We start from the raw sequence: 209,338 nt of genomic DNA on the forward strand, positions 1-209,338 counted from the left end.
TTCTTAAAGCCAAAGCGACATATATTGCAACATATGTGACATGCACGGCAGAACCCAGTAACACAGATCTAGAGATGTTTACAGTAATGTAACCTTCCCGTAAAATGCCCTCACACTTTAAACGCCACCCGGTCCCGTGGAATTGAGGTCGTTAAATGAGACTCAGGAAATACAATAAAAGTTTGGGATGGTTGTCATTAATTGCAGGCACTGCATTACTCAGTGGCTGTAATTCTGCGCTGCTTGACCCTAAAGGACAGATTGGACTGGAACAACGGTCATTGATACTGACGGCATTTGGCCTGATGTTGATTGTCGTTATTCCCGCCATCTTGATGGCTGTTGGTTTTGCCTGGAAGTATCGTGCAAGCAATAAAGATGCGAAGTACAGCCCGAACTGGTCACACTCCAATAAAGTGGAAGCTGTGGTCTGGACGGTGCCGATCTTAATCATCATTTTCCTTGCCGTTCTGACCTGGAAAACCACTCACGCTCTTGAGCCAAGCAAACCGCTGGCGCATGACGAGAAGCCCATTACCATCGAAGTGGTTTCCATGGACTGGAAATGGTTCTTCATCTATCCGGAACAGGGTATCGCTACCGTGAATGAAATCGCCTTCCCGGCGAATACTCCGGTTGAATTCAAAGTGACTTCCAACTCCGTGATGAACTCCTTCTTTATCCCGCGTCTGGGTAGCCAGATTTATGCCATGGCCGGTATGCAGACTCGACTGCATCTGATCGCTAACGAAGTCGGTACTTATGATGGTATCTCCGCAAGTTATAGCGGACCAGGCTTCTCCGGTATGAAGTTCAAGGCTATCGCAACAAAGGACCGCGCCGAATTCGACCAATGGGTTGCTAAAGCTAAACAGTCCACGAACACCATGAGCGACATGGCAGCGTTCGAGAAAGTGGCTGCGCCAAGCGAATACAACCAGGTGGAATACTTCTCCAACGTGAAACCGGATTTGTTTAAAGATGTTATTAACAAATTTATGGCTCACGGTAAGAGCATGGACATGACCCAACCCGAAGGTGAGCACAGCGCACACGAAGGAATGGAAGGCATGGACATGAGCCACGCGGAATCCGCTCACTAAGGGGCCGAGGAAGAATACGATGTTCGGAAAATTGACGCTGGATGCAGTTCCGTTCCATGAACCTATTGTCATGGTTACGATTGCTGCCATTATCATCGGTGGTGCGGCCTTACTGGGCCTTATCACTTACTTCGGTAAGTGGACCTACCTGTGGAAAGAGTGGCTGACTTCTGTTGACCACAAACGCCTTGGCATCATGTATGTCATCGTCGCAATCGTCATGTTGATTCGTGGCTTTGCCGACGCCATCATGATGCGTAGTCAGCAAGCGCTGGCTTCTGCAGGTGAAGCGGGCTTCCTGCCTCCTCACCACTACGACCAGATCTTCACGGCTCACGGCGTGATTATGATCTTCTTCGTGGCAATGCCATTTGTTATCGGTCTGATGAACCTGGTGGTTCCGCTGCAGATCGGCGCACGTGACGTTGCATTCCCGTTCCTGAACAACCTGAGCTTCTGGTTCACCGTTGTCGGCGTAATCCTGGTTAACCTTTCTCTGGGCGTGGGTGAATTCGCGCAGACCGGTTGGCTGGCGTATCCGCCACTTTCGGGAATAGAGTACAGTCCAAGCGTCGGGGTCGACTATTGGATATGGGCAGTCCAGTTGTCCGGTATTGGTACAACCCTGACCGGTATCAACTTCTTTGTGACCATCATTAAGATGCGTGCACCAGGAATGACCATGTTCAAGATGCCGGTGTTTAGCTGGGCATCTCTGTGTGCAAACATCCTGATTATCGCTTCTTTCCCAATCCTGACGGTTACCGTCGCGTTGCTGACCCTGGATCGCTATCTGGGCACCCATTTCTTTACCAACGATATGGGCGGCAACATGATGATGTACATCAACCTGATTTGGGCCTGGGGCCATCCGGAAGTGTACATTCTGGTTCTGCCAGTCTTCGGTGTGTTCTCCGAAATCGCGGCAACCTTCTCACGTAAACGTCTGTTTGGTTACACCTCGCTGGTGTGGGCAACCGTGTGTATCACCGTTCTGTCGTTCGTTGTTTGGCTGCACCACTTCTTCACCATGGGTGCAGGCGCTAACGTAAACGCCTTCTTCGGTATCACCACCATGATTATCGCCATCCCGACCGGGGTGAAGATCTTCAACTGGCTGTTCACCATGTATCAGGGCCGTATCGTATTCCACTCAGCAATGCTGTGGACGATTGGCTTTATCGTCACCTTCTCAGTCGGCGGCATGACCGGTGTACTGCTGGCGGTGCCGGGTGCGGACTTCGTTCTGCACAACAGTCTGTTCCTGATTGCGCACTTCCATAACGTTATCATCGGCGGTGTCGTATTTGGATGCTTCGCTGGTATGACCTACTGGTGGCCAAAAGCGTTTGGCTTCACGCTGAACGAAACCTGGGGTAAACGCGCATTCTGGTTCTGGATCATCGGCTTCTTCGTAGCATTTATGCCGCTGTACGTGCTGGGCTTCATGGGTATGACCCGTCGCCTCAGCCAGCAGATTGATCCACAGTTCCATCCGATGCTGGTCGTTGCCGCCTGCGGCGCCGCGCTGATTGCACTGGGTATCCTGTGCCAGCTGATTCAGATCTTCGTTTCTATTCGCGACCGCGAGCAGAACCGTGACCTGACCGGTGACCCATGGGGTGGTCGTACGCTGGAGTGGGCAACCTCTTCCCCGCCTCCGTTCTATAACTTTGCCGTTGTGCCGCACGTTCACGAGCGTGATGCCTTCTGGGAAATGAAAGAAAAAGGTGAAGCGTACAAGCAGCCTACGCACTATGAAGAAATTCATATGCCGAAGAACAGCGGTGCCGGTATCGTCATTACCGCCTTCGCAACACTGTTTGGTTTCGCCATGATCTGGCATATCTGGTGGCTGGCGATTGCAAGCTTCGCAGGCATGATCATCAGCTGGATTGTGAAAAGCTTTGATGAAGACGTGGATTACTACGTGCCGGTCCCGGAAGTCGAAAAACTGGAAAACCAGCATTTCGATGAGATTACTAAGGCAGGGCTGAAAAATGGCAACTGATACTTTAACGCACGCGACTGCCCACGCGCACGAACACGGGCACCACGATGCAGGCCAGACCAAGATCTTCGGATTCTGGGTCTACCTGATGAGCGACTGCATTCTGTTCTCTATTCTGTTTGCAACCTATGCCGTTCTGGTGAACGGCACCGCAGGTGGCCCGACAGGTAAGGACATTTTTGAACTGCCGTTCGTTCTGGTTGAAACATTCCTGCTGTTATTCAGCTCCATTACTTACGGCATGGCAGCGATTGCCATGTACAAGAACAACAAGAGCCAGGTTATCTCCTGGCTGGCGTTGACCTTCTTGTTCGGTGCCGGATTCATCGGGATGGAACTCTATGAATTCCATCACCTGATTGTTAACGGTATGGGCCCGGATCGCAGCGGCTTCCTGTCTGCGTTCTTCGCGCTGGTCGGTACTCACGGTCTGCACGTCACCTCCGGTCTTATCTGGATGGCGGTGCTGATGGTGCAAGTTGCTCGTCGCGGCCTGACCAGTACTAACCGTACCCGCATCATGTGCCTGAGCCTGTTCTGGCACTTCCTGGATGTGGTGTGGATCTGTGTGTTCACTGTTGTTTATCTGATGGGGGCGATGTAATGAGTCATTCTAACGAGAGCGGCGGCGCATCCCATGGCAGCGTAAAAACCTACATGACAGGTTTTATCCTGTCGATCATCCTGACGGTCATTCCGTTTTGGATGGTGATGACAGGTTCTGCCTCACCGGCCGTCATTCTGGGAACTATTCTGGCAATGGCAGTGGTACAGATTCTGGTGCACCTGGTGTGCTTCCTGCACATGAATAGCAAATCTGATGAAGGTTGGAACATGACGGCCTTTGTCTTTACTGTGCTAATCATCGCCATCCTGGTTGTGGGCTCCATCTGGATTATGTGGAACCTTAACTACAACATGATGATGCACTAAGAGCGGCGATTATGATGTTTAAGCAATACCTGCAAGTAACGAAACCAGGCATCATCTTTGGCAACCTGATCTCGGTGATTGGGGGATTCCTGCTGGCCTCGAAAGGCAGCATTGATTATCCCCTGTTTATCTACACGCTGGTTGGGGTGTCACTGGTTGTGGCGTCGGGTTGTGTATTTAACAACTACATCGACAGGGATATCGACAGGAAGATGGAGAGGACCAAAAACCGCGTGCTGGTTAAAGGTCTGATTTCCCCTGCGGTCTCGCTGGTATACGCCACCCTGCTGGGTATTGCTGGCTTTATGCTGCTGTGGTTTGGCGCGAACCCTCTGGCCTGCTGGCTGGGGGTAATGGGCTTCGTGGTCTATGTGGGCGTTTATAGCCTGTACATGAAGCGCCATTCCGTTTATGGCACGCTGATTGGCTCACTCTCCGGCGCTGCGCCGCCGGTGATTGGCTACTGTGCCGTAACCGGTGAGTTCGATAGCGGTGCGCTGATTCTGCTGGCTATTTTCAGCCTGTGGCAGATGCCGCACTCTTACGCGATTGCGATTTTCCGCTTCAAGGATTATCAGGCTGCCAACATCCCGGTACTGCCGGTGGTGAAAGGTATTTCGGTCGCGAAGAACCATATCACGCTGTACATCGTGGCGTTTGCTATCGCCACGCTGATGCTAACCCTGGGCGGCTATGCAGGTTATAAATACCTGATTGTTGCAGCGGCGGTGAGCGTCTGGTGGTTGGGCATGGCGCTGCGTGGTTATAAAGTGGAAGATGACAGAGTCTGGGCGCGCAAGCTGTTCGGTTTCTCCATCATTGCCATTACCGCGCTCAGCGTAATGATGTCCGTCGACTTTATGGTGCCAAACTCGCAGAACCTGCTGACTTACGTCTGGTAAGTTAATCGTCATACCTTCTATGCCGGATGGCGGCTGACGCCTTATCCGGCCTACAAAAAAGCACATAGCTTGTAGGCCGGATAAGTTACGTTCAGATCGCTATCCGGCATTTTCGTCTCCAGCCGACGCCCCTCACAACCCCAACATTTGTTAATAAAGCGCATATTTACCCAGCCTGCTTAGCGCTTTACACTAGGCGCGAAATTAATACAGAGGTGGGAATGAACGATTACAAAATGACGCCCGGTGAGTTGCGCGCCACCTGGGGTTTAGGGACCGTATTCTCGTTGCGCATGCTTGGCATGTTTATGGTCCTGCCGGTTCTGACCACTTACGGTATGGCGCTACAGGGTGCCAGCGAAGCGCTGATAGGCCTTGCCATCGGCATATATGGTCTGGCTCAAGCCGTCTTCCAGATCCCCTTTGGCCTGCTCTCTGACCGCATCGGTCGTAAGCCGCTTATTGTCGGCGGGCTGGCGGTATTTGTTCTCGGCAGCATAATTGCTGCTCTCTCCGATTCAATCTGGGGAATTATTCTTGGTCGGGCTTTACAAGGCTCTGGCGCGATTGCTGCTGCCGTAATGGCGCTGCTTTCCGACTTAACCCGTGAGCAAAACCGTACCAAAGCGATGGCGTTTATCGGCGTCAGCTTTGGTATCACCTTCGCCATTGCGATGGTGCTGGGACCAATCGTTACCCATGCGCTGGGGCTACACGCGCTGTTCTGGATGATTGCAGCCCTTGCTACCACGGGTATCGTGCTGACCATTTGGGTCGTTCCCAATAGCACTACCCACGTGCTGAACCGCGAGTCGGGTATGGTAAAAGGCAGCTTCAGCAAAGTGCTGGCAGAACCCAAACTGCTGAAGCTCAACTTTGGCATCATGTGTTTGCACATATTGCTGATGTCCACCTTCGTCGCCTTACCGGGCCAACTGGCGAAAGCAGGCTTCCCCGCCGCAGAGCACTGGAAAATTTATCTGGTGACGATGCTGCTGTCCTTTGTTTCCGTGGTGCCGTTCATCATTTACGCCGAAGTGAAGCGCCGCATGAAACGCGTGTTCCTCGCCTGCGTGTTACTGATTCTTATTGCAGAGATTGTATTGTGGAGCGCTAACATGCGTTTCTGGGGGTTGATTGCGGGCGTGCAGATATTCTTCCTCGCCTTCAACCTGATGGAAGCCCTCCTCCCCTCGCTTATCAGTAAAGAGTCTCCGGCTGGCTATAAAGGCACGGCGATGGGCGTTTACTCCACCAGCCAGTTTCTTGGCGTGGCGATTGGCGGTTCGCTCGGCGGTTGGGTGGTTGAAATGTTTGATGGTCAGGCCGTATTCCTGGCCGGTGCGCTTCTGGCGGCAGTGTGGTTATTGGTGGCGAGTACAATGAAAGAGCCGCCGTATGTCAGCAGCCTGCGGGTGGAAATCCCACCTGAAATTGCTGCGGATGACACCCTGAAGCAGCGTCTGCTGGCTAAAGAAGGGATAAGCGAAGTGTTAATTGTCGCGAAAGAACATTCGGCCTACGTGAAAATCGACAGCAAAGTGACGAATCGATTTGAGGTTGAGCAGGCCATCAGCCAGGCGTGAAGATGAGATTTGTCAGATGGCGGCTTACGCCATCTGACATAACGACTTAATCGCGGAAGTTCTTAAACTGGAACGGTTGACCGAGGTCGCCGCCGCGAACCAGTGCCATGACGGATTGCAGGTCGTCACGCGCCTTGCCGGTTACACGGATTTCTTCGCCCTGAATCTGCGCCTGCACCTTCAGTTTGCTGTCTTTGATCAGCTTAACGATCTTCTTTTGCACTGCACTTTCAATGCCTTGTTTCAGCTTAGCTTCAACAAACCAGGTTTTACCGCTGTGCACGAAGGTTTCTGGTACGTCCAGCGACGTGCCTTCAATACCGCGTTTGAGCAGCTTGGCACGCAGAATATCCAGCAACTGATTGACCTGAAAATCAGATTCGCTCAGCACCTTAATCGTCTTATTTGACTCATTCAGCTCAAAAGTCGCTTCAACGCCACGAAAATCAAAGCGTGACTCCACTTCGCGGCTGGCGTTATCTACCGCGTTACGGGCTTCCTGAAGATCAACTTCAGAGACAATATCGAAAGATGGCATCTTTTCCTCTCCCTTCATTTTTGATGCGAAGCATAATACCTGCAAAGTTACCCAACAGACAGCGCTATACTAGGCTGTATCCTTTAATTGTACGTGGTACTGATACCTGCGAACAATAATGGGGTACGGCCGATATGGATTAACACCTGGTGCTGTTGCAGGTGAGGAGGAAGAATGAAAATTACCGTACTGGGATGTGGAGCGCTAGGACAGCTTTGGCTTACCGCGCTATGCAAACATGGGCATGAGGTGCAAGGGTGGCTACGCGTACCGCAACCCTATTGCAGCGTAAACCTGATCGACACGGATGGGTCAGTTTTTAATGAATCCCTGACGGCAAACGACCCCGACTTTTTGGCAAAAAGCGACCTGCTACTGGTCACCCTGAAAGCCTGGCAGGTTTCTGATGCGGTAAAAAGCCTGGCCGCAATTCTGCCTGAAACTACTCCCATTCTGCTGATTCACAACGGCATGGGGACAATTGAAGAGCTGCATAACATTAAGCAACCTCTGCTGATAGGCACCACCACCCACGCGGCACGCCGTGACGGCAACGTCATCATTCATGTCGCTCAGGGAACAACACGCATTGGTCCGGCACGTGAACAAGACGGTGATTTCAGTTATCTGGCTGAAGTCCTGCAAGAGGTGCTACCGGACGTCGCCTGGCACGACACTATTCGCGCTGAGCTGTGGCGAAAGCTGGCCGTCAACTGCGTCATTAACCCGCTGACCGCATTATGGGATTGCCCAAACGGCGAGTTACGACATCATCCTGAAAAAATAGCACTCATCTGCGAGGAAGTGGCCGCGGTCATTGAACGCGAAGGCCACCATACATCTGTGGACGATTTACGCTATTATGTCGAGCAAGTGATTGACAGTACGGCGGAAAATATCTCATCAATGCTTCAAGACATTCGTGCCCTACGCCATACTGAGATCGACTACATTACCGGATATTTGTTAAAACGCGCCCGCGCGCACGGCATCGCCGTCCCGGAAAACGCCCAACTGTTTGAAATGGTAAAGAGAAAGGAAAGTGAGTATGAGCGCTCAAGCACTGGTATGTCTCGCCCCTGGTAGTGAAGAGACCGAAGCGGTCACCACTATCGATCTGCTGGTGCGCGGCGGAATTAAGGTCACAACTGCCAGCGTCGCCAGCGATGGCGACCTGACGATCGTGTGCTCACGCGGAGTGAAGCTGCTGGCGGATGCGCCATTAGTCGAAGTTGCTGACGGCGATTTCGACATTATCGTGCTACCGGGCGGTATTAAAGGCGCCGAGTGTTTTCGCGACAGCCCACTACTTATCGAAACCGTGAAACAGTTTCATCGTTCCGGGCGCATTGTCGCGGCAATTTGCGCCGCGGCCGCCACCGTACTCGTCCCACACGATATTTTCCCCATCGGTAACATGACCGGTTTTCCGGCGCTGAAAGACCAAATTCCCGCTGACCAGTGGCAGGACAAGCGCGTCGTATGGGATCCGCGCGTCAATCTGTTAACCAGCCAGGGACCGGGGACTTCCATTGATTTCGGTTTGAAAATCATTGATCTTCTGGTGAGTCGCGAAAAAGCTCACGAGGTGACGTCACAACTGGTGATGGCCGCGGGAATCTATAACTACTACGAGTAAATCTTCGAGCCACTCCCTTATAAGGAACCATAATGAAAGGATATCTGAGTGGAGTGGCTTTACTGCTCCTTTCCGGTTATGCCACAGCGACGCAACTCGAAATAAAGAGTATTGAATATCGCTATCCCGGAAGCACTGAAATGCAATATCGCTTGCCATGGTTTTCCTCGACGGATAACCCCAAAGTTGCAAAACGCATTAACGATTATATTTTCGCAAGCTTTATCAATCAGCTACCGGGCAATACTCCACAGGCCACAGTAAATCAGTTTGCGAAATCAGCCATGAATCCCACCGCAAACCTTGACTACACGGTTGAGTATCGCGACGCAAAAATCCTGACGCTCAACATGTTTATCGAAGGTTGCGGGGCGTATTGCGAGTCGTACAATGTGCCGATCAGCTTCGATTTAGCCAGCGGTGCGGCAATTACCCTTAACGATCTCTTTTCCCGGGCTACAATCGCCGAATTAAACACCCGCATCAGAAAAGATATCCGCGGCCAAATCGATACCTTTGTTACGGCGCATAATTCGCAAACACCAGAACAAATAAAAGAAGATAAAGGTGAAGATTTTAACTATGCCGAATTCTACGCATCGTGCGCAACCTACACCGATGGTTTGTACTACATCGACAAATTCTCCCTGCAAAAAGACCACCTGGCTTTCCTGAACGGACGCTGTAGCAACCACGCCAGCCGTGCGCTCGACGAGTTGGGTGATTTCACAACGAAAATCCCAACCGCGGAACTGCAAAATCAGCTCACACCGTACGGCCAATATCTGACTACCGCAAAGAGTACAACACCAGTTTCGCCAGCGCCCGGCATTGACGGCAAAGTCATGTACGGCACGCTGGGAAAAAGCATGCGTATTGTGTTGAAGGTGGACTGCAAATACGGTGATTTTTTTGAAGGGGCTTACTTTTACCAAAAATTTGGCGCACCGATTGAATTGACCGGCAAATGCGACACAGCCGACAATCAACATTATGAACTGAAGACATCTGCGGCTGAACAAACGCAAGAGAAGATAACGCTAGAGTTAAAAGACGGTGTCTATCAGGGGGTCTGGGAGTCGAACGGGAAGACGCTTCCCGTTCGTTTTGAATAATATCGTTATATTGCCGGATGGCGGCGTAACCGCCTTATCCGGCCTACAACACGATGTTTACTCAATTACGGGCGATACACCTTCACGTTCTCAAAGCCCTGCTCGCGCAGATAAAGCGCCTGCAGACGGCTCATCACCCCGCGTTCACACCACAGCAGCCAGGTTTTACTCTGGTCCAGATCGCCGAATTTAGTGCTCAGCTTGTAGAATGGCAGAGAAACGACGTCCACACCTTCAACCTTCAGCGGTTTATCATCCTGTTCATCCACAGAACGGATATCAAGGATTACGTCATTCGGGCCGAAACCGCTCACGGTTTCCACTTCTACCACGGTCTGCTGCGTCTGCTGGGCGATATCGCGAATATCGATATTGTTCGCATCTTCAACCACTTTATCGAGGATAGAGAAATCGAAGTTTTCTTCTTCGGCCTCAATCTTCGCTTTGATCGCTTTCACCGTCGGGCTTTTTGAAATTACACCGCAGTATTCCGGCATGGTACGGGCAAAGTCTTCGGTGCCAATTTCACGCGCCAGATTGATGATGTGCTCTTTATCATGGGAGATAAGCGGGCGCAGGATCAGGGTGTCAGAAACGTTATCGATCAGACGCAGGTTGGTCAGCGTCTGGCTGGACACCTGGCCCAGTGCTTCACCGGTTACCAGCGCCTGTACGCCGTAGCGCTCAGCGACTTTCGACGCCGCGCGAACCATCATACGTTTGAGAACCACGCCCATCTGGCCGTCATCAACTTTCTCCAGGATCTCACCGACCACCGGTTCAAAGTTGATAGCAACAAAACGCACGCGATGCGAACTACCGAAGCGATTCCACAGGTAATGCGCCACCTGGCGAACGCCGATTTCATGCGCTGCGCCGCCAAGGTTAAAGAAGCAATAGTGAACACGGCAGCCGCGACGCATCAGCATGTAGCTGGATACACCAGAGTCGAAACCGCCGGAAATCAGCGACAGTACGTCTTCCTGCGTCCCAATCGGGAAACCACCAATACCTTCATAGCGGCCTTTAACCAGCAGCAGACGGTCGTTTTCGATTTCAAGATTAACGGTCACATCCGGCTTCGTCAGCTTCACGCGTGCAGATTCAATATGTTGGTTCAGTCCACCGCCAACATAACGTTCCACCTCAATGGAGCTAAACTCATGCTTCCCGCGACGCTTCACGCGAACACAGAAGGTTTTACCTTCCAGTTGATCGCGATACTGAACCAGTGCTTTCTCGAAAATATCGTGCATATCGGTAAACGGCACGTCTTCTACTTCGAGAATGTGGTGGATACCCGGAATACGGGTCAGCGCGTCGCGAATATCCAGGCGCTGGCTTTCATCTTTAGCGCGAACCTCAACGTGATCCCAGTGACGGACAACGGCAAGGTCTTCATCGTAGTGCTTTAAAACGTTACGAATGTTCCCTGTCAGAATTTTTATAAAGCGCAAACGCACAGATTGGCTTTTGATGGTGATTTCTGGGAACAATTTAATGATAAACTTCATGGCGGCAATGGTTCTTAGGCAAGTCTGAATGACTTGTAATGGAAAAAAATACAGCAGCCCATACCCGCGACTGCATCCAGGCGCGCAAGTATATCACCATCACGCGGCTACTGTGCACATTGCGCGTTATTTGCTTATCAGTGCGAGTCCGTTACCATAGTCTTGTGCTGCCAATACAGAGAGTCAGACATTCATTATGCCGAAGAAAAATGAAGCGCCCGCCAGTTTTGAAACCGCGCTGAGCGAGCTGGAACAAATTGTTACCCGTCTGGAAGGCGGCGACCTGCCGTTAGAAGAAGCGTTGAACGAATTCGAACGTGGCGTACAGTTGGCGCGTCAGGGACAGGTCAAATTGCAACAGGCTGAACAGCGCGTACAAATCCTGCTGTCAGATACTGAAGACGCCGCCCTTACGCCTTTTACACCGGATAATGAGTAAATGGATTTTACGCAGCAGCTACAGGCTTGCGTTGAGCAGGCCAACCAGGCACTGAGCCGTTTTATCGCGCCACTGCCCTTTCAGAACACTCCCGTGGTAGAAACCATGCAATATGGCGCATTATTAGGCGGTAAACGCCTGCGCCCGTTCCTGGTGTATGCGACCGGTCAGATGTTTGGAGTCAGCCTGAGTACGCTTGATGCTCCCGCTGCCGCCGTCGAATGCATTCATGCCTATTCGCTGATGCACGATGATTTGCCCGCGATGGATGACGATGACCTGCGACGCGGTCTGCCGACTTGCCACGTAAAATTTGGCGAGGCAAATGCGATCCTGGCCGGAGATGCGCTACAAACGCTGGCATTCTCCATTATCAGCGACGCCCCAATGCCGGAAGTCACTGACCGTGACCGCATCGCGATGATCTCTGAACTGGCTCAGGCCAGCGGCATCGCCGGTATGTGCGGCGGCCAGGCACTGGATCTGGAAGCTGAAGGTCATCAGGTTGAGCTGGATGCACTGGAGCGGATTCACCGCCATAAAACCGGAGCATTGATTCGCGCCGCCGTGCGTTTGGGGGCGTTAAGTGCTGGCGATAAAGGGCGAGAATGCCTGCCAATACTCGACAAATACGCAGAAAGCATCGGTCTGGCTTTCCAGGTTCAGGATGACATCCTGGATGTGGTAGGCGATACTGCAACATTGGGTAAACGTCAGGGTGCTGACCAGCAGCTTGGCAAAAGTACCTATCCTGCACTTCTGGGTCTTGAGCAAGCCCAGAATAAAGCCCGGGATTTAATCGAGGACGCCCGCCAGTCGCTAAGTCTGCTGGCCGCACAGTCACTCGATACCTCGGCACTGGAAGCGCTAGCGGACTACATAATCCAGCGTGATAAATAAACCAACATATCCCATGAGCTTGCGATGAGTTTTGATATAGCCAAATACCCGACCCTGGCGCTGGTCGACTCCACCCAGGAGTTACGTCTGCTGCCAAAAGAGAGCCTGCCAAAGCTTTGCGACGAACTGCGCCGCTATTTGCTCGACAGCGTAAGCCGTTCCAGCGGGCACTTCGCCTCTGGTCTGGGCACGGTGGAACTCACCGTCGCGCTGCACTATGTCTACAACACCCCGTTTGACCAGTTAATCTGGGATGTGGGACATCAGGCTTATCCGCACAAAATTCTGACCGGTCGCCGCGATAAAATCGGCACCATTCGTCAGAAAGGCGGCCTGCATCCGTTCCCATGGCGCGGTGAAAGCGAGTATGACGTACTGAGCGTTGGGCACTCTTCAACCTCCATCAGCGCAGGTATCGGTATTGCCGTTGCCGCCGAGAAAGAAGGTAAAGAGCGCCGTACCGTGTGTGTGATTGGTGATGGTGCCATCACCGCAGGGATGGCGTTTGAAGCGATGAACCACGCGGGCGATATTAGGCCCGACATGCTGGTTATCCTCAACGACAACGAAATGTCGATTTCAGAGAACGTTGGCGCGCTGAACAATCATCTGGCACAGCTGCTCTCTGGCAAACTCTACTCCTCGCTGCGCGAAGGCGGGAAGAAAGTCTTCTCCGGCGTGCCGCCGATTAAAGAACTGCTCAAACGTACTGAAGAACACATTAAAGGTATGGTTGTGCCGGGGACTCTGTTTGAAGAACTGGGCTTTAACTATATCGGTCCGGTGGACGGTCACGACGTGCTGGGGCTTATTACTACGCTCAAAAACATGCGCGATCTGAAAGGCCCGCAGTTCCTGCACATCATGACCAAAAAGGGTCGTGGCTATGAGCCTGCGGAAAAAGATCCGATTACGTTCCACGCGGTACCCAAATTCGATCCGTCCAGCGGATGCCTGCCGAAAAGCAGCGGCGGTCTGCCGAGCTATTCAAAAATTTTCGGTGACTGGCTGTGCGAGACCGCGGCGAAAGACAATAAGCTGATGGCAATCACCCCGGCAATGCGCGAAGGTTCCGGAATGGTGGAGTTTTCACGTAAGTTCCCGGACCGCTATTTCGATGTGGCGATTGCCGAGCAGCACGCAGTGACGTTTGCTGCCGGTCTGGCGATTGGCGGCTACAAGCCGGTGGTAGCCATTTACTCGACCTTCCTGCAACGCGCCTACGATCAGGTGCTGCACGATGTAGCCATCCAGAAACTGCCGGTCCTGTTTGCCGTTGACCGGGCAGGGATTGTTGGCGCAGATGGACAAACCCACCAGGGGGCGTTCGATCTCTCCTTCCTGCGCTGCATCCCGGAAATGGTCATCATGACCCCGAGTGATGAAAACGAATGCCGCCAGATGCTGTTCACCGGCTATCACTACAACGATGGTCCAACGGTCGTGCGCTACCCACGCGGTAACGCGGTAGGCGTTGAGCTGACCCCGCTGGAACAACTGCCAATTGGTAAAGGCATCGTGAAACGTCACGGGGAAAAAGTGGCGATTCTCAACTTCGGCACCCTGATGCCGGAAGCCGCTCAGGTCGCAGAGTCGCTGAACGCCACGCTGGTCGATATGCGCTTTGTAAAACCACTGGATGAAACGTTGATCCTTGAAATGGCTGCCCAACACGAGGTGCTGGTTACCATTGAAGAGAACGCCATTATGGGTGGTGCTGGCAGCGGCGTAAACGAAGTGCTGATGGCCCATCGTAAGCCCGTCCCGGTGCTGAACATTGGCCTACCAGACTTCTTCATCCCGCAGGGAACTCAGGATGAAGCTCGTGCCGATCTGGGTCTGAATGCCGCCGGAATTGAGACCAAAATCAAGGCCTGGCTGGCATAATCCCCTCCCCGCTCCTGCTATGCTTAATTCATCACGAGCTAAGCAGGAGTGGATTGATGAAATACAACATCTTAGGAAAAACCGACCTACGGGTCTCCCGCCTTTGCCTGGGTTGCATGACATTTGGCGAACCCAATCGCGGCAATCACGCCTGGACGCTACCTGAAGAAAGCAGCCGCCCGATAATCAAACACGCCCTTGAGGGCGGCATTAACTTTTTCGATACCGCCAACAGCTACTCCGCTGGCAGCAGCGAAGAGATTGTCGGCCGCGCGCTGCGTGATTTCGCCCGCCGCGAAGATGTCGTGATCGCTACCAAGGTTTTTCACCAGGTTGATGATTTAGCAGAAGGATTATCCCGCGCACAAATTCTGCGCTCGATTGATGACAGCCTCAGACGCCTGGGTATGGACTATGTGGACATCCTGCAAATTCACCGCTGGGATTACAACACGCCAATCGAAGAAACGCTGGAGGCTCTAAACGACGTCGTGAAAGCCGGTAAAGCTCGCTATATTGGCGCCTCATCCATGCACGCTTCGCAGTTTGCCCAGGCTCTGGCCTTACAGAAGCAACACGGCTGGGCGCAGTTCGTCAGCATGCAGGATCACTACAACCTAATCTACCGCGAAGAAGAACGCGAAATGCTGCCGCTTTGCTATCAGGAAGGCGTGGCCGTTATCCCATGGAGCCCGCTGGCGCGCGGTCGCCTGACGCGTCCCTGGGGAGAAACAACCGCACGTCTGGTTTCCGATGAAGTCGGTAAAAATTTGTACAACGAGAGCGATGAAAACGACGCGCAAATCGCCGCACGACTGACCGGTGTCAGTGAGGAGCTGGGTGTAACGCGGGCACAGGTTGCGCTGGCCTGGCTACTGAGCAAACCCGGCGTGGCAGCGCCAATTATTGGTTCTTCACGTGAGGAACAGCTGGATGAGTTGCTCAACGCGGTAGATTTAACGTTGAAGCCGGAGCAAATTGCCGAGCTGGAAACGCCGTACAAACAGCATCCGGTGGTGGGATTTAAATAAGCGAGGTTGTAGATTGTAGGCCGGATAAGCATAGCGCATCCGGCACTGATCGCCCGATGTCGCGGCGCTTATCGGGCCTACAATAGCCGCTGAAAAGGGTTAAATGATACCTACCGGCCAGTGATGACCGATAACATACAAAATTCCGGCAGAGAGTATCCCGGCCACAATATCGTCGATCATGATCCCCGTCCCGCCATGTACGTTGCGATCGAACCAACGAATCGGCCACGGCTTCCACATATCCAGAATACGGAAAATCACAAATCCGGCGGCAACCCACTGCCAGTCGTTGGTCGGCAGCGCCATCAGGGTAATCCACATCCCGACAAACTCGTCCCAGACAATACTACCGTGATCGTGTACGCCCATATCTTTCGCCGTTTGATGGCACAGATAAACGCCGATACAGATAGATAACATCACCACCAGCGAATACAGCTGCCACGGCAGAAAAGTCATTAAATACCAAAAAGGGATCGCCGCCAGCGATCCCATCGTGCCTGGAACAATTGGGCTCAGCCCGCTGCCAAAACCGGTGGCTAACAGGTGCCACGGATTGCGCATACTCAGGCGGCTTTTGGCGACATCTTTTTTAAGGCGCGGCAAAATGGTCATATCCTTTCCAGTCAAACGTGACGGGTTTTCCATCGCGCGTAAAGTGAATGCCTTCCACGTCCGCGCTCATCTGCCCAATGCAGGTAAACGCTGCGCCGAGATTTCCCAGCGCCACTTCCAGCGCACCACGATTAATTTCCGGTACGGTAAAGCATAACTCATAATCTTCACCTCCCGAGAGCGCCCAGCGCAGGGCCTGTTCCGGCTCAACGTGCTGTGACAATGCAGTGGAGTATGGCAGCACATCAACGTTAACCCGTGCGCCACAGCCGCTAGCATTAACGATGTGTCCCAAATCGGAAATCAGGCCATCGGAGAGATCGATAGCCGCACTGGCCAGATCGCGCAGGGCTTGTCCCTGCAAAATACGCGGCGTGGGACGCAGATGGCGTTGCAGAAGATAGTCCGCGTCTGTTGCATCTGCAACCTGCAATCGGTTCTGCAAAATCGCCAGCCCGGCCGCACTGTCGCCCGGCGTGCCGGTAACATAAATCCAGTCACCCGGTTTCGCGCCAGAGCGTTTTAAGGCCCGCCCAACGGGGACGTAGCCATGAATACCCAGCGTCATCGACAGCGGCCCACGCGTGGTGTCACCGCCAATCAGCTGCATATCATAGTAATTGAGGAGTTCAAACAGGCCATCGCTGAAGGCTTCCAGCCAGGCTTCATCGACGTCAGGTAACGTGAGCGCCAGCGTCAGCCACGCAGGATCCGCCCCCATCGCCGCCAGATCGCTCAAATTCACCGCCAGTGCTTTCCAGGCGAGATCGGTCGGATCAATGTCGGGGAGAAAGTGGTTGCCTGCCACCAGCGTATCGGTGCTGATCGCCAGCGTTTGTTTTTCAGGGATGTTCAGAAGTGCGCAGTCGTCACCAATACCGGTTTCGACATCAAGACGAGAAGTTCTTACGCGGTCAAAATAACGGGCAATCAGGGAAAACTCGCCACATGCCATACGTTATGCCTCAGCAGAAAAAAAAGAAAAAGCCGGGGACAGCGGAAACAGGTTCCACCATCCAGCCGGCCTCGGGATTACTTTTTGTTGGGGCGAATCACAGGTGCTGCTTTATCCAGTACGCCGTTCACGAATTTGTGGCTATCTTCAGCGCCGAAGGTTTTTGCCAGTTCAATCGCTTCGTTGATGGCCACTTTGTACGGCACATCACTACGTTTAGACAATTCAAACAGCGCAATACGCAGTACGGCTTTTTCTACCTGACCCAGCTCTTCCAACAGACGAGACAGGTAAGGCTTCATTAATCCATCCAGGTACGCGCTGTTAGTCGCCACCCCGGACAGCAGTTCACGGAAATACAGAACGTCGACATCTTTAACGTCCTGTTCCGCCAGGAACTGGTATTCAACATCAGCGATGTCGTTCTGGGACAACTGCCAGGAGTAGAGCGCCTGGACGGCACACTCACGGGCGCGGCGACGAGCAGCAGGTTTCACGGATTTCCCCTTACAAAAATCAGGCCTTGATGGCTTTCAATACATTAATCATTTCAAGCGCAGTCAGTGCAGCTTCTGCGCCTTTGTTACCGGCTTTAGTGCCAGCACGTTCGATGGCTTGTTCAATACTTTCGGTGGTCAGAACACCGAAGGCTACCGGAATGCCACTGTCCTGAGCGACATGCGCCAGGCCATTGCTTGCACCGCCAGCCACATATTCGAAGTGCGCGGTACCGCCACGGATCACCGTACCGAGCGCAATCACCGCGTCGTATTTACCGGTTTTTGCCAGTGCGTCAGCCGCCAGTGGCAGCTCATATGCACCAGGAACCCAAACAACGGTAATGTTTTCATCTTTAACCTGGCCAATACGTTTCAGGGCGTCGATAGCACCTTCCAGCAGGCTGTCATTGATAAAGTTGTTGAAACGCGCAATGGTGATGGCGACGCGAGCGTCCGGGGTAGCAACGTTAGCTTCAATAATGTTCATATTCTTCCTTCGGGTTCGATTTATGGCCCCGTAAGGGGGGCGGATTTTATCATAATATTCTGTGCGCTGCTTCCTCTAAATCAGAAAGCCTCACGCAGTCGTTAAATGCAGGCAAACGTCCGGGCCCACCTGGCGTATCTCATTGAATTTGAAATGGGGTGCGTCAGCCAGTTTCTCAAGGCCTGGAAGCACACATAATCCTCTCGCATCGCTGCCTAACAGTTTAGGCGCAACATACACGATTAGCTCATCGACCAAACCGGCCTGTAATAATGCCCCGGCGAGCGTTGGGCCTGCTTCAACCCAAATGCTGTTAATTTGCTGTTTGCCCAGTTGCATCATTAGCACCACCAGATCCAGGTGCCCGTTATGTTCCGGCACCTTCAGGCTGCGCACCGTTTCCGGCCAGCTACGAGGGTCGTCTTCAGTCCGGACAATCCAGGTTTCTCCAGGCTGTTGCACAATTCGGTGCGCCGGTGTGACCTGATTCTGGCTATCAAGAACAATACGGATTGGCTGACGCAGCTCTTCCTGCGGGTAACTCGCCTGAGTTGACTCCCCAAGCTCCGACCAACGCACGGTAAGCTGAGGGTCGTCTGCCAGCACCGTAGCACTGCTGGTTAAAATGGCATGGCTTTGCGCGCGCAAGCGTTGCACATCGCGGCGCGCCTGTGGCGAGGTGATCCACTGGCTTTCACCGCTGGCCATCGCTGTACGGCCATCAAGCGACGCGCCAAGCTTAAGCTGAAGATACGGGAATCCTGTACGCATGCGCTTGAGGAAGCCTTTATTCAGTTGCTCAACTTCGCTCATCATCAGCCCGTGGCTGACGTCGATACCCGCCTGCTGCAAACGGTAGAGCCCACGTCCTGCGACCTGCGGATTGGGATCCTGCATCGCCGCAACCACACGCGACACCCCCGCCGCAATCAGCGCATCGCAACACGGCGGCGTGCGACCATGATGACTACAGGGTTCAAGCGTCACGTAGGCAGTTGCCCCCTGCGCTTTTTCTCCGGCCATCCGCAGAGCATGAACTTCGGCATGCGGTTCGCCCGCTCGGTGATGATATCCTTCACCGACGATCTCCCCATCTTTCACAATCACGCAGCCCACGTTGGGGTTGGGGTGAGTGGTAAAACGTCCGCGCGCAGCAAGCTTTAGCGCGCGCGCCATGTACAATTCATCCTGCATGGCTTAGTCCTGTAGGCGAGCAATCTCTTCGCCAAATTCTTTGATGTCTTCGAAACTCCGGTAGACAGAGGCAAAGCGGATGTAGGCGACTTTATCGAGCTTTTTCAACTGCTCCATCACCAGGTTGCCAATCATCTTGCTCGGCACCTCACGCTCACCCGTCGCACGCAGCTGTGATTTGATATGGTTTAACGCCATTTCGACGTCATCTGCGCTGACAGGCCGTTTCTCAAGCGCTCTGAGCATGCCGCTGCGCAGCTTTTCTTCATTAAAGGGTTCACGCACATCGTTGCTTTTCACAACGCGCGGCATGACAAGTTCAGCCACTTCAAAAGTGGTGAAACGTTCGTTACAAACCAGACACTGCCGACGGCGGCGTACCGAGGAGCCCTCGCCTACAAGACGAGAGTCAATTACCTTAGTGTCTACGGCGAAACAGAATGGGCAATGCATACGGCGTCCTGTACCTCAGTGGTTAACAGAATCTATTTTACCCTGAACTGCCGTGACAACAAAGGCGCTGCGCTTTTGAGACAAAGGATCGATGCCTTCGTGCTCAGTGCACACTACCATTATGCTATCGCGACAATGAAGGAAGTAATCACAATGACAAGACGTTACCTAAGAATTCTCCTGGTGGGAAGTCTCTTTAGTCTTAGTGCCTGCGCTCAGCAAAGCGAAGTACGCCAGATGCATCAAAGCGTTAGCACGTTGAATAAAGAGATGACGCAGCTTAATCAGGAAACGGTAAAAATTACGCAACAAAATATGTTGAATGCAAAATCAACCAGCGGCGCCTATCTGCTGCCCGGCTCCAAAACCCCGGCACGACTGGACAGCCAGATTGGCACCTTACGCATGTCGCTGGTGAACATTGCGCCGAACGCCGATGGTACGCGCCTGACGCTACGAATTCAGGGTGAATCCAACACGCCTTTACCCGCCTTTAGCGCCACCGTCGAGTACGGGCAAATTCAGGGCACCACGGACAACTATCAGGAAGTGAACGTTCATAACCAATTGGTCAACGCTCCGGCGAGTATTCTTGCTCCCAGCGACGTAGACATTCCGTTACAGATAAATGGCCTCACTCCAGATCAGTTAGGATTTGTGCGCATCCACGATGTCCAGCCTGTTAGCCAATAAACTTTTTTGCGGAACGTTTTGTGCGTTCCGCAACATCACTCTGCTTCTTTTTGTTACTCCCCTGACATAACCGATATTTCTGGTAAAACTTGGCAACATTCATGGGAGCCAGTACAATTCGCCGCCTAAAGTACGCAAACGTGAACGCAATCGATTACGTAAATGATAGAACTGTGAAACAAGACATATTTTTGTGAACAATGATTTTTATAATAGGCTCCGAAGAATTACGAAATATTTAGAAACGCAAATTGCGCATTTTTCACTCCCGAAAGGGATTTCAAACAGTGGCATACATATGAAAAAAACATTACTTGCAGCCGGTGCAGTGCTGGCGCTCTCCTCGTCTTTTACTGCCAACGCAGCAGAAAATGACAAACCGCAATATCTGTCCGACTGGTGGCACCAAAGCGTTAACGTGGTGGGTAGCTATCACACCCGTTTCTCCCCGAAACTGAACAACGACGTGTATCTTGAATACGAAGCGTTTGCCAAAAAAGACTGGTTTGACTTCTATGGCTACATCGATATTCCGAAAACTTTCGACTGGGGTAACGGCAACGATAAAGGTATCTGGTCTGACGGTTCCCCGCTGTTTATGGAAATCGAACCGCGTTTCTCCATCGACAAACTGACCGGTGCTGACCTGAGCTTTGGTCCGTTCAAAGAATGGTATTTCGCCAACAACTACATCTACGATATGGGTGATAACAAAGCCAGCCGCCAGAGCACCTGGTACATGGGTCTGGGTACCGATATCGATACCGGTCTGCCGATGGGTCTGTCCCTGAACGTGTATGCTAAATACCAGTGGCAGAACTATGGCGCATCCAACGAAAACGAGTGGGATGGCTACCGTTTCAAAGTTAAATACTTTGTGCCGATCACCCAGGTTTGGGGCGGCCAGTTGACCTACATCGGCTTCACCAACTTCGACTGGGGCTCAGATTTGGGTGATGATCCGAACCGCACCAGCAACTCTATCGCGTCCAGCCACGTCCTGGCGCTGAACTACGATCACTGGCACTACTCCGTCGTAGCGCGTTACTTCCATAACGGCGGCCAGTGGAAAGGTGGAGATACCCTGAACTGGGGCGAAGGCGACTTCAGCGCGAAATCTACCGGTTGGGGTGGTTACCTGGTTGTAGGTTACAACTTCTAATCCAGACAATGTCTCGCAGACAAGCCAGCTTAACCGCTGGCTTTTTTATGGCTGGTCTTCACAGCGTACTTTACGCAAAAAGTCACTTAGCGAGCGATCTGCCGATTCGCGAAAATGCCTGTCGAGTGGCGTAATCTTCAGACATCGATCAACGCGAAAGCAACGATAATCGTCACGCTTCTCGCACCAGCCAACCAGCAGCCAGTGCTCGCCCCAGAAAAATAATCCCAGCGGCTGAACGTCGCGCCAGGAGAGGTTCCCGGACTCATCGCGATAATGCAGCGCCAGCACCTGCTGTGCTGAAACCGCGCGATGTATGAGATCGAAGGCACTGCGTGAATGCGGCTGATTACCAAAATCTGGCGCGAAAATCCGCGTTTGCTCGGCTCTGCGCCGACTCTCTGGCGGCAATATCGCCAACACTTTTTCCTGCGCGGATTCCAACGCCTGTGAGAGTGAATCCCCACCCCATGTTTTCAGCAATCGAATCGCTACCATCAATGCTTCTGATTCGTGATGCGTTAACATCAACGGCGGTAGATCAAACCCGGCCATTAAGCGGTATCCGCTGCCCACTTCGCCTTCAATAGGCACACCGGATAAAGAGAGATCGCGGATATCGCGATAAATCGTCCGTTCAGAAACCTCAAGACGCTCTGCCAGCAGCGCCGCCGTTGTCACTCGCCTGCCACGCAGGATTTGCACAATCTGAAACAAGCGGTCGGCGCGTCTGCTCATTTTAATCCTCAGTGCTGAAAATATTACGCGGGTTGATGTAAACCAACACGATTGCCTTCGCTGTCAGTGAATAGCGCAATCGTACCAATGTCCTGCCCCAGTTCTAGTGGGCCAAACACACACTGACCGCCAGCAGTGGCGACGCGTTCAAGCGTTGCAGCCAAATCGTCCGTATGCAGATAAATAATAGCGCCCTGCGTTGAAGGCGTAATACCGTCAAATTTAGCCAGCGCCCCGCCGGGAGCGGGATCCTGATGCGGAAATACGGCGAGCTCAGCGCAGTCCATGTTCTCCCGGCGCAAAGAAACCTGCATTACTGGCTCATAAAAAGCGATGGCGCGGTCCATTTGTGCCACGGGGATTTCAAACCAATTAATTACGTTGCTCATACTTCCTCCTGCCTGTGTGGGTAATCTCAGGAGGACTATAAGGCAGGGCTACTGACAGCATACTGTCAGTAGTGTGGCGACAGGAAAAGATAATTACCTGTCGCTAATTCACAGGCAAAAAAAATCCCGACCTTGCGATCGGGATTCCAGTATCTTCACTCCAGGATGGGTTAAGGCAGAATCGACGGTTGATCCGCCCCTTCTTTCTCGACCTTCTGCTGCAGCATGTGCTCACGCTTCATACCCAGCTTCAGCGCCAGCGCCGATGCTACGTAGATAGAAGAAGCAGTACCGATGGAAACACCGATCAGCATCGTCAGCGAGAATCCTTCCAGTACCGGACCACCGAACAGGAACAGCATCAGAATAACCATCAACGTTGTACCGGACGTAATCAACGTACGGTGCAGCGTTTGAGTCAGTGACACGTTAAAGATTTCGTAAGGCGTACCGCGACGAATTTTGCGGAAGTTTTCACGAATACGGTCAGATACAACGATACTGTCGTTCAGCGAGTAACCGATTACCGACATCAGTGATGCGACGATAGTCAGGTCAATCTCGATATGGAACAACGACAGGATCCCAAGTGTGATAATCACGTCGTGCGCCAGCGCGATAACTACCCCTGCCGCCAGTCGCCATTCAAAGCGGAAACCGACGTACACCAGGATGGAGATCAACGCCGCCATCAGCGCCATCGCACCGGTTTGCGCCAGGTCTGCACCCACGCTCGGCCCCACGAATTCAATTCGCTTCACCGCGGCGTTTTGGTTGGTGGATTCGTTAATCACACTCAACACTTTGCTACCCAGCACCTGACCGCCGTCTGCACCTTCAGTTGGCGGCATACGTACCATAATGTCGTGGCTGCTGCCGAAGTTCTGCAGAAGCGGATCAACGAAGCCCGCTTTCTCCAGCGCATCGCGCATCACGTCCATATCGGCCGGTTTTTCCAGCGTGATTTCAATAACCGTACCACCGGTGAAATCGAGCCCCCAGTTAAACCCGCGTACGCCCATCACCACGATGGCCGCAATCAGCAGGAAACCTGAAATGCCGAAAGCCCAGTAGTCCCAGCGCATAAAGTCCCAGACTTTACGGCCGTGGTTCAATTGTTCAACAGTATATTCCTGTGCCACTTCGCACTCCTCAGATTGACAGCTTTTTGACGCGCTTGCCGCCATACAACAGGTTTACGATGGCACGTGTACCGACAATCGCGGTAAACATCGACGTCGCCACACCAATACCGGTAGTAATCGCGAACCCTTTAATTGCCCCGGTGCCAACTGCGTACAGGATGATGACCTTGATCAGCGTCGTAATGTTCGCATCAAAGATGGAGCTAAATGCGCCCGCATAACCTTCATTGATGGCCTGCTGCACCGAGCGCCCGTTACTCAACTCTTCTTTGATACGTTCGTTGATCAGTACGTTCGCATCGACCGCGACGGCAAGGGTCAAGACGATCCCCGCAATCCCCGGCATACTCAGCGTAGCCCCCGGCAGCAACGACATAATACCGACAATCAGCACCAGGTTAGCAATCAGCGCACTGGTCGCAATCAGACCGAACTTCTTATAGAAGAAGATCATGAACAGGATAGACACCACCAGACCGGCCAGACATGCTTCCAGACCCTGTTTGATGTTCTGCATACCCAGGGTTGGGCCGATGGTACGTTCTTCAACAATCTGAATCGGCGCGATTAGCGCACCGGCACGTAACAGCAGAGAAAGCTGACGCGCTTCGTTCGGGTTGTTGATACCGGTGATACGGAAGCTGTTACCCAGGCGAGACTGGATATTGGCGATGTTAATCACCTCTTCCTGTTTCACCAGCACTGCGCGACCGTTGGCATCTTTCTTACCGCTGTCTTTGTACTCCACAAACAGGGTCGCCATCGGCTTACCGATGTTGTCCTTGGTGAAGTTGGACATGATGTTACCACCCGCGCTATCCAGCGAGATGTTAACCTGCGGCTGATTGTATTCGTCCTGGCTGGAAGTGGAGTCGGTGATATGGTCACCGGTCAGGATCACGCGCTTGTACAGCACAACCGGCTGACCTTCACGAGATTGTTTCACTTCTGAGTCACCCGGTACACGCCCGGATGCCGCAGCAGACTGGTCAACGTTGGTATTTACCAGACGGAATTCCAGCGTCGCGGTTGCGCCCAGAATTTCTTTCGCACGCGCGGTATCCTGAATACCCGGCAGTTCGACCACAATGCGGTCAGCACCCTGACGTTGTACCACCGGCTCAGCAACACCCAGTTGGTTAACACGATTACGCAGAATGTTGATGTTCTGCTGTACCGCGTATTCACGGGCTTCGCTCAGGCGCGCATCGGTCATTACCGCACGCAGAGCATTGCTGCCCTGGCTGGAAATAACCAGATCCTGGTGACGTTTGCTCAGGTAAGAGATAGCTTCATCACGGGCGCTGCTATCACGGAAAGTGATGCTCAGACCGTAGTTATCTTCTTTGCGAACGGTAGTATAAGGAATGCCTTTTTCACGCAGATCGCTGCGCAGGCTATCGATATTTTGTTCCTGCAACTTACTCAGCGCGGTGTCCATATCCACTTCCATCAGGAAGTGAACGCCGCCACGCAGGTCAAGACCGAGTTTCATCGGTTCTGCGTGAATGGCAGCCAGCCAGCGCGGGGTTGCCGGAGCAAGGTTAAGCGCCACGACGTACTGATCGCCCAGTACGCCCATTAATACTTCACGTGCGCGCAGTTGGGTATCAGTGGAGTCGAAGCGCGCGAGAATAGCACCCTCTTCCAGAGCCACAGACTTAGGTGTGATTTTATCTTCTTGTAACGTTTTCTGGACCTGGATCAGCGTTTGCTCACTGGCGGCGGCACCGCGCACGCCAGTGATTTGAACAGCCGGATCCTCACCATACAGGTTGGGAAGCGCATAGAGCAGACCGACGACAATAACGACGATCAGCATGACATACTTCCACAAAGGATAACGGTTTAACACGGCAGTTCCCTTTGGGAAAACAATAAATTACAGCGCCTTCATGGTGCCTTTCGGCAGAACGGCAGCTACGAAATCACGTTTGATAACCACTTCAGTGGTGTCGTTCAGCGCGATAGCGATGTAGCCAGATTCTGCTACTTTAGTCACGCGCCCCACCAGACCACCGTTAGTCAGTACTTCATCGCCTTTCGCAATGGAGTTCATCAGGTTCTTGTGTTCTTTGGTACGCTTTTGCTGTGGGCGCAGGATCATGAAATAGAAAATCAGACCAAACACCACCAGCATCAGAATCAGAGACATCGGGCTGCCCTGCGCCGGAGCACCTGTTGCCGCTACCGCATCAGAAATAAAAAAGCTCATTCAAATTCCCTCATTATTAAAATTAATCAACGTTCACAGGTGGAACTGGTCTACCCTGACGTTGGTAAAAATCGGTCACGAAGCTCTCTAATTTACCCTCTTCAATAGCCTTGCGTAAACCCGCCATCAAACGCTGGTAGTAGCGAAGGTTATGAATCGTGTTGAGTCGCGCGCCCAATATTTCGTTGCAACGGTCGAGATGATGCAAGTAAGCGCGCGAATAATTGCGACAGGTGTAGCAATCACACTCAGCATCGAGCGGACTGGTGTCGCTTTTATGTTTCGCGTTACGAATTTTTACCACGCCGTCAGTCACAAACAAATGACCATTACGGGCATTTCGCGTTGGCATCACGCAGTCAAACATATCGATACCGCGACGCACGCCTTCAACCAGATCTTCTGGTTTGCCGACGCCCATCAGGTAACGCGGTTTATCTGCCGGAATCTGCGGGCAAACATGTTCCAGAATGCGGTGCATATCTTCCTTCGGCTCACCGACAGCCAAACCGCCGACAGCGTAGCCATCAAAGCCGATATCTACCAGACCTTTGACGGAGATATCACGTAAATCTTCGTAAACACTGCCCTGAATGATGCCAAAAAGCGCATTTTTGTTGCCGAGACTATCAAAACGGTCACGGCTGCGCTTCGCCCAACGCAAAGACATCTCCATTGAGCGTTTAGCATAGTCCCAGTCGGCCGGATACGGTGTACATTCATCGAAGATCATCACGATATCGGAACCGAGATCGTATTGAATCTCCATCGACTTCTCGGGATCGAGGAAAATCGGATCGCCGTTGATCGGGTTACGGAAATGCACGCCCTGCTCGGTTATCTTACGGATATCGCCCAGGCTGAACACCTGGAAGCCGCCGGAGTCGGTGAGGATCGGCCCTTTCCACTGCATGAAATCGTGCAGATCGCCGTGCAGTTTCATGATTTCCTGACCCGGACGCAGCCACAGGTGGAAAGTGTTGCCGAGGATAATCTGTGCGCCGGTCGCTTCAACTTCTTCCGGCGTCATGCCTTTTACTGTGCCGTAAGTACCGACCGGCATAAAAGCAGGCGTTTCTACTACGCCACGATCAAAAACCAGGCGGCCGCGGCGCGCGCGACCGTCTGTGGTATCCAGTTCAAATTTCATTTTTTCTCCTGCATCAGAGAGACAGTCTGATGATTAAACTTTCCCCACGGAATCACTCCACGGAGTAAAAATATATTAACCCACTGGCGAAGGCGCAATCGGCGCAGCCAGTTTGGGGGCGACCAGCGCACAGCCACCGGAGCGTACACGCAGTACGTGAGGATGGCGAGCACTGCCCGACATCAAAATGGCAAGTGAGATAGCCTTCTCACGGTCGCTCAGAAATAGCCTGCGGATTGTACGTGATAAACATGGCATCCCCGTAACTAAAAAAGCGATATTCCGCTTTTACCGCTTCATGATAGGCGTGCATGGTGTTTTTATAACCAGCAAATGCGGAAACCAGCATAATCAGCGTCGATTCCGGCAGGTGGAAGTTGGTGACCAGAGCATCAATCACCTGATATTTATAGCCTGGATAAATAAAGATTTGTGTATCGCCGAAGAACGGCTCGATGAGATCGTTTTTGGCCGCCTGCGCCGCACTTTCCAGCGAACGCACGGAGGTGGTACCTACCGCAATCACGCGATTACCGCGCGCTTTCGCCGCCAGCACCGCGTCCACCACATCCTGCGGCACTTCCGCATATTCGGAATGCATAATGTGGTCTTCGATGGTGTCTACGCGCACCGGCTGGAAAGTACCCGCGCCAACGTGCAGGGTGACGAACGCCATTTCAATGCCTTTATCGCGCAGTTTAGCCAGCAGCGGATCGTCAAAATGCAGCCCCGCGGTCGGCGCAGCGACAGCCCCCGGCTTTTCGCTGTACACGGTCTGGTACAGCTCGCGGTCGGCGTCTTCATCCGGACGGTCGATATACGGAGGCAACGGCATATGGCCGATGGCGTTGAGGATATCCAGCACGCTGCGTTCGTCGTTAAACTCAACTTCAAACAGCGCGTCATGGCGGGCGACCATCGTCGCTTTAATACTTTCGTCGTCGCCCAGCAGCAGCTCGGCACCCGGTTTCGGCGCTTTCGAGGCACGAATATGCGCCAGAATACGTTTGTCATCCAGCATACGTTCGACCAGCACTTCAATCTTGCCGCCGCTGGCTTTACGACCAAACAGACGCGCAGGAATGACGCGGGTGTTGTTAAAGACCAGCAAGTCTCCAGGGTTGAGCTTATCGAGCAAATCGGTGAAAGTACCGTGCGTCAGCGCGCCCGTCGGCCCGTCCAAAGACAGCAAGCGGCAGCTACTGCGCTCAGCTTGCGGATAGTGGGCAATCAGGGATTCGGGTAGTTCAAAGGTGAAATCGGTAACGCGCATGACACTGACTCAGACTAAAATAAGAGGCGGGTAGTCTAGTGCCGGGGCGTTCTCCCTGCAACCTTTACCCCTCAAGTTAAGAGACATAATCTATACACAAAATCATTCAAGATGCATCGAGGCGGCAACTGAATGAGTCCCCGGGAGCTTACTCAAGTAAGTGACAGGGGTGAGTGAAGGCAGCCAACAAAGAGGCAGTTTGAAGGATGAAGTGGATATGAATTTTCTTGCGCACCTGCACTTAGCTCACCTTGCCGATAGCTCGCTTTCCGGCAATCTGCTGGCCGATTTTGTCCGGGGTAATCCGGAAACACACTACTCGCCTGATGTGGTAGCAGGCATCTTCATGCATCGTCGTATCGACGTGATGACCGATAACTTACCGCAGGTGCGTGAAGCCAAAGAGTGGTTTCGTAGCGAAACGCGCCGCGTCGCGCCGATTACGCTGGACGTTATGTGGGATCATTTTCTGTCGCGCCATTGGTCGGAAATCTCCCCTGACTTCCCGCTGACGGACTTTGTGCGCTATGCCCGTACCCAGGTAACCACTATTTTGCCGGAATCGCCGCCGCGCTTTATCAATCTGAACAACTATATATGGTCAGAGAAATGGCTTGAGCGCTACCGGGACATGGATTTTATCCAGAACGTCCTGAACGGCATGGCCAGCCGCCGTCCACGGCTCGATGCCCTACGCGACTCATGGTATGACCTCGATACGCATTACGATGCGTTAGAAGAACGATTCTGGCAGTTTTATCCGCAAATGATGGAGCAGGCGCGGTGTAAAACCCTTTGATCGCAGCCCGCATTCCCCGCCGGATAAGCAGTAGCCGCCGTCCGGCAAAAGATTGATAGACAAAACCTGTCTCATTGATTGCCAGCGCCTCTTTGTCTTATCCCCGAACACTCTCTATACTGGCCCGCGTTGCGTTCCAAAAACCCCTTAACTTTGCAGGAGAATTATATGGTACTGGTAACTCGTCAGGCTCCGGATTTCACAGCAGCTGCGGTACTGGGTAGCGGTGAGATCGTTGAAAACTTCAACTTCAAACAGCATACCAACGGTAAAACCACCGTTCTGTTCTTCTGGCCGATGGACTTCACCTTCGTTTGCCCGTCTGAACTGATCGCATTCGACAAACGTTACGAAGAATTCCAGAAGCGCGGCGTTGAAGTTGTTGGCGTTTCCTTCGACTCTGAATTTGTCCACAACGCATGGCGTAACACCCCTGTCGACAAAGGCGGCATCGGTGCAGTGAAATACGCAATGGTTGCTGACATCAAACGCGAAATCCAGAAAGCCTACGGCATCGAGCACCCGGAAGCGGGCGTTGCGCTGCGCGGTTCTTTCCTGATCGACGCTAACGGCGTTGTTCGCCACCAGGTGGTTAACGATCTGCCGCTGGGTCGTAACATCGACGAAATGCTGCGCATGGTTGACGCGCTGCAGTTCCACGAAGAGCACGGTGACGTTTGCCCGGCACAGTGGGAAAAAGGTAAAGAAGGTATGAACGCGTCTCCGGACGGCGTGGCAAAATACCTGACCGAGAACGTTTCCAGCCTGTAATTGGCATGAATCGACAAAAGGCCCGCAAATGCGGGCCTTTTTTATTGTTAGCAGATCCGATAAGCGATTAAAACGCGAAGCAGGAGCAGCCAAGCGCGCCCCAGAAAGCCCGGTCATCTGACACCGGAATCCCCGATTTCCGCGCAATATCATGCTGGTGACCGTGTACGCCGCAGTTGCCGCAGCACTGGTGCATCTGCACCATTGCGCCAATTTTCGCCGCAGCAGGTGGCGCTGAGCGATAATGCCCTGGCACCTTCACCACTGGCGACCAGTCCGGCACAATCGGAATAGCAGGTGGTGCCAGCGGGGTGAAATGCCCGGCGGCGTAAACCACTTTGCCATCAACAACGGTCATCACCGACTCGATACCTTTGATCTCTTCTTCCGGCACGCTGAAGTAATCTTTAGACAGCACCACCAGGTCGGCCAGTTGATCTTTCTCGATGCGCCCTTTCTTACCCTGCTCGCTGGAAAACCAGGCGCTCCCGGCCGTCCACAGTTCCAGGGCAACATCACGCGGCAGACGGTTGTTATCATCGTACATCGCCATCCCGCCAACGGTACGGCCCGAAACCAGCCAGTAGAGCGCGGTCCACGGGTTGTAGCTGGCCACGCGGGTGGCGTCAGTCCCCAGCCCGACCGGAACGTCAGCCGCCAGCATTTTCGCCACCGGCGGCGTATGTTTAACCGCGTCTTTGCCGTAGCGATCGACAAAATACTCTCCCTGGAACGCCATACGGTGCTGGACCGCAATCCCGCCGCCCAGTGCTTTTACACGCTCAATGTTCCGTTCAGTAATTGTTTCGGCGTGATCGAAGAACCAGTGCAGGCCATTGAACGGGATATCACGATTAACTTTCTCAAATACGTCCAACATTCGGCTGATAGATTCATCGTAGGTGGCGTGCAGGCGGAACGGCCAGCGATGCTCCACCAGGTGACGAACCACGCGCTCCAGCTCATCTTCCATCCCCTCCGGCAGATCCGGACGTGGCTGAAGGAAGTCTTCAAAATCCGCTGCAGAAAAGACCAGCATTTCCCCCGCCCCGTTGGCACGATAGAAGTCGGTTCCCTGCCCTGGCTTGAGCATATCGGTCCAGCGTTCAAAGTCTTCCAGTTCCTGCTTCGGACGCTGGGTAAACAGATTGTAGGCAATACGTACCGTCATCTGTTTGTTAGCGTGTAACTGCTCAATGATCTCGTAATCTTCCGGGTAGTTCTGGAAACCACCGCCCGCATCGATGGCGCTGGTCAGTCCCAGACGGTTCAGTTCACGCATAAACTGACGGGTCGAGTTAACCTGCATTTCCAGCGGCAGTTTTGGTCCCTTTGCCAGCGTCGAGTAAAGGATCATGGCGTTCGGTTTAGCGATCAGCATTCCGGTTGGGTTGCCGTTGCTATCACGCACAATCTCACCGCCCGCCGGATCCGGCGTCGCTTTGGTATAGCCAACCGCTTTCAGCGCGGCGCGGTTGAGCAAAGCCCGGTCGTAGAGATGCAGAACAAAAACCGGAGTATCAGGAGCGGCTTCATTCAGTTCTTCGAGGGTTGGCATGCGACGTTCGGCAAACTGGAATTCACTCCAGCCGCCCACCACGCGTACCCATTGTGGCGACGGCGTTCTGTCAGCCTGGTCTTTGAGCATGCGTAGCGCATCCGCCAGTGACGGCACGCCCTCCCAACGCAATTCCAGGTTGTAATTCAGTCCACCACGAATAAGGTGCAGGTGCGAATCGTTCAGGCCCGGGATCACCGTATGTCCTTGCAGATCGACAACCTGCGTCCCTTCGGCGGCAAAGCTCATTACCCGTTCGTGGCTACCGGTCGCCAGGATCTTTCCGTTGGCGATCGCCACCGCCTCGACCTGCGGACTTTGCCTGTCGAGAGTATGAATTTTTCCGTGAGTCAGAATCAGTGTGGCAGTTTGAGACATAACAATCTCCTGAGATACCGGTCAGGCTTTTTTCAGCCATCCGGCAAACAGACGGGTTACGATGGGCATCCAGAACCAGACCACCAGCGCAACCACAAAGGCATCATTGATGAGATGCAGGAGTAACGAGCCCTTCATTGCAGGCAACACAATGCCGGTCAACCACGGCACCAGATTGGTACTGGGAAATATCACCAGCAGGGTTATCAGAAACTGTTTCCAGCGTTTGGGCTGGCGTACATGGGGCGCGGGCGGCGTAAACCAGAACGCTGCTTCGGTGCGAATTTCGGTTTTGTCACCTTCAGCCAGCAGTGGAGCAATCTCTTCGACCAACACGCGGCGCGTATCGGACTGGGTCCAGCTATACAGATGCTCAAGCGTGTCGAAGCGGATAATGATGTTCCACAGGTTGTTGCCATCTGCCGGGCGAATCACGTTCGCCCCGAGATGACCGGGAAATTCAGCCGCTACAGGCATGATTTTCCCCAGCCACTGCTCATACCGCTGCGCCTGCTCAGGTAGCAGAGTGTGAGTAATTACCAACGTCACATGTTTGTTCTGCGCCATGAAGGGTTCCTTGTTGACAGGAAACAGGCCGCTTAGGCCAGGAAAGCAATACACAAAATCATTCATGGTGCATCGAGGCGGCAAGGTTGTGGATCCCCGGGAGCTTACATAAGTAAGTGACCGGGGTACGCAAGCGAAGCCAACAAAGATGCAACATGAAGGATGACATGTATTTAAGCTTTACGTTCCGGCGCGCCATGCACCATGGTATAGGCATAATCCACGCCCATACCGTAGGCGCCGCTGTGCTCGCGTACCAGATCCATTACGGCGTCGTAGGTTTCTTTGCGGGACCAGTCGCGCTGGTACTCGAGAAGAACCTGTTGCCAGGTTACGGGTACGGCACCTGCCTGTACCATGCGGTCGATAGAACGCTCATGAGCATCTACGGACGTGCCGCCGGAGGTATCCGTTACCACATAAACTTCATAGCCTGCCTCCAGTGCCATCAGCGCCGGAAAAGTCAGGCATACTTCGGTCCACAGCGCGGAGATAATCAGTTTTTTACGCCCGGTCGCTTCCACTGCTTTCACAAACGCCGCATCTTCCCAGGAGTTCATTGAGGTGCGTTCAATGGGTTTGACATCAGGATGAACCGCTAACAATTCCGGCCAGATATATCCGCTAAAACTTTTGGTTTCTACAGAAGTATAAATCACCGGAACATTGAATATTTTCCCGGCTTTCGCTAATGCCACGGTATTATTTTTTAAAGTCTGGCGATCAATATTCGCCACACCGAATGACATTTGCGGCTGATGATCAATAAAAATAAGCGTAGAATTTTGAGGGTCAATCAGTTCCCGAATAGACATAGCACACCTTCTTAATCAATAAGTTAAAAGGCAACGGTCTGTATCTGCCGTCAGCAGCAGGATCCTGAATCAGAAAGCTTGTTGAGTATAGCGGGAAATTTCTAACGAGTTATTAAAGAAAACTTACTATCCTGTGAAACTATTAATTTTGTGTTGCGATATATCCTAAACAACATCAAAAAAATGCGCATGACTCATCTAATTTATTCACTGGCATTGTTTTTCTTCATTCGGTACAACAGAAGGGTTTAATTTTCAGGATATTTTCTGCTTATGCGCATTAATCTGGATGTTTTGCTTATTCTCGACGCTCTCGACAAACAGGGTTCATTTGCCGCAGCGGCCGAGTCGCTGTTTAAAACCCCTGCCGCACTCAGCTATATGATTCAGAAGCTGGAAAGCGATTTGAATATCGAGCTGCTTGACCGTTCCGGGCACCGAGCAAAATTTACCGATACCGGACAGATGATGCTGGAAAAAGGGCGTTTGCTGTTGAATGCGGCAAAAGATCTCGAAAAGCAGGCGGTACAGCTGAGTTCAGGCTGGGAAAAAGAGCTGGCAATTGCGCTGGACGACTCCTTCCCTTTCTCCGCGCTGTTGCCCATTATCGATGAATTTCATGCGCTGAATAAGCAAACTCGCCTCAGTTTTACCCACCATACGCTGGCGGGCTCCTGGGAGGAGCTGACCCATAATGGAGCCGATATTATTCTGGGGGCAATTAATGAACCGCCAACGTCTGCAGCCTGGTCCTATAAAATGCTCGGCACGTTGGACAATGTGTTTGTCGTTGCGCCTGAGCATCCGCTGGCCGCAGCAGCAGACGGCCTGACCAACGAACAGTTATGCCTGCATCGGGCGATTGTTATCAGCGACAGCGCCCGCTTCTGCCATCCGTTACAAACCAATCTGATGGAGGAACAGGCGCAAATCCGCGTCGATGACTTCCACAGTAAGGTGATGCTACTACGAGCCGGTATGGGCTGCGGATTTCTCCCCCGCCATATTGCCAGCCCGTGGCTTACCACGGGCGAGCTGGTGGAAAAAACGGTTATCTCATTTCGCCAAAAAGACGTGGCTTATATGGCATGGCGCAATAACCGCGATGGGCTGGCACAGCGCTGGTGGCGGGAAACGCTGCTGGCAAGCCAGGAGATTGCGCGCTTATATCAATGACCTATCCATACCGAGGCGGAAATCGCCGGCAACGTCAGGATATCGTCGGCAAGCATGCCGTTGCCCTCTTTGTGCTGCCATTGACTCACGCTCAGTAATGGCGAGGCTGGCAGGACCACTTCACAAGCGTGGCCACGGTTAATCGCCACCAGTACGCGCTGTCGGTTTAGCACGCGAACAAACACCACCACGTTATCCTCGGCGTAAATCACCTGGCAACCACCGTGGCGCAGCGCCTGATTCTGGTGGCGTAGTTTTGCCAGCCGCTGATACAACGCCAGCAGAGTAGCGTCCTGTTTTTCAGGCTGCCACGGGAACGGTTTGCGACAAAACGGATCGTTGTTCCCGTCCAGCCCCACTTCGTCACCGTAGTAAATACAGGGCACGCCAGGCCAGGTAAACAGCCACACCACCGCTAGCGGTAACCGTGCGACGTCTTTACCGAGTAGAGATTTAAAGCGGGCGGTATCGTGGCTGTCGAGCTGATTAAACATCCGCAGCTGTTGCTGATGCGACAACCCCGCGCGGTAGTTATCCATCCATGCCATACAGGTCTGGGCATCAATGGATTGCGGGTCGTATGAGATATCGGTATTGGCGAGAAATCCCCAGAGGGGGAAAGTAAAGCCGCGATAGTTCATGGCGGCATCTTCTGCATCAGCCTGCAACCACTGGCGCGCATCGCCAAAATGCTCACCCACCACATACGCCTCTGGCTGGGTTTCTTTTGCCGCCTGCGTAATTCCGGCCACATGTTGTAGGTTGTTACGTGCGCCTCCGGCCTCTCCCAGCATGTGCACCACATCAAGACGCCAGCCGTCCATACTCCACGGCGCTTTCAGCCAGTGGCGGACGATACTGTCTTCACCACGATAAATTTCATTCACCAGGCTTTCCGAGGAAAAGTCCAGCTTAGGTAAGCTGGAATATCCCAGCCAGTCGAGCGCAACGCCGTCGGCTGAAAAATGATACCAATCGCGCCAGGGGGATTCTGGATTATGGCACGCCCCATCTGTTCCCCGATTATGTCGGTCAAACCAGGCGTGCGAATCGCCGCTATGGTTAAAGACGCCGTCGAGAATCAGACGCATGCCCTGCTGTTGGGTGTTGTGCCGCAGACGCAGTAGCGCCCTGTCGCCGCCAAATTGCGGATCAACATGACGGTAATCTTCGGTATCGTATTTATGCACGCTCGGGGCGGTAAATACAGGATTCAGGTACAGCGCCGTGACCCCTAACGTTTTCAGGTACGGTAGCTTTTCGCTGATGCCGTCCAAATCGCCGCCATAAAACGTGGAGCCACCGGCCTGAGCCGTAAGCGGTTCGTCCCATTCGCGCCGCACGATGTCGTGTCCGGCGGCGTGGTGGTAATAGACGTTATCCTGGCCCGCTTCACGCGACTGGCTGCGGGCAAAACGGTCCGGGAAAATTTGATAGAAAATCTGATCGGCAACCCACTGCGGACCGTTATCCGGCACATCAACCGCAAACTGCTCCAGACGCGCAGGCGGAAAACGGCTGAATCCCTGTGGGGTGAACCACAGCTGACGATCGAGCCAAAGTAATTTAAAGCTATAGCGTCGACGAGGCTGCCCGCTGGAGAGATCGATCGCCGCTCGCCACGCGGTCACACCCGGCTGCGGCTGGCTGCGCTGCTTGTGCATAGCCAGCGAAATCTCTTCGTTATCGTTTTCTGCGCGTAGCGTCACCCGCTGGGGTGGATTTTCCCCCGCCAGCCATAATGTAATCGTCAGTTGATCTTTATTTTGCTTAACAAATTGGGCAACCGGAAGGTGCCAGGCGTTCAACATCACGTATCCCCTTTGATGATAATGACGTCACCTTGCCATAGCGAAGTGCAGGATCACTCATCATCTTAACGTTTATTGGGGGAGGAGTTCGGGGGAGGAGAAAATTGCCGGGTAACGCAAAGCTACCCGGCAAAAATATTACTGTGCTTCAGCCAGTTGGCGCTCGCGACGGCGCTTGAATCCCCATCCGACCAGCAGCAGGACAATCCACGCAAAGCCGACGTACAGCGAAATGCGGGTATCCGGATGATAGCCGATGAGCGCGATGATAAAGACCAGGAAAATCAGGCCAACAACAGTCGTCGTGACCCCACCCGGTACTTTAAATTTCAGCGCTTTGACCTCATCCGGCGGCAGACGACGACGGAAAGCAATCTGCGACAGCAGGATCATAATCCACACCCATACCGTGGCGAAGGTCGCCAAAGAGGCGATCACCAGGAAGACGTTTTCCGGCATGATGTAGTTAAGATACACCGCAAACAGCAGCGCGATAGTCATCACCATTACCGTCACCCACGGCACGCCACGACGCGACGTCTTGGCGAACATTTTCGGGGCACTGCCCTGCTCCGCCATGCCGTGTAGCATACGCCCCACACCGAAGACGTCAGAGTTAATAGCCGACAACGACGCAGTCAGAACCACAAAGTTGAGGATCCCGGCAGCAAAAGTAATGCCCATATGCTGGAACGTCATAACGAACGGGCTACCGTCGGTACCCACCTGGTTCCACGGGTAGATAGACATAATGACGAACAGCGTCCCCACATAAAACACCAGGATACGCATTGGTACGGAGTTGATGGCGCGCGGAATAGATTTTTCCGGGTCTTTGGCTTCGCCTGCGGTAATCCCGATAATCTCAATCCCGCCATAGGCAAACATCACCATTTGCAGCGACATCACCATGCCGAGCCAGCCGTTGCTGAAGAAGCCACCGTTGCTCCATAAGTTATGGATACCGGTAGGTTGCCCGCCGTTGCCAATCCCCCAAATGATGATACCGAAACCGGCGACAATCATGATGATAATGGTGGCGACTTTGAAGAACGAGAACCAGAACTCCAGCTCACCAAACACCTTCACGCTCATCAGGTTGATGGCGCAGATAATCAGAACCACGCTGAGTACCCAAATCCAGTGCGGTACCGCCGGGAACCAGACGCCCATGTATATGCCGAAGGCTGTCACGTCGGCAATGGCGACAATCAGGATTTCAAAACAGTAGGTCCAGCCGGTAATGTAGCCTGCCAGCGGTCCGAGGTTTTCCTGCGCATAGCGCGAGAAGGAGCTGGCTGCCGGGTTATGAACAGACATTTCGCCCAGCGCACGCATAATAATGTACGCCGCGACACCGCCGATAATATAGGCCAGCAATACGCTTGGCCCCGCCATTTTGATAGCGTCGGCCGAGCCGTAAAACAGCCCGGTACCAATTGCTGAACCTAATGCCATAAAGCGGATGTGCCGGGTGCTCAGCCCACGCTTTAGCTTGTTATTACTTTCCATCGATTCCTAACCTGTTAACACAATAAAAAAACCACGGGGCCATGTTAATAGCCCCGTGGTTAAAACTTATTGTCAGTGATATTAGTGTGCGCTGGAGGTCACTTGTCGACCCGCGGCGCGATCCCAAATAACTGCCAGGACCACCATCACGACTGTTGGCATCAACCACGCCAGCCCCTGCTCCGCCAGCGGTAAACGCTGGGTCCAGGCCGGTAACACGTCGCCAATTGCAGAAGCTTTAATGCCATCAAGGATACCAAAAATCAGGCTGATAAACATCGCAGGAGCAATGACGCGGGAAGAATTATGCCACCATGAGCGGGTAAAGCTTAATACAACCAGTGCGATACATGGCGGATAGATAGCCGTCAGCACCGGAATAGAGATCTGAATCAGATGGCTCAGACCCAGGTTAGAAACCACCATCGAGAAGCCGCCGAGGATAAATACCAGCGTACGATAAGACAGTGGAACGTACTGGGCAAAGAACTCTGCGCACGCACAGGTCAGGCCAACCGCGGTGACCAGACAGGCGATGAAAATCAGCGCCGCCAGCAGGAAGCTTCCTGCACCGCCAAAGGTGTGCTGAACATACGCATGCAGAATCGCCGCGCCGTTAGCAGACTGATCGACCAGAATCGCGCTGTCTGAACCCAGACGGAACAGCGCGAGGTACAGCAGCGTTAAGCCCACACCCGCCATTAAACCCGCCCAAACGGTATAACGGGTCAGCAGACGCGCTTCAGTAACACCACGCGAGCGAGCGGCGTTAACGATAACAATACCAAACACCATCGCGCCCAGCGTATCCATGGTCAGATACCCGTTCACGAAGCCATTAGAAAACGCCGCAGTTTGATAGGCTTCCATCGCATTACTGATCGGGCCTGCTGGCCAGACGATTGCAGCGACAGACAGGACCACCAGCGCCAGAATTTTCAGCGGTGCCAGGAAATTACCCACCGTATCCAGCAGTTTGCCCGGATAAAGCGAAACCAGAATGACAATCGCGAAATAGATAACGCTATAGATAAACAGCGGCAGCGCAGAGTCACCAGTCAGCGGTGCAATCCCGACTTCGAAAGAGACCGTCGCGGTACGCGGGGTAGCGAATAACGGCCCAACGGCCAGATAGCAAACGGTCGCCAGCAGCAGACCGGCAACTTTACCGATAGGCGTGCTCAGTCGGTCCACACCACCGCCGACTTTCGCCAGCGCGACAACGGTAAGTACCGGCAGGCCAACGGCCGTAATCAAAAAGCCAAAAGCCGCAGTCCAGACGTGTTCACCTGCCTGCAAACCAACCATTGGGGGGAAGATGATGTTACCTGCACCAACGAACAGTGCAAATGTCATAAATCCCAAAGCGATAATATCGCGCGATTTTAACTGATGGGTCATAAAGTCTTACTGCCTGTGGATGTGGTGTTGAAAATAGTAAATTTTTGCCTTTCCCTGGGGGACAATACAGCGGCATTTTTGCTCAATTCCAGCGGGAAACACTCCCGACCTGGCGCGGCGAAGAATAGTTTTTCGATTTACCGCGTAAATGCAGTCGGTATGACAGCACCTGGAGCGCAATTTAAACGCTTATAACGTTTTAAAGCAAGGTGGGATCCAAAAACCAGAACAATATAGCGATATGAAAAATAGGGTTAGCACAAAACACCATTTCATGGAAAAAGGTATGGGTAATAATTCGAACAAAAAACAATCAAACGTCGTAAAATTCAGGAGGCATCTATTGACCACATAAAAAAAACCAGCTTGCGCTGGCTTTTGGAAAGATTATCTTACGAATACGTCTTAGCCGTTACTTTTGGCAATGAAACGTTCCGGGATCATGAAACTAAATCGCGTCCCTTTGCCTGGTTCGCTTTCGATGTTCAAACGGCTGTCGTGGTGATGCAGCGCATGTTTCACGATGGCCAGACCCAGCCCGCTACCGCCCGTTTGTCGCGATCTCGCCTTATCCACACGATAAAAACGTTCGGTCAAACGTGGAATATGTTCGGGGGCAATGCCCGGACCGTTGTCTTCCACGCAAAACTCCGCCCCCGACGCCACATGCTGCCAGCGTACGGTAATGTGCGTTCCCGCAGGTGTATGGTTAACCGCGTTGTACACGAGATTCGAGATAGCGCTACGCAACTGCTCCTCGTTGCCTCGCACATTCAGGCTGTTATCGACATCAAAGGTAAACGTATGTTTATGCTGGCTCAGGGTTTGCGCTTCGTGCTCGATCACGCGCAGCATCATGGGCACATCGACTTTCTCATTCAGTTGCAACGTCGGCGCAGCTTCAATTTTTGACAGCGTCAGCAGCTGTTTCACCAGGCCTTCCATACGGTACGTTTGTTCGCGCATGGTATGCAGCGCTTTTTCGCGCGTTGTCCCTTCCAGCGGGTGCTCCTGCATCATTTCCAGGTAGCCTTGCAGCACCGTCAGCGGTGTGCGCAACTCATGGCTGGCGTTGGCGAAAAAGTTACGCCGTGAACCTTCCAGTTGGTGCATCTGGGTAACGTCGCGCGCCACCATCAACAATTGCTTATCGGTATAGGGCATCACGCGAATTTCCAGATGCCGTCCGGTATTGAGCACCAGATTTATTGGCCGGCTAAAATCGCGCGTTTTCAGATATTGTGTGAATTCCGGGTAGCGCAGCAGGTTAAGAATATTCTGCCCGCTATCGTCCGGCCAGCGCAGTCCCAGAACCTGCTGAGCCAGTCCGTTACACCAGAAGATACCGCCTTCTTCGGTGGTCAACACCACCGCGTCGGGTAGGGATTCCGCCCCGCTGCGAAAACGTTTAATCAGGTTACCCAGTTCTCGACGGCGCTTTTTGTTGCGAAGCTGCATTTGATGCAGCCCATATAACAACGGCTCCCAACTGCCTCGCCCCGGCGGCGGCGTCATGCTTCTGTCGACCCATAACCACCAGGACAAACGTAATAAATTCCAGAAATGCCAGATAAGCAGGCCCGTTACCGACGCCAGTAAAAACCAGGGCAGGTAACCGAAAAAAGCGCTAAGGATAAATGCCGGTATGCAGCACAGGATCAGCTCCAGTACCAACCTTTTCCATGACAATCGTTCTAGCAAACGTCTTACTCCATAAACGGCCTAATCCATCAGGCCCTGATTCTTGTCAGTCAAAAGCGGGTCGAAAAACGATATCCCGTCCCACGAACTGTCTGCACCATACGATCGTGTCCGCTGTGCTCCAGCGCTTTACGTAAGCGGCGGATATGCACATCCACTGTCCGGTCTTCTACGTAGACATTGGTTCCCCAGACATGATTGAGGAGTTGTTCACGACTGTATACGCGTTCGGGGTGAGTCATAAAGAAGTGCAACAGTTTGAATTCGGTCGGCCCCATATCCAGCGGTTCTTCGCCGGTCATCACGCGATGCGATGTGGGATCAAGACTCAGCCCCTGCATCTCAATAACCTCTTCCACCGCCATGGGGGAAATTCGACGCAGCACAGCTTTAATACGCGCCACCAGCTCCTTGGGAGAAAACGGCTTGGTAATATAGTCATCCGCACCGGTTTCCAGACCCCGGACGCGATCTTCCTCTTCTCCCCTCGCCGTCAGCATCATCACGGGGATGTCCCGCGTCATGGCTTCGCGCTTGAGATGCTTAATAAACTGTAGACCCGAGCCGCCGGGAAGCATCCAGTCAAGCAGGACGAGATCCGGCCAGGGTTCATTGAGTTGGTTCACAGCACTGTCATAGTCTTCGGCTTCTACGGGTTGAAAACCGTTTTGCTCGAGCACGAAGCAGACCATTTCACGAATTGGAGCTTCATCTTCTACGACCAGAATACGTCTCGCCATGATTTGCCCTGTTTATAATTAAATCGTTTGCCATCAATACGGTGCCATTATGCGTCAGTTTTATGACAGATTTATGAAAAGATAGTCCAGGTTTAACGCAGCCAGACGAATTATGACAGCCCGGAGACAAGATATTACCGTCCCTGAAAGGTTATAATCCCCGCCACTGTTTTATCGTCATGGAACTCTTATGCGCATCCTTCACACGTCTGACTGGCATCTGGGCCAAAATTTCTACAGCAAGAGCCGCGCCGCTGAACATCAGGCCTTTCTCGACTGGCTGCTGGAGACGGCACAATCCCAGCAGGTGGATGCCATTATTGTGGCGGGCGATATTTTCGATACCGGCTCACCGCCAAGCTACGCCCGTGAGCTGTATAACCGTTTTGTCGTCAATCTGCAGCAAACTGGCTGTCATCTGGTCGTGCTGGCAGGCAACCACGATTCCGTCGCCACGCTCAATGAATCCCGCGATATTCTGGCGTTTCTCAACACCACGGTCGTTGCCAGCGCCGGCCATGCGCCGCAGGTGCTGCCGCAACGTGATGGCACGCCGGGAGCGATCCTGTGTCCGGTTCCTTTCTTACGACCACGTGACATCATTACCAGCCAGGCCGGGCTAACCGGACAAGAAAAACAGCAGCATCTGCTGGGGGCGATCACCGACTATTACCAGCAGCAGTATCAGGACGCCTGCACGCTGCGTGGCGATCGAAACCTGCCCATCATTGCGACCGGGCATTTGACCACCGTTGGCGCCAGTAAAAGTGACGCCGTACGTGACATTTATATCGGTACGCTGGACGCCTTTCCGGCGCAAAATTTCCCACCCGCGGACTACATCGCACTGGGGCATATTCACCGGGCGCAGGTTATCGGCGGGACGGACCATATTCGCTACTGCGGTTCGCCGATTGCCCTCAGTTTTGACGAGTGCGGCAAAAGCAAATGTGTACATCTGGTGAGTTTCGAAGCGGGGAAACTCAGCGCCGTTGAAAATCTCACCGTACCGGTCACCCAGCCGCTTGCGGTACTGAAAGGCGATTTAGCCGCCATTACCGCCCAGCTTGAGCAGTGGCGTAACGTGCCACAAGAGCCGCCGATATGGCTGGATATTGAAATCACCACCGACGACTATCTGCATGACATGCAACGTAAGATCCAGGCCTTAACCGAAGATTTACCGGTCGAGGTGTTATTGGTGCGCCGCAGTCGGGAACAACGTGAACGTATTATGGCCAATGAACGACGCGAAACGTTAAGCGAGCTAAGCGTAACGGAAGTTTTTGACCGCCGCCTGGCGCTGGAAGAGCTCGAGGAGCCTCAGCGTGAGCGGTTGAATCAGCTGTTTAGCGCAACCTTACACACGCTTGCCGGGGAGAGTGAAGCATGAAAATTCTCAGCCTGCGCCTGAAGAACCTCAACTCCCTGAAGGGAGAATGGAAAGTCGATTTCACGGCAGAACCTTTTGCCAGTAACGGGTTATTCGCCATCACCGGGCCAACGGGCGCGGGGAAAACCACCCTGCTGGACGCGATTTGCCTCGCCCTGTACCACGAAACACCGCGCCTGAATACAGTGTCACAGTCGCAAAACGACCTGATGACCCGCGACACCGCGGAGTGTCTGGCCGAAGTTGAGTTTGAGGTGCGCGGCGAAGCCTACCGCGCATTCTGGAGCCAGAACCGGGCGCGCAATCAGCCCGAGGGCAACCTGCAGGTCCCGCGCGTAGAGCTGGCCCGCTGCGCTGACGGTAAAATCCTCGCCGATAAAGTCAAAGACAAGCTGGAGATGACAGCCGAGCTTACCGGGCTGGATTACGGGCGTTTTACCCGTTCGATGCTACTGTCTCAGGGCCAGTTTGCCGCCTTTCTTAATGCCAAACCGAAAGAGCGCGCCGAGCTTCTGGAGGAGTTAACTGGTACTGAGATCTACGGCCAAATCTCCGCCATGGTGTTTGAAAAGCACAAGTCGGCGCGTACGGAGCTGGAAAAACTGCAGGCCCAGGCCAGCGGCGTGGCGCTGTTAGCACCAGAGCAGGTGCAGTCCCTGACGGAAAGTTTGCAGGTACTTACTGACGAAGAAAAACAATACCTTACCAGCCAACAAACCCAGCAACAGCACCTCAACTGGCTTATTCGGCAAAATGAGCTTCAGACGGACATAAACCGCCACCAGCAGGCATTACAGGCAGCACTTCAGGCGCAAGAAGACGCGCAGCCGCAGCTGGCAGCGCTGAGCCTGGCGCAGCCGGCCAGAGCATTGCACCCTCACTGGGAGCGAATCCAGGAACAAACGGCTACTATCGAGCGTACGCGCCAGAAGATTCAGGAAGTGAATGCTCGCTTACAAAGCAGCTTAGCGCTGCGCGGACGCATCCGTCAGCAGGCGCACACGCAGTCAGCCGCTATGCTGGCCGAACAACAGACGTTAACCGACTGGCTGAACGAGCATGACCGCTTCCGCTTATGGAGTAGCGAACTGGCTGGCTGGAAAGCGCTGCTGGCGCAACAGTCCGACGCCAGCACCCAGCTACGCCAGTGGCAGCGGCTGCGGGAGAACGACACACGTAAGCTCGATGCCCTGCAGCTTCCCACGTTGACCCTTTCGCCGCAGGAAGTGACAGAAGCGCTGGCTCAACATGTGCAGCTTCGTCCACTACGCCAGCGCCTCAGTAATCTGCACGGGCAAATCGCCCCGAAGCAAAAGCAACTGGCACAGCTACGCGCTTCACTGGTGCAGCGCCAGCAAGAGCTGACCCAGCGCAACGCGGTACTTGCCGAGAAACGTCAGCGCTATAAAGATAAAAATCAGCAACTTGTCGATGTGAGACTCATTTGCGAGCAGGAAGCCCGCATCAAAGATCTGGAAAGCCATCGGGCATTACTGGAATCCGGCAAACCTTGTCCGCTTTGTGGCTCTACTACACATCCGGCTATCGAGCGTTACCAGACGCTTGAGCTGAGCGTAAATCAGGCACGACGTGAAGCGCTGGAAAAAGAGGTCAAAACGCTGGCCGATGAGGGTTCAACCCTGCGCGGGCAGCTTGAGGCGATAACGCAGCAACTTCAGCGCGATGAACATGAAGCACAGAGGCTTTCTCAGGAGGAGCAAGCACTTACTCAAGAGTGGTTGACCGTTACCGCTAGCCTCAACGTATCGCTACAACCGCAGGATGACATTGCCCCGTGGCTGGCCGCTCAGGAAGAGTACGAACAACAGCTTCACCAGTTAAGCTTGCGTCATACCCTGCAGGCGCAAATCGCCGCGCATACCGAACAGATTACTCAACTCCAACAGCATATTGACCAGCGCCAGGCAACGTTAACCTCAGAGCTGGACCGTCATGGCCTGGCCCTTCCGCCCGAGGATGACGTCGCCTCATGGTTAAGCGAACGGGCGAACGAAGCGCAAATGTGGCAACATCGCCAGAATGAACTGACTGAGTTACAGGCCCGGATTGCCCAGCTTGCGCCGCTGCTGGAAACGCTGCCAGAATCTGAGGCGCTTTCTGAAAACATTGAGGATCTGTCGCTGGAAAACTGGCGGCAGGTGCACGACGATTGCCTCTCTTTACAGGGACAGTGGCAAACCTTGCAGCAGCAGGAAGCACAGGACGTTCAGCGCGCCGCGGACATTCAGGCGCAGTTTGATGCCGCATTGCAGGCCAGCATCTTTGACAACCGTGACGCCTTTATTGCCGCCCTGCTGGATGAAGAGACCTTCAACCGTCTTGAGCTGTTGAAACAATCGCTGGAAAACCAGCAACAACAGGCACAAACGCTGCTTAATCAGGCCCAGCAGGCGCTGGTGACTCATCAACAGCAGCAACCAACCGGGGTGGATCTCACGCTCACGGCACAACATCTTCGCGACACGCTGGCGCAGCTCACCCAACTGCTGCGGGATAACACCACTCGTCAGGGAGAAATTCGCCAGCAGCTCAGGCAGGATGCTGAAAACCGCCAGCAGCAGCATGCGCTGATGCAGGAGATTGAAAAAGTCGCGCAGCAGGTCGAGGACTGGGGATATCTGAATGCGCTGATCGGCTCGAAAGAGGGAGATAAGTTCCGCAAATTTGCCCAGGGCCTGACGCTGGATAACCTGGTCTGGCTTGCCAACAACCAGCTAACCCGTCTACACGGTCGCTATTTGTTGCAGCGCAAGGCCAGCGAAGCGCTGGAGCTGGAGGTGGTCGATACCTGGCAAGCCGATGCGGTGCGTGACACGCGTACGCTCTCCGGCGGCGAGAGCTTCCTGGTGAGTCTGGCGCTGGCGCTGGCATTGTCCGATCTGGTCAGCCACAAAACGCGAATTGACTCCCTGTTCCTCGACGAAGGCTTCGGCACGCTGGACAGCGAAACGCTGGATACCGCGCTGGACGCACTGGATGCACTGAACGCTAGCGGTAAAACCATTGGCGTGATCAGCCACGTCGAAGCAATGAAAGAACGCATTCCGGTGCAAATCAAAGTGAAAAAAATTAACGGGCTGGGTTACAGCAAACTCGACAACACTTTCAGAGTGGAATGACGCTGATTTTTCGACGTATTGATATTGCCGACAAGATCGGCAATATCATTCCCTGCATATTATTCTTACGCTTAAAAAATAACCGCTAGCGGTAAATCATATCAAAGGTCGCCGTGGCGTTGATTTCGCCGGCCCGCAAGTTCTCATTTAAACGTATGACGTGAGCTTTAAACGGCAGAGCGACGCTCCCTTCTGCACCATTTTTTATCGTGGACAGGAGCTCGCCAAAATTCACTAACCGATCGTTATATAAAATTTGTACACCGACACCTTGCGCAGACGTCGGAGAATCAAGATCATTTAATGTCAGAATAGTGCTATCGCCTGCTGCCGTTGTACCAGAAAATAATACATTGACATTGGTATCCTGATCGCACGTCAAATCAATTTTAAAATCAACCGCATCACCAGTATCACCCGGGTTATTCAGGCTGACAGTTTTAAAGTAACGCCCCAAATTAACAGAAATATTCTTACTATTAAGTACACAACTGGCACTGTTAACTACCACATCTGCATCGGTAAAGTTAATATGAAGTTGGGCGGCGGATTCATATATTCGGGAAGCACTAAATCGTGATAATTGCAAGGGAGTATCTGTAATAGGTTGCCCGGTTGAGATTAATCGCACCTCAAACATTGCCGATACATTTGTGTATTCACACCCCTTACATGTTTTATTACCCTCGGCCTTTGCCGGAGAATAAAAAATACGGGCATCACTTGGTGAGTAGCTTTTGCCACTATCAACAGACAACCACCAAATTTTAATCCCAATGCCTGGATTATTCGTCTGATAAACATATTCTTCAACACCATTTACCAGCGTCAATGATGAGTCATCATATCCACGATAGATTGGGTGCACCCCATTACAAAATATATCCGATTGATTTGGAGCACTAAGATAACCGCTATCCCATAGGACAGTTCCTGCAGGGACATCGCGCTGAGCGTTAATAGTCGGAACGGTGACCGTATAGGTTGCAGCTGTCGTATCATTTTTATAATAACATGAAGCATAACTTACCACTGACCAGTTTAGTACAAAAAATACAATCACATACCTAATGAAGGATATCATTATCACTTTCACCTTTATTTACACTCTGCCGCTAATATAGCAACGGTTTTGTTGGTAAGTTCATCGGCAGGAATAGCAATCTGCGCGGTACACTGCTGTGTTGCTTTCTCACCCCACTTCACCATAACGCGATCGCCTGCCGATACACCGGTTAAATAAACCTGTCCGTTATCACCCACGATACTGGCATAATTTTTTTCGTTTTCCCCTGCCAATGCCGCAAGCGCGCCGAAAGGAACGTTATTTCCATTATGTTGTAGCGTTAACAAAACACGTATACCGGTGCGTGCAGAAAATGTTGCCAGTGTGACCGCACCACGCGAAGGAATCACCTGTTTGACGGGCTCCTCAATATCAACCTGCGGGTTACTTGCCGTATTCAATATAATGTTATTCGTTCGATAGGGTGAGGCATATGGAATAACAGCGTAGCCATAGGAATCAGTATATACGCCGGTACTGTTTTCTACTTTAATATCAGGCCCATCGTCGGCATCGACTAAGGTCACCGTTTCAGGTAGCGACTGTGCTAAAGTAAACCCGCCAGCATGGCCGATAATCCCACCTTGTAACTTATAATTCACTTGCCTGCTGTTGTTGTCATAATTGTACCCACCAGAAACAGAGCCAAATGAGCCTTGCCAGGTGGCATTCATACTTCCATTCTCCCCCATTCCATTATTCCCCCAGGACTGCTGGAGATTATAATTGAGGTTATCATCCTGCAATGCAGTACCACTGATCCCAATCAGATGTTGCTGACTACGATGACGGTTATCTGTATAAGTATAATTCGCCCAGGCACTGGGTAACCATTTATCTAAGGGAATACTGACAGTAAATGAAACCTGCTCATCTCGATGTGAGGTTGGCGTTTGCGTCAACGAATAGTTGAGCATAAATCGGATCCGTTCCCAGTTCTGGTTATAACCGACAGAAACCGTGCGCTCATAACCCGCCAGCCCCCAGTAATCTTGCTGATAACCGGAGAGATAGAAAGAACCTAGCTCATTCAGGCTCTGGCTGATATTTACCTGAAAGCGGCTACGACGGTTATTGGTATTGCGATAAGCATAAAAACTGTCGTCATCAATAGCGTTAGTTCGGTTATTTAACGTTTCCGTAAACGTATAAAAATTACGGGTAGAGTAACGATAACTCGCAAGCGTAAGATTGGTGTTGGTCGTATCGATATTCTTCGCATACTGGGCACGATAAGACATCCCCTGCCAGACGTTATCAGCCACTTCGCTTCTGGCCGTTGTGGCATCAAACGAAAACGCGCCAAAATCATGAAGATCGATACCAAAACCTAATGCCGCGGAACGATAAAAATCACTGCCCAACACGCCGCTATACACGGTAAAACCATAAGGCAACCCATAGATAAGTTGCGCTTCGACCAGATTAGGATCCTCTGATGTATCATTATTTTGGTAATGCCCGGCGGCAACGCTATATTGCAATGCCCCCTGTCGCTGCATGATAGGTAAAGAAGACGACGTCTGAACGAAGCTACGCTCACTCCCATCAGCCTCCGTGATTGTTATATCGAAATCACTGCCGGAAGATACCTGCGGTACATCCGTAATTTCAAACGCCCCTGCGCTGACATAGGTTTGATAGAGAGTGTAGCCATTTTGCTTAATGGTCACCTTAGCATCGCTTTTCGCAATCCCCCGAATCACCGGCGCAAACCCTTGTTGGCTATAGGGCAGCATAGCGGTATCTGTTTGCAGACGAATACCACGAATCGGAAGGCTGTCAAAAATATCTCCCGCAGTAGAGCTATCGCCGAGCGTCAGTTGGCTACGCAGGCGCTTTATATCCCGCTGAATATACGTCGAAATGTTTTCCCAACCGTCTCCGCTTTGGTAATTTCCATTGTTTCGTATGCGCCACGGCCCTACATTCAGTCCACTGTTTAAACTCAGGTAATTTTGTGTCGACGAGCCCTGAGAGCTGTAGTGTGTTTTAGAGCCGCTATAGTAATAACCCAACAGGGCAGCAGGTATCCCATCATCCCAATTATCAGGGTCGATATACCCCTGCACTTCCTGATTAACAGCAACTTGCGGAACACGAATATCCAGCCGTTGTTGCTGAGTGGAGAAAGTCCAGGAAGCCTCTTCAATGTAACGTCCGATATCATCAACCGTGGCGTCATCAGACATCATTTTCATCAATGGCATTTTGCTGACATTGACGCCATAGGCGGCCAGTTCTGATTTTTTTAACACGGGAATGAGTGCGGTATGGGCTTCATTAAGCACATACGTCACATTCTTTTTTTCAACAAAATGATTATTAAAATAAACAGAACTGAGGTAGACGCCTGGTGCAAGTGCATTATCGTCTAAAAAAGTACGGATCGCCTCTGCGCTGTCTATTGGGGAATCAAAACGTAGCGCATCAATATTAAACTCATCATCAGCAACTTGTGATTCAGCGATACAAAACGGACTACACAACATCAATGCGGCGGCAATAGCTGATAATTTCAATGAGAGAATTTCATGATAATTATTGATAGGCCGCATATTGTGGATATCCTTATCCGCCGAATTTAAAGTGACTTTTCCTGTTCGGAAGTGGCATTACCGTAGTCGTCAATTGCGCTCCACCGAACAGACTTAGCGTTCCCACCCGGTAGGGAATAGATCATTTTTGAATAGGGTGAAATCATCATAGACACAGCAGAAAGTGTATCTTTCGGCGGCTTTACCTCTTTGCCGTCAACGGTCATATTATGCAAAGAAATATAGTATGCCGTCGGGTTATCCACAGCCAAACGTCCACCTGAAACCGAAAATATCAGGCTTTTGTATGCTTCTTGCGCGTCGCTTTTATTTAATCCCTTTGGTCGCCATATCAGCTTAATACGACTGCGGGTAGCCAATTGTAGCTTACTTTGTTGTACTAACACTTTAGGCGTCGCTTCGATAGACTTGATATTAGCCCAAAAAATTTGTTCACGATCTTTTGTCAGGATGCCATTTTTATCGACTGAGATAAAATGCAGGATATTTGTCTGTCCGCCAATAAGTTTAAATAACGGAGGAGTAATAATAAGAGGAGGCTTACTTTTATCATTCTTATCGAAGTTATCAACCCATGCCTGAACAAGCTGATTTCCATTACCCGTATTTTTTACCGTTGCCTGAACTTCATCTACATCTCCAGGATAAATAATACGCGTATTGCTAATTTGCACCCCCGCCGAAGCAGCGTTTTGAAAAAGAATGAATATTGCTGAAAACAGCAAACCAGAAATGTTGAGATTCATCATTCATCCCTTATGGCTAAATCTCGAAAAGAATTACAGGACATACCCTGATTATCCTATGGCATATCCTGTCTGGACTTACATCACTCCCACTCTACATCCCTTATGGATAGTAAATGGTATAGGTTGTGGTTGCGGCAAACTCGCCGCCTTTGATACTCGCCGGATCAACGGTTGCCACAACTTTTGATGTGAAGTTAAACGTCAGGTCATTTTCTTCGCTTGCCCCGGTCGTTTGAGCAAAAGCAGAGTTCGCTTCGTCGTTAAAAACGACTTTATCATTGCTGGCATCAGCGCCATAAACCACAATACCAACACCGGTATCAACGCCGCCAGTAAGCGCTTTCAGCTGCGTATTTTCCGTTGCGGTATCACCTGCAAAGGTCAGGTTTACCACAGTATTTGCCGGGCACTTAGTCAATTTAATTGCAAATGGCTGAACCTGAGACGCTTCTTCGCCAATACCAGCAAAGGCGTTCGTCCCCAGCGGGGTAAAGGGTACCTGAACATCTTCGCTGTCTGTATCAACCTGGCAAGGTGGGTTAATAATAGTACCGGTAAAAGTGACGGTGCCCTGGTCATCAGTTAAGTCTGCCGCATGCGCAACATTGATAGCCGCAACAAGCAACAAAGAGGCAGAAAGGAGTACTTTCTTTTTCATGTGAAATTTCCCTATAATAAATTTTATTATCTTTCGAATGCTGCCTCTGAAATTTCCGCCAAAGACTTTTGCATATAAAAATCCCAAACAGTCCTCAGAAGAGGTCCGAAAGATAGAATCTTATGCGTTCTAACCCAATGGATATTGTGGTCGGCATATATAATATAATATGATTTTTATTTCATCAATAGCACAAAGACAAAAAACAATACCATTATAAAACAGTAAGTTAAAATAAATTAATCGCACAAAGAAAAACAATATTTAAATAATATATAGCTATGCGCTTTATATATAAAAAATAAATCACTATTGATTCATATACGCTATGAATACAATAATCCATTCCCAACCAGAAATCGCCCATCAATAAATTATTATTTTAGTGTATTTTATATATTGAAAAGACTACAATTCCGAGTCCGTATGTTATCGGCATCTAACATGCAAATAATTGCTTTCAAGAATAATTGCAATCGTTCGTTCAGACTTCACAAATATGATAGCATTAGCCCTACTTAGCTGTTGTTGCTGTGTATGACAGGTGGTATGAAAAAAGTCATTTTCTCTTTAGCCCTGGGGACGTTTGGGCTGGGCATGGCCGAGTTTGGCATCATGGGTGTACTCACCGAATTGGCGCGGGACGTGGGAATTTCCATTCCTGCCGCTGGCCATATGATTTCGTTTTACGCCTTTGGCGTGGTGCTTGGCGCGCCCATTATTGCACTCTTTTCCAGCCGCTTTTCGCTCAAGCATATTCTGCTATTTCTGGTCACGCTGTGTGTGATTGGCAACGCCATTTTCACCCTCTCCTCCTCGTATTTTATGCTGGCGGTGGGCAGGCTGGTTTCAGGCTTCCCGCACGGCGCATTTTTTGGCGTTGGCGCAATTATCCTGTCGAAGCTCGCCCGCCCGGGAAAAGTCACCGCCGCCGTTGCGGGCATGATTTCGGGTATGACCGTTGCCAATCTGGTTGGCATTCCCGTCGGCACCTGGCTGAGTCAGGAATTTAGCTGGCGCTATACGTTCCTGCTGATTGCCGTCTTTAATATCGCCGTGATGGTCTCGGTCGCTTTTTGGGTACCCAACATCAGCGATGAAGCAAAAGGAAACCTGCGCGAACAATTTCACTTTTTGAAAAGCCCCGCCCCGTGGCTCATTTTCTCCGCCACCATGTTTGGTAACGCCGGGGTTTTCGCCTGGTTCAGCTATGTCAAACCATACATGATGTTCATCTCCGGCTTTTCCGAAGCGCTGATGACCTTCATCATGATGCTGGTAGGATTAGGAATGGTGTTGGGAAATCTGCTGAGCGGTCGGCTGTCTGGTCGCTATACGCCGCTGCGCATTGCGGTGATAACCGACTTCGTGATTGTGCTGGCTCTGCTGTTACTCTTTGCCTTTGGTGGGATCAAAGCCGCGTCGCTGACCTTCGCCTTTATTTGCTGCGCGGGCCTGTTTGCCCTGTCGGCACCGCTGCAAATTTTATTGCTGCAAAATGCTAAAGGAGGGGAGCTGCTGGGTGCGGCTGGCGGGCAAATTGCCTTTAACCTCGGCAGCGCGATTGGCGCCTACAGCGGTGGCATGATGCTGACGCTGGGCTTTGCCTACAACTACGTGACGCTGCCGGCGGCACTGCTGTCGTTTTCTGCGATGTCGTCACTGTTGCTGTACGGTCGCCTGAAGCGCGCAGTACCCCAGATGACACACGCTGCCGGATAGCATCTGCGCTACCCGGCTACGCGAACCTTACTCCTGCGGCCACAGCCAGGCCGCACCGCGTACACCGCTGGAATCCCCGTGTAGCGCCTTGCGTAGAGGCGTTTCGCATTCGCCGCCAAAGACAAACTGCTTAATCAACGTCGGAACGTTTTGATACAGTCGGTCGACATTGCTCATTCCGCCCCCCAGCACAATGACGTCCGGATCGAGAATATTCACCACATGTGCCAGTGATTTCGCCAGACGACGCTCATAGCGGCTCAACGCCTGCTCCGCAAGAGCATCCTGCGCAGTAACAAGACTGATAATTTCATTGCCTTTGAGCTGCTTACCGCTCAGACGCTGGTAGTCGGTGGCAAAGCCGGTCCCGGAAATGAAGGTTTCAATGCAGCCTTGTTTACCGCAATAACAGGGTACTTCCTGTCGGAAACACAGCTCATCTTCGTCCATCCATGGCAGCGGATTATGCCCCCACTCGCCCGCGGTACCGTTACCGCCCGTGTGCGCCCGACCATTCAGCGCTACACCCGCGCCGCATCCGGTGCCAATAATTACCGCAAACACGGTTTGCGCCCCTGCCGCTGCGCCATCCACCGCTTCAGAAACCGCCAGGCAATTGGCATCATTCGCCAGGCGCACTTCACGGTTCAAACGCATACTTAAGTCTTTATCAAAGGGTTGCCCGTTAAGCCAGGTTGAGTTGGCATTCTTGACTACCCCAGTGTAAGGCGAAATTGAACCGGGGATCCCCATCCCCACGGTTCCCGTCTGCCCGGTGGCGTTTTCCGCCATCTCCACCAGCGTGGCGATGGTTTCTATCGTTTGCCGATAATCATCACGCGGCGTGGGCAGGCGATGGCGAAAAAGCTGTTCGCCCGCATCGCCAAGCGCAATAACTTCCGTTTTCGTACCGCCCAAATCGATACCTATACGCACTGTTTGCTCCTCTTCCCGATTAACAATGCAAGCATAGCGACAATTCGCTATCATGCCCGCTGGATTTAACGACAAGGCCGTGGAAATTATCATGCTGTGGTTCAAAAATTTAATGGTTTACCGTCTTAGCCGCGATGTTTCTTTGCGAGCCGAAGAGATGGAAAAACAGCTGGCATCAATGACGTTCACCCCTTGCGGTAGCCAGGATATGGCAAAAATGGGCTGGGTTCCGCCGATGGGATCGCACAGCGATGCATTAACGCATACCGCCAATGGCCAAATTATTATCTGCGCCCGCAAAGAAGAAAAAATTCTGCCGTCGCCGGTTATCAAACAGGCGCTGGAAGCCAAAATATTCAAACTGGAAGCTGAGCAAGGTCGCAAACTTAAGAAGACCGAAAAAGACTCGCTGAAAGATGAAGTTCTGCACTCATTACTGCCGCGCGCCTTTAGCCGCTTCAGCCAGACAATGATGTGGATCGATACCGTCAACGATCTGATCATGGTTGATTGTGCGAGCGCGAAAAAAGCCGAAGATACGCTGGCGCTGCTGCGTAAGAGTCTCGGTTCACTGCCGGTCGTTCCGCTGACGATGGAAAACCCTATTGAGCTGACGCTGACCGAATGGGTTCGCTCCGGCACCACGGCGCAGGGCTTCCAACTGCTGGATGAAGCTGAACTGAAAGCGATCCTTGAAGACGGCGGTGTGATCCGTGCGAAAAAACAGGATCTGGTCTGCGACGAAATCGCCGTGCATATCGAAGCGGGCAAACTGGTCACTAAGCTGGCCCTCGACTGGCAGCAGCGCATTCAGTTCGTTATGTGTGACGACGGCTCCATTAAGCGCCTGAAGTTCAGCGACGAGCTGCGCGATCAAAACGAAGATATCGACCGCGAAGATTATGCTCAGCGTTTTGATGCCGATTTCATCCTGATGACAGGTGAACTGGCGGCGCTGATTAAAAGTCTGGTGGAAGGATTAGGCGGCGAAGCGCAACGTTAAGCTGTGTTTAGCGAATGGCGACTCAATATCGCCATTCGTCATTTTTACGATTACAGGTAACGGCAAAGATAGGATGTTGGCTCTGCTACCTGCAGATGAAACTCGCTGTTGCCCGGTACGTTAAACACGTCTCCTGCGGCATACACTTTCCACTCGGTTTCCCCTGGCAGCAGCACGTTCAGTGCGCCACTTACTACCGTCATCTCTTCAGGCGCCGCAGTACCAAAGGTATATTCACCTTCAGCCATCACACCTACACTGGCGCGGCCAGTACTGCTGCTGGTAAAACCGATCGATTTTACTTTGCCGGAAAAGTATTCATTACTTTGAAGCATACAACTGGCCCTATCTCGTGATTAAGTTAGGAACCAATATAGGGGGCTGACGTTCCACCTGTCACGCAAAATTACGCCAGCAATTCCGAAGCCAGTCGGGCAATCAACACATTGGACAGCAGAACCGGGACATCCAGCGACTTTTGCAGTAAATCACGATGACGTTGATGAAACCCCAGGCAGTCCAGCATAAGAACATCAGCACCTTGCTCAAGGAGATATTTCCCGGCATCAATCAGCTGTTGTTCAGAACCTTCTACTGGATTCGCCACGGCGTACACTGGCGGAGTTTGTAACACCTGCCACTTTTGTGTCTGGGCTTTGAGCAATTCAGCAACAGGTACAATGACCCCAACCTGATGCCCTTCGACAATTGAAGCCACTAACGGGGGAATAATGCGTATGGGTTCCAACAAGATACTATTGCGGGCGGTCAGACGGGTGATTGAGGCGGTACTCATCAGCAGGATCACATCAAATCCCTGATTATCGAGAACCTCCACAATGCTTTGCAGCGAGCGTTCCACTTTTTGACGTGAGACATGAGCAAGTTGGTGGTCGCTAAGCAGCGTTAATAACAGCTCGTCACCGGGTGAAGCTCCGTACTCAGCCATCACATCTTCTCGCTGCATCTGCCCCAGCAGACTGTGGTGAGTAATGTGCTGTTCATCAATATATTCCGTCAGGAGCGGTAACATCTCACACATCGGCACAACGCCAATCGTGAGGATAGCCAACGACGTACTCATTTGTTGCTCCACCGTCTTCTTACTTTGCTGTGAAATCCCGGATAAGTACCGGGCGCTGACCTGTGCTACAAATGCTCAAAAGCGTAGCAGTAGATCGGCGGTGTATTGTGTAAAGATTCCAGATCATTCCAGTACTGGATTGTTATTGTTTAATTTTCAATTTTTACTGTATACGGCGAAATTTAAAATAATGTGATGCACGCCCGGACTGGCACTTTTAAGACTCGTGCCAGAGCGGTCTTCATATCAGGTTTTATCGGGGTCTTCGTAGCGTTTTTTAGCATCCATCGCTTCCTGAGCTGAAGGATGCTCACTGATCAACGAATTCGGTTTAGGGTGGTCGGCACGAAGTTGATACCAGGTTACCGTCTGGCCTGGCGTCCCTTTTTCAACCGTAACAATGGTCGCTTGACGTGGGTAAGGTGGTTGTGTCGGCATAGTTCTTCCTTTTCACTGGATGAACATTAAGTATAGACACCGCCCTGCAACCGTGGCGCTGCCTGCGCCAGTATCCCAAGAATGTCTTCCACTACCTGCGAAGGCGGATTGGTGGCATCAACGATATAGTGCGCAGCCTCACGATACAGAACATCACGCTGGGCGAGCACTTCCTGAACCTCTTCGGTCAACGGTTTGCCGGTTAGAGTCGGTCGTAATCCTTCTTCAGGCGTGGCCTCCAGACGATCAACCAGTACCGATACCGGTGCGCTTAGATAGATAACCACGCCGTGGCTGCGCATGTAATGACGATTAAATTCGGTAAGAATGATACCGCCGCCGGTCGCAACAACCGTGGCAGGAGCGGTGACAGCCTGCAGAGCGGTCGTTTCCTGGGCACGAAACCCTTCCCATCCTTCTCTTTCGACGATTTCCGCCACGGTCATTTGCACGTGCGATTGCAACCAGCGATCGGTATCAACGAACTGGAAATCAATAGCCTTTGCCAGCGCCATACCGGTTGTCGTCTTACCACACCCCCGGGGGCCAACAAGAAAAAGAGGTTGCGTCATCACAGAATTTCCCCAGAGAGCCGCCAACAAGCGGGATCTGATGCGGTTAAAAATATAATCATATCATCAAACTAGTACATCGCCAAAACTGTAAAGAAAAAATTACAGAAGGAATGGCGAGATGAGTTAACCCCTACTATAACAAGAATTCACAATGAATAAAGTGTAAATAATAAATTACACACCCTATTTTCTACGCTGAACTTCCAGCCACCACTTATCCAGTTCAGCCGCAAAATGCTGTCTGTCGCGGGGCGAAAGGCTGTCCGGCCCCCCGGTCTGGATACCGCTGGCTCGCAGTGTATCCATAAAATCACGCATCATCAGACGCTCGCGGATCGTGGCTTCGGTATAGCGTTCGCCGCGCGGGTTAAGCGCCGCCGCACCTTTTTCAATCACTTCAGCCGCCAGCGGAATATCTGCCGTTATCACTAAATCACCGGCGCTGCACTGACGCACAATCTCGTTATCAGCCACGTCAAAGCCCGCAGGCACACGTAATGTGCTGATGAAACGCGAAGGCGGGACGCGCAGGCTTTGGTTGGCCACCAAAACAAGCGGCATTTGCATGCGCTCAGAGGCGCGGTACAAAATGTCTTTAATCACATTCGGACACGCATCGGCATCCACCCATATTGTCATAACTTCTCCCCACTGGTGTGCTGTCGCACATTGTCGCGTGCTTTTACTTTCAGGCAAAGTGCTGTTTCTCCTTCTGAACATATTCATTCCGCGCTAAGCTTAGCTTTCCCAGATTTACCCTAAATAATTCGGGTTGCAGGCAGGCGGCAAGAGAATGAGTCCGGATGAGCTTACTCTGGTAAGTGATTCGGGTGAGCGAACGCAGCCAACGCACATGCAACTTGAAGTATGACGGGTATAAAACAATGAATATCATCCATAGGGAGTGACAAGATGGACAAGAAAATTGGTTTTATCGGCTGCGGTAATATGGGCAAAGCCATTCTTGGCGGCATGATCGCCAGCGGCCAGGTTCTCCCCGGACAAATCTGGGTCTACACCCCTTCCCCCGATAAGGTCGCCGCGCTACACGACCAGTACGGCATTAATGCGGCGCAGTCTGCACAAGAAGTCGCGCAAATCGCTGATATTGTTTTTGGGGCCGTAAAACCAGGCATCATGATTAAGGTGCTGAGTGAAATTACCTCCAGCCTGAACAAAGATTCCCTGGTCGTCTCGATTGCCGCAGGCGTCACTCTCGATCAACTTGCCCGCGCGCTGGGTCATGACCGTAAAATCATTCGCGCGATGCCAAACACGCCATCGCTGGTGAACGCCGGAATGACCTCCGTCACGCCAAACGCCTTAGTCACGCCGGAAGATACGGCCGACGTGCTCAATATCTTCCGCTGCTTTGGCGAAGCTGAAGTCATTGCGGAGGCAATGATTCATCCGGTCGTTGGCGTCAGCGGTTCAGCACCGGCCTATGTATTTATGTTTATCGAAGCGATGGCAGATGCCGCCGTTCAGGGGGGGATGCCCCGCGCACAGGCTTATAAATTTGCAGCACAAGCGGTAATGGGTTCGGCGAAGATGGTTCTGGAAACGGGTAAACATCCTGGCGAATTGAAGGATATGGTGTGCTCGCCGGGTGGAACCACCATTGAGGCGGTACGCGTCCTGGAAGAACGCGGTTTCCGTTCATCGGTGATTGAAGCGATGATTAAGTGCATGGAGCAGTCGGAAAAACTCAGCCGCTCCTGAGTTAACACCGCCGGACGTCAGGCCGCCGCTTCAGTGCGGTTACGTCCGGAATTCTTTGCTTTGTAGAGAGCCATATCTGCTGATTTTAACCATTCTCGATAGTGTTCAGTTTCAGACGTCAGCGGCGCAACGCCCACGCTAATGCGCAGGTCAACCTGCGGCGCGCAGGATAAACGCAGTTGGGTAAGCCGTTCGTGAACACGAGACATCGCTGCAATCGCGCTGCTCGCTGACGTGCCACACATGATTACCGCAAACTCATCACCGCCAAAGCGACCAATCACATCGCTACCGCGTAAGGTCATCTGTAACTGGCGGGTCAGTGCAACAATGGCCTGATCCCCGACGTCATGGCCCCAGGTATCATTGATACTCTTAAAATGGTCGATATCGATGATAAGGAGCGTGGCATCACGCTGATGGCGGCGGCAATTATCAAATTCATTCCGCAGCAACAGTTCCCAATGACGTCGGTTATAAACCCCGGTCATCCCATCTCGCGTACTCATAATCTGTAAGCGACGTTTATGTTCTGCCAGCCTGATGAGCGTCTGGTAACTCACCCAGGCAAACAGCAACGGGTAAACCACTAACACCGGCAGCGACAGCAGCACACTCAGTTGCGTACTGCTAAAAGCCACGGGAATATCCGTTAACTGTAACGTCACCAGGCAGGAAACCACCATCAACACGGCGCCTGCGATGAAGACACGCATACCCCCTGCGCCCATCAGGTTGATACAGATAATCATCAACAGCGCCGTGGATGGCAGCAAGTTTATCCCCATAATCCCCATCCACATCCCGGCGAGAATGGCATCGGCTTTTAAGTTGGTATATTCGCTATGCAGTGGATCGATAGCTTTACTTGCCAATTGCCATGCCAGATGCGGCCAGACAAACGCCCATCCCACCAACAAAAGCCACCAGCCTCCGGTTATTGGCTGAGAAACTAATACCGACGCGATAGGGAAAAACATTCCCCCCAGTCCCACCGCTCGCGGCAGCCTGATTCGTCGGGCAAATCGCAGACCGGAACGTTGGTGGTCATTTTGATGAAGCAATATAAATGCTTCATTCGGGACGACCTTCTTTTGATAAAAGTTTTCATCATTCATCGTATTTGGGAATATTCTGAAACAAATTTCCCAAATTATAGGAAGGGGTCTGGTGGCGGAAGTATGATATTTCGGGTGAGCGATTTTACCTGCTCACCCGGAAGTGCTAAGCAGATTTTTTCAGGCAAGCGCTCATAAACTTATTACGATCATCGCCTTTCAGAGACTGTTCCGTCGCCTTAACGTTGCATTCACGCATTTTCTGCTGCTGCGGCGTCAGGCTTTTTTCCTCAGGCGCAGATTTACTGTTTTTCAGGCAATCACTCATGTAGGTCTTACGCGCATCCCCTTTTAAGGTCTGCGCCGTGGCCTGCTGATTGCAGGTGGTCATACGCTGTTGTTGCGGGGTTAACGTCTTCTCGGCAGCACCGACGGTAGTTAAAAAAATAAGGCCAAAGAGTAACGTCATTAATAATGTAATTTTCATAGCACCATCCTTTTCTGAACGACGACATACAGGTAAGTTTGGCTGCTAACGATAAAAATACCACCCGACGGCAAAAGTATTGCCGTCGGGTGTCAGCTTATTTCAGTCCTAACGCGGCTTTCATGGTGTAAAACAGATCGGTTTGATCGGTCAGGCCAACCACATTCGCCGCATGAGGGCCATAGGCTGCAATACGCAGTTGGCTGCCGGTGTGCTCCTGGGACTCTTCTTCAGAGTTGCCATAGCTGATGACCATCACCGCGCCATCTTTAGTGTTCAGCGCCTGCGTTAAACCGGGTGCTTTAGTATCCGGTGCGACAATCTGGCTGGCATGCGCGTGGTCAGCGGTTACCACAACCAGGGTGTTGCCATCTTTCTTCGCAAAGGCAAGTGCACGCTGCACCGCTTCATCCAGATCGACCGTTTCACCAATTTGTCCACACGGGTTAGCGGCGTGATCTTGTTTATCGATCGACGCGCCTTCTACTTGCAGGAAGAAACCTTTCTCATTTTTGCTTAACAGCTCAATCGCTTTATCCGTCATCTGCGCCAGCGTTGGCACGCTGTCGTTACGTTTTGGATTTGGCGTACAGGTCACTACCGGCTTATCCAGGTTACCGTGATAAGACGCTTTCGGCCCTTCCCAACGCACTGGCATATTACCGTCTGAGAACAGACCCAACAGCGGTTTATCCTGATTCGCTTCGCTAACAGCCGCCAGCGTCGCGGCATCACTCACCATCTGGTAACCACGGGCCTGGGCTTGTTCTCGCAGAGTTTTACCCTGCCACTCACCTGCCGTAGCGGTTTCAGTAAAAGTCTTTGCTCCGCCGCCTAACGTAACATCCGCACGAGCATTCAATAATTGTTCGGTAATTGACCCTTTACCGCCTTTTTCCAGCGCGTTCGTCGGGCATTTTTCAGCCGTCACGCTCGGACCATAGCATTTACGCGAAGTGACATGGGCAACCAGTGCGGCCGGCGTGGCATCCTGCAATTCAGCCGTGGAAACGTTGCCTGTCGCCAGACCTGCCGCTTTGGCCATTTCCAGAATCGTGGTGTGATCTTTTTCATGAATATCCACACCCAGCGCCCCGTTATAGGTCTTCACGCCGGTTGTCCATGCTGTCGCAGATGCTGCTGAATCTGTCACATAATCGGGCTTGCCCGTTTTCTTATCCAACGCATAATGTGTGTATTGTCCGGTCAACGGTAAAGCATCAATACCTTTAAAAAAGCCGCCCGCGCCTTCAGCATAATTTCGCGCTGCCGTTATTTCGGAGTCGCCCATCCCATCGCCAATCAGTAAAATTATATTTTTGGCCGGTTTATCGTTCAGGGATTCGCGCAGAGCTGCCGTTTGATCGGCAGACAATCGGCGAGCGCCACCCGGCGTGGTGATATCTCCCTGAGCAGCACGATTATCCATAACCGCTACAGTAGATGTTTCTGCATTAATAACCGGGGTAAACAGCAAAGGTAACAGGGCAATAGCCAGAGCGCTTTGTTTCACTTTATATTCTCCATGTATAAATACGGTAAAATTAAAACAAAGCGACTATAAGTATTTGATGTGACACTTTTATGATAATTTGCGGTTACCCCACCACAGATGGATCACAACGCTTTTGGTACGCACTCGCCAGCATTATGTATGTTCGACAGAAACGCGGGCATGCGGTTTCCGCCAGCCAGCGCCCCTTCAATTTGACGAATAAATATTTGCCGATCGTTCCACGTCATATTGCGCAGCATTTCGATGATTACCCGCTCTAACGTTTCGACCTGTGCCGCCAGATCTTGCGATTCTTCTTCTTTTTGCGCGAGCTTAAGTAACAACTCAGTGACGAGGTTTTTCATTTGCCTATTCCCTTAACAAAATATGGGTCACGTTATCATTAAGGCTCACGACTGCCTAGAGGATGAAAGTTGTATTTTTATAAGAAATAAAACGATTTGCGAAAACAATCACAACACAAAATAAGGGAAAATGAGTCCTGAAGCAGGATGATTCAATATAAAAAGGTAAGAAAATTAATAATCACACAAATATATAATACACAATTATGGATTAACAACGCTGACAAGCAGCGTTGTTAATAAGGACCTCAACGAGCCTCGCGCCGACGTCGCAACGCGATAGCCAGTTGCCAGATATTGATAAGCACAATGCTTGCTGTAGCAATGAACACCCAACGGAACCCCGCCATTGCCGAAACCGTTGCCCCCATCAATGGCCCTGCGACGTTGCCAAGGTACATAAATGACTGGTTATAGCCAAAGATGCGTCCGGTTATCTGGTCGCTGGAGTATTTCACCAACAGCGTCTGCACCGCCGGCAACATCGCACCATCAGCAAAGCCGAGCAGAAAACGTAGAATTCCCAACTGCAACGGCGTGGTAACCCACGACATGGCAAAAAACAGCACCACCGCGAAGATTAACGTCGCCATTAAAATCCGCTCAGTACCAATACGGTCGCCTAATTTACCAAGTCGGGGCGCGGAAATCAGAGCAGAAATGCCCGGTACTGAGGCTATCAGCCCACTGAGAAAAGCAATATTCGAACTGTCCGGGACCATTGATTTAATAAACAGCGCCAGAATAGGCCCAATTGAGCCGTTACACAGTTGAATCACCATGGTGGTAAAAAACAGGCTGATCACCAACGCTGGATGCGAAAGCGAGGCAAACACGGCCTTCCCACTCAGACGTTCGCTTTTTTTAATCGTCGGGCGAACGCCCTCTTTGATCAAGAACAGTGTGACCAGAAAACTCACCACCAGCAAGGCGGCGGTAATACAGAATACCGCTCGTAAGCCAACATGATCGGCGATAAAGCCTCCCATCAGCGGTCCGCCAATGACGCCGCTAATTTGCGCCGTAGAGAGCGTACTCAGCGCCCAGCCGCTGCGCTCGCGTGGAACCTGTGACGCAACCAGCGCCATCGCATTAGGAATATAGCCGGAGGTTAACCCCATCACCCCGCGCAGCAGAAAAAGCTGCCAGACGTTAGTGGCAAATGCCTGTAGCAAAATCGCAATGGCCATCCCCAGTGAGGCCCGCAGCAGCATCAGCTTGCGTCCTTTGCGGTCGGCCAGACTGCCCCACATCGGAGAAACAATGGCTGAAATCAGGAAGGTGACGCTGAACGTTAATCCGGACCACATTGATAGCGCTTCATGCGAGGTCACGCCCAGTTGGGAGATATAGAGTGGTAAAAAAGGCAAGATTTGGCTAATCGCCAGTCCGGTAAAAAAACACCCGAACCAAACGGAAATAAGGTTAACTCTCCAGGATTCCATAAGGACTCATAACGATAATTAGCTGAAAACTGCGAGCAGCTTAACAAATTACTTAGCCGAATAAGGGTCTACAGGTGCGATAAATCACAGTTTAGGATTTTATCTTCCCGCTCATCATATTTGTGATATAGCTCACATCAAACCCATAATATAAACAGGGGATTGTGCTTCCCGCGCGATCTGCGTGTATGTCCCCTTCTAATCCCCTGTCATTCGCCAAAACAATCTGCCAGAAGCCGAGGAAACCTGCGTTTTGTCGTGGTAATGTATGTGCTTTGCATTCATGGAATGGGTTTTTAAGATGGCAAAGTTGCGGGTAGGAATCGTATTTGGTGGTAAATCAGCGGAACATGAAGTGTCATTGCAATCGGCAAAAAATATTGTCGATGCCATCGACAAGACTCGCTTTGACGTTGTGCTGTTAGGTATTGATAAACAAGGGCAATGGCACGTCAGCGATGCCAGTAACTATCTGCTCAATTCAAACGATCCGGCGCATATTGCGTTGCGACCTTCTGAGACCAGCCTGGCGCAGGTACCGGGTAAACAAGAGCACCAGTTGATCGATGCACAAAACGGTCAACCGCTGCCGACGGTCGATGTTATTTTCCCGATCGTACACGGTACTTTGGGTGAAGATGGCTCTCTGCAGGGCATGCTGCGCGTGGCGAACCTGCCGTTTGTCGGTTCTGATGTGCTGGGTTCTGCTGCCTGTATGGATAAAGACGTGACCAAACGTCTGCTGCGTGATGCCGGGTTAAACATCGCGCCATTTATTACGCTCACTCGCGCGAATCGCAACAGCATCAGCTTTAGTGAAGTGGAATCCCGCCTGGGTCTGCCGCTGTTTGTAAAACCGGCCAACCAGGGATCGTCCGTTGGCGTCAGTAAAGTAACCAGCGAAGCCCAATACGATCAGGCCGTCGCGCTGGCATTTGAATTCGATCATAAAGTCGTTGTGGAGCAAGGGATCAAAGGTCGCGAGATCGAATGTGCGGTACTGGGCAACGATCATCCGCAGGCCAGTACCTGTGGTGAGATCGTGCTGAACAGCGATTTTTACGCTTACGACACTAAATACATTGACGATAACGGTGCCAAAGTTGTCGTTCCGGCAGCAATTGCGCCAGAGATTAACGATAAGATCCGCGAAATCGCCATTCAGGCCTACCAGACTCTGGGCTGTGCCGGCATGGCGCGCGTGGACGTCTTCTTAACTGCTGAAAACGACGTTGTGATCAATGAGATCAACACGCTGCCTGGCTTTACCAACATCAGTATGTATCCGAAGCTGTGGCAGGCGAGCGGTTTAGGCTATACCGATTTGATCACTCGCCTGATCGAACTGGCGCTGGAACGCCATGCTGCGGATAGCGCGCTGAAAACCAGTATGTAAACCCGTCAGGATGCCTGATAGAGCTATTGGGCATCCTTTGCTTCATCATCTTCAACGCGGCGACGGATGATTAATCCGGCCAGCCAAAAGCTAATCACCCAGGTCACCAGCCCCACCGCATAAGTTTGCCATCCCTGCGCTTCAAAACCTAATAACCCCACCACGCCATTCAGAATAAAGATAAGCCCAATAGCGAAGGCATAGTAGTGCCAGTCTCGGCGGATTTTTACAGGCAGGTTCATAACAGCTCCGGTGGAAATACAACACAGTAAGGCATCCTCGCACATTTGCCCGAGGGAGTCTGTGGCCTGTGCGGAATTTCTTAAATGTAACTCAGTTTAACTTAAGGTTACATAATTGTGACCGCCAACAAAAAACCGAAATCCAGGAATAATCTCTACCTGAAATTACCATCATTCTGATATTGACATTGCCGATCACCTGTCAGACTCACTCTCAGTTCCAGGCATTACGTCAAAAAAAGCAGGTTATTTCCGGAGGTCTTATGGCTGATTTTACGCTCTCAAAATCCCTGTTTAAGGGCAAGCATCGGGATCCCTCCTCCCTGCCCGGCAACATTGCGTATGCCGTATTTGTGCTGTTTTGCTTCTGGGCGGGTGCACAGATTTTAAATCTGTTGGCTCACGCGCCCGGCATCTATGAAGAACTGATGCAGCTGCAAATGCAGGAGACAGGACGCCCGCGGGTTGAAATCGGTTTAGGCGTCGGTACCCTCTTTGGACTGATCCCCTTCCTGGCCGGAAGCCTGATTCTTGGCGTCATAGCGGCGGTCATGCGCTGGCGTCACCGTCATCATAAAGATGACTGATTCATACACTTCGCCCGACGATCGTCCACCCGTTTAGCAAACCACGCAGTAGTCAGATTACGCGTGATCTTCGGGCTTTCCAGTTGAATGCCCGGCAGCATTTCACGGGGTAACGTTTTCCCGGTCTTCGCTTCCGCCAGCTTATAAACCTTTTCGTACAATGCGGTTTTTTCAAAGGCCAGGCTGTCACCTTTTTGCAGTTGCTGGCGGATCTCACTCTCGCTCATCCCTAGCTTCCCGGCCAGTTTACGTACCGCCAGCTCAGTTTTGCCCGGCTCACTGCTGCCATAGAGAATCAGATCCCCGTCCATCGCCAGCTTCACTCCGCTGGCTTTACTGACCGCATTCTGGAAAGCTGCATTGCGGCTCGCATACCATCCGGCATTAAAATCGGCGAAGCGGAAGATTGGCGCACTGTAATTCGCCGGGTAGTTGAGCAGATGATACGTACCGAACCATAACCCACCACGGCGGCTAAACACTTCCTGACGTACCGTCCCCGCCATTTTCCACGGATACCCGCTGGTGTGCTGCTCAGCAAACGCGATACTGACCTGCATTGGACCACCGGTATGTACCGGATTAAGCGATCCGAACAATGTCTGCCCCATCGGCACCATGTTGATGAAATCATCAAAGATGGCGCTAAGCTGTTTTTCCGTCTTCACCGTATCCAGACGCTCGCTGTAGCTTTTCCCCGTTGGCGAGTTAATCTTTAGCGCGGTATGCACGACAAACAGCGGGATATGCATGCGTTCTGCGCGACGGTCAATCTCTTTCCAGGCGATTTTGCTTAAACCAGGAACAGCCGGATCGGCCTGGAAGTTTGACTCCTGCTGCGCAACCGCCAGCACCGAACAGATATTTTCAACCGTTGGTGCCAGCTTCTGGCTTTCAAAGGTCTTTGCCAAATCCTGCGCCCATGCGTCCCGGTCTTTCACGCTGGCGGGCATTTTCTGGCGCACCACGCTCGCCACATCGACGGCTTTCTCCCCTTTTTTTAGCGGCTGCGCGGGTTGACTACTGCATCCCACCAGCACTAATGCTGCCAGACCGGACAAGGGGTAAAGACGGGAAACCGTCGACATAACATCTCCTTTTGTTAACTAAGAGTATGGGTAACTTCCTGAATTTCCTGACCATCAAGCTCGCGCTCAAAGCTTCGCAGACGCTTATAAATAGACATCAGTTCCACTAACGTTGTCCAGGAGTTAATCAAATACTGGAACGAGCCACGCACCTGGCCAAATACGTTGGTGATTTGCGTCATCAGGCCGAGCGTAATCGTACCGGCAACAATTGACGGAAACAGCAGGAACAAACCGAAAACGTTATCAACCTGCAGGTAAAGAATACGGGCGATATTGAAGTACATATAGTGAAAATAGAGACGGAAGTAGTTTTGCCGTACCGCATGGAACAGTTCACGCACCGTCGGTGGCGTCGCACGGTTGCCATCATCTTCGCCATAGACCAGCTCTTTACGATAGGCCGCTTCCACGCGCTGGTTTTTAAACTCCAGCCCGGGAAGTTTTATCCCGACCACGGCCAGCAAACCGGTTCCCATCAGCGACCAGACAATCGCGGCAATCACCAGGCCATAAGGCACATGTCCAACAATCGGCAGGTCAGGAACATGGGCAGAGAGCGTTACCAGTACAGGCAGGAAGGCAATCAGCGTCATAATCGCGTTGATAAAGCTGACGCCCATATCTTCCAGCGTAGAAGCAAAACGCATGGTGTCTTCCTGTACACGCTGTGCTGCACCTTCGATGTGACGCAAATGCTGCCAATGCGCCATATAGTGTTCGTTCATCGCGGTACGCCAGCGGAACACATAGTGGCTGACGAAGAAGTTGTTCATCACGCCAATGACTACGGCTATCAGCGCAATACCGAGAAAAATGCCCACTTCATGATAGAACTGCTCAATCTTCACCTTGTGTGGTGCGCTGAGCGCAGTTTGAATCAGGTCATAAAATGGCGCATACCAGGCGTTGACGGCGACGCCGACTTCAACCAGAAACCAGGTCACAAAAATAATCAGCGATGTGCCCAGAATAGACCAGTACTGCCAGCGGTGTGGACTGTAGAGAAACCAGAACAGCGCGAACACCCCGACACAAAGAATGTAGTACGCATAAAAAATCAGGTAATCCAACGACCAGAAACGCGCTGCGCTAATAGGTACGTCTCCCGACGCGCCGGTAATATGTGCAACCCAGGCTCCCCCACCTGCTTGCCAGAATACAACGGCGACCAGTGCCCAAATAAATGCCGAAATAAAGAACGGCCCCGGCTTTGGGAAAAAAGACTTAAACATAGTGCTCTCCTGCTAACTTCTTATCGTTATGACGACTGCTGTGCATTTGCCACCGTAGAGTGCGGAGGCCAGACGGCTTACGCCCAAAAACACAAGCTGAAACCGACAATTGTGACCAAAACCGAGGCACTTAGTTCGCACCTCGGTTATGAAGAATTGTTTCTGTGGTTTTCACACTCGACAACGTTCCAGTATGTGCAGATTATCACAGCGTGAGATCACAAAAGCGAACATCCGCAATCCAGGAAACTCCTGTGTTTACTCATCGTTACGTTTTTCCCACTATCATTGGTTGATAAGCGCTTTGCAATACGCCGATGAGTAGTATAAATACGCATACGCACGACATCCTTTTTCACTTTCTCTAACTCATGGACACCACCGTTGAAACGTAGTCTGCTTTTTTCTGCCGCGCTGTGTGCGGCGTCATTGACATCTGTCCAGGCGGCACAGCCTATAACCGATCCGGTCTTCGCCTCTGATATCGTTGATCGTTATGCCGACCATATATTTTACGGCAGTGGTGCTACGGGGATGGCGCTCGTGGTGATTGATGGTAATCAGCGTGTATTTCGCAGTTTTGGTGAAACACGCCCCGGCAATAATGTTCACCCGCAACTGGATTCCGTAATCCGCATTGCCTCAATTACCAAATTAATGACCAGCGAAATGCTGGTGAAATTACTCGATCAGGGCACGGTCAAACTCAACGATCCATTGAGTAAATATGCACCTCCTGGCGCACGCGTACCCACTTATCAAGGAACACCAATTACGCTGGTGAATCTGGCGACGCATACCAGCGCACTGCCGCGCGAACAGCCAGGCGGCGCGGCCAAGCGCCCGGTGTTTGTCTGGCCAACCCGCGAGCAGCGCTGGAGCTATCTCTCAACGGCTACGCTTAAAGCCGCACCAGGATCGCAGGCTTCTTATTCCAACCTGGCGTTTGATCTGCTGGCCGATGCGCTGGGTACCGCGTCCGGTAAGCCTTATCCGCAGCTGTTTGAAGAAAAAATCACCCGTCCGCTGGGGATGAAAGACACCACCTTTACGCCATCTCCCGATCAGTGCCGACGCCTGATGGTCGCGGAAAAAGGTGCCAGTCCTTGTAACAATACGCTGGCAGCGATGGGCAGCGGCGGCGTCTATTCAACGCCTGGCGATATGATGCGCTGGATGCAGCAGTATCTTTCTTCTGACTTTTATCATCGTAGCCAGCAGGCCGACCGGATGCAGACGCTGATTTACCAGCGTACGCAGTTAACTAAAGTGGTGGGAATGGACGTTCCAGGCAGAGCCGATGCGCTTGGTTTGGGCTGGGTCTACATGGCGCCGAAGAATGGCAGACCGGGAATTATTCAAAAAACCGGTGGCGGCGGTGGCTTCATTACCTATATGGCGATGATCCCACAGCAAAACGTTGGGGCATTTGTCGTAGTGACGCGCTCTCCGCTGACCCGTTTTACCAATATGAGCGACGGTATCAACGAACTGGTTGCAGAGTTGAGCGGGTACAAGCCACAGGTCATTCCTGCATCCTGATTCAATACTCAAAAGGCAAACGGTTAATGCACACCAGTTTGCCTTTATTCATTTCAATGTAACCGCCTTTACGCAATGCTGCGAGAACCTCAGCGACAACCGAGCGTGAAATTCGTGTGCGTTGGTGAATATAGTTCATAACGCCGATGCGTGAACGAAGGGCTTCATCCCATTTCGTCATAGAGATCAATGTCGCGCGGATCTGATCGTAGGAGTTGTTGCCGATCAACTGCAGATCGCGTAATTCAAGCATGGAGTTTTGCCATGCCAACCAACAAAAAGCTTCACGCCAAAGCTGGCACTCTTCAATTATATTAATTGTTTGCGAGGCGGGTAGATGGTATCCCGTACAATCGCTTTCCGTGATTAATCTGTATTGTATATCTGTTTTTATCACACCATCTGAAAGCCCCATAATAAACGGCGCCTGCGCAATACCGACCAGCACATTCTCCCCTCGCCTCAGAGAAATTACACCATTTAAAATGATAAAGGTATCGTCACTGTTTATATCACTGGAATAAATTATTTCTTTATCGTTATCACACTCAAAGTGTTTGCCATATTTTGACAAACATTTATCAAGCTTACCAAATTCCACAAGCGGTTTATTTGCAGACAACATTTGGGCATCCCTTGCAATAAATGCCCGTCAAATCCGTGACGGGCATTTTTCTGAGTTAGATTATCTTTTCTTTAACAACAAGAGATGTCTTACCAGGTATATTTAACACCAACATTTGCAGACCAGTCTTGATCAACATCGCCACCACCGAGGTAGTTAGCATCGGTGTATGCGCTGAAGTTTTTGGTAAAGCTGAACTGAGTACCCAGTCCAACACGTACCGCAGAACCTTCTACACCGTTGTCGATAGAGTCGCCGTTTACGTCAGAATCGTTGTTAGAGTCGTCGTAAACGTAGGCCAGTTTGAAGTACGGAGTCAGCGCCTGGTCGTCGCTATAAGCGAAGGTATAACCTGCATCGACACCGAGTTCATAACGCATGCTGTCATAAGACTGGCTATCAACTTTCATGTCGTTGCTCAGCTTATAGTCATCACCAGACTGGAACAGACCGGATACGCTGCCGTATGGCGTTACGTAACCTGCGTCACCCAGCTTCAGGTCATAACCCAGTTTCAAGCCAAAGCCCCAGGCATCAGAAGAGGTGCTGCCATCAACATACTGACCGTTGCTCATGTTAGCAGTCAAATCGTTGTTGAAGTGAGAGTAGCTTAAGTTACCGTCAACAAAGATGTTGTTGGCAAAGTGAGCAGAAGAGTAAATGTAGGCAGTCTGGCTATCCTGATCCACCTGACCGGTACGGTCGCTCATATCACCTTTCGCGAAGCCTGCTGCAGCACCGACAATCCACTTAGCGTTGTTACCATCAATTTTGGAATCAACACCGACCATGATGCCGTTAACATCCTGATCGTAGTTAATGGTGCCGTTATCTGCATCGAAGCTACCACCGAAGTAGCTAACCCATGCACCACCGTTATCAACCAGACCATGACGCGCGTTAGTCAGACGAGTACCAACGGTATCTTGTTCCAGGTTCCAGATATTGGTGTTAGCAGACGGAATGCTCAGCGCCATGTTCGCGTAGTCTGTCAGTTCCATCTGCTGCAGAACAACGGTGTTACCCTGCTGCTGTGCCTGATAGGTGTAAGCACCCAGGTCAGCTTTGTTAGCTGCAGAGAAGGTCGCGGTGGTATTAGCGTCATTAACGTAGATCAGCTCTTTGCCTTTGTAATCAGCAACAGAACCAGCGCCAGTCGCGTTGTCGATACGGACTTTATAGTTACCGGTTGCGGCCGCTACATGGTCACCATAGTTATCAACTTCAGACTGATCGCCTGAGGTGTCGGAATCGCCGTTACCGTTGATAGTCAGATGACCATCAGAGTTCATCGCGATCACACCATAACCGTAGTTAGACTGAGATTTATCGTTAGTGCGATCGTTGGTCAGATCAGCATTCAGCACATAGTCAGTGCTGTTGATGTCGAAAACACCCGCGTTAACATGGTTATAAGCGTCGGTGTAGCTAGTCAGGTTCAGGGTATCAACCTGCAGTGCATTACCGGTACTGTTACCCACATCCAGAACGCCGTTGTTAGTGACGTTAATGGTGTTTGCATACAGCGCAGCTTCAAGCACATTCCAGCCAGCAGAAACATCATCGGCGATTGTGACAGTACTGTTGTCGATAGACAGCGTATCCGTCGCAACGTGACCATCTTCGTTGATGTTCAGTGCAGAAGCACCGGTCAGAGAGATAGAGTCAGCAACCAGCTCAGAATCACCCACGTTGACGACAGAACCGCTGTTGATGCTCAGGGTATCAATCAGGGAAGTTTTGGTAGTATCCCACTGTGAAGCACCGTTCAGCGTGACGTTGAACAGGCCGCTCTGGTAGACAGCGTTGCCAACTACATGACCATTTTCGTCATAAGAAGTTGTGTCGCTATCAATACCGTAGGTTGAATCCGGCCACAGGCTGTTAGCGGTGATGTCGATCAGCGTAGCGGTGGCTTCAGTGCCTGCAGCGTAGCTGTCATAAACGCCGTCACCATCGGTGTCAACCTGGTGCACGGACATTGCCGCGCCGACCCACTTACTGCCGTTGTTCAGAGTCAGATCCAGACGGTCAGTACCGTCCCAACCATTGGTATCCAGGTCAGCATCGGTATCACGATAAGTGTCAGCACCGTTCGGGAAGAAGTTCTCATCGAAGTTGCTGGAGAACAGCACATCACCCATCAGTGTGGAATTGTTAAACGTTGCGGTGGTCTGCATCGCGTTATCCGCATTTGGATTAGCAATAACCGCTAATGCAATATCGTCTGCAGTATAAGAGCCGCTGTAGTCGCTTGCATTGCTGGTGTTACCAAACCAACCGGTGGTGCCTTCGTCAGTCCATGAACCAGAGGTCAGGGTAGAATCGCTGACAGCGATAGTGTTGTTAAATACTTCACTGCTGTTTACGCCAGTGCTGACGGTATTATCGTCAATATCTGCCCACTCGTAACCCTGAGTCAGGGTTATGCCAGCGACATGAGAGTTGGCGGAGATAGACAGATCAACTTCTTGATCCAGCGTGATAGCTGTACCCAGGTTATAAACGTCGACAACGTGTGTGTCAGCTGCGTCATTATACGTACCGTTGTAGGTATAATGTTCGTAGTTGTCATCGATAGTTGAATTGATGACGTTCATCGCCAGGCGATCGTAGTAATAGTCAGTACCCGTACGGTTAGTACAATCCGTGGTCATACATTCGGATGTCACCATACCGTGAATGGTGCTGTTTTTAATCGTCAGGCTATTGTTATTGCTGTTAGTTGACAGTCCATCATCCAGATAATAAGTAGAAATAACGCCGTTGACAGTGGCGTTATTGATTACCGGATAAATATCACCGTTATAAATACTATCGGTGTCGTAATTGTTCCAACCAACATATCCATCATAATAGACGCCATCCGCATAGGATGCGTCATTATAATGAGCAAACGTTGTGTAGGTGGTCCCAGAGATATCAGTTGAAGCATTCGCCTGAGAAGTGATTGCCAAAGTGCAGGCTAATGCTAATTGTGAGACTACAAGTTTCTTTTTCCAAGTGTGCATTTGTCATCCCTCCTCAGGGACGTAATATAGTTGATCCATCAATTATCAATGCAAAGAAAACATTTTATGTTTCGCGGGGAAGATTATGCGGTTTCACAAAGGAAAGGTTCAATTATTCTTTGGTTTAAGTCCGATTACGGACAATAGATATGCAAATTATTCGAAACAGCAAATAAACGTAAAAATCATTTTTATTTTAGACAGTTACATGTAAAACCATTGGCGAAACAATATATTGAAATTATGATTAGCTTAAAAATCAAACGTCAGCAAATAAATACCGTTAAATCTCGCCACTTAATTAAAAATTAAATTAAACTAAATTCACCATAAAACTAATCACTATTTAAAATAGTCATAATTGCAAAAATAGAGATAACACATAATACCAAGCATTGATAACATCAACATAACCTCGGCATAACGCCAACTTTCGTAAACCCCTCGCCCTCAGGTTCGGGTATACTACGGCCTTCGATTCCACAAACATCAGGCATACCATGACAGACCTAATCCAACGCCCTCGTCGCCTGCGCAAATCCCCTGCGCTGCGCGCTATGTTTGAAGAGACAACACTCAGCTTAAATGACCTGGTGTTGCCGATCTTTGTTGAAGAAGAACTCGACGATTACAAAGCTATCGACGCCATGCCCGGCGTGATGCGCATACCAGAGAAACACCTGGCGCGCGAAATCGAACGTATTGCTAATGCAGGCATCCGCTCGGTCATGACCTTCGGGATTTCTCATCACACCGATGAGACCGGCAGCGATGCCTGGAAAGAAGACGGTCTGGTGGCGCGCATGTCGCGTATCTGTAAGCAGACCGTACCGGAAATGATCGTCATGTCCGACACCTGTTTCTGTGAATACACCTCGCACGGTCACTGCGGTGTATTATGCGAACACGGCGTTGATAACGATTTAACCCTTGCTAACCTCGGCAAGCAGGCAGTCGTTGCCGCAGCAGCGGGCGCAGATTTCATCGCCCCTTCCGCCGCAATGGACGGCCAGGTACAGGCGATTCGCCAGGCGCTGGACGCCGCGGGCTTCACCGATACTGCGATCATGTCCTACTCCACCAAGTTTGCCTCTTCTTTCTACGGCCCGTTCCGTGAAGCTGCAGGCACGGCGCTGAAAGGCGATCGTAAAACGTATCAAATGAACCCGATGAATCGCCGTGAAGCGATTCGCGAATCGCTGCTGGATGAAGCCCAGGGCGCAGACTGCCTGATGGTGAAACCGGCTGGCGCGTATCTCGATATTCTGCGTGATATCCGCGAGCGCACCGAGCTGCCGATTGGCGCTTATCAGGTCAGCGGTGAATACGCGATGATCAAATTCGCGGCGATGGCAGGTGCAATAGATGAAGAGAAAGTGGTTCTGGAAAGCTTAGGCTCGATCAAACGCGCTGGCGCGGATCTGATCTTCAGTTACTTCGCACTGGATCTGGCTGAGAAAAAAATCCTGCGCTAACCACTTTGTTGCCGAATGGCGACTTCGCCTTATCGGGCCGACAGTTCCAGGCCCGATAAGTAAAATCCCACCAACAATCACCCCGCCCGATAAAAAGGCTGATCCCCGAGGATCGTCGCCCGGTGCATAATACGCCGCTGCGGCAGATAATCCGCATTGGCATAATGTTGCGTGACGCGATTATCCCAAATCGCCACATCGTTGGGCTGCCAGCGCCAGCGCACCTGAAACTCCGGTTTGGTGATATGGGCGAATAAAAAGCTTAGTAACGCCTCGCTCTCTTTTTCCGTCACATCGACAATTCGCGTAGTAAATCCCTCATTCACAAACAGTGCCTGTTTACCGCTTACCGGATGGGTCCGCACCACCGGATGTAGCAATGGCGGATGTTTCGCCACCGCATCCAGCCAGCGCTGATGCTCTTCTGGTGTCTTGCGGTATTTATATTCCTGGAACGATTTACGGAAATCATGCTCTGCCCGCAGGCCACTCAACAGCTGACGAAACGGCTCAGACAATGCCTCATAAGCAGCAATTCCGCTGGTCCATAGAGTGTCTCCCCCGGCCGATGGCAGCTCTTTTGCTGCCAGAATCGCCCCGGCAGGCGGCGTGTCGATAAAGGTGACATCGGTGTGCCAGTTGTCGTTATCCGGCGGATTATCGTTATGGGTATCCAGCACGATAATTTCCTCTACCCCTTCGGCATGTGGATAGACAGGGTGAATATGCAGATCGCCGAAACGCAGCGCCAGTGCCCGCTGCTGTTGTGGCGTAATCACCTGCTGCCGCAGAAACACCACCTGGTGGCGCAGTACCGCATGATAAAGCTGTTCAAACTGATTATCGCTCAGCGGGCGCGTCAAATCCGCACCAGTGATTTGTGCGCCAATGTACGGCCCCAGCGGGGTAATGCTCAGACGTTCACTCATTGTACTTCTCCATGCCAGGGCGTCAGGCGACGCTGAAGCGCGCGCAGACCCAGTTCTAAAATAAATGCGATAACGGCAATGACCGCGATCCCTGCCAGCACCACATCCGTTGCCAGAAACTCACCGGCTGACTGCACCATAAATCCTAACCCTCGCGTGGCAGCGATCAGTTCAGCTGCCACCAGCGTCGACCAACCCACGCCAAGCCCGATGCGTAACCCGGTGAGGATCTCCGGTAATGCCCCCGGCAAAATAACAAACCACAGCACCTGCGCACGGCTGGCCCCCAGCGACTGCGCGGCGCGCACTCTCACCTGCTGCGCACTTTTCACCCCCGCCAACGCCGACATCGCCACAGGGGCGAAAATCGCCAGATAGATCAGCAGGATCTTGGAGGTTTCACCGATGCCAAACCAAATGACCATCAGCGGTAAATAGGCCAGGGGAGGAACCGGACGATACAGTTCAATGATCGGATCGAGAATGCCGCGCATTGTCGGACTCAGCCCCATCGCGATCCCAACCGGAACGCCCAGCAGCACTGCCGCCAGCAGCGCGATAACAATACGCGTCAGACTCGCCGCCAGATGCTGCCACAGCGTGGCATCCATAAACCCTTGCGGCCCGGCAATGACGATCAGCTTTTGTAAAACCTGTCCCGGCGGCGGTAAAAACAGCGGACTGATTAACTGCAGCGCCGCCACCGTCCACCACACCGCCAGAATGACGGCCAACGTACCAAGGCTTAAGGTAATCTGCCGCGAGAACGGCCAGCGCCAGTTCAGCACCCGCTGGCGACGGGGTTTATCATTAATCACCACGCTCATGAGAATGCCTCCCGTTGTTCAAAGACACGACCTAACACGTACTCGCGCATGGCGATAAACTGCGGATCGGACTTAATGCTGCGGCTCGACTCTCCGGCCACAAAGCGACGGGCGAAATTGAGCGGCAGACGTTCCAGTACCCGGCCTGGTCCTGGGGACAGCAATACCAGTTCTGTCGCCATAAACACCGCTTCTTCAATATCGTGGGTAATCAGCAGCACCTGTTTGCCAGTCTCATGCCACAGCTTCAGCAGCAGGGTTTGCATCTGCTCGCGGGTAAAGGCGTCGAGCGCACCAAAGGGTTCATCCAGCAGCAACAGCTGCGGGTTGGCCGCCAGCGCCCGGGCAATGCCGACGCGCTGACGTTGTCCACCGGAAAGTTGCCAGATAAAGCGTTTTCCCGCGCCCTCCAGCCCGACTTTCTGCAACATATCCAGGGCAATACGCTGACGCTGCGGCTTGTCCACGCCCGCCAGCTGCAGACCAAAAGCCACGTTGTCCTGGACGTTACGCCAGGGCAGCAGACCTTCGTTCTGGAACACGACCCCGCGATCTGCCCCCGGACCATCAACCCTGTTACCCGCCAGCGTGATGCTGCCATGCTGATACGGCACAAACCCAGCAATCAGATTTAACAACGTGGTTTTCCCACAACCGGAAGGCCCGAGTACCACCAGCAGTTCACCGCTATCGAGCGTCAGGTTGATATCCTCCAGCGCCGGTTTTCCACCGTAGCTGGCGGCAAGATGAGAGATTTGCAGCATCATCGCCTCCTTTTTATTGCACGAAGCGATCGGTCACGTACTGGCTGTAATCTGTCGCGACAGCGGGGACTTTGCCCTGCTCTTTAAGGAACTGCGCGGTGTCGATAATCGCTTTGTTCACCGGGCCGGTTAGCTCAGCGGTTTGCTGTTGCGGTGTCAGGTAAGTGTTACCTTTCACCAGCCCCGGAACATCCGCCTCCGGTACACCGCTCAAACGCGACAGTTTGCTGATATTCTCCGGCTGCTTCAGCCATTCATCAGGATTAGCGATATAAGGCTGCTGGGCATCGATAGCGCTTTTGGCAAAGGCTTTCACCACCTCAGGATGCTTCTCGGCAAAATCTTTGCGCACCACCCACACGTCCAGCGTCGGTGCCCCCCACTCGCCAACCTGCGAGGAGTCGGTTAACACCTTTCCGTCTTTTTCCAACGCGTTGACCGCAGGTGCCCAGACATATGCACCATCAATATCTCCGCGCTGCCATGCGGCAATAATCGCTGGTGGTTGCAGGTTCACAATCTCCACCTGGCCGGGTTTAATCCCCCAATGTTTCAACGCCGCCAGCAGGCTGTAATGGGTGGTGGATATAAACGGCACGGCAATGCGTTTGCCAATCAAATCTTCCGGTTTACTGATGTTTTTCTTCACCACCAGCGCCTCAGAATTGCCGAGCTTTGATGCCAGCAGGAAAACCTCAATAGGCACCTGCTGACTGGCAGCGACCGCCAGCGGGCTGGAGCCAAGATTACCGATCTGCACATCACCGGATGCCAGCGCACGAACGATGCTCGCCCCGCTGTCGAATTTGCGCCAGTCAACGGTCGCCCCGCTCTCTTTGGCAAACGTGTTGTCCGCCTGCGCCACTTTGGCAGGTTCGGCGGAGGTCTGATAAGCAACGGTGACGTTCACCGCCTGCGCCTGAAATGCGATGAATGCCAGTGCGGCAAGAAGTGCGTTACGCGATGAAATAGCCATGATTGTCTGCTCCCCTGTCTTGTTATGGAGGCAGTATTTCGTTGCGGCACATTTTGATAAAGGAATTAAAAATTCTGGCTAAGAACAAAGCGTTTTTAGAAAAAAAGCGGCAATAGTTAGCTATTTCGCTCATTACAGAACGTAGGCCGGATAGGGCGCTTGCGCCGCCATCCGGCAATCAATGCCTGATGCGCTGCGCTTATCAGGCCTACACTCGCTACAACACCCGGCAAATTATTGCGATTTTGTTACATTCGTTACATATCCGCGCCACGATGATTGCCAGCGCGGCGCTGGCAGGCATCATAGAGGCCATTGTCAGCAAGAGAGCAATATCATGATTCATGTTGTGCTGGTGGATGACCATGTGGTGGTGCGTTCCGGCTTTGCGCAATTACTCAGTCTCGAAGACGATCTGAACGTTACCGGTCAGTACAGCAGCGCGGCGGAAGCCTGGCCTGCACTTCTGCATGATGATGTCAGCGTCGCGGTAATGGATATCGCCATGCCGGATGAAAATGGTCTGAGCCTGTTAAAACGACTGCGGGCGCAGAAGCCCGGTTTTCGCGCCATTATTCTCAGCATTTATGACTCGCCCACGTTTGTGCAAAGCGCGCTGGACGCAGGCGCCAGCGGCTACCTGACCAAACGCTGCGGCCCGGAAGAGCTGGTGCAGGCAGTACGCTCTGTAGGCATGGGCGGCCATTACCTGTGTGCCGATGCGCTACGGGCGCTACGCGGCGGCGAGCAGCCCGCGCAGGTTCTGGAAGTTCTGACCCCGCGCGAGCGTGAAGTGTTTGATCTGTTGGTTAAAGGTGACAGCGTAAAAGAGATCGCCTTCAAGCTCGACCTCAGCCACAAGACGGTGCACGTTCATCGGGCGAACGTGCTGGGAAAACTGCAATGCCACAGCACCATCGATCTGGTGCATTTTGCCCTCGACCACCAGCTATTGACGGGGCATTAATGTCGCGTAACCTTCGGCATTGGGTTATTTCTCTGTTTATTCTGCTGGCCTGGGGATCGGGCTGGCTGATGCTGTGGACGCTGGGGTTTTATCTGACCCACAACGGCCAGCAGGCGGCGCTATTTCTGCCACACGGCGTCTATCTCGCGCTGTTAATTCTGCTTTCTCGCCGTTACTGGCCCGCGCTGATACTGCCGCCGGTGTTGATGTTGTTCTGGCTGCACAGCGAGCAATTACTGAATGGCTATATCCTGCTGGCTGCGCCGTTAATTAGCCTGATTCCAGCGAGCATCGGCCAGTCATACTGGCACCGCTTTCCCCTTTACTGGCAACGCTTAACGCTGCTGCTGGCCGCCGTAACGCTCACCTCATTGCTCAATACCGCCCTGCTTTCACCGTTTATCCAGAGCCCGGCAACGCTGATTGGCCTGGCGTCGTTTACCGGCGGCGTGTTGCTGACGCCGTTTGTTTATCTGATCTATGAATTTCTGCGCCAGCAGCACCGCTATCATCTGCTCGGGCTGGATACCACCAATCCCCCGCTGCGCACCTCGCTTATCATCTGGTGTAGCCTGTTTTTTATTATTGGCATCGGTACTCAGATGGTGCTGTCGCCGGAGATCGAGCGCCTGTTGCTAATCGTGGTGTTTTTACCAAACGTGGTGATGGCGTGGAAATTTGGCTGGCAGGGCGGCGTGTTGTCAGGATTGCTCGGCAGTATGATGATCACTATCGCCCGGCAAATCGGCGTCGGGTTCAGTAACTTACTGGAGCTGGAGATTTTCCTCGCCACCCAGGCGCTACTCGGCATAGGCCTGGGGATCGCCATCAGCCGCCAGCAGCATCTGGCGCAAAACCTGCACCATTATCGCCAGCGTCTGGAAACCGAACTGGCGGCGCGTCGCGCGCTGACAGAACAACTGATTCGTACCGAGGAAGACACGCGAAAAAGTTTAGCGCGCGAACTACATGACGAAATAGGCCAGAACATCACCGCCATTCAAATTCAGTCGCAACTGGTCAAACGCGCACCGGGTCGTGAGCAAACGCTTGAGGCTGCGAATCAAATCAACGACCTGGCCCGGCGTATTCATCACTCCACCCGTCAGTTGCTGCGCCAACTGCGCCCCCCCGCGCTCGATGAACTGTCTTTTAAAGATGCACTACATCATCTGGTGAATGAATTTGCTTTTGCTGAACGGGGTATTCGCTGCCGCTTTGATTATCAGCTAGAAAATACGCCAGAAAACGAAACGGTGCGCTTCACGCTGTATCGCCTGTTGCAGGAGTTACTCAATAACGTCTGTAAACATGCCGATGCCAGCGATGTGTCGATTACGCTGCGCCTGCGGGAACATTGCTTGTTTCTGGACGTCGCTGACAACGGCGTTGGTATTCTGCCAGAAAAAATTCCCGGTTTCGGTATCCAGGGGATGCGTGAGCGGGTGAGCGCCCTTGGCGGTGAACTGACGCTCGAATCAAACAACGGCACGCGAGTAATTGTTAACTTGCCCACAAATTTGCAACAAACCAGTCGCTAACCAGGAAAAAGTCTTAGTCACTGCGGACTTTCTCTCATCCCCTTTTGCTTTCACTTTCCTATAGTCAGCACAAACGGAGACTGCCATGCATACACGCTCAGCCAGCGAAACAGACCAACAATACCGGGCGCTACGCCCCCGGCTGCTGATGTGTATGGTAATTGGTTACGCCGCGTTTTATCTGACGCGCAAAAGCGTTAACTACGTCCTCCCGGCGCTGCAAACGGATCTGGGTCTGGATAAAGGCGATATCGGCCTGCTTGGGTCACTGTTTTATCTGACCTATGGTCTGTCGAAATTCACCGCCGGGCTGTGGCACGACAGCCACGGACAGCGCGCGTTTATGGGTATTGGTCTGTTTGCCACCGGCGTTTTAAACGTGCTGTTCGCCTTTGGTGAATCGCTGACGCTGCTGCTGGTGGTCTGGACGCTGAACGGATTTTTTCAGGGCTGGGGCTGGCCACCCTGTGCCCGACTACTGACCCACTGGTACTCGCGCAACGAACGTGGCTTCTGGTGGGGCTGCTGGAATATGTCAATCAACATCGGTGGCGCTATTATCCCGCTAATTAGCGCTTTTGCCGCCCACTGGTGGGGCTGGCAGGCGGCCATGCTGGCACCGGGGATAATCAGTATGGCACTGGGAATCTGGCTCACCCTGCAATTGAAAGGTACGCCCCAGGAAGAAGGATTACCCACGGTTGGGGAATGGCGGCATGACCCGCTGGAGCTACGTCAGGAGCAGCAAAGCCCGCCGATGGGGCTGTGGCAAATGTTACGTACCACCATGCTGAAAAACCCGATGATCTGGCTGCTCGGCGTATCGTATGTGTTGGTCTATTTGATCCGCATTGCGCTCAACGACTGGGGCAACATCTGGCTGACCGAAAGCCACGGCGTGAATCTGCTCAGCGCCAATGCCACGGTGATGCTGTTTGAAGTTGGCGGCTTGCTGGGGGCGCTGTTTGCCGGATGGGGATCGGATCTGCTGTTCAGCGGTCAACGTGCGCCGATGATTTTGCTGTTCACGCTGGGGCTGATGGTTTCCGTCGCCGCCCTGTGGCTGGCCCCGGTGCACCACTACGCGTTACTGGCAGTGTGCTTCTTTACCGTGGGCTTTTTTGTGTTTGGCCCACAGATGCTAATTGGCCTCGCAGCCGTTGAATGCGGACACAAAGCGGCGGCAGGTTCAATTACCGGTTTTCTCGGGCTTTTCGCCTATCTGGGGGCCGCGCTGGCGGGTTGGCCGCTGTCGTTGGTCATAGAACATTACGGCTGGTCGGGAATGTTCAGTTTGCTCTCGGTTGCCGCTGTATTTATGGGTTTATTGCTGATGCCGTTGCTCATTGCGGGCATTACCCCTTCTCTCAGTCAAAGGATAAAACAATGAAACTGACGCTTACCTCTACCCTGATTGCTTCCGCTCTGACGCTGGCGGCCTTCAGCAACGCAGCTCAGGCGCAGGGCCGTCTGGTGGTGTATTGCAGCGCCACCAACGAGATGTGCGAAACCGAAACCAAAGCCTTCGGTGAAAAATATGATGTGAAAACCTCATTCATTCGCAACGGCTCTGGCAGTACGCTGGCGAAAGTGGATGCAGAGAAGAAAAACCCGCAGGCGGATGTGTGGTACGGCGGTACGCTGGATCCGCAATCCCAGGCCGGTGAAATGGGTCTGCTGCAGCCGTATAAATCACCAAACCTCGAACAGATCATGGAGAAATTCCGCGATCCCGCGAAGGTCAAAGGTAACCTCTCTTCGGCGGTTTACGTCGGTATTCTGGGCTTTGGCGTCAACACCCAGCGCCTGAAAGAGAAAAACCTGCCGGTGCCAAAATGCTGGAAGGATCTGACCAAACCGGAATACAAAGGCGAAATCCAGATTGCTGACCCGCAAAGCTCCGGTACCGCCTACACCGCGCTGGCGACCTTTGCTCAACTGTGGGGTGAAGATCAGGCCTTTGATTACCTGAAACAGCTCAATGCCAACGTCTCTCAATACACCAAATCCGGCATTGCCCCGGCGCGTAACGCCGCTCGCGGCGAAACGGCTATCGGCATTGGCTTCCTGCACGACTACTCGCTGGAAAAAGAACAGGGCGCACCGCTGGAGCTGATTTCCCCCTGCGAAGGCACCGGGTATGAAATCGGCGGCGTCAGCATTCTGAAAGGCGCTCGCAACGTCGACAACGCCAAACTGTTCGTTGACTGGGTGCTGTCGAAAGACGCACAGGAGCTGGCGTGGAAGAAAGGCAAATCCTATCAGATCCTGACCAACACCACTGCCGAGACCTCTCCTAACTCGCTGAAGCTCGACGACCTGAAGCTTATCAATTACGACATGGATAAGTACGGCTCGACTGACGTACGTAAGGCGTTGATCAATAAGTGGGTTAGCGAAGTTAAGATGGGTAAATAAGCCCACGTTGCGTTCATTTGCCGGGTGCGGTGTAAACGCCTTACCCGGCCTACATTACCGGAAACGCTATGTCACACACACTTGCACTCCATCCCGTGAAAAAACGGGATGCGATATTTCTTTGGGTTTTGCTCGGCTGGCTGGCGTTTGCCCTGCTGCCTAGCTGGAGCCTGGACTACGGTCTGCTGGAGTCAACGCGGGAGGAAATACTCACCGCCTACGGCTGGTCGCAGTTCAATATCAGTTGGCTGTGGTATCTGCTGCCAAGCCTGCTGCTGGTGCGCCCATTCCATGAAGCCAGGCGCGAACAGCGCAGCCGCCATTATCTTGACGCGGGTTGGGCATTTTTCTGTATGGCCTTTATTGTCGCCAGCGCCACCCTTGAGGGTCGCGGCTTAGGCTATGCCACCATCGTGCTGTTTGTCGCGCTTGGCGCAATCATGACCCTGGCACTCACCCGCCTCGAATGGCTGGGCGGTGACCGTTTCGTCATCGGCTCACTTACCGCGATTGTCGCGCTGATCGGTATTTTTATCGTCTGGCCGAGCATCGCCATTTTCATTCCGATGTTCACCAACGACGCCGGGGAATTTGCCCCGCTGGCGTTTATGAATGTGCTGTCGCAGGCACATATCATTCAGGTGATCCTCAACTCGATTATGCTGTCGATTGCCGTCGGCGTCGGCTGTACCTTCTTTGGTCTGGTACTGGCTATCTACACCACCCGTATCGCCAGACGTAGCGCCATAATCGGACGTATCTTCTCGATTTTGCCGATCGTCACTCCGCCGTTTGTCGTCGGTTTAGGCGTCACGCTGATGATGGGACGCTCCGGTTACATCACCGAGTTTATGGTCGAATGGTTTGGTTTAACCAACACCAACTGGCTGTATGGCTTTACCGGCATCTGGCTGGCGCAGGTTCTGGCCTTTACGCCGATGGCGTTTATGATCCTCGACGGAGCAATCAAAACCATTCATCCGTCGCTGGAAGAAGCGTCATACACCCTGCGTGCCAGCCGCTGGCAGACCTTTAACGGCGTGTTTGTCCCGCTGCTAAAACCCGCACTGGCTAACGCCTTTTTGATTGTGGTCGTGCAGTCGCTGGCCGACTTTAGTAACCCGCTGGTGCTCGGCGGTAACTTCGACGTGCTGGCAACGCAAATCTACTTCTACATCACCGGTTCGCAGCTTGACTACCAGGCCGCCAGTACGCTGGGTGCCTTCCTGCTGCTGTTCTCGCTGCTGGTGTTTTGCGTGCAGTATATGTGGATTGGTAAACGCTCATACGTCACCGTTTCCGGCAAATCCTACCGGGGCGACGTACAGCCGCTGCCGGTAACGCTGGTATGGAGCGTGGTCGCGCTGCTGGCAGTGTGGATTGCCTTTAACGCCCTGCTCTACGGCAGCATTTTCTACGGTAGCTTCACCGTCAACTGGGGCGTGGACTACACCCTGACGCTGGCGAACTTTACCAAACTGTTCGGTCAGGGGATGAGCGACGGCGCGTGGCCTTCACTGCTCGACACCCTGCTCTACGCCGGGATTGCCGCGCCGATCACCGCGATCTTCGGCCTGCTGATCGCATGGATCGTGGTGCGCCAACAGTTTAAAGGTAAGAAGACCATCGAGTTCACCACCATGCTGTGCTTTGCCGTTCCGGGCACCGTCGCGGGCGTGTCATACATTCTGGCCTTTAACAGCGCCCCGGTGTACCTCACTGGTACGGCGGCGATTGTCATTATATCGATGGTAATGCGTAACGTCCCGGTCGGTATCCGCGCAGGCATCGCGGGCTTGGGCCAAATCGATAAATCGCTCGATGAAGCCTCACTCAGCCTGCGCGCCGGTTCCCTGCGTACCATTACGCACATCCTGCTGCCGCTGCTGCGCCCGGCGATCCTCTCGGCGCTGATTTACAGCTTTGTGCGCGCCATTACCACCGTCAGCGCCATTGTGTTCCTCGTCACGCCGGATACCCGCGTAGCGACGGCCTACATCCTGAACCGCGTGGAAGATGGCGAATACGGTGTAGCGATTGCCTACGGTTCCATTCTGATCGTGGTGATGCTGGCGATTATTTTCATCTTTGACTGGCTGATCGGTGAATCACGTACCTCCCGTTCAAAAGCCAAAAACCAGGCGTAATGGAGCGTACTATGACTCAGAAAAATTTCGTTGAACTGCGCAACGTCACTAAACGATTTGGCAGTAATACGGTAATCGACAATATCAACCTCACCATCCCGCAGGGGCAAATGGTGACGCTGCTCGGACCATCCGGCTGCGGCAAAACCACTATTTTGCGCCTGGTTGCCGGGCTGGAAAAACCGAGCGAAGGGCAAATTTTCATTGATGGCGAAGACGTCACCCATCGCTCTATTCAGCAGCGCGATATCTGCATGGTGTTTCAGTCCTATGCCCTGTTCCCGCATATGTCGCTGGGAGAGAATGTCGGTTATGGCCTGAAAATGCTCGGTGTACCGCGCGCAGAGCTGAAAGCCCGCGTCAAAGAGGCGTTGGCGATGGTGGATCTGGAAGGATTCGAAGACCGCTTTGTCGATCAGATCTCCGGCGGTCAGCAGCAGCGCGTGGCGCTGGCCCGCGCGCTAATCCTCAAGCCGAAAGTGCTGCTGTTTGATGAGCCGTTGAGTAACCTCGACGCCAACCTGCGTCGCAGCATGCGCGACAAGATCCGCGAGCTGCAAAAGCAGTTTGATATCACCTCGCTGTACGTCACCCACGATCAGAGCGAAGCCTTTGCGGTTTCTGATACCGTGCTGGTGATGAACAAGGGACACATCATGCAGATCGGCTCACCGCAGGATCTTTACCGCCAGCCCGCCTCCCGCTTTATGGCGAGCTTTATGGGCGATGCCAACCTGTTCCCGGCAACCTTCAGCGACGGATACGTTGATATCTACGGCTATCATCTGCCGCGCCCGCTGCACTTTGGTACACAGGGCGAAGGGATGGTCGGTGTGCGCCCGGAAGCGATCACGCTCAGCGATCGCGGCGAAGAGAGCCAGCGCTGCGTGATCCGCCATGTCGCCTATATGGGGCCGCAGTATGAAGTGACGGTGGAATGGCACGGGCAGGAGATTTTATTGCAGGTCAACGCTACGCGCCTGCAACCGGACGTCGGCGAGCAGTATTATCTCGAAATCCATCCGTACGGCATGTTTGTTCTGGCGGATGCGGCATAACGTTTTGTGGCTTTGTAGGCCGGATAAGGCGCTTGTGCCGCCATCCGGCAATGCCTGATGCGCTGCGCTTATCAGGCCTACAATGAACGATGTAGGCCCGATAAACTCTCAGCTTCGCACTTTTAGCGCGGCGATATCCGCAGGCGTGGTGCGACAGCACCCGCCAATCAACCGTGCGCCAGCGGCCTGCCACTGCGGCAGATAATCCGCCAGCTGCGCACAATGCTCACCGTGATGATGCCAGGTTTTGCTCACCGCATCGTACTGCTCGCCCGAGTTCGGATACACCACCAGCGGCAGCGCCGTTAAACCGTGTAAATGCTGCAACGCAGCGGTGGTGTTTTCCAGCGCAATGCAGTTAATGCCTAGCGCCACCACCTGCGGATAACCCGCCAGCAACGCAACCACGTCACGCAGCGGCGTACCGTCGCTCAGGTGCTCGCTGTCGCGCAGGGTAAATGAGAACCACGCCCGCGCACGCGGATATGCGGTCAACAGCTCGGCCAACGCCTCAATCTCGGCAAAATTCGGCAGGGTTTCGCAGGCCAGCAGATCGGCCCCGGCATCCAACAAGGCTTCCACGCGCGGGCGATGAAACGCCTGAAATGCCTCAACGCTACAATGATAATCGCCACGGTATTCAGAGCCATCCGCCAGATACGCGCCGTAAGGCCCGACGGATCCCGCCACCAGCAGCGTTCCCGCCTGCGGGTTCTCTGCCAGATACGCTTCACGGGCTTTACGCGCCAGCTCCACGCTTTTGCCAATCAGCGCTTTCGACTGCGCTTCATCCAGACCTCGCGCGGCGAAGCCCGCCGGCGTCGCCTGATAGCTGGCAGTGATCGCGCATTGCGCCCCCGCCCGGTAGTAATCAAGATGCACTTCGCGGATAAGCTCCGGGTTTTCTACCAGCACTTTGGCTGACCACAGGCTGTCGGCTAAGTTACACCCTCGCGCTTCCAGCTCCGTCGCCATCGCGCCATCCAGCAGCAGGATATCCTGTTTATCAAGGAGAGCGCGTAACGGATTATTCTGCGACATGTTCTGGCTCCTGTTTTGCGTTTCGGGGTTGAGTAAGGAAATAAGCACCATAGCACAACGCAACAAACGGTAACCCGCACCACAACGCAATTCTCTGCGCTGGATCGAATGCCAGCCCTACACAGGCCACCAGGCACAGCACAAAACCTAATACCGGCACCAGCGGATACCACGGCGCGCGATAATGTAATTCACTCAATGCCTTACCTTGTTGCAGATGACGGCGACGAAAAACAAAATGCGAGGCGCAGATACTCAGCCACACCGCCACCACCGCAAACCCGGAGATTGCCGACAGCGCAACAAATACCGTGTCCGGGGCCACCACGCTGGAAAACAGCGCCAGCACACCACCGAGCATACTGACCGACAGCGCCGTCAGTGGAACGCCGTTTTTCGTTACTCGCGCAAAACAGGCCGGTAGCGTACGTTCATTCGACAGCGACCACAGCATGCGCCCGGAGGCATATAACCCGGAGTTCGCTGCAGAAAGAATAGCCGTCAGGATCACGAAGTTAAAAATATCAGCGGCGTACGGGATCCCTACTTTCTCAAACACCAGCACAAACGGGCTTTTCTCCACGCCCGCCTGCTGCATCGGGATCAGCGCCGCCAGCACAAACACGGTGCCGATAAAGAAAATAATCAGTCGCGCGATGGTAGTACGAATCGCTACCGGGATAACTTTGCGCGGGTTTTCCGTTTCACCGGCGGCAATGCCGATAAGCTCGGTACCCGAAAAAGCAAAGTTCACTGCCACCATAGTCATCAGAATCGGTAAGCCACCGTGCGGGAACCAGCCTTCCGCCGTGATATTACTCAGCCCCGGCTCGGGCGAGCCATCCTGCATAGGAATAAAGCCGAAAATCGCCGCCCCACCGAGGATGATAAAGGCGATGATAGTGACCACCTTGACCAGGGAGAACCAGAACTCCCCTTCGGCAAAAAAGCGTGTGGAGATAACATTCAGACCAAAAATAATCGCGCAGAACACCATGCACCAGACCCATACCGGCACCTGTGGAAACCAGTACTGCATACAGAATCCGGCGGCGGTAAAGCTCGAACCCAGCGCCACGGTCCAGGTCAGCCAATAGAGCCAGGCCACGGTATACCCGGTAGCCGGACCAAGATAGCGCGCGGCATAAACGTGAAACGCCCCGGTCTCCGGCATCGCGACCGACAGCTCGCCCAGACACTGCATAACCAGCCAGACCACCAGCGCGCCAATCAGATAGGCCAGCAGCGTTCCCGCCGCTCCAGTGGTGGAGATGATGTACCCGGTATTGAAGAATAATCCTGTGCCAATCACGCCGCCCAAGGAAAGCATAATCAGGTGACGCGTTTTCATTGTGCGCTTCAGTGGCGCATTTTGTTGTGTTGTTTGCATATAACCTTCTAAACGTATGGACATCTAAACATCCAAAGAAGGTTTGTTATACCGCGTTTGTTAACAGAATGCAAAGTCAACCCTGCACCAGACGCAGATGACCGCGTCGGGCGCTTAATAGCGGGTGGGGATTAATAATCAGATACAAAAAGGGCCGCCAGCTCATAACGCCTCCGTTGCCATGTTTTATCTAAACTTTGGCAACACAGTTGACTGACGGCGTTCACCCGGAAGTAGGAACCAAATCTCCCCACTCACACAACCGGATGAATGCTTAAGCACCGCTGGCCGGGATCGGCATCTGCGATTTGCGGCTCATCAGAATAAATACCGCCAGGCCTGCCAGCAAAATGCCCGGCGCAGAAGCCGCCATCACCCCTACCGTTCCGGTACCGAGCGCTAACATTTTCCCTGCCAGCAGCGGGCCGCTCATCGCCCCCAGACGCCCGACTGCGACGGCGGTGCCCACACCTGTGGCGCGGATCTGCGTGCTGTAAAACAGCGGCGCCAGCGCATACAACACGCTTTGCCCGCCGGTGGCGAACATCCCGGCCACAAATCCCGCCATTAGCATGCCGCTCAATGACGACACCGTACCCAGCGCCAGCAGCGAAGCCAACATCCCAGTGTAGATCAGCAGCGACATCACCACCGGGCGCAGTTTATCCATTAACGCCCCGAGAATTAACGTGCCGCTGGCCGCGCCAATTTGCAGAGCAAACATTACGCCTGCCGCCTGCGATGGCCGAAAGCCCTGCTCCACCAGCAGCATCGGCAGCCAGTTGATCAGCATATACACCACCAGCAGGGTGAAGAAATAGCACAACCACAGCAGCAGCGTGGCACTCGCCGTCGCTGGCGCAAACAGGGCACGCAGCGGTGCGGCGGCCACTTGCGTTTGTTGGGTATAAACCTGTGATTCCGGCAGCCAGCGCATCAACAGCGGCACCAGCAGCAGCGGGATCACCCCGCCAACCCAGAACACAGTTTGCCAGGCGGAGGCCAGGCCGCTAAACCCGAGCGCTGCCGCCAGCGCCGCGCCAATCGGCACACCGCAGTACATCAGGCTCACCGCCGTACCGCGAAAACGCGGGCCCGCCGCCTCGGAGGTCAGCGCGATCAGATTCGGCAACGCCGCGCCCAGCCCGACACCGGTCATCAGACGGGCAAAAACCAGTGATGAGAAATCCCAGGAAATCGCCGTCGCCAGCGAGAACAGGCCGAACAGCGCCACAGAGGCAATGAGAATGCGCTTGCGCCCATAGCGGTCAGCCAGCATGCCGCCCACCAGCGCGCCGGGCAGCAGTCCGAGAATGCCCGCACTGAAGATCCAACCCATCTGCATTTTATCCAGCGCAAACGCGTGGGCGATACCGACGGCAGCGATACCGGCGGCCTGTAAATCCAGCCCTTCCATCAGGGCAACTAAAAAGCAAAGCCCAACGGTCAACGTCAGGCGGTAAGATGCGGGGGTACGGGTCGTCATAAGATGTCCCTCTGAGGTCACGATGCAGGTGAATCGCGGCTGATACGTTGCCAGCCGCGTTATCATTTTTTATTTGCGGTTGCGCAGGTCCAGCGCTACGTCGACGATCATATCTTCCTGGCCGCCCACCATCCGACGTTTGCCCAGTTCCACCAGAATATCTACTGCGCTCAGGTCATAACGTGCTGCCGCCACTTCGCAATGACGCAGGAAGCTGGAGTACACCCCGGCATAGCCCAGCGCCAGCGTTTCACGATCCACCCGCACCGGGCGGTCTTGTAGTGGACGCACTAAATCGTCGGCGGCGTCCATCAGTGCATAGAGATCGGTGCCGTGCTGCCAACCAAGCTTATCCGCAGCGGCGATAAATACCTCCAATGGCGCGTTGCCCGCGCCTGCGCCCATCCCGGCCAGGCTGGCGTCGATACGGTCACACCCCTCTTCTACCGCGGCAATGGAGTTCGCCACCCCAAGACTCAGGTTGTGATGCGCATGCATTCCGGTTTCTGTTTCCGGCTTCAGCACCGCTTTCAGTGCGCGGAAGCGGGCGCGAATATCGCTCATGTTCATTGCGCCGCCGGAATCGACCACATAAATACAGGTCGCTCCGTAGTTTTCCATCAGCTTCGCCTGCTGCGCCAGGTTCTCCGGTGTGGTCATATGGCTCATCATCAGAAAGCCGACGGTATCCATGCCAAGCTCACGCGCATACTGAATATGCTGGGCCGACACGTCTGCTTCAGTGCAGTGGGTCGCCACGCGCACTACCCGTGCGCCGGCCTGATATGCATTTTTCAGGTCATGAATAGTGCCGATACCCGGCAGCAACAGCGTGGCAATTTTGGCATGCTTCACCACGTCCGCCGCCGCTTCAATCCACTCCAGATCGCTGTGCGCACCAAAGCCGTAGTTAAAGCTGGAACCTTGTAAACCGTCGCCGTGGGCCACTTCAATAGAATCAACCCGTGCGTCGTCCAGCGCTTTGGCTATCTGGCGCACATTCTCCAGCGAATATTGATGACGAATAGCGTGCATACCGTCGCGCAGGGTCACGTCAGAGATATAGAGTTTTTTACCGTTCATGCTGCTTCTCCTGCCTGACGAGCGAGGGACTGCGCCATCTTCTCAGCGGTCGCCAGCGCGCTGGAGGTCATAATGTCGAGGTTGCCCGCGTAGGCTGGTAAATAGTGCGCCGCGCCTTCCACTTCCAGATACACCGCGGTTTTCAGCCCAGAGAACTGGCCGATACCCGGCAGATTCACCGGTTTATCCTCCGGGATGACTTCAAACTGGACACGCTGTTTCAGGCGATAGCCCGGCACGTAGGCCTGCACCGCCGCCGCCATCTCATTAATCGACGCTTCAACTTCAACCTCAGAGGCCGCTTCGCTCAGCACATACACCGTGTCACGCATCATCAGCGGCGGTTCGGCCGGGTTAAGGACAATAATGGCTTTGCCTTTTGCCGCGCCGCCGACCACTTCAATCGCCTTCGAGGTAGTTTCGGTAAACTCGTCGATATTGGCGCGGGTACCCGGCCCCGCCGATTTACTGGCGATCGAGGCGATAATCTCGGCGTAATGGACTTTTGCCACGCGAGAAACTGCCGCCACCATTGGGATGGTTGCCTGTCCGCCGCAGGTCACCATATTGACGTTCTGCTGATCAACGTTGGCTGCCAGATTCACCACCGGCACGCAGTAAGGACCGATTGCCGCGGGCGTCAGGTCGATCAGGCGGATGCCTGGTTTAACGGCACGTAGCGCGGCGTCGTTCTTCACATGCGCGCCTGCGCTGGTGGCGTCAAACACGATGTCGATATCGGCGAATTCCGGCATGGCGATAAGCCCTGTCACCCCTTCATGGGTGGTGGCAACGCCCATGCGTCGGGCACGCGCCAGGCCATCAGATTCTGGATCGATACCGACCATCACCGCCATTTCCAGATGCACGCCGTGACGCAGAATTTTTATCATCAAATCGGTACCGATGTTGCCGGAGCCGATAATGGCGACTTTACGCTTACTCATGACTGACTTCCTTTTGTAACCGCCGCTGAAAAGGTGGCGGCGACTGAACCAATACCGTCGATATGGGCTTCGAAACGATCACCCGCATTCACCGCCACCATCGGGCCTAACGCTCCGGTGAGAATAATGTCTCCGGCACGCAGCGGCTCGCCGAGGCTGGCCATTTTGCGCGCCAGCCAAACGGCGGCGTTGATCGGATGTCCCAGGCATTCGCTGCCGCGCCCGCTGGAGACCTCTTCGTTGTTGCGCGTCATTTTCATCGCGCAGTTTTTCAGATCTAATCCTGCCGGACGCTGTGCCGGACCGCCGACCACATACACGCCACAGGAGGCGTTATCCGCCACGGTATCAACAAATTTGATCGACCAGTCGCGGATACGGCTGCCGACCACTTCCAGCGCGGGAAGTACCCACTCGATGGCGTTGTAAAGTTCGTCAAAAGTGGTGTCGGTATTGGGCAGATCGCGGTTCAGCACCAGCGCAATTTCGGCTTCAATACGCGGTTGCAGCACACGGGAAAACGGGATGGTTTCGTTATCGCCATAACACATATCAGCAAACAGCGTACCGAAGTCCGGTTGATCGACACCCAGCTGCTGCTGCACTTTCGGGTGCGTCAGCCCCACTTTGCGCCCGACCACGCGACGCCCGCGCGCCACGTCGTACTGCACGTTGATGCGCTGAATGGCGTAGGCCGCTTCGGCGTTATCCACACCAATTAATTCACGCAGCGGGGCGATAGCTTCCCCTTTTTCTTCAGCCTGACGTAAATCGGCGGCTAGCTGCTCAAGATTACGATTCGTCATGTCCGTTCCTTAAGGGCGTGTGAGGAAATTCAGCACCAGTTGGTTAAAGGCATCCGCATGTTCCCACTGCGCCCAGTGCCCGCAGTCGCGGTAGATGTGCAGTTCAGAACCGGCAATCCCGGAAAGCAGGCGCAGACCGGCATCCATCGGCACAAAGCGGTCATTGCGTCCCCAGACAATCAGGGTCTGGGCTTTGATTTCACCCAGACGCGGGCTGAAATCCGGGAACTGTTTCGGGTTGGCCTCCAGACTCTGGACAAAGTTTTCCAGGTGATCGCGACGCGACAGCATGTTATTCAGGCGCGCCTCAAACAACGCCTCGGTCAGGTCGCTGGTGTCGAAGACAAAGATCTCCATCATCAGCTTCAGGTTCTCGATGGTCGGCTCGCGATACAGCTGATTCAGGCGCTTGATACCTTCGGTCGGCATCGGGGTAAACAGGCTCATGCCGCCCGTTCCGCCGCCCATTAATACCAGTTTGCCCACGCGCTCCGGCCAGCTCAGGGTAAACGCCACAGCACTGTGACCGCCCATCGAGTTACCCAGCAGGTGGACTGTTTGAATATCCAACTGATCGACCACGCTTTTCAGGATGCGGGCGTTGAGATCGGATCGCGAACCGCGGTTAACGATCCCATCGCTTTTGCCCCAGCCAGGACAATCCAACAGGATCACCCGGTATCCGGCCTGTACCAGCGGATCGATATTGCGGCTGAAGTTTGCCCAGCCCGTCGCGCCAGGACCGGATCCGTGCAGCAGCACGACGGTCTCTTCGCCCTGCCCACAGTCATTGAAATGCACGCGTAGGGTTTCGCCTGCTTCCTGCACCTCCAGAAAACGACTGGTAGCGGCTTCGGTTTGCGGTTGGTAAGTCATGATGTTCTCCTGCATATTCAGTTCTGTTTTAGTTCTGCGTAGTGGCGCTCAGGGAGCCGAATCCGGCGATCCACTCCGGGATCGGGCGGTAATAACGGCCTTCGCTGCGCCAGTTGCCAAAGGCAGAAATGGCGGCAAAGGCGGCAACCCAGGTTTTAACTTCGTGCGTTGATTTGCCCGCCATCGCGGACAGCTCTTCGTTACTGACCGCGTCCAGCTCCTGCAAACGCCCCTGCTCAAGCAGGGTCATAAAACGGTTATCCCAGACAGGGTTAAGCGGGTGTAGCGTGTTTTGATCGACCACAAACTTCTCGGCGGCGCTGATCACCCGCTGCTGGCGCAGCTCGCGCTCGTTTTCAGGTAACTGTTTGCCGCTGCCGAGCAGGCGGTCACGTATATGGGCATCAGCCTTCGCCAGCTCCGGTACCGGCGGCTGGTGCGACAGACCACCGGAGCCTAAAAACAGCACGCGCTTATTCAGCGAGCTGGCGAAACGGCCAATCGCTTCACCGAGCATGCGGGTACGCTGAAAGCCCGGCAGCGGCGTGGCGACGCCGTTAATAAACACTGGCAGCACCGGCACCTTATCCAGGCCGCCGAGCAAAAACTCCAGCGGCTGCGCGAAGCCATGATCGACCTGCATGTTGTAGGACACGGCGAGATCGATACCGCTTTTCATTACCGCGTGGGCGCAGGCTTCAGCGAGATCTGTCGGCACCGGTAATTCCCCCGCCGCACTACCAAAATCGCCGATCGCTGTAGCTCCAACGCCTAAACAGAACGGCGGCATCACGTCGTAGAAAAATCCGTTGTAGTGATCGGGGGCAAACAGCACGACCAGTTCAGGTTCGAACGCCGCAATACGTGCCCGAGCGCTGGCGATCACGCCGTTAACCTCGTCGAGCACAGCCTGTGCCGGGTCGACATAGCCCACCAGCGGCGAGTGGGAAAGACAGTGAAGATAAGCGTGCATATCAGGCAACCTTTTCAACAGGAATGTCGGCAGTAGCGCGAGTGAGCGTCATCACCGACGCCAGTTTATTCAGGGTGCTGCCCAGGGTTTGCGGAATGGCGATGGCGGCCACGAAGCGGTCCGGGCGCATGACTACCAGCGCGGCGTTGTGCTGGGCAAACCACGCGCGCAGGCGGTTTTGCGTATCGCCTATGCGGGTAACGCCGTCGTGGTTATCCTGATCGGTATGTATCTGCGTATCCGGCACGACCTGGATAAAACGCGTCCCCAGCGCCTGCCACTGTTGGATCTGCGCCTCGCTCATGCCCCATAGTGGGTTACAGCCCCAGCCAATCACCGCGAAATTCGGTCCGATGACGTTGTCGAGCAACGTCACTTCGCCCGATTCCAGCGTCACCTTCGGCTGGATAAACATCTTGCCGACCGGTGAAGTTTTCGCGTCGCCTTCACGCACCAGCGCCCCGGCGTGGTACTGCGGCATCGGCTTAAACCGCATTTCAAGGAAGTAGCGTTTGACCGGCGGAATATAGTTCAACAGCCAGGAAACCCCATCGCGTACCGCGCCGTGCCAGCGTTTGGGCGGCGCAAGTACGTTGCCAGCGGTCACGGAGAGGTCGATCATCGCTTTGGCGTGGTCGCGGCGTTCCTGCTGGTAGGTATCCAACAGCGCATCGCCGGCTATACCGTTAATCACCAGCGCCAGTTTCCATGCCAGGTTGAAAGCATCGCGCATGCCGCTGTTGTATCCCTGACCCTGCCAGACCGGCATAATGTGCGCCGCATCGCCCGCCAGCAGCACGCGGTCAATACGAAAACGTTCGGCCAGACGAGCATTATGGGTATACACGCGCTGGCGGATCAGCTCGACGTTGTCCGGGTTCGGCAGTACTTTGCTCAGCAACTGGCGCATATTCTGCGGCTCGCTAAGCTGCGCTTCGGTTTCCCCCGGCATAACCATAAACTCAAAACGGCGCACCGCGTGCGGCAGCGCGGCGGAGACATACGGGCGCACCGGATCGCAGCACAAATACACATGCGGCGTGCTGAGCGGATCGTTGGCAATATCCACCACAATCCACTGATTCGGCGCGGTTTTACCTTCAAACGGCACGTTCAGAGAACGTCTGACGTTGCTGCCGCCGCCGTCGCAGGCCACCAGCCACTGGGCCTTCACCGTTTCACGTTGACCGTCTGGCGCTTTCAGATTTAGCGTCACTTCGCCGTTTTGTTGGCTGAAGGCCTCCAGTTCGCGGGAGAACAGGCAGCGCACGTTGGGAAAACGCGACAACCCTTCCAACATCACCGCGTCCACCTGCGGCTGAATAAAAGCATTGCGGCGCGACCAGCCAAATTCGTCGGTCATCGGCTGGATATCAGCAAAACAGCGGCCTTTCGGGGTAAGAAAGCGCATCGCGTGCCACGGCGTGGTGTGCGGCAAAACGTTCTCGACCAGCCCCACAGACTGCATAGTGCGCAGCGCTTCATCATCAATGCCGATGGCGCGAGGATAGTCGATCAGCGTGTCGAGCTTCTCCACTACCAACACCTCAATGCCCATCTGCCCAAGATAGTTGGCCATCATCAGCCCTACCGGACCAGCACCGGCAATCGCCACCTGCGCGGTATGCTGCACAGCGGGTTGGATATCCGGGTTTTTTGTTGTCATTTCAGAACCTCACGACTCGGACAAAACGCAATTGCGGACCCTGGTGAGGCGCAATTTGTTTTGTTAAAAATATGTGAATAATTTTTTGTTGTGCGGTCAGTATAGAAGCGAGTTTTTGCGCTACAATCAAAACATGCCAGGATGTGCACTAAGTGCACAACGTTGTTTTACCTGTAGATTTGTCAATGAATATGAAAAATGACGAGAGCACTGAGTACAAAACCGTACGCGGATTAACGCGCGGATTAATGTTATTAAATATGTTAAACCGGCTCGATTGTGGGGCCAGTGTTGGCTTGCTTGCTGAGTTAAGCGGCCTGCATCGCACCACGGTCAGACGGCTGCTGGAAACCCTGCAGGATGAGGGTTACGTCCGGCGCAGCCTGTCCGATGACAGCTTTCGCTTAACCATTAAAGTCCGCCAGCTCAGCGAGGGGTTTCGTGACGAGCAGTGGATTTCTGCACTCGCCGCCCCGCTGCTGGGAGATTTGCTGCGCGAGGTCATCTGGCCGACCGACGTTTCTACGCTGGATGTGGACGCGATGGTGGTACGTGAAACCACCCACCGTTTCAGCCGTCTGTCGTTTCACCGGGCGATGGTAGGGCGTCGTTTGCCACTGCTGAAAACCGCATCCGGCCTGACCTGGCTGGCATTTTGCCCGGAGAATGAACGGCAGGAACTGATTGAAATGCTTGCCTCCCGATCGGGAGAAGAGTTCCAGCTTGCGCGCGAGCCGCTGAAGCTCAATGCCATTTTGACCCGCGCGCGAAAAGACGGTTTTGGGCAGAACTTTCGCGGTTGGGATCAGGAGGAGAAAATCGCTTCTATCGCCGTCCCCATCCGCAGCGAACAGCGGGTGATCGGCTGCCTGAATTTGGTGTATATGGCCAGCGCCATGACCATCGAACAGGCCGCGGAAAAGCATCTTCCGGCCTTACAAAAGGTGGCGAAACAGATAGAGGACGGCGTCGAATCGCAGGAGATTTTGGTTGCCGGGAGGTGAGATGGATCACAGTTATGCGGATCATCTGATTGATAGCTGGCATAACTCACTATCCGGCCGATAAAACTCTGTGACCTCTTGCCCAAAAAATATCTTCATTACATAGTGTGCGTTCGTTTTCTGCCAGGAGGCTGCATGTTAAAGGTCATTGCTGAGGATTTCATCAAACCTGAGTATATTGAAACTGTTCTCCCGTTGTATCGTGAGCTAATAGCGGCAACGAAGAAAGAACCGCACTGCATTGCTTACGACCTCTATATTGATGAAAAAGATCCGGGGCATTTTATTTTTATCGAAGAATGGCCAAACCACGCGGCTCTCGATGAACATTGTGCCAGCGAGCATTTCCAGCGACTTGTACCATTAATCGATCAATACACGCGCCAGGAAGCACGTTACATACTGATGGATGACGTGGTAAATCCGGCAGTCTCGTGATAATGAAGAAAGTAGTTGGAATACTGTTAATTATGTTTTTGGCAGAATGCTCAACACCAGGAAAGACAGTCTTTTACTTCCCTGGTCGCTGAGGGCTTAAAGCCTCTTCAAAAGAGGCTTTAAGCTTTGCAACAATGCATCCCACGGATTACAAAACGGAATCATCACTGTTCCAGATATTAAGCGCATTTTTACGAGGCCATTTTCATCGCGGCACCAATAACTGCCATACACATACTGCTCGCAAGTAAAACAATAAACCAATATATATAATTATTAAACTTTGTAAATAACCAGATAAATCTAAGCAATGACAATGCAGCAATAGAAATAGAAGACACAAACATTGTAAATATATAAATACCAGAAATTATCCATCCTGCTTCTTCGTAAATACTCTTCATTGTAAAAATAAGGATAGATAAGTAAAATGCTGATAAAGCAAGCCCGCTCAGAAAATCATAATAATCGATGTATGTGATGTTTTTATCTTTCTGCGGAAGAGCTATAAACTTTTCAAGTTTCTCATTGTCTACTCGTGACAAAAACCGATTAATTAGCGGAGTAAACATCACTAAAATCATCACCAAATGAATGAATAGTAAAGAAAGTTTAATTCTGTCATCAACCGATTCATTCTGTGGCCAGATAGATATTATTTCATAATCCATTTTTGCAAGGAGAAAAAAGCAAATGGCCGATGGTATATATTCAGAAGATATAGCTTTCCATATTTTTTTAAAAATCACTTATATTACCCCATTAGTTATACCGGTGAATCACTATTAGTTAACCGCGCTACTAATCTGCAAATAGTTGGCGATCATATTTATTTAATACGGATAATATATACCTATTCAGAAACGGATTGCTACCTACTAATTTTATCACTACATACCTGAATCACGTAAATTACACATATCAAAAAAAAACCGAAACCCGCTCCTGAAAAGCGCGGCGTTCCGGTTTTTATTCAGTCCGAAGGGTTTCAGACTTTAAGCAGTTTCACCGTCGCGTCGATGTCAATTTCATCTTCCGAGAAGATCAGCGTCGTGCCCTGGAAGGTAGTGATGGCCAGCTTTTTCAGCGTGCGCATTTCACCAGGCTTGACGTCTGATTTCGGTCGGATGCTGTTCATCAGCACGCCGACAGACAGCACAGCATTTTCTTTGTCGATACGGGTCTCTACAGGGACTTCTTCGCTGTAGACCAGGAATGACTTGATCGAGGTGAGCTTCAGACGCTCGCCTGCAATATAGATGTACTTGCTGTCTGGTATGACTTTTACCGCGTAGGCAGACAAGCCTTTGTTGTTAGTGGTGGGCTCAAAAGTCACCGCCGCGTCTTTCTTGATCAGCTCAGGATTAGCAACCTTAATCACATGAAAATAGCGGTTGTCGCCGTTTTCATCTTTGATAAATCCAAAGCCTTTATCTTTAAACCACGTTGTGATTGTTCCGTTCATTGCTGTTTCCGCCTGATTAAACCTATTACTTGTAGAGTATACCTACTCGATTTGCGCGCAGTGTAAAACACAGGCCATGTCTTTGGCTACTCGTTACCCCAACGATTGAGGAACTCCGCAATATCATCGATACGCTGAGCGTCGACACCTGCCACGGTAGCCATCTCCTGCTGCGCTTCTTCGCTGATCTCTTCGTTGTTCATCAAACGAGTGATCAGCTGCTGGAAGTAGTGCGCCAGCGCGTCACGTTCTGTGTCGCTCACCGGCTTTGCGGCCTCGGTCGCGTACTCGTCGGCGATATCATAATATTTTAGCGGAATGTCGTTGTTCATCAGTTGCTCCGGGGTAAATGCGTGTGCCAGCAGTTGCCTGCCGCGTCTGGTGTGAATGATAGCATTCTTATTTCATGGTTCGCGATCTGTTTTATTGGTCACTATGCATTACATATATCAATAATGTTTTCCGGCACAACTTCGCATTTAATAAACCTTTCCGTATTTAAATAACAGCATTCTTATTCAGTTCGATATAATAGCTACTTATTAAATAACGAGCCACCAAGGAAATATTAAATTACTTTAATTCTAATTACATTATCGACATCTGTAATCCGCAGTTGGCCCAATCCCATCGCTAGTCGCCCATTTGCCCACATTCATCTTCTGGACAACACTCTACGATGACACCACTGACCCAACACGTGGAGCAAACACCATGAACATCACGCAAATCCGTAACGCTACGCAGCACATCACTTTTGGTGGCAAAACCTTTCTGATCGACCCTATGCTGGCGGCAAAAGGTACTTATCCGGGCTTTGCCGGTACGGCTCGCGCCGAGATCCGCAACCCGACCGTTGATCTGCCTGTCGATATCGACACCCTGCTCAACGTTGATGCGCTGATCGTGACCCATCTGCATGAAGACCACTGGGATGAATCCGCGGCTCGTGTCGTACCGAAAGACAAACCGATTTATGTGCAAAACGATCGCGATGCGCAGGTACTGCGGGAACAAGGTTTCACGCAACTGACCGTACTGACGCAAAACACTGCGCTTGGTGATATCACCCTGCGTAAAACCGGCGGCCAGCACGGTTCGGATCGCGCTTACGCCATCCCGCAAATGGCTGAGCGTCTGGGTGATGCCTGCGGAGTTATCTTCCAGCATCCGGCGGAAAAAACGCTGTATCTGGTCGGGGACACCATCTGGCGCGACGAGGTGGAAACCAACATGCGGACTTTCCAGCCAGGCGTGGTCATTCTGAACGCAGGCTTTGCTCACGTTATCGGGTTTGGCCCAATTATCATGGGCGCGGAAGATGTGCTAAAAACCCACTTCACGCTGCCCGAAGCACAAATTGTGGCGACCCACATGGAGGCGATTAACCACTGTCTGCTGACCCGCGCAGCCTTGAAAGAGTACGCCTGCGACAACCAGATTGCGCAATTCGTTAACGTGCCGGAAGATGGCGAAACCCTGACGTTTTAAACTCCACAGAGGACTCGTATGCAACCGCTTAACGTCGCCATTGTTGCCGTGGAAGATTTCAGCCCGTTTCACTTCTCGGTGCCGTGCATTATTTTCAGTGACAAAGTGGCGACGAAAAAGCGTTTTGAGGTGCAACTGTGTGCAGAACAGCCGGGCATCGTTTCCTCGCAGGATGGCTTCTCCATTAACGCAGCCTACGGCTATGAAGCGGTGGAGCCCGCCGACATTGTGGTGATCCCCTGGTGGGGTACCACGGCACATCGGCCACCACAAAGCCTGCTTGATGCGCTCAATCGTGCGCGACAAAACGGCGCGCAGATTGTTGGGTTATGCCTGGGTGCGTTTGTCCTCGGCTACGCCGGTCTGCTGGATGGCAAACGGGCGGCTACGCACTGGGAGTTCGAGCAGGATTTTCAGGTCCGCTTTCCGGCAGCTCATCTGGATATCAACGCGCTGTACGTGGATGACGACGGTATTATTACCTCGGCAGGCACCGCCGCTGCGCTGGATTGCTGCCTGTACGTCATCCGCCAGCGTTTTGGCAGCACGGTGGCGAATCAGATTGCCAGACGGATGATTGTGCCGCCACATCGCGAGGGCGGCCAGGCACAGTTTATCGAGCAACCGGTGGCGAAAAATACCAAAGATCAGCGCATCAACGTCTTGCTCGACTATTTGCGCCAGCATCTCCATGAATCACATAATCTTGACGAGCTGGCGCAACGGGTGATGATGAGCCGTCGCACCCTCACCCGTCATTTTATGAAGGCCACAGGGTCAAGCGTGGCCGAATGGTTGATTGCCGAGCGCCTGCGCCGTAGCCAGACGTTGCTGGAGTCCAGCCAGTTACCCGTTGAACGCATCGCCGAACAGGTTGGTTTTCAGTCGCCCGTCACCTGGCGCCAACATTTTAAATCCCACTTTGGCGTTAGCCCGGCTGAATGGCGTAAAACCTTTCGCGGTGATTAGCCTCTTTTTTGCGCCAGCCAGATGGTGTGCCCGGCGCAGTGCGGATCTTCCATCACCATCTCGACCACCGCAAAACCGTGTGCTGACAGCAGTGCGCGGTATTCATCCGGCGCGAGGCTGGCGTGAAACAGCGGCTCACCTTCAAATTGCCCCATCGCGATGCCGTTGTCCGTACCGCTGGTAAACATCAGCGCGCTACCGGGATGGCTGAGGCGGTCAAAAATCGGGAACATCTTTTGCTGGTCCTGCTGAGTTAAATGGAAAAAGCTGTCCCAGGCGATCAGTCCATCGAAAGTCTCATTGAGTGCCAACTCGCGCATATCCTGTTCCAGCCAGCGCTGTGCAGGATAAGTGTTTCGGGCCCGCGCCAGCATCGCCGAGGAACCATCAACGCCGGTAAGCTGAAAACCTTGCTGGATAAAATAACCGGCGATCGGCTGACCGTTGCCGCAGCCAATATCCACAATGCTGCCCTGCCCGCCCATCACGGAAATAAATTTATCGAGCCAGCTTTTCTCGAACAAGGTGCGCGAGCGCTGGCTGGCAAAAGCATCCGCATGGCGTCGGTAGATGGACAGAATATTTTTTGCCGCAGATTCGCTCACAATGTCCTCACTTTTTTCTTCTGTTAGGTATAACGGCGATAAATCCTTCATCACGCTATCCTCAAACCCTGGAATGCGCCTCGCAGAACCCATGCGCAAATACCCCAAAACCGTCCCGCTGTGGCATCATAGCGCACAGATAACGTCATGACAGGGGTGATAAACGTGAAACCGGTAACGCTATATGATGTAGCAGACCATGCAGGTGTCTCTTACCAGACCGTCTCTCGCGTCGTGAACCAGGCCAGCCACGTTTCCGCAAAAACCCGACAGAAAGTTGAGGCCGCGATGACGGAACTCAATTACATTCCTAACCGCGTTGCACAGCAGCTGGCTGGCAAACAGACGCCACTGATTGGCGTTGTGACGGCAAACCTTGCCCTGCATGCCCCCTCACAAATCGTTGCTGCCATAAAATCCCGCGCCGACCAGTCCGGTGCCAGCGTGGTGATCGCCATGGTCGAGCGCAGCGGCGTTGAGTCCTGTAAAGCCGCGGTCCACAATCTGCTTTCTCAACGCGTAACCGGGCTTATCATCAACTATCCGCTGGATGAAGAAGATGCCATTGCCGTGGCAGCTGCCTGCGGTACAGTGCCGGTGCTGTTTCTCGATGTCTCTGACTTGACGCCAATTAACAGCGTGATTTTCTCTCATGACGACGGCGCGCGCCTTGGCGTTGAACATCTGGTGCAGCACGGACATCAACGGATCGCCCTGCTGAGCGGGCCGCACACTTCCGTTTCGGCAAGGCTTCGGCATGCGGGCTGGCACAAGTATCTGGCACATTACCAGCTACAACCCGTTGTGGAGCTGGAAGGCGACTGGAGCGCGATGTCTGGTTTTCAGCAAACGATGCACATGCTGAATAACGGCAACCTCCCTACCGCCATGCTGGTCGCTAACGATCAAATGGCGCTGGGCGCGATGCGGGCAATCAGCGAGTTCGGTCTGCGGGTTGCAGTGGATATATCGGTAATTGGCTACGATGACACCGAAGACAGCGCCTGTTACATCCCACCGCTGACCACCATCAGGCAGGATTTTCCGTTGCTGGGTGAAACCAGCGTCGACAGGCTATTGCAACTCCCCCGTGGCGGCTCCAGCGTGGGTAACCAACTGCTTCCCGTCACCCTGGTCAAGCGCAAAACGGTTCTGCCTCCCGATACGCAAACCACCACTCCCCAGGCGCTGGCTGATTCACTGATCCAGCTGGCGCGGCAAGTTTCTCAGCTCACACCCAAATTGTGAACGCATAACAATTGTGTGAGTCAGTTCACTTATTGAACGCCCCATCCTTTACAGCAAGGAGCGCTTGTTCGTATTTTGATTGAAATTGTGAGCGAGTAACAAATTCAAACAGGATACCGTTATGAACCTGAACACAGATTCACTCTCCGCTGTTCTGGCCCGCCGCGACTGGGAGAATCCCGGCGTCACGCAGCTCAACCGGCTGGAAGCACATCCGCCGTTCTGTAGCTGGCGCTCAGCGGATGATGCACGTACCAATCAGCGTTCGAGTCAGTTACGCTCGCTGAATGGCCAGTGGCAATTTGCCTGGTTTGCCGCGCCGGAGGCTGTCCCAGAAAGCTGGCTGACAAGCGATCTGCCACAGGCAGACATCATCAACGTCCCCTCTAACTGGCAGATGGCCGGTTATGATGCGCCAATTTATACCAACGTCACCTACCCAATCCCGGTGAATCCTCCGTACGTTCCGGCACAGAACCCGACAGGATGTTACTCGCTCACATTTAATGTTGAAGACGCGTGGTTAGAGGAAGGCCAGACGCGCATTATTTTTGACGGCGTGAACTCCGCGTTTCATCTATGGTGCAACGGTCGCTGGGTCGGCTACGGTCAGGATAGCCGTCTGCCGTCTGAGTTTGATCTTAGCGATTATCTGCTGCGCGGCGAAAACCGTCTGGCTGTGATGGTGCTGCGCTGGAGCGACGGCAGCTATCTGGAAGACCAGGACATGTGGCGCATGAGCGGTATTTTTCGCGATGTCTCCCTGCTACATAAGCCCACTACGCAAATCCGCGACCTGCGCATTAATACCCGTTTTAATGACGACTTCAGCCGCGCCACGCTGGAAGCGGAAGTCAGAGTGGGTGGCAACGAGAGCGAAGATTTACGCGTCACCCTGCAATTGTGGGAAGGTGAAACGCTCACCCACGAAACGACCTCACCGCTCGGCAGCGAGATCATTGATGAACGCGGCGCTTATCATGACCGGGTGACTCTGCGTCTGAACGTCGAAAAACCGGCGCTATGGAGTGCCGAAACGCCCAATCTGTACCGCGCCGTTGTGCAGTTACACACCGCAGGCGGAGTACTGATTGAAGCGGAAGCCTGTGACGTTGGTTTTCGTCAGGTTTGTATCGAAAACGGCCTGTTGCTGTTAAACGGCAAGCCGCTGTTGATTCGCGGTACCAACCGCCATGAGCACCATCCGGTCAACGGCCAGGTGATGGATGAGGCGACGATGGTGCAGGACATCATCCTGATGAAGCAGAATAACTTCAACGCCGTGCGCTGTTCCCATTACCCGAACCATCCGCTGTGGTACACCCTGTGCGATCGTTACGGCCTGTATGTAGTCGACGAAGCCAACATTGAAACCCACGGCATGGTGCCGATGAATCGCCTCACCGACGATCCCGCATGGTTGCCTGCCATGAGCCAGCGCGTCACGCGCATGGTGCAGCGCGATCGCAACCACCCGAGCATTATTATCTGGTCACTGGGCAATGAATCCGGCCATGGCGTCAATCACGACGCGCTCTACCGCTGGATAAAATCAGAAGACCCGTCACGTCCGGTGCAGTACGAGGGCGGTGGAGCTGATACTGCCGCCACCGACATTATTTGCCCGATGTACGCCCGTGTCGATCAGGATCAGCCCTTCCCCGCAGTACCCAAATGGTCGATTAAAAAGTGGCTGTCGATGCCCGGCGAACAGCGTCCGCTGATCCTTTGTGAATACGCCCACGCTATGGGCAACAGCTTTGGCGGCTTCGCCAAATACTGGCAAGCGTTCCGTCAGTATCCGCGCCTGCAGGGCGGATTTGTCTGGGATTGGGTGGATCAGTCGCTGACCAAATATGATGAGAACGGCAAAGCATGGTCAGCCTACGGTGGCGATTTTGGCGACACGCCTAACGATCGTCAGTTTTGCATGAACGGGCTGGTGTTCGCCGATCGCACTCCGCATCCGGCGTTATATGAGGCCAAACATGAACAGCAGTTTTTCCAGTTCACTTTACTGCCGGGCGCTGAACGCCAGATTGAAGTGACCAGCGAATATCTGTTCCGCCGCAGCGATAACGAAGTTCTACACTGGTCGATTGCCCTGGACGGCAACCCTCTGGCCGCCGGAGAAATCGTTCTGGATATCGCCCCACAGGGCCGCCAGGTGATTACCCTGCCGAACGTTCCGATGCCGGACACCGCAGGCGAACTGTGGTTGACGGTGCGCGTAGAGCAGCCTCAGGCGACCGCATGGTCAGAAGCTGGGCATATCAGCGCCTGGCAACAGTGGAAGCTGGAAGAGAAGCTCAGCCTGGTACGTCCATCACGCGTCAGCAGCGCACCACAGCTGGATGTTAGTGAGAGCAATTTTACCGTGGTGGCCAACAACACACGCTGGCAATTCGATCGTCATTCCGGCCTGCTAACACAATACTGGATTAGCGATGAAGCCCAGTTGGTAAGCCCGCTTACTGACCAGTTCACCCGCGCGCCGCTGGACAACGACATCGGCGTGAGCGTGTCAACCCGCATCGACCCTAACGCCTGGGTTGAACGCTGGAAGGCCGCCGGTCACTATCAGGCTGAAGCAACGTTACTGCACTGTGCTGCCGATACGCTAAGCAATGCGGTACTGATCACCACCGAACATGCGTGGCAGTATCAGGGTGAAACGCTGTTCATCAGCCGAAAAAGCTACCGTATTGACGGCAATGGTGAAATGCAGGTAACGGTGGATGTCGACGTTGCCAGCGGTACGCCGCATCCGGCCCGCATCGGCCTGAGCTGCCAGCTGGCGCAGGTTGCGGAGCGAGTGAACTGGTTAGGTCTCGGCCCGCATGAGAACTACCCGGACCGTCTGGGCGCCGCCTGTTTCGATTGCTGGGATCTGTCGCTTGATGAGATGTACACCCCGTATGTTTTCCCGAGCGAAAACGGTCTGCGCTGCGGCACGCGCGAACTGTACTACGGTGCGCACCAGTGGCGCGGAGACTTCCTGTTCAACATCAGCCGCTTTAGCCAGCAGCAACTGATGGAAACCAGCCACCGCCATCTGCTGCAACCTGAGGCGGGCACCTGGCTCAATATTGATGGCTTCCATATGGGCGTCGGAGGCGATGATTCGTGGAGTCCTTCCGTGTCGCCGGAATTCCAGCTGAGCGCCGGACGCTACCACTTCCAGTTCGTTTGGGGCCAAAAATAATAATATAAGCAGGGCAGGTTGATACCTGCCCGCATTTATAGGAAGTCTGTTATGTATTATTTAAAAAACACTAACTTTTGGATGTTTGGCTTTTTCTTCTTCTTTTACTTTTTTATTATGGGTGCGTATTTCCCCTTCTTCCCTATCTGGTTACACGATGTAAACCATATCAGCAAAGGCGATACCGGCATCATCTTCGCCTGCATCTCACTGTTTTCTTTGTTATTCCAGCCAATTTTCGGACTACTGTCCGATAAGCTTGGCCTGCGTAAACATCTGCTATGGGTAATTACCGGCATGCTGGTAATGTTTGCCCCGTTCTTTATTTACGTATTTGGCCCATTATTGCAGGTTAATATTTTACTGGGTTCAATTATCGGCGGGATTTACCTTGGCTTTATTTACAATGCCGGTGCCCCAGCGATTGAAGCCTATATTGAAAAAGCCAGCCGCAGAAGCAACTTTGAATTTGGTCGCGCGCGCATGTTTGGCTGCGTGGGCTGGGCGCTGTGCGCCTCGATTGCCGGAATTATGTTCACCATCAATAACCAATTCGTCTTCTGGTTAGGCTCTGGCTGTGCGGTCATTCTGGCATTGCTGCTGTTATTTTCAAAAACAGATGCCCCCTCTTCTGCAAAAGTCGCGGATGCGGTAGGCGCCAATAACTCGGCATTCAGCCTGAAGCTGGCGCTGGAGTTATTTAAACAGCCGAAACTTTGGTTCCTCTCCCTGTATGTGGTCGGCGTTTCCTGTACTTACGATGTGTTTGACCAGCAGTTCGCCAACTTCTTTACCTCATTCTTTGCCACCGGCGAACAGGGTACCCGCGTGTTTGGCTACGTCACGACGATGGGAGAATTACTCAACGCCTCGATCATGTTCTTTGCACCGCTGATTGTGAACCGAATTGGCGGAAAGAACGCCCTGCTGCTGGCCGGTACGATTATGTCGGTAAGGATTATTGGCTCGTCATTCGCCACCACTGCACTGGAGGTCGTTATTCTCAAAACGCTGCATATGTTTGAGATACCGTTCCTGATCGTCGGCTGCTTCAAATACATCACCAGCCAGTTCGAAGTACGTTTCTCGGCCACGATTTATCTGGTGTGTTTCTGTTTCTTCAAACAGTTAGCCATGATTTTCATGTCAGTTCTGGCCGGGAAAATGTATGAGAGTATTGGTTTCCAGGGAGCTTATCTGGTGCTGGGGATTATTGCGCTGAGCTTCACGCTGATTTCCGTATTTACCCTTAGCGGTCCGGGGCCCTTTTCCCGCGTTTTCACCCCAGCAAGCAAACAAGTTTGAAAACGAATAACAAGGAGGGAATATCTTCGATGAGCATGTCCATGAGAGACAGAATAAAAGCAGGCAAACTGTATACCGATATGTGCGAGGGCCTGCCGGAAGAGAGATTGCATGGAAAAGAGTTAATGTATGAGTTTAACCACACGCGTCCATCGGAGGTTGAAAAGAGGGAAAGACTGATTCGTGAAATGTTTGGAAGCGTGGGTGAACATACGTGGATTGAACCCCCTATTTATTTCTCATACGGGAGCAATATTCACATTGGCAAAAACTTTTACGCCAATTTTAACTTTACCATTGTGGATGATTACACGGTCACCATTGGCGATAACGTTTTAATTGCACCAAACGTCACGATCTCAGTAACGGGTCATCCTGTTCATCATGAATTAAGAAAATCCGGAGAGATGTTTTCCTTTCCAGTCACCATCGGCAATAACGTATGGATTGGCAGTAATGTGGTGATCAATCCTGGCATAACGATTGGCGATAATTCTGTTATCGGCGCAGGGAGCATAGTCACAAAAGACATTCCGGCAGATGTCGTGGCGGTGGGAGTCCCCTGTCGGGTTCTCAGAACCATTAATGAGCGAGATAGAGAGTTCTATTACCAAAATTATAAAGTAGAGCCGTCAATTTAAGCAGTCATGCCGGATAGACCACTTATGCGGTCTATCCGGCATGGAGTTACTCTTCGATCGCCTGACGGATTTGCTGCAACGACGCGGGATCGTCAATGGTCGTTAGATCGCCAGGATCGCGGCCTTCACAGATCGCCTGGATCGTCCGTCTAAGCATTTTGCCAGAGCGCGTTTTCGGCAACTGCGACACAAACCAGACGTGCGCCGGACGGCCAAAATTACCAATCTGACTGTCCACCAGCGCCATAATCGCCTTCTCTTCCGAATGTGCGATGTCGCGATCTTCAAGGCTGTCGCTCTGTTTCGGAATGACAAACGCGACCGCGACCTGCCCCTTCAGCGCGTCCTTCACGCCGACCACAGCCACTTCGGCAACGTTCGGATAGCTGGAAATACTCTCCTCTATCTCACGCGTCCCCAACCGATGCCCGGCCACGTTGATGACATCATCCGTACGACCAAGGATGAAGTAATAGCCGTCCGCATCGCGAATACCCCAGTCAAAGGTGGCGTACACCTGACGAGAAAACAGCGACCAGTAGGTATTCACAAACCGCGCGTCATCACCCCAGATAGTCTGGATACAGCCCGGCGGCAGCGGCCCTTCAATCACCAGCATGCCCTTTTCATTCGCTTCGCAGGGCTCACCGGTCACCTCATTGAGCAACTGCACGTTATATCCGTACATCGGTACGCCTGGGCTACCCAGCCGCGACGGGCGGTCGTCCAGCCCGCGAGCGATCGCCATAATCGGCCAACCGGATTCAGTCTGCCAGTAGTTGTCGATAACCGGGACGCCCAGCGTTTCCGTTACCCAACTGGCGGTCGGTTCATCCAGCGGCTCACCCGCCAGATACAGCACCTCCAGCGAGGAGAGATCGTGATTGCGGATTTGCGCGGTCGGGAATTTCTTCAGCACGCGGATGGCGGTTGGGGCGGAGAACATCCGGCTGACCTGATACTTCTCAACAATTTTCCACCATACGCCACAGTCTGGATACGTTGGCAACCCTTCGTAAACCACTGTCGCCATCCCCGCCAGTAGTGGGGCATACACGATATACGAATGCCCAACTACCCAGCCGATATCCGACGCGCAGAAGAACACGCCGCCTGCCTTGCCGCCGAAAATAGTGTCCATCGAGGTCGCCAGCGCGACCGCGTAGCCGCCAACGTCGCGCTGGACGCCTTTCGGTTTACCGGTTGTCCCGGAGGTGTAGAGAATGCAGGACGTTTCGTTCGACTCCAGCCAGGCAACCGGTACCCGCGCGCCGAGATGCTGCTGGCGCAGCGTGGCAAAGTCGAGGTCTCGCCCCTCTACCCGCGCCATTTTCGCCAGACCGCGATCGACTAATACCACATGACGCGGCTGATGCTGCGCCTGATCGATCGCATCATCGAGCAGCTTTTTATACGGCAGGACTTTACCGCCGCGCGCCCCGGCATCCGCCGAAACGATAATCACCGGTTGGGCGTCGTCGATGCGTGCCGCCACGCTGTGCGAGGCAAAGCCACCGAACACCACCGAATGGATCGCCCCAATGCGCGCGCAGGCCAGCAGCGTAATGTGCGCCTCGGCGATCATCGGCATATAAACCAGTACCCGATCGCCACGCTGTACGCCCAGCGACAGCAACATTGCCGCCGCCACGTTCACTTCGTCGTACAGCTGACGAAAGGTAAAGGTACGTTCTTCTTCGGTTTCCGATGACACCGCAATCAGCGCCAGCGCCTCAGGCTGTTTCTCCACCCAGCGGTCGATGGCGTTATGACACAAATTGGTCTTGCCGCCGCAAAACCAGCGGGCAAACGGCGGATTACTGTGGTCCAGCACCTGCGTATACGGCTGCTGCCAGTCAATACGCTGGGCCTGCTCGGCCCAGAACGACTCCGGCTGCGTAATAGAACGTTGATAAAACTCGCTATAAGACATAATGCTCTCCTGTTGAACTTACGCCTTGCCGCACGCAGGTTTAGATTACATAAAGGTCCATATACTCATTGACCGGCATCTGCTCCAGGCGAGTTCTGTCCAGGGAGACATCCAGGATGCGCTGCTGCTGACGGGTCGGGAACTGACGCGCCAGGTTAATTTTGAACTTCTCGACCAGCTTCGGCATACCGTCGTTACGACGGCGCGCGTGGCCGATTGGGTATTCCACTACCACTTCTTCAAAGCGTGAGCCGTCGGTGAACTCAAGCGTGATGGCATTCGCGATGGCGCGTTTTTCAGGGTCGTGGTAATCGGCAGTAAAGGCCGGATCTTCGAAGCAGTTAATCTTTTCACGCAGCGCATCAATGCGTTTGTCCTGCGCCACGCCGTCTTCGTAATCTGCCGCCGTTAAGCGTCCGAACAGCAGCGGGATAGCCACCATGTACTGGATGCAGTGGTCACGATCCGCCGGGTTATTCAACGGGCCTTTTTTATCGATGATGCGGATACAGGCTTCGTGCGTACGAATGGTCACTTTTTCGATATCGGCAGCGGTCTTTCCTGCGGCCTGTAACTGCTCGTACAGCGTCATCGCCGCTTCTACCGCGGTCTGCGAGTGGAACTCTGCCGGGAAGGAAATTTTAAACAACACGTTTTCCATCACGTACGAACCGTACGGGCGCTGGAAGCGGAAAGATTCGCCTTTGAAAGAGACATCATAGAAGCCCCAGGTTTTCGCCGTCAGTGCAGATGGATATCCCATTTCACCGGTTTTCGCCATCAGCGCCAGACGTACAGCACGTGAGGTGGCATCGCCAGCCGCCCAGGATTTACGCGTGCCGGTATTCGGCGCATGACGATAGGTACGCAGCGACTGACCGTCGACCCACGCCAGCGAGACGGCGTTGAGAATTTCATCCCGGTTAAGGCCGAGCATCTCGGCAACCACCGCCGTGGAAGCGACTTTTACCAGCAGGACGTGATCCAGACCGACGCGGTTGAAGGAGTTTTCCAGCGCGATACAGCCCTGAATTTCATGGGCTTTAATCATTCCGGTTAACACTTTTTTCATGGTTAACGGCGCTTTACCCACCGCCACCGCATTGCGCGACAGCCAGTCAGCCGTCGCCAGAATACCGCCGAGGTTATCGGAAGGATGACCCCATTCTGCGGCCAGCCACGTGTCGTTAAAGTCCAGCCAGCGGATCATCGCACCGATGTTAAACGCCGCCTGCACCGGATCGAGCTGGAACTGGGTACCAGGTACGCGCACACCGTTCGGGACGACGGTACCCGGTACAACCGGCCCCAGCAGTTTTTTACAGGCCGGATATTCCAGCGCTTCCAGGCCACAGCCAAGGGTATCAAGCAGGCAATAATGCGCGGTGTCATACGCCACCTTCGAGGTGATCTCGTAGTTCATGACATAATCAACGATATCAACGATTTCACGGTCAAATTCAGGGCGGACGTTCGAAATATGTGCAGACATAGGGTACATTTCCTGTTTTTTTATCTTTAGAGGTTTTGCATTAGCAACGTTTTTCAATCGGGACAAATTCGCGATCTTCCGGGCCGGTATAGTTGGCGGAAGGACGGATAATTTTGTTGTCCTGGCGCTGTTCGATGATGTGCGCCGCCCAGCCGGTGACGCGGGCGATAACGAACAGCGGTGTGAACATTTCAGTGGGGACGCCCATCATGTTGTAAGAGACTGCCGAGAACCAGTCGAGGTTAGGGAACATCTTTTTCGTTTCCCACATCACCTCTTCCAGACGGTCGGCAATGTTGTACATTTTCAGCGAACCGCCCTCCTGAGAAAGCTGTTTCGCCACACGCTTGATCACCTGATGGCGCGGGTCGGCGATGGTGTAAACCGGGTGACCAAAGCCAATCACCACTTCTTTGTTTTCAACGCGTTTACGGATATCCGCTTCGGCTTCATCCGGCGTTTCGTAGCGCTGCTGAATTTCCAGCGACACTTCATTCGCGCCGCCGTGTTTCGGCCCACGCAGTGCGCCAATCGCACCGATAATCGCGGAGTACATATCAGAGCCAGTTCCCGCAATCACACGCCCCGTGAAGGTGGAAGCGTTAAATTCGTGCTCGGCGTACAGCACCAGCGAAATGTGCATCGCCTTTTCCCAGCTTTGTGATGGCTTTTCACCATGCAGCAAATGCAGGAAGTGACCGCCAATAGAATCATCATCGGTCTCCGGCTGAATACGCTCGCCGTTATGGCTGTAGTGATACCAGTACAGGAGGATAGAACTGAGCGATGCCAGCAGTTTGTCGGCAATATCGCGTGCGCCGGAGACGGTATGTCCTTCTTTTTCCGGCAGCGTACAACCCAGCGCGGAAACACCAGTGCGCATCACGTCCATCGGATGCGAGGCGGCAGGCAGCGCTTCCAGTACGGTACGCACGTTAGCGGGCAATCCGCGCAGCGCTTTCAATTTGCTTTTATAGGCGGTGAGCTCATCGCGGGTGGGTAATTTCCCGTGAATCAGCAGATGCGCAACTTCTTCAAATTCGCACTGTTGTGCCAGGTCAAGAATATCGTAGCCACGATAGTGCAGATCGTTACCGCTTTTACCCACGGTACATAAGGCAGTATTTCCGGCAGCGACGCCTGACAGCGCAACCGATTTTTTGGGTTTAATGACATGGGTACTATTTTGCAGGATCGTTGTGTCGCTCATGTTGTCCTCGTCATTATTGTAATATGTAGGGTACTAATTTATTGCCGGATGGCGGCTACGCCTTATCCGGCCTACGACGGTTACTTTTTTGTGTACAACACGTCGAGTTTCTCTTCGAACTGGTAGTAATTGATGCTTTCATACAGCTCGTTGCGCGTCTGCATAATGTCGATAACGTTCTTTTGCGTACCTTCCTGACGCAGCACGTTGTAAACCTTCTCCGCCGCGCGGTTCATGGCGCGGAAAGCTGACAGCGGGTATAGCGCCATCGCAACGTTCGCGCTGCGCAGTTCATCGGTGGTAAACAGCGGTGTGGCGCCAAATTCAGTAATGTTGGCGAGAATTGGTACCTGTACCGCATCGGCAAACTGGCGGTACATCGCAAGTTCGGTAATGGCTTCCGGAAACAGCATGTCAGCGCCCGCTTCGACATACGCCTGGGCACGATCGATGGCAGCCTCTAGCCCTTCCACCGCCAGCGCATCGGTCCGCGCCATAATCACAAAGTTGGGATCGGTGCGCGCATCAACGGCTGCGCGGATCCTGTCGACCATCTCTTCTTTCGAGACGATCGCCTTGTTCGGACGATGACCGCAGCGCTTGGCGCCGATCTGATCTTCAATATGCAGCGCAGCAGCACCCGCTTTGGAAATCGACTTGACGGTACGCGCCACGTTGAATGCAGACGATCCAAAACCAATATCCGCATCCACCAGCAATGGCAGCGGGCAAACATCCGTAATGCGACGAATATCAGTCAGCACATCATCAAGGGTAGAAATGCCGAGATCCGGCAGACCCAGCGACCCCGCAGCGACACCGCCGCCGGAGAGATAAATAGCTTGATACCCGGCACGTTGAGCCAGCAGAGCGTGGTTGGCGTTGATGGTGCCAACGATTTGTAATGGGTTTTCTTTAGTGAGCGCAGCGCGAAACGCCAGCCCTGGGGAGTGTAGAGACATATCCCGTCCTCTTGTTATCAACTTGTTATCGTTCGTTGATGTTTCTAAAGCAAGGGGTATGCCAGGGAGCTTATTTTCTCTTCGATTTAATTTTTTATCTTTTAAAACAACAGATTAAATCCAATGCTTCTATTTTTGTTGCACAAAAGCGTGTCAGCTATCGTTTCATGAAACGTTCCTTCACGTTTCATTGCAACATTTATGAAACACAACTAAACCCTACTACTCGGTTCCTTAATTTTTGGGGTTAGTTATGGCAGATACGCATCTACCGCCGCGAGTGAACGACGATAAACCGGTTATCTGGACAGTCTCGGTCACCCGCCTGTTTGAACTGTTTCGCGACATCAGTCTGGAGTTCGACCATCTGGCGACCATCACCCCCATTCAGCTTGGTTTCGAAAAAGCGGTGGCCTATATCCGTAAGAAGCTGGCCACCGAGCGTTGCGATGCCATCATTGCGGCAGGCTCCAACGGCGCATATCTGAAAAGCCGTTTGTCTATTCCGGTGATCCTGATTAAACCCAGCGGATTCGACGTGCTACAGGCACTGGCAAAAGCGGGAAAACTCACCTCGTCAATTGGCATCATTACCTATCAGGAACCCCTCCCGGCGCTTCTCGCGTTTCAAAAAACTTTCAATTTGCAGCTTGAACAGCGTAGCTATATCACCGAGGAAGATGCTCGTGGGCAAATCAACGAGCTGAAGGCTGGCGGTACACAAGCGGTAGTTGGTGCGGGGTTGATTACCGATCTGGCAGAAGAAGCAGGCATGACCGGCATCTTTATCTATTCGGCGGCCACCGTGCGCCAGGCCTTTGTCGATGCGTTGGATATGACCCGCTTGACATTACGCAGAAACGGTCAGTACGCCTCTGGCGATACGTTGCGCACTCGCTACGCGCTCGGAGATATGCGCGGTCACTCTGCGCAGATGGAACAGGTACGGCACACCATTATGCTGTACGCCCGTTCGCGTGCGCCGGTCCTCATTCAGGGCGAAACAGGAACGGGTAAAGAGCTGGCCGCACAGGCCATTCACCGTGAGTTTTTCACCCGTCAGGAGAATCGGCGCGGTAAACCCTCACCGCCGTTTGTTGCCGTCAACTGCGGGGCAATCACCGAGTCATTGCTGGAAGCGGAGCTGTTCGGCTATGAGGATGGCGCCTTTACCGGCTCTCGCCGAGGGGGACGCGCGGGCCTGTTTGAAATCGCTCACGGCGGAACCCTGTTTCTTGACGAGATAGGCGAGATGCCGCTGCCGTTACAAACCCGACTGCTGCGTGTGCTGGAAGAAAAAGAGGTTACCCGGGTGGGCGGACATCAACCGATTCCGGTCGATGTCCGGGTGATTAGCGCCACGCACTGTAATCTGGAGCAGGAGATGAAACAGGGGGAGTTTCGAACCGATCTGTTTTATCGCCTGAGCATTTTACGCCTCAAGCTGCCGCCGCTACGCGAGCGGTTGCCCGATATCCTGCCACTGGCGGAAGGCTTTTTAAAACAGTCGCTGGCGGAACTGGACGTGCCGTTTTCTGAGCCTGTTCGCAAGGGGCTGGGGTTAAGTCAGCCGACGTTGCTGAATTATGGCTGGCCGGGGAATATCCGCGAACTGCGTAATATGATGGAGCGCCTGGCGCTATTTTTAAGCGTCGAGCCGCAGCCAGAGCTGAATGTGGATTTTTTACAACAGCTGTTACCGGAACTGGCCATTGTTGCAGACTCACCACAAGCATCGTCATTGCTGACGCCGCAACAGGTGTTGGCACAATTTGATGGTGACAAAACTGCCGCCGCGCGGTATCTCGGAATTAGCAGAACCACGTTCTGGCGCAGGCTAAAAGAAAAACCGCCGGTACAATGACCGGCGGGTATCGTGTCTTTTACAGTAGCGCGTTATTTTTTCTTGTAAATATTCGCTGTGCCATGGATTTTGTTATCCGTTTGGCCGGAGGTTAATACCACCACGTCAGCACCTTTCTCTTCAGCTTTCTTCAGAAGGTCTTCTTTAGCATCCGAAGTAGAAACTTCATTACTCGTTGAAATATCACCGATTTTTGTATACTGAGACTCAACCTTTTCAAACTCAACCTTCGTCATAAATTCCGCGGCGTACGCGTTGGTCACAACAAAAGCTAACGCACCAATAAGTACTTTAATTCCAGTTTTCATATAAAAGCTCCAGATTTTGTTATATATGCCATCATCGACCCCTGAACATTCGACATGCGAGTCAAGGATGATTAATAAGTAGTTCAGCCTGGCAAAAAGATCCAGAGCAGGCGGAAATATAAAGAGATTTTGCGAATCGTTGATAACAGAAAACCTGTGCCGTCGCGTTATCTGACGCGCCAGGCTTGCACAAAATAGTCTATGAAGTCATTTGCAAATCTCAGCGCGTTTCACTGCGCAGTGTGAGTGAATACGCAGAATGATGAACACACTAAAATTATAGTGTTAGCTGTCACTTAAGCGCTTACTAATGGAAACGTTGTCTATGGAACCTCTGCACGCCGTTGTACTCACCGTCAGCCTGTTTGTTTTAACCTTTTTTAACCCCGGCGCAAACCTGTTCGTGGTAGTACAAACTAGCCTGGCATCCGGACGACGCGCAGGTGTGATGACCGGTCTGGGTGTTGCCTTGGGTGATGCGTTTTACTCCGGCCTTGGGCTTTTTGGTATGGCAACGCTAATCACCCAGTGTGAAGAGATATTTTCATTGATTAAGATTGTCGGCGGCGCCTATCTGCTGTGGTTTGCCTGGAACAGCATCCGCCATCAGGCCACGCCGCAAATGCCCACTCTACAGCAACCGCTTTCCGCTCCCTGGTATGTGTTTTTCCGCCGTGGATTACTAACGGATTTATCAAATCCGCAAACCGTACTGTTTTTTATTAGTATCTTCTCGGTCACCTTAAGCGCAGACACGCCTACGTGGGCCAGACTGATGGCCTGGGCAGGCATTGTGTTGTCTTCCGTTATCTGGCGTGTTTTTCTCAGCCAGGCATTTTCTTTGCCTGCCGTGCGACGGGCGTATGGTCGCATCCAACGCGTTGCCAGCCGGGTGATTGGCGCAATAATAGGTGTTTTCGCGCTAAGACTTATTTATGAAGGTATTAGCCATCGATAAGAGAGTTTAACTTGACCATTGTGAGGTAATTGTCCGTAATACCGCCTGAATTTTTAATCGCAGGTTGAGTGGCAGTGAGATGGAACAGGTTGAACCGGTAAACGACACATTACTCCTTACAGAATGGCAGGCGCTGATACGACAAACATCGCCTGACGTTCACACGCTCCTCACATCGTTAAGCGATGAAGAGATCCGCCATTTAGTGACCGTTTTTTATGACTATATGCTCTCCCATGCCCAGAGCGCATTGTTCCTCAATACAGAACAGGTCAGTACCCGCCTCAGCGGCAGTATGTTTGACTGGTTACGCAGCGTGCTTGGCAGCGCGCATGAAGATCTCTCGCAACTGCTGGCCAAACAACGCAAAATTGGCGTGGTGCATGCCCGCATCGGTCTGCCCATCGATCTGGTGAACCGCGGCGCGCGTAAGCTCAAAGATGAGCTGTATCGGGTGTTGAAAACCAAAGCGGACTATTCGTCCTCTCTGCTGAGCGATGCTATCTGTTTCAGCAGTCTGGCAATGGATACTGCGCTGGAGGCCATGACCGTCTCCTATTCCCCAAGCCACCAAAACTCTCTGCATACGCAGGAGCAGTATCGCCTGCAGACCATTTACGATGACGTTAACGTCGAGCGCGAACGGCAAATTCGCTCATTTACCGACTGGGAAAACCAGTTTATCTATAACATTGCCACCGGAATGCCTTTCGGTGAAATGGTGTTTCTGGCGAACTCTGATTTTGGTATGTGGTTCTCACATAAGGGAAAACATATTCTTGGCAATAGCAATCTGTTGAAAGAAATGGAGTCGCTGATAGCAGAGATCGACACCCGTCTGACGACCACCCTGTCACCTCAGCATCAGCCGACAGAACCCGAGCGAATGAGCTTATTACAGGATGTTCGCCAGCTATCGGCAAAAATCCATTTCCTGCTCGCTTCAATGTTTGAGGCGCTGGTTAAGCAGGAAAATGGTAAAGATTCGCTGACCCAGTTGCTTAATCGCCGCTTTATTCCGACCATCATGCGACGTGAGATTTCGTTAGCGTTACATGCGCGTAAGCCTTTTAGCCTGGCGATGCTGGATATCGACTACTTCAAGCAAATTAACGATAACTTCGGGCATAATACCGGCGATCTGACGCTCAAAAATGTCGCAGCGGTCATTTATGATCATATCCGTAGCAGCGATTACGTGTTCCGCTACGGTGGTGAAGAATTTATGATCCTGCTCGTCGAGTCAGATGAATCGCAGGCCAGTATTATTCTGGAAACGCTGCGTATGAAAATTGCCGGGATGCGCATGGCAGCCTCTGCGACAGAAACGTTTTCTATTACCGTCAGTATCGGTATTGCCGAATATGATTATCATCCCGACTACAAACAGCTGGTTGATAAAGCCGATCGCGCACTTTATCAGGCAAAAAGTAATGGTCGCGACCGCGTTGAGGTTTATCAGGAATAACCTTCTCCGCCACAGAGAAATAAATACCCCGTTCAGGGTATTTATCTGATCGGCGATAAATACCGAGCTGTTATTTTTATTCAAGCCTATTTGCGTGATAAAAATAACAGCCACATAATAAGATGCAAATCAAATACACCAAATCTGAATGGCGCTAGCATGTCCCGGTGATGACGCCTTCTGAATGCAGAAGGGGAAATATGAGGGATAGTATAAAACCATGAACGGGAAGAAGAGAACACGCTGGCAGCGCCGTCCTGGCACGATCGGAGGCAAGCTGCCGTGGAATGACTGGCGCAACGCCAGCAGCTGGCGAAAAGCCACCCAGTTTCTCCTGCTGGCTATTAATATTTATATTGGCGTAACGTTCTATTACTGGGTCCGCTATTTCGAAACCGCCGGCACCAGCGTCTATATTCCAAGGCCTGGCGGTATTGAGGGATGGCTACCAATCGCGGGTTTGATGAATGTCCGCTATACGCTGGAGACTGGTTTTCTTCCGCCTATCCATGCCGCCTCCATGCTGCTGTTAGTTGCGTTTATCCTGATTAGTTTGTTGTTAAAAAAAGCCTTCTGTTCGTGGCTATGCCCGGTGGGCACGCTGTCCGAACTGCTCGGCAATCTGGGGAAAAAAGTATTTGGTCGCAACTTCACGCTGCCGCGCTGGCTGGATATCCCGCTGCTCAGTCTGAAGTATCTGTTGCTGAGTTTCTTTTTGTATATCGCCCTGTCGATGCCTGCACAGGGGATTCAGTATTTTCTAATGTCGGCCTATGGCATGATTATCGACGTGAAGATGCTCGATTTCTTTCGCCATATTGGCTCCGCTACGCTCATCTTTGTTGTCGTTATCAGTGTCCTGAGCCTGTTTATTCGCAATGCCTGGTGCCGCTATCTGTGCCCTTATGGTGCGCTGCTCGGTTTGTTCTCGCTGCTCTCACCGTTTAAAATCCGCCGTAACGCAGACAGCTGCATCGACTGCGGAAAATGCGCGAAAAACTGCCCGTCGAATATCCCGGTCGACAGACTGATTCAGGTGCGTACCGTGGAATGCACTGGCTGCATGACCTGCGTTGAATCCTGCCCGGTGGCCTCAACGCTGAGCTTCTCACTGCAAACACCACCGGGGGCGCAAGACAACGGTAAACCGTTATGGCGACAGAGGACGCTATCAGGTGTTGCCATGACGCTACTGGTGCTTGGCATTCTGTTTGTCACCATTGGTTATGCCGTTTATGCCAATGTCTGGGATACGCCAGTGCCCGATCATATGTATTTCCAGCTGATCCCGAAGGCAAAGATGATCGGCCATTAATTTTTTTATCAGTATGTTCAAAACCCTGCCAATTCTGGCAGGGTTTCCCGCCTGTCCTGCCATTTTAAGACAATTGAACTTGTGCCATCGCGCTCTCGTTTATACAACCTTAAATATCATCTGTAATAATTTTTCTATTTTGTTATGGGCGACTGGGATCAAAATAATGAACGGGATAACATCATGACTAAAATAAAACTGGCACTGCTATTACCTCTGTTTATGGCAGGTTGTACGATGAATGACGGGGAATTAAGAAACGCTTACGCTCAGCATTATCAGCAACCTACCGCTTATGTAGATGCTTATAAACAGAAAATAGCCAGTATGGATATTCATGCGCTGGCCCAATATGCCGCCGCAGAAGATAAGAAAAAAATGCGCGGGCAGCCAAGACTGAAAATCGACGAATTTATTACCATTGAGAACGTGCAGGCGAAAGGAAATCGGGTGGTCTACGATTACTCACTGTCCGAAAGCTGGCTGGCGCTGTCCGCAGATAAACAGCGCGAAAAGCAGACCAATATGAATAAAGACCTGATCTACCGTACCTGCTCGCTGGAAACGGTACGTCTGGCGCAGGCAAAAGGGCTGGAAGAAGAGCATAACTATTACAGCCAGTACCCAGACAAAGTCGCCTTTACGCTGAGAACCAGCGCGCAGATTTGTCTGCAGAACGGTTTTACACAATAGCCGCAATCACAAAGCCTGATGCGCTGCGCTTATCAGACCTACGATTTACACGCTGCCGTAGGCCGGATAAGGCGCCAGCACGCAGATTTGTCTGCAGAACAGTTTTACACAATAGCCGCAATCACAAAGCCTGATGCGCTGCGCTTATCAGGCCTACGATTTGCACGCTGCCGTAGGCCGGATAAGGCGCCAGCGCGCAGATTTGTCTGTAAAACGGTTTACACAATAACCGCAATCCACTATGCCTGATGCGCTGCGCTTATCAGGCCTACGATTTGCACGCTGCCGTAGGCCGGATAAGGTGCCAGCGCGCAGATTTGTCTGCAAAACGGTTTTACACAATAGCCACAATCCACTATGCCTGATGCGCAACGCTTATCAGCCTACGATTTACACGTTGCTGTAGGCCGGATAAGGCGCCAGCGCCGCATCCGGCTAAAACATCAGAATTTCCAGGACACACTGCCGACAATGCTGCGCTCGGCGCCGAAGTAGCAGTATGAGAGCGAGTTACAGGCTGCAACGTAGCGCTTGTCGGTCAGGTTGTTAACGTTCAACTGCGCGCTCAACCCTTTAATGCCGATATTCGTTAAGTCGTAACCAATCACCATATCCACCAGTGCGTAGGACGGCAGGGTGTGAGTATTCAGGCGATCGCTGGTAATACCGTTAACGTAGCGCACGCCTGAACCCAACGTCAGACCGTCCAGCGGACCGCTTTTCACATCGTAGCTCAGCCAGGTACTGGCCTGGTTACGCGGGGCGTACACTGCTCGCTTGCCCTGCTCTTCCGGGCTGCTTTTCTTATAGCGAATGTCGGTATAGGTATACGCCGCCTGCAAACGGAAGCTATCCGTCAGTTGGCTAATTGCCTCCAGCTCCACCCCTTCAGATTCAATTTCCCCAATCGAGCGGTACGGATCGGTCGGCTCTTCTTTGGTGGCTATATTCGTCTGATTAATACGGAATACCGATGCGCTGAACTGGCTGTTGAGTCCTTCCGGCTCATATTTCAGCCCGGCTTCCCACTGCTTGCCTTTCATCGGATCCAGCAGATTGCCGTTCTCATCGGCAAAACTGGTTGGCGTAAAGGCAGTGGAATAACTCACGTACGGCGCAAAGCCGTTATCGAATAAATAGAGCAGCGCGGCACGGGTACTGAAGTTGTTTTTATCCAGATCGCTGCGAGTATCCTTGATTTTATCAATGTTAGAAACGCTGACCTGATCGTAGCGACCACCGAGCGTAATACGCCAGCGATCCCATGACATCTGATCCTGCAAATAGTAACCCGTCTGGCGCAGCTTGTGTTTCTCACGCGCATACATGTCGATGTAATCAGGCTTCGCGCCGTACACTGGATTAAAAGCGTCAATCGGCGGGAAAGCGCCGTAGTAACCGGTAGTATTGTTACTGCGATCCTGATAGTCGATCCCCACCAGCAGACGGTGGTTTACCTGCCAGGTATCAAAGCTGCCGTCGAGCTGGTTATCCAGCGTAATCGCCGACATTTTTTCATCGGAGCCGGAGTAACCGCGATTAAGCTCGGTTTCATTCAGCCAGCCCGCCGCATACACCTGATTCAGCTCAACGTCGGTATGCAGATAGCGCAGCTTTTGCCGCACCGACCAACCGCTATCAAACATATGCTCAATGTTGTAGCCCACCATGTTTTCACGGCGATCGTATTTGTCGTAATCATCCTCGCCTTCGTAAAAGGTGTTGGAGATCTTTTGCCCGTAATGCGGAACCACGGTGCCGTCATACGGCAGACCGGAGTGGCTACCGCCTTCCGGGTCGCGGTGCAGATAGGCCATCAGATCCAGACGCGTCTGGTCGGTGATACGCCAGGTCAGGCTGGGCATCAGCGCGTAACGCTCTTCCTTCAATGGACCAAACTGCGAGTCCGCGTAACGCGTCATCCCGCTCAGTCGCGCCGCCACGCGATCGTTATCATCCAGTGCCCCGGTGACGTCAAACGCCGCGCCGCGCTGGTTATTGTTGCCGGCAAACAGCTTCACCTCACCGCCCGCATCAAACGACGGCTTACGTGAGGTCAGCGCCACAATGCCACCCGGGGAGGAACGGCCATACAGTACGGAAGCCGGGCCACGTACGACTTCGATATCTTCGAGGAACCACGGATCGACCACCAGCGAGCTGTGTGAGTTGGTGTCGCCCATCATCTTCAGACCATCGAGATAGACGTTATCCAGGCTACCGTCAGAAAAGCCACGCAGCACGATGTAGTCAAAGCGGTTGGAGGCGCCAATCTGATTGCTGTACACCCCCGGCGTATAGCTGACGGCCTGGCGCACGCTGGTTGCGCCCTGCTCTTCAAACTGTTCACGGGTAACGATCGATACCGACTGCGGCGTTTCAATATCCGGCGTGGCAAGCTTCGTGGCCCCGCTCTGCATCTGCGAGGTGACAACCACCGTATCGTTTTTTGTTGTTTCCTGCGCCAGCAGAGGAAAAGCCACGCTGCCGGTAACCCATCCCACCAGCAGCGCCAAGCGAGTCTTCGCGAACATGAATATCTCCAAAGGCATGTCTAATTGTAAGTGAGAATTATTACCTTTTTGCTGACGGAGATAGCTATGCCGGATGCCAGGTTGCCTATGCGCAGTGCCAAATTGTCAGGAAATCACGTGCGTAAAACGCAAATATGGATTAGCAAAGTTTGAGCAAATCACCGGGTGAAAAGCCGTAACGGCGGCGAAAAGCGGTAGAAAAGTTGGTGGCGTGCTGATAACCCGACATCCAGGCCGCCTGCTGTACGCTATATCCTTCCAGTAGATAGCCGCGTGCACGTTCCAGACGGCAATCGCGCAGGTAGTCGAATACCGAACAGCCATAGGCTGCGCGAAACTTACTGCGCAGGCTGCTGGGACTCATCGCTGCGCGTTGGGCCAGTTCATTAAGGGTGTAGTCATTTTCGGGACTCTGCTCCAGCAGTCGGCGAACGACCTCCAGCCGCTGCTGCTCACCGCTCGCCGCAAGACGTTTACCGCTCTCGACCTGACACACGCTGAGGCCATGACCAAACAGTTGTAATATCAGCCCTTCCAGCATCAGCTGACGAGAAACATGGCTAATCGTACTCTGCTGCGCGTACTGCAGTCCGCTGAGTAAAAAACCCGGCACCTGCCAGATAAGCGTCGGCGTCTGGCATCTTTCCCACTCACGCATCAACGATTCGAGCAACCCCGTGCGACACGCGCCGTCGGGATACAAACCGAGCGATAATGTCCGCAGTTTACAATCAGCATGATGACGGGCACGCATCGTCTGGTGCTCACTCAGGCGTGAGCTAAACGCCATGCCGGAGCGCACCACGTGCTCCTGTCCGTTAAGCGTCAGGATCACGCAGCCTTCCAGTACCACCAGCATATACAAAGGGCTGTCGTGACGAGAGGTTGTTTCGTAGGGTTGCAATACCTGTACGTCGGAGTGCGTCACGCACATCCCACATGGGAGAGTCATCTCCTCAATTTCACCTTGCAGAACAGGGCTGCCAGACGGTAAATCCGGCCTTTGTGCCAGCTGGGGAAAGCGGTAATCGATCCCGTAGCGCTCACCAAAATCCATAAACTCGCTGACGGAGAAAGTGCGAGCGACGCGTCCGGAGGCATTCAGGGCGGTGGTATTGTTCATGCTGTCTTCTGCGCAGAAAATGGGATTAACGGTTTATAACTGAAGCAACATTACCATTACCTGCGCAATACGACAATAATAATGAGAACCATTATCAATATAGGTGATTAGCAGAATAAACAGCTTAATCCAGCCAGTTTAGATCTGCCGAGGAGACACATGGCGCAGCCTCTTTTAACCAGCGATACAGCAGCTCAATATTTCTAAGCCGTGTTGAAGTCTTTGGCCAGACAAGGTAATAGCCCTCGCCAGTCGCTACCGCATCTTTAAACGGTAACGCCAACATCCCTGCCTGAATGGCCGCCAGGCTTAACAGCAGGTCGGCAACGGACACGCCATGACCGCTCATCGCGGCAAGACTGCCCTGCTCCAGGGTGTCGAACACTTTGCCCCGCGCAAGATTCAACGCCGGAAACTTCCCGGTGCGTTGCAGCCACCGACGCCAGTCACGGCGATCCGCTGAGGGATGAATCAGTTCACAGGCAGAAAGATCGCGCTGCGCCTGCACCAGCAGTGCGGTTGAGCACACCGGGATAAGCCACTCCTGAAACAGCAACCGGCTGTCGGTATCGTCACCAAAATGGCCATTCCCTAACAGGATCGCACAGTCATACGGTTCACGACCGAAGGATACCGAATCGGTATCCATCCAGACGCTGGAAATTTCGACAACCGGGGTCGGATGCGCTTCACGGAAATGACGCAGCACGTCCAGAAGCCAGCGCATCGTCAACGTAGATGGCGCTTTCAGCCGTAGCTCATGACTTCTGCTGCGAAAGGCATGACACGCGTGTTCCAGACTCTGAAATCCAGCCGTCAACTGCTGCGCCAGCCCTTGGCCAGAAGGCGTTATCTCGATACGCGGGCCGCTGCGGACAAATAGCTCACAACCAAACCATGCCTCCAGCGTGCGAATATGACGGCTTACCGCGCCCGGCGTCACGTTAAGTTGAATAGCGGCTTTACTGAACGATCCCAGACGGGCTGCGGCTTCAAAAGCCCTCAGGGCATACAACGGAGGTAGCGTCATTCTCAGCTTCTATGTTGAGTTTTACTCACAGTAGAGCGCAGTTTTATTCGTTTTTCAATGCGCCACGCAGGCGGAATACTGATGGAAAATATCATCAGGATAATCAGGTATGAATTTCACTTTACTGGCTGCCTATAGCCTCAGCGTAGTAACCCTGCTGTTAACTCCGGGTCCTGTCGTGGCGCTGATTACCACCACCGCGTCGCAGCACGGCTATCGCCGGGCCTTTCTCACGCTGATTGGCACTAACGGCGCTTCTTTAGTATTGATTGCTCTGGCTGCACTGATGCTAGCTGGCGTGGTTTCAATCTCTGCGATATGGCTTGGCGTACTGGGTCTTGTGGGATCGTTGTATATCGGTGTGATGGCGATTAACGGCCTGCGGGCCAGGGACTCAAACCTCGGACTGTGTACGCCAAAACGCGATAACAGCGGGCTTATCCATGGATTTCTGACAGGGGTCGCTAACCCAAAGGACATTTTGTTTTTCGTAGCGTTTTTTCCCCAGTTCATTGCCATTACGCAAGATTTCACCACCAGCATTCTGACGCTAACGCTGGTGTGGGTTATTTTTGATGTTACGGTGCTGTCTTTTTACATCATGGTTTTCAAACGCTGGATGCCAGAGCGGTTTGCCAGACGCAGCGTTTTTATCTCCTCCCTGTTTCTGCTCGCGGTGGCGGTGTTTGGCATTATTTATAATGTACACGCGCTACGAATGCTCTCACCCGCGATGTGATCCCCAACGAATTGTTCAGCCAGACATCTCATCTTGCCCCGGGAGGAATAAAATAAGAACAAATCGACATTAACATTATTAATGGATTTATAAACCAGGATTCAGAAAATATAGACGATAACATTTTCCTGGCGTTCAACTGGCACCCTTACCCATGACAACGCATCAACGGCGACAGGTGCCATTTCATTTTCTAAGCGAAGTAAAGGAGTGTTGCCATCTGGTACAACCGTGCTTTCACCGATCTCAAGAACGCCCCGAAAAGAAATGGACACATTGTCTGGCGTATCCGACAACCTTATCCATTCAGTTGTAATCACTAACTTTCGAGTAAACATTCGCTGTCCTTTGCGCGTGGTATATATCCGATAATTTCACAGGTAGATCAATACACTCTTTGAACAAACAGAAATTTGTCCCCCATATCAGTTAAGCATTACTTAACTGAAAGAAAATTGAAGTAATAAAACTCATTCGAAATATGTTTCACAAATTCAACCGGCAGGTTATGTTTGATGAACGTTAACTTTGCAAACTCAATATCGCCGTACACTCGAATACAGAAAGGTTTGACTATCTCCCCCTGCACGCCAAAGCACTCCTGAAGCCGGGTGTCATCCATAAAAATAAAGTCACCTTTTCTGACCTTAATACTCTCATGAAGGCCTTGCCACTTCTCCGGAGTGAGCAGAAAGCTCTCCCATCCATTATTTCTCAACACTTCAATCGTGTGAGTAAATTTAAAATAGTCGTTTTGCATTGTCACATCACCACTCGATGTGGCGTACAAATATTCTATTTTAAATTTAAGTTGTGCATTGAGGCTTTTTTTCTTCCCCTCATCAATTAACCACTGAAGCTCACTGACAATGCTCTTCGAAAAGATTTTTCTTTTTTTGGCAATAGCCAGCCAATGCATAATGAATAGATGCTCTGACATTTTAGAGTAGATTTTATGATCCTTTATTGCGATACCAATTGCGACTAACGCACTCCAGGTAAAGGCTTCCAGATCATCCTGATAATGATGTCGTAACGTACTAACTCTTCCAGAATCCCTTACCACTTAAACCTGCCCAAATAAATCATCATTGTTATTCCACGTCATTCTTGTATTACTCTATTAAAAAATTACTACAACTAAAATTGCCAAAATATGATCCAGATTAACTTATCCCTATGTAATAAACGTGCAAATATAATACATCATACTTATTAATCATTAATCCGGGGTGGCTCAACAATGACTAATAAGAATAATGCGATAAAGATAAAGGTTAATAATAATCACCAGTAATCAATATCACCTTTTGTGATGAGACCTGTAAACAGAAAAAGCAAACTACCGGGCATTCAGCAACCCGGAAGTTTGCTTATTACAGACGAAGTTAATAGAAAATACCGATGATCAGGGTATGCGTTACAAAGCCCACGATCAACGGTACGGCGGTACGTTTAACCACATCAAATGGCGTTATTTTCGCCCCACTGGAAACGGCAATCACCACGCCGGAAACCGGTGAAATTGCCCGCCCCATATGTGATGCCTGCTGCATCGGCAGGATCATGGCAACAGCGTTAGCGCCCATACTTGCCGCGATTTGCGGGATCAGCTCAACGAAAGCAAGGAATGGCGCATTACCCGATCCCATAATAATTGCTGCCGCCAGCGTCACCAGCGCAAACACCACCGCCATAGCAAATGGAGGTAATCCCACGTGCTCCGCCATCAGGATTAATTGATCAATGGCACCAATAACTTTAATCCCGTGAGCAAAAACACCTGCCGCAACCAGTAGCCCAACCACCCCGGTAAAGGCGGTGCCCATGCCTTTAAGGAAATGGCTGAATCCTTCGCATACTGACTTTAAATCACGCACCCGCAGCCACTCAATCAACATGCAGACAGCCATTGAAATGAGCACAATGGTGATAATATTCAGGTTAATACCACTGACGAACATTTCCGATGATCCCACCGCCATCAATATCGGAAGCATCGGGAGCAGCGCATAAAAAGCCGGGGCTTTTCCTGAATCAGTCACCTCAGCGCTACCGATTTCCCGTGGAAGCGTCCCCGCTTTACGGTCGCAATGCCGCTGCCAGAAGAAATGGCAGACGCCGACGACCAGCACGGTTGCCAGCGCTGCGGGTCCCTGGTGGTAAACAACGTATTCCACCACATCCATATTGACCGCTTTAGATCCCCTGATAGCATCGATGGCCGTCGGGGTATACGCCACACCAAGCGAGGTGGCAATAACCCCAGCAGCCGAGGCCGCAGAAAGCCCTAACCCCAGCATAATGGGGAACATCGTCCCCATCAGCAACACGGCAAGCCCGGTAGCGGATGGGATGGCCAACTGCAGGAGGCTGGCGAGCAGATAGGAGAAAAATAGAAGCACATAGGGCGAACGTAGCGCGCGCAAAGGCTTCGTCACGACCCGCACAACCGCTTCATTTGCCCCGATATGATCCATGTAATGCGCAAATCCCATGAGCGCCATAATCATCAGGCCGAGATCGGCAGCACGCGTACTAAAGAGATCGCGCATCACCTCGAAAGGATCGAGAAATGAAATCCCCGTACTGGCAACGCCCTTCGGTAATACAGAACCCCATCCGGTTAACGCCGTACAAATCATCAACACCAGGCCCGCAATGAACAGCACGGGTTCAGCGCGATAACCTTTCAGTATCAGACGCGCGACCACCACGATAACCAGTAAGGCAATTAACACCTGAATCATGACTGAGCTCTCCTCTGCGCGAACTCAGCAAAGGTTTCCTCAATGACCGCTACCACCACATCGCTGGCGGCTCGCAGTGAACGCACCGGTAGATATTCATAAATTGAATGAAAGTTATGAGCACCGGTAAAAATATTCGGGCAAGGCAGTCCTTTCTGCGATAGCACTGCGCCATCATACCCACCACGCATGGCGACAGGTTGCGGGGTAATGCCACACTTCTGATACGCGCGTAACGCAATATCAATCGGGTAGTGTGCATCGCCCTGCAAGCTATTGAACACATTGGCATAGCGATCGGTTAAATGACAGACCACGCTGTTTTCTCCCCACAGCGCGCAGGTGCTGACGGCAAGCTGGCGGATATATGCCATACGCGCCTTATACCCTTCTTCGGTAAAATCCCGGATATCCAGCTTAAGTACCGTACGGGCGCTGTTACCCTGAAGCTGTTTTACCCAGTAATACCCTTCGCGTCCTTCCGTATACTCAGGCGCCTCTCCTCCGGGCAGCATCGCAATAAACTTATGCGCCATCAGCAGAGAGTTCTTCAGCTTACCTTTGGCCGACATAGGGTGCGCGGACTGGCCGGTAAAGATGATTTCCGCATCACCCGCGTTCCAGTTCTCATAGACAAACTCTCCAATGCCGCAGCAGTCCAGGGTATAGCCAAAATCAGCGCCAAACGCCGCAACATCAAACGCTTTTGCTCCCCGTAATCCCTGCTCTTCATCAGGAACAAAACCGACCTTCACCGGCCCATGCTTAATCTCCGGATGCGCTACAAGGTACTCCAGGGCATTCATAATCGCGGCGATGGCGGCTTTATCATCAGCCCCTAGCAGACTGGTACCATCCGTCACCAGCAGGTCATCACCGATATAATTTTTCAGTTCCGGGAATTCACTTTCACGCAGATAAATATTCAGCTCCTGGTTCAGACACAAATCCCCACCGCTGTAGTGAAGACGTTGCGCATTTGTGTCCGCGGTCTGTTCTGCGCTGGTATCCAGATGACCAAAAAAGGAAACGACAGGGATGGTGTCATCGGTATTTCCAGGTAAGGTCGCGGTCACAATAGCGGTATCCCTGACCTCAATGTTTTCCATTCCTAATGCTTCAAGTTCTACTGCAAGTAGTTTTGCCAGTTCCATTTGACCAGGTGAAGAAGGCATTATCCCATTAGCACCATTTTCCCTTGAGGTCGTGGTATTGATTTTCGTGTAGTTAATAAAGCGTTCAACAATATCCATTCCAGGAGATCCTTTAATGTATCATTTACGAGGTACTGCAAGAGAAGACCTGCATACAGCGTGGGTTGAATAATCTGAGAACAAAATAAAATCAGCGCTCATCCCAGAACGCTGATTTTATGAGTGTTACGACAACGATTTATATAAAGGAAGATAAAAAAGGCCAGTAATTATACCAGTGATTAAAAACTCCTTTTGATTGATAAAATCATATTCCCTGTCTGTTTTTACTACATTTTCCATGGTGTTAAGCTAACAGAAGTCATAAACTGAATTCGTATGTCTAAGGGATAATAAAAATCATTTAGATTCTTGCCCCCGATACCGACACAAGACATACCATCGCTATATTTTTTTAATGAACAAATGCTGTAACAGCAACATGCAACCGTTTGCACCTCTCTACAAATAGCCACTTAACGCACTAAAATCCGTGAACAAAATCACAATTACTTCAAAAGCGAAAATTAACATAACGCTTAAAAACAGATAGTTATAAGAAAAACTATATAATCCCCCTATAAATAAAGATGAAATCACACTATTCACCATGAAATAGATTCATAGCGATACTATTTCAACATTACCGTATGGTTCACAGAACAAAACCTGTCGTCATCACTAATGCAAAACAACAAGAACAATAATATTAAATTATCTATATATGACGATTATCAAAATTATACACAGGCAAAAAAAACCTCTCCCCTGAGAAGAGATTCAGGGCAGAGGTAATACGGGTGTTAAGGACATTTTTATAGTTTTGATGATAACAGAAGAGCTTCTTGCTGGATTGAGTATACACACTTCACGACGTTAAGAAAATTCCTAAAAAGAATTAAAAGAAAACACCATTAAAAATCCTTTTTATAATAAAGACATGTTTATCAAATAAAACAAAATTAGGATAGGGAAAAATTAAATATCACTAATCTATAGTATGACGCAAGTGGGACTCACAACACATCATTACGGCCAATACCGCTACTGACGATGTCTGAATATTCAATAAATTTAATATATCCATACACTGCTCAGCTAACGAGAGTTAAAAAATTATAAAATAAGCTAAACGCAATTTTTCGTCATAGATCACATTTTCCCGACAGAACGATTCCCCTACTCGCCCAGGCTGGTATGATTCAGCAGGTAAATACCTATCAACTCAACCCGAGGCTTTGATGCTGGAGAATGTAATCATCAGATAATCAGCTTACCGACCTTTTCAGGCCGGACTGGTTATCAATGCGCCGAAATCGAATGCGGACACCGCTGTGTGTTTGCACGTTTTGCACATGATGATTAAACAGGTTTTCCAGTATGAATTTATCCCGTCAGGAACAACGTACCTTACACGTTCTCGCCAAAGGTGGCCGTATTGCTCACGTCCGCGATGCATCTGGTCGCGTCATTTCCGTCGAATGCTATAGCCGCGAAGGGTTACTGCTCTGCGACTGCACGCTCGACGTATTCAAAAAACTCAGAACGAAAAAGCTGATCAAATCCGTTAATGGTCAGCCCTACCGCATCAATACCACCGGGCTGAACAACGTTCGCGCCCAACTGGATAATCGCTAAGGAGAGAGAGATGGATATCCCGAAGATTTTTACGATCAGCGAAAGCGCACATCGCATTCATAATCCGTTCACCGCGCAAAAATATGCGACGTTAGGTCAGGTTTTACGGATGGCCCCAGGAACCCGCATCCTGGATCTCGGCAGCGGCTCGGGCGAGATGTTGTGCACCTGGGCTCGCGATCATGGAATTTCCGGCGTTGGTATCGATATGAGCCAGTTATTCAGTGAGCAAGCCACCCTGCGGGCAAGTGAATTAGGCGTCACTGAGCACGTGCGTTTTATTCATGCCGATGCAACAGGTTATATCGCCGAAGAAAAATTCGATATTGCCGCCTGCGTTGGTGCAACCTGGATTGCTGGCGGCGTTGCCGGAACGGTCAAACAGCTGGAACAAAGTCTCAAACCAGGCGGGATCCTGCTCATCGGCGAACCGTACTGGCGTCAGATGCCCGCAACGGAGGAGATCGCTATGGCTTGCGGCGCGACTTCAGTAGCCGATTTTCTTTCTCTGCCAGAACTTGTTTCGTCTTTCGACCTGCTCGGTTATGACGTGGTTGAAATGGTACTGGCTGACCAGGAAGGTTGGGACAGATACGAGGCGGCAAAATGGTTGACGATGCGCCGGTGGCTGGAGGCAAATCCGGACGATGAGTTTGCCGCCGAAGTCAGAGAGCAACTGAGAAGTTCACCAGCCCGCCACGTTGCATTTACCCGGGAATATATCGGGTGGGGCGTGTTCGCACTCATGCAGAGGTAATAAATGCAGTCGGTATAGCCTGGCAGGTTATACCGACTTTTTCATCGCATCATCGCTTACTTCATTAATACTTCAACAAATTTAGCTAACCATTGCGGATGCGCGGGCCATGCTGGTGCCGTCACCAGATTGCCATCAACGTGGGCCTGATCAATGCCAATATCGGCATAATGTCCACCGCTCAGACGAACCTCGGGCGCACAGGCCGGATAAGCGCTACAGGTCCGGTTTTCTAACACCCCCGCCGCCGCTAACAGTTGGGGCCCATGACAAACTGCGGCGATAGGCTTACCGGCAGTGTTGAAATCTTGCACCAGCTTAATGACATCTGGATTCAGTCGAAGATATTCCGGAGCACGCCCGCCGGGGATCAACAGTGCGTCGTAATCGGCGGCCCGCGCCTCGGCAAAATTCGCATTTAACGTAAAACGATGCCCCGGCTTTTCACTGTATGTCTGCGCCCCATCAAAATCGTGAATGGCGGTTTGAACGTAGTCACCCTGACTTTTATCCGGACAGACGGCATCCACACGATGCCCAAGCATTTGCAAAGCCTGAAAAGGCACCATCGTTTCATAATCTTCGACATAATCTCCGACCAGCATCAGTATCTTCTTCATTCACATCCCCCACTCACGGTTATTAATGATGAGAAATAACGGCCATCTTTACTATAGTCCACACGGTTCATGGCATTAATAAATACAACAGAACAATCGGCCAGATCACAATCCACGGCAAGGCCCGTCAGACGAGGGCCTCAGAGCCAACGGCGTGCCATATGTTCATGCTGATAAATATAAATTATATATAAATATATAGTTGAGAAATTTTAATAGTCGCCATTTTCACTCATTATATAAAACTAAGAGATTGCAACGCATATCTCCTGTGCTATATTTCGCGTGAAATTTACCCGCGATTGCTTTATTTATTATTTAATATTTAAAATACGCAGAATATTTATTATCTATTATTATTTCATTCACCTGATATCAGGTAAAAATACGCAAAGGTTAATCCTATGATGACAAGACGTTCATTCGTCAGACAAGGCCTGGTGACTTCAACGAGTATGCTACTCGCTGGTATGACGGGCTTCAGCTTTAGCCAATTTGCCCGCGCGACAGAGAACCGCCGCTGGCAAATGCCTGATGAAGGCGCACCGCATGCGGCAACCTGGATGGCGTTTGGTGCCAGTGCGGAGATCTGGGAGCCTCATCTGCTACCGGTGGTGCAGGAAAACCTGGCGTTAGTTGCCAAAACCATCGCCGCATTTGAACCCGTGAATATGTTAGTACGCGAAGAAGACAGCGAGCTCGCCGCGCGTCTGTGCGGGCCGTCAGTCAATCTTCTGGTTCACCCAATAGACGATCTGTGGATCCGCGACACCGGGCCGGTGTTTGCGAAAAGCGCCAGCGGCGCGCTCGGCGGAGTGGGATTTAATTTCAACGGCTGGGGCAATAAGCAAGAGCACGAACGAGATGCCGATGTGGCTGAATTTGTTACTGATTACATTCATGCCGAGTTTATTCGCTCGGCGCTAACACTGGAAGGTGGCGGTATTGAGGTAGATGGTGAAGGCACGGCGATTATTACCGAGAGCTGCGTGCTTAACTCCAACCGTAATCCTGGCGTCAACAAAGCCGAATGCGAAGAAGAACTTAAGCGACTGCTAGGTCTGGAGAAAATCATCTGGTTGCCGGGTATTGCCGGCAAGGATATTACCGACGGCCATACAGATTTTTACGCCCGATTCACGCATCCGGGTACGGTGGTGGCGGGTCTTGAGCAGGATCCGTCATCCTTTGATTACGCGATCACCCGACGTCATCTGGACATATTACGGGCCGCCACGGATGCCAAAGGCCGACGGTTGGAGGTAGTCACGCTGGAAGGACCTTCTACCATCCGCCAGACTTATGCGAGCGATGATTTCGCCGCGGGGTATATCAATTTTTATCTGTGTAATGATGCCGTCATTGCACCGCAATTTGGCGATAAGCGCACCGATCGTAGTACCCATACTATTTTGCAGGATCTGTTTGCCGATCGTGAAATTATTCAGTTGAATATCGACGGTATCGCTGCCGGTGGCGGCGGTATTCACTGCGCGACACAGCAGCAGCCTCGTTAATGATTAACAATTGAGTGTGTTGTGGGAAGGTGGGGAAACTCACTTTCCTGGCAATAAAAGAATGATTTTCATATCAAGGTGTAGCCATTAGTTAATATTCAAAAAAAGAGTAGCCCAACTAACATTCACGAAACAAATAATATTAAATAATAACAATTCAATAGCTTTCATCGATCTTTCATGGTATTTATGATCTGCCAAACCTATCGATGAAAACTATCAAAAAATTTATATTGATCGTTTTTATCGATCGACTATTCTGTCTGAAATAATGGCTACTGACGCAACTTTTATTATCTGTACAACCAGCAATATTGTTCTCCTCTGTGTTGCGAAACATAGGGAAATTGTCGAGGATTACCTTTAAAAAACTCACATAACAGATTTTAAAATAGTTTTCAATTAGCGAAAACATCCAATAATACACATTTTAAGCCCTAAATCTAACCTGTTTTAAGTAGATGACTTAAATCGAGAACGGTGATAACTCACTGAGAATTGCGAATGATGATATTGCTAAGAAAAACGGAAAATATAAATTTCATTAATACATTTAGAGACTATTTTTGTGTCGGCATCGCGTTTTTTGCATTACAACTGGTCGCTGGCCATCTCAGTAAGCAAGAGGATGTTGCGGGTATAACACTGCATTTTTACGATCTCACTTTACCTCTCATTTCTGCACTGCTGGTTTTATACCGGCAAAAGGCACTGCCAATTTTGGCTACCTTTTTCTTGTATGCGCTTTACTCTTACTCTTTATCTTCGGTATTCACACTAACGGCTCAGCTACTGGCTGCTCTCATTAGCCAGACACTCTACTTTTTCTCGACAGGCAAACGAGGCGCGGTTAGCTTTGGTCGTAGCCAGCTTACAACCCAGCGTATTGTCTGGCTCGTGTGTTGCAACGCCTTACTATTCATCTCGATTGATCACTGGTTCCAGTCGAACACAGCCTCTGCACCGATCGCAAACCTTTTTACACTACAAACATTAATTAACTTACAGTGGCTGATGAACTCTTGCCTGACTGGCATCCCTTTTTGTTATCTGTTGCTTAGAAGCGTTCAAAATCCTGCATGGTGCATTCTATACATTAGACAAGTAAAGGCGCTGATAAAATCCGGCCCTCCTATTCTGTATCAAGTATTATGGCTGGTGCTGTTACTCTGCATTATGTCCGCTTTGATCGTCATCAGAGAGGATATTCTTATATTTACAGACTATTCATTACTGTGGTTACTTCCAGTAATGCTATGGGGAGTGATCTGTATTGGCCATGCTTTGATATCCCCTGTATGGGTAACAATGCTTATCCTGTTGGGATATTATATAAACAGTTATATTCCACCTGCTAACTATAATAATTATTTACATAGCCTCGTGATTTCCTCCACGATAGTGTTTGTCTTTTCTATTACGATTGTTGTTACCGGTGTACTTGTGGTTCATAACCGAAAATATCTCCGCCGCCTCAAACAACTTTTTAGATCAGAGCCTAACACCGGACTGCCTAACTTTCAGGCCCTGCAAATGGACATCCGTAAACACGCACCAGAGTGCTTGTGTTACATCCGTTGTACAGAGTTGAATACGCTGGAGCAAACTCACGGAATAGAATTTCGTTTTGAATTTGTAAAAGCGCTAAGCGCATATATACGCAAATTGATTAAGGGTACAGGTGACATTTATTACGCACCTGGTCATGGAATAATTCTTCGCCTTAATGCTGTCCCTGACATTCCTGATCTCTACAAAGACCTAAACTCTTTTCGTTTTATCTGGAAGGACTACCAATTAGGGCTATCTTGTGGTATGGCATATACCACCGAGAAAAACCTGATTAAAAATTTATCTCAAGCAATTAAGCACCTTAATACCCAAAGCTATATCTCGTTAATGCAGGGGCAACCGTTGTTACTCAGCCCGCAAGTGCCAGGTGATAAAATTGTCAGCCAGGCTGTCATTCGTCATATGTTGCAAAAGGCAATTGACAGAAAGTCGTTTGAGCTTATGGCTCAACCCATCGTATCAACGATGCTGGTTGTTCAGCCGATCGTTTCAACCACGGGACTGACACGTTATCACGAGATACTTATTCGGATAAAAATGGTTGATGGTAAGTTAATCTTTCCAGACACCATCCTACCGGTTGCTCGCGAGGCAGGATTACTTCCTGCGCTGGATATCACTGTTATAGAGCAAACATTTCGTTTTATACAGTCACGGCAGAAATCTGACCCAAACAGTCACTTCTCCATTAATCTGACGCCTGACTCGCTTAATAAAATTGATTTTCTTGATAATGTTTTTACATTGTTTAGAAAATACTCAATAGCACCTGAGCGTATAATATTTGAAGTTATTGAATCAGATATCATTGACAACGCTAATGTCACTGATGTTCTGAGAGCACTACGTAAAGCCGGTTCTAAAATTGCTATTGATGATTTTGGCACAGGAGCATCAAGCTATTCACGACTACGAACGTTAGACGCAGATATTCTGAAAATTGATGGTTCCTTCATCCGTAACATACTGACCGATGAATTTAGTCGATGCGCCGTCAGATCCTTCTGCGAAGTAGCAAAACTCAAAAACATGGAAGTAGTCGCTGAGTTTGTTGAAAATGAGGAAATTGAAAAGATGCTAATTACGATGGGTATTGGTTGGTTACAGGGATACCATATAGGGAAACCCGTTCCTATTGAGTTGGCTGAATTATAATAATAATTATATTCCTACATTGATTTACTTACCGGCTCCCGTGCCGGTTTTTTTATTCCCTAAAACAAGCGGGACTTTAATTAAAGCAGGTATGCCGCGACCGTTTGCCGCGACATACCGTGTTTCATTTTTACCTCAACTCAGCCGAATGCTACGGCCTATTCAGCTTCCATCACTCCCAGGCGCGCTCAGATTTCGCGGCGTCAAACTGCGGCGGCGGTTTGCGAAAACGTCCGGTCAGCCAGGCAAGATACACCAGCCCGACGCCGGCCCATACCAGACCTAGCGTCAGCGATGTCACCTCAAGATTCACCCACAGTACGGCCACCGTGGCGGCACCAACCATTGGCAATACCAGATAGTGCAGCTTCTCCTGCCAGGTATGCTTGCGTCCTTCACGACGCCAGAAGTGGTTAAACACGGAGAGATTAACGAACGTAAAGGCCACCAGCGCACCAAAGTTAATCAACGCCGTGGCAGTCACCAGGTCAAAAAACAGGGCCGACAGCGCCACAATCCCGACCATGATGACGTTCAACGCGGGAGTACGCCATTTGGGATGGACATAACCAAAGTACTTCTCCGGGAAGACGTTATCGCGGCCCATCACGTACAGCAGACGCGAAACGCTGGCATGCGACGCCAGACCAGAAGCCAGCGTATTCACAAAGGTGGTACACAGGAAAATAGACTGGAACAGCTTGCCGCCGACGTACAGCGCAATCTCCGGTAGCGCCGCATCCGGGTCTTTGAATCGGCTAATGTCCGGGAAGAACAGTTGCATAAAGAACGAGGCGGCAATGAATATCAGCCCACCGTACAGCGCGGTAAGAAAAATAGCTTTCGGGATGGTGCGCGCAGCATCCGGCGTCTCTTCAGATAGAGTCGTCACCGCGTCAAAGCCGAGAAACGAGAAGCAGACAATGGTCGCCCCGGTGATAATCGGGATCAAATGCGCATTCTGGCTGATAAACGGTTGCAGCGACCAGACGGTCCCAACCCCTTCCCCTTTGTGCAGCCCCTGCACCACGAGGAAAATGAACACCACGATGATCGCCACCTGCACCAGTACAAACAGCGCATTGAAGTTCGCTACCAGATTAACGCTTTTCAGATTGGCCGCGGTGAGGATCGCGACGAACATCACCACCCAAATCCATGGCGCAACCCCCGGGAACAGCGCGGAAAGGTAAATTTTCGCCAATAGTACGTTAATCATCGGCAGGAAAAGGTAGTCAAGCAGTGACGACCAGCCGACCATAAACCCGACATGCGGGTTGATCGCTTTTTGCGCATAGGTATAGGCCGAACCGGCCTGTGGAAACTGGCGCACCAGCTTTCCATAACTGATGGCGGTAAACAGTACTCCCGCCAGGGCCAGCAGGTAGGAGGCCGGAACATGGCCATTGCTAATACCCGAAACAATGCCAAAGGTGTCAAACACCGTCATCGGCGTGAGATAGGCAAGCCCCATCACCACCACCTGCCACAGCTTCAGGGATTTACGCAGCTGTGCTTTGCCCGGCTGGGCAGAATGATCCGCAGAAGAGTTAGTCGACATAGTTTTCCTCCCCGCTACGAGTCCAGATCTGCGTTCGAAACGTGGGTACAGCAGACCTGGGTCGTGTCGGGGAGGAATGGCATAAAAAAGGCGTCAATGGGGTACGGCACAGATGCGGTCCGTATTTACTGCGGGAGCCATGAATACTCACGCGGGGCGGGTTTTTAAACATTGGCATCATCACATTTCCTCGTCACAAACTCTGTCGGTTATCTGAAGACCCGTTGTCGCCCGCGCTCCATTACGCGACATCCGGGAAATGGCAGGTATTCCTGCAATTTTTACGGGCTGGCTCCGCTCAGCCCGCATGATGCGACTTCTTTTTCAATGAACTGTACAACGGTCAGGCGTTTTTCAGCATCCACTCAATTTCAGTGTCGGTAATCAGACGTTCAAACTGGATAAGCTCATCGTTTTTGCATGCGTGATACACATGGCTAAACCGCTCACCCAATAGTTCACGCAGACTGTCATTTTGCATAAACTCCCACAGCGCATCGCTCTGGCGAATCGGGAACGGCAGCCCTTCCTGCTCCAGACCGTTACCCTCAACTTCTTCTTGTAACGGCAGTTCGTTATCCAGACCGTGAAGGATCCCCGCCAGAATGGTCGACATCACCAGATACGGGTTGGCATCAGCCCCCGCTACGCGATATTCAACCCGATGGTTATCACGGTCGCCGCAGGGAATACGCAGCGCCACTGTACGATTGTTGTGCCCCCAGGACGCCTGGGTCGGAACATACATCCCCGGCTGGAAGCGGCGATAGGAGTTCACATTCGGCGCCAGCAGCGCCATTGATGCGGGCATCAGATCAATCATCCCGGCAAGCGCACGCTTTAATAACGCGGAATCATCGCCATTCGCATCAGCCAGCACGTTCTCACCTTTGTTATTCATGACGCTGATGTGGATATGCATCCCGCTACCAGCATGCTCCTCATAAGGCTTTGCCATAAACGTGGCATGCATCTTATGTTTTTCTGCCACCAGCCGTACCAGACGTTTCAACGCCAGCGCGTCATCGCAGGCGTCGAGCACGTTGTCGGTATGGTAGAGGTTGATTTCAAACTGCCCAGGGGAGGCTTCAGCCACCGCGCCGTCAGCCGGGATCAGCTGTAAACGGGCCAGTTCATCGATATCGTTCAGCACATCTGCAAAGTGGTTCAGGTTATCAACCGAATAAACCTGACTTTGGGTATTACGATCGTCCGTTCCCGGCGCGCATGGCGGCTGCAGATAACCTTCGGGGTCACGCTTACGATCGAGTAAATAGAACTCCAGCTCTACCGCTACGACGGGGAACAGACCGCGCTGGCGAAGTTTCTGCCAGAGTCGGTTTAGTACGTTCCGCGGCTCAACGTCAAAGGGAGCGCCATCTTCATCCAGCATCGTCAGCATCATCTGCGCAATAAATTCCGGATCGGCAGCCGAAGGGGTTAACGTACCTGCCACGGGTACACAGGTCCGATCCGGTTCGCCAAGCTCCTGGCCTAATCCCGCCTCTTCGACCACATTGCCCAGAATATCCATCGCGAAAACGGATGCCGGGAAATAGCAGCCTTTCTCTAACTTATGCAATCCCGCAACGGGAAGGCGCTTACCGCGAAAACAGCCATTAAGGTCGGTTAACAACACATCCACATACTGCGTATTAGGATAGCGTTCCAGATACTGCTTAACTTCGCGCGCAAACGCGCTACTTCGTCTCTCTTCAGAATGCTGAACAAAATTCTCAACTTCTACGATATTGGTTTCCATGATTCACCGCCGTTGGCCTGGTAAGCTGTTCTGTGATTTGACTGTTAAATATAATGTCCACCCTTCGACTCTGGGTGCAAACAAATTGTTTGTCAAATGTTAAATTAAGTTTGCTAGAAGGTTATTCCGCTGCTAGATTGAGAAAATAATGAACGGAATGGCACAACAAGGAACCGTTTGGCAATAATTTATTCCAAAACGTGAGGTCGATCATGGGCAATATATTTGACAAGCCAGTTATTGGTGTAGTGATGTGTAGGAACAGGCTTAAGGGTCACCAGACCCAGACTCTGCAAGAAAAGTACCTGAATGCGGTATTAAATGCCGGTGGATTACCGATAGCGCTTCCCCATGCGCTTGCGGAACCCGAATTGTTGAACGCGCTGTTACCGAAACTGGACGGTATCTTCCTGCCAGGAAGCCCAAGCAATGTGCAGCCGCACCTCTATGGTGAAAATGGCGATGAGTCTGACGCCGATCCCGGGCGTGATCTTCTGAGCATGGCGCTAATTACCGCCGGGCTCGAAAGGCGCATTCCCATTTTCGCCATCTGCCGGGGCTTGCAGGAATTAGTTGTCGCCACTGGCGGGACTCTGTATCGTCGCCTGTGCGATCACTCACAGTTCCTGGAACATCGTGAAGATGCGGAACTCCCGGTGGAGCAGCAATATGCACCATCTCATGAAGTCCAGGTTCAACAGGGAGGATTGCTATCTCAGTTAATACCAGGTTGCAGCACGTTTTGGGTCAACTCCTTGCATGGTCAGGGCGCAAAAACCCTTGGCCCGCAGCTGCGCGTGGAAGCACGCTCGCAGGATGGATTAGTGGAAGCTGCCAGCGTCTATGACCATCCTTTCGCGCTCGGCGTGCAGTGGCACCCGGAATGGAACAGTAGCGAATACGCCCTGTCGCGTTTGTTACTTGAAGGTTTTATCACCGCTTGTCAGAACCACCTCGCTGAAAAACAGCGACTCTGACCACTACAGTTAAGGAAATGCAATTATGAGCGATGACGGCCTGGCGCCGGGTAAACGTTTGTCAGAGATCCGCCAGCAATTGGGTCTTTCGCAGCGTCGTGCCGCCGAACTGTCTGGGTTAACGCATAGCGCCATCAGCACCATAGAGCAGGATAAAGTCAGTCCTGCCATCAGTACGCTGCAAAAGCTATTGAAAGTATATGGGCTGTCGCTCTCCGAGTTCTTCGCGGAACCGGAAAAGCCTGACGAACCGCAGGTGGTTATCAATCAGGATGATTTGATTGAGATCGGGAGTCAGGGAGTATCCATGAAGCTGGTACACAACGGAAATCCGAATCGTACGCTGGCAATGATGTTTGAAACCTATCAGCCAGGCACGACAACCGGGGAGAGAATTAAACACCAGGGTGAAGAGATTGGCACAATACTGGAAGGTGAAGTGATACTGACCATCAACGGTCAAACGTATCCTCTTGTTGCAGGACAAAGCTATGCCATTAACACCGGCATACCACACAGTTTCAGCAACACCTCGGCAGGGATCTGCCGCATCATCAGTGCCCACACTCCCACCACTTTCTAATAAGTAGCGGCCTGAGTTTCTCAGGCCTTCTTAAATAACGCGCATTAACAGGGTACATCCCTGGGGCATCGTGCAGCCTGATTTTGCCTGAAAAAGATCAGCAACGAACTTTATCTTATTGATATAAAAGGAGTAGCTATGAACTTTCAGAATCTTAAATATTGGCGTGAGAAAGCCAGCCATTATTCACCAGAGACCCGTTTATTTATTAACGGCGAATATTGTGCCGCCGCTGATAACGAAACCTTTATTACACTGGATCCGGCAGGACAACGTCCTCTGGCTAAAGTCGCCCGCGGTAAAAAAGCGGATGTGGACCGCGCGGTCACCGCAGCCCGTACCGTCTTTGAACGCGGAGACTGGTCGCAAGCATCACCCGCAGAGCGCAAAGCGGTACTGCACAAACTCGCCGATTTAATGGAGCAGCATCACGAGGAGCTGGCGCTACTGGAAACGCTCGATACCGGTAAACCGATTCGCCATAGCCTGCGTGATGATATTCCCGGCGCGGCACGCGCCATCCGCTGGTATGCCGAAGCTATAGATAAAGTCTATGGCGAAGTTGCCACCACCTCGGTGAACGATCTGGCACTGATTGTGCGCGAACCGGTAGGCGTGATTGCCGCCATTGTACCGTGGAACTTTCCTCTGCTGCTGGCCTGCTGGAAACTCGGCCCGGCACTGGCTGCGGGTAACAGCGTAATCCTCAAGCCTTCCGAAAAATCACCGCTGACCGCCATTCGCCTGGCTGCGCTGGCTAAAAAAGCAGGTTTGCCCGATGGCGTTCTCAGCGTTGTTAGCGGGTATGGTCACGAAGCGGGTCAGGCGTTGTCACAGCACCCGGATGTTGATGTGATCACCTTTACCGGCTCGACTCGTACCGGCAAGCAACTGCTCAAAGACGCTGGCGACAGCAACATGAAACGCGTCTGGCTGGAAGCCGGAGGTAAAAGCGCCAACATCGTGTTTGCCGACTGTCCGGATCTGCCGAAAGCCGCCGCTAATGCAGCGGCAGGTATCTTCTATAACCAGGGCCAGGTTTGTATCGCCGGAACGCGCCTGCTGCTGGAAGAGAGCATTGCCGACGAGTTCATCGCCCTGCTGAAAGAGCAGGCGAAAAACTGGCAGCCTGGCAACCCGCTGGATCCGGAAACCACGATGGGCACGCTTATCGACAATGCGCATGCCGACACCGTAGACACGTTTATTCGCGACGGTGAAGCGCAAGGCACGCTGGCGCTGGATGGCCGCAGCCATGTACATCCTGCGGCTATCGGCCCGACGATTTTTGTTGATACCGCACCGCAGGCCCACGTCAGCCGCGATGAAATCTTCGGCCCGGTACTGGTCGTCACCCGTTTTAGCAGCGAAGCCGAAGCTCTGGCGCTGGCTAACGACAGTGACTACGGCCTCGGCGCCGCGGTCTGGACCCGCGATTTGTCGCGCGCCCACCGTATGAGCCGTCGCCTGAAAGCCGGCTCAGTCTTCGTGAATAACTACAACGACGGTGATATGACCGTGCCGTTCGGCGGTTATAAGCAAAGCGGTAACGGACGCGATAAATCCCTGCATGCGCTGGAAAAATTTAGCGAACTGAAAACCATCTGGATCTCCCTGGAGTCTTAATCATGACTGAACATACCAGCAGTTATTACGCCGCAAGCGCCAATCAGTACGAACCGTTTCCGACCCTTAGCGAATCGGTTAGCTGTGATGTTTGCGTCGTGGGCGGTGGTTATACCGGACTCTCCTCCGCCCTGCATTTAGCGGAAATGGGTTACGACGTGGTGCTACTGGAATCCGCGCGTATTGGTTTCGGGGCCAGCGGACGTAACGGCGGTCAGTTGGTGAACTCCTACAGTCGCGATATCGACGTCATCGAACGTACCTATGGCCCGGACGCCGCTAAAATGCTCGGTGGAATGATGTTTGAAGGCGGCAATATCATCCGCGAACGCATCAAGCGTTATCAGATCGAATGCGACTATCGTCCCGGCGGGCTGTTTGTAGCGCTGAACCACAAACAGATGGAAACGCTGGAAGAGCAGAAGTCGAACTGGGAACGCTACGGCAACACGCAGCTTGAACTGTTAGACAGCAGTGAAATTCGTCGCGAAGTCAGCAGCGATCGTTATGTCGGCGCGCTGCTCGACCACAGCGGTGGTCATATTCACCCGCTGAACCTGGCGATTGGCGAAGCTAACGCCATTCGTCTGAACGGCGGACGCGTCTTTGAGCAGTCGCCAGTCACCCGTATTCAGCACACCAGCCCGGCGGTGGTCAGCACTGAAAAAGGCCAGGTGACGGCCCGCTTTGTGATCGTCGCGGGCAACGCCTATCTCGGTGACAAACTGGAACCTGCGCTGGCAAAAAGCAGCATGCCGTGTGGCACGCAGGTGTTAACCACCGAACCGCTGTCGGCGGAGATGGCGCGCTCGCTGATCCCGAAAAACTACTGCGTGGAAGATTGTAACTACCTGCTCGATTACTACCGTCTGACCGGAGATAACCGCCTGCTGTACGGCGGTGGTGTGGTCTACGGCGCTCGCGATCCGGACGATATTGAGCGTCTGGTAATGCCGAAACTGCTGAAGACCTTCCCGCAATTGCAGGGGGTAAAAATTGATTACCGCTGGACCGGTAATTTCCTGTTAACGCTGTCTCGTATGCCGCAGTTCGGCCGTCTTGATACCAACATTTACTATATGCAGGGCTACAGCGGCCACGGCGTGACCTGTACTCACCTGGCAGGGCGCCTGATTTCCGAACTGCTGCGCGGGGATGCCGAGCGCTTTGACGCGTTCGCCAAACTGCCGCACTACCCGTTCCCGGGAGGCCGCAGCCTGCGCATTCCGTTTACCGCCATGGGGGCGGCATATTACAGCTTACGCGATCGCCTTGGGGTTTAAGTTCTTCCGCGATAAACCCGACGCACAGGGCGATCCCCCCTGTGCGTTTTTTTATTCCTGGAAAGCGAAAAACAGATAACAGGTACGAAAATATCGCAATAGGACATAACCACACTCTTTGCATTGTTTCTCCCTTCCGATCGGATACGCTTTTTTAGATATCGCTGGCGGCATGCGCCAGAACTCAACGGGGGAAGAAACGCGTGTTATGAATACGAATAACGAGGAGACCTTTTATCAGGCGATGCGCCGCAAAGGCGTAAGCAGACGCAGTTTTCTCAAATATTGTAGCCTCGCGGCTACATCGCTTGGGTTGGGAGCCGGAATGACGCCCAGAATTGCCTGGGCGCTGGAGAACAAACCCCGGATCCCGGTAGTCTGGATCCACGGGCTGGAATGCACCTGCTGCACCGAATCATTTATCCGCTCCTCTCACCCACTTGCCAAAGACGTCATCCTCTCCCTGATTTCCCTCGATTACGACGACACGCTGATGGCCGCCGCCGGAACGCAGGCCGAAGAGGTATTTGAAGACATTCTGAGCCGCTACCACGGCCGATACATTCTGGCAGTCGAAGGCAACCCTCCGCTGGGCGAGCAAGGGATGTTTTGCATCAGCAGCGGACGCCCTTTTATTGAAAAGTTAAAACGAGCCGCAGCAGGTGCCAGCGCAATTATCGCCTGGGGAACCTGCGCCTCCTGGGGCTGCGTGCAGGCTGCCCGGCCTAACCCTACCCAGGCTACGCCGATCGATAAGGTGATCACCGATAAGCCGATCGTGAAAGTGCCCGGCTGCCCGCCGATTCCGGATGTCATGAGCGCCATCATTACCTACATGGTGACATTTGATCGTTTGCCTGAACTCGATCGTCTGGGTCGTCCGCTGATGTTCTATGGTCAGCGTATTCACGATAAATGCTACCGCCGCGCCCACTTTGACGCCGGGGAGTTCGTTGAGAGTTGGGACGATGACGCCGCCCGCAAAGGCTATTGCCTGTACAAAATGGGCTGCAAAGGGCCAACCACCTATAACGCCTGTTCCACCACCCGCTGGAATGGTGGCGTTTCTTTCCCCATCCAGTCCGGCCACGGTTGTCTGGGATGTTCGGAAAACGGCTTCTGGGATCGCGGTTCGTTCTACAGCCGCGTGGTTGATATTCCACAAATGGGGACGCATTCAACCGCCGATACCGTGGGCCTCACCGCGCTAGGCGTCGTGGCGGCCGGTGTCGGTGTTCACGCAGTCGCCAGCGCCGTCAATCAACACAACCGCCACAAACAGCAACTAGCCGACGCCGGACAACAGTCTCCAGACAATAAGGATAAACAGGCATGAGCAATTCGTATCAAACCCAGGGATATACGGTCAATAATGCCGGTCGCCGCCTGGTTGTCGACCCCATCACGCGCATTGAAGGCCATATGCGTTGTGAAGTAAACATTAATGAGCAGAACATCATCACCAACGCGGTTTCCTGCGGCACCATGTTCCGCGGGCTGGAGATCATTCTACAGGGGCGCGACCCGCGCGATGCCTGGGCATTTGTCGAACGAATTTGCGGAGTGTGCACCGGCGTACATGCGCTCGCCTCGGTCTATGCCATTGAGGACGCTATTGGCATAAAGGTGCCCGACAACGCCAACATCATTCGCAATATTATGCTGGCGACGCTGTGGTGCCACGACCATCTGGTGCACTTTTACCAGTTAGCCGGAATGGACTGGATTGACGTGCTGAATGCCCTGAAAGCAGATCCGCGCGCCACATCGCAGTTGGCACAAAGCCTTTCAGCCTGGCCGATGTCTTCTCCAGGCTACTTCTTTGACGTCCAAAATCGCCTGAAGAAATTTGTCGAAGGCGGTCAGCTGGGGATTTTTCGCAACGGTTACTGGGGACATCCGCAGTACAAGCTGTCGCCAGAGGCCAACCTGATGGGCTTTGCCCACTATCTGGAAGCGCTCGATTTTCAGCGCGAGATCATCAAAATCCATACGGTGTTTGGCGGTAAGAATCCGCATCCGAACTGGATTGTCGGCGGGATGCCGTGCGCTATCAATATCGATCAGAGCGGCGCGGTAGGCGCAGTCGATATGGAACGCCTGAACCTGGTGCAGTCGATCATCACCCGCACCGCTGATTTCATCAACAACGTCATGGTGCCTGACGCGCTGGCTATCGGCCAGTTCAATAAACCCTGGAGCCAGATTGGCACCGGGCTTTCTGATAAGTGTGTCTTAAGCTACGGCGCGTTCCCGGATATCGCCAATGACTTCAGCGCGAAGAGCCTGTTGATGCCTGGCGGCGCGGTGATTAACGGTGATTTTAGCAACGTCATGCCGGTGGACCTGGACGATCAGCAGCAAATTCAGGAGTTTGTCGATCATGCCTGGTATCGTTATCCGGACGATCAATTAGGTCGCCACCCGTTCGAAGGGATTACTGAACCCTGGTATAACCCGGGCGATGTCAAAGGCAGTGATACCGATATCAAGCAGCTCAACGAACAGGAACGCTACTCGTGGATTAAAGCCCCGCGCTGGCGGGGACACGCTATGGAAGTTGGGCCGTTGGCGCGTACGCTGATTGCCTATCACAAAGGGGATGCCGCCACGATTGAATCCGTGGATCGCATGATGTCCGCCCTCAAGCTGCCGCTGTCGGGTATGCAATCAACGCTGGGACGTATTCTGTGTCGCGCGCACGAAGCGCAGTGGGCCGTGAGCAAGCTGCAATATTTCTTCGACAAGCTGATGACCAACCTGAAAAACGGCAATCTGGCTACCGCAAATACCGAAAAGTGGGAGCCTGAAAGTTGGCCGCAGCACTGTCGCGGGATCGGTTTTACCGAAGCGCCGCGCGGAGCATTAGGCCACTGGGCATCGATTCGCGACCAGAAGATCGACCTGTATCAATGCGTGGTGCCGACCACCTGGAATGCCAGCCCGCGCGATCCAAAGGGACAAATTGGCGCTTACGAGGCGGCGCTGATGGGCACCCAAATGGCGATACCGGATCAACCGTTGGAGATCCTGCGCACCTTGCACAGCTTCGACCCCTGCCTGGCATGTTCAACCCACGTACTCGGCGACGACGGCAGCGAACTTATCGCCGTCCAGGTTCGCTAAGCGTTAAGGAACGGAACGATGACTGGAAAAACATCCCCACGCGTCGGGGAGGCGCGTGATACCACCACCAGCCACTATGTGTTTGAAGCGCCAGTACGCTTGTGGCACTGGCTGACGGTGGGCTGCATGTTGGTGTTGATGGTGACCGGATACTTCATTGGCCGACCGCTGCCGTCGGTCAGCGGTGAGGCCACTTATCTGTTCTATATGGGCGACATTCGGCTGGTGCATTTCGCCGCCGCCATGGTGTTCACGGTGATACTGCTGATGCGCATTTACTGGGCCTTCGTCGGTAACCGTTATTCACGCGAACTGTTTATCGTGCCGGTCTGGCGGCGCAGCTGGTGGCAGGGTGCGTATTCTGTGGTGCGTTGGTATCTGTTTCTGGAAAAAAAACCGGGAGATGATATCGGTCATAACCCCATCGCACAGGCGGCGATGTGCGGTTATTTTCTGCTTTCCGTTTTTATGATCCTCACCGGTTTTGCCTTATACAGCGAACATAGCCAGTACGCCATTTTTACCCCTTTCCGCTATGTGACAGAGTTTTTCTACTGGACCGGCGGGAACTCTCTCGATATCCACAGCTGGCATCGGTTAGGGATGTGGTTCATCGCCGCCTTCATCGTAGGCCATGTGTATATGGCGATTCGTGAGGACATCATGTCTGACGAAACCGTCATCTCAACCATGATTAACGGCTTTCGTAGCCATAAGTTTCCCAAGGGTCAGCACGATAAGGAGGCGTCATGAGCGAACCTAACGTCATCGTGATGGGCTTAGGCAACTTGCTGTGGGCAGATGAAGGGTTTGGTATTCGCCTCGCTGAGCGCCTGTACGCCCATTATCACTGGCCAGAATCGGTAGAGATTGTTGACGGCGGCACGCAGGGACTGAATCTGCTGGGCTACGTTGAGCAGGCCAGCCATTTGCTGCTGCTTGACGCCATCGACTACGGGCTTGAGCCGGGAACCCTGCAAACTTACGCCGGAGACAAAGTCCCGAGTTACCTCAGCGCTAAAAAAATGAGTCTGCATCAGAACAGCTTCTCTGAAGTGCTGGCTCTGGCGGATATTCGCGGCCATCTCCCCGCGCACATCGCTCTGGTGGGACTACAGCCGGTACAGCTGGACGACTATGGCGGCAGCCTGACCGACATCGCGCGCGCTCAGCTCCCGGCGGCAGAACAGGCCGCGCTTACGCAACTGGCCGCGTGGGGCATTGCGTCACAGACAAGCGATGAAACGCGTTGCCTGAACTATGACTGCCTGTCGATGGAAAACTATGAAGGCGTGCGTATTCGCCAGTATCGCGTAACGCTGGAGAGATAATTAACATGTTGAATGACCAACCGTTTTCTGCGCTATGGCAGCGAATGCTGGCTAAGGGCTGGCAACCGCTGAGCGCATCTGAACTGGATGACTGGATAACCCGCGTGCGTAATGGCGTGGTCCTGCTCAGTAGCGATCCTCGCCGTACACCGGAAGTCAGCGATAACCCGGTCATGATTGCCGAGTTGCTCCGCGAGTTTCCCCAGTTTGACTGGCACATCGCCATGGCGGATCTTGAACACAGCGAGGCGATCGGCGATCGCTTTGGCGTGTTCCGTTTTCCGGCTACCCTGGTGTTTACCCAAGGTGAGCTGCGCGGCATTCTCAGCGGTATCCACCCGTGGGCCGACTTGCTCAACCTGATGCGTCCCCTCGTTGAAGAACGTATACCGCCGGAGTCTGCATGATGAGCGATTCCTTTTTTCATCTGCTGGGGCCAGGAACGCAGCCAGGTGATGACTGCTTCAGCATGAATCCCTTGCCTCTCACCTGCCAGGTCAACAGCGACCCCAGCATGGCAACACTGGAAAACTGTCCGCACAGCCCGGCGGTGATGACATTGTTAGCCGATGTGCGCCACCAGCTCACCCAGAGAATTCCCGCCAAACAGGATGTGCTGGGATGGGATTTATCCTCGCTCAATGCAGACGATCTCACCTTTCTGAATACGCTACTCGGCGAAGGCGAAGTTTCCGTGCGCATTCAGCATGCTGACGGCAGGGCGAGCGAGATTCAGGAGTCGATTTTCTGCGGTATCTGGCGGGTGCGTTGTCAGGATGACAAGGGGCAATGGCAGGAACATCTGGAAGTAGGCAGCGCACCACGGGCACTGTGGCAGGCGGCAACAATCAATACGCTGCCGGACGATAGCCTGCTGCCTCCGCCTATAGATGGGTTGATGAATGGCCTGACGCTGGCCCAGGAACTGCTGGCGCACGTGCGCAATCCGGCAGCGCAACCCCATAGCATTAACCTCACCCAACTGCCGATTAGCGACGCGGATCGCCTGTTCCTCGCCCGCCTGTGCGGCGAAGGGCACATTCAAATCCGCACCATCGGCTACGGCGAGAGCCAAATCGACGCCACGGCGCTGCGCCATGTCTGGCATGTTCGCTGTCTGGATACCCTGAAAGGGCTTCTGCTTGAGAGTTATGAGATCTGTCCGTTGCCGGAACTGGTGTTGGCCGCACCGGAAGATCTGCTCGACTCGCTCGAGCGGCTGGATGAAGTCTGCGGCTGGCTGGCATCCGGCCCGCCTGCCTGATCCCCTCTTTAGACCCGCGTACTTTTCTACTGCGGGTCTGACGTTTTCTTCCTTACCTATTCACTCTCTAATGCCTGATGGAGTTCGCATGTGGGACGTCATTGACCTATCGCGCTGGCAGTTTGCGCTGACCGCGCTGTACCATTTTCTGTTTGTTCCCCTGACGCTGGGGCTGATTTTTTTGCTAGCCATCATGGAAACCCTGTTCGTGGTGACCGGCAAAACAGTCTACCGCGACATGACGCGTTTCTGGGGAAAGCTATTCGGTATTAACTTTGCGCTCGGCGTGGCAACCGGCCTGACCATGGAGTTTCAGTTCGGGACTAACTGGTCGCTCTATTCCAACTATGTGGGTGATATTTTCGGTGCCCCGCTGGCGATGGAAGCCTTGATGGCCTTTTTTCTTGAATCCACCTTCGTGGGGCTGTTCTTCTTTGGCTGGCAGCGCTTAAACAAGTATCAGCATTTACTGGTGACCTGGCTGGTTGCGTTTGGCTCTAACATCTCGGCCCTGTGGATCCTCAACGCCAACGGCTGGATGCAATATCCAACTGGCGCTCACTTTAATATTGATACCCTGCGCATGGAGATGAGCAGCTTTAGCGAGCTGGTCTTTAACCCCGTCAGCCAGGTGAAATTTGTGCATACCGTGATGTCCGGTTATGTCACCGGCGCCATGTTTGTGATGTCCATCAGCGCCTGGTATTTGCTGCGTGGTCGCAATCGCGAGTTCGCCCGGCGCTCCTTCGCGGTGGGTTCCGTCTTTGGCACGCTGGCTATCCTCGGCACGCTACAACTGGGTGATAGCTCAGCCTTTGAGGTCGCCCAACTCCAGCCAGTAAAACTGGCGGCAATGGAGGGCGAATGGCAAACCGAACCGGCCCCCGCGCCCTTTCATGTCATCGCCTGGCCGCAGCAGGAGCAAGAGCGTAACGCCTTTGCCGTGAAAATACCGGCCCTGCTGGGTATTCTGGCGACCCACTCTTTGGATACGCCGGTTCCGGGACTCAAAAATCTGATGGCGGACGCGTTGCCCCGTCTACAGCGGGGGCGAGAAGCGTGGTTATTGTTGCAGGAAATCGCTAAAGGTAACCGCACGCCGCAGGTGCTGAAGGCTTTCCACGTCGTAGAAAATGATCTGGGTTACGGCATCCTGCTGGCGAACTACGCGCCTGACATGAACCACGTTACGCCAGCGCAATATCAGGCCGCGCAACGCGGCACCATTCCGCAAGTGGCCCCCGTGTTCTGGAGCTTTCGCATCATGATTGCTTGCGGTTCGCTGCTGCTACTGGTGATGGCGATTGCGTTGATACAGACCTTACGCTGGCGTATCGACCAGCATCGCTGGGTACTGCGCATGACGCTATGGAGCCTGCCGCTCCCGTGGATTGCCATCGAAGCTGGCTGGTTTATGACGGAGTTTGGCCGCCAGCCGTGGGCGATTCAGGATATTTTGCCGACATGGTATGCCCACTCCGCGCTGAGCGCAGGCCAACTGGCCTTCTCGATGGGGCTAATTCTCACGCTTTACACCCTGTTTTTAATTGCTGAGGTCTACCTGATGCAGAAATACGCGCGCCTTGGTCCAGATGCAATGCATAACCAGCAACCAACGCAACAACAGGGATAAAGGAGACAATCATGTTGGATTATGAAACGTTGCGGCTCATTTGGTGGCTGCTGATTGGCATCATTCTGGTGGCCTTTATGGTCACTGACGGGTTTGATATGGGGGTCGGCTGCCTGTTACCGCTGATCGCGCGAAACGATGATGAGCGACGGGTGTTAATCAATAGCGTCGGGGCGCACTGGGAAGGTAACCAGGTGTGGCTCATTCTGGCGGGTGGTGCATTATTCGCGGCCTGGCCGCGGGTCTATGCCGCCGCATTTTCGGGGTTTTATGTGGCAATGATCCTGGTGCTGTGTGCCCTTTTCTTTCGCCCGTTGGCCTTTGATTATCGCGGCAAAATAGCCAATGCACGCTGGCGTGCTATGTGGGACACTGGGTTGGTTATCGGGAGCCTGGTCCCTCCTGTTATCTTCGGCGTCGCGTTCGGCAACCTGTTCTTGGGCGTGCCTTTTATCTTCACACCACAGCTTCATGTGCAATACCTGGGCACTTTCTGGCAGTTACTCTCACCCTTTGCGCTGCTGTGCGGCGCATTAAGCCTGATGCTGGTTATTCTGCAAGGGGGCGTGTGGCTCCAGTTGAAGACCGACGGCATTCTTCACCAACGCGCGCTCTCTGCTACCCGTCGTAGCGCAATGCTGGTCGTGCTCTGCTTTCTGTTAGCCGGTTACTGGCTATGGACGGGGATCGACGGCTATGTGTTGCTTAGCCAGGATCCGAATGGTCCTTCCAACCCGCTGTTAAAAATGGTAACGACCTCACCGGGCACGTGGATGGCGCACTTTTATCAGTCACCACTGCTGTTAATTATTCCGCTGCTTGGCATGATGTTCCCGATGCTCGCGATCTATGCCTGCGGGCAACGTCGGGCCGTATGGGGATTTTTGTGCGCTTCACTGACCCAGGCCTGCGTGATCTTCACCGCCGGAATCACCCTGTTTCCGTTTGTGATGCCTTCAAGCGCGTATCCGCTCTCCAGTCTGACGGTGTGGGACAGCACTTCCAGCCAGATGACGCTCAGTATCATGCTGGTTATTGTGCTGATTTTTCTACCGATCGTTCTGCTTTATACCGTGTGGAGTTATTACAAAATGCTGGGACGAATCAGTGTAGAAACGATCCGCCGCCACAATCACGAACTTTACTAGGGAGGACTGTACGATGTGGTATCTGTTTTGGTTTGTCGGCATTCTGCTGATGTGCGCACTCTCCACACTGGCGCTGGTCTGGCTGGAGTCGCGGCAGAAATAATACTGCGCGTGCGCTACGCTTTCTGGCTCCCCGGTTTATTCGGGGAGCTTTTTTATCCCCTTTCCATCAGCTCGCCAAGGCGCCGAATCTGCCGTCCCTGGTGATCGAAATTACGCTCATCGAGCCACAGATCGTAGGCAGGACGGAGTATCGGGTACTCGCCGTCGATGATTGAGTACCATGCGGTATCACGATTTCGTCCACGGGTAACGATAGCCTGCCGAAATATACCTTCAAAACTGAAGCCAAAGCGCTCTGCCGCCCTACGGGAAGGCTCATTGAAGGCATCACATTTCCATTCAAAACGGCGATAGCCCAGCTCCTCAAAAACGTACTTTAAAAGCAATGATATGACTTCCGTTGAAATTCGCGTGCGTTTCATGCGTACGGAGTAAGAAACATGCCCTACCTCAATCACACCATTTGCGGGATCAATCCGCATAAGAGCAAACGTACCAACAGGTTTCATACTGGTTAAATCGATCACGGCAAAATGCATCGGATCTGTCTGTTCTTCCATGTGTTTTAAATAAACCAGGAAGGCATCAAAAGTTTCAAAAGGTCCGACCGCCAGATATGTCCAGTCACGACAATCGCTTGCTTCGCAGTACGCTTCATACAACTCTTTTGCATGGCGTTCGGTGTTAATGCGTTCAAGCTTACAATAGCGACCTGTAATTTGCTGAGCCTGTGGAAAGGGTGCGCCTTTCCAGTCAGACAAAGTCATACCTACGGGTTGTTGGAATTGATTAAAGACGCCCGGCATATCTGTACCTCTTACAAAACAGAACTAAACCAGCGCAGGGTATGATCAAACTGAGCAGTCCAAAAGAACCACAATGCGTGTTTTTAACGGATCCACACTATTTAATTGTACAAAAAACAGACGCTATATTTTTACACATAGCGAAAGAAACGTATTTACTGCATTAATGTTAATAGTCGAATTAAATTTTTTAAATAACCTGAGCCAGACGACGTATCCCATCAACAATTGCCTCTACCGGATGATTTGCAAAACCAATCAAAATCCCCTGTCGTGATACATCGCTCTGGTAATAACGACTTAGTGATAGTATTCCCATCCCTAGTAATCTGGCTTGCTCCTCAACTTCATTTCCGGTTAATCCGTTTTGTAGCCAGCACACAATATGGACGCCAGAGTCAGAAGGCTGCACAATCATTTTATCAGCCAGGTATTCTTGAATAGCATTGACCAGCGCAGTTCTTCTTTCATAGCATGCCTTACGAATTCGGCGCACATGACTGGCATAGTGACCATCCTCAATAAAATTCGCCATCACAGCCTGTTCAAGATAACTGGTGCCAAGATCGGAAAAATATTTCGTCACCATAATCTGTTCTTGTAAATCCGGCGGGACAACTAAAAAACCTAAACGGAATTCCGGGTACATCATTTTAGAAAATGTTCCGGCGTAGATTACGCGTTGATTCTGATCTAATCCTTGCAGAGCTTGTAAAGAACGGTCGGCATAACGGAACTCGCTATTATAGTCATCTTCAAATATCCATGCCTGATTCGACTTCGCCCATTCCAGCAACTCAAAACGCCGGGATAAACTTAACGTTCCACTTAATGGATATTGATCCGACGGGACGACATAGGCCAGCTTAGCGTCAGGAAAATGATCAATACCATAGCGGACGTTCATTCCCTCGCTATCTACCGGTACCGGCCTCACCATCGCGCCAACTGACATGAAGGCTCCGCGAGCGCCTTTGTAACCCGGGTCGTCCAGCCAAACGTCACTTCCTGCCGACAGCAATGCTCGTGCAGTAATGTTCAATGCCTGTTGAATACCATTTACGATGATTATCTGATCTTCGTTACAGTTCACTCCACGCGTTGTTTTAATGTAGCGGCAAACCGCTTTTCTCAAAGGAAGGTACCCGCAAGGATGAGTGTGAGCGCCCAGTTGATGCCGGGATTGTCTCCAGACACGTTGCAGTAGCTTTCCCCATAACGCATGCGGGAAGAGATCCGTACACCCGACACCAACCGCAAATAGGCGGTTCATGCCGCGCCCTTCATACTCATTTGACCACAAATCGCGAACAGGATTATTTCGGCTGTGAACCTGTTCATCAGGCGAGACGACGCCCCCCGACGCCATCTTTGGATAGCTATTGCTGATACTCCGATCCGGAATATTATGTGAGACATATGTTCCAGACCCTTTACGGGTCAGGATATACCCTTCATCTAATAGCCTGTCATAACCGGCGATCGCTGAGTTTCGTGAAATTGACATCATCTCGGACAATGCCCTGGTTGACGGCATTTTTGTTCCTGGCGGCAATCGCCCTTCGAGGATGTGATCGCGGAGGATGTGGTAAACCTGCTCCTTAACCGCGCCTTTTCCTAAAACAAATCCTTGAAATAAAGGCGCATTGTTTTTCTTCATTGTATTAACCTTTATACTAAAAGTGGATCCTATCAATATATCGAAAGTGTCTCTTTACGAGAATTTATAAAGTTCTTAGTATCATCATACTAACACATTACTCGTATAAAATATCAGGATATATATGACTAACATGAATACCGTTACTATTGAAAGTGCAGAACAAAAAGACTACGCCTGCTGGCTTCCTTTATGGATAAACTATCAAACATTTTATCGCACTAAAATTTCAGATGAAGTAACAAAATTAACGTGGGAGCGTTTCCTTACCCCGAGCGAACCTGTTTATTGTGCTGTTGCCAAATATGATGGAAAAATAGTGGGACTGGTGCATTATCTCTTTCACCGTTCAACATGGGCAGAATCCAACTATTGCTATCTCGAAGATTTATTTGTTAGCGAAGAGGTACGTGGTCAACATATCGGTAAACAGCTTATCGAGTATGTCCAACAACAAGCCAAAAAACACCACGCGTCAAGATTATACTGGCATACGCATGAAACCAATCTCCGTGGACAACGTCTGTATGACTGGGTGGCCCAAAAGAGCGGGATGATCGAATATCGTATGTAAGGATAATAATACTCAGGATAGTATTTAATTATTCAGTACTAAAAATAAGCCTCTGAGTAGATATACTCAGAGGATGTCTCGGTGACAAATCCCCCCAACCTGAATAAGATAAGGAAAAAAACCAGCGATAAGCAAATTCTTAAGAATCAAAAAGGTAAAGAGCCAGCATGGCAACGATAAAGGATGTTGCAGAGTTAGCGGGAGTGTCCACCGCAACAGTTTCACGTGTTATTAATCAAACCGCGTGGGTTGAACCCGTGACGCGTGAGCGTGTTGAAAAAGCCATGCGCGAACTGAACTATCATCGCAATGCCGCCGCTATTGCATTAGCGAAACGCAGCGGTGACATGCTCGGGTTATTGACCGGCAACCTTGCCGATCCCTTTTTTGCCAGGCTTGCCCGAGGCGTGGAAGAAGTATCACGCCAGCAGCAATTTCGGCTGATGGTATGCAGCGGTGGCCACGATGAAGGAATGGAAAAATCAGGACTCGATTTCCTGATAAACCAGGGCTGTGAAGCTATTGTGGTCCATGCCAGTAGGCTGTCTGAAAAGGAACTGTTGCGATATGCCGCTCATTTTCCTGCCATGGTGGTCGTGAACCGCTATATTGCCGGGATGGCCAATCGCTGCGTGTGGCTGGAAAATAGTCAAGCTGCTAAAACAGCCACGCGACATCTCCTGGAACAGGGGCACCGTTGTATTGCCTGCGTGACAAGTGATTTACCGATTATCGATCGCCGTGAGCGGCTGGAAGGTTATCGCCAGGCGCTGGCCGAATATGGCATTACGCCAGATAAAAACTGGGTGATTAGCGTGCCCTTTAATGAAGAAGGTGGCGAACGCGCTGCACATCAGCTGCTTAATTGCGGCATTCCTTTCACCGCAGCGGTGACATTTAATGATGTGATGGCCGCCGGGATTATGCGCATACTCCATCAGCAGGGAATTACACTTCCGCAGCAGCTTTCGATCGTTGGATTTGATGATGTGGTGATGGCCCGCTATCTCTATCCCGCACTCACAACAATGCATTATCCCGTTGAGCGCATGGCTCGCTGCGCTTCGCAGCTGGCGATACAGCTTTTTAAGGGCGCAACTCAGCGTCCCAGCGTGAATAGTTTCACTGCGGATTTAGTAATCCGCGATTCTGTTCTTCCCCCCTCTCTCTGAAATCAATGCGTAAATCGTCAAGCCCCTGAATTGTGATCGACTTCAAGTTTAACGTCTTCATGTAATCGCTTACATGAGGGCCAATGAGCGATCACAGTCAGGCAAAAGGGTGTTCTCTACTCTTGAGCGACCTTACAGACTGGAGATTCATGAATGAATGCCTCTCAAAATCAGAAAAAAACACTCTCATTTGGACTGGCAGTAATCCCTATTTTAGCCATGCTACTGCTGTTAATTATTGGCTACGGCATCATGGGGCTACGTATTGAGCCTTTGTTGCTATGTTCTGCTGCAGTCGCCGCGGGTATGGCCTGGTGGCAAGGGTATTGCTGGGAAGACATCATTAATTCGGTGGTTGATAAACTCGCCAAAGCAATGCCGGTTATCATGATTCTTATCTGTGTCGGCGGCCTGATTGGTACATGGATGTTCAGCGGCACCATCCCTTACATGGTGTACTGGGGACTTAAACTCATCAGCCCCGAATACATTCTCATCGCCGCATTCTTTTTGACCAGCGTCGTATCGGTGTGTACCGGAACCTCCTGGGGTTCCGCCGGAACGGTTGGCGTAGCATTGATGGGCGTTGCCGCCGGACTGGATGTTTCGATGGCAGCAGCGGCAGGTGCCGTTGTTTCTGGCGCTTACTTCGGTGACAAGATATCGCCGCTGTCAGACTCCACCAACTTTGCGGCCATTGTTGCAGATACCACCCTTTTCGAGCATATCCAGCACTTATTATGGACCACCATTCCCAGCTTTCTGCTTGCCGCCGTGGTTTATCTTATTGCCGGCCACAGCAATATGCTGGGCGAGGTCGCCACGCCGCAACGGGTTACCGATATTGTCAACGCTCTGGAGTCGCTATACCACTTCAATATCATTCTGATTTTGCCACCGGTTATTGTGTTGTGGGGCGCGATTCGTAAAAAGCCGGTCATTCCTTTAATGCTGAGTGCATGCGTATTAGCCCTGATTCTGGGCGTTGTCATGCAAGGACTCAGCATCAAGCAGGGACTGGATGCCTTTATAGATGGATTCAACATTACTATGTTCCCGCAAGGGAGTGAGGGCATTATTGCAGATGTTCCGCGCCTGCTGAACCGCGGCGGAATGTTCTCAATGATGAGCACTATCCTACTGGTATTTTGCGCATTCTCTTTTGCCGGTGCCTTAACGTTAACCGGCGCACTCAACATTATCATTAACCGCTTACTGACGGTCATTCACAGTGTCGGTCAGTTAATTGCGGCAACCATTGGTACCACCCTTCTGGTGACCGGAGCGACAAGCGACGGCAAGCTGGCTCTTCTGGTTCCAGCTGAACTGTTTAAAGACGCATATCGTCGTATGGGACTGGATACCAAAAATCTGTCCCGCACCATTGAAGACGCTGGCACCGTCATTGAGCCGTTGTTGCCGTGGACCGCTGCCGGAGTTTATATGGCCACGACATTAGGAGTGAGCACGCTGGATTTATTGCCATGGGCGATTCAGTGCTATGCCGCAATCTTCTTCGCCTTGATTTACGGTTTCACGGGAATCGGTATTGCGAAGGCGCCATCAGTGGCAGAAACAGAAAAAAATATTACGGCAACAGAATAGGGAGAGCATGTAATGGATTTTAATAAGATTATCGATCGTCACGATACCGCCTCGTTGAAATGGGACTTTATGGCGCGATATTTCGGCGAGGATACACATCAACTGTTGCCAATGTGGGTGTCTGATTTTGACTTTACTTGCCCGCCCGCTGTTCAGGAGGCTTTAACTCACCGCGTCGGGCACGGTATTTTTGGTTACAGCGAACGACCACAAAGCTACTTTGATTCATTAATTTCATGGTTCTCAACCCGGCATCAGTTGGAAATCAAGCAAGAGTGGATCTGCAGTATTGAAGGTGTTGTTCCGGGATTATCGCTACTCGTACAAATGCTAAGTCAACCCGGTGAAGGCGTGGTCGTTCAGGGGCCTTATTATGGTTCATTCGCTAAAATTATCTCTCTGAACGGCAGACAGCTGCTGGAAAATCCGTTGTATGAGGACCCGGCTACCGGTTATCAAATGGATTTTGCTCACCTGGAAATGTTATTCCGGACTGAACGTCCGCCGTTGATGATTTTATGTAATCCGCATAATCCAACCGGTCGTTGTTGGACTGCACAGGAGCTGGAACAGCTACTTACGCTATGCGAGACCTATGATGTAACGTTGCTGTCTGATGAGATATGGGCAGATTTATTGCTTCCAGGAGAACAATTTACTTCAGTTCTGCATCTGGGAGAACGCTGGCATTCACGTGTAATTTCAGCCACTTCAGCCAGTAAAACGTTTGGTTTGTCGACATTGCGTATTGCTAATTTTCTGATACCGGCACCGGCATTGCGTGAACACTTTTTACGCCGTCTGGATGCGCATGGACTGGATGTATTCAATGCGCTATCCGTCGAGGCGAGTACGGCTGCATGGCAACATGGTGCACCATGGTTAGACGATTTACTTGGCTATCTGGCTGAAAATCGACGCTGGTTTATTCAACAAATTGATGAATATCTCCCATGGGCTCGGGTTGTTCCTTCCCAGGCAACGTATCTACTGTGGATAGATTGCAAAGCGCTTGGACTGGATGATGAGCAGCTCAAATGGGTAATGCTTGATGTTGCCGGTATTGCGCCTTCAATGGGAAATGGCTTTGGTCCTGCTGGAAAAGGTTTTATCCGCCTGAACATGGGATGTCCACGCGCCTACCTCGAAAAAGCGGTAGAGGGCTTGAAGCGTATTGCATTTACATCCTGTTGAATCTGCTCAGTAAACGAATCGGCCCTGGCGCAGGGCCGCTCGATATTATCAGCCATTTCGACGAGGCCTGATTAACGGCCTCTTAACTACCAACCAAGAATGGCGATACGGAGAACGTGGTGCAGGTTACCCGAAAAATAAGATGTGCGCTGAAAACCGCAGTAAACGGGGTTTGCGTTGATTTCGGTAGACTTGAGAAGAGTTTGAAATGGTGCCGATAATAGGAGTCGAACCTACGACCTTCGCATTACGAATGCGCTGCTCTACCAACTGAGCTATATCGGCCCTGATAAGGACATGCCCACGAATGTGAACACGGGGTAGAAGGTTAAAACTAACCGGGCGATGCGTCAATGGCCTTGCGAATCAAACGCCTATTTTTGCATCATCCGGATTCAATTACGCACGAATCGTGTCGTCACAGGCGTCCATGTACGCTGCAAGGGAATTCTATAACCAGCGGCGAACACGCTGCTCATAGCGTTTCCATTCCGGCCCGAAATGTTTTCGCAGTTGTTCCTCTTCAAAATCAATATGTAATCTGGCAACCACCAGTATAAACAGCGGTGCAGCCAATATTCCAATCAGGCTACCGACGTAAAGAGCAAAAGCTAACTGGAGTCCACTCATTCCAAGATAGATTGGATTGCGGCTCCAGGCATAACATCCGCCAGTAACAAGCGTGGTCGATTTCTCTGCATGCAGTGGGTTTAGCGTCGTACGTTTCTTCCGCATCTGCCACGCGGTATGCAGTATCATCGCCAGACTGACGCTAGCCAACAATGCACTTATTACGATAGTCACCGCGCCAAATGTGAAACGCGGGATCGCCGTCAACGCATCCGCGATGAGGAATAATAACAGGATGAGTGGTGGTGGAAGCCAGACTCTTAATTTTGTCAGGAAAGGACGCATGGCTACGGGCTAACCTCAGTACCTGTTTGATTAACGCTGATATCACTATAAATACCCCGTTTAAGATACATAAACAAACGGTGCATACTTCAATGTAGGACTTTTTACTTAACCAGACAGAAAGGCAGCGATGCAAAGACGCCCATACCAGAGGCGTCTGCCCCTGGTGTTCAGGAAAAAATCATGCTGCAGGCCATGTCAGCTCAGAGCACATACCCGTTTAAAGGTTTTACCCTTCATATGTAAAAACCGTGTCAAAAATGAATTACGTAGATAAAGGTGAATCCGACGCTGATTCAAACAAATCTACAGACTGCTGGTAATACCGGATAAAATCATTAAATGTCACCGGCGGTAGAAACTGATACCCCTGCAGATAGTCAACATTATTTTTTCCCAACCATTGTTGCTGATAGTCATTTTCAACGCCCTCAGCCACCGTACGTAACCCCAGAAGTCCTGAAAGGTGAGTAATTGACTCGAGCATAGGGATATATTGATCAACCTCTTTAATTTCCTTAATGAAGCTTTTATCAATTTTGATTACATCCAGGTCTAACTCATTGAGATAGCAGAGATTAGCGTATCCAGTACCAAAATCATCCAAAGCGAACAAAACACCTTTATTTCGTAACGAACGAATAAGTTCTTTGATTGCAGGCGTGATCGTGAACGTCTGGTTCTCTGTTATCTCTATCATCAATTTTATCGGAAGACCTTGCGTTATCTCCATAAAATTAAGACATTCCCAATAGAATACGGGATTATTTAAACCTGACGGACTGACATTAAAAGAAACGAACAGTGTTTTATTAATGCTCGCGCCTCCAGAGACAAGATTGCTCGCAACAGCGGTCATTAAATAGCTAGTTAACTCATTGATTAAGCCACTTTTTTCAGCCAATGGAATAAACTCTCGCTGAGAAATAGCATAGTTATGTCCCTGTGGCCAACGAGCCAAGACCTCAACGCCACAAACATCGCCCCTGATATTCACGATGGGTTGAAAATAAGGAATGATCTCCTCATTCCTTATTGCCATACTCAGTCTACTAGTATCCGAAACATCATATGCGTCAGTGTAAACTGTATCCCCACTCACATTATTATTGATTATAGAACCTTCATTTAATAAATTATTTCGGGTTAAAAAGATAACAGTTTCATTAAAATTGGAAAAGCCGAGGCGAGCAGTAATTTTATCCCGATATCGATACACTGACTTAATTGTTAGCGAATTAGCAATACAGAAATCATGCAGTTTTTCTTTTGTGAATGATGAATACAGCATTTCTTCTTCAAATTCAGTCAAGTTAAAAGTAAACATCGGTGAGTCTTTATTGACTTCCACAACTTTGTTAGGTGCCAATAAACTCTCTTTTAATTGAGCGATCAACTGCTCCGACAATTCCCCCCCATTGATAAAGGAATAGTCTTCATATCCCCGATTAACAGGCAGGGTTTCGCACATCCGCAGAACAATACAGTGTATGTTGATGAACTGTGTACTGTTTCTCTGAAGCCATTTTTTGACCAATAATAATGGCAACCGGTTATCGATCACCAGCAAGCAGGACGGATATTGCGACATAACTGACTGCGTGCCAGAAATAAATGTCCGTGCATCGATCAATACCAGATTTGGTAACCATGCTTTTATTCCTGAAAAAAGGAAAGTATCATAACTGAGCAGAAAAATTTTTTTCGTATTCATAGTTATCACCAACTTAAATTTATGGCATAGCAGGTCCCTCGCTCTATTCACGAGAGAATATACAACACCTTCGACCTCCAATAATCACAAGGCGATTCGTGATATAACTTTATCCATAAGCCATATCACGTAAATTCAGAATTTATAATCACAGTTATCCATATGAGTATTCTCATCACACCGTAAGTTCCATTTAAAAATTGAAAAAGAAAAAACTCCATTTCTTAATCAGTACAAATCCCTTTACTCACTTTCACTTCATTACAAAACAAAAAGCTATAAATACAAAATTTACAAAACATATAACTACAATGGCCAACAGAATAACATATTACCGTAGTTTATGCTGACCGACAAACTAAGAGAGGATGTCGTAGATCTTGTATTCATAAACATTTCCGGCAATATGCACGACATATTGTTTCATCGACTCTAAATTTATTGCTACATTTTCTATAGCGAGTGACAGTATAGGTTCAATATATAATCAGGGCATATTGGTTCAGACCCAACACCCTTAATGATTAAGCTTTAAGCAACCCTGACCCACGGGTAGGTATTTCTGCAACGCTACGATAAATTTCCGGTTTTTTGTTTTCAACTCACTACTATGCCAGGTCTCCCCCGGTAACACATAACGCATGGTGGCTTCATCATCAGTTGAGTGACACCCCTGGTGTACGATAATTTTGAAAAAAGTATTCCCTGTGTTTTTCAACGTCCCGTTTATCTCATCAATGGTGTAGGCCAGGTTCATTTTCCTCGGACGAACGACCAATATGGTATCCATAGCGATCACCGGGAGAGCCTGTCCGCCTTTCCCTTGATTACGCTCGGTAAACAGCGTTATCGGCATTTCACGAAACAGTATTCGGTAATAGCGTTCTTTATCATCCTGCGGGCCACGATAGAAAATCTTAAAAAACTCACTTGCCTGCGGTGCCAGTGAAAAACGGAGCGGAGTAAACAAAAGTTCGCCTTCGGCAATAGCACTTCTGTTTTCACCTCCCGGTCCCGGTTTATCTATTTTAACTGCGCTAATACTGTACACGTTCTGTTTCTGGCTATCGTTATAGATTCGTTTACTGATAAATGATTTATCCGATGGCATCTCATAAATAGTCGACTCCAGGTAGACGGCCTGTGCGGAGAACACCGCCAGCCCGGAAAGCAAGGCCAATATCCATCTTAGCGCCAAACGACAGTGGCTCATGGCGTCACTCCCACCCAGTTCGCCGTCACTTTTATCTCTCCGCTGGCACTGACAACACCTTCCCAATCCGCACCGGAAACGGTCAACATCGAACGCGAATCATTCATTGGGAAAAGCAATTTTAAATCAGTCGCAAAGTAGCTTCCATCATCTGTATTATTTGCGTCCCAGGGCGTCTGTTGCCATTGCGCATCTCTCATGCTGATTGCCGCTTCACTACAACTATTTCGTTTCTGTACCACGCCACCCGACTGACTGTTGTACTGAAGGAAGGCGGGAATGGGGACAGATAACCCACCTTGCGTAGAGGTGAACAGGCAATAAGGCACATTGTTTATCGTCGTACTTTCCCCAATAACTTGTGCGGTAATGCTATCAGCCTGACGAGGCCCCGAGACCGTCACGGTGTAATCCATCTCAATCGGAGCGGTCTCGCCAATTGTGCCGCTGCCGCTTGCCGAGGTGCTGTTATCCGATGAGATAATACTGATCCCATATTCCTTTGGAACAATATTGAGCTGTAGCGAAGGAGTAAACTGGTAATACCCCGACTCTGGCGTCACGCTATTTGTAAAAGCAAATGTAAATGGTTGGCTGTTGGTGATACTGACGCCACGATCCACCATATTTTTCAGGAACGTTTTCGACAGAAAAACATAGACATACTCACCACTATTACTAAAAACATTATAATAAACCGACGTCGAGCTAAAGTTAGTCCAGGTTTGACCATCACCAGAATATTTTATTGTGGCAGCCGCAGGCGTAAAACCGAGCAAACCGCTATCTGCGTACATACGAATACGTAGTGAAGCCGTCAGATTGCTGGTTTGATTTAAATTATATGAAATCATCTTACAGATAACGCCATCTTCACGACTGACCACACCCAGCTCACAATAACCACTGTCTTTAGTGATGCTCGGGGTGCCATCACTGGCAACCCATAACTCCTGAAATGCATTGGTAGAAACCAAAGATAAATGACCTATTTTATTTAATGTATAAGGTCTGATATACCAATTACCGCTGCTCTGGTCTTTACAACGTTGCCCAGCCGCATAATCATAGTCAATCGTGGTTCGACAAAAATTAAGGTTATATGTCTCTGCGCTTCCGACCGACATATTGCGAAAGTATTCATACGCCGAGTCTGTCAGCGATGCAAAACCATAGTATCCACCGGCGATTCCGGATCCGGTTGCTTTGGTGTGATAAAAACCAAATTGATCGGTTAGCTCGGCAGCAATATAGCCAGATGCAGGGCAATTAGCACCAGTAGTGCAACGAATACCCCGGAATGGTTCACTGATTGGCGAATTATCAATCCACATATCCTTGTAATATGAGGTATTGGCTACCCAACCAACGATACCCATATATCCCAGGCTATCCTGGTCGTTTCCATATTTTACCCAGGTGTTCGACCCACTAATGCGAGGATCGAGAGAGGACGGGGTAATAAAGTATTCGTTATCAACATTGTTTTCTATAAACAAATAGTTGTTGTTGACCGCCGCCTGAGTGGAAGCCGAGAGCGCCCAGGCGGATGGAGATAACGCGGCAAAGACACAGCCGAGAATAAGGGAAAGAGATTTATTCATTATTCATACCTTATCGTTGTGCCATCGTGGTTTGCGTTGCACATTTCACATCGCCAACCCACGCAGCGCCGCGTGCTTTTTCCAGATCCAGATCGGCTTCACATATCCTGCCATTGGCAGAAATTAACGTAATAACCGGATACTTTTTATCAATATCGATAGCAAACTCACCTTTTGCATCCGTACGTGTTTTACCGATGTGGTTATGAATATCGGTATTTGCAGCCAACTGTCCATCGGGATAACGAATGCGACCGAATACGGTGACCATGCTTTTCACTTCAGGGTTGATAACTCCCACGTTACCCGGATATAGCGTCAGCTCCTGTTTGCGTCCTGAAACAATATCGAAGCTGTCCTCAGAATTTTTATCATTGAGGATTTCCAGCTTGTACTGAGCATAGGGCGGCAGTGCAATGAAGTTTGATTTACCGCTGAGGCGATAATTGCGGTTATTAATCTTCGCAGCCAGTTTCCCCTCGCCGGTCAAATCTGTTTTTACGATAACGCCAGAACGCTGCCTCTCTTTACTCAGACCGAAGTCTTTATCTGCCCATGCCAGAGAACCTTGGGAAGAAAAGTTCATATTGGTGGAGTTGTCAGCAGAACGCGTTACCGATACGGTGCCAGCGTTATATTTCGTGTCATAACTTAGATTGCCGTTTACCGAATAATTATTGTCGTAATACTGTTCACCACTCAGACGCGTTGATGCCGATAATCCGACCGATTTAATCGGCCCTTCAGCATACTGTTTTCGTGCACTGATATTACCCTGGGTGCTGCCATAGCGATCTCGGGAGACGCCCATGCTCAACCAGGTCGCCAACGGCAACGATAAGTCCAGGCTGACATAACGTTCCTGTCGCCCATCGTCATTTCGGTTGTTGTAGTAATAACGCTGAATTCCTGCACGTAACCCAATCGTGGCATACCTTCCCGAATAGAGAGTCGTGTTGTAATCCAGATTACGGTATTTATTGCCTGAGTAACGATTCTCCGTCTGACTAACAGTGAGTGAACCACCATGAGGAATAAACTTTCCGAGGTTAAGAGTTCCGCCAATGGAATAGTTATCACGCTCCTGCATAGGCAAGCGATCGCCAATTTTACTGTCTTCACGAGATGCCCAAAGGGAACCATATCCCTCAGGGACATTGAGATTAATGTTACTGATGTTTCGCCATGATGAATCGTTCGCTACCAACATCTGATTGCCAATACTGACGTATTCATTCACATTCAGCGTGACATCCGTTTCATTAACCGCATTGTTGTCAAAACCGTAGATCGTTGATTTCAGGCCCAGCCCCGACAATATCGTCAGCGTCACCGATGCCGCCCCCCCGGCAATCCAGGTCTGCTCATTACCCAAATCCTGATAGTGGTTACGCTTATAGCTCACCCGATCATAATCCAGCGAACCACCAAAAAACTGCCATGAGAGCTGATGAACTCCGGCAGCTTGTTGGCGAGCAAAGATCTTATTAACCCGGCTGACACGACTATTAATTGTCCGCCCATTGACCACGATATCTACCGTGACGTCGTAAACACCATACGGAAAGCGACTGGTATCAATTTCATAGCTGCCCATATTAAAGTTCTGCACGCTGAGCAAACGTCCATCGCGGAAGACATGAACCTCACCAGCGGCTGGCAAAAATACGGTAATCGGCGTGAGTGAAAGCGCGGTATTCTCAACAACCGTACTTCCTTTGTTCCCGTAGCTCACACCGTAAATTTTCCCACCATTCAGCGCATTCAGGCTGGCAATAGACTGGACATTCCATGTATCAAGCATCCCCAGCGCCAGTCGATACCCTTCATAATCGCGCTCATACATCGCACGATAAAGTTTACTGGTACCATTGCTGTCACCGATGCCGTAAAACGAACCGTTAACATTAATGTGGTGCTCCCGCAGCGATGTTGTATTGTCCATCGTCAGATAGCTGCGGGTACTGCTGCCATTTCGGTAATCGTTATAGTAGGTACCAAAGTTGTAGTTCAGGACGTTAGACAGAGTTTCAACGCTGGAAGGTCCAAGCAAGCTACTGCGCGCGACAATCGCTTCAGTTAACGCATCTTTGCTGACAATCATCTCCAGGTGAAATGATGAGACATTAAGTTGCAGTCGAGCATCATCTGACAGTTCAATATTCGTATTATCGTGAAACTTTACATCACGGATTTTTTCCACTAACGCGCGGGTTTTCTCGGATAACACAGCATTATTGGGCAATTCAGCAAGAGTCAGTGCTTTAACTGTAATATTGCCATCAACAAGCGAAATCACCGCATCGGCAATTTTTTGCTGACTTTTCTCATCAGTCTCGTTGTAACGGATATAAACCGGCACCGTCATTCCCTGCTCCAGTGAACGAGCGAAAGCGCTGGGAATAACGTAATTACCCACTTTTACTGGGGCTGCATGTGAAGTTCCTGGTGTCAGCGCAAGAAAAAGACAAATGCTACCGCCAACAATATATGTTGTTGTCATATGCATCCTTACAATCCGGTATTTTTATTTTTCCCGTACAGATGGCTGCTATTGACCATCACTTCACTGTAATAAACTGCTTACCGTGCCAGATCCCAATGCGTGAGCGGCTATTACTAATGTCGGTGAACTGCAGTTTTATTTTTGTACCTGGCATAATGTAATAACGTTCACGACAGCCCCGCCCCTGATCGCGAGCATTATCTTTGCAAGCCCCATAGGCGATTACTCGAAATGAAACATTGCCAGTATTGCTAATAACATCACCATTACGATTATATTCAAAACGCTCTTTTCGCGGCGCAACAACCAAAATCGTTCCAATTTCTGCTGACGCTGTCGCAACAGCGAATTTATTGGCCCGGGTTTCCGCGCTCTCGGTGACCGGCTCATCTATCCATTGCAGACGATAATAACGCTCGACATCATCAGCTGGCCCTTTATAAAAGAAGCGAAAAACATCCTTTGCCTGACCAGGCAGAATTAGATTGGCAGGCGTAGAGAGTAATCCCCCGGAATTAACGGGTTTTATTTCGACTCCGCCCGCTAAAGGTGATGACAGTTTTTTTACCGATACGCTGACATAACGAGCCGAATCTGTCGTATTAGTAATTTCTTTCGATAATGAACTCTCAGCAGAAGTCATTATCGACGTGATATCACCAACGTTAATTGCCCAGCTGGAAAAAGAGATTACCAACCCTACCAACATTGCTGCCGGTAAATATTTATTCATGACACCATTCCTGATAAATTCGGGAGAATTTCTCCTCCCGAAATTTTATTTCTTAGGCGGACGGAGTCGTCCAGGTTGCATTGAACTGTACTTTTACATCACCAGTCCAATAGCCGTCTGGCAGTGCAGAGTAATCCGTTACCGGCGTACTACCATCAGAAGTCGCAGATGCAATGGTGAATTTGAAGTTGGATTGATCGCTGACGCGGTCAGCACCGTTGTAAGCGCCATCAGCCATCAGGCTTTCAAGACCAGAAGTCGAGCTGGAATTTACCAGGACAGTATCTGATGAATTAGTCAACGCGGTGCCATTCCATGCCACCCCTACGTTCAGGGTAGACGCATCGCCACTGGCGTTGGTCAGAGTATTGCTAATAATCTGAGCGGTCAGTTCAAAATCAGTTGCCGTTTCCTGGCCCTGAATAGTCACATCAAACGCGCCATCCTGGGAGTTGAAGCCATTCAGACCTTCCGCATACTGGAAAGTCAAAGAGTTCAGCGGAGTGACGACCAACATGCTGGTGGTATCTTTTGTTGCCGTCGCGTCCCACGAGGCCGTTGCAGAAGCAGTGACATCTGCCATTGCATTTGCCGCAACAAATACAGACGCCAGAGAGGTCACTAATAATAATTTTTTCATTTTTATCTTCTCCTAAGAACAAACTCACCACCGAGTCTTATTATTAAGTCACTCCAGCGGTTCCATTAATTGCGAGCCATAATTGCCGCGCCCAAAAATTATCATTTGAATTAAGTAACATCTCAACAAACCCTGAAACGCAAAAATTACAAAAAGACTAAGAATTTTCCCACTAAAACGATAATATAAGAAGTTTCCTAAGTTTAATTTACTTAAATAACACCATGACTCAGAACTATCACCCAAATAAATAAGACAAATCAAACAATTCATCTTTTTTATGTTTTTGATAAATATCAAAAAGATCATACAAATACCACGAGAGCAAAACCCTTACAAAACATAAAGATAATTAACACCTCCATAGTTTCTCTATGATGCTTATTATTTGTTGCAATTATGCTAAATTTTTAACGTCGCAAGAAAATTCTCATAATATATCCATTTGCGCGGGAATATTCTTATAAAAAAATCATTCACCTACAGAAACCACATTCTAATTGATAATTATTTGACAAAATTAAAACCAGGAATTTTCCATATAAAATGAATATTCCTGGCTTATCAGGAGAGATAATGATTATCGTTAAATAGAAAATTAGATAAAACGTTTTAAACCAAGATAACTATTAATAGTTACGGTACGTACCCTATGTAAGGTAATCAAATTCTGCTGTTCAAGTGATTTTAATGAGCGGCTAACGGTTTCAATTTTAAGATCGAGATAACTGGCAATTTCCTCCCGAGAAAATGGCAAGCGAAGCGTCGTTTCTGGCCTGCCGATGCGCAAATGCATCTCGTAAAATTCCACCAGGAAAGCCGCGATCCTGGCCTCAGCATGTTTATTCGCATAGCGCCGCAGTTTTTCAACAATGAATCCATTATCCCTGCAGAGAAACTTGATGACTGCGGCAGCAACCGAAGGCTCCTTCTCTGCTACCTTGAACAACCGCGCAATATCAATGTGGCAAACTTCCGCAGCCGTTGCCGCCTTAATCGTTGTCAGGTACTTCCCCCCTTCGACAGCATCCAGCGCCATGATATCTCCCGGAACATAAAAGCGGCTGATAAAAACGTTATCGCCACATTCCACGCTGGACTTGCAGTACCCCTCATGGATAACAAAAAGCATATCCGCGGTTTCATCCTGCCGAGCGAGTATCTCCCCAGCTTTAAACCGCCTTCTTTTGTCTATTAATTTGTATTGATTATCACGATCAATCGCCGCTCCCTTTGGGCACAGCGAACAATGACGGGGAGGAAACGGGTTGCCAAGCGGCACAACAGGAATGCTAAGTTTGTGAATATCCGATTTCACGCAACAACTCCTCATAAAAATGAGATTGATTCTAATAGATCGGGCCATGGGAACAATACGTGAAACGAAGACCAGGAAAATTCATGCAGGCAGGGAAAATTCTGTGATCCGCCGCCTTTCTGGCGCCAGAGAATGCATAGGTCAGAACCAGACGGGTGCGGATGATGTTAAAAACGCAGGATAAAAAATGCGGCAGCGGGGTGAAGATTAGAATTAACTGGGTGATGCCTTAATAGCTTTAAAATTAAGAGCGCTATTATGGCATCGCCCGTTTTCAATTACGCCCGGATCGTGTCGTCACCGAAGCCAACCCACTTATATGTGGTCAGTGCTTCCAGCCCCATTGGGCCACGCGCGTGCAGTTTTTGCGTGCTCACCGCCACTTCCGCACCCAATCCGAACTGGCCGCCATCGGTAAAACGAGTAGAGGCGTTTACATACACGGCAGAAGAGTCCACTTCATTCACGAAACGGTTGGCGTTGCTGAGCGTGCGCGTCAGTATGGCGTCCGAGTGCTGGGTACCGTGTTCGCGAATATGGGCGATAGCACCATCCATATTTTCGACCACCACAACGTTCAGATCCAGAGACAGAAACTCGTTATCCAGCTCTTCCGGTTTTAGTGGCACCAGTTTGGCAGGGCCATGCAGAACTTGCATCACGATTTCATCACCGTGCAGCGTAACACCGCTATCCGCCATCTTTTGGCTTAACGCAGGCAGGAAACGCTCAGCAATATCCTGATGCACCAGCAGAGTTTCTACAGTGTTACAGGTGCTTGGACGCTGGGTTTTGGCGTTAACGATAATCTTCAGGGCCGGGGCGATCTCCGCGGTATCATCAACATAAATATGGCATACGCCAATACCGCCGGTGATGACCGGGATCGTCGACTGCTCACGGCACAGCTTATGCAGACCCGCGCCACCGCGAGGGATCAGCATATCGATGTACTTATCCATCCGCAGCATTTCAGCGACCAACGCGCGGTCCGGGTTATCAATTGACTGTACGGCAGCCGCGGGTAAACCGCAGGCTTCCAGCGCCTTTTGGATAACAGCCACGGTCGCGGCGTTGGTCCGGTAGGTCTCTTTCCCACCGCGCAGAATCACCGCATTGCCGGTTTTCAGGCACAGGGAGGCAACGTCAACGGTGACGTTTGGACGCGCTTCATAAATCACGCCAATCACGCCCAGCGGGACGCGACGACGCTCCAGACGCAGACCGCTATCCAGCAGGCCGCCGTCAATCACCTGCCCTACCGGGTCGGCAAGATTACAGACCTGGCGCACATCGTCAGCAATCGCTTTCAGACGCGCCGGCGTCAGCGCCAGGCGGTCGAGCATCGCTTCGCTCAGGCCGTTGGCTCGCGCCTGCTCAACATCTTGTATGTTCGCGCTGAGGATGCTTTCCGTTTGCGCTTCCAGCTCATCAGCAATGGTTTCCAGTACGCGATTTTTTTCGCGACTGGAGAGCAGCGCCAGCTTGTATGACGCGGCTTTGGCAGCAATGCCCATTTGTTCCAGCATATGCCTGTTCCTTAACGGGTGATCATGTCGTCGCGATGGACAGCAACCGGACCGTATTCATAGCCCAGGATGGTGTCGATCTGTTGTGAGTGGTGTCCGGCAATACGGCGCAGCGCGTCGCTGTTATAGCGGGTGACGCCGTGGGCAATATCGCGCCCTTCGAGATTGCAGATGCGGATCACTTCACCACGAGAAAAGTTACCTGTCACGCTTTTAATGCCTTTTGGCAGTAATGAGCTGCCGCGTTCCAGAATTGCTGCGGTCGCGCCCTCATCGACGGTAATCTCTCCGGCAGGCGGAGCGCCGAAGATCCAGCGTTTACGGTTCTCCAGCGGAGAGGCTTGAGCATGAAAACGCGTCCCAACGGAAACGCCTTCCATCACGTCGCCAATCACGCCCGGCTTGCTGCCTGCGGCAATAATGGTGTCAATCCCGGCGCGGCATGCGACATCGGCGGCCTGCAGTTTTGTGCCCATGCCGCCGGTTCCCAGACCTGAGACGCTATCCCCGGCAATGGCGCGCAGCGCATCATCAATGCCGTGCACGTCTTTAATCAGCTCAGCCTGCGGGTTGGTGCGTGGATCGGCGGTGAACAGCCCCTGCTGATCGGTCAACAGCAGCAGCTTATCGGCTCCAGCCAGAATTGCCGCCAGCGCGGAGAGGTTGTCGTTATCGCCGACTTTAATCTCGGCGGTCGCTACGGCGTCATTCTCATTAATGACAGGAACAATGTTGTTATCCAGCAGCGCGCGGAGCGTATCGCGGGCGTTGAGGAAGCGCTCTCTGTCTTCCATATCTGCACGCGTCAGCAGCATCTGCCCGATATGAATACCGTAAATCGAGAACAGCTGTTCCCACAGTTGAATCAGTCGGCTCTGCCCGACCGCCGCCAACAGCTGTTTCGAAGCTATCGTTGCCGGGAGCTCCGGGTAACCAAGATGCTCACGTCCGGCGGCAATCGCGCCAGAGGTAACGATAACAATACGATGCCCTGCGGCATGGAGCTGCGCGCACTGGCGAACCAGTTCTACGATGTGGGCGCGGTTCAGGCGGCGGGATCCGCCCGTTAACACACTGGTGCCAAGTTTTACCACCAGCGTCTGGCTGTCACTCATGATTCTCTGCCATTCAAAATTGGGGAAAATGATATCAAACGAACGTTTTAGCAGGACTGGCCCCGGTTGCCAACAACCAGCGCACAAAGCATGAAATTTTATTGCGCAGGATCAGCAAGCGTAGCGGCAGATTTTGACGCATTTATTACAGAAACAAAAAAACATCCTTTTTTAAAAATATTCTTACTTTGTCATAAAACGTTCATTGCCAGACGTTAAAAACCCTCCTGTCTTTTAACGGGGATCACACCCAGTGAATATTAGCGCGTACTTTTAATCAGGAATGAAAATGAAAAAGAGCACTCTGGCATTAGTGGTGATGGGAATTGTTGCGTCGGCATCCGTACAGGCAGCGGAAGTGTATAACAAGAACGGCAATAAGCTGGATTTGTACGGCAAAGTAAAAGCCATGCATTACATGACGGATTATGACAGCAAAGATGGTGACCAAAGCTATATCCGTTTAGGTTTTAAAGGTGAAACGCAAATTAACGATCAACTAACCGGTTATGGTCGTTGGGAAGCAGAGTTTGCCGGCAATAAAGCTGAAAGCGACTCTAACCAACAAAAAACACGTCTGGCCTTCGCCGGTGTGAAATTAAAAGATTTTGGCTCGTTTGATTATGGTCGTAACCTGGGCGCGCTGTATGACGTGGAAGCCTGGACCGATATGTTCCCGGAATTTGGTGGCGACTCCTCCGCACAGACCGATAACTTTATGACCAAACGCGCCAGCGGTCTGGCAACTTACCGTAACACCGACTTTTTCGGCGTCGTGGATGGCCTGGATCTGACCCTGCAATACCAGGGTAAAAACCAGGATCGCGATGTGAAAAAACAGAACGGCGACGGTTTTGGTACTTCTGTTACCTATGACTTTGGCGGCAGCGATTTCGCAGTGAGCGGTGCTTATACCAACTCCGATCGTACCAACCAGCAAAATCTGCAAACTCGCGGTACGGGTGATAAAGCTGAAGCCTGGGCAACCGGCTTAAAATATGATGCTAACGATATTTATATTGCGACGTTCTATTCTGAAACACGCAATATGACGCCAATTTCCGGCGGCTTCGCCAATAAAACACAGAACTTCGAAGCGGTTGTTCAGTACCAGTTTGACTTTGGTCTGCGTCCGTCACTGGGTTATGTGCTTTCTAAAGGGAAAGATATTGAAGGCGTCGGCAATGAAGACCTGGTGAATTATATCGACGTGGGCGCAACGTATTTTTTCAACAAAAATATGTCCGCGTTTGTTGACTATAAAATCAACCAGCTGGATAGCGATAATAAACTGGGCATCAACGATGATGACATCGTTGCTGTCGGTATGGTCTACCAGTTCTGATATAGCATAAAAAAAATGCCGGATGGGGTTGCGCCGCCATCCGGCATTTTACTGTTCATTATGCCGTTAACTTAACCGGTTCATCCTTAAAGTCGTCAGCAGGTTCCAGCGCCAGATTCAGCGTCGTCAACAAGCCACGTAATTTTTCATGGAATTCACGTAAGGTGTATTCCAGTCGCTCTACCACTTCAGTCTCTTTCACCGGCACCGCCGTCCAGTTACCGTCTTTATCAAACAAACCAAACTGATAGCTGTACGTGAAGCGTTTTTCCTGCGCCTCCAGTTCCATCCACCAGCCCCAGAACTCGCGTTTCTCAGGGGCGGGTTTCACGTTGACGCAAACAGCCAGACAATCGAAAAAAAATCGATTATCTTCGCACTGCCCTTCCCGGATGTACGGGCCAAGCGCGGTGAATTTCTTGATCAATCTACTTTTCGGATGCCCACTCGGTAACGTCATTACGATCTCCTTAGGTGAAGCACCTGTTTTACCAAATCGCTAAAATTTAGCAAACTTTTAACACAATCTCTGATTGATCCAACCGGTTATTTCCTGCAGCCCTTTGTCAAAATTGCGATACACCGGGTTGAAGGGGATCTCCAGTAGCTTACCGTCTGAAGATGAAGATGTGATTAAACGTGACTCTTCTTCCGGGCTAAACGGATCGTTCTTCCAGAATCCCGAGAGCATTGGCGTCGGGCAGCGTCGCCCCAGCAGGCCCTGCACTTTTAATGAATAGCGATTAAGCTCAACGCGCAGCGCTTCATCGGAAGCGTCATGCATCCCCAGGCGGCTAGCCAGTACATCAAGGTACATTTCCGGGACGCTCGCCTGACGCTGCGGGTCGCTAAGCAGCGCATGAACCACTGGCCCCAGACAGGCCACCGCCTTCAGACGCGATGATTCCAGATACGCCAGACGTACCGCTACGTTAGCGCCAAAGCGGAAACCGAAGGCCGCCACGCGGGTGTGATCCACCCAGGGAACATTAGGCAGCGCTTTTAATACATGCTGATGCAGCAGGCTGGAATCCTGAGTCAGTTTCCATTTTGACGAGAACCCAACCGACGGCATATCCAGCGTCAGCATGGCTATACCCCGTGGGGCAAAATAGCGCTCATACAGGGTGTAGTAATCCGTTTGCATGGAATCGAGACCACCACACATCAGCACCGTCGGGAACGGACCGTCACCTTTTGGCATATGTAAGAAGCCGGTGATCGGCGCACCGCCAGCGACGGGAAACTCCATCTCACGCAGCGTGCCCGGCAATCGCTGTGCGGCCTCTTCATAGGCGCGATTCGCCAAAGCCTGTGCCTGCTCTGCCAGCTCATCGCCTTTCAGGTGTGGGTAAGCGGCAATGTTGTACAACGTAGACGCATGCAGCCAGTGGCGTCCGCTCACCTGCGGATCCTCTTCCATAGACGCTTTCTGTTGCCAGTCCATCGCCTGCTTCGCCCATTCATAGATCCAGTTCCCACCGCGATAGCCGATAACCGTATCGTAGAGTTCTTTATCTGTACGCTCGGCTTCGCTCATCACGATACGTGCCTGCACCTCAAGGATTTCACGCGGGTCGACGCCGCGCCAGATCCACATCAGACGATTCACCATGCGATACCAGTGTGGAACGGTTTTGCCGTCCAGGGCGGATTGTACGGACGGCTGCGCGCCGTGATTAAAACGACGAACCAGCGTTGACGTTTCAGGGTGTTTGAAGCGGGGTTTAAACAGGACTTCGCTGAGGTTAGCCTGTGACATGATTGCAGCCTCCATGAGTACTCACTAAGGCATAGTGTAACCTGACACAGCACAAAAAGAACAACGCCCGGCAAAGGCCAGGCGTTGAAAACTTTTTAGATTAGCGACCAGAGATCGGCGGGACGAACACCACGCCCATATCCCACGGCTGCTCAATCCAGGTATCCTGAGGGATATCAACAACATAATCATTCACCAGCGGGCGACCTGCCGGCTTAGCGAAGATAGTGACGAAATGCGCTTTAGGATACATTTCGCGGATCGCAACGGCGGTACCACCGGTGTCAACCAGGTCATCGATTACGATGAAACCTTCACCGTCGCCTTCGGCACGCTTCAGCACTTTCAGTTCGCGCTGGTTGTCGTGATCGTAGCTGGAGATGCATACGGTATCGACATGACGAATACCCAATTCACGCGCCAGCAATGCGCCCGGCACCAGACCACCACGGCTAACGGCAATAATGCCTTTCCATTGTTCAGAAGGCATCAGGCGGCTTGCCAGTTTACGTGCATGGATCTGCAACATGTCCCAGGTGACGACGTATTTTTCGCTCATGTGAAGTGTCCCAGCCTGTTTATCTACGGCTTAAAAAGTGTTCGAGGGGGAAATAGGTTGCGCGAGATTATAGAGATCTGACGCACTAAAAACCAGTGTTTCGCGGAATCCGCGCCTCTTTTTGCATGCTTTATGCTAGCCGTCAGCGGAGAAAGTGGTATTCTCAATCGCATCGCGCAAGCCTGACTTGTGGTGTTTTTAATTCTGCTAACCCCGTGGCCTGCAAGCAAGTTTTGTAGGACATCGCCAAGGAGACTCAACGTGTCTGAACTGTCTCAATTATCCCCGCAACCGCTATGGGATATTTTTGCCAAAATCTGTTCTATTCCTCATCCGTCCTATCATGAAGAGCAGCTCGCTGAACACATTCTGAGCTGGGCCCAAGAGAAAGGTTTCCACGTCGAGCGCGATCAAGTCGGTAATATCCTGATTCGCAAACCCGCTACCGCAGGCATGGAAAACCGCAAGCCGGTCGTTCTGCAGGCGCACCTGGATATGGTCCCGCAGAAAAACAACGACACCGTGCATGACTTCACTAAAGATCCTATCCAGCCTTATATTGACGGCGAATGGGTGAAAGCCCGTGGCACCACGCTGGGTGCGGATAACGGCATCGGTATGGCGTCTGCGCTGGCCGTTCTGGCTGATGACAGCGTAGTACACGGTCCGCTGGAAGTGCTGCTGACCATGACCGAAGAAGCGGGTATGGATGGCGCGTTTGGTCTGCAGGCTAACTGGCTGCAGGCAGATATCCTGATCAACACCGACTCAGAAGAAGAAGGTGAGATCTACATGGGTTGCGCAGGCGGTATCGACTTTACCTCTAACCTGCCGCTGTCCCGTGAAGCAATCCCGGCTGGATTCCAGAGCTTTAAGCTGACGTTAAAAGGCCTGAAAGGCGGTCACTCCGGCGGCGAAATCCACGTGGGTCTCGGTAACGCGAACAAACTGCTGGTACGCTTCCTGGCGGGCCACGCTGAAGAGCTGGATCTGCGTCTGGTTGATTTCAACGGCGGTACGCTGCGTAACGCGATTCCGCGTGAAGCCTTTGCCACCCTCGCCGTGGCTGCAGATAAAGTTGATGCGTTAAAAGCGCTGGTCAACACCTATCAGGAAATCCTGAAAAACGAACTGGAAGCCAAAGAGAAGAACCTGGCTCTGCTGCTGGATGCCGTAACTCAAGACAAAGCCGCGCTGACCGCTCAGTCTCGCGACAGCTTTGTGCGTCTGCTGAACGCCACCCCGAACGGCGTAATCCGCAACTCTGACGTCGCCAAAGGCGTGGTAGAGACCTCTCTGAACGTCGGCGTTGTCACCATGACTGACGACAACGTTGAAATTCACTGCCTGATCCGTTCCCTGATCGACAGCGGTAAAGACTACGTGGTGAGCATGCTGGATTCACTGGGTAAACTGGCTGGCGCGAAAACCCAGGCAAAAGGCGGATACCCAGGCTGGCAGCCGGATGCTAACTCTCCGGTTATGCACCTGGTTCGTGAAACCTATCAGCGTCTGTTCAACAAAACGCCGAATATCCAGATCATCCACGCTGGTCTGGAATGTGGTCTGTTCAAGAAACCGTATCCAGATATGGACATGGTTTCCATCGGGCCAACTATCACCGGTCCGCACTCCCCGGATGAGCAGGTTCATATCGAAAGCGTCGGCCATTACTGGACGCTGCTGACTGAACTGCTGAAGTCTATTCCGGCGAAGTAAGATTCTGCGCTAAATGCCGGATGACGCTACGTTTATCTGGCCTACATGCTGATTTGTAGGCCGGATAAAGTTGTTACGTAGCCATCTGGCCTGCACGCTGGTTTGTAGGCCGGATAAGGCGTTTACGCCGACATCCGGTAATTGTTCTGAGTCACAGACCCAACAGTAGCTGTCTTTCCATTTGTGGATCCAGCAGCGTGACGTGTAATCCCACCAGCCTGACGCCCCGCCCTCCCCGACGCTCATCCCAGGTTTTGCGCGCTGTCGCAACTAAGTCCTCTTTATTTAAGCGCGGCCAGACATGTTCCTGCGTGGTTTGCTGAAAATCATTAAACTTGAGTTTAATTCCCTGCCTGGCAATCAACAGATCCGGCTTTACCTTTGCCAGACGCCGTTCCAGTTCGGGATACAGCCGTTCAATAATTGCCTCACACTCTGACCACTCGTGAATATCCTCCGCCAACGTGCGCTCCACGCCGACGGATTTGCGCAGCCTGTCGTTGTTGACGTCCCGCTCGTCAATGCCCTGACTACGCTCCCACAGCACGCGACCAAACTTACCAAAACGTTTGAGCAGCATTGCCAGGTCGTATTTTTGAACATCCTCGCAGGTACGTAATCCCATTGATTCCAGCTTAGCGGCGGAGACTTTACCGACGCCTGGTATTTTGCCTAACGGTAACGTTTTGAGAAATGCAGGAACATCGGCAGGGGTAATCACATATTGCCCGTTGGGCTTGTTGAGATCGGAAGCTATTTTTGCCAGAAATTTCACCGGCGCAATCCCGGCGGAGGCGGTGAGCTGCAGCTCGTTAAAAATCGTCTGACGGATCTCCTGGGCGATCAGCGTGGCAGAGCCGTGGCAGTGGGTGCTGTCGGTCACATCCAGATAGGCTTCATCCAGCGAAAGTGGTTCTATCAGCGAGGTATAGCGGGAGAAAATAGCCTGAATCTGGCGGGAGGCTTCTTTATAGGCCTCGTAACGACCAGGTAATAAAGTGAGATGCGGACACAGCTTTAATGCCATCCCAGTTGGCATTGCGCTACGCACGCCAAATTTGCGCGCCGGGTAATTGGCCGTGCTGATGACCCCCCGACGTTCTCGACTGCCGCCAATAGCAATGGGAATATCACGCAGGGCGGGGTTGTCGCGCATTTCCACCGCCGCGAAAAAGCAGTCCATATCGACATGTATGATTTTACGCATCGTTTGTCTCCCACATTACTGTTTAAGTATACAGTATTTTTATGTTGTGAGAAGTATGGTTGTACCTAATGCTGGGCCGTTCCAGACCCATTATCCATCCAGCACGAATAAGACCCAATGAAGCGCAGTAACCAGCAAAATACGCCAGTGTCTGACTGCCTTTAAGCGCAATTTTCCGTATAAAGAAAAACTAAAGTGTAAACGCCGCACGAGAGACTTGCGAAAAACTCTCTTGGTGCTAATGTGAGCGCTCCAGATCCAGATTTATCCGATTTGGGGATTCTTTTTGCCGTCCTGGCGTGTGTGATCGTTTTATCAAGGAATAAGCAGTATGCGTAAAATCGCATTTTTTCTTGCGATGCTTTTATTGCCGTGCGTTTCATTTGCCGGTTTGCTGAGCAGCAGCAGCCCGACTACGCCTGTCAGCAAAGAATATAAGCAGCAATTAATGGGCTCCCCCGTTTATATCCAGATCTTCAAAGAAGAGCGAACCTTGGATCTGTACGTCAAGATGGGCGAACAGTATCAATTGCTCGACAGTTATAAGATCTGTAATTATTCCGGTGGCTTAGGTCCGAAGCAGCGTCAGGGTGATTTCAAAAGTCCGGAAGGGTTTTACAGCGTTCAGCGTGGACAGCTGAAACCAGATAGTCGCTTCTATAAAGCGATTAACATTGGTTTCCCTAATGCCTATGACCGCGCACACGGTTATGAAGGTAAGTACCTGATGATCCACGGTGCCTGTGTTTCCGTCGGCTGCTACGCAATGACCGACAACGGCATTGATGAGATTTTCCAGTTTGTGACCGGTGCTCTGGTGTTCGGGCAGTCCAGCGTACAGGTTAGCATTTACCCGTTCCGCATGACCGATGCCAACATGCAACGCCATAAGTTCTCGTATTACAAAGATTTCTGGGCCCAGTTAAAGCCGGGATACGATTACTTTGAACAAACACGTAAACCACCGACCGTTTCTGTCGTCAATGGTCGTTACGTCGTCAGCAAGCCGTTGAGTCACGAAGTGGTTCAGCCGCAACTGGCATCAAACTACACGCTCCCCGAGACAAAATAATGCCCACTCGCCTGGCATAATCTTTTGCCAGGTTTCATTGCCGGTTAATGGTTGAGTGGCAATCACGGTGACCACATCATTGGGTGTGGTCTCTGAGCTAAAATCGATTTCCACGTCCTGATCCAGCAATGTCGCCACGCCAAACGGCGCACGACGCGTGATCCAAAACAGGTTGGTCGAACAGAAGGCCATCACATAGCGTCCGTCAGACAACAGCATGTTGAAGACGCCCTTCTCCCGCAGTTCTCCTGCCAGCATCGCGATGTATTTAAACACTGCCGTCATATTGCCAGGCGTGCGCGGATAACGCTCCGTCAGCTTGTGGAGCAGCCAGCAGAAAGCTTTTTCGCTGTCGGTTTCCCCGACCGGGCGGAAATTTCCGGTTTCCAGCGATTTATAGCCACTGAGCTGTCCATTATGAGCATAGGTCCAGTTGCGTCCCCACAGTTCGCGGGTAAAGGGATGGGTATTTTCCAACGCCACTTCGCCACGGTTCGCCTGACGAATATGGGCAATCACGGAACAGGATTTGATGGGGTAGTCTTGTACCAGTTTGGCGATAGGCGAATTAAAGCTGGGTTGCGGATCTTTAAACGTACGGCAGCCCTTACCTTCATAAAACGTAATACCCCAGCCGTCTTTGTGCGGCCCGGTCCCTCCGCCGCGCTGAACCAGCCCGGTGAAGCTAAAGCAGATATCGGTTGGCACATTGGCGCTCATCCCGAGCAGTTCGCACATACATCACCTACCTTAAAACCGTGAACTGCCTGATGGCGCTGCGCTTATCAGGCCTACGTGGCGCTCATGTAGGCCGGATAAGGCTTCAGCCACCATCCGGCAATCGTCTTCTTATGGTTTAACCATCTCTTTTTCGATCAGCTGGATCAGGATATGGATCACTTTGATATGAATTTCCTGAATACGGTCAGCGTAGCCAAAGTGCGGCACGCGAATTTCGATATCCGCGCTGCCCGCCATTTTTCCGCCATCTTTACCGGTCAGGGTGATCACTTTCATCCCTTTCTCACGCGCTGCGGCAATCGCTTTAATTACGTTACCGGAATTACCCGAAGTCGAAATGCCTAACAGGACATCACCTTCACGACCCACGGCTTCTACGTAGCGAGAGAACACATAATCGTAACCAAAATCGTTGCTGACGCAGGAGATATGGCTGACGTCAGAGATAGCGATCGCCGGGTAACCAGGACGGTTTTCACGATAGCGTCCGGTCAGCTCTTCGGCAAAGTGCATCGCGTCGCAATGGGAACCGCCGTTACCGCAAGAAAGCACCTTACCGCCCGCTTTAAAGCTGTCTGCCAACAGGACCGCCGCGCGCTGAATGGCGTGAATATTGGCGTCATCTTTAAGAAAATTAGCCAGCGTTTCCGCCGCTTCGCTCAGTTCGTTACGAATAAGATCCTGGTACATGAGGATATCCTTCAGCATGAATGTAAATGACAAGACGCAGTGTACCGGATAGCGCTACCAGCGAGAAGTCCAAGCCACAGGAATGGTCATAATGACTGCAAGTGAATCATGCAAGGAGAATATTTTATCTTTGAACAGGGTTACGTTCACCTTATGTTCATCGCTACTCTGATATCGCTATTTACGTGAACGTGCAAGGGTGGCTCACCGCCACCACCCTTGCAACCCGGGCTCCCGGCGGGAAAATCGTCGCTATGCGATTCATTCGTCTTATTCCGTCTGCCTTTCGGGTCGGGGCCGAGCCTGCATCCCTGCAGGCCATCCCCTCCGTCCGCATCCCTGCGGACGACCCCGGTCAGCCGTCAACGCCTCATCAATTTTCAGCCGGACCGAGGGTATCGCTTCAACTCTCTTAATTTCAGGTGTTTCTGTTTCGCTGTTTGAAAAAACGGCGGCGATGATCAGGTGTGGGCTGGTCCGGCTGAAAATTGCCGACGTGTTTCCGTAAGGCCGGGAGAGCCAGCATGGATGCTGGCTCAGGGCGCGTTTTGCAGGGACGCTACCTCGCGCCCGGCCCGGTAGCCTGAAGGAATAAGCGGAGGGTATTGCGCAGCAACAATTTTCCCGCCAGGAGCCGGGATTGTTAAGGGTGCAGCGATAGCCCCCTTAACACGTTCACAAATATTGGTGCTGCAGAGTGGCGATAAACGCAAAGTGAACGGAACAATTTCTCAGAATTAACACGTTCATTACCTTAACAACGCATGTTGATATTTCCTACTACAGAAAATTATCCAGACAGGAATGGCTACGGCTTTTGATTTTTTGTGCCGGTTAAAACAGCAACAATGTGAGCTTTGTTGTAATTATTTTGTAAACACATTGCTAAAAGAATTTACATCCACTACAAACATATCATCACAAGTGGTCAGACCTCCTACAAGCAAGGGAGCTTTTCGTTATGATGATTTTGAGTATTATCGCTACGGTTGTTCTGCTCAGCGTTCTGTTTTATCACCGCGTGAGCTTATTCCTCAGCAGTTTAATTTTGCTCGCCTGGACGGCTGCGCTTGGCGTGGCTGGCCTGTGGTCAGTCTGGCTGCTGGTTCCTCTGGCCATTATCCTCGTGCCGTTTAACTTTACGCCGATGCGCAAATCCATGATCTCTGCGCCGGTGTTCCGCGGCTTCCGTAAAGTCATGCCACCGATGTCGCGTACTGAGAAAGAAGCGATTGATGCGGGTACAACCTGGTGGGAAGGTGACCTGTTCCAGGGCAAGCCTGACTGGAAAAAACTGCATAACTATCCTCAACCGCATCTGACCGCTGAAGAACAAGCGTTTATTGATGGTCCAGTGGAAGAAGCGTGCCGCATGGCGAACGACTTCCAGATCACTCACGAACTCGCGGATCTGCCGCCGGAACTGTGGGCATATCTGAAAGAACACCGCTTTTTCGCGATGATCATTAAGAAAGAGTACGGCGGGCTGGAATTCTCAGCATATGCTCAGGCTCGCGTTCTGCAGAAACTCTCCGGCGTTTCCGGGATCCTGGCGATCACCGTTGGCGTACCTAACTCATTAGGCCCAGGCGAACTGCTGCAACATTACGGCACCGAAGAGCAGAAAAATCATTACCTGCCGCGTCTGGCTCGCGGTCAGGAGATCCCATGCTTTGCTCTGACCAGCCCGGAAGCAGGCTCCGACGCAGGGGCGATCCCTGATACCGGCGTGGTTTGTATGGGCGACTGGCAGGGCCAGCAGGTGCTGGGTATGCGCCTGACCTGGAACAAACGTTATATTACGCTGGCGCCTATCGCCACGGTACTGGGTCTGGCATTTAAACTCTCTGACCCGGAAAAACTGCTGGGTGGTGAAGAAGATCTCGGTATTACCTGTGCGCTGATCCCAACCTCAACGCCGGGTGTACAAATTGGGCGTCGTCACTTCCCGCTGAACGTGCCGTTCCAGAACGGTCCGACCCTCGGTAAAGATGTGTTTGTACCGATTGATTACATCATCGGTGGTCCGAAAATGGCCGGTCAGGGCTGGCGCATGCTGGTGGAATGTCTGTCTGTGGGACGTGGTATTACCCTGCCGTCTAACTCGACGGGCGGCGTGAAATCGGTCGCAATGGCCACCGGCGCGTATGCGCACATTCGTCGCCAGTTCAAAATCTCCATCGGCAAGATGGAAGGTATTGAAGAGCCGTTGGCACGTATTGCCGGTAACGCCTACGTGATGGACGCTGCGGCATCACTGATTACCTACGGCATTATGCTGGGTGAAAAACCGGCGGTGCTGTCGGCTATCGTGAAATATCACTGTACCCACCGCGGGCAGCAGTCAATCATCGATGCTATGGATATCACTGGCGGTAAAGGCATTATGCTTGGCGAAAGCAACTTCCTCGCCCGCGCTTATCAAGGTGCGCCAATCGCCATTACCGTTGAAGGTGCCAACATTCTGACCCGTAGCATGATGATCTTCGGTCAGGGTGCGATTCGCTGCCATCCGTATGTTCTGGAAGAGATGGCTGCGGCGCAGAGTAACGATGTGAATGCGTTCGACAAGCTGCTGTTCAAACACATCGGTCACGTTGGCAGTAACAAAGTGCGCAGCTTCTGGCTTGGCCTGACACGTGGCTTAACCAGCAGCACGCCAACCGGTGATGCGACCAAACGTTACTACCAGCACCTGAACCGCTTGAGCGCCAACCTGGCCCTGCTTTCAGATGTGTCCATGGCCGTACTGGGCGGTAGCCTGAAGCGCCGCGAACGTATCTCCGCGCGTCTGGGCGATGTGTTAAGTCAGCTGTATCTGGCCTCTGCGGTACTGAAACGTTATGACGATGAAGGCCGTAATGAAGCGGACCTGCCGTTGGTTCACTGGGGCGTTCAGGATGCGTTGTACAAAGCGGAACAGGCGATGGACGATCTGCTGAAAAACTTCCCGAACCGTCTGGTCGCGGGCTTGCTGAACGTGGTTATCTTCCCGACCGGTCGCCACTACGACGCACCTTCTGACAAGCTGGACCATAAAGTCGCGAAGATTTTGCAGGTTCCAAGTGCTACTCGTTCTCGAATTGGTCGCGGTCAATATCTGACGCCAAGCGAGCATAACCCGGTTGGTTTGCTGGAAGAGGCGCTGCTGGATGTCATTGCAGCCGACCCTATCCACCAGCGGATCTGTAAAGAGTTGGGTAAAAACCTGCCATTTACCCGTCTCGACGAACTGGCGCACAATGCGCTGGCGAAAGGGCTGATTGATAAAGATGAAGCCGCGATTCTGGTGAAAGCCGAAGCGAGCCGCCTGCGCAGTATCAATGTGGATGACTTTGAACCCGAGGAGCTGGCGACTCAGCCGGTAAAGCTGCCAGAGAAAGTGCGTAAAGTCGAAGCCGCATAACAATATACGCACAACGTTTAGCCCCGCTTAATGCGGGGCTTTTTATTGCCACATTTTCATTAATGCTCATGCTACAGTGTCAAAATGTTGTTCAACGAGGAGCCTCGATCGTGCCTGGTTTGAAAATTACTCTGCTGCAACAACCCTTGATCTGGATGGATGGCCCGGCCAACCTGCGCCATTTTGACCGACAACTGGAAACCGTCGCCGGACGTGATGTCATCGTGTTGCCCGAGATGTTTACCAGCGGATTTGCCATGGAAGCGGCAAATAAATCGTTGCCGCAGGAAGAGGTCGTCAGTTGGATGCTCGTCAAGGCGCAACAGACCAACGCCCTGATCGCGGGCAGCGCTGCTATCCAGTCTGAACGCGGCCCGGTAAACCGCTTTTTTCTGGTTGAGCCCGAAGGTAATGTGCATTTCTACGACAAGCGCCATCTGTTCCGCATGGCGGACGAGCATCAGCATTACCATGCAGGTGACGCGCGCGTTATTGTTGAATGGCGCGGCTGGCGCATTCTGCCGTTGGTCTGTTATGACCTGCGTTTTCCGGTATGGTCGCGTAATCGCAACGATTACGACCTGGCGTTGTATGTTGCCAATTGGCCTGCGCCGCGTTCGCTGCACTGGCAGCTTCTGCTTGCCGCACGGGCGATTGAGAACCAGGCTTATGTAGCAGGATGTAACCGCGTGGGCACAGACGGTAACGGGCATCATTATCGCGGTGACAGCCGGGTGATTAATCCGCAGGGTGAGATTATTGCCACCGCCGAGCCGCATCAGGCCACGCGCATTGACGCCGAACTGTCACTCTCAGCGCTGCGAGAGTATCGCGAGAAGTTTCCCGCCTGGCAGGACGCCGACCCGTTTACGCTATAACTATCGCCTTCACTCCCGCTGCACTACGTTTCCTGTGGCGGGATTGTTTCACTCCGTAACCAACCGCAAAACAAATTCGCGTGGCGACATGCGGCGGGCATCGTATTCTGCAAAGGATAATCACTCGTAACCAGCGAGTGGCAGACAATGTCGATAATTTCCTTATCAGGATTTCAATAATGAAGAACTTCTTACGCATGACTTTGCTGGCGGCTACCTTAGCGGGCGCTTCTTTTAGTACGCTTGCAGCAAACGTATCCAATGTTCCTGCTCCAGCTCAGGACCCGGTCGTTCAGCATCTTAAGCTGACCAACGACCAGGTGGCGCAGATTAAAAAACTGCACCAGCAGCTTGAAACCAACGTAAGCCAGATTTCGGTGAAAGATGTTAAAGACGGCGCGTTGATTGACGTCATCAAGTCCGGGAAATGGGATGAAGCTGCCGTTCAGAAACAGCTTTCTGCGTTCAGCAACATCGAACAGCAGGCGCGTTATTATCGCGTAAAATACTATTTTGACCTGAACAAAGTGCTGACCCCAGAACAGCGCCAGCAGGTGCAAAAAGATATCGCACAGACGCTGAGCGAGTAATTGTCAGAGCCTGAGTCAGCAATGATTCAGGCTTTTCGGTAAAATTTCCTGCTCAAACAGAAAGCCCTGTACAGCATCTGCGCCGCTCATACGGCAAATGGCATAATCCTGTGGCGTTTCTACTCCCTCAATGACAACCCGTTCACCCAGCCCACGAAATTGATTGACCAGAACCCTCAACTGCCACTCCGATGTTCTGAACTGATGAAACATTCCGCTTTCAATTTTGATGGCATCGAAACGGATGCCCGACAGCCGCCAGACAAAAAATAGCTCAGGCGAAACATCATCCAGCCACACGCGAAACCCGTGACGCACCAGCGTTTTTACGGCAATGCATACAGCCTGCTGCTCTGCCTTATCCAGGCGCATCATCGAGCCCGGATCCTGAATTTCAATAACAATCCTCCCCTGATGCACCTGCTTTGTGAGACGTGTGATCCATGACAGACTAGTCAGCATCCTGACGGATAAATTCAGCGAATAGCTTCCAGAGAGGGCCAGCACCCGCTGCATTTGCCATAGAAAAAGCTGCTGTTTTGCCGTGATGGAAAGGTGCTTGAAAAACAAATCCAGTGGGAGCGGTGTGCGTACCTGGCTTAACACCTCACAGACATCCAGCGATGCGTCATCAAAAAAATGAATGCGCTGCAAACGGATCCCGGTGATCCGCAGCAGTTCGGCGTTGCGGGGAAGTTCTGGCACATAACGGGCCTGTTCACTGAATCTGTTCATATCATTCCATTATTTTATTAAAAGGACGTCGTGCATCCTGCAGCCACGGGATACGGCGATCGTTTGGGTATATCAGGCAAAAGCGCGTCGCCAGACGATGCGCCTCGACCAGGTCGCGCTGTTGCAACGCCAGTAAGATTTGCGTGAAGGAGACATTAGGGTCTGGGTGAACGCGCACATAGTCAGGCGCCCAGCGGCGAACCGCCTCCAGCCAACGTGCGTCCCGGGTACGCTGATACCGTTGCAGATACCCCATCTGGACATCAAACCGATAGCGACTGGTAAGAAGCCAGCCTCCTACAGGGAGCTGTTCGGCAAGATGCCACTGCGTTGACTGCCTCTCCACCAGCGTCAATTGCTGTTGCGTGTGCAGCGTGAGAAGCAGCAATGGCGCGACGGTCAGTAACGAGATAAACCCTGCCGCGCGAATCAGCGACGTCGACGTAAGCGCCAGGCGTATTCCCGTTCGCGCGCTGTCTGCACATCGAAGCAACAGGATCAACAGCAGCCAGTGTGGCGTTGACTGCCTAACGGGGTATTCCGTCAACATATGAATAACCACCGGCAGTGCCGCCACCAGGCAGGCGCGACGCCAGCAATTACCGTGCAGCCAGAGCCATAAACAACCCGCTATAAAACAGAGTGCCCCTGCCAGCCCAACCAGACCGCCCTCCACCAACCACAGCACAAGTTCGTTGTGCGGATGCGAAATGCTGCCCAGCCCCAATGGCCCCGCGCGTTCGAGAAACACGGCAGCAAAACTGCCCACGCCCCACCCCATCCACGGACGTTCGGCAAATAATGCCAGCGACGTTTTCAACACCGTCCAGCGCACTTGAGAAGTCGTCAGATGATCGACCGTGACCACAGACAAAAAATGGCGGGCCGTGGCCCCTATCGCTACGCCTAACGCCAGCGGCAGTAGAAGCAGCAGCAGCGTGCGCCGTTGCGCCGGGAAAACCGCCAGCAGCAGCACTTCACCGATTACCAGAGACAGGTAGCCGGTTTGCGACTGAGATTCATGCAGCACAAATCCCATCATTACCAGGCCTATCCCAATGGCAATTCGATACCCGCGGTGCAGACGTAAAAAGAGCGGCGCTGACAGCAGCACACCGCATGCCGTGAAGCTGGCTATCAGGTTGACCTGCTGAAATATCCCGTAGGGTCGCGTACCGCGCCGCCAGGCAAACTCCCAGTATTCAACGCCCGGCAAATGCCAGTACTGATAGACAAACGCCAGACATTCAATGACGCACGCTCCCCATAGCAGAGCCAGCAGTGCCGTTAAGGTGTTTGCCGTGAGCGGAATTTGTAATGTGACCAGATAGACGCTCACACCGCCCAGTAACGCCCCCGCCACCAGCAGTGCCTCGGCCTGCCAGACATCAGGCGTTAGCAGGCAAAGCAACGTCAGGATGAACGCCCCGACTGTAAAACCCGCAGCGGGCACAGTGATGCGCCAGCGTTGACGAGGCACCAGCATCAATACGCTTGCAGCCAGTACAACAGCGTAGATCCAGCTCGTAATATTAAGCGGCAACGACAGACCGCTGCCGCCGTTGTTCGGCCAGTAGAGATGCATGGCCCCACACCAGAAAAACAGACTAATACCGAGCAATAATTTCTGCGCAGGCAGCGGCGCAATGCGATTCAGTACGTTCATCATGCTACTGGTAGTTCAACGTCCAGGTCCCGCTGGCGCTGAACGGACCGTATTCGAGAGACTGATTTTTTATCGCCGATGGCTCCGCTGCGACCCACGCCAAGAAATTCAGCGTCATCGAGCCTTCTGTTATCTCTTTAACTGACGTGCTCTCATCAAGGCGGATTGCCGTGCCGTCCTCTTCGCTCATCCCAATCCCGATCCCTGACGCACCGCCTTGTTCACTGCTATCCAGCGCCAGATGATCGGTCAGCTCCGCATCCTCACGACCGCTGAAGGTAACCGAGATCCCACGGAAAACCTCCGGGTTGCAGTCGCGTAACTGGATGCTGAATTTTTCCGGCTTACTGCGCCCCGAGAGATAGAGATCCTGTGTCGCGATTTGCTTGAAATCGACCTCGATTTTGTCGCCTCCCGGTGCAAGGCTGCAGGCCAGGGCTCTGATGGTGCCGTGAAAATACATATCGCCGCCGACCAGTTTGGTGTCGGCCTGCGCCATGCCACCTAGCAGTAACATACTAGTCGCGAATAACGCCGAGAATCTCATGACATCCCCCTACTGAAACTGCGCGACAACGGTGGCAGAGGCTTCAAATTCACCTTCTTTCACACTTCCCACGCCCGGCTTTGCCACCGGTGCAGCGGTGAGATTCCAGTCGCCCTGATTCTGGTAAAACCCCTTCACGTTGTAGAATTGATTGGGCACGACGGTGCCACCACTCTCGTCTTTAAGCATAATGCCGAGATCGTCGCGCTTTTGTCCGCCGCTCAGCGTGCCAAGGAGATTACCGTTAAACCCCGCCGTGCCTGACGCCGTGGTCGTTTGTATACCAAGATTAATGTTCAGCGCACCCTGATCGAAGCTCCCGCCTTCACAGACCACATGTATAGGGACTGACTTGCTGTAGTTAGTGCCGTTGAGCCGGGCAGCGGATCCAGGCAGATCGCCAAACTCAATGCTGATTTTGTCTCCCCGGTTGAAGGTGCATTTGTCCGGGACGGTAATTAGCCCGGATTTAATCACCACGCGAGAAATCGCCGTGGTTGGCGTAGGTCCCGCGCTTCCCATGCGCCCGGCCACCTCCACCAGCGACTGGGAAGTGATATTGATGCCATTGATAATGGGTTTAGTGACAATAAACGTCACTTTCCCTTTTGAACCACTTTCAACGTTAGTCGCTCGCGTGTAGCCCTTACGCTTTTTACAGCTGTTGTTGCTGTTGCGGTTTGAAACGTTGGTAAAAGGCGCCTGCACATATTTTTTATAGCCCCCGGCAACCCACACCTGAACTTCCACATCCAGATACTCGTTTAGCCGAAAACGGTTCGCCCCCTGATTTGAAGGCGGCATCGTGGTTGTGGTGGTGTAGTAAATTGGTGCTCGGGAGATGTCAGCCTGTTCGCAATAGAAATTCACCACATACCAGCCGCCCAGATTCCATGGGAACGGCTCCGTTCTGCCACCCACGTGGTTTTTACTGACATCCAGCGAGCTCAGTTCAATATCGTACTGATGCGGCGACCCACCTTCCGGCTCACCTTCTCCCTGTGTAAATGCCTGCCCGGCCAACGGACAACCTGCCAGCACCAACCACAACAGCGTTTTACGTAATACGCTCATAGATACTCCAGCTTAAGTCTGACCAGACCGTTAAATTCTCCGGCGGTCACCTCTCGCCCAAAAGATTCCAGCGCGGCAAGAAAATGAATGGCGTTATCGCCCGGTTTGAGGATCCACATGCGTTGCGGTTGGTTCAGGTGGATTAACTGATTACGTTCAGTCAGTAGCCGGATGCCCGCGCCGCGAACATCACCACGAATGCGCCCCAAATCGCTGTTTTCCGGTGCGCCTTCAGCCATTAGCGTCATCGAAACACCACGCTCCACCGTGCTGTGCGCCAGCTCAGGCATCTCACTGGTCTGCCCGGGGAAATCCCTTAAGGTATGACCGGAGCCCTTTAAACAGCCATTCAGATACAGCGTGACCAATACCGGATCGCTGCGATCGCCGCCCTGTCGAAATCGGCCGGCGGAAATATCACCAAGATCGATAGTCTGATCGCGGGAGGCCATATCCAGCACGCACGGCGAAACGAACACCCGACCATGAAAGCGGACGTTGCCATACTCGCCGGACACGTTGCTCATATCCTGGCGACCGCTTGTGGCCTGAACCGAGCAGGCCATGCCCGCCATCAGCAGAGCGCAAAGCATCTTTTTCATTTACGAATCCTATTACCGGGGCTGTTGCTCCATCGGCAATGCTTTACACACATTGCCTGTGCAGCTGAATTTCAATTCGGGATGACCGCCAAAATCGTTCACATACATCATGCTGAACTGGCTAACGCTGCCGTCGGCCACGCTGAAATCGAGAGAGGACTTTGGTGAAACCATAATCCCAGGGAAGTCAGTCAGCCTGTCGCCGCCCTGCGCTTCAGGCTTGCGGCTTAAGCCGATTAAGGTAACGAAGTACGGCGTTGGGTTATCCACACTCCAGCGCTGCCCCTGCTTATGAAAGACCAGTTGGTTTTGCCACACGGCGCCCGGTGTTTCCGGCACGATGGCGGTCGGACGGTAGAACAGTTTGATGCGCGACTGCATCGCCAGTTGCAGCACGTTCGGCTTATCCGGCTTGGGCGGAATTTCACGCACGTTCAGGTAGAACAGACTTTCGCGATCCTGCGGCAGAGCGTTAATACCGCTGGTTTTTGTCACACGCGCAATGCCCTTTTGCCCGCCGTTAATCCGTTGCAGCGGCGGTAAAACCATCAACGGCGAGGTAATTTTTGTTCCATTGGCGTCTTCCACCCACGACTGAGCCAGAAACGGAATGCTCGGACTGGTGTTGGTTAAGTTCGCGCTGACAGATCGCGCATCACCGGTGATGATCAGACGGGTACGGTCAAGTGCAATGCCCGCCCATGAGGCGTTGATCTCTGCAATAAAAAGCAGACCGCAGACCACGGGTTTGAGCCAACGCTGCACTGAGTAAAATGCTTGATTTTTCATGACAAAATTCATTCAGGTTATTGATATTATTCACAAGGCAACAGCACGTTACCTTCCGGGTTGATTTGTTGCGGCACCTGTAAGTGACACTGCGCGCGACCGCCCCAGGCAACAGAAAGACGCTCGGCTGGATTCACACCCGCAATCCAGGCCATGCCGTTTTCCATCACCATGGCGACGCTGACACCGTTGGCGTTAAACACTTCGGCACCAAACGGCGGTACCGAACCATCTTTCAGGCGCAGCAGCGCCATCATTTTTTGCCCCTGCGCCACGGCGAAGCGCTGATAACCAATCGCGCCTTCCGTCAGAGTGTTGGTGACAATGGCTTTAGTCGCGGAAATGTCCTCGTCCATTGCGTCCACATCGATACGGGTATCAAAGCTGTGATAGCTGACGACGTCCGGTACGACGGCAATACCGAAGCGGTTTGAGTGCGCCTGTTCGCCGTTCAGCGGTACATTCGCCACACCGTCGGTATCAACCATCACCCTGGCGGTATTCATCGACGCCTGGCTGTTGTGTAGTGCCGCACCATGACGCGTTGCGGTAAAGCCGCCGCGCATCGTGCCGCCAACGGATAAATAACGTGATTGCTGCCAGCTGACGTTAGATTCCAGTTCCGCCATCATGCTGCGATGCTTGTAGTAGCCATCAAACGCGGTGTGCCCTTCACCGGAAACCCCTGCGCGCAGTCGCCATGGATTGTTACGGTCGCGGTTATCGGAATACGAAACCATCTGACTGGTCTGGCTGCCGCTGTTTTGCACTTCATAATCCATTGAGCGGCCATCGCTCCATGGCACCGAAATGGACAGCGAAAGGCTGTCGTCCCGTTTGCCCTGATACTCAGAGCGGTAAGCGGCAAGGTTGGCGCTGATCCCCTGAATGCCTGCGAACGAAAAGCTGTGTCCCATCGACACCCCGTAACGATCCTGAGAGCCACGATCCCAGTAATTCTGGTGGGTATAGGTCATGTACAGCGTGGTCGCTAATTGCGGGTCGTCAGCAAAAAAGGTCTTGTTACCGGTGATGGTGTACATCTCTTTTTCGTTGCCGGCGCTGTTGTTATTTTCATACTGCTCGTCGAGGAACTGCGAGAAGGTGCGGAAGTTACGCTGTGAAAAACGGTAACCGGCAAAGGTGATGGCGCTGTTGTATTCATCAAAGGTTTTGGCATAGCTGAGCTTAAAGGACATCCCTTTTTGTTCAGCCTGATGCTTCACTCGGCTCACGGATTGCGTCGCATCAGCCGACAGCGCGCCCAGCCAGCTCAAATCCCGCCCAATCCCCATCGACCAGGCGTTATAGCGATCGCCAGTGAGCAACGCGCCACCGTACAGTGACCACGCATTGCTGACCCCCCATGAAAAATCACCGCTATAAAATGCAGGTCCCTGGACGTCGTGGTTATAACGCGATGGCTTACCGACAGCGGCGTTGTAACGAACATAGCCCGGGCGCGTCAGGTAAGGGATATCTGCCGTATTGACCTGAAAGGTTTGTACGCTGCCATCCTGCTCTTCGACGCGAACATCCAGCGTGCCGCGTACCGAACCGTGTAGATCCTGAATATTAAATGGCCCTGCTGGAACAGTGGTTTGATAGATAACACGCCCCTGCTGACTGACGGTGACCTTCGCATTACTGCGGGCGATGCCGTGCACTTCGGGCGCGTAGCCCTGCAAATTCGGTGGTAGCATGCGCTCGTCGCTGGCAAGGTTAGCCCCCGTAAATCGCACTGAATCAAACACCTGGGAATTCAGATATATTTCACCGACCGTCAGTTTTGCAGCCTGCATAGGTAACGGGCGATAGGCATAGATCTGATCCCAGTCGATACGCCCACGATTTTCATCCGAAGCATAATTGGCCTGATACTGACCACGAAAGCGCCACGCGCCGAGGTTAAAGCCCGTCTGTCCATAACCAGACAGTGAGCGGTAATGATCGCCACCTTGTTCGTAATGTGTGGCCTGGCCCGAAACGCTGTAGTCGAAAATCAGTCCCGCGACGCCGTTATCCCAGCGCTCCGGCGGCGTCCAGTCTGGATCGGTATATTTCATCCATGCCTGAGGCACGGTAATGTCCAGTACGCCTGCGCTATTATTCAGCACCACACCCGGCAGGCGGGAAATGTCATAGCAGGTCGCGCTAATCGGATGAATATAGGTCAGCGCCTCTTCTTTGAGCGCCAGTAATTCGAGCTGTTGCGGCGTCAGGCACGCCATGGATTTATGCGAGTTGGCAGGATCAACGATATAACGGATCGACTGCTGAGGAATCTCCTGGCTGTTAATACGAACATCCAGCAGATATTCTCCGGGAGTCACAAAGTTGCCTTCGGAAAAACGCTGTAAATCGACATTTTGTCTGTCACTGGCATCCAGGACGTCAGTATTAAATTCAATAGACTCATCCGCTTCAGCCCATGAAGAGGCACAGACCAGAGCAATTAAAAGCACCAGACGTTTTTTATCTGTTTTCAGCGTGATCATTTTCGTTCGCAAACCTTCAGATACCCGAATTGCTGTGCAGCTCAGAGATAATTCACAACAAAATGCGTGACTGCAGTAAATTCACCAGACGTCATTCTTCCGTCGCGGGAGATCAAATAAGCCGTAAAATTGAGCGTGTTTTTCCCGGGGTTAAGCGCATAATCCGGTGATGGCTCACCTAAATGAATTTGCTTGCCTTTGCCGTCATATATTTCTATCGCTAAATTTTCAGTTTCCGATTGCACGCTCAGATAATCAGGATTGTCACTATCCGGTGCGCCGGAAAAGGTAATATTGGCGCGTTGGAACAGATTCCCGGGGTGTTGAGAATCCCCTAATGAACATCCCAGCAAATGAATACTGAAATCATGCGCAGATACTTTTTCAGGTTTTCCGGAAATATCTCTGGCTGAGAGGTCATCAAATTCAACCAGCAGCGACCGGTCGCGTGGATCGACATAACAGGCAGCCTCAATAATATTTCCCCGCATGCGCATTTTGCCGGGCGTACTGACAAGACGATGGGTGTCAGCCAAAACCCATGCAGGCGATATGAAGATAAAAAGCAGTAAAATACGCCATCCAGGCATCACCGCATTTCCTTTCAGTTATTCGCAGGAAGGGTTAAGCAGGCGCATAATTGCGCCCGCAGCAGATCGTTACTGATAATCGATCTGGAAATTAACGGTAGATTCGAAGTCACCCGGGGTTACTGCTGCGGATGCGTTGTTGGCCTGCAGATAAGCAACGAAATCAATGTCGGTTTCGCCATCGGTAATGTTGACCTGAGATGCGGCTTCGCCCCATTTCACGTCCTGGTTACCACTGTCAATCATACCGATGCCCGCGCCCTTTGCTGTACCCGAGGTAAATGCAGCCAGCGCATTGTTGTCGGTATCAATCGTTGCCGGGGTGTAGGTTACTGTGGCGGTTTTCGCAACAGTTGTATCGCAGCCCTGCAGAACGATTTTGGCATGCTTAACACCAGCACGTTGGTTGTCTTTTAACTGAGAAGTTGGGATCTCACCAAAATTAACCTGCACCGGGCTGGATTCTGGGGCCAGACCGCATGCGGAATTAACCAGAGAACCAGTGAAGTGAATTTTACCGTTAGTCGGTTCAACATTTTTTGCAGCGAAAGCAGAAGATGCAGTAAAAGTCATTCCCGCCATCAGCGCACAAGCCACAGCCACGTTTTTCATTTTCATATTACTACTTAACCTTATATCTGTTTTTTGGTTATTCCGACGATCTATTTCCACAGACAATTTATGCAAGGGAAACCCTGATCTGCAGGTGGTGGAAGTGCATTTCCTTGAAAACAATCCATCTCAAGCCACCCTGTATTTTTGAACTTCATTGGTATTCCATCCGAAATACCGCCCACAGTTGTTTACGCTGTTTCGGGGCTTATATTAAGTCGACGAAAAAATGACACAATGCAAAAATCCGGTATTAATCAAACTCAGGGAATCGTGTTGTAACACTGTCTGTAGAGCGATCGTTTACCTAAAAAACAGCCAAAAAACACGCCAACACCAGTGCTAATGTCTATCATTTATAGTTTTTATAGAGTTTTTATCTATCAACTATTTTTTTATTTAGCCAGAAGAACAGGCAAAATGTATTTATGAATGTTTTGTAAAAATGAAATTTGGCATCAAAAACGAGTAATGACAATAAGATAGTGAAAGAGAGGAAGGAGATTGGAAGATTCTATTAGATATATTAAGAGATTGTTATATAAATATTAATAAAGCGATCTATGGTACAATCATTTTTTATAAATGAATTATGTTATGCTATTGCTTCCCCCACTCGAATGCGAGATATCCTGCTTTAAAGGAGACATCAGTGATTTCTCATATACCAATAAACAAAATTAAATCCGTAATTATTGGTGAAGGCTTAGTTTTCAGACCACATAAAAATACCCTAAAAGACCTGGCATCTGGTGAAATGGCCACATTGAATAATGTGGCAACACAATTACTGCTCTATCTGTTGCAAAATGGTAAAGAGATATCCTCGCGCGATGAAATTCTGCGGAATGTTTTCCAGCATAATGGCGCCAGAGCGACGGATGCTAATCTCAATCAGCACATTTCATTTCTGCGCAAAGCAATAACGTCTACGGGCCATCCTGCAGAACTGATCGTCACCATTCCGCGAATAGGATTTCGGATGAGCGACGCCAGTATCAATATTCAGCAACTGGAGGAATCGCAAGCGCCCACCAGAATAGTCAATGTTGCATTGACGCCCAGGAAAAAGAAACGAAACCTGTGGCCTGTCACGATAACAACGTTAATTACCGGCATCGCCGTGCTGGCGACAGCGTGGTTAACATGGATACCCAATGAAATCGCGATGACGGACGCGGCGATCCTGCGAACTATCGACTACGAGCAATGCCGTGTGCATATATTAGGAAACGCCCTCACCGACACCATAACCGAAAAAAAAGCGCTGGATATTTTCAAGTCCGTGGGTATTAACCCCAACTGTTCGTACCCAAAAGATCTGTATCTCAATACCTGGGCGAGCAACCATAATCTGGTTGAGTGGTCGTTTGCCGCTGAATGCGGGCTAAACCTCGGCTATTACCATTGCATCAGCCAGTATCGCCATCATGAGGAATGATATGAAGCAGGAAAGCGATCACTCTCCTTTACTATGGTCAGTCGTGATTGCCATTTTTGGGCTAGCGGCTATCGCTTTTTTTATTATCGCCGGGAATGCGAAAAAACAAGAAATCAGTTTTTCCTGCTCCTCGGAATTCACGTCGATACTCGACATCCAGAATACAAAAAAGGAACTCCACGGAATAATGCTGATAACCAGCTACAACTCCGGACACCTTTCATTGTCAGTCCAGGGGAAACTCAAAAGTGACGACGGCGAGTTCGCTGTTAACCGAAAACTGTTCTTTCGCTATGCCCGTCCACTCGGCCATACCGCAGGCGTTTTTATGCTCACTCCCGATGGTCGGGAAAAATCCCCCGATGATGACGCAACGGACGCTGTCGACTATCTCTTCTTCGACGCTTACGAACGTGCCGACAAGCTGTATATGCTAAAGCACCTGAATGAGGAAACGGTTCTTATTGGCGATAACTTCTCACCCCGCTTCGCCTGCGTGATGAATCACTTCGCGAGTTAATCGCCTTCTGGATATGCGTCGGGTTAAGGATGACCTGATGTGTTGCCCACCCGAAAGCTCGGGCGCCGTCGATAAAGTATGGTAATGAGATTATTATTTTTGGCGGGCTAAAACGACGAAAGCCTGAATCATTTCTGATTCAGGCTTTCTGAATAGTGGCGGAATGGACGGGACTCGAACCCGCGACCCCCTGCGTGACAGGCAGGTATTCTAACCAACTGAACTACCACTCCGCGTTGTGTTCCGCTTGGGAACGAAGCGAATATTACGGATTGCCTCGCGCCTCGTCAACGCTTTTTCTCACGTTTTTAATCGTTTGCTGCAAAAATCACCCGAATGGCCATTTTCATACGGTAAACGTACAAACTATGCCCGCCAGAGGCAACTTCCGCCTTTCTTCTGCACCAGGTCAAGGCGTGACTCATGGGCCGCTAACTCTTCATCAGTGGCGAAAACAACGCGTAGTTTGCTGGACTGTCGCACAATACGCTGGATCCCCGTGTCATTCTGCTGCTGGCTATCGCCTTCCATTGAGAACGCCATCGTGGTCTGCCCGCCGGTCATCATCAGATAAACGTCGGCCAGAATCTGGGCATCGAGCAATGCGCCGTGCAGGGTTCGTTTACTGTTGTCTATCTCATAGCGCGAGCATAACGCATCAAGGCTGTTTCGCTTGCCAGGAAACATTTTCCTCGCCAGCGCCAGGCTATCGGTTATTTTGCAAAATTCATTCGTCTTCGGAATATCACGCTTGAGCTTCGCGAATTCGTAATCCATAAAGCCGATATCGAACGATGCGTTATGAATGACCAGCTCCGCGCCGCGAATGTAGTCGAGAAACTCGTCGGCTACATCGGCAAACGTAGGTTTATCGAGCAGGAATTCGTCTGCGATTCCGTGTACGCCGAACGCTTCCGGGTCCACCAGCCGATCCGGCTTCAGGTAAACGTGGAAGTTATTGCCGGTCAGGCGGCGGTTCACCACTTCAACCGCACCGATCTCAATGATCTTGTGGCCTTCATAGTGGGCGCCAATCTGGTTCATACCGGTGGTTTCGGTATCGAGGACGATCTGTCGTGTAATTCCAGTGCTCATAACGGTCATTTATGTCAGACTTATCGTTTGATTTCGATTTGCTAAAACAGGAAGTCTACCAGAGATGCTTAAACAGGTAGAAATTTTCACCGATGGTTCTTGCCTGGGAAATCCAGGGCCTGGTGGTTATGGGGCGATTTTACGCTATCGCGGGCGCGAAAAAACCTTTAGCGAGGGCTACAACCTCACCACTAATAATCGCATGGAGCTGATGGCGGCAATCGTTGCGCTGGAAGCCCTGAAAGAACAGTGTGAAGTGATACTCAGCACGGACAGCCAGTATGTGCGCCAGGGCATTACGCAGTGGATCCACAACTGGAAGAAGCGCGGCTGGAAAACAGCAGATAAAAAACCGGTGAAGAACGTCGATCTGTGGAAACGTCTCGATGCCGCGCTGGGGCCGCATCAAATCAAATGGGAATGGGTTAAAGGCCATGCGGGCCATCCGGAAAACGAACGCTGCGATGAGCTTGCGCGCACCGCGGCCATGAGCCCGACTCAGGATGATATTGGGTATCAGACTGAGGCTTAAGCGTCCGGTTTACGGTATTGCCGGGTCGCGCCAACGGCATGACGGATAGGCGTTTTGCTTTTATTTTGTTTCATCGGGTTGAGCGTAAGCGGAATGGTTCGCTTGCGCGCAACCACCAGCTGTAAACAGCCCAGCGCGGGGATATGGGCGCTTAACATTTTCCCGCCCTTCTTGTTCCAGGGCAGAACATGAAAACGACTATAGTGCAGCACTTCAAAATTCAGTAATGATAGCCAGTCCAGTTGACGCATGAGGGTAAACATCCGACTGTTATAGGGCGATGTATTGCGCAATACGGGCACCAGTTTACGCAATCCCATCAAGCTTACCGGGTTAAAGCCGCTCAGAATCAACCAGCCGTCATCAATCAACACGCGATCGGCTTCACGCAGTAGGCGATGCGGATCAGAGCACCACGGTAACGTATGGGCCAATAAACAGACATCCACGGACTTATCGGCAAAGGGAAGATGCAAAGGATCGGCCGTCACCTGCATGGGAGATCCCTGCAAAGAAACATTTACCTGATGAGAAACCGCGCACGCTTCAGAATCGATTTCTGCGCTTAAATTACCAACCTTAAGCAGATGAAAACCGTACATTTTTGCAAACCACGGGTTAAGCTGATGCTCCAGCGCCTCACGATAGTGTTCGCCCCAGGGCAAATCATCCCAGCTAACGGGCGCTACGACAGTTTGAGGGATCCTTGCCGGTTTCATCACAACCTTCCGTTACGCATTGAGAGGTAATATATGAATCTTAACAGTATTCCTGCATTTCAGGACAATTACATCTGGGTCCTGTCAAATAATGACCAGCATTGTCTGATTGTGGACCCGGGTGAAGCGGCTCCTGTTTTGAAAGCCATTGCAGAGCATGACTGGGTGCCGGAAGCCATTCTGCTAACCCACCATCATCAGGATCACGTGGGCGGTGTGAAAGAACTCCTGCAACATTTCCCACAAATAGTGGTATACGGACCGGCTGAAACGCAAGATAAGGGAACGACACACGTAGTCGAAGATGGCGATATTGCACTCGTTTTGGGGCATGAATTTAGGGTAATTGCTACTCCGGGTCACACTTTAGGACATATCTGTTACTTTAGCCATCCTTACTTATTTTGTGGTGACACGCTCTTTTCTGGCGGTTGCGGTCGACTTTTCGAAGGTACAGCAACTCAAATGTATCAATCACTTAAAAAAATAAACGAACTTCCTGACGATACATTAATTTGTTGCGCACATGAGTACACATTAGCAAACATGAAGTTTGCCTTAAGCATTCTCCCGCACGATTCGTTCATAAATGAATATTATCGTAAAGTTAATGAGTTACGCGTAAAAAAACAAATGACACTACCCGTAATTCTGAAAAATGAGCGGCGAAATAATCTTTTTTTGAGAACGGAAGATATTGATTTAATTAATGAAATCAACAAAGAAACAATATTGCAACAACCTGAAGAGCGTTTTGCCTGGTTAAGGTCAAAGAAAGATACGTTCTGACAATTCCGGGTTGCCTTTTGAAAACTTCGCCGTTATGATCGGTCGTCTTTTAAGCAACTATTGACACACACATGAAGGCAAAAGCGATATTACTCGCCTCTGTCCTGCTTGTTGGGTGCCAGAATACTGGTAACGTCCAACAACACGCACAGAGCCTTTCTGCAGCTGGTCAAGGGGAAGCAGGAAAGTTTACAAGTCAGGCGCGATGGATGGACGACGGAACATCTATCGCTGCTGATCAAGATTTGTGGGCTTTCATTGGTGACGAGCTAAAGATGGGAATTCCGGAAAACAGCCGGATTCGCGAACAGAAACAGAAGTATTTACGCAATAAGAGCTATCTCCACGATGTAACTTTACGGGCAGAGCCGTATATGTACTGGATAGCCGGGCAGGTTAAGAAACGTAACATGCCTATGGAACTGGTACTACTACCCATAGTGGAGAGCGCTTTTGATCCTCACGCAACGTCTGGCGCCAATGCCGCAGGTATTTGGCAGATCATTCCGAGCACGGGGCGCAATTATGGTTTAAAACAGACCCGCAGTTATGATGCACGTCGCGACGTTGTGGCTTCCACCACCGCCGCGCTGGACATGATGCAGCGTCTGAACAAGATGTTTGATGGCGACTGGCTGCTGACCGTTGCTGCTTATAATAGCGGTGAAGGTCGTGTCATGAAGGCAATCAAAACGAACAAAGCACGTGGTAAACCCACTGACTTCTGGTCGTTGCCATTGCCTCAGGAAACGAAGCTATACGTGCCCAAAATGCTGGCATTGAGCGATATACTCAAAAACAGCAAACGCTATGGCGTACGTCTGCCAACAACAGACGAAAGTCGCGCGTTGGCACGTGTTCGCCTGAGTAGCCCGGTTGAGATGGCTCAGGTTGCTGATATGGCGGGTATTTCCGTTAGCAAGCTGAAGACCTTCAATGCAGGCGTGAAAGGCTCCACGTTGGGTGCCAGCGGCCCGCAATATGTGATGGTGCCAAAGAAGCATGCAGAGAAGCTGCGTGAGTCTCTGGCTTCAGGCGAAATTGCAGCCGTGCAGTCAACGCTGGTCGCGGATAACACGCCGCTGAACAGTCGTAGCTACAAAGTTCGCTCTGGCGATACGCTTTCTGGCGTCGCGTCACGCCTTGGCGTGAGCACCAATGACCTTAAGCAGTGGAATAATCTGCGCGGGTCATCCCTGAAAGTGGGTCAAAACCTGACGGTGGGTGCGGGTACCAGCGCACAGCGTCTGGCGAACAACAGCGATAGCATCACCTATCGTGTGCGTAAAGGCGACTCGCTGTCGAGCATTGCCAAACGTCACGGGGTTAACATCAAAGATGTCATGCGCTGGAACAGCGATACGGACAATCTACAGCCAGGCGATCAGCTCACGTTGTTTGTGAAAAACAACGGCATGCCGGACTCCTGATAGCATTGTAGAAATGAAGGCACTGGATTCCCCCAGTGCCTTTTTTATTTATCCCGCTTTATGTGCCTCAACCATTATCGTGTCGCTGGTAAACGAGCCATCTTCCTGTAACGCAAAGTAGGCTTTCACATCTGCAGAAGCACTTTGTTGGTATGCACGAATCGCGTCGCTCAACGCCGCGGGCGTGCGCATCCTCGCGACCCACGAACTGAACTCCAGTGGCAGGCGATCGGTTAACAAAGTATCGGCAATCAAATTGGCATCGTTGATTAACGACAGCCACTCTCCACTGGAATAGTTACGAACGTGCGAGGTATCACGTAACGCCTCCACGGTTTGCAACCAGATATCACGTACTGGGTGGCCTGGCGACATCACATCCATCACAATTAATACACCACCGGGCTTCAGAACGCGGTTCACTTCCCGCAGCGCGCGTCCGACATCATGCCAGTGATGCGCAGAATAGCGGCTAATCACCACGTCAAATTCGCTATCTTCAAATGGCAGACTTTCGGCATAACCCTGGCGTGTGGCGACATTCTCCAGGCCTCTGTCATTTGCCGCCTCAGCGACCACCTCAAGCATCTGCGACGATAAATCATAAGCCACAACCTGCTTTACGTGTTGCGCGGCTACAAAGCTGGCATGCCCCGCTCCACATCCCATATCCAACACACGGGCCTGCGGAAATGCCGACAACCTTTCCCCCAGACGCAGCAAGTCACGGCCAGAGGCGTGCACCACACTGGTTAAATAGGCATTAGCCTGAGAGCCAAACTGTTTTTCGACGTTGTCATGGTGAGAGCGTGTTGTCATTGTGTTGTCCTTCGGTTGTTGTGAAATAGGAAGGGCAACCATCACAGGCCTGCCCTAAGGCAGACCTGACACACCGTTATTGTTCAGGTTTGCCGGGACTGAATTCAACGAGTAGCGGGTTGTGATCGGATGCACGGGTGACCAGCACAGAGGCTTCACTCACGTTCAGACCACGATAGAACACAAAATCGAGAGGGCGACCAAACGCGCGCCGGCGCTGATCGTCAGTAAAACGTACCTGGCGCAGCGACATTTCTCGCGCAAAGCGGTACAGCGCATTCATCCGTCGACGGCTCCAGGCATTGAAATCGCCGGCCATAATAACCGGACCGCTGTGATGAGCAATCTGATCGCCAATGGGAAGTAACTGCTTACTATAAACATCGACGCCGAGGCTAAAGTTAACCGCGTGGATATTCACCACCATTAATAATCGAGAGTCAGGCAGCGGATACACCGTTACCAGAGCCGATTTCGCCAGCCGTAAAATAGGCTCACGCTCGCGCAATGGACAACAGTAAACAGGATGAGCAGCAGAGAGCGTCATGACGCCAGAGGGATGCTGAGGCAGCACAAAGGCAGGAACCTGATCGGCAGCAAGGTAGTTAGCGGTCGCAAACTGCACCAGTTCAGGCGTGGTTTGCGCTTCCTGTAATAATACCAGATGCGCATCTTTGCCAAAATTCTTCAGCACCGACTGCCATTCTGCGCGCTGCTGTTTAAAAATATTCCATACCAGCACGCGAATGCGGTCTTCACTGCTTAACGGAACGCCTGCGGGTAATGCCTGGCCAATATGCGCAAACGACCCCGGCGGTAAAATCCGCTCGGCGGGTTGTCCGGCAACATAACGCATGGCATAGGTGTTTTTTCGCACTTTAGACTTTCAAACCTCTGTAACGTCAACCAGTCCGCAGCCGGACTGGTTCTTCTGTTATAGGGATTTTAGCACTCACTTTCAACGAACAATTGCAGTTTGTTTTGTAAGTGGGCGCTTACATCAATGATTTACCCCAGAGCAACACGCACGGGTTTATCAAGACGACCGCTGACCCCCATCAGCAGGAAAGCTACCAGAACAATGAGGGCGCCAATCCACGGCGTCTGCGCTAAACCATAATGCTCGACCGTTTGCCCGCCAATCACTGACCCCAGCGCAATCCCAATGTTAAACGCCGCAATGTTTAACCCTGACGCCACATCTACAGCATTTGGCGTAAATTGCTCAGCTTTCTGTACCACGTAGACCTGCAATCCCGGTACGTTACCAAAGGCAAAGATCCCCATCACCAGAATGGTAGCCAGCGCGGCGTATTGCGTAGAGGCCGTCAGTTGGAAGACCATCAGCAGAACAAACAGCGCGGCGAAAATGAATTTCAGCGCCGGAACCGCACCATGTTTATCCGCCAGCTTACCGCCCCAGATATTACCGATAGCCACTGAAACACCGTAACCCAGTAAGATCCAGCTTACTGCTGCCGGGGAGAATCCCGCCAGATCCTGCATCATCGGTGCAAGGAAGGTGAATGCCGTGAATACACCGCCGTAGCCCAGTGCCGTAACGGCGTAAATCAGCAACAGACGGGGATGAGTCAGTACCTTCACCTGGTCGCGAATGCTGGCGGCTGCACGACCGGGAATGTTGGCAGGGATCAGTAACTGGCTACTGATCAGTGCAATCACACCTAACATGGATACCGCGAGGAAAGTCTCACGCCAGCCAAAGTGCTGACCGATAAATGTTCCCAGCGGCACGCCGGTGACCAGCGCCACCGTTAAGCCACCAAACATAATGGCAATGGCGGAAGCCGCTTTCTCTTTTGGCACCAGACTTGTCGCGATGGTAGAACCAATCGAGAAGAATACGCCATGTGCCAGCCCAGTCAGCAGACGAGCAACAATGAGTGTCATATACCCGGGTGCCTGCCATGCCAGCAAATTCCCCGCCGTAAACAGAACCATCAGCGCAACCAGTAACTGTTTACGTGGCAGGCGTCCGGTCAGAGCGGTCAGTACCGGTGCGCCAATTGCCACACCCAGCGCATAGATTGAAACCAGCATCCCGGCGGAAGGTAACGAGATCGCCAGCTGTTGAGCGATGGTCGGCACCAGACCAACAATCACAAACTCGGTAGTGCCTATAGCGAAGGCACTTATTGTTAGTGCAAATAAAGCGAGAGGCATAAATAACTCCGTAACATCAGTAATCAGATGACACGCAGTATGCCTGGATGTTTTAATGACAAAAATATTCAAAATCTCAATATAATTTTGCGTCAGGTGCAAAAATGAAAGCAACCTCCGAAGAACTTGCAATTTTTGTGGCGGTAGTGGAAAGCGGCAGCTTTAGCCGGGCGGCAGAACAGCTTGGACAAGCCAATTCTGCGGTCAGCCGGGCAGTAAAAAAGCTGGAGATGAAACTGGGCGTCAGTTTGCTTAATCGCACGACCCGACAGCTAAGCCTGACCGAAGAAGGAGAGCGCTACTTCAGGCGGGTGCAGCAGATACTGCAAGAGATGGCTGCAGCAGAAACGGAAATCATGGAGTCGCGTAATACTCCGCGCGGCCTGCTGCGCATCGACGCAGCAACACCGGTGATGTTGCATTTCCTGATGCCACTAATCAAGCCGTTCCGGGAACGGTATCCCGAGATGACGTTGTCTCTCGTCTCCTCAGAAACGTTCATCAATCTTATTGAACGAAAAGTGGATGTTGCTATACGAGCGGGTACACTGACTGACTCGAGTCTACGTGCGCGTCCGTTATTTACCAGCTATCGTAAGATTATTGCCTCACCGGACTACATTGCCCGTTTTGGCAAGCCAGAGAGCGTCGAGGAGTTAAACCAGCATCTGTGTCTGGGGTTTTCCGAACCAGTTTCACTCAATACCTGGCCGATTGCCTGTAGCGACGGACAGCTGCATGAGGTCGAGTGCGGAATTTCTTCCAACAGTGGAGAAACGCTAAAACAGCTTTGCCTGAATGGCAACGGCATCGCATGTCTTTCAGATTATATGATAGATAAAGAGATCGCGCGGGGTGAACTGGTGGAGTTATTGGCAGATAAACGTCTGCCGGTAGAGATGCCTTTTAGCGCAGTTTATTACAGCGATCGTGCCGTCAGTACGCGCATCCGGGCATTTATCGACTTTTTAAGTGAATATATAAGAACAGCTCCCGAAGGAGCTGTGAAAGAGGGTTAATGGGTACAGAGGGTCAGGCAATTAATCCCAATCAGGGGCCAGGCCTTCCGGGCTGACCAGACGATCGTTGCAGTCCAGTGCCGCGATCGCTTTTTTATCTTCGGCATCCAGATGCAGTTCCAGCGACAGCAGGTTGCTTGCCAGGTTTTCACGTTTGGTTGAAGAAGGAATTACGGAGTAACCTTCCCCAATTGCCCATGCCAGAATAACCTGCGCCGGGGTCGCGTTATGTTTCGCGGCAATGTGCGCAATCACTTCATCTTTCAGCGCTTTGCCGTAAGCCAGCGTCATGTAAGAGGTGATGTGGATACCGTGTGCTTTCGCCCAGTCAACCACCTTACGGCTCTGCAAATACGGAGACAGCTCAATCTGATTGGTCGCAATGTTCTCTGCGCCTACTGCGGCAATGGCTTTTTCCATCAGCGGAATGGTGAAGTTTGAGATACCAATTTCGCGAGTCAGCCCCTGCTGTTTTGCTTCGAGCAGCGCCTGCATGAATTCCTCAACAGATACCGCATCACCTGGAGATGGCCAGTGGATCAGCGTCAGATCGACATAATCTGTACGCAGCTTCTTCAGGCTTTCTTTCAGACTTGGGATCAGTTTTTCTTTGCTGAGATTTTCAATCCAAATCTTGGTGGTGATATACAGCTCGTTACGCGGTACGCCGCTTTCGGCAATCGCCTGACCAACAGCCGCTTCATTATCATAGATTTGCGCAGTGTCGACAGCACGGTAGCCTAGCTCAAGCGCCGTTTTAACAGAAGCGATAACCACGTCGTCTTTCAGGCGGAAAGTACCTAAACCGAATGCAGGGATAGTCATAGAATTCCTCTTTTTAATCACTATGTTCGTTAACTGAGAGGATTATGAGCTTAAGCTCTTTATAGAAAAAGAGTGAAAAATGCAGAGGATTTTTGCGGATTCAGCAATAATTAAATTGCAGACAAAGAAAAAGCCCTGAGCGTTAGCTCAGGGCTCTTAATAAGTGGCGGAACGGACGGGACTCGAACCCGCGACCCCCTGCGTGACAGGCAGGTATTCTAACCAACTGAACTACCG

The 209,338-nt window shown here is 51.8% G+C and carries 188 protein-coding genes and 2 tRNA genes; 80 read left to right on the forward strand and 110 right to left on the reverse strand.

The features are described from left to right. Positions 1-155 precede the first annotated feature (155 nt). The 6 genes from cyoA to OGY04_RS13110 all read left to right on the forward strand — a co-directional run bounded on the left by cyoA (position 156) and on the right by OGY04_RS13110 (position 6,535). On the forward strand, positions 156-1,103 hold the full coding sequence (gene cyoA, locus OGY04_RS13085; protein WP_032942534.1) for a cytochrome o ubiquinol oxidase subunit II: 948 nt from the start codon (positions 156-158) through the stop codon (positions 1,101-1,103). A 19-nt stretch (positions 1,104-1,122) separates the two neighbouring features. Then, complete coding sequence (cyoB, locus tag OGY04_RS13090; protein WP_219988234.1) at positions 1,123-3,114, forward strand: cytochrome o ubiquinol oxidase subunit I; 1,992 nt, start codon at positions 1,123-1,125, stop codon at positions 3,112-3,114. Beyond that, the gene (locus OGY04_RS13095; protein WP_003831007.1) at positions 3,104-3,718 is read left to right on the forward strand and encodes a cytochrome o ubiquinol oxidase subunit III; all 615 of its coding nucleotides are present in this window, start codon (positions 3,104-3,106) and stop codon (positions 3,716-3,718) included. The genes cyoB and OGY04_RS13095 overlap by 11 nt, the downstream gene beginning before the upstream one ends. After that, positions 3,718-4,047 (forward strand): cytochrome o ubiquinol oxidase subunit IV, encoded by a 330-nt coding sequence (locus OGY04_RS13100; RefSeq protein WP_003831006.1) that lies wholly within the window; start codon positions 3,718-3,720, stop codon positions 4,045-4,047. The genes OGY04_RS13095 and OGY04_RS13100 overlap by 1 nt, the downstream gene beginning before the upstream one ends. Positions 4,048-4,058: 11 nt before the next feature. Continuing rightward, on the forward strand, positions 4,059-4,949 hold the full coding sequence (gene cyoE, locus OGY04_RS13105; protein ID WP_003831005.1) for a heme o synthase: 891 nt from the start codon (positions 4,059-4,061) through the stop codon (positions 4,947-4,949). Positions 4,950-5,170: 221 nt separating this feature from the next. Continuing rightward, positions 5,171-6,535, forward strand: coding sequence for an MFS transporter (locus OGY04_RS13110; RefSeq protein WP_167820274.1), 1,365 nt, complete (start codon positions 5,171-5,173; stop codon positions 6,533-6,535). Positions 6,536-6,581: 46 nt separating this feature from the next. Here the strand turns inward: OGY04_RS13110 and OGY04_RS13115 are convergent, their stop codons facing one another. Then, positions 6,582-7,073 (reverse strand): YajQ family cyclic di-GMP-binding protein, encoded by a 492-nt coding sequence (locus OGY04_RS13115; RefSeq protein ID WP_003831002.1) that lies wholly within the window; start codon positions 7,071-7,073, stop codon positions 6,582-6,584. Positions 7,074-7,247: 174 nt separating this feature from the next. On the opposite strand from OGY04_RS13115, the gene panE reads away from it, so the two are divergent. From panE to OGY04_RS13130, 3 genes are read left to right on the forward strand one after another with little or no spacing between them, the layout of a single operon-like run. Further along, positions 7,248-8,159: a 2-dehydropantoate 2-reductase gene (gene panE, locus OGY04_RS13120; RefSeq protein ID WP_057067574.1), complete on the forward strand. Its 912-nt coding sequence runs from the start codon at positions 7,248-7,250 to the stop codon at positions 8,157-8,159. After that, entirely contained in the window at positions 8,122-8,712 is a 591-nt protein-coding gene (yajL, locus tag OGY04_RS13125) for a protein deglycase YajL (RefSeq protein WP_286585375.1), read from the forward strand. Before panE ends, yajL begins: the two co-directional genes overlap by 38 nt. 32 nt (positions 8,713-8,744) lie before the next feature. Next, on the forward strand, positions 8,745-9,827 hold the full coding sequence (locus OGY04_RS13130; RefSeq protein WP_286585376.1) for a hypothetical protein: 1,083 nt from the start codon (positions 8,745-8,747) through the stop codon (positions 9,825-9,827). 65 nt (positions 9,828-9,892) lie between these two features. On the opposite strand, the gene thiI is transcribed toward OGY04_RS13130, so the two are convergent. Then, complete coding sequence (thiI, locus tag OGY04_RS13135) at positions 9,893-11,341, reverse strand: tRNA uracil 4-sulfurtransferase ThiI (RefSeq protein ID WP_204557164.1); 1,449 nt, start codon at positions 11,339-11,341, stop codon at positions 9,893-9,895. A gap of 196 nt (positions 11,342-11,537) precedes the next feature. Between thiI and xseB the strand changes: the two genes are divergently transcribed. Genes xseB through yajO form a run of 4 tightly spaced genes read left to right on the forward strand, consistent with a single transcriptional unit; the run spans position 11,538 to position 15,598 of the window. Beyond that, the gene (xseB, locus tag OGY04_RS13140) at positions 11,538-11,780 is read left to right on the forward strand and encodes an exodeoxyribonuclease VII small subunit (protein WP_003021586.1); all 243 of its coding nucleotides are present in this window, start codon (positions 11,538-11,540) and stop codon (positions 11,778-11,780) included. Further along, complete coding sequence (gene ispA, locus OGY04_RS13145; protein ID WP_008783932.1) at positions 11,781-12,680, forward strand: (2E,6E)-farnesyl diphosphate synthase; 900 nt, start codon at positions 11,781-11,783, stop codon at positions 12,678-12,680. A 24-nt stretch (positions 12,681-12,704) separates the two neighbouring features. Next, on the forward strand, positions 12,705-14,567 hold the full coding sequence (gene dxs, locus OGY04_RS13150) for a 1-deoxy-D-xylulose-5-phosphate synthase (protein WP_003830996.1): 1,863 nt from the start codon (positions 12,705-12,707) through the stop codon (positions 14,565-14,567). A 56-nt stretch (positions 14,568-14,623) separates the two neighbouring features. Beyond that, a complete protein-coding gene (yajO, locus tag OGY04_RS13155; RefSeq protein WP_286585377.1) occupies positions 14,624-15,598 on the forward strand; it encodes a 1-deoxyxylulose-5-phosphate synthase YajO in 975 nt (324 codons plus the stop codon). A 99-nt stretch (positions 15,599-15,697) separates the two neighbouring features. Here the strand turns inward: yajO and pgpA are convergent, their stop codons facing one another. From pgpA to nrdR, 6 genes are all read right to left on the reverse strand, one after another. After that, positions 15,698-16,216, reverse strand: coding sequence for a phosphatidylglycerophosphatase A (pgpA, locus tag OGY04_RS13160; RefSeq protein WP_286585378.1), 519 nt, complete (start codon positions 16,214-16,216; stop codon positions 15,698-15,700). Beyond that, on the reverse strand, positions 16,194-17,171 hold the full coding sequence (thiL, locus tag OGY04_RS13165) for a thiamine-phosphate kinase (protein ID WP_008783930.1): 978 nt from the start codon (positions 17,169-17,171) through the stop codon (positions 16,194-16,196). The genes pgpA and thiL overlap by 23 nt, the downstream gene beginning before the upstream one ends. 77 nt (positions 17,172-17,248) lie before the next feature. Next, positions 17,249-17,668 (reverse strand): transcription antitermination factor NusB, encoded by a 420-nt coding sequence (gene nusB / locus OGY04_RS13170; protein ID WP_000801129.1) that lies wholly within the window; start codon positions 17,666-17,668, stop codon positions 17,249-17,251. A 19-nt stretch (positions 17,669-17,687) separates the two neighbouring features. After that, positions 17,688-18,158 (reverse strand): 6,7-dimethyl-8-ribityllumazine synthase, encoded by a 471-nt coding sequence (gene ribH / locus OGY04_RS13175; RefSeq protein WP_003021575.1) that lies wholly within the window; start codon positions 18,156-18,158, stop codon positions 17,688-17,690. Positions 18,159-18,248: 90 nt separating this feature from the next. Then, on the reverse strand, positions 18,249-19,352 hold the full coding sequence (ribD, locus tag OGY04_RS13180) for a bifunctional diaminohydroxyphosphoribosylaminopyrimidine deaminase/5-amino-6-(5-phosphoribosylamino)uracil reductase RibD (protein ID WP_008783929.1): 1,104 nt from the start codon (positions 19,350-19,352) through the stop codon (positions 18,249-18,251). A gap of 3 nt (positions 19,353-19,355) precedes the next feature. Further along, the gene (nrdR, locus tag OGY04_RS13185) at positions 19,356-19,805 is read right to left on the reverse strand and encodes a transcriptional regulator NrdR (protein WP_003021571.1); all 450 of its coding nucleotides are present in this window, start codon (positions 19,803-19,805) and stop codon (positions 19,356-19,358) included. A 153-nt stretch (positions 19,806-19,958) separates the two neighbouring features. Here nrdR and OGY04_RS13190 point away from each other — a divergent pair, with 153 nt between their 5' ends. Together OGY04_RS13190 and OGY04_RS13195 are read left to right on the forward strand one after the other, a co-directional pair. Beyond that, on the forward strand, positions 19,959-20,498 hold the full coding sequence (locus tag OGY04_RS13190) for a SadB/YajI family lipoprotein (protein ID WP_020996578.1): 540 nt from the start codon (positions 19,959-19,961) through the stop codon (positions 20,496-20,498). A 298-nt stretch (positions 20,499-20,796) separates the two neighbouring features. Then, a complete protein-coding gene (locus OGY04_RS13195) occupies positions 20,797-21,660 on the forward strand; it encodes a nucleoside-specific channel-forming protein Tsx (protein WP_003021561.1) in 864 nt (287 codons plus the stop codon). Positions 21,661-21,705: 45 nt separating this feature from the next. Here OGY04_RS13195 and OGY04_RS13200 read toward each other — a convergent pair whose 3' ends face one another. The 7 genes from OGY04_RS13200 to queA all read right to left on the reverse strand — a co-directional run bounded on the left by OGY04_RS13200 (position 21,706) and on the right by queA (position 28,570). Beyond that, positions 21,706-22,398: a helix-turn-helix transcriptional regulator gene (locus OGY04_RS13200; protein WP_032942528.1), complete on the reverse strand. Its 693-nt coding sequence runs from the start codon at positions 22,396-22,398 to the stop codon at positions 21,706-21,708. Between the two features lie 23 nt (positions 22,399-22,421). Next, positions 22,422-22,787 (reverse strand): VOC family protein, encoded by a 366-nt coding sequence (locus OGY04_RS13205; RefSeq protein ID WP_008783926.1) that lies wholly within the window; start codon positions 22,785-22,787, stop codon positions 22,422-22,424. Positions 22,788-22,957: 170 nt separating this feature from the next. Then, complete coding sequence (gene secF, locus OGY04_RS13210; RefSeq protein ID WP_003021550.1) at positions 22,958-23,929, reverse strand: protein translocase subunit SecF; 972 nt, start codon at positions 23,927-23,929, stop codon at positions 22,958-22,960. Positions 23,930-23,939: 10 nt separating this feature from the next. After that, the gene (secD, locus tag OGY04_RS13215) at positions 23,940-25,787 is read right to left on the reverse strand and encodes a protein translocase subunit SecD (RefSeq protein WP_003021547.1); all 1,848 of its coding nucleotides are present in this window, start codon (positions 25,785-25,787) and stop codon (positions 23,940-23,942) included. A gap of 27 nt (positions 25,788-25,814) precedes the next feature. Beyond that, complete coding sequence (gene yajC, locus OGY04_RS13220; RefSeq protein ID WP_003021544.1) at positions 25,815-26,147, reverse strand: preprotein translocase subunit YajC; 333 nt, start codon at positions 26,145-26,147, stop codon at positions 25,815-25,817. A 22-nt stretch (positions 26,148-26,169) separates the two neighbouring features. Beyond that, a complete protein-coding gene (gene tgt / locus OGY04_RS13225; RefSeq protein WP_003021535.1) occupies positions 26,170-27,297 on the reverse strand; it encodes a tRNA guanosine(34) transglycosylase Tgt in 1,128 nt (375 codons plus the stop codon). Between the two features lie 208 nt (positions 27,298-27,505). Beyond that, positions 27,506-28,570, reverse strand: coding sequence for a tRNA preQ1(34) S-adenosylmethionine ribosyltransferase-isomerase QueA (queA, locus tag OGY04_RS13230; protein WP_032942525.1), 1,065 nt, complete (start codon positions 28,568-28,570; stop codon positions 27,506-27,508). A 217-nt stretch (positions 28,571-28,787) separates the two neighbouring features. Between queA and acpH the strand changes: the two genes are divergently transcribed. Together acpH and OGY04_RS13240 are read left to right on the forward strand one after the other, a co-directional pair. After that, positions 28,788-29,369 carry an ACP phosphodiesterase gene (gene acpH / locus OGY04_RS13235; RefSeq protein WP_003830978.1) on the forward strand — a complete coding sequence of 194 codons (582 nt, stop codon included), beginning with the start codon at positions 28,788-28,790 and terminating at the stop codon, positions 29,367-29,369. Positions 29,370-29,537: 168 nt separating this feature from the next. Next, on the forward strand, positions 29,538-30,140 hold the full coding sequence (locus tag OGY04_RS13240; RefSeq protein ID WP_003021524.1) for a peroxiredoxin: 603 nt from the start codon (positions 29,538-29,540) through the stop codon (positions 30,138-30,140). 67 nt (positions 30,141-30,207) lie between these two features. Here OGY04_RS13240 and OGY04_RS13245 read toward each other — a convergent pair whose 3' ends face one another. From OGY04_RS13245 to OGY04_RS13255, 3 genes are all read right to left on the reverse strand, one after another. Continuing rightward, the gene (locus OGY04_RS13245) at positions 30,208-32,076 is read right to left on the reverse strand and encodes an amidohydrolase (RefSeq protein WP_286585379.1); all 1,869 of its coding nucleotides are present in this window, start codon (positions 32,074-32,076) and stop codon (positions 30,208-30,210) included. A 21-nt stretch (positions 32,077-32,097) separates the two neighbouring features. After that, positions 32,098-32,643 carry an antibiotic biosynthesis monooxygenase gene (locus tag OGY04_RS13250; protein WP_003830975.1) on the reverse strand — a complete coding sequence of 182 codons (546 nt, stop codon included), beginning with the start codon at positions 32,641-32,643 and terminating at the stop codon, positions 32,098-32,100. A 173-nt stretch (positions 32,644-32,816) separates the two neighbouring features. Further along, complete coding sequence (locus OGY04_RS13255; protein WP_003021513.1) at positions 32,817-33,458, reverse strand: hydrolase; 642 nt, start codon at positions 33,456-33,458, stop codon at positions 32,817-32,819. A gap of 273 nt (positions 33,459-33,731) precedes the next feature. On the opposite strand from OGY04_RS13255, the gene OGY04_RS13260 reads away from it, so the two are divergent. Beyond that, on the forward strand, positions 33,732-34,634 hold the full coding sequence (locus OGY04_RS13260) for a LysR family transcriptional regulator (protein WP_286585380.1): 903 nt from the start codon (positions 33,732-33,734) through the stop codon (positions 34,632-34,634). Here the strand turns inward: OGY04_RS13260 and malZ are convergent. From malZ to phoB, 5 genes are all read right to left on the reverse strand, one after another. Continuing rightward, positions 34,628-36,445, reverse strand: a complete 1,818-nt coding sequence (gene malZ / locus OGY04_RS13265) for a maltodextrin glucosidase (protein WP_286585381.1) — start codon at positions 36,443-36,445, stop codon at positions 34,628-34,630. The genes OGY04_RS13260 and malZ overlap by 7 nt on opposite strands. Positions 36,446-36,583: 138 nt before the next feature. Further along, positions 36,584-37,957, reverse strand: coding sequence for a proline-specific permease ProY (gene proY, locus OGY04_RS13270; RefSeq protein WP_008783922.1), 1,374 nt, complete (start codon positions 37,955-37,957; stop codon positions 36,584-36,586). Between the two features lie 81 nt (positions 37,958-38,038). Further along, complete coding sequence (gene brnQ, locus OGY04_RS13275; RefSeq protein ID WP_003021501.1) at positions 38,039-39,358, reverse strand: branched-chain amino acid transporter carrier protein BrnQ; 1,320 nt, start codon at positions 39,356-39,358, stop codon at positions 38,039-38,041. A gap of 405 nt (positions 39,359-39,763) precedes the next feature. Next, entirely contained in the window at positions 39,764-41,059 is a 1,296-nt protein-coding gene (gene phoR / locus OGY04_RS13280; protein ID WP_003830971.1) for a phosphate regulon sensor histidine kinase PhoR, read from the reverse strand. 50 nt (positions 41,060-41,109) lie between these two features. Then, the gene (gene phoB, locus OGY04_RS13285) at positions 41,110-41,799 is read right to left on the reverse strand and encodes a phosphate response regulator transcription factor PhoB (RefSeq protein ID WP_003830970.1); all 690 of its coding nucleotides are present in this window, start codon (positions 41,797-41,799) and stop codon (positions 41,110-41,112) included. 190 nt (positions 41,800-41,989) lie between these two features. On the opposite strand from phoB, the gene sbcD reads away from it, so the two are divergent. Continuing rightward, positions 41,990-43,192 (forward strand): exonuclease subunit SbcD, encoded by a 1,203-nt coding sequence (sbcD, locus tag OGY04_RS13290; RefSeq protein WP_267445066.1) that lies wholly within the window; start codon positions 41,990-41,992, stop codon positions 43,190-43,192. Then, a complete protein-coding gene (sbcC, locus tag OGY04_RS13295) occupies positions 43,189-46,332 on the forward strand; it encodes an exonuclease subunit SbcC (protein WP_286585382.1) in 3,144 nt (1,047 codons plus the stop codon). Before sbcD ends, sbcC begins: the two co-directional genes overlap by 4 nt. Before the next feature lie 85 nt (positions 46,333-46,417). On the opposite strand, the gene OGY04_RS13300 is transcribed toward sbcC, so the two are convergent. The 4 genes from OGY04_RS13300 to OGY04_RS13315 all read right to left on the reverse strand — a co-directional run bounded on the left by OGY04_RS13300 (position 46,418) and on the right by OGY04_RS13315 (position 51,363). Next, positions 46,418-47,416 (reverse strand): fimbrial protein, encoded by a 999-nt coding sequence (locus OGY04_RS13300; RefSeq protein WP_060682669.1) that lies wholly within the window; start codon positions 47,414-47,416, stop codon positions 46,418-46,420. 14 nt (positions 47,417-47,430) lie between these two features. Next, the gene (locus OGY04_RS13305) at positions 47,431-49,956 is read right to left on the reverse strand and encodes a fimbria/pilus outer membrane usher protein (RefSeq protein ID WP_286585383.1); all 2,526 of its coding nucleotides are present in this window, start codon (positions 49,954-49,956) and stop codon (positions 47,431-47,433) included. 26 nt (positions 49,957-49,982) lie between these two features. Then, entirely contained in the window at positions 49,983-50,702 is a 720-nt protein-coding gene (locus OGY04_RS13310) for a fimbrial biogenesis chaperone (RefSeq protein WP_060682670.1), read from the reverse strand. 103 nt (positions 50,703-50,805) lie between these two features. Beyond that, positions 50,806-51,363 carry a fimbrial protein gene (locus OGY04_RS13315; protein ID WP_079934862.1) on the reverse strand — a complete coding sequence of 186 codons (558 nt, stop codon included), beginning with the start codon at positions 51,361-51,363 and terminating at the stop codon, positions 50,806-50,808. Positions 51,364-51,912: 549 nt separating this feature from the next. On the opposite strand from OGY04_RS13315, the gene araJ reads away from it, so the two are divergent. Then, positions 51,913-53,085, forward strand: coding sequence for an MFS transporter AraJ (araJ, locus tag OGY04_RS13320; RefSeq protein ID WP_032942515.1), 1,173 nt, complete (start codon positions 51,913-51,915; stop codon positions 53,083-53,085). Between the two features lie 27 nt (positions 53,086-53,112). On the opposite strand, the gene mak is transcribed toward araJ, so the two are convergent. Continuing rightward, positions 53,113-54,021 carry a fructokinase gene (gene mak / locus OGY04_RS13325; protein ID WP_234692786.1) on the reverse strand — a complete coding sequence of 303 codons (909 nt, stop codon included), beginning with the start codon at positions 54,019-54,021 and terminating at the stop codon, positions 53,113-53,115. A gap of 91 nt (positions 54,022-54,112) precedes the next feature. Here mak and rdgC point away from each other — a divergent pair, with 91 nt between their 5' ends. Continuing rightward, positions 54,113-55,024 (forward strand): recombination-associated protein RdgC, encoded by a 912-nt coding sequence (gene rdgC / locus OGY04_RS13330; RefSeq protein ID WP_003021479.1) that lies wholly within the window; start codon positions 54,113-54,115, stop codon positions 55,022-55,024. A 50-nt stretch (positions 55,025-55,074) separates the two neighbouring features. On the opposite strand, the gene ppnP is transcribed toward rdgC, so the two are convergent. The 5 genes from ppnP to OGY04_RS13355 form a co-directional block, all read right to left on the reverse strand. Beyond that, positions 55,075-55,359, reverse strand: a complete 285-nt coding sequence (gene ppnP, locus OGY04_RS13335) for a pyrimidine/purine nucleoside phosphorylase (RefSeq protein WP_003021477.1) — start codon at positions 55,357-55,359, stop codon at positions 55,075-55,077. A gap of 71 nt (positions 55,360-55,430) precedes the next feature. After that, entirely contained in the window at positions 55,431-56,108 is a 678-nt protein-coding gene (locus tag OGY04_RS13340; RefSeq protein ID WP_003830963.1) for an AroM family protein, read from the reverse strand. Positions 56,109-56,354: 246 nt separating this feature from the next. Further along, positions 56,355-56,546, reverse strand: coding sequence for a protein YaiA (gene yaiA, locus OGY04_RS13345; protein WP_003021472.1), 192 nt, complete (start codon positions 56,544-56,546; stop codon positions 56,355-56,357). Between the two features lie 26 nt (positions 56,547-56,572). Then, complete coding sequence (gene aroL, locus OGY04_RS13350) at positions 56,573-57,118, reverse strand: shikimate kinase AroL (RefSeq protein WP_008783910.1); 546 nt, start codon at positions 57,116-57,118, stop codon at positions 56,573-56,575. A gap of 186 nt (positions 57,119-57,304) precedes the next feature. Beyond that, on the reverse strand, positions 57,305-57,760 hold the full coding sequence (locus OGY04_RS13355; RefSeq protein ID WP_008783909.1) for a YaiI/YqxD family protein: 456 nt from the start codon (positions 57,758-57,760) through the stop codon (positions 57,305-57,307). Between the two features lie 273 nt (positions 57,761-58,033). On the opposite strand from OGY04_RS13355, the gene proC reads away from it, so the two are divergent. Next, entirely contained in the window at positions 58,034-58,843 is an 810-nt protein-coding gene (proC, locus tag OGY04_RS13360) for a pyrroline-5-carboxylate reductase (protein WP_003021462.1), read from the forward strand. A gap of 17 nt (positions 58,844-58,860) precedes the next feature. Here proC and adrA read toward each other — a convergent pair whose 3' ends face one another. From adrA to OGY04_RS13385, 5 genes are all read right to left on the reverse strand, one after another. Next, positions 58,861-59,976, reverse strand: a complete 1,116-nt coding sequence (gene adrA / locus OGY04_RS13365) for a diguanylate cyclase AdrA (protein WP_167820347.1) — start codon at positions 59,974-59,976, stop codon at positions 58,861-58,863. A 91-nt stretch (positions 59,977-60,067) separates the two neighbouring features. After that, entirely contained in the window at positions 60,068-60,388 is a 321-nt protein-coding gene (psiF, locus tag OGY04_RS13370; protein WP_003830956.1) for a phosphate starvation-inducible protein PsiF, read from the reverse strand. 97 nt (positions 60,389-60,485) lie between these two features. Next, on the reverse strand, positions 60,486-61,901 hold the full coding sequence (phoA, locus tag OGY04_RS13375; protein WP_008783904.1) for an alkaline phosphatase: 1,416 nt from the start codon (positions 61,899-61,901) through the stop codon (positions 60,486-60,488). 104 nt (positions 61,902-62,005) lie between these two features. Further along, complete coding sequence (locus OGY04_RS13380; protein WP_071445908.1) at positions 62,006-62,248, reverse strand: sigma-S stabilization anti-adapter protein IraP; 243 nt, start codon at positions 62,246-62,248, stop codon at positions 62,006-62,008. Positions 62,249-62,496: 248 nt separating this feature from the next. Next, the gene (locus OGY04_RS13385) at positions 62,497-63,693 is read right to left on the reverse strand and encodes a multidrug efflux MFS transporter (RefSeq protein ID WP_048226321.1); all 1,197 of its coding nucleotides are present in this window, start codon (positions 63,691-63,693) and stop codon (positions 62,497-62,499) included. A 301-nt stretch (positions 63,694-63,994) separates the two neighbouring features. On the opposite strand from OGY04_RS13385, the gene ddlA reads away from it, so the two are divergent. Beyond that, complete coding sequence (ddlA, locus tag OGY04_RS13390; protein WP_032944316.1) at positions 63,995-65,089, forward strand: D-alanine--D-alanine ligase; 1,095 nt, start codon at positions 63,995-63,997, stop codon at positions 65,087-65,089. 23 nt (positions 65,090-65,112) lie between these two features. On the opposite strand, the gene OGY04_RS13395 is transcribed toward ddlA, so the two are convergent. Further along, positions 65,113-65,331: a DUF2754 domain-containing protein gene (locus tag OGY04_RS13395; RefSeq protein ID WP_003830949.1), complete on the reverse strand. Its 219-nt coding sequence runs from the start codon at positions 65,329-65,331 to the stop codon at positions 65,113-65,115. 263 nt (positions 65,332-65,594) lie between these two features. Here OGY04_RS13395 and OGY04_RS13400 point away from each other — a divergent pair, with 263 nt between their 5' ends. Beyond that, positions 65,595-65,918, forward strand: coding sequence for a DUF2755 family protein (locus tag OGY04_RS13400; RefSeq protein ID WP_032942507.1), 324 nt, complete (start codon positions 65,595-65,597; stop codon positions 65,916-65,918). Here the strand turns inward: OGY04_RS13400 and OGY04_RS13405 are convergent. Together OGY04_RS13405 and sbmA are read right to left on the reverse strand one after the other, a co-directional pair. After that, complete coding sequence (locus tag OGY04_RS13405) at positions 65,903-67,006, reverse strand: DUF1615 domain-containing protein (protein ID WP_008783898.1); 1,104 nt, start codon at positions 67,004-67,006, stop codon at positions 65,903-65,905. The genes OGY04_RS13400 and OGY04_RS13405 overlap by 16 nt on opposite strands. 14 nt (positions 67,007-67,020) lie before the next feature. After that, positions 67,021-68,241 (reverse strand): peptide antibiotic transporter SbmA, encoded by a 1,221-nt coding sequence (sbmA, locus tag OGY04_RS13410; protein ID WP_008783897.1) that lies wholly within the window; start codon positions 68,239-68,241, stop codon positions 67,021-67,023. Between the two features lie 384 nt (positions 68,242-68,625). Between sbmA and ampH the strand changes: the two genes are divergently transcribed. Then, a complete protein-coding gene (gene ampH, locus OGY04_RS13415) occupies positions 68,626-69,783 on the forward strand; it encodes a D-alanyl-D-alanine-carboxypeptidase/endopeptidase AmpH (RefSeq protein ID WP_003830945.1) in 1,158 nt (385 codons plus the stop codon). 1 nt (position 69,784) lies between these two features. Here the strand turns inward: ampH and iprA are convergent, their stop codons facing one another. Both iprA and ehaB read right to left on the reverse strand, forming a co-directional pair. Then, positions 69,785-70,408 (reverse strand): hydrogen peroxide resistance inhibitor IprA, encoded by a 624-nt coding sequence (iprA, locus tag OGY04_RS13420; RefSeq protein ID WP_003830944.1) that lies wholly within the window; start codon positions 70,406-70,408, stop codon positions 69,785-69,787. An 89-nt stretch (positions 70,409-70,497) separates the two neighbouring features. Then, on the reverse strand, positions 70,498-73,419 hold the full coding sequence (gene ehaB, locus OGY04_RS13425) for an autotransporter adhesin EhaB (RefSeq protein WP_286585384.1): 2,922 nt from the start codon (positions 73,417-73,419) through the stop codon (positions 70,498-70,500). A 500-nt stretch (positions 73,420-73,919) separates the two neighbouring features. Between ehaB and hemB the strand changes: the two genes are divergently transcribed. Further along, complete coding sequence (hemB, locus tag OGY04_RS13430) at positions 73,920-74,894, forward strand: porphobilinogen synthase (protein WP_003830941.1); 975 nt, start codon at positions 73,920-73,922, stop codon at positions 74,892-74,894. A gap of 77 nt (positions 74,895-74,971) precedes the next feature. On the opposite strand, the gene tauD is transcribed toward hemB, so the two are convergent. The 4 genes from tauD to tauA are packed head-to-tail and all read right to left on the reverse strand — an operon-like array spanning position 74,972 to position 78,390. Beyond that, positions 74,972-75,823 (reverse strand): taurine dioxygenase, encoded by an 852-nt coding sequence (gene tauD, locus OGY04_RS13435; RefSeq protein ID WP_057067134.1) that lies wholly within the window; start codon positions 75,821-75,823, stop codon positions 74,972-74,974. Continuing rightward, positions 75,820-76,650, reverse strand: coding sequence for a taurine ABC transporter permease TauC (gene tauC / locus OGY04_RS13440; RefSeq protein WP_008783892.1), 831 nt, complete (start codon positions 76,648-76,650; stop codon positions 75,820-75,822). The genes tauD and tauC overlap by 4 nt, the downstream gene beginning before the upstream one ends. Further along, positions 76,647-77,414, reverse strand: a complete 768-nt coding sequence (gene tauB, locus OGY04_RS13445; RefSeq protein WP_032942501.1) for a taurine ABC transporter ATP-binding subunit — start codon at positions 77,412-77,414, stop codon at positions 76,647-76,649. The genes tauC and tauB overlap by 4 nt, the downstream gene beginning before the upstream one ends. Before the next feature lie 13 nt (positions 77,415-77,427). Beyond that, a complete protein-coding gene (gene tauA / locus OGY04_RS13450; RefSeq protein ID WP_003830936.1) occupies positions 77,428-78,390 on the reverse strand; it encodes a taurine ABC transporter substrate-binding protein in 963 nt (320 codons plus the stop codon). Between the two features lie 337 nt (positions 78,391-78,727). Between tauA and OGY04_RS13455 the strand changes: the two genes are divergently transcribed. The 6 genes from OGY04_RS13455 to fbpC all read left to right on the forward strand — a co-directional run bounded on the left by OGY04_RS13455 (position 78,728) and on the right by fbpC (position 86,521). Then, positions 78,728-79,357 (forward strand): response regulator transcription factor, encoded by a 630-nt coding sequence (locus OGY04_RS13455; RefSeq protein WP_008783889.1) that lies wholly within the window; start codon positions 78,728-78,730, stop codon positions 79,355-79,357. After that, positions 79,357-80,898 carry an MASE1 domain-containing sensor histidine kinase gene (locus OGY04_RS13460; protein ID WP_286585385.1) on the forward strand — a complete coding sequence of 514 codons (1,542 nt, stop codon included), beginning with the start codon at positions 79,357-79,359 and terminating at the stop codon, positions 80,896-80,898. The genes OGY04_RS13455 and OGY04_RS13460 overlap by 1 nt, the downstream gene beginning before the upstream one ends. Before the next feature lie 85 nt (positions 80,899-80,983). Beyond that, on the forward strand, positions 80,984-82,288 hold the full coding sequence (gene uhpC / locus OGY04_RS13465) for an MFS transporter family glucose-6-phosphate receptor UhpC (protein ID WP_003830933.1): 1,305 nt from the start codon (positions 80,984-80,986) through the stop codon (positions 82,286-82,288). Further along, complete coding sequence (locus tag OGY04_RS13470) at positions 82,285-83,316, forward strand: ABC transporter substrate-binding protein (RefSeq protein ID WP_003830932.1); 1,032 nt, start codon at positions 82,285-82,287, stop codon at positions 83,314-83,316. The genes uhpC and OGY04_RS13470 overlap by 4 nt, the downstream gene beginning before the upstream one ends. Before the next feature lie 68 nt (positions 83,317-83,384). Then, entirely contained in the window at positions 83,385-85,463 is a 2,079-nt protein-coding gene (locus tag OGY04_RS13475; RefSeq protein ID WP_032942495.1) for an ABC transporter permease, read from the forward strand. 11 nt (positions 85,464-85,474) lie between these two features. Then, positions 85,475-86,521: a ferric ABC transporter ATP-binding protein gene (gene fbpC / locus OGY04_RS13480; protein ID WP_000192349.1), complete on the forward strand. Its 1,047-nt coding sequence runs from the start codon at positions 85,475-85,477 to the stop codon at positions 86,519-86,521. Positions 86,522-86,629: 108 nt separating this feature from the next. On the opposite strand, the gene mmuM is transcribed toward fbpC, so the two are convergent. From mmuM to OGY04_RS13525, 9 genes are all read right to left on the reverse strand, one after another. Continuing rightward, complete coding sequence (gene mmuM, locus OGY04_RS13485) at positions 86,630-87,562, reverse strand: homocysteine S-methyltransferase (RefSeq protein WP_286585386.1); 933 nt, start codon at positions 87,560-87,562, stop codon at positions 86,630-86,632. Continuing rightward, positions 87,549-88,952: an S-methylmethionine permease gene (gene mmuP, locus OGY04_RS13490; protein WP_286585387.1), complete on the reverse strand. Its 1,404-nt coding sequence runs from the start codon at positions 88,950-88,952 to the stop codon at positions 87,549-87,551. The genes mmuM and mmuP overlap by 14 nt, the downstream gene beginning before the upstream one ends. A gap of 274 nt (positions 88,953-89,226) precedes the next feature. Beyond that, positions 89,227-90,438 carry a 3-(3-hydroxy-phenyl)propionate transporter MhpT gene (gene mhpT / locus OGY04_RS13495; protein WP_020996588.1) on the reverse strand — a complete coding sequence of 404 codons (1,212 nt, stop codon included), beginning with the start codon at positions 90,436-90,438 and terminating at the stop codon, positions 89,227-89,229. 69 nt (positions 90,439-90,507) lie between these two features. Next, positions 90,508-91,521: a 4-hydroxy-2-oxovalerate aldolase gene (mhpE, locus tag OGY04_RS13500; RefSeq protein WP_032942491.1), complete on the reverse strand. Its 1,014-nt coding sequence runs from the start codon at positions 91,519-91,521 to the stop codon at positions 90,508-90,510. Then, positions 91,518-92,468: an acetaldehyde dehydrogenase gene (mhpF, locus tag OGY04_RS13505; RefSeq protein ID WP_003830924.1), complete on the reverse strand. Its 951-nt coding sequence runs from the start codon at positions 92,466-92,468 to the stop codon at positions 91,518-91,520. The genes mhpE and mhpF overlap by 4 nt, the downstream gene beginning before the upstream one ends. Beyond that, complete coding sequence (mhpD, locus tag OGY04_RS13510; protein WP_000184938.1) at positions 92,465-93,274, reverse strand: 2-keto-4-pentenoate hydratase; 810 nt, start codon at positions 93,272-93,274, stop codon at positions 92,465-92,467. Before mhpD ends, mhpF begins: the two co-directional genes overlap by 4 nt. Positions 93,275-93,283: 9 nt before the next feature. After that, complete coding sequence (gene mhpC, locus OGY04_RS13515; protein WP_103015003.1) at positions 93,284-94,150, reverse strand: 2-hydroxy-6-oxonona-2,4-dienedioate hydrolase; 867 nt, start codon at positions 94,148-94,150, stop codon at positions 93,284-93,286. Positions 94,151-94,178: 28 nt separating this feature from the next. After that, positions 94,179-95,123: a 2,3-dihydroxyphenylpropionate/2,3-dihydroxicinnamic acid 1,2-dioxygenase gene (mhpB, locus tag OGY04_RS13520; RefSeq protein ID WP_286585388.1), complete on the reverse strand. Its 945-nt coding sequence runs from the start codon at positions 95,121-95,123 to the stop codon at positions 94,179-94,181. Position 95,124: 1 nt separating this feature from the next. Next, positions 95,125-96,789, reverse strand: a complete 1,665-nt coding sequence (locus OGY04_RS13525) for a bifunctional 3-(3-hydroxy-phenyl)propionate/3-hydroxycinnamic acid hydroxylase (protein ID WP_286585389.1) — start codon at positions 96,787-96,789, stop codon at positions 95,125-95,127. Between the two features lie 191 nt (positions 96,790-96,980). Between OGY04_RS13525 and OGY04_RS13530 the strand changes: the two genes are divergently transcribed. Further along, entirely contained in the window at positions 96,981-97,793 is an 813-nt protein-coding gene (locus tag OGY04_RS13530) for a DNA-binding transcriptional regulator (protein WP_286585424.1), read from the forward strand. Between the two features lie 135 nt (positions 97,794-97,928). Continuing rightward, the gene (locus OGY04_RS13535; RefSeq protein WP_008783873.1) at positions 97,929-98,231 is read left to right on the forward strand and encodes a putative quinol monooxygenase; all 303 of its coding nucleotides are present in this window, start codon (positions 97,929-97,931) and stop codon (positions 98,229-98,231) included. A 191-nt stretch (positions 98,232-98,422) separates the two neighbouring features. On the opposite strand, the gene OGY04_RS13540 is transcribed toward OGY04_RS13535, so the two are convergent. The 3 genes from OGY04_RS13540 to OGY04_RS13550 all read right to left on the reverse strand — a co-directional run bounded on the left by OGY04_RS13540 (position 98,423) and on the right by OGY04_RS13550 (position 100,028). Then, positions 98,423-98,980 (reverse strand): hypothetical protein, encoded by a 558-nt coding sequence (locus OGY04_RS13540; RefSeq protein ID WP_223849069.1) that lies wholly within the window; start codon positions 98,978-98,980, stop codon positions 98,423-98,425. A gap of 239 nt (positions 98,981-99,219) precedes the next feature. Next, a complete protein-coding gene (locus OGY04_RS13545; RefSeq protein WP_003830914.1) occupies positions 99,220-99,696 on the reverse strand; it encodes a cold-shock protein in 477 nt (158 codons plus the stop codon). An 86-nt stretch (positions 99,697-99,782) separates the two neighbouring features. Then, a complete protein-coding gene (locus OGY04_RS13550) occupies positions 99,783-100,028 on the reverse strand; it encodes a YmjA family protein (RefSeq protein ID WP_003021350.1) in 246 nt (81 codons plus the stop codon). 382 nt (positions 100,029-100,410) lie between these two features. Between OGY04_RS13550 and OGY04_RS13555 the strand changes: the two genes are divergently transcribed. Beyond that, positions 100,411-101,187: an MBL fold metallo-hydrolase gene (locus OGY04_RS13555; RefSeq protein ID WP_032942484.1), complete on the forward strand. Its 777-nt coding sequence runs from the start codon at positions 100,411-100,413 to the stop codon at positions 101,185-101,187. An 18-nt stretch (positions 101,188-101,205) separates the two neighbouring features. Continuing rightward, a complete protein-coding gene (locus tag OGY04_RS13560; protein ID WP_286585390.1) occupies positions 101,206-102,156 on the forward strand; it encodes a GlxA family transcriptional regulator in 951 nt (316 codons plus the stop codon). Here OGY04_RS13560 and OGY04_RS13565 read toward each other — a convergent pair. After that, a complete protein-coding gene (locus OGY04_RS13565) occupies positions 102,153-102,812 on the reverse strand; it encodes a class I SAM-dependent DNA methyltransferase (protein ID WP_502872415.1) in 660 nt (219 codons plus the stop codon). The genes OGY04_RS13560 and OGY04_RS13565 overlap by 4 nt on opposite strands. 114 nt (positions 102,813-102,926) lie before the next feature. On the opposite strand from OGY04_RS13565, the gene OGY04_RS13570 reads away from it, so the two are divergent. The 4 genes from OGY04_RS13570 (at position 102,927) to lacA (ending at position 109,160) form a co-directional block, all read left to right on the forward strand. After that, positions 102,927-104,009, forward strand: a complete 1,083-nt coding sequence (locus OGY04_RS13570; RefSeq protein WP_071444598.1) for a LacI family DNA-binding transcriptional regulator — start codon at positions 102,927-102,929, stop codon at positions 104,007-104,009. Between the two features lie 121 nt (positions 104,010-104,130). Further along, the gene (locus OGY04_RS13575; RefSeq protein WP_286585392.1) at positions 104,131-107,214 is read left to right on the forward strand and encodes a beta-galactosidase; all 3,084 of its coding nucleotides are present in this window, start codon (positions 104,131-104,133) and stop codon (positions 107,212-107,214) included. Between the two features lie 51 nt (positions 107,215-107,265). Continuing rightward, positions 107,266-108,519: an MFS transporter gene (locus tag OGY04_RS13580; RefSeq protein WP_286585393.1), complete on the forward strand. Its 1,254-nt coding sequence runs from the start codon at positions 107,266-107,268 to the stop codon at positions 108,517-108,519. 29 nt (positions 108,520-108,548) lie between these two features. After that, positions 108,549-109,160, forward strand: coding sequence for a galactoside O-acetyltransferase (gene lacA, locus OGY04_RS13585; protein WP_128612096.1), 612 nt, complete (start codon positions 108,549-108,551; stop codon positions 109,158-109,160). A 46-nt stretch (positions 109,161-109,206) separates the two neighbouring features. Here the strand turns inward: lacA and prpE are convergent, their stop codons facing one another. The 4 genes from prpE to prpB form a co-directional block, all read right to left on the reverse strand. Continuing rightward, positions 109,207-111,093, reverse strand: a complete 1,887-nt coding sequence (gene prpE / locus OGY04_RS13590) for a propionate--CoA ligase (RefSeq protein ID WP_060682691.1) — start codon at positions 111,091-111,093, stop codon at positions 109,207-109,209. A 40-nt stretch (positions 111,094-111,133) separates the two neighbouring features. Then, positions 111,134-112,585 carry a bifunctional 2-methylcitrate dehydratase/aconitate hydratase gene (locus tag OGY04_RS13595; RefSeq protein WP_048236009.1) on the reverse strand — a complete coding sequence of 484 codons (1,452 nt, stop codon included), beginning with the start codon at positions 112,583-112,585 and terminating at the stop codon, positions 111,134-111,136. 40 nt (positions 112,586-112,625) lie between these two features. Next, entirely contained in the window at positions 112,626-113,795 is a 1,170-nt protein-coding gene (gene prpC / locus OGY04_RS13600) for a bifunctional 2-methylcitrate synthase/citrate synthase (RefSeq protein WP_032942476.1), read from the reverse strand. Positions 113,796-113,875: 80 nt separating this feature from the next. Continuing rightward, complete coding sequence (gene prpB / locus OGY04_RS13605; RefSeq protein WP_286585394.1) at positions 113,876-114,757, reverse strand: methylisocitrate lyase; 882 nt, start codon at positions 114,755-114,757, stop codon at positions 113,876-113,878. A 253-nt stretch (positions 114,758-115,010) separates the two neighbouring features. On the opposite strand from prpB, the gene prpR reads away from it, so the two are divergent. Next, complete coding sequence (gene prpR / locus OGY04_RS13610) at positions 115,011-116,621, forward strand: propionate catabolism operon regulatory protein PrpR (RefSeq protein WP_057067073.1); 1,611 nt, start codon at positions 115,011-115,013, stop codon at positions 116,619-116,621. Positions 116,622-116,653: 32 nt separating this feature from the next. On the opposite strand, the gene yahO is transcribed toward prpR, so the two are convergent. Further along, on the reverse strand, positions 116,654-116,929 hold the full coding sequence (yahO, locus tag OGY04_RS13615; RefSeq protein WP_032942474.1) for a DUF1471 family periplasmic protein YahO: 276 nt from the start codon (positions 116,927-116,929) through the stop codon (positions 116,654-116,656). A 325-nt stretch (positions 116,930-117,254) separates the two neighbouring features. Between yahO and OGY04_RS13620 the strand changes: the two genes are divergently transcribed. From OGY04_RS13620 to OGY04_RS13635, 4 genes are all read left to right on the forward strand, one after another. Next, entirely contained in the window at positions 117,255-117,887 is a 633-nt protein-coding gene (locus tag OGY04_RS13620; protein ID WP_128612100.1) for a LysE family transporter, read from the forward strand. A 79-nt stretch (positions 117,888-117,966) separates the two neighbouring features. Continuing rightward, positions 117,967-119,355 carry a diguanylate cyclase gene (locus OGY04_RS13625; RefSeq protein ID WP_286585395.1) on the forward strand — a complete coding sequence of 463 codons (1,389 nt, stop codon included), beginning with the start codon at positions 117,967-117,969 and terminating at the stop codon, positions 119,353-119,355. 220 nt (positions 119,356-119,575) lie between these two features. Beyond that, positions 119,576-120,670 carry a 4Fe-4S binding protein gene (locus OGY04_RS13630; protein ID WP_286585396.1) on the forward strand — a complete coding sequence of 365 codons (1,095 nt, stop codon included), beginning with the start codon at positions 119,576-119,578 and terminating at the stop codon, positions 120,668-120,670. A gap of 183 nt (positions 120,671-120,853) precedes the next feature. Further along, positions 120,854-121,363 (forward strand): hypothetical protein, encoded by a 510-nt coding sequence (locus OGY04_RS13635; RefSeq protein WP_234693037.1) that lies wholly within the window; start codon positions 120,854-120,856, stop codon positions 121,361-121,363. A gap of 443 nt (positions 121,364-121,806) precedes the next feature. Here OGY04_RS13635 and foxA read toward each other — a convergent pair whose 3' ends face one another. The 3 genes from foxA to OGY04_RS13650 all read right to left on the reverse strand — a co-directional run bounded on the left by foxA (position 121,807) and on the right by OGY04_RS13650 (position 126,050). Then, positions 121,807-123,915 (reverse strand): ferrioxamine B receptor FoxA, encoded by a 2,109-nt coding sequence (foxA, locus tag OGY04_RS13640; RefSeq protein ID WP_286585397.1) that lies wholly within the window; start codon positions 123,913-123,915, stop codon positions 121,807-121,809. 121 nt (positions 123,916-124,036) lie between these two features. Beyond that, positions 124,037-125,020, reverse strand: coding sequence for a helix-turn-helix transcriptional regulator (locus tag OGY04_RS13645; protein WP_071444609.1), 984 nt, complete (start codon positions 125,018-125,020; stop codon positions 124,037-124,039). Positions 125,021-125,144: 124 nt separating this feature from the next. Beyond that, complete coding sequence (locus OGY04_RS13650; protein WP_286585398.1) at positions 125,145-126,050, reverse strand: LysR substrate-binding domain-containing protein; 906 nt, start codon at positions 126,048-126,050, stop codon at positions 125,145-125,147. A 109-nt stretch (positions 126,051-126,159) separates the two neighbouring features. Here OGY04_RS13650 and OGY04_RS13655 point away from each other — a divergent pair, with 109 nt between their 5' ends. Beyond that, positions 126,160-126,789, forward strand: coding sequence for a LysE family translocator (locus OGY04_RS13655; RefSeq protein ID WP_286585399.1), 630 nt, complete (start codon positions 126,160-126,162; stop codon positions 126,787-126,789). 101 nt (positions 126,790-126,890) lie between these two features. On the opposite strand, the gene OGY04_RS13660 is transcribed toward OGY04_RS13655, so the two are convergent. From OGY04_RS13660 to pepT, 4 genes are all read right to left on the reverse strand, one after another. Next, complete coding sequence (locus OGY04_RS13660) at positions 126,891-127,127, reverse strand: hypothetical protein (RefSeq protein WP_020996594.1); 237 nt, start codon at positions 127,125-127,127, stop codon at positions 126,891-126,893. A 98-nt stretch (positions 127,128-127,225) separates the two neighbouring features. Next, complete coding sequence (locus OGY04_RS13665) at positions 127,226-127,855, reverse strand: DUF2913 family protein (protein ID WP_048226383.1); 630 nt, start codon at positions 127,853-127,855, stop codon at positions 127,226-127,228. A gap of 322 nt (positions 127,856-128,177) precedes the next feature. After that, positions 128,178-129,539, reverse strand: coding sequence for a C4-dicarboxylate transporter DcuC (dcuC, locus tag OGY04_RS13670; RefSeq protein WP_003830889.1), 1,362 nt, complete (start codon positions 129,537-129,539; stop codon positions 128,178-128,180). Continuing rightward, positions 129,536-130,792, reverse strand: a complete 1,257-nt coding sequence (gene pepT, locus OGY04_RS13675; protein WP_071444615.1) for a peptidase T — start codon at positions 130,790-130,792, stop codon at positions 129,536-129,538. Before pepT ends, dcuC begins: the two co-directional genes overlap by 4 nt. A 1,320-nt stretch (positions 130,793-132,112) precedes the next feature. Between pepT and OGY04_RS13680 the strand changes: the two genes are divergently transcribed. Together OGY04_RS13680 and OGY04_RS13685 are read left to right on the forward strand one after the other, a co-directional pair. Further along, a complete protein-coding gene (locus OGY04_RS13680) occupies positions 132,113-132,370 on the forward strand; it encodes a YjhX family toxin (protein ID WP_008783846.1) in 258 nt (85 codons plus the stop codon). 10 nt (positions 132,371-132,380) lie between these two features. Beyond that, positions 132,381-133,127 carry an SAM-dependent methyltransferase gene (locus OGY04_RS13685; RefSeq protein WP_286585401.1) on the forward strand — a complete coding sequence of 249 codons (747 nt, stop codon included), beginning with the start codon at positions 132,381-132,383 and terminating at the stop codon, positions 133,125-133,127. A 56-nt stretch (positions 133,128-133,183) separates the two neighbouring features. On the opposite strand, the gene OGY04_RS13690 is transcribed toward OGY04_RS13685, so the two are convergent. Continuing rightward, a complete protein-coding gene (locus OGY04_RS13690; RefSeq protein ID WP_003830885.1) occupies positions 133,184-133,747 on the reverse strand; it encodes a DJ-1/PfpI family protein in 564 nt (187 codons plus the stop codon). A gap of 404 nt (positions 133,748-134,151) precedes the next feature. Here OGY04_RS13690 and OGY04_RS13695 point away from each other — a divergent pair, with 404 nt between their 5' ends. Beyond that, positions 134,152-135,264 carry an agmatine deiminase family protein gene (locus OGY04_RS13695; RefSeq protein ID WP_286585403.1) on the forward strand — a complete coding sequence of 371 codons (1,113 nt, stop codon included), beginning with the start codon at positions 134,152-134,154 and terminating at the stop codon, positions 135,262-135,264. Between the two features lie 504 nt (positions 135,265-135,768). Further along, on the forward strand, positions 135,769-137,991 hold the full coding sequence (locus OGY04_RS13700) for an EAL domain-containing protein (protein WP_286585405.1): 2,223 nt from the start codon (positions 135,769-135,771) through the stop codon (positions 137,989-137,991). 172 nt (positions 137,992-138,163) lie between these two features. Here the strand turns inward: OGY04_RS13700 and OGY04_RS13705 are convergent, their stop codons facing one another. Further along, on the reverse strand, positions 138,164-139,552 hold the full coding sequence (locus OGY04_RS13705) for an APC family permease (protein WP_048236023.1): 1,389 nt from the start codon (positions 139,550-139,552) through the stop codon (positions 138,164-138,166). Between the two features lie 343 nt (positions 139,553-139,895). Continuing rightward, positions 139,896-141,314 (reverse strand): glutamine synthetase family protein, encoded by a 1,419-nt coding sequence (locus tag OGY04_RS13710; protein WP_003830879.1) that lies wholly within the window; start codon positions 141,312-141,314, stop codon positions 139,896-139,898. A 212-nt stretch (positions 141,315-141,526) separates the two neighbouring features. Between OGY04_RS13710 and puuD the strand changes: the two genes are divergently transcribed. The 13 genes from puuD to cbdX all read left to right on the forward strand — a co-directional run bounded on the left by puuD (position 141,527) and on the right by cbdX (position 154,388). After that, on the forward strand, positions 141,527-142,291 hold the full coding sequence (puuD, locus tag OGY04_RS13715) for a gamma-glutamyl-gamma-aminobutyrate hydrolase (RefSeq protein ID WP_149607802.1): 765 nt from the start codon (positions 141,527-141,529) through the stop codon (positions 142,289-142,291). A gap of 25 nt (positions 142,292-142,316) precedes the next feature. Beyond that, a complete protein-coding gene (gene puuR / locus OGY04_RS13720) occupies positions 142,317-142,874 on the forward strand; it encodes an HTH-type transcriptional regulator PuuR (protein ID WP_003830877.1) in 558 nt (185 codons plus the stop codon). Between the two features lie 138 nt (positions 142,875-143,012). Beyond that, complete coding sequence (gene puuC, locus OGY04_RS13725; protein WP_048236025.1) at positions 143,013-144,500, forward strand: aldehyde dehydrogenase PuuC; 1,488 nt, start codon at positions 143,013-143,015, stop codon at positions 144,498-144,500. A 2-nt stretch (positions 144,501-144,502) separates the two neighbouring features. Beyond that, positions 144,503-145,783, forward strand: coding sequence for an NAD(P)/FAD-dependent oxidoreductase (locus OGY04_RS13730; protein ID WP_048214853.1), 1,281 nt, complete (start codon positions 144,503-144,505; stop codon positions 145,781-145,783). Between the two features lie 208 nt (positions 145,784-145,991). Then, positions 145,992-147,119: a hydrogenase 1 small subunit gene (hyaA, locus tag OGY04_RS13735; protein WP_095533162.1), complete on the forward strand. Its 1,128-nt coding sequence runs from the start codon at positions 145,992-145,994 to the stop codon at positions 147,117-147,119. Beyond that, positions 147,116-148,909 carry a Ni/Fe-hydrogenase large subunit gene (gene hyaB, locus OGY04_RS13740; RefSeq protein WP_286585409.1) on the forward strand — a complete coding sequence of 598 codons (1,794 nt, stop codon included), beginning with the start codon at positions 147,116-147,118 and terminating at the stop codon, positions 148,907-148,909. The genes hyaA and hyaB overlap by 4 nt, the downstream gene beginning before the upstream one ends. Positions 148,910-148,927: 18 nt before the next feature. Next, positions 148,928-149,662: a Ni/Fe-hydrogenase b-type cytochrome subunit gene (gene hyaC, locus OGY04_RS13745; RefSeq protein ID WP_100271449.1), complete on the forward strand. Its 735-nt coding sequence runs from the start codon at positions 148,928-148,930 to the stop codon at positions 149,660-149,662. Beyond that, positions 149,659-150,240 (forward strand): hydrogenase 1 maturation protease, encoded by a 582-nt coding sequence (gene hyaD / locus OGY04_RS13750; protein WP_286585411.1) that lies wholly within the window; start codon positions 149,659-149,661, stop codon positions 150,238-150,240. The genes hyaC and hyaD overlap by 4 nt, the downstream gene beginning before the upstream one ends. Before the next feature lie 5 nt (positions 150,241-150,245). Further along, positions 150,246-150,647 (forward strand): hydrogenase-1 operon protein HyaE, encoded by a 402-nt coding sequence (gene hyaE, locus OGY04_RS13755; RefSeq protein WP_048236031.1) that lies wholly within the window; start codon positions 150,246-150,248, stop codon positions 150,645-150,647. Continuing rightward, complete coding sequence (locus OGY04_RS13760) at positions 150,647-151,504, forward strand: hydrogenase expression/formation protein (protein ID WP_286585425.1); 858 nt, start codon at positions 150,647-150,649, stop codon at positions 151,502-151,504. Before hyaE ends, OGY04_RS13760 begins: the two co-directional genes overlap by 1 nt. Before the next feature lie 88 nt (positions 151,505-151,592). After that, positions 151,593-153,137, forward strand: coding sequence for a cytochrome bd-II oxidase subunit 1 (gene appC / locus OGY04_RS13765; RefSeq protein WP_286585412.1), 1,545 nt, complete (start codon positions 151,593-151,595; stop codon positions 153,135-153,137). A gap of 11 nt (positions 153,138-153,148) precedes the next feature. After that, positions 153,149-154,285 carry a cytochrome d ubiquinol oxidase subunit II gene (appB, locus tag OGY04_RS13770; RefSeq protein ID WP_286585413.1) on the forward strand — a complete coding sequence of 379 codons (1,137 nt, stop codon included), beginning with the start codon at positions 153,149-153,151 and terminating at the stop codon, positions 154,283-154,285. 13 nt (positions 154,286-154,298) lie between these two features. Then, entirely contained in the window at positions 154,299-154,388 is a 90-nt protein-coding gene (cbdX, locus tag OGY04_RS13775) for a cytochrome bd-II oxidase subunit CbdX (protein WP_003830863.1), read from the forward strand. Between the two features lie 52 nt (positions 154,389-154,440). Here the strand turns inward: cbdX and OGY04_RS13780 are convergent, their stop codons facing one another. Together OGY04_RS13780 and pdxR are read right to left on the reverse strand one after the other, a co-directional pair. Next, entirely contained in the window at positions 154,441-155,154 is a 714-nt protein-coding gene (locus tag OGY04_RS13780; protein ID WP_286585414.1) for a GNAT family N-acetyltransferase, read from the reverse strand. Between the two features lie 190 nt (positions 155,155-155,344). Beyond that, positions 155,345-156,814, reverse strand: coding sequence for a MocR-like pyridoxine biosynthesis transcription factor PdxR (gene pdxR / locus OGY04_RS13785; RefSeq protein ID WP_286585415.1), 1,470 nt, complete (start codon positions 156,812-156,814; stop codon positions 155,345-155,347). A gap of 124 nt (positions 156,815-156,938) precedes the next feature. Between pdxR and OGY04_RS13790 the strand changes: the two genes are divergently transcribed. The 4 genes from OGY04_RS13790 to OGY04_RS13805 all read left to right on the forward strand — a co-directional run bounded on the left by OGY04_RS13790 (position 156,939) and on the right by OGY04_RS13805 (position 161,359). Further along, the gene (locus OGY04_RS13790; protein WP_191238834.1) at positions 156,939-157,388 is read left to right on the forward strand and encodes a GNAT family N-acetyltransferase; all 450 of its coding nucleotides are present in this window, start codon (positions 156,939-156,941) and stop codon (positions 157,386-157,388) included. A 167-nt stretch (positions 157,389-157,555) separates the two neighbouring features. Continuing rightward, on the forward strand, positions 157,556-158,560 hold the full coding sequence (locus OGY04_RS13795; protein ID WP_286585416.1) for a LacI family DNA-binding transcriptional regulator: 1,005 nt from the start codon (positions 157,556-157,558) through the stop codon (positions 158,558-158,560). A 153-nt stretch (positions 158,561-158,713) separates the two neighbouring features. Further along, complete coding sequence (gene nhaC, locus OGY04_RS13800; protein ID WP_008783827.1) at positions 158,714-160,165, forward strand: Na+/H+ antiporter NhaC; 1,452 nt, start codon at positions 158,714-158,716, stop codon at positions 160,163-160,165. 12 nt (positions 160,166-160,177) lie between these two features. Continuing rightward, positions 160,178-161,359, forward strand: a complete 1,182-nt coding sequence (locus OGY04_RS13805) for a MalY/PatB family protein (protein ID WP_137377047.1) — start codon at positions 160,178-160,180, stop codon at positions 161,357-161,359. A gap of 209 nt (positions 161,360-161,568) precedes the next feature. On the opposite strand, the gene OGY04_RS13810 is transcribed toward OGY04_RS13805, so the two are convergent. The 11 genes from OGY04_RS13810 to proB form a co-directional block, all read right to left on the reverse strand. Beyond that, positions 161,569-161,644, reverse strand: a tRNA-Thr gene (locus OGY04_RS13810). Between the two features lie 165 nt (positions 161,645-161,809). Beyond that, positions 161,810-162,274, reverse strand: a complete 465-nt coding sequence (locus OGY04_RS13815; RefSeq protein ID WP_270561963.1) for a methyltransferase family protein — start codon at positions 162,272-162,274, stop codon at positions 161,810-161,812. Positions 162,275-162,539: 265 nt separating this feature from the next. After that, positions 162,540-163,988: an EAL domain-containing protein gene (locus OGY04_RS13820; RefSeq protein ID WP_286585417.1), complete on the reverse strand. Its 1,449-nt coding sequence runs from the start codon at positions 163,986-163,988 to the stop codon at positions 162,540-162,542. A gap of 517 nt (positions 163,989-164,505) precedes the next feature. Continuing rightward, positions 164,506-165,201, reverse strand: coding sequence for a fimbrial biogenesis chaperone (locus tag OGY04_RS13825; protein WP_048226424.1), 696 nt, complete (start codon positions 165,199-165,201; stop codon positions 164,506-164,508). Next, positions 165,198-166,805 carry a fimbrial adhesin EcpD family protein gene (locus OGY04_RS13830; protein ID WP_103285729.1) on the reverse strand — a complete coding sequence of 536 codons (1,608 nt, stop codon included), beginning with the start codon at positions 166,803-166,805 and terminating at the stop codon, positions 165,198-165,200. The genes OGY04_RS13825 and OGY04_RS13830 overlap by 4 nt, the downstream gene beginning before the upstream one ends. Before the next feature lie 10 nt (positions 166,806-166,815). Beyond that, positions 166,816-169,308 carry a CS1-pili formation C-terminal domain-containing protein gene (locus OGY04_RS13835; protein WP_286585418.1) on the reverse strand — a complete coding sequence of 831 codons (2,493 nt, stop codon included), beginning with the start codon at positions 169,306-169,308 and terminating at the stop codon, positions 166,816-166,818. Positions 169,309-169,366: 58 nt separating this feature from the next. Continuing rightward, on the reverse strand, positions 169,367-170,044 hold the full coding sequence (locus OGY04_RS13840; protein WP_286585419.1) for an EcpB family pilus assembly chaperone: 678 nt from the start codon (positions 170,042-170,044) through the stop codon (positions 169,367-169,369). A 52-nt stretch (positions 170,045-170,096) separates the two neighbouring features. After that, positions 170,097-170,684, reverse strand: coding sequence for a common pilus major fimbrillin subunit EcpA (ecpA, locus tag OGY04_RS13845; protein WP_003830835.1), 588 nt, complete (start codon positions 170,682-170,684; stop codon positions 170,097-170,099). A gap of 598 nt (positions 170,685-171,282) precedes the next feature. Beyond that, positions 171,283-172,002, reverse strand: coding sequence for a Crp/Fnr family transcriptional regulator (locus OGY04_RS13850; protein ID WP_213752980.1), 720 nt, complete (start codon positions 172,000-172,002; stop codon positions 171,283-171,285). 278 nt (positions 172,003-172,280) lie between these two features. Continuing rightward, positions 172,281-173,531, reverse strand: coding sequence for a glutamate-5-semialdehyde dehydrogenase (gene proA, locus OGY04_RS13855; protein WP_103015305.1), 1,251 nt, complete (start codon positions 173,529-173,531; stop codon positions 172,281-172,283). 11 nt (positions 173,532-173,542) lie between these two features. Then, entirely contained in the window at positions 173,543-174,646 is a 1,104-nt protein-coding gene (gene proB, locus OGY04_RS13860) for a glutamate 5-kinase (protein ID WP_003031373.1), read from the reverse strand. A 289-nt stretch (positions 174,647-174,935) separates the two neighbouring features. On the opposite strand from proB, the gene phoE reads away from it, so the two are divergent. Next, entirely contained in the window at positions 174,936-175,991 is a 1,056-nt protein-coding gene (phoE, locus tag OGY04_RS13865) for a phosphoporin PhoE (protein ID WP_153687913.1), read from the forward strand. Positions 175,992-176,049: 58 nt separating this feature from the next. Here phoE and crl read toward each other — a convergent pair whose 3' ends face one another. The 3 genes from crl to gpt form a co-directional block, all read right to left on the reverse strand. Next, positions 176,050-176,451 (reverse strand): sigma factor-binding protein Crl, encoded by a 402-nt coding sequence (crl, locus tag OGY04_RS13870; protein ID WP_008783790.1) that lies wholly within the window; start codon positions 176,449-176,451, stop codon positions 176,050-176,052. A gap of 57 nt (positions 176,452-176,508) precedes the next feature. After that, positions 176,509-177,753, reverse strand: a complete 1,245-nt coding sequence (frsA, locus tag OGY04_RS13875; RefSeq protein WP_186413696.1) for an esterase FrsA — start codon at positions 177,751-177,753, stop codon at positions 176,509-176,511. A 100-nt stretch (positions 177,754-177,853) separates the two neighbouring features. Beyond that, positions 177,854-178,312, reverse strand: coding sequence for a xanthine phosphoribosyltransferase (gene gpt, locus OGY04_RS13880; RefSeq protein ID WP_003031380.1), 459 nt, complete (start codon positions 178,310-178,312; stop codon positions 177,854-177,856). A gap of 261 nt (positions 178,313-178,573) precedes the next feature. Here gpt and pepD point away from each other — a divergent pair, with 261 nt between their 5' ends. Further along, complete coding sequence (gene pepD, locus OGY04_RS13885) at positions 178,574-180,031, forward strand: cytosol nonspecific dipeptidase (RefSeq protein ID WP_008783788.1); 1,458 nt, start codon at positions 178,574-178,576, stop codon at positions 180,029-180,031. 151 nt (positions 180,032-180,182) lie between these two features. On the opposite strand, the gene dinB is transcribed toward pepD, so the two are convergent. Continuing rightward, positions 180,183-181,238 carry a DNA polymerase IV gene (dinB, locus tag OGY04_RS13890; protein ID WP_133085833.1) on the reverse strand — a complete coding sequence of 352 codons (1,056 nt, stop codon included), beginning with the start codon at positions 181,236-181,238 and terminating at the stop codon, positions 180,183-180,185. A gap of 331 nt (positions 181,239-181,569) precedes the next feature. On the opposite strand from dinB, the gene dpaA reads away from it, so the two are divergent. Next, positions 181,570-182,310 (forward strand): peptidoglycan meso-diaminopimelic acid protein amidase, encoded by a 741-nt coding sequence (gene dpaA, locus OGY04_RS13895; RefSeq protein ID WP_008783787.1) that lies wholly within the window; start codon positions 181,570-181,572, stop codon positions 182,308-182,310. On the opposite strand, the gene OGY04_RS13900 is transcribed toward dpaA, so the two are convergent. Continuing rightward, complete coding sequence (locus tag OGY04_RS13900) at positions 182,281-183,048, reverse strand: class II glutamine amidotransferase (RefSeq protein ID WP_003031388.1); 768 nt, start codon at positions 183,046-183,048, stop codon at positions 182,281-182,283. The two genes, dpaA and OGY04_RS13900, sit on opposite strands and share 30 nt — an antisense overlap. Before the next feature lie 111 nt (positions 183,049-183,159). Then, positions 183,160-183,741 carry a D-sedoheptulose 7-phosphate isomerase gene (gene lpcA / locus OGY04_RS13905; protein ID WP_003031390.1) on the reverse strand — a complete coding sequence of 194 codons (582 nt, stop codon included), beginning with the start codon at positions 183,739-183,741 and terminating at the stop codon, positions 183,160-183,162. Positions 183,742-184,702: 961 nt separating this feature from the next. On the opposite strand from lpcA, the gene fadE reads away from it, so the two are divergent. From fadE to OGY04_RS13920, 3 genes are all read left to right on the forward strand, one after another. Then, on the forward strand, positions 184,703-187,147 hold the full coding sequence (fadE, locus tag OGY04_RS13910; RefSeq protein WP_003830821.1) for an acyl-CoA dehydrogenase FadE: 2,445 nt from the start codon (positions 184,703-184,705) through the stop codon (positions 187,145-187,147). A 110-nt stretch (positions 187,148-187,257) separates the two neighbouring features. Continuing rightward, positions 187,258-188,025 (forward strand): amidohydrolase, encoded by a 768-nt coding sequence (locus OGY04_RS13915; RefSeq protein ID WP_213752979.1) that lies wholly within the window; start codon positions 187,258-187,260, stop codon positions 188,023-188,025. Between the two features lie 179 nt (positions 188,026-188,204). Continuing rightward, complete coding sequence (locus tag OGY04_RS13920) at positions 188,205-188,615, forward strand: Spy/CpxP family protein refolding chaperone (protein ID WP_003830819.1); 411 nt, start codon at positions 188,205-188,207, stop codon at positions 188,613-188,615. A 15-nt stretch (positions 188,616-188,630) separates the two neighbouring features. Here the strand turns inward: OGY04_RS13920 and OGY04_RS13925 are convergent, their stop codons facing one another. The 9 genes from OGY04_RS13925 to OGY04_RS13965 all read right to left on the reverse strand — a co-directional run bounded on the left by OGY04_RS13925 (position 188,631) and on the right by OGY04_RS13965 (position 197,734). Next, on the reverse strand, positions 188,631-189,350 hold the full coding sequence (locus OGY04_RS13925) for an EAL domain-containing protein (protein WP_008783783.1): 720 nt from the start codon (positions 189,348-189,350) through the stop codon (positions 188,631-188,633). A gap of 1 nt (position 189,351) precedes the next feature. Beyond that, positions 189,352-191,019, reverse strand: coding sequence for an O-antigen ligase family protein (locus OGY04_RS13930; protein ID WP_286585420.1), 1,668 nt, complete (start codon positions 191,017-191,019; stop codon positions 189,352-189,354). Between the two features lies 1 nt (position 191,020). After that, positions 191,021-191,563, reverse strand: a complete 543-nt coding sequence (locus OGY04_RS13935; RefSeq protein WP_003830815.1) for a fimbrial protein — start codon at positions 191,561-191,563, stop codon at positions 191,021-191,023. 9 nt (positions 191,564-191,572) lie between these two features. Further along, positions 191,573-192,637 (reverse strand): fimbrial protein, encoded by a 1,065-nt coding sequence (locus OGY04_RS13940; RefSeq protein WP_057068865.1) that lies wholly within the window; start codon positions 192,635-192,637, stop codon positions 191,573-191,575. Further along, entirely contained in the window at positions 192,634-193,239 is a 606-nt protein-coding gene (locus OGY04_RS13945) for a fimbrial protein (RefSeq protein WP_032942421.1), read from the reverse strand. The genes OGY04_RS13940 and OGY04_RS13945 overlap by 4 nt, the downstream gene beginning before the upstream one ends. 12 nt (positions 193,240-193,251) lie before the next feature. Beyond that, positions 193,252-194,028, reverse strand: coding sequence for a fimbrial biogenesis chaperone (locus OGY04_RS13950; RefSeq protein WP_100247262.1), 777 nt, complete (start codon positions 194,026-194,028; stop codon positions 193,252-193,254). A gap of 26 nt (positions 194,029-194,054) precedes the next feature. Then, on the reverse strand, positions 194,055-196,526 hold the full coding sequence (locus tag OGY04_RS13955; protein ID WP_286585422.1) for a fimbria/pilus outer membrane usher protein: 2,472 nt from the start codon (positions 196,524-196,526) through the stop codon (positions 194,055-194,057). Positions 196,527-196,567: 41 nt separating this feature from the next. Then, a complete protein-coding gene (locus tag OGY04_RS13960) occupies positions 196,568-197,116 on the reverse strand; it encodes a fimbrial protein (protein WP_020996612.1) in 549 nt (182 codons plus the stop codon). Between the two features lie 69 nt (positions 197,117-197,185). After that, positions 197,186-197,734, reverse strand: a complete 549-nt coding sequence (locus OGY04_RS13965) for a fimbrial protein (protein ID WP_003830808.1) — start codon at positions 197,732-197,734, stop codon at positions 197,186-197,188. A gap of 751 nt (positions 197,735-198,485) precedes the next feature. Here OGY04_RS13965 and OGY04_RS13970 point away from each other — a divergent pair. Together OGY04_RS13970 and OGY04_RS13975 are read left to right on the forward strand one after the other, a co-directional pair. Next, on the forward strand, positions 198,486-199,169 hold the full coding sequence (locus tag OGY04_RS13970) for a winged helix-turn-helix domain-containing protein (protein WP_008783775.1): 684 nt from the start codon (positions 198,486-198,488) through the stop codon (positions 199,167-199,169). 1 nt (position 199,170) lies between these two features. Next, positions 199,171-199,689, forward strand: coding sequence for a FidL-like protein (locus OGY04_RS13975; protein WP_003830806.1), 519 nt, complete (start codon positions 199,171-199,173; stop codon positions 199,687-199,689). Positions 199,690-199,845: 156 nt separating this feature from the next. Here the strand turns inward: OGY04_RS13975 and OGY04_RS13980 are convergent. Continuing rightward, positions 199,846-199,922, reverse strand: a tRNA-Asp gene (locus tag OGY04_RS13980). A gap of 133 nt (positions 199,923-200,055) precedes the next feature. Next, complete coding sequence (gene dnaQ, locus OGY04_RS13985) at positions 200,056-200,784, reverse strand: DNA polymerase III subunit epsilon (protein ID WP_095533177.1); 729 nt, start codon at positions 200,782-200,784, stop codon at positions 200,056-200,058. Between the two features lie 64 nt (positions 200,785-200,848). On the opposite strand from dnaQ, the gene rnhA reads away from it, so the two are divergent. After that, the gene (gene rnhA, locus OGY04_RS13990) at positions 200,849-201,316 is read left to right on the forward strand and encodes a ribonuclease HI (protein WP_003838896.1); all 468 of its coding nucleotides are present in this window, start codon (positions 200,849-200,851) and stop codon (positions 201,314-201,316) included. Here rnhA and OGY04_RS13995 read toward each other — a convergent pair. Next, on the reverse strand, positions 201,313-202,035 hold the full coding sequence (locus OGY04_RS13995) for a class I SAM-dependent methyltransferase (RefSeq protein WP_071444645.1): 723 nt from the start codon (positions 202,033-202,035) through the stop codon (positions 201,313-201,315). The genes rnhA and OGY04_RS13995 overlap by 4 nt on opposite strands. Positions 202,036-202,068: 33 nt before the next feature. On the opposite strand from OGY04_RS13995, the gene gloB reads away from it, so the two are divergent. Beyond that, a complete protein-coding gene (gloB, locus tag OGY04_RS14000) occupies positions 202,069-202,824 on the forward strand; it encodes a hydroxyacylglutathione hydrolase (protein ID WP_071444646.1) in 756 nt (251 codons plus the stop codon). 71 nt (positions 202,825-202,895) lie between these two features. After that, on the forward strand, positions 202,896-204,254 hold the full coding sequence (gene mltD / locus OGY04_RS14005) for a murein transglycosylase D (RefSeq protein ID WP_032942416.1): 1,359 nt from the start codon (positions 202,896-202,898) through the stop codon (positions 204,252-204,254). Between the two features lie 48 nt (positions 204,255-204,302). On the opposite strand, the gene OGY04_RS14010 is transcribed toward mltD, so the two are convergent. The 3 genes from OGY04_RS14010 to OGY04_RS14020 all read right to left on the reverse strand — a co-directional run bounded on the left by OGY04_RS14010 (position 204,303) and on the right by OGY04_RS14020 (position 207,257). Further along, positions 204,303-205,073 carry a class I SAM-dependent methyltransferase gene (locus OGY04_RS14010; protein WP_071444647.1) on the reverse strand — a complete coding sequence of 257 codons (771 nt, stop codon included), beginning with the start codon at positions 205,071-205,073 and terminating at the stop codon, positions 204,303-204,305. 76 nt (positions 205,074-205,149) lie between these two features. Continuing rightward, positions 205,150-205,950: an endonuclease/exonuclease/phosphatase family protein gene (locus OGY04_RS14015; protein WP_008783770.1), complete on the reverse strand. Its 801-nt coding sequence runs from the start codon at positions 205,948-205,950 to the stop codon at positions 205,150-205,152. Positions 205,951-206,081: 131 nt separating this feature from the next. Beyond that, entirely contained in the window at positions 206,082-207,257 is a 1,176-nt protein-coding gene (locus tag OGY04_RS14020) for an MFS transporter (protein ID WP_003830796.1), read from the reverse strand. Positions 207,258-207,361: 104 nt separating this feature from the next. On the opposite strand from OGY04_RS14020, the gene yafC reads away from it, so the two are divergent. Then, the gene (yafC, locus tag OGY04_RS14025; protein ID WP_008783768.1) at positions 207,362-208,276 is read left to right on the forward strand and encodes a DNA-binding transcriptional regulator YafC; all 915 of its coding nucleotides are present in this window, start codon (positions 207,362-207,364) and stop codon (positions 208,274-208,276) included. A gap of 21 nt (positions 208,277-208,297) precedes the next feature. Here yafC and dkgB read toward each other — a convergent pair whose 3' ends face one another. Then, on the reverse strand, positions 208,298-209,101 hold the full coding sequence (dkgB, locus tag OGY04_RS14030; RefSeq protein WP_071444648.1) for a 2,5-didehydrogluconate reductase DkgB: 804 nt from the start codon (positions 209,099-209,101) through the stop codon (positions 208,298-208,300). Between the last annotated feature and the right edge of the window lie 237 nt (positions 209,102-209,338).

It is taken from the genome of Citrobacter sp. Cpo091, from assembly GCF_030332645.1.
GTDB classification, from domain to species: Bacteria; Pseudomonadota; Gammaproteobacteria; order Enterobacterales; family Enterobacteriaceae; genus Citrobacter; species Citrobacter portucalensis.

Excerpts from the sequence above, each read along its gene's own strand:
- cyoA (WP_032942534.1), top strand. The coding sequence starts at position 156 with ATGAGACTCAGGAAATACAATAAAAGTTTGGGATGGTTGTCATTAATT.
- cyoB (WP_219988234.1), top strand. The coding sequence starts at position 1,123 with ATGTTCGGAAAATTGACGCTGGATGCAGTTCCGTTCCATGAACCTATT.
- OGY04_RS13095 (WP_003831007.1), top strand. The coding sequence starts at position 3,104 with ATGGCAACTGATACTTTAACGCACGCGACTGCCCACGCGCACGAACAC.
- OGY04_RS13100 (WP_003831006.1), top strand. The coding sequence starts at position 3,718 with ATGAGTCATTCTAACGAGAGCGGCGGCGCATCCCATGGCAGCGTAAAA.
- cyoE (WP_003831005.1), top strand. The coding sequence starts at position 4,059 with ATGATGTTTAAGCAATACCTGCAAGTAACGAAACCAGGCATCATCTTT.
- OGY04_RS13110 (WP_167820274.1), top strand. The coding sequence starts at position 5,171 with ATGAACGATTACAAAATGACGCCCGGTGAGTTGCGCGCCACCTGGGGT.
- OGY04_RS13115 (WP_003831002.1), bottom strand. The coding sequence starts at position 7,073 with ATGCCATCTTTCGATATTGTCTCTGAAGTTGATCTTCAGGAAGCCCGT.
- panE (WP_057067574.1), top strand. The coding sequence starts at position 7,248 with ATGAAAATTACCGTACTGGGATGTGGAGCGCTAGGACAGCTTTGGCTT.
- yajL (WP_286585375.1), top strand. The coding sequence starts at position 8,122 with ATGAGCGCTCAAGCACTGGTATGTCTCGCCCCTGGTAGTGAAGAGACC.
- OGY04_RS13130 (WP_286585376.1), top strand. The coding sequence starts at position 8,745 with ATGAAAGGATATCTGAGTGGAGTGGCTTTACTGCTCCTTTCCGGTTAT.
- thiI (WP_204557164.1), bottom strand. The coding sequence starts at position 11,341 with ATGAAGTTTATCATTAAATTGTTCCCAGAAATCACCATCAAAAGCCAA.
- xseB (WP_003021586.1), top strand. The coding sequence starts at position 11,538 with ATGCCGAAGAAAAATGAAGCGCCCGCCAGTTTTGAAACCGCGCTGAGC.
- ispA (WP_008783932.1), top strand. The coding sequence starts at position 11,781 with ATGGATTTTACGCAGCAGCTACAGGCTTGCGTTGAGCAGGCCAACCAG.
- dxs (WP_003830996.1), top strand. The coding sequence starts at position 12,705 with ATGAGTTTTGATATAGCCAAATACCCGACCCTGGCGCTGGTCGACTCC.
- yajO (WP_286585377.1), top strand. The coding sequence starts at position 14,624 with ATGAAATACAACATCTTAGGAAAAACCGACCTACGGGTCTCCCGCCTT.
- pgpA (WP_286585378.1), bottom strand. The coding sequence starts at position 16,216 with ATGACCATTTTGCCGCGCCTTAAAAAAGATGTCGCCAAAAGCCGCCTG.
- thiL (WP_008783930.1), bottom strand. The coding sequence starts at position 17,171 with ATGGCATGTGGCGAGTTTTCCCTGATTGCCCGTTATTTTGACCGCGTA.
- ribH (WP_003021575.1), bottom strand. The coding sequence starts at position 18,158 with ATGAACATTATTGAAGCTAACGTTGCTACCCCGGACGCTCGCGTCGCC.
- ribD (WP_008783929.1), bottom strand. The coding sequence starts at position 19,352 with ATGCAGGATGAATTGTACATGGCGCGCGCGCTAAAGCTTGCTGCGCGC.
- nrdR (WP_003021571.1), bottom strand. The coding sequence starts at position 19,805 with ATGCATTGCCCATTCTGTTTCGCCGTAGACACTAAGGTAATTGACTCT.
- OGY04_RS13190 (WP_020996578.1), top strand. The coding sequence starts at position 19,959 with ATGACAAGACGTTACCTAAGAATTCTCCTGGTGGGAAGTCTCTTTAGT.
- OGY04_RS13195 (WP_003021561.1), top strand. The coding sequence starts at position 20,797 with ATGAAAAAAACATTACTTGCAGCCGGTGCAGTGCTGGCGCTCTCCTCG.
- OGY04_RS13200 (WP_032942528.1), bottom strand. The coding sequence starts at position 22,398 with ATGAGCAGACGCGCCGACCGCTTGTTTCAGATTGTGCAAATCCTGCGT.
- OGY04_RS13205 (WP_008783926.1), bottom strand. The coding sequence starts at position 22,787 with ATGAGCAACGTAATTAATTGGTTTGAAATCCCCGTGGCACAAATGGAC.
- yajC (WP_003021544.1), bottom strand. The coding sequence starts at position 26,147 with ATGAGCTTTTTTATTTCTGATGCGGTAGCGGCAACAGGTGCTCCGGCG.
- tgt (WP_003021535.1), bottom strand. The coding sequence starts at position 27,297 with ATGAAATTTGAACTGGATACCACAGACGGTCGCGCGCGCCGCGGCCGC.
- queA (WP_032942525.1), bottom strand. The coding sequence starts at position 28,570 with ATGCGCGTTACCGATTTCACCTTTGAACTACCCGAATCCCTGATTGCC.
- acpH (WP_003830978.1), top strand. The coding sequence starts at position 28,788 with ATGAATTTTCTTGCGCACCTGCACTTAGCTCACCTTGCCGATAGCTCG.
- OGY04_RS13240 (WP_003021524.1), top strand. The coding sequence starts at position 29,538 with ATGGTACTGGTAACTCGTCAGGCTCCGGATTTCACAGCAGCTGCGGTA.
- OGY04_RS13245 (WP_286585379.1), bottom strand. The coding sequence starts at position 32,076 with ATGTCTCAAACTGCCACACTGATTCTGACTCACGGAAAAATTCATACT.
- OGY04_RS13250 (WP_003830975.1), bottom strand. The coding sequence starts at position 32,643 with ATGGCGCAGAACAAACATGTGACGTTGGTAATTACTCACACTCTGCTA.
- OGY04_RS13255 (WP_003021513.1), bottom strand. The coding sequence starts at position 33,458 with ATGTCTATTCGGGAACTGATTGACCCTCAAAATTCTACGCTTATTTTT.
- OGY04_RS13260 (WP_286585380.1), top strand. The coding sequence starts at position 33,732 with ATGCGCATTAATCTGGATGTTTTGCTTATTCTCGACGCTCTCGACAAA.
- malZ (WP_286585381.1), bottom strand. The coding sequence starts at position 36,445 with ATGTTGAACGCCTGGCACCTTCCGGTTGCCCAATTTGTTAAGCAAAAT.
- proY (WP_008783922.1), bottom strand. The coding sequence starts at position 37,957 with ATGGAAAGTAATAACAAGCTAAAGCGTGGGCTGAGCACCCGGCACATC.
- brnQ (WP_003021501.1), bottom strand. The coding sequence starts at position 39,358 with ATGACCCATCAGTTAAAATCGCGCGATATTATCGCTTTGGGATTTATG.
- phoB (WP_003830970.1), bottom strand. The coding sequence starts at position 41,799 with ATGGCGAGACGTATTCTGGTCGTAGAAGATGAAGCTCCAATTCGTGAA.
- sbcD (WP_267445066.1), top strand. The coding sequence starts at position 41,990 with ATGCGCATCCTTCACACGTCTGACTGGCATCTGGGCCAAAATTTCTAC.
- sbcC (WP_286585382.1), top strand. The coding sequence starts at position 43,189 with ATGAAAATTCTCAGCCTGCGCCTGAAGAACCTCAACTCCCTGAAGGGA.
- OGY04_RS13300 (WP_060682669.1), bottom strand. The coding sequence starts at position 47,416 with ATGATATCCTTCATTAGGTATGTGATTGTATTTTTTGTACTAAACTGG.
- OGY04_RS13305 (WP_286585383.1), bottom strand. The coding sequence starts at position 49,956 with ATGCGGCCTATCAATAATTATCATGAAATTCTCTCATTGAAATTATCA.
- OGY04_RS13310 (WP_060682670.1), bottom strand. The coding sequence starts at position 50,702 with ATGAATCTCAACATTTCTGGTTTGCTGTTTTCAGCAATATTCATTCTT.
- OGY04_RS13315 (WP_079934862.1), bottom strand. The coding sequence starts at position 51,363 with ATGAAAAAGAAAGTACTCCTTTCTGCCTCTTTGTTGCTTGTTGCGGCT.
- araJ (WP_032942515.1), top strand. The coding sequence starts at position 51,913 with ATGAAAAAAGTCATTTTCTCTTTAGCCCTGGGGACGTTTGGGCTGGGC.
- rdgC (WP_003021479.1), top strand. The coding sequence starts at position 54,113 with ATGCTGTGGTTCAAAAATTTAATGGTTTACCGTCTTAGCCGCGATGTT.
- ppnP (WP_003021477.1), bottom strand. The coding sequence starts at position 55,359 with ATGCTTCAAAGTAATGAATACTTTTCCGGCAAAGTAAAATCGATCGGT.
- OGY04_RS13340 (WP_003830963.1), bottom strand. The coding sequence starts at position 56,108 with ATGAGTACGTCGTTGGCTATCCTCACGATTGGCGTTGTGCCGATGTGT.
- yaiA (WP_003021472.1), bottom strand. The coding sequence starts at position 56,546 with ATGCCGACACAACCACCTTACCCACGTCAAGCGACCATTGTTACGGTT.
- aroL (WP_008783910.1), bottom strand. The coding sequence starts at position 57,118 with ATGACGCAACCTCTTTTTCTTGTTGGCCCCCGGGGGTGTGGTAAGACG.
- OGY04_RS13355 (WP_008783909.1), bottom strand. The coding sequence starts at position 57,760 with ATGACAATATGGGTGGATGCCGATGCGTGTCCGAATGTGATTAAAGAC.
- proC (WP_003021462.1), top strand. The coding sequence starts at position 58,034 with ATGGACAAGAAAATTGGTTTTATCGGCTGCGGTAATATGGGCAAAGCC.
- psiF (WP_003830956.1), bottom strand. The coding sequence starts at position 60,388 with ATGAAAATTACATTATTAATGACGTTACTCTTTGGCCTTATTTTTTTA.
- OGY04_RS13380 (WP_071445908.1), bottom strand. The coding sequence starts at position 62,248 with ATGAAAAACCTCGTCACTGAGTTGTTACTTAAGCTCGCGCAAAAAGAA.
- OGY04_RS13385 (WP_048226321.1), bottom strand. The coding sequence starts at position 63,693 with ATGGAATCCTGGAGAGTTAACCTTATTTCCGTTTGGTTCGGGTGTTTT.
- ddlA (WP_032944316.1), top strand. The coding sequence starts at position 63,995 with ATGGCAAAGTTGCGGGTAGGAATCGTATTTGGTGGTAAATCAGCGGAA.
- OGY04_RS13395 (WP_003830949.1), bottom strand. The coding sequence starts at position 65,331 with ATGAACCTGCCTGTAAAAATCCGCCGAGACTGGCACTACTATGCCTTC.
- OGY04_RS13400 (WP_032942507.1), top strand. The coding sequence starts at position 65,595 with ATGGCTGATTTTACGCTCTCAAAATCCCTGTTTAAGGGCAAGCATCGG.
- OGY04_RS13405 (WP_008783898.1), bottom strand. The coding sequence starts at position 67,006 with ATGTCGACGGTTTCCCGTCTTTACCCCTTGTCCGGTCTGGCAGCATTA.
- sbmA (WP_008783897.1), bottom strand. The coding sequence starts at position 68,241 with ATGTTTAAGTCTTTTTTCCCAAAGCCGGGGCCGTTCTTTATTTCGGCA.
- iprA (WP_003830944.1), bottom strand. The coding sequence starts at position 70,408 with ATGTTGTCTGCAAATAAACCGCTTGTGGAATTTGGTAAGCTTGATAAA.
- ehaB (WP_286585384.1), bottom strand. The coding sequence starts at position 73,419 with ATGCACACTTGGAAAAAGAAACTTGTAGTCTCACAATTAGCATTAGCC.
- hemB (WP_003830941.1), top strand. The coding sequence starts at position 73,920 with ATGACAGACCTAATCCAACGCCCTCGTCGCCTGCGCAAATCCCCTGCG.
- tauD (WP_057067134.1), bottom strand. The coding sequence starts at position 75,823 with ATGAGTGAACGTCTGAGCATTACCCCGCTGGGGCCGTACATTGGCGCA.
- tauC (WP_008783892.1), bottom strand. The coding sequence starts at position 76,650 with ATGAGCGTGGTGATTAATGATAAACCCCGTCGCCAGCGGGTGCTGAAC.
- tauB (WP_032942501.1), bottom strand. The coding sequence starts at position 77,414 with ATGCTGCAAATCTCTCATCTTGCCGCCAGCTACGGTGGAAAACCGGCG.
- tauA (WP_003830936.1), bottom strand. The coding sequence starts at position 78,390 with ATGGCTATTTCATCGCGTAACGCACTTCTTGCCGCACTGGCATTCATC.
- OGY04_RS13455 (WP_008783889.1), top strand. The coding sequence starts at position 78,728 with ATGATTCATGTTGTGCTGGTGGATGACCATGTGGTGGTGCGTTCCGGC.
- OGY04_RS13460 (WP_286585385.1), top strand. The coding sequence starts at position 79,357 with ATGTCGCGTAACCTTCGGCATTGGGTTATTTCTCTGTTTATTCTGCTG.
- uhpC (WP_003830933.1), top strand. The coding sequence starts at position 80,984 with ATGCATACACGCTCAGCCAGCGAAACAGACCAACAATACCGGGCGCTA.
- OGY04_RS13470 (WP_003830932.1), top strand. The coding sequence starts at position 82,285 with ATGAAACTGACGCTTACCTCTACCCTGATTGCTTCCGCTCTGACGCTG.
- OGY04_RS13475 (WP_032942495.1), top strand. The coding sequence starts at position 83,385 with ATGTCACACACACTTGCACTCCATCCCGTGAAAAAACGGGATGCGATA.
- fbpC (WP_000192349.1), top strand. The coding sequence starts at position 85,475 with ATGACTCAGAAAAATTTCGTTGAACTGCGCAACGTCACTAAACGATTT.
- mmuM (WP_286585386.1), bottom strand. The coding sequence starts at position 87,562 with ATGTCGCAGAATAATCCGTTACGCGCTCTCCTTGATAAACAGGATATC.
- mmuP (WP_286585387.1), bottom strand. The coding sequence starts at position 88,952 with ATGCAAACAACACAACAAAATGCGCCACTGAAGCGCACAATGAAAACG.
- mhpT (WP_020996588.1), bottom strand. The coding sequence starts at position 90,438 with ATGACGACCCGTACCCCCGCATCTTACCGCCTGACGTTGACCGTTGGG.
- mhpE (WP_032942491.1), bottom strand. The coding sequence starts at position 91,521 with ATGAACGGTAAAAAACTCTATATCTCTGACGTGACCCTGCGCGACGGT.
- mhpF (WP_003830924.1), bottom strand. The coding sequence starts at position 92,468 with ATGAGTAAGCGTAAAGTCGCCATTATCGGCTCCGGCAACATCGGTACC.
- mhpD (WP_000184938.1), bottom strand. The coding sequence starts at position 93,274 with ATGACGAATCGTAATCTTGAGCAGCTAGCCGCCGATTTACGTCAGGCT.
- mhpC (WP_103015003.1), bottom strand. The coding sequence starts at position 94,150 with ATGACTTACCAACCGCAAACCGAAGCCGCTACCAGTCGTTTTCTGGAG.
- mhpB (WP_286585388.1), bottom strand. The coding sequence starts at position 95,123 with ATGCACGCTTATCTTCACTGTCTTTCCCACTCGCCGCTGGTGGGCTAT.
- OGY04_RS13525 (WP_286585389.1), bottom strand. The coding sequence starts at position 96,789 with ATGACAACAAAAAACCCGGATATCCAACCCGCTGTGCAGCATACCGCG.
- OGY04_RS13530 (WP_286585424.1), top strand. The coding sequence starts at position 96,981 with ATGAAAAATGACGAGAGCACTGAGTACAAAACCGTACGCGGATTAACG.
- OGY04_RS13535 (WP_008783873.1), top strand. The coding sequence starts at position 97,929 with ATGTTAAAGGTCATTGCTGAGGATTTCATCAAACCTGAGTATATTGAA.
- OGY04_RS13545 (WP_003830914.1), bottom strand. The coding sequence starts at position 99,696 with ATGAACGGAACAATCACAACGTGGTTTAAAGATAAAGGCTTTGGATTT.
- OGY04_RS13550 (WP_003021350.1), bottom strand. The coding sequence starts at position 100,028 with ATGAACAACGACATTCCGCTAAAATATTATGATATCGCCGACGAGTAC.
- OGY04_RS13555 (WP_032942484.1), top strand. The coding sequence starts at position 100,411 with ATGAACATCACGCAAATCCGTAACGCTACGCAGCACATCACTTTTGGT.
- OGY04_RS13560 (WP_286585390.1), top strand. The coding sequence starts at position 101,206 with ATGCAACCGCTTAACGTCGCCATTGTTGCCGTGGAAGATTTCAGCCCG.
- OGY04_RS13565 (WP_502872415.1), bottom strand. The coding sequence starts at position 102,812 with ATGAAGGATTTATCGCCGTTATACCTAACAGAAGAAAAAAGTGAGGAC.
- OGY04_RS13575 (WP_286585392.1), top strand. The coding sequence starts at position 104,131 with ATGAACCTGAACACAGATTCACTCTCCGCTGTTCTGGCCCGCCGCGAC.
- OGY04_RS13580 (WP_286585393.1), top strand. The coding sequence starts at position 107,266 with ATGTATTATTTAAAAAACACTAACTTTTGGATGTTTGGCTTTTTCTTC.
- lacA (WP_128612096.1), top strand. The coding sequence starts at position 108,549 with ATGAGCATGTCCATGAGAGACAGAATAAAAGCAGGCAAACTGTATACC.
- prpE (WP_060682691.1), bottom strand. The coding sequence starts at position 111,093 with ATGTCTTATAGCGAGTTTTATCAACGTTCTATTACGCAGCCGGAGTCG.
- OGY04_RS13595 (WP_048236009.1), bottom strand. The coding sequence starts at position 112,585 with ATGTCTGCACATATTTCGAACGTCCGCCCTGAATTTGACCGTGAAATC.
- prpC (WP_032942476.1), bottom strand. The coding sequence starts at position 113,795 with ATGAGCGACACAACGATCCTGCAAAATAGTACCCATGTCATTAAACCC.
- prpB (WP_286585394.1), bottom strand. The coding sequence starts at position 114,757 with ATGTCTCTACACTCCCCAGGGCTGGCGTTTCGCGCTGCGCTCACTAAA.
- prpR (WP_057067073.1), top strand. The coding sequence starts at position 115,011 with ATGGCAGATACGCATCTACCGCCGCGAGTGAACGACGATAAACCGGTT.
- yahO (WP_032942474.1), bottom strand. The coding sequence starts at position 116,929 with ATGAAAACTGGAATTAAAGTACTTATTGGTGCGTTAGCTTTTGTTGTG.
- OGY04_RS13620 (WP_128612100.1), top strand. The coding sequence starts at position 117,255 with ATGGAACCTCTGCACGCCGTTGTACTCACCGTCAGCCTGTTTGTTTTA.
- OGY04_RS13625 (WP_286585395.1), top strand. The coding sequence starts at position 117,967 with ATGGAACAGGTTGAACCGGTAAACGACACATTACTCCTTACAGAATGG.
- OGY04_RS13630 (WP_286585396.1), top strand. The coding sequence starts at position 119,576 with ATGAACGGGAAGAAGAGAACACGCTGGCAGCGCCGTCCTGGCACGATC.
- OGY04_RS13635 (WP_234693037.1), top strand. The coding sequence starts at position 120,854 with ATGACTAAAATAAAACTGGCACTGCTATTACCTCTGTTTATGGCAGGT.
- foxA (WP_286585397.1), bottom strand. The coding sequence starts at position 123,915 with ATGCCTTTGGAGATATTCATGTTCGCGAAGACTCGCTTGGCGCTGCTG.
- OGY04_RS13645 (WP_071444609.1), bottom strand. The coding sequence starts at position 125,020 with ATGAACAATACCACCGCCCTGAATGCCTCCGGACGCGTCGCTCGCACT.
- OGY04_RS13650 (WP_286585398.1), bottom strand. The coding sequence starts at position 126,050 with ATGACGCTACCTCCGTTGTATGCCCTGAGGGCTTTTGAAGCCGCAGCC.
- OGY04_RS13655 (WP_286585399.1), top strand. The coding sequence starts at position 126,160 with ATGAATTTCACTTTACTGGCTGCCTATAGCCTCAGCGTAGTAACCCTG.
- OGY04_RS13660 (WP_020996594.1), bottom strand. The coding sequence starts at position 127,127 with ATGTTTACTCGAAAGTTAGTGATTACAACTGAATGGATAAGGTTGTCG.
- dcuC (WP_003830889.1), bottom strand. The coding sequence starts at position 129,539 with ATGATTCAGGTGTTAATTGCCTTACTGGTTATCGTGGTGGTCGCGCGT.
- pepT (WP_071444615.1), bottom strand. The coding sequence starts at position 130,792 with ATGGATATTGTTGAACGCTTTATTAACTACACGAAAATCAATACCACG.
- OGY04_RS13680 (WP_008783846.1), top strand. The coding sequence starts at position 132,113 with ATGAATTTATCCCGTCAGGAACAACGTACCTTACACGTTCTCGCCAAA.
- OGY04_RS13685 (WP_286585401.1), top strand. The coding sequence starts at position 132,381 with ATGGATATCCCGAAGATTTTTACGATCAGCGAAAGCGCACATCGCATT.
- OGY04_RS13690 (WP_003830885.1), bottom strand. The coding sequence starts at position 133,747 with ATGAAGAAGATACTGATGCTGGTCGGAGATTATGTCGAAGATTATGAA.
- OGY04_RS13695 (WP_286585403.1), top strand. The coding sequence starts at position 134,152 with ATGATGACAAGACGTTCATTCGTCAGACAAGGCCTGGTGACTTCAACG.
- OGY04_RS13700 (WP_286585405.1), top strand. The coding sequence starts at position 135,769 with ATGATGATATTGCTAAGAAAAACGGAAAATATAAATTTCATTAATACA.
- OGY04_RS13705 (WP_048236023.1), bottom strand. The coding sequence starts at position 139,552 with ATGTCGACTAACTCTTCTGCGGATCATTCTGCCCAGCCGGGCAAAGCA.
- OGY04_RS13710 (WP_003830879.1), bottom strand. The coding sequence starts at position 141,314 with ATGGAAACCAATATCGTAGAAGTTGAGAATTTTGTTCAGCATTCTGAA.
- puuD (WP_149607802.1), top strand. The coding sequence starts at position 141,527 with ATGGGCAATATATTTGACAAGCCAGTTATTGGTGTAGTGATGTGTAGG.
- puuR (WP_003830877.1), top strand. The coding sequence starts at position 142,317 with ATGAGCGATGACGGCCTGGCGCCGGGTAAACGTTTGTCAGAGATCCGC.
- puuC (WP_048236025.1), top strand. The coding sequence starts at position 143,013 with ATGAACTTTCAGAATCTTAAATATTGGCGTGAGAAAGCCAGCCATTAT.
- OGY04_RS13730 (WP_048214853.1), top strand. The coding sequence starts at position 144,503 with ATGACTGAACATACCAGCAGTTATTACGCCGCAAGCGCCAATCAGTAC.
- hyaA (WP_095533162.1), top strand. The coding sequence starts at position 145,992 with ATGAATACGAATAACGAGGAGACCTTTTATCAGGCGATGCGCCGCAAA.
- hyaB (WP_286585409.1), top strand. The coding sequence starts at position 147,116 with ATGAGCAATTCGTATCAAACCCAGGGATATACGGTCAATAATGCCGGT.
- hyaC (WP_100271449.1), top strand. The coding sequence starts at position 148,928 with ATGACTGGAAAAACATCCCCACGCGTCGGGGAGGCGCGTGATACCACC.
- hyaD (WP_286585411.1), top strand. The coding sequence starts at position 149,659 with ATGAGCGAACCTAACGTCATCGTGATGGGCTTAGGCAACTTGCTGTGG.
- hyaE (WP_048236031.1), top strand. The coding sequence starts at position 150,246 with ATGTTGAATGACCAACCGTTTTCTGCGCTATGGCAGCGAATGCTGGCT.
- OGY04_RS13760 (WP_286585425.1), top strand. The coding sequence starts at position 150,647 with ATGAGCGATTCCTTTTTTCATCTGCTGGGGCCAGGAACGCAGCCAGGT.
- appC (WP_286585412.1), top strand. The coding sequence starts at position 151,593 with ATGTGGGACGTCATTGACCTATCGCGCTGGCAGTTTGCGCTGACCGCG.
- appB (WP_286585413.1), top strand. The coding sequence starts at position 153,149 with ATGTTGGATTATGAAACGTTGCGGCTCATTTGGTGGCTGCTGATTGGC.
- cbdX (WP_003830863.1), top strand. The coding sequence starts at position 154,299 with ATGTGGTATCTGTTTTGGTTTGTCGGCATTCTGCTGATGTGCGCACTC.
- OGY04_RS13780 (WP_286585414.1), bottom strand. The coding sequence starts at position 155,154 with ATGCCGGGCGTCTTTAATCAATTCCAACAACCCGTAGGTATGACTTTG.
- pdxR (WP_286585415.1), bottom strand. The coding sequence starts at position 156,814 with ATGAAGAAAAACAATGCGCCTTTATTTCAAGGATTTGTTTTAGGAAAA.
- OGY04_RS13790 (WP_191238834.1), top strand. The coding sequence starts at position 156,939 with ATGACTAACATGAATACCGTTACTATTGAAAGTGCAGAACAAAAAGAC.
- OGY04_RS13795 (WP_286585416.1), top strand. The coding sequence starts at position 157,556 with ATGGCAACGATAAAGGATGTTGCAGAGTTAGCGGGAGTGTCCACCGCA.
- nhaC (WP_008783827.1), top strand. The coding sequence starts at position 158,714 with ATGAATGCCTCTCAAAATCAGAAAAAAACACTCTCATTTGGACTGGCA.
- OGY04_RS13805 (WP_137377047.1), top strand. The coding sequence starts at position 160,178 with ATGGATTTTAATAAGATTATCGATCGTCACGATACCGCCTCGTTGAAA.
- OGY04_RS13815 (WP_270561963.1), bottom strand. The coding sequence starts at position 162,274 with ATGCGTCCTTTCCTGACAAAATTAAGAGTCTGGCTTCCACCACCACTC.
- OGY04_RS13820 (WP_286585417.1), bottom strand. The coding sequence starts at position 163,988 with ATGAATACGAAAAAAATTTTTCTGCTCAGTTATGATACTTTCCTTTTT.
- OGY04_RS13825 (WP_048226424.1), bottom strand. The coding sequence starts at position 165,201 with ATGAGCCACTGTCGTTTGGCGCTAAGATGGATATTGGCCTTGCTTTCC.
- OGY04_RS13830 (WP_103285729.1), bottom strand. The coding sequence starts at position 166,805 with ATGAATAAATCTCTTTCCCTTATTCTCGGCTGTGTCTTTGCCGCGTTA.
- OGY04_RS13835 (WP_286585418.1), bottom strand. The coding sequence starts at position 169,308 with ATGACAACAACATATATTGTTGGCGGTAGCATTTGTCTTTTTCTTGCG.
- OGY04_RS13840 (WP_286585419.1), bottom strand. The coding sequence starts at position 170,044 with ATGAATAAATATTTACCGGCAGCAATGTTGGTAGGGTTGGTAATCTCT.
- ecpA (WP_003830835.1), bottom strand. The coding sequence starts at position 170,684 with ATGAAAAAATTATTATTAGTGACCTCTCTGGCGTCTGTATTTGTTGCG.
- proA (WP_103015305.1), bottom strand. The coding sequence starts at position 173,531 with ATGCTGGAACAAATGGGCATTGCTGCCAAAGCCGCGTCATACAAGCTG.
- proB (WP_003031373.1), bottom strand. The coding sequence starts at position 174,646 with ATGAGTGACAGCCAGACGCTGGTGGTAAAACTTGGCACCAGTGTGTTA.
- phoE (WP_153687913.1), top strand. The coding sequence starts at position 174,936 with ATGAAAAAGAGCACTCTGGCATTAGTGGTGATGGGAATTGTTGCGTCG.
- crl (WP_008783790.1), bottom strand. The coding sequence starts at position 176,451 with ATGACGTTACCGAGTGGGCATCCGAAAAGTAGATTGATCAAGAAATTC.
- frsA (WP_186413696.1), bottom strand. The coding sequence starts at position 177,753 with ATGTCACAGGCTAACCTCAGCGAAGTCCTGTTTAAACCCCGCTTCAAA.
- gpt (WP_003031380.1), bottom strand. The coding sequence starts at position 178,312 with ATGAGCGAAAAATACGTCGTCACCTGGGACATGTTGCAGATCCATGCA.
- dinB (WP_133085833.1), bottom strand. The coding sequence starts at position 181,238 with ATGCGTAAAATCATACATGTCGATATGGACTGCTTTTTCGCGGCGGTG.
- dpaA (WP_008783787.1), top strand. The coding sequence starts at position 181,570 with ATGCGTAAAATCGCATTTTTTCTTGCGATGCTTTTATTGCCGTGCGTT.
- OGY04_RS13900 (WP_003031388.1), bottom strand. The coding sequence starts at position 183,048 with ATGTGCGAACTGCTCGGGATGAGCGCCAATGTGCCAACCGATATCTGC.
- lpcA (WP_003031390.1), bottom strand. The coding sequence starts at position 183,741 with ATGTACCAGGATCTTATTCGTAACGAACTGAGCGAAGCGGCGGAAACG.
- fadE (WP_003830821.1), top strand. The coding sequence starts at position 184,703 with ATGATGATTTTGAGTATTATCGCTACGGTTGTTCTGCTCAGCGTTCTG.
- OGY04_RS13920 (WP_003830819.1), top strand. The coding sequence starts at position 188,205 with ATGAAGAACTTCTTACGCATGACTTTGCTGGCGGCTACCTTAGCGGGC.
- OGY04_RS13925 (WP_008783783.1), bottom strand. The coding sequence starts at position 189,350 with ATGAACAGATTCAGTGAACAGGCCCGTTATGTGCCAGAACTTCCCCGC.
- OGY04_RS13930 (WP_286585420.1), bottom strand. The coding sequence starts at position 191,019 with ATGATGAACGTACTGAATCGCATTGCGCCGCTGCCTGCGCAGAAATTA.
- OGY04_RS13935 (WP_003830815.1), bottom strand. The coding sequence starts at position 191,563 with ATGAGATTCTCGGCGTTATTCGCGACTAGTATGTTACTGCTAGGTGGC.
- OGY04_RS13940 (WP_057068865.1), bottom strand. The coding sequence starts at position 192,637 with ATGAGCGTATTACGTAAAACGCTGTTGTGGTTGGTGCTGGCAGGTTGT.
- OGY04_RS13945 (WP_032942421.1), bottom strand. The coding sequence starts at position 193,239 with ATGAAAAAGATGCTTTGCGCTCTGCTGATGGCGGGCATGGCCTGCTCG.
- OGY04_RS13950 (WP_100247262.1), bottom strand. The coding sequence starts at position 194,028 with ATGAAAAATCAAGCATTTTACTCAGTGCAGCGTTGGCTCAAACCCGTG.
- OGY04_RS13955 (WP_286585422.1), bottom strand. The coding sequence starts at position 196,526 with ATGATCACGCTGAAAACAGATAAAAAACGTCTGGTGCTTTTAATTGCT.
- OGY04_RS13960 (WP_020996612.1), bottom strand. The coding sequence starts at position 197,116 with ATGCCTGGATGGCGTATTTTACTGCTTTTTATCTTCATATCGCCTGCA.
- OGY04_RS13965 (WP_003830808.1), bottom strand. The coding sequence starts at position 197,734 with ATGAAAATGAAAAACGTGGCTGTGGCTTGTGCGCTGATGGCGGGAATG.
- OGY04_RS13970 (WP_008783775.1), top strand. The coding sequence starts at position 198,486 with ATGGCCACATTGAATAATGTGGCAACACAATTACTGCTCTATCTGTTG.
- OGY04_RS13975 (WP_003830806.1), top strand. The coding sequence starts at position 199,171 with ATGAAGCAGGAAAGCGATCACTCTCCTTTACTATGGTCAGTCGTGATT.
- dnaQ (WP_095533177.1), bottom strand. The coding sequence starts at position 200,784 with ATGAGCACTGGAATTACACGACAGATCGTCCTCGATACCGAAACCACC.
- rnhA (WP_003838896.1), top strand. The coding sequence starts at position 200,849 with ATGCTTAAACAGGTAGAAATTTTCACCGATGGTTCTTGCCTGGGAAAT.
- OGY04_RS13995 (WP_071444645.1), bottom strand. The coding sequence starts at position 202,035 with ATGAAACCGGCAAGGATCCCTCAAACTGTCGTAGCGCCCGTTAGCTGG.
- gloB (WP_071444646.1), top strand. The coding sequence starts at position 202,069 with ATGAATCTTAACAGTATTCCTGCATTTCAGGACAATTACATCTGGGTC.
- mltD (WP_032942416.1), top strand. The coding sequence starts at position 202,896 with ATGAAGGCAAAAGCGATATTACTCGCCTCTGTCCTGCTTGTTGGGTGC.
- OGY04_RS14010 (WP_071444647.1), bottom strand. The coding sequence starts at position 205,073 with ATGACAACACGCTCTCACCATGACAACGTCGAAAAACAGTTTGGCTCT.
- OGY04_RS14020 (WP_003830796.1), bottom strand. The coding sequence starts at position 207,257 with ATGCCTCTCGCTTTATTTGCACTAACAATAAGTGCCTTCGCTATAGGC.
- yafC (WP_008783768.1), top strand. The coding sequence starts at position 207,362 with ATGAAAGCAACCTCCGAAGAACTTGCAATTTTTGTGGCGGTAGTGGAA.
- dkgB (WP_071444648.1), bottom strand. The coding sequence starts at position 209,101 with ATGACTATCCCTGCATTCGGTTTAGGTACTTTCCGCCTGAAAGACGAC.